This window comes from Aceticella sp. 75b-Ac, assembly GCF_056032965.2.
In genome coordinates, this window is record NZ_CM190971.1 from 706,029 (window position 1) to 917,500 (window position 211,472).

The 211,472-nt window shown below is 34.3% G+C and carries 198 protein-coding genes, 5 tRNA genes, 5 pseudogenes and 3 riboswitches (2 of these 211 cut by a window edge); of the genes and pseudogenes, 31 read left to right on the forward strand and 177 right to left on the reverse strand.

Translation table 11 applies throughout. The features are described from left to right. The 30 genes from AC0LWJ_RS03845 to AC0LWJ_RS03990 all read right to left on the reverse strand — a co-directional run. On the reverse strand, positions 1 to 26 hold the 5' portion of the coding sequence (locus tag AC0LWJ_RS03845) for a MotA/TolQ/ExbB proton channel family protein (RefSeq protein ID WP_474237601.1). Its footprint begins 616 nt before the window's first position; only the first 26 of its 642 coding nucleotides appear in the window; the start codon lies at positions 24 to 26; its stop codon lies off the left edge, out of view. Between the two features lie 5 nt (positions 27 to 31). After that, positions 32 to 1,255 carry a cobaltochelatase subunit CobN gene (locus AC0LWJ_RS03850; RefSeq protein ID WP_474237602.1) on the reverse strand — a complete coding sequence of 408 codons (1,224 nt, stop codon included), beginning with the start codon at positions 1,253 to 1,255 and terminating at the stop codon, positions 32 to 34. A 30-nt stretch (positions 1,256 to 1,285) separates the two neighbouring features. Beyond that, entirely contained in the window at positions 1,286 to 2,686 is a 1,401-nt protein-coding gene (locus AC0LWJ_RS03855; protein ID WP_474237603.1) for a stalk domain-containing protein, read from the reverse strand. Positions 2,687 to 2,713: 27 nt separating this feature from the next. Then, positions 2,714 to 6,589, reverse strand: coding sequence for a cobaltochelatase subunit CobN (gene cobN, locus AC0LWJ_RS03860; protein WP_474237604.1), 3,876 nt, complete (start codon positions 6,587 to 6,589; stop codon positions 2,714 to 2,716). Between the two features lie 119 nt (positions 6,590 to 6,708). Continuing rightward, a complete protein-coding gene (locus AC0LWJ_RS03865; protein WP_474237605.1) occupies positions 6,709 to 7,599 on the reverse strand; it encodes a class I SAM-dependent methyltransferase in 891 nt (296 codons plus the stop codon). Between the two features lie 17 nt (positions 7,600 to 7,616). Next, positions 7,617 to 8,639, reverse strand: a complete 1,023-nt coding sequence (locus AC0LWJ_RS03870; protein ID WP_474237606.1) for an ABC transporter substrate-binding protein — start codon at positions 8,637 to 8,639, stop codon at positions 7,617 to 7,619. Between the two features lie 171 nt (positions 8,640 to 8,810). Continuing rightward, positions 8,811 to 9,932 carry an ABC transporter substrate-binding protein gene (locus tag AC0LWJ_RS03875; RefSeq protein ID WP_474237607.1) on the reverse strand — a complete coding sequence of 374 codons (1,122 nt, stop codon included), beginning with the start codon at positions 9,930 to 9,932 and terminating at the stop codon, positions 8,811 to 8,813. Between the two features lie 96 nt (positions 9,933 to 10,028). Further along, positions 10,029 to 11,429 carry a stalk domain-containing protein gene (locus tag AC0LWJ_RS03880; RefSeq protein WP_474237608.1) on the reverse strand — a complete coding sequence of 467 codons (1,401 nt, stop codon included), beginning with the start codon at positions 11,427 to 11,429 and terminating at the stop codon, positions 10,029 to 10,031. 114 nt (positions 11,430 to 11,543) lie between these two features. After that, positions 11,544 to 12,335, reverse strand: coding sequence for an ABC transporter ATP-binding protein (locus AC0LWJ_RS03885; protein ID WP_474237609.1), 792 nt, complete (start codon positions 12,333 to 12,335; stop codon positions 11,544 to 11,546). A gap of 25 nt (positions 12,336 to 12,360) precedes the next feature. Next, entirely contained in the window at positions 12,361 to 13,467 is a 1,107-nt protein-coding gene (locus AC0LWJ_RS03890; protein WP_474237610.1) for a FecCD family ABC transporter permease, read from the reverse strand. A gap of 243 nt (positions 13,468 to 13,710) precedes the next feature. Further along, positions 13,711 to 14,775: an ABC transporter substrate-binding protein gene (locus AC0LWJ_RS03895; protein WP_474237611.1), complete on the reverse strand. Its 1,065-nt coding sequence runs from the start codon at positions 14,773 to 14,775 to the stop codon at positions 13,711 to 13,713. Between the two features lie 22 nt (positions 14,776 to 14,797). Continuing rightward, positions 14,798 to 15,586, reverse strand: coding sequence for an ABC transporter permease (locus tag AC0LWJ_RS03900; protein WP_474237612.1), 789 nt, complete (start codon positions 15,584 to 15,586; stop codon positions 14,798 to 14,800). A gap of 3 nt (positions 15,587 to 15,589) precedes the next feature. Next, the gene (locus AC0LWJ_RS03905; RefSeq protein ID WP_474237613.1) at positions 15,590 to 16,429 is read right to left on the reverse strand and encodes an ABC transporter permease; all 840 of its coding nucleotides are present in this window, start codon (positions 16,427 to 16,429) and stop codon (positions 15,590 to 15,592) included. After that, positions 16,416 to 17,324, reverse strand: coding sequence for an ABC transporter ATP-binding protein (locus tag AC0LWJ_RS03910; protein WP_474237614.1), 909 nt, complete (start codon positions 17,322 to 17,324; stop codon positions 16,416 to 16,418). The genes AC0LWJ_RS03905 and AC0LWJ_RS03910 overlap by 14 nt, the downstream gene beginning before the upstream one ends. Before the next feature lie 226 nt (positions 17,325 to 17,550). Beyond that, positions 17,551 to 17,994, reverse strand: a complete 444-nt coding sequence (locus AC0LWJ_RS03915) for a GatB/YqeY domain-containing protein (protein WP_474237615.1) — start codon at positions 17,992 to 17,994, stop codon at positions 17,551 to 17,553. Positions 17,995 to 18,007: 13 nt separating this feature from the next. Then, entirely contained in the window at positions 18,008 to 18,193 is a 186-nt protein-coding gene (gene rpsU / locus AC0LWJ_RS03920; RefSeq protein WP_284680910.1) for a 30S ribosomal protein S21, read from the reverse strand. Between the two features lie 110 nt (positions 18,194 to 18,303). Beyond that, positions 18,304 to 18,648, reverse strand: coding sequence for a histidine triad nucleotide-binding protein (locus tag AC0LWJ_RS03925; RefSeq protein WP_474237616.1), 345 nt, complete (start codon positions 18,646 to 18,648; stop codon positions 18,304 to 18,306). Positions 18,649 to 18,690: 42 nt separating this feature from the next. After that, on the reverse strand, positions 18,691 to 20,007 hold the full coding sequence (gene mtaB, locus AC0LWJ_RS03930; RefSeq protein ID WP_474237617.1) for a tRNA (N(6)-L-threonylcarbamoyladenosine(37)-C(2))-methylthiotransferase MtaB: 1,317 nt from the start codon (positions 20,005 to 20,007) through the stop codon (positions 18,691 to 18,693). Between the two features lie 89 nt (positions 20,008 to 20,096). Next, a complete protein-coding gene (gene prmA / locus AC0LWJ_RS03935) occupies positions 20,097 to 21,023 on the reverse strand; it encodes a 50S ribosomal protein L11 methyltransferase (RefSeq protein ID WP_474237618.1) in 927 nt (308 codons plus the stop codon). 21 nt (positions 21,024 to 21,044) lie between these two features. Further along, positions 21,045 to 22,205 (reverse strand): molecular chaperone DnaJ, encoded by a 1,161-nt coding sequence (gene dnaJ / locus AC0LWJ_RS03940; protein ID WP_474237619.1) that lies wholly within the window; start codon positions 22,203 to 22,205, stop codon positions 21,045 to 21,047. Positions 22,206 to 22,258: 53 nt separating this feature from the next. Next, positions 22,259 to 24,097 (reverse strand): molecular chaperone DnaK, encoded by a 1,839-nt coding sequence (dnaK, locus tag AC0LWJ_RS03945; protein WP_474237620.1) that lies wholly within the window; start codon positions 24,095 to 24,097, stop codon positions 22,259 to 22,261. A 17-nt stretch (positions 24,098 to 24,114) separates the two neighbouring features. After that, positions 24,115 to 24,702: a nucleotide exchange factor GrpE gene (gene grpE, locus AC0LWJ_RS03950; protein WP_474237621.1), complete on the reverse strand. Its 588-nt coding sequence runs from the start codon at positions 24,700 to 24,702 to the stop codon at positions 24,115 to 24,117. A gap of 5 nt (positions 24,703 to 24,707) precedes the next feature. Beyond that, positions 24,708 to 25,742: a heat-inducible transcriptional repressor HrcA gene (hrcA, locus tag AC0LWJ_RS03955; RefSeq protein ID WP_474237622.1), complete on the reverse strand. Its 1,035-nt coding sequence runs from the start codon at positions 25,740 to 25,742 to the stop codon at positions 24,708 to 24,710. A 92-nt stretch (positions 25,743 to 25,834) separates the two neighbouring features. Continuing rightward, positions 25,835 to 26,965, reverse strand: a complete 1,131-nt coding sequence (gene hemW, locus AC0LWJ_RS03960; RefSeq protein ID WP_474237623.1) for a radical SAM family heme chaperone HemW — start codon at positions 26,963 to 26,965, stop codon at positions 25,835 to 25,837. Further along, the gene (lepA, locus tag AC0LWJ_RS03965; protein ID WP_474237624.1) at positions 26,962 to 28,776 is read right to left on the reverse strand and encodes a translation elongation factor 4; all 1,815 of its coding nucleotides are present in this window, start codon (positions 28,774 to 28,776) and stop codon (positions 26,962 to 26,964) included. Before lepA ends, hemW begins: the two co-directional genes overlap by 4 nt. Positions 28,777 to 28,814: 38 nt before the next feature. After that, entirely contained in the window at positions 28,815 to 29,078 is a 264-nt protein-coding gene (locus tag AC0LWJ_RS03970) for a hypothetical protein (protein WP_474237625.1), read from the reverse strand. A 26-nt stretch (positions 29,079 to 29,104) separates the two neighbouring features. Continuing rightward, a complete protein-coding gene (locus AC0LWJ_RS03975; RefSeq protein WP_474237626.1) occupies positions 29,105 to 30,235 on the reverse strand; it encodes a glycosyltransferase family 4 protein in 1,131 nt (376 codons plus the stop codon). Between the two features lie 118 nt (positions 30,236 to 30,353). Next, on the reverse strand, positions 30,354 to 30,635 hold the full coding sequence (locus tag AC0LWJ_RS03980; RefSeq protein WP_474237627.1) for a lipopolysaccharide assembly protein LapA domain-containing protein: 282 nt from the start codon (positions 30,633 to 30,635) through the stop codon (positions 30,354 to 30,356). Between the two features lie 25 nt (positions 30,636 to 30,660). Beyond that, the gene (locus AC0LWJ_RS03985; RefSeq protein WP_474237628.1) at positions 30,661 to 31,581 is read right to left on the reverse strand and encodes a SufB/SufD family protein; all 921 of its coding nucleotides are present in this window, start codon (positions 31,579 to 31,581) and stop codon (positions 30,661 to 30,663) included. After that, positions 31,575 to 32,312, reverse strand: a complete 738-nt coding sequence (locus AC0LWJ_RS03990) for an ABC transporter ATP-binding protein (RefSeq protein WP_474237629.1) — start codon at positions 32,310 to 32,312, stop codon at positions 31,575 to 31,577. Before AC0LWJ_RS03990 ends, AC0LWJ_RS03985 begins: the two co-directional genes overlap by 7 nt. Before the next feature lie 209 nt (positions 32,313 to 32,521). Between AC0LWJ_RS03990 and AC0LWJ_RS03995 the strand changes: the two genes are divergently transcribed. Next, positions 32,522 to 34,912 carry a heavy metal translocating P-type ATPase gene (locus AC0LWJ_RS03995; RefSeq protein ID WP_474237630.1) on the forward strand — a complete coding sequence of 797 codons (2,391 nt, stop codon included), beginning with the start codon at positions 32,522 to 32,524 and terminating at the stop codon, positions 34,910 to 34,912. Between the two features lie 40 nt (positions 34,913 to 34,952). Here the strand turns inward: AC0LWJ_RS03995 and rd are convergent, their stop codons facing one another. Next, positions 34,953 to 35,636 (reverse strand): rubredoxin, encoded by a 684-nt coding sequence (rd, locus tag AC0LWJ_RS04000; RefSeq protein WP_474237631.1) that lies wholly within the window; start codon positions 35,634 to 35,636, stop codon positions 34,953 to 34,955. A gap of 140 nt (positions 35,637 to 35,776) precedes the next feature. Continuing rightward, entirely contained in the window at positions 35,777 to 36,040 is a 264-nt protein-coding gene (locus AC0LWJ_RS04005) for a CPF_0552 family protein (RefSeq protein WP_474237632.1), read from the reverse strand. A gap of 195 nt (positions 36,041 to 36,235) precedes the next feature. Between AC0LWJ_RS04005 and AC0LWJ_RS04010 the strand changes: the two genes are divergently transcribed. Then, positions 36,236 to 36,898 carry an endonuclease III domain-containing protein gene (locus AC0LWJ_RS04010; protein ID WP_474237633.1) on the forward strand — a complete coding sequence of 221 codons (663 nt, stop codon included), beginning with the start codon at positions 36,236 to 36,238 and terminating at the stop codon, positions 36,896 to 36,898. Positions 36,899 to 36,919: 21 nt separating this feature from the next. Here AC0LWJ_RS04010 and AC0LWJ_RS04015 read toward each other — a convergent pair whose 3' ends face one another. The 17 genes from AC0LWJ_RS04015 to AC0LWJ_RS04095 form a co-directional block, all read right to left on the reverse strand. Then, the gene (locus AC0LWJ_RS04015) at positions 36,920 to 37,675 is read right to left on the reverse strand and encodes an aminotransferase class IV (protein ID WP_474237634.1); all 756 of its coding nucleotides are present in this window, start codon (positions 37,673 to 37,675) and stop codon (positions 36,920 to 36,922) included. 6 nt (positions 37,676 to 37,681) lie between these two features. Then, positions 37,682 to 39,037 carry an aminodeoxychorismate synthase component I gene (gene pabB, locus AC0LWJ_RS04020; RefSeq protein WP_474237635.1) on the reverse strand — a complete coding sequence of 452 codons (1,356 nt, stop codon included), beginning with the start codon at positions 39,035 to 39,037 and terminating at the stop codon, positions 37,682 to 37,684. Positions 39,038 to 39,053: 16 nt separating this feature from the next. Further along, on the reverse strand, positions 39,054 to 39,557 hold the full coding sequence (locus AC0LWJ_RS04025; RefSeq protein ID WP_503031492.1) for an anthranilate synthase component II: 504 nt from the start codon (positions 39,555 to 39,557) through the stop codon (positions 39,054 to 39,056). A 275-nt stretch (positions 39,558 to 39,832) separates the two neighbouring features. Continuing rightward, positions 39,833 to 40,213, reverse strand: coding sequence for an acyl-CoA thioesterase (locus tag AC0LWJ_RS04030; RefSeq protein WP_503031493.1), 381 nt, complete (start codon positions 40,211 to 40,213; stop codon positions 39,833 to 39,835). Between the two features lie 75 nt (positions 40,214 to 40,288). Next, complete coding sequence (pyk, locus tag AC0LWJ_RS04035) at positions 40,289 to 42,040, reverse strand: pyruvate kinase (protein WP_474237638.1); 1,752 nt, start codon at positions 42,038 to 42,040, stop codon at positions 40,289 to 40,291. An 11-nt stretch (positions 42,041 to 42,051) separates the two neighbouring features. Continuing rightward, the gene (gene pfkA / locus AC0LWJ_RS04040) at positions 42,052 to 43,017 is read right to left on the reverse strand and encodes a 6-phosphofructokinase (RefSeq protein WP_474237639.1); all 966 of its coding nucleotides are present in this window, start codon (positions 43,015 to 43,017) and stop codon (positions 42,052 to 42,054) included. Positions 43,018 to 43,071: 54 nt separating this feature from the next. Beyond that, the gene (locus AC0LWJ_RS04045) at positions 43,072 to 43,266 is read right to left on the reverse strand and encodes a hypothetical protein (RefSeq protein WP_474237640.1); all 195 of its coding nucleotides are present in this window, start codon (positions 43,264 to 43,266) and stop codon (positions 43,072 to 43,074) included. A 72-nt stretch (positions 43,267 to 43,338) separates the two neighbouring features. Further along, on the reverse strand, positions 43,339 to 46,773 hold the full coding sequence (locus AC0LWJ_RS04050; RefSeq protein ID WP_474237641.1) for a DNA polymerase III subunit alpha: 3,435 nt from the start codon (positions 46,771 to 46,773) through the stop codon (positions 43,339 to 43,341). 100 nt (positions 46,774 to 46,873) lie between these two features. Further along, positions 46,874 to 47,140 (reverse strand): HPr family phosphocarrier protein, encoded by a 267-nt coding sequence (locus tag AC0LWJ_RS04055; RefSeq protein ID WP_474237642.1) that lies wholly within the window; start codon positions 47,138 to 47,140, stop codon positions 46,874 to 46,876. Beyond that, a complete protein-coding gene (gene whiA, locus AC0LWJ_RS04060; protein ID WP_474237643.1) occupies positions 47,137 to 48,096 on the reverse strand; it encodes a DNA-binding protein WhiA in 960 nt (319 codons plus the stop codon). The genes AC0LWJ_RS04055 and whiA overlap by 4 nt, the downstream gene beginning before the upstream one ends. A gap of 89 nt (positions 48,097 to 48,185) precedes the next feature. Next, positions 48,186 to 48,422, reverse strand: coding sequence for a hypothetical protein (locus tag AC0LWJ_RS04065; RefSeq protein ID WP_474237644.1), 237 nt, complete (start codon positions 48,420 to 48,422; stop codon positions 48,186 to 48,188). Between the two features lie 133 nt (positions 48,423 to 48,555). Further along, complete coding sequence (locus AC0LWJ_RS04070) at positions 48,556 to 49,356, reverse strand: helix-turn-helix domain-containing protein (protein WP_474237645.1); 801 nt, start codon at positions 49,354 to 49,356, stop codon at positions 48,556 to 48,558. 65 nt (positions 49,357 to 49,421) lie between these two features. After that, positions 49,422 to 50,495: a hypothetical protein gene (locus tag AC0LWJ_RS04075; protein ID WP_474237646.1), complete on the reverse strand. Its 1,074-nt coding sequence runs from the start codon at positions 50,493 to 50,495 to the stop codon at positions 49,422 to 49,424. Next, positions 50,492 to 51,475, reverse strand: a complete 984-nt coding sequence (locus AC0LWJ_RS04080) for an acyl-CoA dehydratase activase-related protein (RefSeq protein ID WP_474237647.1) — start codon at positions 51,473 to 51,475, stop codon at positions 50,492 to 50,494. Before AC0LWJ_RS04080 ends, AC0LWJ_RS04075 begins: the two co-directional genes overlap by 4 nt. 202 nt (positions 51,476 to 51,677) lie before the next feature. Next, positions 51,678 to 52,427: a cysteine hydrolase family protein gene (locus tag AC0LWJ_RS04085; RefSeq protein ID WP_474237648.1), complete on the reverse strand. Its 750-nt coding sequence runs from the start codon at positions 52,425 to 52,427 to the stop codon at positions 51,678 to 51,680. Positions 52,428 to 52,461: 34 nt separating this feature from the next. Next, positions 52,462 to 52,884, reverse strand: coding sequence for a PaaI family thioesterase (locus tag AC0LWJ_RS04090; RefSeq protein WP_474237649.1), 423 nt, complete (start codon positions 52,882 to 52,884; stop codon positions 52,462 to 52,464). 108 nt (positions 52,885 to 52,992) lie between these two features. Beyond that, positions 52,993 to 53,544 (reverse strand): undecaprenyl-diphosphatase, encoded by a 552-nt coding sequence (locus AC0LWJ_RS04095; protein ID WP_474237650.1) that lies wholly within the window; start codon positions 53,542 to 53,544, stop codon positions 52,993 to 52,995. 197 nt (positions 53,545 to 53,741) lie between these two features. Between AC0LWJ_RS04095 and AC0LWJ_RS04100 the strand changes: the two genes are divergently transcribed. Genes AC0LWJ_RS04100 through AC0LWJ_RS04110 form a run of 3 tightly spaced genes read left to right on the forward strand, consistent with a single transcriptional unit; the run spans position 53,742 to position 56,720 of the window. Continuing rightward, positions 53,742 to 55,400 carry a peptidoglycan D,D-transpeptidase FtsI family protein gene (locus tag AC0LWJ_RS04100; RefSeq protein ID WP_474237651.1) on the forward strand — a complete coding sequence of 553 codons (1,659 nt, stop codon included), beginning with the start codon at positions 53,742 to 53,744 and terminating at the stop codon, positions 55,398 to 55,400. Between the two features lie 56 nt (positions 55,401 to 55,456). After that, positions 55,457 to 56,191, forward strand: coding sequence for a polysaccharide deacetylase family protein (locus AC0LWJ_RS04105; protein ID WP_474237652.1), 735 nt, complete (start codon positions 55,457 to 55,459; stop codon positions 56,189 to 56,191). Beyond that, on the forward strand, positions 56,175 to 56,720 hold the full coding sequence (locus AC0LWJ_RS04110) for a YkoP family protein (protein ID WP_474237653.1): 546 nt from the start codon (positions 56,175 to 56,177) through the stop codon (positions 56,718 to 56,720). The genes AC0LWJ_RS04105 and AC0LWJ_RS04110 overlap by 17 nt, the downstream gene beginning before the upstream one ends. 28 nt (positions 56,721 to 56,748) lie before the next feature. Here the strand turns inward: AC0LWJ_RS04110 and galE are convergent, their stop codons facing one another. The 5 genes from galE to hprK all read right to left on the reverse strand — a co-directional run bounded on the left by galE (position 56,749) and on the right by hprK (position 61,494). After that, a complete protein-coding gene (galE, locus tag AC0LWJ_RS04115; RefSeq protein ID WP_474237654.1) occupies positions 56,749 to 57,735 on the reverse strand; it encodes a UDP-glucose 4-epimerase GalE in 987 nt (328 codons plus the stop codon). Between the two features lie 123 nt (positions 57,736 to 57,858). Next, positions 57,859 to 58,086, reverse strand: a complete 228-nt coding sequence (locus AC0LWJ_RS04120) for a hypothetical protein (RefSeq protein WP_284680868.1) — start codon at positions 58,084 to 58,086, stop codon at positions 57,859 to 57,861. A 120-nt stretch (positions 58,087 to 58,206) separates the two neighbouring features. Next, positions 58,207 to 59,769 (reverse strand): citramalate synthase, encoded by a 1,563-nt coding sequence (gene cimA, locus AC0LWJ_RS04125; protein WP_474237655.1) that lies wholly within the window; start codon positions 59,767 to 59,769, stop codon positions 58,207 to 58,209. Between the two features lie 72 nt (positions 59,770 to 59,841). Further along, positions 59,842 to 60,564, reverse strand: a complete 723-nt coding sequence (locus tag AC0LWJ_RS04130; RefSeq protein ID WP_474237656.1) for a phosphatase — start codon at positions 60,562 to 60,564, stop codon at positions 59,842 to 59,844. A gap of 12 nt (positions 60,565 to 60,576) precedes the next feature. After that, the gene (gene hprK / locus AC0LWJ_RS04135; RefSeq protein ID WP_474237657.1) at positions 60,577 to 61,494 is read right to left on the reverse strand and encodes an HPr(Ser) kinase/phosphatase; all 918 of its coding nucleotides are present in this window, start codon (positions 61,492 to 61,494) and stop codon (positions 60,577 to 60,579) included. A 222-nt stretch (positions 61,495 to 61,716) separates the two neighbouring features. Between hprK and AC0LWJ_RS04140 the strand changes: the two are divergent. Beyond that, positions 61,717 to 62,571: pseudogene (locus AC0LWJ_RS04140) on the forward strand (ISLre2 family transposase); the annotation flags it as partial. 170 nt (positions 62,572 to 62,741) lie between these two features. Here the strand turns inward: AC0LWJ_RS04140 and AC0LWJ_RS04145 are convergent. Then, positions 62,742 to 64,325, reverse strand: a complete 1,584-nt coding sequence (locus tag AC0LWJ_RS04145) for an IS1182 family transposase (protein WP_503031405.1) — start codon at positions 64,323 to 64,325, stop codon at positions 62,742 to 62,744. 157 nt (positions 64,326 to 64,482) lie between these two features. Here AC0LWJ_RS04145 and AC0LWJ_RS04150 point away from each other — a divergent pair. Both AC0LWJ_RS04150 and AC0LWJ_RS04155 read left to right on the forward strand, forming a co-directional pair. Next, positions 64,483 to 65,055: pseudogene (locus tag AC0LWJ_RS04150) on the forward strand (UPF0236 family transposase-like protein); the annotation flags it as partial. A gap of 162 nt (positions 65,056 to 65,217) precedes the next feature. Beyond that, positions 65,218 to 66,198, forward strand: coding sequence for a biotin--[acetyl-CoA-carboxylase] ligase (locus AC0LWJ_RS04155; RefSeq protein WP_474238221.1), 981 nt, complete (start codon positions 65,218 to 65,220; stop codon positions 66,196 to 66,198). A 2-nt stretch (positions 66,199 to 66,200) separates the two neighbouring features. Here AC0LWJ_RS04155 and uvrC read toward each other — a convergent pair whose 3' ends face one another. The 11 genes from uvrC to ftsE form a co-directional block, all read right to left on the reverse strand. Continuing rightward, positions 66,201 to 68,045, reverse strand: a complete 1,845-nt coding sequence (gene uvrC, locus AC0LWJ_RS04160) for an excinuclease ABC subunit UvrC (protein ID WP_474238233.1) — start codon at positions 68,043 to 68,045, stop codon at positions 66,201 to 66,203. Positions 68,046 to 68,120: 75 nt separating this feature from the next. After that, complete coding sequence (locus AC0LWJ_RS04165; RefSeq protein ID WP_474238219.1) at positions 68,121 to 69,554, reverse strand: peptidoglycan D,D-transpeptidase FtsI family protein; 1,434 nt, start codon at positions 69,552 to 69,554, stop codon at positions 68,121 to 68,123. Further along, entirely contained in the window at positions 69,529 to 70,773 is a 1,245-nt protein-coding gene (locus tag AC0LWJ_RS04170) for an FtsW/RodA/SpoVE family cell cycle protein (protein ID WP_474238216.1), read from the reverse strand. The genes AC0LWJ_RS04165 and AC0LWJ_RS04170 overlap by 26 nt, the downstream gene beginning before the upstream one ends. Positions 70,774 to 70,785: 12 nt before the next feature. Then, positions 70,786 to 71,100 (reverse strand): FHA domain-containing protein, encoded by a 315-nt coding sequence (locus AC0LWJ_RS04175; RefSeq protein ID WP_474238213.1) that lies wholly within the window; start codon positions 71,098 to 71,100, stop codon positions 70,786 to 70,788. Positions 71,101 to 71,199: 99 nt separating this feature from the next. Then, on the reverse strand, positions 71,200 to 73,965 hold the full coding sequence (gene uvrA, locus AC0LWJ_RS04180; protein WP_474238211.1) for an excinuclease ABC subunit UvrA: 2,766 nt from the start codon (positions 73,963 to 73,965) through the stop codon (positions 71,200 to 71,202). 22 nt (positions 73,966 to 73,987) lie between these two features. Then, a complete protein-coding gene (gene uvrB / locus AC0LWJ_RS04185; RefSeq protein WP_474238208.1) occupies positions 73,988 to 75,973 on the reverse strand; it encodes an excinuclease ABC subunit UvrB in 1,986 nt (661 codons plus the stop codon). 124 nt (positions 75,974 to 76,097) lie between these two features. After that, on the reverse strand, positions 76,098 to 77,330 hold the full coding sequence (locus tag AC0LWJ_RS04190) for a PDZ domain-containing protein (protein ID WP_474238205.1): 1,233 nt from the start codon (positions 77,328 to 77,330) through the stop codon (positions 76,098 to 76,100). 9 nt (positions 77,331 to 77,339) lie between these two features. After that, positions 77,340 to 78,536, reverse strand: a complete 1,197-nt coding sequence (locus AC0LWJ_RS04195) for a S41 family peptidase (RefSeq protein WP_474238203.1) — start codon at positions 78,534 to 78,536, stop codon at positions 77,340 to 77,342. An 87-nt stretch (positions 78,537 to 78,623) separates the two neighbouring features. Further along, the gene (locus AC0LWJ_RS04200; protein ID WP_474238200.1) at positions 78,624 to 79,766 is read right to left on the reverse strand and encodes a murein hydrolase activator EnvC family protein; all 1,143 of its coding nucleotides are present in this window, start codon (positions 79,764 to 79,766) and stop codon (positions 78,624 to 78,626) included. A 23-nt stretch (positions 79,767 to 79,789) separates the two neighbouring features. Continuing rightward, entirely contained in the window at positions 79,790 to 80,677 is an 888-nt protein-coding gene (gene ftsX, locus AC0LWJ_RS04205) for a permease-like cell division protein FtsX (protein WP_474238198.1), read from the reverse strand. Further along, positions 80,667 to 81,353, reverse strand: a complete 687-nt coding sequence (gene ftsE, locus AC0LWJ_RS04210) for a cell division ATP-binding protein FtsE (RefSeq protein WP_474238196.1) — start codon at positions 81,351 to 81,353, stop codon at positions 80,667 to 80,669. The genes ftsX and ftsE overlap by 11 nt, the downstream gene beginning before the upstream one ends. A gap of 496 nt (positions 81,354 to 81,849) precedes the next feature. On the opposite strand from ftsE, the gene AC0LWJ_RS04215 reads away from it, so the two are divergent. From AC0LWJ_RS04215 to lysA, 6 genes are all read left to right on the forward strand, one after another. Beyond that, a complete protein-coding gene (locus tag AC0LWJ_RS04215; protein WP_474238194.1) occupies positions 81,850 to 82,974 on the forward strand; it encodes a class II glutamine amidotransferase in 1,125 nt (374 codons plus the stop codon). Next, positions 82,971 to 84,476, forward strand: coding sequence for a glutamate synthase-related protein (locus tag AC0LWJ_RS04220; RefSeq protein WP_474238191.1), 1,506 nt, complete (start codon positions 82,971 to 82,973; stop codon positions 84,474 to 84,476). The genes AC0LWJ_RS04215 and AC0LWJ_RS04220 overlap by 4 nt, the downstream gene beginning before the upstream one ends. Positions 84,477 to 84,489: 13 nt before the next feature. Further along, on the forward strand, positions 84,490 to 84,939 hold the full coding sequence (locus tag AC0LWJ_RS04225; RefSeq protein WP_474238187.1) for a 4Fe-4S dicluster domain-containing protein: 450 nt from the start codon (positions 84,490 to 84,492) through the stop codon (positions 84,937 to 84,939). Then, positions 84,936 to 86,204: an NAD(P)/FAD-dependent oxidoreductase gene (locus tag AC0LWJ_RS04230; RefSeq protein WP_474238184.1), complete on the forward strand. Its 1,269-nt coding sequence runs from the start codon at positions 84,936 to 84,938 to the stop codon at positions 86,202 to 86,204. Before AC0LWJ_RS04225 ends, AC0LWJ_RS04230 begins: the two co-directional genes overlap by 4 nt. After that, a complete protein-coding gene (locus AC0LWJ_RS04235; protein WP_474238180.1) occupies positions 86,204 to 86,932 on the forward strand; it encodes a GltB/FmdC/FwdC-like GXGXG domain-containing protein in 729 nt (242 codons plus the stop codon). Before AC0LWJ_RS04230 ends, AC0LWJ_RS04235 begins: the two co-directional genes overlap by 1 nt. A 141-nt stretch (positions 86,933 to 87,073) precedes the next feature. After that, positions 87,074 to 87,268: riboswitch (Lysine riboswitch) on the forward strand. Between the two features lie 108 nt (positions 87,269 to 87,376). Further along, complete coding sequence (gene lysA, locus AC0LWJ_RS04240; RefSeq protein WP_474238176.1) at positions 87,377 to 88,714, forward strand: diaminopimelate decarboxylase; 1,338 nt, start codon at positions 87,377 to 87,379, stop codon at positions 88,712 to 88,714. 25 nt (positions 88,715 to 88,739) lie between these two features. Here lysA and AC0LWJ_RS04245 read toward each other — a convergent pair whose 3' ends face one another. Both AC0LWJ_RS04245 and AC0LWJ_RS04250 read right to left on the reverse strand, forming a co-directional pair. Continuing rightward, entirely contained in the window at positions 88,740 to 89,333 is a 594-nt protein-coding gene (locus AC0LWJ_RS04245; protein ID WP_474238171.1) for a 50S ribosomal protein L25, read from the reverse strand. 79 nt (positions 89,334 to 89,412) lie between these two features. Further along, entirely contained in the window at positions 89,413 to 91,038 is a 1,626-nt protein-coding gene (locus tag AC0LWJ_RS04250) for an NADP-dependent glyceraldehyde-3-phosphate dehydrogenase (RefSeq protein ID WP_474238167.1), read from the reverse strand. Between the two features lie 164 nt (positions 91,039 to 91,202). Between AC0LWJ_RS04250 and glgP the strand changes: the two genes are divergently transcribed. Further along, the gene (gene glgP, locus AC0LWJ_RS04255) at positions 91,203 to 92,813 is read left to right on the forward strand and encodes an alpha-glucan family phosphorylase (RefSeq protein ID WP_474238164.1); all 1,611 of its coding nucleotides are present in this window, start codon (positions 91,203 to 91,205) and stop codon (positions 92,811 to 92,813) included. Between the two features lie 44 nt (positions 92,814 to 92,857). Here glgP and AC0LWJ_RS04260 read toward each other — a convergent pair whose 3' ends face one another. From AC0LWJ_RS04260 to AC0LWJ_RS04270, 3 genes are read right to left on the reverse strand one after another with little or no spacing between them, the layout of a single operon-like run. After that, positions 92,858 to 94,210 carry a glucose-6-phosphate isomerase gene (locus AC0LWJ_RS04260; protein WP_474238161.1) on the reverse strand — a complete coding sequence of 451 codons (1,353 nt, stop codon included), beginning with the start codon at positions 94,208 to 94,210 and terminating at the stop codon, positions 92,858 to 92,860. Positions 94,211 to 94,250: 40 nt separating this feature from the next. Next, a complete protein-coding gene (locus AC0LWJ_RS04265; RefSeq protein ID WP_474238157.1) occupies positions 94,251 to 94,745 on the reverse strand; it encodes an HD domain-containing protein in 495 nt (164 codons plus the stop codon). A 1-nt stretch (position 94,746) separates the two neighbouring features. Further along, positions 94,747 to 95,463, reverse strand: a complete 717-nt coding sequence (locus tag AC0LWJ_RS04270; protein WP_474238154.1) for a 4'-phosphopantetheinyl transferase family protein — start codon at positions 95,461 to 95,463, stop codon at positions 94,747 to 94,749. A gap of 175 nt (positions 95,464 to 95,638) precedes the next feature. On the opposite strand from AC0LWJ_RS04270, the gene AC0LWJ_RS04275 reads away from it, so the two are divergent. From AC0LWJ_RS04275 to AC0LWJ_RS04285, 3 genes are read left to right on the forward strand one after another with little or no spacing between them, the layout of a single operon-like run. After that, positions 95,639 to 95,833 (forward strand): spore coat associated protein CotJA, encoded by a 195-nt coding sequence (locus AC0LWJ_RS04275; RefSeq protein WP_474238152.1) that lies wholly within the window; start codon positions 95,639 to 95,641, stop codon positions 95,831 to 95,833. Beyond that, entirely contained in the window at positions 95,823 to 96,077 is a 255-nt protein-coding gene (locus AC0LWJ_RS04280) for a spore coat protein CotJB (protein ID WP_474238149.1), read from the forward strand. The genes AC0LWJ_RS04275 and AC0LWJ_RS04280 overlap by 11 nt, the downstream gene beginning before the upstream one ends. Before the next feature lie 16 nt (positions 96,078 to 96,093). Then, positions 96,094 to 96,666, forward strand: a complete 573-nt coding sequence (locus AC0LWJ_RS04285) for a manganese catalase family protein (protein WP_474238146.1) — start codon at positions 96,094 to 96,096, stop codon at positions 96,664 to 96,666. A gap of 33 nt (positions 96,667 to 96,699) precedes the next feature. On the opposite strand, the gene AC0LWJ_RS04290 is transcribed toward AC0LWJ_RS04285, so the two are convergent. The 22 genes from AC0LWJ_RS04290 to AC0LWJ_RS04395 all read right to left on the reverse strand — a co-directional run bounded on the left by AC0LWJ_RS04290 (position 96,700) and on the right by AC0LWJ_RS04395 (position 116,795). Next, positions 96,700 to 97,509, reverse strand: coding sequence for a sugar phosphate isomerase/epimerase family protein (locus tag AC0LWJ_RS04290; protein ID WP_474238143.1), 810 nt, complete (start codon positions 97,507 to 97,509; stop codon positions 96,700 to 96,702). A 171-nt stretch (positions 97,510 to 97,680) separates the two neighbouring features. Further along, on the reverse strand, positions 97,681 to 98,586 hold the full coding sequence (locus AC0LWJ_RS04295) for a ferredoxin-like domain-containing protein (protein ID WP_474238141.1): 906 nt from the start codon (positions 98,584 to 98,586) through the stop codon (positions 97,681 to 97,683). Positions 98,587 to 98,663: 77 nt separating this feature from the next. Next, on the reverse strand, positions 98,664 to 100,142 hold the full coding sequence (cobA, locus tag AC0LWJ_RS04300) for a uroporphyrinogen-III C-methyltransferase (protein ID WP_474238138.1): 1,479 nt from the start codon (positions 100,140 to 100,142) through the stop codon (positions 98,664 to 98,666). Positions 100,143 to 100,168: 26 nt separating this feature from the next. After that, the gene (gene hemC, locus AC0LWJ_RS04305) at positions 100,169 to 101,056 is read right to left on the reverse strand and encodes a hydroxymethylbilane synthase (RefSeq protein WP_474238136.1); all 888 of its coding nucleotides are present in this window, start codon (positions 101,054 to 101,056) and stop codon (positions 100,169 to 100,171) included. 1 nt (position 101,057) lies between these two features. After that, complete coding sequence (gene hemA / locus AC0LWJ_RS04310; protein ID WP_474238133.1) at positions 101,058 to 102,311, reverse strand: glutamyl-tRNA reductase; 1,254 nt, start codon at positions 102,309 to 102,311, stop codon at positions 101,058 to 101,060. 50 nt (positions 102,312 to 102,361) lie between these two features. Continuing rightward, complete coding sequence (cobK, locus tag AC0LWJ_RS04315) at positions 102,362 to 103,099, reverse strand: precorrin-6A reductase (protein WP_474238131.1); 738 nt, start codon at positions 103,097 to 103,099, stop codon at positions 102,362 to 102,364. Continuing rightward, on the reverse strand, positions 103,096 to 103,827 hold the full coding sequence (cobJ, locus tag AC0LWJ_RS04320; RefSeq protein ID WP_474238130.1) for a precorrin-3B C(17)-methyltransferase: 732 nt from the start codon (positions 103,825 to 103,827) through the stop codon (positions 103,096 to 103,098). The genes cobK and cobJ overlap by 4 nt, the downstream gene beginning before the upstream one ends. Positions 103,828 to 103,859: 32 nt before the next feature. Next, complete coding sequence (cbiG, locus tag AC0LWJ_RS04325; RefSeq protein WP_474238129.1) at positions 103,860 to 104,879, reverse strand: cobalt-precorrin 5A hydrolase; 1,020 nt, start codon at positions 104,877 to 104,879, stop codon at positions 103,860 to 103,862. 19 nt (positions 104,880 to 104,898) lie between these two features. After that, positions 104,899 to 105,645 (reverse strand): precorrin-4 C(11)-methyltransferase, encoded by a 747-nt coding sequence (gene cobM, locus AC0LWJ_RS04330; RefSeq protein ID WP_474238127.1) that lies wholly within the window; start codon positions 105,643 to 105,645, stop codon positions 104,899 to 104,901. A 4-nt stretch (positions 105,646 to 105,649) separates the two neighbouring features. Further along, entirely contained in the window at positions 105,650 to 106,318 is a 669-nt protein-coding gene (gene cobI, locus AC0LWJ_RS04335; RefSeq protein WP_474238124.1) for a precorrin-2 C(20)-methyltransferase, read from the reverse strand. 3 nt (positions 106,319 to 106,321) lie between these two features. Then, a complete protein-coding gene (gene cbiT / locus AC0LWJ_RS04340) occupies positions 106,322 to 106,936 on the reverse strand; it encodes a precorrin-6Y C5,15-methyltransferase (decarboxylating) subunit CbiT (protein ID WP_474238121.1) in 615 nt (204 codons plus the stop codon). Further along, positions 106,921 to 107,532 carry a precorrin-6y C5,15-methyltransferase (decarboxylating) subunit CbiE gene (gene cbiE / locus AC0LWJ_RS04345; RefSeq protein WP_474238119.1) on the reverse strand — a complete coding sequence of 204 codons (612 nt, stop codon included), beginning with the start codon at positions 107,530 to 107,532 and terminating at the stop codon, positions 106,921 to 106,923. Before cbiE ends, cbiT begins: the two co-directional genes overlap by 16 nt. Continuing rightward, positions 107,526 to 108,626 carry a cobalt-precorrin-5B (C(1))-methyltransferase CbiD gene (gene cbiD / locus AC0LWJ_RS04350; RefSeq protein WP_474238117.1) on the reverse strand — a complete coding sequence of 367 codons (1,101 nt, stop codon included), beginning with the start codon at positions 108,624 to 108,626 and terminating at the stop codon, positions 107,526 to 107,528. Before cbiD ends, cbiE begins: the two co-directional genes overlap by 7 nt. Before the next feature lie 44 nt (positions 108,627 to 108,670). Then, the gene (locus tag AC0LWJ_RS04355; protein ID WP_474238115.1) at positions 108,671 to 109,288 is read right to left on the reverse strand and encodes a precorrin-8X methylmutase; all 618 of its coding nucleotides are present in this window, start codon (positions 109,286 to 109,288) and stop codon (positions 108,671 to 108,673) included. Between the two features lie 18 nt (positions 109,289 to 109,306). Further along, complete coding sequence (gene cobS, locus AC0LWJ_RS04360) at positions 109,307 to 110,059, reverse strand: adenosylcobinamide-GDP ribazoletransferase (protein ID WP_474238112.1); 753 nt, start codon at positions 110,057 to 110,059, stop codon at positions 109,307 to 109,309. Position 110,060: 1 nt separating this feature from the next. Beyond that, the gene (cobU, locus tag AC0LWJ_RS04365; protein WP_474238108.1) at positions 110,061 to 110,618 is read right to left on the reverse strand and encodes a bifunctional adenosylcobinamide kinase/adenosylcobinamide-phosphate guanylyltransferase; all 558 of its coding nucleotides are present in this window, start codon (positions 110,616 to 110,618) and stop codon (positions 110,061 to 110,063) included. Continuing rightward, positions 110,609 to 111,661 (reverse strand): threonine-phosphate decarboxylase CobD, encoded by a 1,053-nt coding sequence (cobD, locus tag AC0LWJ_RS04370; protein ID WP_474238231.1) that lies wholly within the window; start codon positions 111,659 to 111,661, stop codon positions 110,609 to 110,611. Before cobD ends, cobU begins: the two co-directional genes overlap by 10 nt. A 56-nt stretch (positions 111,662 to 111,717) precedes the next feature. Beyond that, positions 111,718 to 112,452, reverse strand: a complete 735-nt coding sequence (locus tag AC0LWJ_RS04375; RefSeq protein WP_474238104.1) for an AIR synthase related protein — start codon at positions 112,450 to 112,452, stop codon at positions 111,718 to 111,720. Between the two features lie 5 nt (positions 112,453 to 112,457). Then, positions 112,458 to 112,952: an ECF transporter S component gene (locus tag AC0LWJ_RS04380; protein ID WP_474238100.1), complete on the reverse strand. Its 495-nt coding sequence runs from the start codon at positions 112,950 to 112,952 to the stop codon at positions 112,458 to 112,460. Further along, the gene (cbiB, locus tag AC0LWJ_RS04385; RefSeq protein ID WP_474238098.1) at positions 112,949 to 113,908 is read right to left on the reverse strand and encodes an adenosylcobinamide-phosphate synthase CbiB; all 960 of its coding nucleotides are present in this window, start codon (positions 113,906 to 113,908) and stop codon (positions 112,949 to 112,951) included. The genes AC0LWJ_RS04380 and cbiB overlap by 4 nt, the downstream gene beginning before the upstream one ends. Next, positions 113,908 to 115,428: a cobyric acid synthase gene (locus AC0LWJ_RS04390; protein ID WP_474238096.1), complete on the reverse strand. Its 1,521-nt coding sequence runs from the start codon at positions 115,426 to 115,428 to the stop codon at positions 113,908 to 113,910. The genes cbiB and AC0LWJ_RS04390 overlap by 1 nt, the downstream gene beginning before the upstream one ends. Further along, positions 115,425 to 116,795, reverse strand: coding sequence for a cobyrinic acid a,c-diamide synthase CobB (locus AC0LWJ_RS04395; protein ID WP_474238229.1), 1,371 nt, complete (start codon positions 116,793 to 116,795; stop codon positions 115,425 to 115,427). Before AC0LWJ_RS04395 ends, AC0LWJ_RS04390 begins: the two co-directional genes overlap by 4 nt. A 117-nt stretch (positions 116,796 to 116,912) precedes the next feature. Beyond that, positions 116,913 to 117,083: riboswitch (cobalamin riboswitch) on the reverse strand. 201 nt (positions 117,084 to 117,284) lie between these two features. Here AC0LWJ_RS04395 and AC0LWJ_RS04400 point away from each other — a divergent pair. Together AC0LWJ_RS04400 and AC0LWJ_RS04405 are read left to right on the forward strand one after the other, a co-directional pair. Beyond that, positions 117,285 to 117,761, forward strand: coding sequence for an Lrp/AsnC family transcriptional regulator (locus tag AC0LWJ_RS04400; RefSeq protein WP_431731816.1), 477 nt, complete (start codon positions 117,285 to 117,287; stop codon positions 117,759 to 117,761). Further along, on the forward strand, positions 117,758 to 118,924 hold the full coding sequence (locus AC0LWJ_RS04405; RefSeq protein ID WP_474238093.1) for a pyridoxal phosphate-dependent aminotransferase: 1,167 nt from the start codon (positions 117,758 to 117,760) through the stop codon (positions 118,922 to 118,924). Before AC0LWJ_RS04400 ends, AC0LWJ_RS04405 begins: the two co-directional genes overlap by 4 nt. 74 nt (positions 118,925 to 118,998) lie before the next feature. Here the strand turns inward: AC0LWJ_RS04405 and AC0LWJ_RS04410 are convergent, their stop codons facing one another. Together AC0LWJ_RS04410 and AC0LWJ_RS04415 are read right to left on the reverse strand one after the other, a co-directional pair. Then, positions 118,999 to 120,264 (reverse strand): Nramp family divalent metal transporter, encoded by a 1,266-nt coding sequence (locus tag AC0LWJ_RS04410; RefSeq protein WP_474238091.1) that lies wholly within the window; start codon positions 120,262 to 120,264, stop codon positions 118,999 to 119,001. A gap of 109 nt (positions 120,265 to 120,373) precedes the next feature. Further along, complete coding sequence (locus AC0LWJ_RS04415) at positions 120,374 to 120,862, reverse strand: metal-dependent transcriptional regulator (protein WP_474238089.1); 489 nt, start codon at positions 120,860 to 120,862, stop codon at positions 120,374 to 120,376. Positions 120,863 to 120,991: 129 nt separating this feature from the next. Here AC0LWJ_RS04415 and AC0LWJ_RS04420 point away from each other — a divergent pair, with 129 nt between their 5' ends. Continuing rightward, positions 120,992 to 121,429 carry a YaiI/YqxD family protein gene (locus AC0LWJ_RS04420; RefSeq protein ID WP_474238085.1) on the forward strand — a complete coding sequence of 146 codons (438 nt, stop codon included), beginning with the start codon at positions 120,992 to 120,994 and terminating at the stop codon, positions 121,427 to 121,429. A 115-nt stretch (positions 121,430 to 121,544) separates the two neighbouring features. Here the strand turns inward: AC0LWJ_RS04420 and AC0LWJ_RS04425 are convergent, their stop codons facing one another. The 13 genes and pseudogenes from AC0LWJ_RS04425 to AC0LWJ_RS04485 form a co-directional block, all read right to left on the reverse strand. Further along, positions 121,545 to 122,003, reverse strand: coding sequence for a flavodoxin family protein (locus tag AC0LWJ_RS04425; protein WP_474238083.1), 459 nt, complete (start codon positions 122,001 to 122,003; stop codon positions 121,545 to 121,547). Positions 122,004 to 122,323: 320 nt separating this feature from the next. Continuing rightward, positions 122,324 to 123,475 (reverse strand): annotated as a pseudogene (locus tag AC0LWJ_RS04430) (IS3 family transposase). Between the two features lie 98 nt (positions 123,476 to 123,573). Continuing rightward, positions 123,574 to 124,212 (reverse strand): hypothetical protein, encoded by a 639-nt coding sequence (locus AC0LWJ_RS04435; protein WP_474238081.1) that lies wholly within the window; start codon positions 124,210 to 124,212, stop codon positions 123,574 to 123,576. Positions 124,213 to 124,225: 13 nt separating this feature from the next. Continuing rightward, complete coding sequence (locus tag AC0LWJ_RS04440) at positions 124,226 to 124,483, reverse strand: hypothetical protein (RefSeq protein WP_474238078.1); 258 nt, start codon at positions 124,481 to 124,483, stop codon at positions 124,226 to 124,228. 198 nt (positions 124,484 to 124,681) lie between these two features. Further along, a complete protein-coding gene (locus tag AC0LWJ_RS04445) occupies positions 124,682 to 126,850 on the reverse strand; it encodes a TIGR03986 family type III CRISPR-associated RAMP protein (RefSeq protein ID WP_474238076.1) in 2,169 nt (722 codons plus the stop codon). A 13-nt stretch (positions 126,851 to 126,863) separates the two neighbouring features. Further along, positions 126,864 to 127,313, reverse strand: coding sequence for a hypothetical protein (locus tag AC0LWJ_RS04450; protein WP_474238074.1), 450 nt, complete (start codon positions 127,311 to 127,313; stop codon positions 126,864 to 126,866). After that, on the reverse strand, positions 127,306 to 128,598 hold the full coding sequence (locus AC0LWJ_RS04455; RefSeq protein ID WP_474238070.1) for an RAMP superfamily CRISPR-associated protein: 1,293 nt from the start codon (positions 128,596 to 128,598) through the stop codon (positions 127,306 to 127,308). Before AC0LWJ_RS04455 ends, AC0LWJ_RS04450 begins: the two co-directional genes overlap by 8 nt. Continuing rightward, positions 128,598 to 130,178, reverse strand: a complete 1,581-nt coding sequence (locus AC0LWJ_RS04460) for an RAMP superfamily CRISPR-associated protein (RefSeq protein ID WP_474238066.1) — start codon at positions 130,176 to 130,178, stop codon at positions 128,598 to 128,600. The genes AC0LWJ_RS04455 and AC0LWJ_RS04460 overlap by 1 nt, the downstream gene beginning before the upstream one ends. Then, positions 130,171 to 130,836 carry an RAMP superfamily CRISPR-associated protein gene (locus AC0LWJ_RS04465; RefSeq protein ID WP_474238063.1) on the reverse strand — a complete coding sequence of 222 codons (666 nt, stop codon included), beginning with the start codon at positions 130,834 to 130,836 and terminating at the stop codon, positions 130,171 to 130,173. Before AC0LWJ_RS04465 ends, AC0LWJ_RS04460 begins: the two co-directional genes overlap by 8 nt. Further along, a complete protein-coding gene (locus AC0LWJ_RS04470; RefSeq protein ID WP_474238059.1) occupies positions 130,817 to 132,364 on the reverse strand; it encodes a Cas10/Cmr2 second palm domain-containing protein in 1,548 nt (515 codons plus the stop codon). The genes AC0LWJ_RS04465 and AC0LWJ_RS04470 overlap by 20 nt, the downstream gene beginning before the upstream one ends. A gap of 4 nt (positions 132,365 to 132,368) precedes the next feature. Continuing rightward, on the reverse strand, positions 132,369 to 133,337 hold the full coding sequence (locus tag AC0LWJ_RS04475) for a PDDEXK family nuclease (protein ID WP_474238057.1): 969 nt from the start codon (positions 133,335 to 133,337) through the stop codon (positions 132,369 to 132,371). Then, complete coding sequence (locus tag AC0LWJ_RS04480; RefSeq protein ID WP_474238055.1) at positions 133,327 to 134,607, reverse strand: PDDEXK family nuclease; 1,281 nt, start codon at positions 134,605 to 134,607, stop codon at positions 133,327 to 133,329. Before AC0LWJ_RS04480 ends, AC0LWJ_RS04475 begins: the two co-directional genes overlap by 11 nt. 176 nt (positions 134,608 to 134,783) lie before the next feature. Then, positions 134,784 to 135,185, reverse strand: a complete 402-nt coding sequence (locus AC0LWJ_RS04485; protein WP_474238052.1) for a TM2 domain-containing protein — start codon at positions 135,183 to 135,185, stop codon at positions 134,784 to 134,786. A gap of 527 nt (positions 135,186 to 135,712) precedes the next feature. Between AC0LWJ_RS04485 and AC0LWJ_RS04490 the strand changes: the two genes are divergently transcribed. From AC0LWJ_RS04490 to AC0LWJ_RS04505, 4 genes are read left to right on the forward strand one after another with little or no spacing between them, the layout of a single operon-like run. Beyond that, positions 135,713 to 136,138, forward strand: a complete 426-nt coding sequence (locus AC0LWJ_RS04490; RefSeq protein WP_474238048.1) for a Fur family transcriptional regulator — start codon at positions 135,713 to 135,715, stop codon at positions 136,136 to 136,138. Between the two features lie 12 nt (positions 136,139 to 136,150). Further along, the gene (locus AC0LWJ_RS04495; protein WP_474238046.1) at positions 136,151 to 137,029 is read left to right on the forward strand and encodes a metal ABC transporter substrate-binding protein; all 879 of its coding nucleotides are present in this window, start codon (positions 136,151 to 136,153) and stop codon (positions 137,027 to 137,029) included. Between the two features lie 6 nt (positions 137,030 to 137,035). Continuing rightward, a complete protein-coding gene (locus AC0LWJ_RS04500; protein WP_474238043.1) occupies positions 137,036 to 137,800 on the forward strand; it encodes a metal ABC transporter ATP-binding protein in 765 nt (254 codons plus the stop codon). Further along, positions 137,800 to 138,600 carry a metal ABC transporter permease gene (locus AC0LWJ_RS04505; RefSeq protein WP_474238041.1) on the forward strand — a complete coding sequence of 267 codons (801 nt, stop codon included), beginning with the start codon at positions 137,800 to 137,802 and terminating at the stop codon, positions 138,598 to 138,600. Before AC0LWJ_RS04500 ends, AC0LWJ_RS04505 begins: the two co-directional genes overlap by 1 nt. A gap of 10 nt (positions 138,601 to 138,610) precedes the next feature. Here AC0LWJ_RS04505 and AC0LWJ_RS04510 read toward each other — a convergent pair whose 3' ends face one another. From AC0LWJ_RS04510 to mgtA, 26 genes and pseudogenes are all read right to left on the reverse strand, one after another. Beyond that, positions 138,611 to 139,363 (reverse strand): hypothetical protein, encoded by a 753-nt coding sequence (locus AC0LWJ_RS04510; protein ID WP_474238226.1) that lies wholly within the window; start codon positions 139,361 to 139,363, stop codon positions 138,611 to 138,613. 142 nt (positions 139,364 to 139,505) lie between these two features. Beyond that, on the reverse strand, positions 139,506 to 140,453 hold the full coding sequence (dusB, locus tag AC0LWJ_RS04515; RefSeq protein ID WP_474238038.1) for a tRNA dihydrouridine synthase DusB: 948 nt from the start codon (positions 140,451 to 140,453) through the stop codon (positions 139,506 to 139,508). Between the two features lie 122 nt (positions 140,454 to 140,575). Beyond that, positions 140,576 to 141,100, reverse strand: coding sequence for a ferritin (locus AC0LWJ_RS04520; protein ID WP_474238035.1), 525 nt, complete (start codon positions 141,098 to 141,100; stop codon positions 140,576 to 140,578). Positions 141,101 to 141,222: 122 nt separating this feature from the next. Further along, positions 141,223 to 142,140 carry a 4Fe-4S binding protein gene (locus AC0LWJ_RS04525; protein ID WP_474238032.1) on the reverse strand — a complete coding sequence of 306 codons (918 nt, stop codon included), beginning with the start codon at positions 142,138 to 142,140 and terminating at the stop codon, positions 141,223 to 141,225. A 25-nt stretch (positions 142,141 to 142,165) separates the two neighbouring features. Further along, entirely contained in the window at positions 142,166 to 143,347 is a 1,182-nt protein-coding gene (locus tag AC0LWJ_RS04530; RefSeq protein ID WP_474238030.1) for a type IV pilus twitching motility protein PilT, read from the reverse strand. A gap of 27 nt (positions 143,348 to 143,374) precedes the next feature. Continuing rightward, positions 143,375 to 144,499 carry a lytic transglycosylase domain-containing protein gene (locus AC0LWJ_RS04535; RefSeq protein ID WP_474238028.1) on the reverse strand — a complete coding sequence of 375 codons (1,125 nt, stop codon included), beginning with the start codon at positions 144,497 to 144,499 and terminating at the stop codon, positions 143,375 to 143,377. A gap of 38 nt (positions 144,500 to 144,537) precedes the next feature. After that, positions 144,538 to 145,410 (reverse strand): type 4a pilus biogenesis protein PilO, encoded by an 873-nt coding sequence (locus AC0LWJ_RS04540; protein WP_474238026.1) that lies wholly within the window; start codon positions 145,408 to 145,410, stop codon positions 144,538 to 144,540. Further along, entirely contained in the window at positions 145,407 to 146,666 is a 1,260-nt protein-coding gene (locus tag AC0LWJ_RS04545) for a PilN domain-containing protein (RefSeq protein WP_474238024.1), read from the reverse strand. The genes AC0LWJ_RS04540 and AC0LWJ_RS04545 overlap by 4 nt, the downstream gene beginning before the upstream one ends. Before the next feature lies 1 nt (position 146,667). Continuing rightward, complete coding sequence (locus tag AC0LWJ_RS04550; RefSeq protein WP_474238022.1) at positions 146,668 to 147,234, reverse strand: hypothetical protein; 567 nt, start codon at positions 147,232 to 147,234, stop codon at positions 146,668 to 146,670. Positions 147,235 to 147,256: 22 nt separating this feature from the next. Further along, a complete protein-coding gene (locus AC0LWJ_RS04555) occupies positions 147,257 to 148,435 on the reverse strand; it encodes a hypothetical protein (RefSeq protein WP_474238021.1) in 1,179 nt (392 codons plus the stop codon). Further along, positions 148,417 to 148,950 carry a hypothetical protein gene (locus tag AC0LWJ_RS04560; RefSeq protein ID WP_474238019.1) on the reverse strand — a complete coding sequence of 178 codons (534 nt, stop codon included), beginning with the start codon at positions 148,948 to 148,950 and terminating at the stop codon, positions 148,417 to 148,419. The genes AC0LWJ_RS04555 and AC0LWJ_RS04560 overlap by 19 nt, the downstream gene beginning before the upstream one ends. Then, positions 148,950 to 149,354 (reverse strand): prepilin-type N-terminal cleavage/methylation domain-containing protein, encoded by a 405-nt coding sequence (locus AC0LWJ_RS04565; RefSeq protein WP_474238017.1) that lies wholly within the window; start codon positions 149,352 to 149,354, stop codon positions 148,950 to 148,952. The genes AC0LWJ_RS04560 and AC0LWJ_RS04565 overlap by 1 nt, the downstream gene beginning before the upstream one ends. Continuing rightward, positions 149,335 to 150,999 carry a GspE/PulE family protein gene (locus tag AC0LWJ_RS04570; protein ID WP_474238015.1) on the reverse strand — a complete coding sequence of 555 codons (1,665 nt, stop codon included), beginning with the start codon at positions 150,997 to 150,999 and terminating at the stop codon, positions 149,335 to 149,337. Before AC0LWJ_RS04570 ends, AC0LWJ_RS04565 begins: the two co-directional genes overlap by 20 nt. A gap of 57 nt (positions 151,000 to 151,056) precedes the next feature. Beyond that, entirely contained in the window at positions 151,057 to 152,268 is a 1,212-nt protein-coding gene (locus AC0LWJ_RS04575; RefSeq protein WP_474238224.1) for a type II secretion system F family protein, read from the reverse strand. A gap of 139 nt (positions 152,269 to 152,407) precedes the next feature. Next, on the reverse strand, positions 152,408 to 152,887 hold the full coding sequence (locus AC0LWJ_RS04580; RefSeq protein WP_474238014.1) for a type II secretion system protein GspG: 480 nt from the start codon (positions 152,885 to 152,887) through the stop codon (positions 152,408 to 152,410). Positions 152,888 to 153,093: 206 nt separating this feature from the next. Then, positions 153,094 to 153,612, reverse strand: coding sequence for a type II secretion system protein GspG (locus tag AC0LWJ_RS04585; RefSeq protein WP_503031473.1), 519 nt, complete (start codon positions 153,610 to 153,612; stop codon positions 153,094 to 153,096). A gap of 89 nt (positions 153,613 to 153,701) precedes the next feature. Next, on the reverse strand, positions 153,702 to 154,247 hold the full coding sequence (locus AC0LWJ_RS04590) for a DUF3267 domain-containing protein (RefSeq protein WP_503031474.1): 546 nt from the start codon (positions 154,245 to 154,247) through the stop codon (positions 153,702 to 153,704). A gap of 89 nt (positions 154,248 to 154,336) precedes the next feature. Beyond that, positions 154,337 to 155,128 carry an REP-associated tyrosine transposase gene (locus AC0LWJ_RS04595; protein WP_474238009.1) on the reverse strand — a complete coding sequence of 264 codons (792 nt, stop codon included), beginning with the start codon at positions 155,126 to 155,128 and terminating at the stop codon, positions 154,337 to 154,339. A gap of 70 nt (positions 155,129 to 155,198) precedes the next feature. Further along, a pseudogene (locus AC0LWJ_RS04600) lies at positions 155,199 to 156,316 on the reverse strand (ABC transporter permease). A gap of 21 nt (positions 156,317 to 156,337) precedes the next feature. Further along, positions 156,338 to 157,453 (reverse strand): ABC transporter permease, encoded by a 1,116-nt coding sequence (locus AC0LWJ_RS04605; RefSeq protein ID WP_474238006.1) that lies wholly within the window; start codon positions 157,451 to 157,453, stop codon positions 156,338 to 156,340. A 10-nt stretch (positions 157,454 to 157,463) separates the two neighbouring features. Further along, positions 157,464 to 158,399 carry an ABC transporter ATP-binding protein gene (locus AC0LWJ_RS04610; protein ID WP_474238004.1) on the reverse strand — a complete coding sequence of 312 codons (936 nt, stop codon included), beginning with the start codon at positions 158,397 to 158,399 and terminating at the stop codon, positions 157,464 to 157,466. A gap of 477 nt (positions 158,400 to 158,876) precedes the next feature. Continuing rightward, a pseudogene (locus tag AC0LWJ_RS04615) lies at positions 158,877 to 159,931 on the reverse strand (IS30 family transposase). Positions 159,932 to 160,065: 134 nt separating this feature from the next. Continuing rightward, complete coding sequence (locus tag AC0LWJ_RS04620) at positions 160,066 to 160,983, reverse strand: RluA family pseudouridine synthase (RefSeq protein ID WP_474239189.1); 918 nt, start codon at positions 160,981 to 160,983, stop codon at positions 160,066 to 160,068. A gap of 19 nt (positions 160,984 to 161,002) precedes the next feature. Then, positions 161,003 to 161,437: a signal peptidase II gene (gene lspA, locus AC0LWJ_RS04625; RefSeq protein WP_474239190.1), complete on the reverse strand. Its 435-nt coding sequence runs from the start codon at positions 161,435 to 161,437 to the stop codon at positions 161,003 to 161,005. Between the two features lie 93 nt (positions 161,438 to 161,530). Continuing rightward, a complete protein-coding gene (gene tkt, locus AC0LWJ_RS04630) occupies positions 161,531 to 163,531 on the reverse strand; it encodes a transketolase (RefSeq protein WP_474239193.1) in 2,001 nt (666 codons plus the stop codon). Positions 163,532 to 163,628: 97 nt separating this feature from the next. Next, positions 163,629 to 166,169, reverse strand: a complete 2,541-nt coding sequence (mgtA, locus tag AC0LWJ_RS04635; RefSeq protein ID WP_474239196.1) for a magnesium-translocating P-type ATPase — start codon at positions 166,167 to 166,169, stop codon at positions 163,629 to 163,631. A gap of 143 nt (positions 166,170 to 166,312) precedes the next feature. On the opposite strand from mgtA, the gene AC0LWJ_RS04640 reads away from it, so the two are divergent. Further along, positions 166,313 to 167,515 carry an MFS transporter gene (locus AC0LWJ_RS04640; protein ID WP_503031475.1) on the forward strand — a complete coding sequence of 401 codons (1,203 nt, stop codon included), beginning with the start codon at positions 166,313 to 166,315 and terminating at the stop codon, positions 167,513 to 167,515. Here AC0LWJ_RS04640 and AC0LWJ_RS04645 read toward each other — a convergent pair. The 17 genes from AC0LWJ_RS04645 to AC0LWJ_RS04725 all read right to left on the reverse strand — a co-directional run bounded on the left by AC0LWJ_RS04645 (position 167,499) and on the right by AC0LWJ_RS04725 (position 174,835). After that, positions 167,499 to 167,819 carry a hypothetical protein gene (locus AC0LWJ_RS04645; RefSeq protein ID WP_474239200.1) on the reverse strand — a complete coding sequence of 107 codons (321 nt, stop codon included), beginning with the start codon at positions 167,817 to 167,819 and terminating at the stop codon, positions 167,499 to 167,501. The two genes, AC0LWJ_RS04640 and AC0LWJ_RS04645, sit on opposite strands and share 17 nt — an antisense overlap. Positions 167,820 to 167,837: 18 nt before the next feature. Further along, positions 167,838 to 167,972 carry a hypothetical protein gene (locus AC0LWJ_RS04650; RefSeq protein WP_474239202.1) on the reverse strand — a complete coding sequence of 45 codons (135 nt, stop codon included), beginning with the start codon at positions 167,970 to 167,972 and terminating at the stop codon, positions 167,838 to 167,840. Between the two features lie 105 nt (positions 167,973 to 168,077). Then, positions 168,078 to 168,722: a DUF6391 domain-containing protein gene (locus AC0LWJ_RS04655; RefSeq protein WP_503031476.1), complete on the reverse strand. Its 645-nt coding sequence runs from the start codon at positions 168,720 to 168,722 to the stop codon at positions 168,078 to 168,080. Positions 168,723 to 168,848: 126 nt separating this feature from the next. Beyond that, entirely contained in the window at positions 168,849 to 169,511 is a 663-nt protein-coding gene (locus AC0LWJ_RS04660) for an SdpI family protein (protein ID WP_474239260.1), read from the reverse strand. Positions 169,512 to 169,543: 32 nt separating this feature from the next. Next, positions 169,544 to 169,750, reverse strand: coding sequence for a hypothetical protein (locus tag AC0LWJ_RS04665; protein WP_474239206.1), 207 nt, complete (start codon positions 169,748 to 169,750; stop codon positions 169,544 to 169,546). Then, the gene (locus AC0LWJ_RS04670) at positions 169,747 to 169,881 is read right to left on the reverse strand and encodes a hypothetical protein (RefSeq protein ID WP_503031477.1); all 135 of its coding nucleotides are present in this window, start codon (positions 169,879 to 169,881) and stop codon (positions 169,747 to 169,749) included. The genes AC0LWJ_RS04665 and AC0LWJ_RS04670 overlap by 4 nt, the downstream gene beginning before the upstream one ends. 189 nt (positions 169,882 to 170,070) lie before the next feature. After that, positions 170,071 to 170,144 (reverse strand) — tRNA-Cys (locus AC0LWJ_RS04675). Between the two features lie 8 nt (positions 170,145 to 170,152). After that, positions 170,153 to 170,228, reverse strand: a tRNA-Gly gene (locus AC0LWJ_RS04680). Positions 170,229 to 170,241: 13 nt separating this feature from the next. After that, positions 170,242 to 170,317, reverse strand: a tRNA-Phe gene (locus tag AC0LWJ_RS04685). Between the two features lie 6 nt (positions 170,318 to 170,323). Continuing rightward, positions 170,324 to 170,400 (reverse strand) — tRNA-Asp (locus tag AC0LWJ_RS04690). 1 nt (position 170,401) lies between these two features. Then, positions 170,402 to 170,477: transfer RNA gene (locus AC0LWJ_RS04695), tRNA-Val, on the reverse strand. 217 nt (positions 170,478 to 170,694) lie between these two features. Next, a complete protein-coding gene (locus tag AC0LWJ_RS04700) occupies positions 170,695 to 170,898 on the reverse strand; it encodes a cold-shock protein (protein WP_284680737.1) in 204 nt (67 codons plus the stop codon). Between the two features lie 299 nt (positions 170,899 to 171,197). After that, complete coding sequence (locus AC0LWJ_RS04705; RefSeq protein WP_284680736.1) at positions 171,198 to 171,419, reverse strand: NifU family protein; 222 nt, start codon at positions 171,417 to 171,419, stop codon at positions 171,198 to 171,200. 160 nt (positions 171,420 to 171,579) lie between these two features. Continuing rightward, positions 171,580 to 172,326: a TPM domain-containing protein gene (locus tag AC0LWJ_RS04710; protein WP_474239262.1), complete on the reverse strand. Its 747-nt coding sequence runs from the start codon at positions 172,324 to 172,326 to the stop codon at positions 171,580 to 171,582. 46 nt (positions 172,327 to 172,372) lie between these two features. After that, positions 172,373 to 172,942 (reverse strand): LemA family protein, encoded by a 570-nt coding sequence (locus AC0LWJ_RS04715; RefSeq protein WP_474239209.1) that lies wholly within the window; start codon positions 172,940 to 172,942, stop codon positions 172,373 to 172,375. Positions 172,943 to 173,017: 75 nt separating this feature from the next. Beyond that, complete coding sequence (locus AC0LWJ_RS04720; protein WP_474239212.1) at positions 173,018 to 173,791, reverse strand: prolipoprotein diacylglyceryl transferase; 774 nt, start codon at positions 173,789 to 173,791, stop codon at positions 173,018 to 173,020. 123 nt (positions 173,792 to 173,914) lie between these two features. Beyond that, a complete protein-coding gene (locus AC0LWJ_RS04725; protein ID WP_474239214.1) occupies positions 173,915 to 174,835 on the reverse strand; it encodes a 1-phosphofructokinase family hexose kinase in 921 nt (306 codons plus the stop codon). 238 nt (positions 174,836 to 175,073) lie between these two features. Between AC0LWJ_RS04725 and AC0LWJ_RS04730 the strand changes: the two genes are divergently transcribed. Further along, positions 175,074 to 175,940 (forward strand): phosphatase PAP2 family protein, encoded by an 867-nt coding sequence (locus AC0LWJ_RS04730; RefSeq protein ID WP_474239216.1) that lies wholly within the window; start codon positions 175,074 to 175,076, stop codon positions 175,938 to 175,940. Positions 175,941 to 175,970: 30 nt separating this feature from the next. Here the strand turns inward: AC0LWJ_RS04730 and AC0LWJ_RS04735 are convergent, their stop codons facing one another. After that, positions 175,971 to 176,429: a ribonuclease H-like YkuK family protein gene (locus AC0LWJ_RS04735; protein ID WP_474239264.1), complete on the reverse strand. Its 459-nt coding sequence runs from the start codon at positions 176,427 to 176,429 to the stop codon at positions 175,971 to 175,973. A gap of 127 nt (positions 176,430 to 176,556) precedes the next feature. After that, positions 176,557 to 177,366 (reverse strand): lipid II flippase Amj family protein, encoded by an 810-nt coding sequence (locus AC0LWJ_RS04740; RefSeq protein ID WP_284680731.1) that lies wholly within the window; start codon positions 177,364 to 177,366, stop codon positions 176,557 to 176,559. Positions 177,367 to 177,496: 130 nt separating this feature from the next. On the opposite strand from AC0LWJ_RS04740, the gene ndk reads away from it, so the two are divergent. Further along, on the forward strand, positions 177,497 to 177,913 hold the full coding sequence (gene ndk / locus AC0LWJ_RS04745) for a nucleoside-diphosphate kinase (RefSeq protein ID WP_474239218.1): 417 nt from the start codon (positions 177,497 to 177,499) through the stop codon (positions 177,911 to 177,913). A gap of 36 nt (positions 177,914 to 177,949) precedes the next feature. On the opposite strand, the gene AC0LWJ_RS04750 is transcribed toward ndk, so the two are convergent. The 9 genes from AC0LWJ_RS04750 to AC0LWJ_RS04790 all read right to left on the reverse strand — a co-directional run bounded on the left by AC0LWJ_RS04750 (position 177,950) and on the right by AC0LWJ_RS04790 (position 188,843). Beyond that, positions 177,950 to 180,646 (reverse strand): calcium-translocating P-type ATPase, SERCA-type, encoded by a 2,697-nt coding sequence (locus AC0LWJ_RS04750; RefSeq protein WP_474239220.1) that lies wholly within the window; start codon positions 180,644 to 180,646, stop codon positions 177,950 to 177,952. 63 nt (positions 180,647 to 180,709) lie between these two features. Next, on the reverse strand, positions 180,710 to 181,363 hold the full coding sequence (locus tag AC0LWJ_RS04755; protein ID WP_474239266.1) for a DUF2225 domain-containing protein: 654 nt from the start codon (positions 181,361 to 181,363) through the stop codon (positions 180,710 to 180,712). A gap of 104 nt (positions 181,364 to 181,467) precedes the next feature. Beyond that, a complete protein-coding gene (locus AC0LWJ_RS04760) occupies positions 181,468 to 182,526 on the reverse strand; it encodes a YkvI family membrane protein (protein WP_474239222.1) in 1,059 nt (352 codons plus the stop codon). Positions 182,527 to 182,611: 85 nt separating this feature from the next. Next, positions 182,612 to 183,517 (reverse strand): UTP--glucose-1-phosphate uridylyltransferase GalU, encoded by a 906-nt coding sequence (galU, locus tag AC0LWJ_RS04765; protein WP_474239224.1) that lies wholly within the window; start codon positions 183,515 to 183,517, stop codon positions 182,612 to 182,614. 37 nt (positions 183,518 to 183,554) lie between these two features. Continuing rightward, positions 183,555 to 184,922, reverse strand: coding sequence for a phosphomannomutase/phosphoglucomutase (locus tag AC0LWJ_RS04770; RefSeq protein WP_474239226.1), 1,368 nt, complete (start codon positions 184,920 to 184,922; stop codon positions 183,555 to 183,557). Between the two features lie 78 nt (positions 184,923 to 185,000). Further along, a complete protein-coding gene (loaP, locus tag AC0LWJ_RS04775; RefSeq protein WP_284681052.1) occupies positions 185,001 to 185,537 on the reverse strand; it encodes an antiterminator LoaP in 537 nt (178 codons plus the stop codon). A gap of 142 nt (positions 185,538 to 185,679) precedes the next feature. Continuing rightward, positions 185,680 to 186,246: a pyridoxal 5'-phosphate synthase glutaminase subunit PdxT gene (pdxT, locus tag AC0LWJ_RS04780; protein WP_474239228.1), complete on the reverse strand. Its 567-nt coding sequence runs from the start codon at positions 186,244 to 186,246 to the stop codon at positions 185,680 to 185,682. 2 nt (positions 186,247 to 186,248) lie between these two features. Beyond that, positions 186,249 to 187,127: a pyridoxal 5'-phosphate synthase lyase subunit PdxS gene (pdxS, locus tag AC0LWJ_RS04785; RefSeq protein WP_474239231.1), complete on the reverse strand. Its 879-nt coding sequence runs from the start codon at positions 187,125 to 187,127 to the stop codon at positions 186,249 to 186,251. Positions 187,128 to 187,205: 78 nt separating this feature from the next. After that, the gene (locus AC0LWJ_RS04790; RefSeq protein ID WP_474239233.1) at positions 187,206 to 188,843 is read right to left on the reverse strand and encodes an MBL fold metallo-hydrolase RNA specificity domain-containing protein; all 1,638 of its coding nucleotides are present in this window, start codon (positions 188,841 to 188,843) and stop codon (positions 187,206 to 187,208) included. A 174-nt stretch (positions 188,844 to 189,017) separates the two neighbouring features. Further along, positions 189,018 to 189,142, forward strand: a riboswitch (cyclic di-AMP (ydaO/yuaA leader). 6 nt (positions 189,143 to 189,148) lie between these two features. Here AC0LWJ_RS04790 and AC0LWJ_RS04795 point away from each other — a divergent pair. Then, positions 189,149 to 189,814, forward strand: a complete 666-nt coding sequence (locus AC0LWJ_RS04795; protein WP_474239235.1) for a C40 family peptidase — start codon at positions 189,149 to 189,151, stop codon at positions 189,812 to 189,814. A gap of 36 nt (positions 189,815 to 189,850) precedes the next feature. Here the strand turns inward: AC0LWJ_RS04795 and AC0LWJ_RS04800 are convergent, their stop codons facing one another. The 13 genes from AC0LWJ_RS04800 to AC0LWJ_RS04860 all read right to left on the reverse strand — a co-directional run bounded on the left by AC0LWJ_RS04800 (position 189,851) and on the right by AC0LWJ_RS04860 (position 206,825). Further along, positions 189,851 to 190,246, reverse strand: a complete 396-nt coding sequence (locus tag AC0LWJ_RS04800; RefSeq protein ID WP_474239237.1) for a bifunctional nuclease family protein — start codon at positions 190,244 to 190,246, stop codon at positions 189,851 to 189,853. A 107-nt stretch (positions 190,247 to 190,353) separates the two neighbouring features. Further along, positions 190,354 to 191,256, reverse strand: a complete 903-nt coding sequence (gene htpX / locus AC0LWJ_RS04805; RefSeq protein ID WP_474239239.1) for a zinc metalloprotease HtpX — start codon at positions 191,254 to 191,256, stop codon at positions 190,354 to 190,356. A gap of 32 nt (positions 191,257 to 191,288) precedes the next feature. Further along, the gene (locus AC0LWJ_RS04810) at positions 191,289 to 191,837 is read right to left on the reverse strand and encodes a LemA family protein (RefSeq protein WP_474239241.1); all 549 of its coding nucleotides are present in this window, start codon (positions 191,835 to 191,837) and stop codon (positions 191,289 to 191,291) included. Positions 191,838 to 192,387: 550 nt separating this feature from the next. Then, a complete protein-coding gene (locus AC0LWJ_RS04815; protein WP_474239243.1) occupies positions 192,388 to 194,253 on the reverse strand; it encodes an ADP-ribosylglycohydrolase family protein in 1,866 nt (621 codons plus the stop codon). An 83-nt stretch (positions 194,254 to 194,336) separates the two neighbouring features. After that, positions 194,337 to 196,079, reverse strand: coding sequence for a DUF262 domain-containing protein (locus AC0LWJ_RS04820; RefSeq protein WP_503031478.1), 1,743 nt, complete (start codon positions 196,077 to 196,079; stop codon positions 194,337 to 194,339). Positions 196,080 to 196,173: 94 nt separating this feature from the next. Next, positions 196,174 to 198,681 carry a DEAD/DEAH box helicase gene (locus tag AC0LWJ_RS04825; RefSeq protein WP_474239248.1) on the reverse strand — a complete coding sequence of 836 codons (2,508 nt, stop codon included), beginning with the start codon at positions 198,679 to 198,681 and terminating at the stop codon, positions 196,174 to 196,176. After that, positions 198,682 to 200,994: a site-specific DNA-methyltransferase gene (locus AC0LWJ_RS04830; RefSeq protein WP_474239249.1), complete on the reverse strand. Its 2,313-nt coding sequence runs from the start codon at positions 200,992 to 200,994 to the stop codon at positions 198,682 to 198,684. A 19-nt stretch (positions 200,995 to 201,013) separates the two neighbouring features. Further along, positions 201,014 to 202,651: a DUF2326 domain-containing protein gene (locus tag AC0LWJ_RS04835; protein ID WP_474239251.1), complete on the reverse strand. Its 1,638-nt coding sequence runs from the start codon at positions 202,649 to 202,651 to the stop codon at positions 201,014 to 201,016. Next, entirely contained in the window at positions 202,629 to 202,868 is a 240-nt protein-coding gene (locus AC0LWJ_RS04840; RefSeq protein ID WP_012283916.1) for an ABC-three component system middle component 7, read from the reverse strand. Before AC0LWJ_RS04840 ends, AC0LWJ_RS04835 begins: the two co-directional genes overlap by 23 nt. Then, entirely contained in the window at positions 202,852 to 203,838 is a 987-nt protein-coding gene (locus AC0LWJ_RS04845; protein WP_503031479.1) for an ABC-three component system protein, read from the reverse strand. Before AC0LWJ_RS04845 ends, AC0LWJ_RS04840 begins: the two co-directional genes overlap by 17 nt. Before the next feature lie 100 nt (positions 203,839 to 203,938). Further along, positions 203,939 to 204,232 carry a GNAT family N-acetyltransferase gene (locus tag AC0LWJ_RS04850; RefSeq protein ID WP_503031480.1) on the reverse strand — a complete coding sequence of 98 codons (294 nt, stop codon included), beginning with the start codon at positions 204,230 to 204,232 and terminating at the stop codon, positions 203,939 to 203,941. A 216-nt stretch (positions 204,233 to 204,448) separates the two neighbouring features. Continuing rightward, positions 204,449 to 205,228, reverse strand: a complete 780-nt coding sequence (locus tag AC0LWJ_RS04855; protein ID WP_474239258.1) for a DUF4428 domain-containing protein — start codon at positions 205,226 to 205,228, stop codon at positions 204,449 to 204,451. Between the two features lie 175 nt (positions 205,229 to 205,403). Then, a complete protein-coding gene (locus tag AC0LWJ_RS04860) occupies positions 205,404 to 206,825 on the reverse strand; it encodes an ISLre2 family transposase (protein ID WP_503031441.1) in 1,422 nt (473 codons plus the stop codon). 506 nt (positions 206,826 to 207,331) lie between these two features. Between AC0LWJ_RS04860 and AC0LWJ_RS04865 the strand changes: the two genes are divergently transcribed. Together AC0LWJ_RS04865 and AC0LWJ_RS04870 are read left to right on the forward strand one after the other, a co-directional pair. Then, positions 207,332 to 208,915 (forward strand): IS1182 family transposase, encoded by a 1,584-nt coding sequence (locus AC0LWJ_RS04865; RefSeq protein ID WP_503031410.1) that lies wholly within the window; start codon positions 207,332 to 207,334, stop codon positions 208,913 to 208,915. 207 nt (positions 208,916 to 209,122) lie between these two features. Then, a complete protein-coding gene (locus AC0LWJ_RS04870) occupies positions 209,123 to 209,875 on the forward strand; it encodes a hypothetical protein (RefSeq protein WP_474237460.1) in 753 nt (250 codons plus the stop codon). Positions 209,876 to 209,890: 15 nt separating this feature from the next. Here the strand turns inward: AC0LWJ_RS04870 and AC0LWJ_RS04875 are convergent, their stop codons facing one another. Together AC0LWJ_RS04875 and AC0LWJ_RS04880 are read right to left on the reverse strand one after the other, a co-directional pair. After that, a complete protein-coding gene (locus AC0LWJ_RS04875; protein WP_474237461.1) occupies positions 209,891 to 211,165 on the reverse strand; it encodes a DNA methyltransferase in 1,275 nt (424 codons plus the stop codon). Between the two features lies 1 nt (position 211,166). Beyond that, positions 211,167 to 211,472, reverse strand: the end of a protein-coding gene (locus AC0LWJ_RS04880) for a DNA methyltransferase (protein WP_503031481.1). It continues 1,065 nt past the right edge of the window; 306 of the gene's 1,371 nt are visible here — the last part of the coding sequence; the start codon falls outside the window, past its right edge; its stop codon occupies positions 211,167 to 211,169.

Genomic DNA, 211,472 nt, shown 5'->3' on the forward strand with positions numbered 1-211,472 from the left:
CAATGTAATGTTTTACTTAAAATCATTCATTTCACCTCAAATAACCTTTTTTATTCTGATAAAACATACCAATCATAATCATTGATAGGGCAAATAAATATATATAATTGACATTTTGTATATCTTCCTTGGGAACTTGCTGATTTTCCACGCTAACTTCATAAACATGACCTGTACCGGAACCTCCGCCGCTTTTACCGGAACTTCCTCCATCACTTGGTTTTACCGCTACCTCATTCTGAGGGGTTGTTGCTATTCCATACCCTTCTTTGCTTTTTTCTTCTTTTGAAGAATCGACAATTGCTTTTTCAGGGTCCGCTGCTTTGGTACTTTCAGGAATTGCATTATTCCCACTGCTGTTAACAATCCCTGTGGCATTGGAATTGCTTACTGAACCTGCACCACTGCCTGTACCATTTCCTGTACCTGCTGAACCTGTACCGCTTCCTGTATCTCCTGAGCCTGCGCCACTGCCCGTACCATTACCAGAGCCTGTTCCGCTTCCATTGCCATTTCCAAATATTATTTCCATAGTATTTGTACTATTAACAGAAGTATTTATGACCTCTGCATCTTTTGGCAGTTCTTTTTTACTGGAATCAATCATCCTTAAGCTTAGCGACATCTCCCCTGCGGAAACCGGGTCAGTCCCTTTTGCCAAAAATGATTTGGCCCCTTCTGCCCAATGTGCTGCAAGAGGATTCTCATTTAATGTTTCATTTCCCTTATTATAATTACCAATAGGTTTTAGGGTGCTGTCTAAGGAATCTTTAAGCTCCGGATATTTATTTATAAGCGTATTGTACGAACAGGCAAGGACCTTTCGATATGCACTATCCATATAAATTATAGCAGGTTTGAAATTGTCCGAAATATCACCGTCAATTATAATAAAAGCATCTATCCGCTGTCTTCCCAAATCACTTGCATTGATTATATCTACTCCGGTTATATTACCGGCAGCATCCCACTGCGGTTTTACACCTAAGGCATACATCGCAACAGAAATGCTAACGCCTTCCGCACCTGCTACATCTTTTCCCCACACCTTTACCGCAATAGAAGAAGGATAGCATCCATTATGGCGTAGAATCTCTGCGATCTTTGTCTGTGCCATATGCATACCGGATGTATATTCATTAAGGGAGGGGGAATTTCCCCCCGCACTTAATGATACTAATGGTTTAGCACAAATTATACTTGCAAGAAGAAAAACAAATATTAATTTTATACTGATTTTTTGATATTTTAACACAAAAACACCTTCGCCTCTTTTGGTATACCTTTATGGAGCAGGGTAAGCCCATACGCCTTTCATAGGTATTCCAAGCCATTTTTCAAAATACTCTTTTAATACCTGATCGGGATTGACATCCTTAAAGCGTTCAGGATACATCCATTTAGCAAAATATAACGTCCCCAGATATGTTTTGCAACCACCAAATAGCTTTGTATTAATAATATAAACTTTCTTATTTTTACCTGCATTGGTTTTGCTTATAACTACATTAGTTATAGCACTGTCTCTTAATTTTGCAGCATTCGTATTATCTTTAACCGTGTATCCAAGAACATCTTTATCATATGTGCCTACAACTATTATATCAGGTTTCTTATCTAAAATCCATTCCGGGCTTATTTGTGGGTAATCCTTCATATCACGGGCAACATTGATTCCACCGGCTGATTCCAACCCTTGATGAACAGAAGTGTTTTGGGCAAAGGTTTTCCATGTTGTTCCTGTTAAAGAGCTATTCCAAATTCCAAACACCTTTACCTTGTTTTCCGGTTTTAAATCCTTTACCCTATCAGCTACAAGTGCTGTTTTTTCTGCTTTCCACTGTATAAACTCATCGGCTGTCTTTACCCTTCCGAATATTTTAGCCAATGTTTTAAGGTCATTGTCATATGTCTCGGGTTTATAAAGGTCAAGCCTTATAACCTTGATACCGGCAGGTTTTAAATTATCTTCCAATGTTTTGTCAGGCCACCTTCCATAGGTAATAACTGCCTGAGGCTTTACTGACATGATTTTTTCAATAGTGGGTTTTTGCCAGCTTCCGATACTTTGTTTATTATTCAAACCAATATAGGGGTCTGTTTGGACGGTATCACTTACACCTACTATGAAATCGTCTGGAATCTGTAATATGCGAAGTGACTCTGCTGCATCCGTATTTAAAACCACTATTCTGTTTAAACCTGCGGGTACTGTTATATCATTCCCTGTAGAATCCTTTATCTTAACATTCCAAGTTACTACTGCCTTAAATGCCGCATCATCCCAGTTTACATCAGCACCAAAGGCTTCTGCTATAAATCTCAATGGAACGATTGTCCTGCCTGATAAAACAACAGGCACTACATCAATGGTTTTATTTTTGCCATTTACAACAGCTTCATTTTTGCCAATGGTTAATTTTACACTGACATCTTGACCTTGTATTGTCACAGTTTGTGCAGCATCATCCCAATTTACAACTGCACCGAGATTCTCGGAAAAGAGTCTTACTGGCACCATTGTCCTGCCATTTTCTATAAATGGTGAAACATCCCCTGTATTTATCTTTATACCGTTTAGATAAACCTGTGTCTCCTGAGTTTTTGCCGTATCTGCAAGACCAAAAGCAGGAAACAATGACATCAGAAGAACAAAAATCATTAAAAAGCAAATCTTCTTTTTCACTACTAATTCCTCCCTTAAATTATGGTTTTATTCCCCAAGCTTTGCTTTAACCTCTTTCATCTTAGCCCCCCAGTCGGCTACCTCTTCCGCCGTGAGAATATCAATGGCACCGCCCTGAAACTCGCCCTTTACATCGCCCATGTTTTCTTCCAGCCAGCCTTCTACTTCAAGATAGGTTTGCTTTAGACCTTCGAGCACTTCTGGATCAGCCTTCCATAGATCCCTCTGATGAGCTTCCAAAAGACGCCGGGTTATTTCTTCCATTGCCCATGGGTTGTTTTCTTTGAAAAACTGTCGGTTTTCTTCATTGAGAATAAAAGTTCTTGTAATATCGTCAAAAATCCAGTCATCTACCTCCTGTGTCGTTGCTTCCCAGCCATAAACCCTGCCAACTCTCTTGGAAATGTCACCTGCCCCCTTATAGCCATGCCGTTTCTGCCCTTCTATCCATTTAGGATTTAAAAGCTTAGTCCTCACAACCCTTCGCACTTCATCTGCTAAGGTTCTCACTTCAACATGTTCGGGCTCCCTGGTATCACCGTAGTAGGTTTTCACCTCCTTTCCAGAAGCCACCCTTGCTGCTGCGGTCATTCCGCCATGAGTACCAAAATAGCAGCAACAACCAAAAAGGTCATATTCATCGCTTACTACTTTGTTGTAGGTTACATCAACGGTTTTAAGGCTTGACTGAAGTTCTTTGAAAGCCTCTTTACCAAATGTACCCTTGCCATACGCATATCCATTCCAGTAAACAAAGATATCGGCGAGGTCCTTTTCTTCTTTCCATGCCGAGGCATAAACTGCAAGATTCACACCGGGTGAATAGGTGCCGGGTTTAGATGCAAATATCCTTAATGTGGCGTTTCTCCAAGCTTCTTCCCCTTTATCCACCTCCAATTGTGAAAGAGTATGTTTTCGAACAAAGTTCTTGTCTTCAGGCTCATTTAAAGCGGCTACAGTCTGAACAGCCTCATCCAGCAGCTCCATGCAGTTGGGGAAATTGTCACGGGTGATACCTGAAACCCTGATTGTTAAGTCAATTCTGGGACGCCCAAGCTCTTCCAGTGGAATAACCTCAATACCTCCAACACGACCGTTAGATAGCCATTTTGGACGTACTCCTAATAAGTAAAGCATTTGCCCCATCCCTTCTCCATCTGCCCACATAATATCATTGCACATCCAATATATGGCTATGTTTTCAGGATATCGACCTTCTTCATTGAGGTGCTTTTCTATAACTTTATCCGCAAGACGTTTCCCTACCTCATATGCCGCTTTAGTAGGAACCCTATGAGGATCTAATGAATAAAAGTTCCTGCCTGTCGGCAAAATATCGTCTCTGCCTCTTGTAATCAAGCCCGATGGTCCGGCTGGAATGTATTTTCCATCAAAGCCGAATAAGAGAGCATCTATCTCTTTTGATGCTTCAATCCTTTCGCTTAAATCTGTTACACGGGGCAAAAGAGCATTTAAATCTTTTAAGGGTTCTTCACAAATAAATTTTTCTTTCAATATGTCTCCTGCGAGATTTGCATTTATCTCCACACCCTCAATAAGATGAGTTAAAAAGGCTTTGGAAGCTATATCAATATCTTCTAAAAGAGCCCCGTAGGATTTTCCGTATTGCGAGCAAATCTTTCCTTGGTCACTTAAAAGTTCGGAAAGCTCCAAATTCATAAGCCTTGCCACAACTTTTCTTAATGATATTTCATTTCCGCTGTCAAAACGCATGATAGAATTTATAAATTCTACGCGGCGCTCCCCTTCAGGAATATTTCCAAAGATATGCTGTCCGTCCTGAATTTGGGTATTTCTTATTTCTGAAAGCAGTCCATGAACCTTTTCCGCTATTTCTTTAAAGGAATTATGAGAACCTTCTATCGGTATCTGCTTGTCAAGATTTGTACGTTTTATTTCATCTACTATCATATGCTGCAATGTGTGAGCTCTTGTAGGATCTGCGACCTTAGCCTTTTCATATTCCTCCATATATCTATCAAGCTCTGCAAGGTCATCATAAAGCCCTCCTTGTGTCATTACGGTTTGCATATGATCAACAAGTGTGGCATAACTCCTCCTTTTGGCTATGGTTCCTTCAGGTGGGTTATCAGCATTATAGATATATAGATGTGGAATAGTTCCAATGGCAATATCAGGATAACAATTTTGAGATAATGCAACCCCTTTACCGGGTAACCATTCAAGATTGCCATGAGTTCCTACATGTACAATAACATCAACCTGTTCCTCAAGATATTTATAAGTAGCTATATATTGATGAGGAGGTGGGATATCAGGATCATGCAGTATTTTGCAAACCCGACCGTCACATCTGGAACCTGCGCATCCTCTTTTTGGCTGCACACAAACATAGGTATTTCCATATTTTACACCTGTTATGGCAATCTTGCCCTCATATACCATAGCTGCCGGTACGCCATTCATTTCTTCTCCCGGCGGATTGCCCCATGCCTCCGTTATACGCTTTTTAACCCCTGGTTCAAATGTATCAAACCAGCGGCAATATTCACCCACATCCATGAATTTTATAACGCCGCCTTTGCTAACAATCTCGTCAATGGTTGTCCATCTGAATTCGGATATGGCTTTTCTATCCATAATTGTTTCAATTAATTCTTTACCGTCAGCAGGAGCTTCTACATTATAACCTATCTTTTTCATTTGATTTAATATTCGGGCAACACTTTCCAAAGTGTCTAAGTTTGCTCCTCCTCCGACTGTTGCTTCTACTGAAGCACAAGGATTGTTATTAAGTATAAAAGCCACTTTTCTTTCCTCGACGGGTTTAAGCTGAAGCTTTATCCATTTTGCCACACGCTCAGACAGCTTCTCTACCCTCTCTTTCACCGGTTCTCTCGATTCCACGCCGCCTTCCCTTTTTATGCCTCCAATGAATATAGGTTCTATGACACCTTCAAATTCAGGCATGGCTATTGTCCAAGAGATATCTGTATTCAAACCTTGAGGATCATTAGTCCATTCCTCAACGGTCTTGTAATAAGATACCACCGGTTCAAAGACAGGTACTCCCAATTCCTTCAACAAAGATACGCCTTTACAAGCCGTTTCTTTTTTATCAAATTCATTTTTTCCGCTTTCCAAAAAGAAGGACATTAGCTTTATCATGGCATTTATTTTAGGTCTGCCATTTTTCATAAAATATTCCCGTACAATTTCTCCGGAACTTCTTGTACCAAGTCCTTCATCCTTAACAGAATAGCAGAAAACAGGTATAACATTCAGCCCCTTTTCTTCCAATGTATGAATTAACATATCTTCCACAGCCGTATTATTATTTACCCAATAACTGCGGGCAAATAACAGCCCTACTGCTGGTAATTCGCTAAATGCTTTATCTTTTACGGCATTTTCTCTATAATTTTTATACCATGAAAAGTATTCCTCAGTAGAAGAAAAGCTTTTCTTGGCATCTGGGTGATAGATTCCTTCCCACGGATATATTTTAGGGTCCGCATAATCAACATTCTCATGTAATATTTCTGATGCCAGCATAAAAAGCATCTGAACAAAATTTTCGTTTCCTCCCTGTGTTATATAGCTATAACATTTGGCAGGTATGCTAAAATCTACATTGGACATAGACCAAAAGGTAGGATCAAAAGAACTACACACAATAGGTTTATTTAAATCTTTTGCCTTTGTTTCCAACTCCGACCATATGCTTTCTTCAGAGGATCGGTAAAAGAATATGAGATCAGACCCTTCCATTTCTTTATATACTTCTTCAATGTCTTCCTTGCCTTCCTCAAGAAACCGTGCTGAATAAACCTTCACATCCAAAGCTTCTTTTACCTTCTCGCCGGCCTTTCTTATTGGTGTAGCATGACTATGCCATACTATAGCAGTGACTTTTTTCATAATATTCCCCCCTATTTTAAGATAATGACAAAACAATACCGGCTTGTGCTATATCATTGATAATAATAACACAAGTCGATATTAATGTCAAGTAGATTGAATTTCGTTTTATTTTATTATTAAATCTTTTCTTCTTCGTCGACACGCCATGTCATAATACCCATCCGAACTTTTGTTTCTTGGCGAAATAACCCGCCTTCTGCCTTTTCCTTTACATAATTATAGATAATATCTTTAATCTCCGGAGTGATTTCAGTAAATCTCCAAAATGTACGGGACAAACTTTCAACAGCCTCATCTATGGTTTCTTCTTGCATCCATCCTGTATTAAGGTACTGCATTGTAGGATAATATCCTAAACTATAAAGAAGGTTAAATGGGTAAATAATCATATTAGCCATACCTTTGTCTTCCTCGTGAAATATAATTTTCCATAAATCATTTCTTGCTGGATTAAATCTTGCCCCAGCCCATGATATTAAGCAGCAATATCTCCTTGAAGCTTCATTCATTTTCATTAAGGCTTTATAATCACTTACAGCAGGTGTCATAGAGGCAAATACAAGGTCAAACCCATTTTCAAACCCTTCTTTTTTAATATCCACATCCTCCCATAACCTATTCAATATATTTATATTTTTTAGTCCTGACTCTTCAACATTTTCCTTGAGAATTCTGCACATTTCTTTGGCACCATCAACCGCCGTAACTGATTTTACTCTTTTTGCAAACGGTATTGCATATGTTCCTGGACCACAACCGATATCCAGAATCTCTGTTTCCGGAGAAAGTATCCCTTCAGTTTCGAGAAGTCTAATAACCTTCTCTAAACGTTCCTTACCTCTACCGGAAGTATTTTTCCCATATGATGGTGCAAACTTATTCCAAAACTCAATATCTTCTTTGTCACTGCGAATTTTTTTTCTCATATTAAATGAAGAATTCTTGGCATCTTCCCAAACATTCTGCCAGAAATTCACCTCACAAAGTCTTTTATTAAGCGATTCCATTTATTATATACCACCTTTCATGATATTAATTCATTTATTATCTTATCAAGCTCTTGCTTTACCGCATCTATGTCTAAAGCTCCTCCAAGCAGATTTGAACGTGCTATTTGTTCAGAAAATGGCATAATACCCTTGATCTCGATACCTTTTCCTGCCAGCATTTCTTTCAAGTCCGATTCCGTTTTCTCATTTACCTTATTTAATACCACACCAAATTTCTTCTTTGCTTCATGCGTCAGTTTTGCTGCCTTTTCTGCCAACAGTACTGCTTCATATGATGGATCTACAACCATAATAACAGAATCCACACCTTCAATGACACCTCTTCCAAAATGCTCAACACCCGCTTCTGTATCTACTAATACCCATTCTCCTTCTTTAAGTACTAAATGGTTCAAAAAATCACGGGCTACCGCACCCATAGGGCAGGCGCATCCTTCCATACTATGTTCTATTTTCCCAATTCTCAATAATGACACAGACCCTTTTTCTTTACCAACTATTCGACCAACTCTTTTAATCTTCTCAAGATTATTCTCAACTGTCTTTGGTGTATCAAAAACAATTACTTTAAGATTTAAATTTTCAAGTTTGTCAACTAAATCCTTACTTGGTCCGCTCCATTGCCCACCTTGTAGTGTTATTGACGTTGTCATAAGAATCAAATCGGGTTTCAAAGATAAAACTTTTTCCATATTCGGTTGCGGAACGGGTCCTCCAGGTACACCAACATCAGGAATTTTTTCAGCTTCTTTCGGAAATGTTTCATAAGCTGGTCTCCCAACAACCTTATCTCCAGCACCTATTGCAAATAATGTGCCAACGTCATCTGAGCTAAAACAAATAATCCGTTGGGGATTTTTGGGTATTTCTATTTTTCTTCCCAAATCATCAGTAACAATTTGCATAGACTGTTTTTCATTAGGTGTATTTGTTGAACTCGCTGATTTTTTTGTTTGATCTGGATTAGTATGACTGCAAGCAGATAACAAAGACATCATAAGAACAAAAATCATTAAAAAGCAAATCTTCCTTTTCATTCAAAATCCTCCTTAAAGTTTTAAATACCCTCTCAAGCTCTTTACAAATAAAGCCTTGATTTTTCAATAATAATCATCTCTGGTCTGTTTAACAATTTAAATTATGTTCACTAAGTGTAAGAGAATTACACTCCTTCACTCAGTGAACTTTTAAGTATTAACATCAAAAACTTATTGTACTGGATAAACCCATATCCCTTTATATTCCTGTCCATAAAACTTTTTGAGCATCTCTTTGTGAATCGATTGTGGATTTACATCCTTAAATAGCTCTGGATGAAGCCACTTAGCAATATACCATTCTCCCGCTGCACCTTGAGGTGCGCATGTAATTTTTGAACTTACTAAATAAACTCGTACATTTTTTACGGCATTAGTATTTTTAAGAGCAGGACGATTCAAAATTTGCTGGCGTATTTCTTCAAGTTTTTTAATATCACCATTCCATCCAGTTATTGGTGCATCCACGTATTTAATAATTACATCTGGATTTTTTGATGCAACCCACTCTGGAGTTACTTTGGGATAAGATGATTTCTGGTCAGCAGCAATATTAATTCCTCCAGCCCATTCAATAAGAGGTTGTGCACCAGAACCATAACTTTGGGTTTTCCAATCTCCCAAGCCAGATTCCCAATAAACCTTAGTTTTATCTTTTTCAGCCAAGCCTTTTGTGCGATCTTTTATTGTCTGCCATTCTTTTTTAATATAATTAGCATATTCATCTGCTCGTGTTTGGCATTTAAAAACCTTGCCCAAGGTTTCAATTTCTGATGGAATCAATTCTGTTCTATAGCCGTAAATTTTAAGAACTGGAATTCCGCAATTTAAAAGTTGTGTTTTTAGCTTCGGATCCAAAAAACCCTCAATAACTAAATCAGGTTTTAACTCTATGATCTTCTCTATACTCGGCGTATTTGAAGCTCCTACAGAAGGTATATTTTTCACAAAGTCCGGCCATCCATCCTTTTCTTTAGTAGAATCGTCAACCGCAATTACTGCATTCTCAACCCCGATCGCTTTTACCATCTCAGCACCATAAGGCCCTAAAACTACCACCTTTTTAGGAGGGGCAAGAATCGAAACTTCATCTTCTATAATCTGTCCTTTTTCGTCAAGTAATTGCTCTTTTACAGTAATTTTCTCTTGTTTATTTTCAGTTGATTGCTTTTGTTTGGAATCACTAATTTTAGTATTCCCGGTTTTAGAAACCGTAGATTTTACCTGAGAACAGCCTGAAATTAATGATAAAATCAGCATGATGAGCAGTGCTGTAATTAACTTTTTTTTCATATGCATAACCTCCTTTCAATAATGGTTTATTTTTTGCTATATCTTTTTTAATCTAAACAAAATAAACAAAACGCAAGAAACAAATATATTTTTTGCTTAAGAAACAGGATAAGCCCATACACCTTTCATAGGTATCCCAAGCCATTTTTCAAAATACTCCTTTAATACCTGATCGGGGTTGACATCCTTAAAGCGGTCAGGATACATCCATTTGGCAAAATAAACTGCTTCACTAAAACTGAATAAATTTGATATATTTGTGAAATATATCTGATTATTCTTAATCGCATCTGTTTTGCTTAGAACAGGGTCTTTTTTAATATCATTTGCTAATTTCATAACCGCTGAATTATCGTTTATTGTATAACCTAATATATCGCTGCTGTACACAAATATAATAACCTCCGGATTTTTCGCTATTAACCATTCTGCGCTTACATCCTGTGTACTCGTTGAGGGTTTTAAATCAGCCGCTATATTATTTCCACCTGCAAATTTTATTACCTGGTCATAAGAAGAATTCGGTGGAAAGGTTTTATATGTTCCTTTTTGAAAATAATATGTCCAAAGACATGCTATTCTTGGTTTTTTATTCGCATCGATATCAGTTAATCTTTTTACTATATTTGACAATATCCCATCTTTATAATTTAAAAACTCCACAGCTTTTTTCCCTTGATTAAAAAGCAAAGCAGTTCTTTTTAAATCCTGGTTATACGTATTTAGATAATAAAAATCAATGCCAATTACCTTAATTCCTAAGGATTCAATCTTTTTCCTTATATCTTCTGCAGGGTATTGACCATATGTGAGGACTGCCTGAGGCTTCAGCTCGGCTATTTTTTCTATATCCGGGTTTGTCCAAGCTCCAACACAGGGTTTATTGTTAAGACCTAAATATGGATTTTTTTGAACTGTATTACTTACACCAACTATAAAATTATCTGGTATTTGTAATATCTTCATTGCTTCAGCTATATTGCCATTTAGCACAACTACTCTATTCAAACCGGATGCAGGAATAGTTACATCTTTTCCTGCAGAATCCTTGATTTTAACATTCCAAGTTACTACTGCCTTAAATGCCGCATCATCCCACTTTACATCAGCACCAAAGGCTTCTACTATAAATCTCAATGGAACGATTGTCCTGCCCGATAAAACCACAGGTGCAACATCAAGGGTTTTATTTTTGCCATTTACAACAGCTTCATTTTTGCCAATGGTTAATTTCACACTGACATCTTGACCTTGTATTGTCACAGTTTGTGCAGCATCATCCCATTTTACATCTGCACCGAGATTCTCGGAAAAAAGCCTTACAGGTACCATTGTTCGCCCATTTTCTATAAATGGTGAAACATCTCCTGTATTTATCTTTATCCCGTTTAGATAAACCTGTGTTTCCTGTGACTTGGCTGTATCTGCAAGTCCAAAAGCAGGAAACAATGTCATTAACAGAACAAAAATCATTAAAAAGCAAATCTTCCTTTTCATTCAAAATCCTCCTTAAAGTTTTAATTTTGTATTTTTTTGTGTTAAAAATTATATTGCCTTATTTACGTTATACACCCCATTTCATAGATAAGTTGAATTTGCAAATAATCTTTTTTATTTAAGACAATCTACAGTATCTTTAAGAGGTTTTAGTGGCAATACATAAGGTCCAAATTCTGTTTCTATGATTGAAGCTGAAACACCATAAACCTCTTTTATATTATCCCTTGTAATTATTTCTTCGGGTTTGCCCACCGCATAGATATATCCATCTTTAAGCATAACTAATTTTTCTGAAAATCTTGATGCAAGATTTAAGTCATGTACAACCACAATAACTATACGTCCTTCTGTCTGTGCAAGTTTTCTTATGGTTTCAAAAACCTCCAGCTGATGTCTTATATCAAGGTTGCTTGTAGGCTCATCAAAAAGAAATATCTCAGGCTGTTGTGCAAGCGCACGGGCTACAAAAACCTTCTGCTTCTGTCCCCCGCTTAATTGGTCAAGAGACCTCTCTGCCAATTCTTCTATATCCATGAATTTCATTACTTTTGAGACAATATTTAGGTCTTCTTCTGTTACACCCCATTTTAAATGAGGCTTTCTACCCATTAAAACTGTTTCCATCACGGTAAAGGAAAAAACCTCTCTGCTATCCTGAGGTATATACCCCATTGCTTTAGCAAGCTCTTTTGAATCTTTTGATGCAATGTCAACCCCATTTAAATAAATAATACCTTGTTGAGGCTTTAACAATCGAACCATGCATTTTAAAAGTGTTGATTTGCCTGCACCATTGGGACCAACAATGCTTAAAACATGCCCTTCGCTTACTTCAAGAGCAACATTTTTTAGTATTTGACGGCTGTTATAGGAAAAACATACATCTTGAACTGATATTTTCATTCTTCTCACCTTTTATCTTATATTTTTAATAAAATTTCTTTTTTCTTAAAAGCATATAAAGGAAATAAGGACCTCCTACCAAACCTGTTATTATGCCGACAGGTAATTCTACCGGAGCTATGATTATTCTTCCAACCGTGTCCGCAAAAAGAAGAATTAGAGCTCCCATTAGACATGAACATGGAATTAAAAATCTGTTATCACTTCCAACAAATAGACGGGATATATGAGGTGCTACCAGACCGATAAACCCAATAACCCCCGTAAATGCTACCGTGGCCGAAGCAGCTAAAGTAGCTATGGTAAGGCATACAAACTGGAGTTTTTTAACATTTACACCAAGGTTTGTTGCTACATCCTCTCCGGCAGAGAGGGCATTCATGTCCCATGCATAACCTAATAAAATAACCATACATATCAACACAACAGGTGTAAGTAAACCCACGGCCTGCCATGACGCACCCCACATGCCACCCATCAACCATACAACAAGGTCTTTCAATGCATCATTGTTTGAAAAATACTTTAACGCTGATACACCAGCCGAAAAGATATAACCTAAAGCTACACCCGCCAGTACAAGAGTTTCCGGAGAGCTGCCTTTCATACGAGCAAGCCCAATTATTATAAATATTGTCAGAAAGCCAAAAACAAAAGCATTAAAGGCAATTAAATAGGTTCCGGCAACTCCAAAATAGTTTCCTAAGATGCTCTTTCCCAGTACAATGCCGATTGCTGCTCCCAGAGAAGCCGCTCCTGACATTCCCAATGTATAGGGGCTCACAAGGGGATTATGAAGTATACCCTGCATAACTGCACCGGCTCCCGCAAGCCCTATTCCTGTGAGAACAGCTAATAATATGCGTGGTAGCCTTAGCTGCATAACTATTGTTTCGGCTAAGCTATTACTGTAAGTGTATTTTAAATGAAATATTTTGTTTGTGAGAACCTTTATTACATCACTTATGCTTATTGAAGCTGCTCCAACAGCAACAGAATACAATACTGCCACTGCCAATAAGAGCAGTATTATAAATACAATAGAAATCTTTTTTCCTGTATGCTTTGCATATATTTCTTTAAGCTTTTCTGCATCTGTAAATCGTTGAACAAAATCGCTTTTCTTAGTCAAATTCATCCACCTTCCTATATAAAAATATAATATTTTGCTGTAAATTTTATTGCTTTATAAATACTATCGATTTGCTTTCCTCTAATAACGTTCCCATATTTTCCCTTTATTTCTTGTCCCAAGGTCGAAACGGGTTGACTTTACGCTGAAAAGCGCAACCTACAGGAGCATGCAGCAGAGGTATGCATCTTTTGACTATCATTTTACACCCACATCTTAAAGATAGATTGAGCCAATAAAAAATTAATGCTGATTTGGATAAACCCATGCTCCTTTTGCATCAAGCCCGTAAAAGCGGTGTAAAAATTCTTTATTTATATTTTCAGGATTTATATCTTTAAAAAGGTCTGGATACATCCACTTTGCAAAATAGAAAATACCTACCGGAGCCCGTGGACCAGTATAAATTTCACTTGAGATAATATAAACACGTCCATCTTTAACCGCTTGAATCTGTTGCCAACCGGTTCGAGATACAATCTTCTCCCATAATTTTTTCATTCCCTCATCTGAAGCGCCATATCCTGAAACAGTTGAACCACTGGCTGCTTTGATTATTACCTGTGGATTTTGCGCTATCACCCATTCTGAACTTACCGTTGGATATGGCTTATTTTCTGATGCAGCAATATTTTTCCCTCCAGCATATTCTAACATTTCTGCGGCAGCAGAACCTGATGCATTTGTACTATAGTTAGTATATCCTTCAATATAAACCTTTACCTTTTTATCCTCCGGTATATTCTTTACTTTATCAGATACCTCTTTTAAATATTTATCAAAAAAATCTACATATTCTTTTGCTTGCTTTTCTTTATTCAAAATGGAGCCAAGGGTTTTTATATCTTTACCCATCGTTTTAATCTTATAACAATCAAGATAAACCACAGGAATCCATGCAGATTCGATTTGCTGAGCTATCTCTTGTTTTAAAAATTTCCCATAGCCGAAAACAATATCAGGTTTAAGTTCTAATATTTTTTCCACATTTGGTGTAAATGCAGCTCCAACCTTAGTTTTCTCTTTAAGAAGAGGAGGAAATTTACTCGTATCTGCCACACCTACTATTTTATCTTGAGAACCTAAAGCACATATAACCTCTGAAACATCACTATTTACAGATACAATACGCTGAGGATTGAATGGCACAGTCAAATTCCGTCCCATTGAATCAGTAATTTCAATTGTTTTCTTCTCTGGCTGAGAAATTTTTGTTTTCTCTTTTCCGCAACCAGCGGTTGATAATAAAATTAATATACAAATCAATAAGATTGTTAAGTGTTTTTTTATACAATAAATATTTTTCATAAAAATGCTCCTTTCTAAAAGTTTAATCATTTAATTTGGTTAATTTAAACCACCCTAAGAAGAAAAATAATAAAGTCCATCCCAAGACAATTGATGCCATTTCTAATGAAAAACCCTTATCGGCAAAACTGAAACGCAATAGCTGTGTTGCCGGAGTAAGTGGAAAAAGCCAGACTATCGGCTGAAGTACGAATGGCAAACGCTCAACAGGTATTAATGTCCCACTAAGAAATGTCATCGGTACTATAATAAATTCACTAACTAACGCATGGTCATCAAAAGAACGAAGATACAATCCAATAAGAACACCCATAGCGCCAAAACAAAATGAAACTAAGAACATGCTTAGAATAAATCCCCAATTAAAAGACAAAACCGGAATAAAAATGAATATCATTCCCAGCACTATTAATCCTGAGATCAAGCCCCTAAGCATCCCTACTAAAACATATCCAAACCAAATTGAAAATGTGCTTAACGGTGCCAATTGATAAGCCTCAAAGCTATAATAAAAAAGCCTGCAATAAAACATCCTGATAATTACAGATGTTACACCATTATTAAAAAGTGCAAGTGCAACTACGCCCGGTATAAGAAATTCAAGATAACTCACCCCTCCCGGCATCATCATTTTTAATCGCTGTCCCACTCCAAATCCAAATGATAAAAGAAATATCATAGGGGACAACATATAGGTTGTAAGATAAAGCCAAAATTTGCTTTTCCAGTAGACAAGTTCCTCCCATATTATCGGATACCATGATGGCAGTACTAATTCTTTTGAAACATGCTGATTCTTACTAAGAGACAATTGTTAATCCTCCCTCCTTAATCTCAATAAAATAAAAGCTGATAAATACAGAATAAATAACCATGCTAAACTTTGTATAAACCAACTAAAATTATTTAATCCGTTTAAAGCAAGCGAACGCAGGTTATATGTGGCGGCAGTGAGAGGCAAAAACCAACTGCCTATCTTTAAAAACCCAGGTAATCTGTCAACAGGAAAAAAGGTGCCACAGAAAAAGGTCATCGGAAAAACAATCAAATTTGTAAACATCAACACATCCTTATCCCCACCTGCAACCATTGCCACCGCAACTGCAAGAGAAGCAAAAGTTAAACATATTATAAATAATTGGAGGAAAATCAAAGGATTTAAATGTAAGCCATTCATAAATAAATTAGACGATAAGTAGACAATCAATGCTATTAAAAACCCTTTAACCGCCCCTCCTAACACATGTCCTAAAAGCAATGAAGAATTTGATATCGGTGATAGAAGATACTCATCTAATACCCTATAGTAGGTTCTTCTTAAAGTAAACCAATTCACTAAATCCGAATAGCTGGCTGAAACAGCCGCCATAACCACAAGGCCTGGAATGAGATAACCTAAATAACCTTTTATAGCTGTGTTTCCTCCTTTAAGGTTCCATGCAAAAATCGCTAAAAAAATTACAGGTCTATTAATGCCACCGACAAGAAAACGCCACCACCTCCTTCTCCAAACAATTCCCATAGCCAAGAAAATTGGTATCCAGTCTAAGCACCGTAATATTCTTCGTGTGGAAATCTCTCGGGAATTAGAAGGAATTGTATAATCATATGTTTTAAGTTTTTCATTTTGAAGGAATAACTTATCCTTCTTCACGTCCGGTCACCTCCACAAAAACATCTTCCAAATTTGTACGGCGTATTGCCGTATCACAATTATATCCCTCAGAATATGAATAGGCTTCCTGCCTTGTAGGAAAGAAATGCCGTTCTGTACCTTCTTCATTCAAAAATTCCACACAATAATTGCCCAATGATGTTTTAAGTTCTTCCGGAGACCCGAGAGCAACCAGTTCTCCATGATCTACAATACCTACACGATGGCATAACCGTTCTGCTTCCTCAATATAATGTGTAGTCAACATAACAGTTACCCCAGCACGATTCATTAACTGAATCAAATCCCAGATTTTCCTGCGAGTTTGAGGATCAAGACCAATAGTCGGCTCGTCCAAAAACAAGATTGGCGGATTATGTACTAATGCACGTGCGATTAGTAGGCGGCGCGCCATTCCTCCTGAGTAATTTTGCACCCTTTTATCAGCCCAGTCATCTAAACCCACATAAGACAAGAGCTCTTCAATCCGCTGTTCCCGTACATTTTTTGGCATTTTATGCAAAAGTGCATGTAAAACTAAATTTTCTTTCCCTGTAAGTTCTCTCTCTAAATTATTCTGCTGTGGCACAACTCCAATATGCCTTTTTACATCCACGGGATTTTTATCTACTGAGTAACCTGCTACATATAACTTACCTTCAGTAGGTTTGGTTAATGTTGTAAGCATACGAATGGTAGTTGTTTTACCTGCTCCATTTGTACCCAATAATCCGAAAATTTCTCCATATTCAACATTAAAAGTAAGTCCATTTACAGCTTTAACATTACCAAAACACTTAAAAACACTGCGTATTTTAATAGCATATTGAGAATTATCACGGATAATCTTCTCTTTTTCAAAAGTTCCCCCTTTGATTTTCATAAAATTAAACATCACAACCCTTCTCTTGTTTTATCTTTAAATGCCTTTATAAAATAAAACTTATCTTGAAAACTGGATTTAACATGATTGATTTAAAATAAACCTTTACATAAAGATAATAAACATCTCTTAAAATAATCAATAATAATGTCATCTTTTTGATAATTATAACACAATGTATAAATAAAAGCAAGATAAAAATTAAAAAACTTGATACCATATAGTACCAAGTTTTTTCTTAATGTAAGTGCTGTAAAATAATTTTTTTAACGGTATTGCCATCAGCTCTGCCTTTTACAAGAGGCATTATTTTCGACATTACACGTCCAAATTCATTTTTGTTAGAAACACCAATTTCATTGATAACACTTTTAACTATTTTGTCAATCTCCTCTTCTGTCAATTGTTGTGGCATATAATCAAGCATTATCTCGATTTCTCGTTTTGTTTTATCAATTAAATCCTGCCTTTTACCCTTCTCATAATCATGCAAAACTTCTTTTCGCTGTTTTATTTCTTTTGAAATTACATTAATGACCCCTTCATCATCTAAAATACTGCCTTTATCTTTTTCTACCTGTAAAATAGAAGCTCTTACCATACTTAATATATTCTTTTTAAAAGCATCCTTCGACTTCATTGCACTAATCATATCTTTATATATACGGTCTTTTAGGGTCATAAATTACACTTCCTTACTTGCCAAATTTATACTTTCTCTTTCTGGCGGCTTCTGATTTCTTTTTGCGTTTTACGCTGGGACTCTCATAATGTTCTCTTTTCCTTACTTCTGAAAGAACACCAGACCTTGAGCACTGACGTTTAAACCTTCTTAAGGCATTATCAAGGGACTCATTTTCTCCAACCTTTATTTCTGACACAAATCTCCCTCCCTCCGGATAAACTGCAAAATAAAAACTGCATATATTGCTGCAATGTTTATTGGGATGTTTTATTATATTATAATCCTTAAACCATAATGTGTCAATGTTTAACCCGGCGGCCACGTCATAAATCTTCCTCCAAGAAGATGAAAATGCAAATGCATAACTGTCTGTCCGCCGTCATCGCCGCAATTTGATACAATTCTGTAGCCTTTCTTGTCAATACCATATCTTTGAGCAAGTTTTTTTATTATAATATATACATGTCCTACTATATCTTTATTTCTTTCATTTATATCATAAGGCGATTCAATATGCTCTTTGGGAACAATCAAAAGATGTACCGGAGCTTGCGGATTTATATCAGGAAATGCAACAACATATTCATCTTCATAAACAATATCTGACTTGATTTCTTTATTTGCAATCTTACAAAATATACAGTCTTTCACTATCTTCACCTCCTTACCTTTCTTATATCTATATTCTACAAATCAAACCTGTTTTCCTTCAACAATTTCACCTATTACCATATCTTTTTTTATTTCTTTTAAGGTAGTAGGGATTATGCAATTCTTAAACCTTATATCTCCTGGAACTGCAACCCTTATATAATTATCCGTATACCCCTCAATAAATCCATCCATACCTTTAACATTTTGCTCAAAAAGAACATCCATTTTTCTTCCGATAAATCTTTTATAAAAATCTATTTCACATTGTTCAGATAGCTCTATAACCCTTCTGCTCCTTGAAGTTTTTACGGCATTGCTTATTTGATTCGGATAGTTATAAGCTTTTGTACCTCTTCTTTTTGAAAACTTAAAAACGTGAATCTTACTGAAAGCTATATCTTTTAAAAATGTATATGTTTCTTCAAATTCTTGATTTGTTTCACCGGGAAAACCTACTATCACATCTGTCGTTATTGCAACATCAACAATGTTTTTTCTAATCCTTTCTATTATTTCCCTATAATTTTCTGTAGTATACCTTCTTCCCATCCTTTTTAAAGTCTGATCACATCCACTCTGCAGTGATACATGATAATGTCTGCAGAATTTTCTAAGTTGTGAAACTTCTTTAATAAAATCCTCAGTTAAAAATGTTGGCTCTATAGAACTCATTCTTATTCTTTCTATACCTTTTACTTCATGAACCCTTTTTATTACATCCAGTAGTCCTACATCCCCCAAATCTTGCCCATAGGATGCCACATGAATACCAGTAAGCACTACTTCTTTATAACCCATATGTGAAAGTCTTTTCACTTCATCAATGATATTATTCAATTTTCTGCTTCTTACCGGACCTCTTGCGTATGGTATTATGCAATAGGTACAGAATTGATTGCAGCCATCCTGAATTTTTAGATAGGCTCTTGTATGTTCAATCTGTGTCGATATTTCCAGCTCTTCATAATTTTTATCTTTTAATATATCATGGACTGCATTTAATTTATTTATCTTTAATTTCTTTAATCTGTCAATTAATTCAACAATCTGTCCCTTACTCTTTGAACCGATAACAAGATTAACCTCAGGTATCTCAAGGACTTCCTCAGGAGCAATCTGGGCATAACATCCGACAACTGCTATAATTGAATCGGTATTTAATTTTCGTGCCTTCCTTATTGCCTGTCTTGTCTTCATATCACTTCTGCCTGTAACTGTACATGAATTTATGACATATACATCTGAATAATCATCAAAATCAACTATTTCATATCCCGACTTGCGGAAAAGTTCCATCATCGCTTCTGTTTCATACTGGTTTACTTTGCACCCGAGGGTATAAAATGCGGCTTTCATTACAAACCTCCTAAATCTGTACTTTCAGTTTGAAAAAGTATAAAACATCGGGCACTTTAATTCTGCCCGATTGTTTTATATGAATATCCTTATTTTTTTCTCGATAAAATTGCAACCCATTCCCCATTTTCTTTTATGTCTAAAATATCAAAATATTTACTTAATACCAATAAAACATCGTCTTTCCTATCCTTAATAATCCCACTGGAAATATATATTCCATTATTAATAAGGTGTTTTGACACATCTTCTGCTATTTTTATTATGACATCTGCAATAATATTAGATACAATAATATCAGCATTACCTATAAAATTTGAAAGCAAATCACTCTTAAATATTTTCACATTATCAGCTTTATTTAGCATGACATTTTCATAAGCAACTTTTATTGCAACTTCATCTATGTCAGCAGCTAAAACTTTACCGGCATTCAGCTTTGAACTTACAATAGAAAGAATCCCCGAGCCACAACCAACATCAAATACTGTATCGCCTTTTTTTACACATTTTTCAAGATATTCAATACACATTTTTGTTGTTTCATGTGTTCCAGTCCCAAAAGCCATACCTGGATCAAGCTCAACTATTATTTCATTTGCATCGGGATTATACTTTTCCCAAGAAGGCTTGATTACGATTTTTTCCCCTATTTTTATAGGTTTATAATATTTCTTCCAGTTGTTTTCCCAATCCTTTTCGTCAACTTCAGACACTTCTAAGTCAAAATCTCCTATATCAAGATTAAATTCCCTAAGACCTAAAACTTTTTCCTCTATAATTCTTACTTTATTAATAATATCAGGTAAAACCGGAAAATATGCTGATATTTTAACACTGTTACCATCCTCTAATAATTTTGGATCGATATAATCCCACTTGCTTTCATCTGCTAACAGCCTTATATCATTAGGATCTTTAATAACAACACCGCTTGCTCCAAATTCATGCATAATATTTGTAACAGCTTCTTCTGCTTCTACTGTAGTAGTAACCTGAACTTCAAGCCACTTCATCTTTCCACACCCTTTTTAAATTTATCCACCAAATGCATCTTTCATCCTTTGAAAAAAAGATTTATTATTACCTTCGCTTTTACTAACTTTATCAAACTCTCTCAATAGTTCTTTCTGCTTCTCAGATAATCTCTTAGGCACTTCAATATATACTTCTACATATTGATCGCCACGACCACGTCCATTTATATGAGGAATACCTTTATTCCTCAATCTAAATATCGTACCTGTCTGTGTGCCGGGAGGTATTGTATATACTGCTCTTCCGTCCAGAGTAGGTACTTCGAGCTCTGCTCCTAAAGCCGCTTCTGTAAAACTTATTGGCATTTTTAGTTTTACATCAAATCCTTCACGCTTAAATATCTTATGTGGTTTGATTCTTACAACAACATAAAGGTCTCCTTTAGGGCCACCTCTAACACCAGGCTCACCTTCACCTCTCAATGATACCATCTGTCCGTCATCAATTCCGGCAGGTATATGGACTTTGATTTTCCTCACCCTTCTTACTTTTCCAGTTCCATGACATTCAGGACACGGAGTTGAAATTATTTTCCCTTTTCCATGACACCTTGGACATGTTCTTATATTTACAATCCTGCCAAATGGGGTGTTTTGGGTAATTTTCACTTCACCGGTACCATGGCATTCAGGGCATATTTCAGGCTTTGTGCCAGATTTTGCTCCTGTACCATTACATTTATCACAATCCTCATACCTTACAACTTCGATTTCTTTTTCTGTACCAAATGCTGCTTCTTCAAATGTTAGTGTTACTTCAACCCTGATATCCTCTCCTCTTTCAGGACCCATGTTTCTTCTTGTACCACCGCCAAATACGTCGCCAAATATATCACCAAATATATCGCTGAATCCGCCAAAGTCAAAACCGCCTTGTCCAAAACCGCCAAAACCACCTTGATCAAAGCCGCCAAAACCGCCTTGATCAAAGCCGCCTTGATTAAATGCTGCATCACCAAACTGATCATATTGTGCTCTCTTTTTAGGATCTGATAAGATCTGATATGCTTCGTTTATTTCCTTAAATTTTTTCTCTGATTCTTTATCTCCAGGATTTACATCCGGATGGTATTTTTTTGCCAACTTCCTATATGCTTTTTTTATTTCATCATCTGTTGCACTTTTATCAATCCCGAGAATTTTATAATAATCTTTTGCCAATCGACTCACCTGCCTTTATTTATACAAATGAGAACCAGGATTTATCCTGGTCCCTATTTATCATCGTCTTTCATTTTATAGTCTGCATCATGAACATTACCTGTGTTATTAGCATCGCCTTCACCATTATCCGGATTTGTCCCCGTTTGTCCAGCTCTGCCGGTCTCCTGATAAATTCTTGATGAGACACCATAAAATGCCTGTGATAATTTTTCTGATGCATTTTTGATAGCATCAATATCGCTGCCTTCCAATGCTTTTTTAACATTTTCTATTTCTTTATTTATGTCATCTTTTTCAGTCTGTGTCATCTTATCTCCAAGGTCCTTCAAGGTTTTTTCAGCCTGATAAAGCAATGAATCTGCATTATTTCTTACTTCTATTTCTTCTTTCCTCTTCTTATCTTCAGCCTCATGCTGTTGTGCTTCTTTAACCATTTTTTCAATTTCGTCCTCTGAAAGATTTGTAGAGGATGTTATTGTAATATCCTGTGATTTACCAGTGCCAAGGTCTTTTGCCGATACATGCACAATTCCATTTGCGTCAATATCAAATGTAACTTCAATTTGAGGAACACCTCTTGGTGCAGGCGGAATCCCTGACAATGTAAATCTACCCAAAGTCTTATTGTCACGTGCCATAGGTCTTTCACCCTGCAAAACATGTATCTCAACAGAAGTCTGTCCATCTGCAGCAGTTGAGAATATTTGACTCTTTTTAGTTGGTATTGTAGTATTCCTTTCTATTAACTTTGTAAACACACCACCAAGTGTTTCAATACCAAGCGATAATGGTGTAACATCCAGCAGTAATACATCTTTTACTTCACCGCCAAGTACTCCCGCTTGTATTGCCGCTCCTATTGCAACACATTCGTCAGGATTAACACTCTTATTTGGTTCTTTGCCCGTTATCCTCTTAACCGTTTCTTGCACAAGGGGTACTCTTGTAGAACCACCTACAAGTATTACTTGTGCTAAATCACTTGGCTTTATACCTGCATCACTTAATGCCTGGTTAACCGGTCCAACCGTAGATTGTACAAGATCTGATATCAATTCTTCAAACTTTGCTCTTGTTAAATCAACATTAATATGCTTTGGTCCTGTTGCATCTGCCGTAATAAATGGCAAATTAATATTAGATGTTGTTGCTGCCGATAATTCAATCTTTGCTTTTTCAGCAGCATCCTTTAACCTCTGCAAAGCCATTTTATCATTCTTCAAGTCTATGCCATATTCTTTCTTAAAGTTATCTATGAGCCAATCCATTATGCGCTGATCAAAATCATCACCACCTAAATGGTTATTGCCGCTTGTTGCAAGAACTTCAAATACCCCATCACCTATTTCAAGTATTGATACATCAAAGGTACCACCACCAAGGTCATATACCATAATCTTTTGGCTTTTTCCCTTGTCAATACCATATGCCAATGCTGCGGCAGTAGGCTCATTTATAATTCTTAATACCTCAAGTCCGGCTATTTTACCTGCATCTTTGGTAGCCTGTCTTTGACTGTCGTTGAAATAAGCCGGTACCGTAATAACTGCTTGTGTTACTTTCTCGCCAAGATATGCTTCAGCATCTGCTTTTAATTTTTGTAATATCATTGCAGAAATTTCCTGTGGTGTATATTCCTTATTATCTATTTTTACTTTATAATCTGAACCCATATGCCTTTTTATAGACATTATTGTTCTCTCAGGATTAGTGATAGCCTGTCTTTTTGCTACCTGTCCAACTAACCTCTCACCTTCTTTTGTAAATGCTACAACAGATGGAGTAGTACGTGCACCTTCTGCATTAGGTATTACTGTCGGTTGTCCACCCTCCATAACTGCAACACAAGAAAATGTTGTTCCAAGGTCAATACCAATTATTTTTCCCATATTTTTCATCCTCCTTTTTATTTTGCTACTTTGACCATACTTGGTCTTATTACTTTATTATTTAAAATATAACCTTTTTGCAATACTTCTATAATTTCATTTTCTTTTTTATCTTCCACTTCTTCTTGCATAACTGCATGATGCTTATGTGGATCAAAAATTTCTCCTTCTGCGTGAATTTCCTTAACTCCTGATTTTTCCAATATGCCTTTAAATTGTTTGTATATGAGTTCTATTCCCTCTCTAAAAGTTTTATCATCTCCTTCACTGCAAAGAGCCCTCTCAAAGTTATCAATTACAGGAAGTATGTCCAATATTATTTTTTCCTGTCCAAACTCTATTAGCTCACATTTTTCCTTCTGGGTCCTCTTTCTATAATTTTCAAATTCAGCTTTTAATCTCTGCACTAGCTCTAAATATTCATTTGCTTCATTTTCTTTTTGTTTAAACTTTTCTCTTAGTTCTTCTAATTCTTTTTCAATATTACTTTCTTCCAATGAAGCATCCTGTTTGGTTTCTGTCACATCTTTGTCCCCCTGTTCACACTTAAATTCTTTATCTTGAATACCTTCTTCATTTTTAATTGTTTTATCATCTTTTTGCATACCTATCACCTCTCAGTGTCTCTATAAATATTTGATAAAACATAGGAAAGCTCTTTTGCTATTACATTTATTTCATTTAAAAGCTTAAAATAATTCATCCTTGTTGGACCAATTATACCCAATGAACCAGCTATCTCTTCATTTATCAGATATGTTGCTTTTATTATACTTAAATCCTTCATATTATCGAATTTATTTTCGCTACCTATTGTTACATCAAGAATATCCTGTTCAGGTTCTAATACAGTATTCATTATATCTCTATTGTCAAGAAGTTCAAAAAAATTCTTTGCTTTAATCATATCTCTATACTCAGGAAAATTCAATATGTTTGATGAACCTTCTATATATAACTCAATATCTTCAATTTGTCCCAGACTTTTTATAATTCCATTCGTTATCTCATCAATTAAAAATTCAGCATTTCTTGACCATGATTTTATTTCATTTTTTAAATTATTATCCATATCCCTTTCATTTTTACCGGCTATTTTATCATTTAAAAGATTATTTAAAAATTCCATATTATTACAATCTATCTCCATGCTTAAATTTATAAGATAGTTCTTTATAATGCCAGATTCCGTAATAATAAGAAGTACAATCTTCTTTGAATCAACAGGTATTATCTGAACCCGTTTAATTTTATTTTCATCTATCTTTGGCATTTTTACAACAATTGTATGTTTTGTTCTGTCAGATAAAAATTTCGCAAATTTTTTTACTATATCATCAATTTCCACAAGCATTTGATCGAATAATTCAATATCCTTCAAATATGTTTCACTTAAATAATTTTCTATAATATTATTTACATAATACCTGTACCCTTTATCTGAAGGTATCCTTCCTGCTGATGTATATGGTTGCTCAATATAACCCATCTCCTCAAGGTCTGCCATTTCATTTCTTATTGTAGCGGGACTTATACCAAGGTCATATCTTTTAGCTATAGTCCTAGAACCGATTGGTTCAACCGTTAAAATATATTCATTAATAATTGCTTCTAATATTTTCTTTTTTCTTTCATCTAATGGCATTTTCACCACCCCGAATTATTTTGTTAGCACTCGGCATTGGAGAGTGCTAATTACGATTTTAAAATACCACTTTTATTAATATTTGTCAATACTCAAATTAAAAAATCTTCAAAAACATTATTTGATACATCCATTCCCTTTAAAGTAAGATATACTCTGTCCCCTTCTCTCATCAATAGGTTTAAATCTATATTTTTATTTATTGCATCTTTATATACTAAAAACATGCTTTTTGAAAATCTATGCTTAAATTCCCTATCATTTACTCCTTCCATCATTCTTAAGCCTAAAAACATAAATTCAGACATTTTATCTTCCTTTTTTAATTGTTCTTCTTCTATAATTGCAATACGTTTATTATTAATCATCTCAATGTATTCTTTTATACCCTTAATATTACCCGTTCGCTTATCTCCATCAAATGAATATGCACCAGCTCCAAAGCCGATATATTGCATATCTTTCCAGTACAATATATTATGCCTGCATTCATAGGAATTAATAGCATAATTTGAAATCTCATAATGGTTATAGCCACATTTTTGCAAAAAATCTATGGTATAGTGAAAAAGGTCTATTTCAAAATCATCACTCGGCATCTTAAGCTTACCTTTTATGTATAAATTATAAAACACAGTATCTTTTTCAAGTATAAAACCATAACATGATATATGTTTGGGCTTTAACTCAACAACTTTACTCAATGTTTCCTTCCAATCCTCAAAAGTTTGTCCGGGAAGTGCATATATTAAATCAATATTTATATTGCTGAAATACTTACGAGAAATTCTATAATTCTCTATAAACTCTTCAATTGTATGCAATCTTCCTATCCTTTTTAAAAGCCTGTTTTGCCATGCCTGCAACCCTATACTTATCCTGTTTATACCAATCTCTTGGTAAATTCTCAATCTTTCTTCTGTGATAAGACCAGGATTTAATTCTATAGTAATTTCCGCATCACTCATTACATTAAAATATCTATAAATCATGTACAATATTTCTTTAATACATTCAGCTGACAAAACATTTGGTGTACCGCCTCCTATAAAAATCGATGATACAGTATCAAATAATGTATCTTTCCTTAATGCTATTTCTTTTTTAAGTGCATCTGTATAAACGTAATACAGAGACTCATAGCCTGTATAGGAGTTAAAATCACAGTAAAAACATTTTTTCTTACAAAAGGGAATATGAATATATATTCCAGCTTCTATCATTGTTCATCATCAAGCTTTAAAATTGACATAAATGCCTCCTGTGGAATTTCCACTTTCCCTATCTGTCTCATCCGTTTCTTTCCCTCTTTTTGCTTTTCCAACAATTTTTTCTTCCTTGTTATATCGCCTCCGTAACATTTTGCAAGAACATTTTTTCTCAAGGCTTTAACGGTTTCTCTTGCTATTATCTTAGAACCAATTGCGGCTTGTACAGGAATCTCAAATAAATGCCTTGGGATACTGTCTTTAAGCCTTTCCGTCATTTTCCTTGCTCTTTCATTTACTTTATCCTTGTGTACAATCATCGAAAGTGCATCAACTTTCTCTCCATTTATAAGTATATCAAGCTTAACGAGATTTGATTCCTTATAACCTTTAAGTTCATAATCAAAAGATGCATATCCTTTTGTCCTTGATTTAAGTGCATCAAAAAAATCGTATATTATCTCATTTAATGGTATATCATACCTCATTAATACCCTTGTTTGCTCAATATACTCCATACCGAGAAATACACCTCTCCTATCCTGAGACAATTCCATAATTGCTCCTACATATTCTGTTGGAGTCATTATAGAAGCAGAAACAATAGGTTCTTCTACATGGTCTATTTCCGTCAATTCTGGTAAATTTGACGGATTATTAAGCTCAAGAACCTCCCCATTTGTCTTATAAACCTTATAAATTACTCCGGGTGCTGTTGTAACAAGGTCCAGATTATATTCCCTTTCGAGCCTTTCTTGAACAATTTCCATATGTAAAAGTCCTAAAAAACCACACCTAAATCCAAATCCTAAAGCAGCAGAAGTATCAGGTTCAAAAACCAATGATGCATCATTTAATTGTAATTTTTCAAGAGCATCTCTTAAGTTTTCATAATCCTGTCCATCTGCAGGGTATATTCCGCAAAAAACCATTGGTGTAACCTTTTTATAACCAGGTAAGGGAGTTTCTGCGGGATTCTCGGCGCTTGTAATCGTATCACCAACCCTTGTGTCCTTTACATTCTTTATGCTGGCAGCAATATAGCCAACATCACCGGCTTTCAATTCTTTTACAGGAATTAAATTTGGTATAAATTTTCCCACCTCGGTAACTTCAAATTCTTTTCCGGATGACATCATCTTAATCCTATCACCTTGTCTGCAATTTCCATCAACAACCCTTACGAAACTTATTGCACCTTTATAATTATCATAGTATGAATCAAATATAAGTGCTTTAAGCGGTAAATTCTCATCACCGCTCGGCGGAGCAATTCTCTCTACAATAGCCTCTAAAACTTCTTCAATACCAATCCCCATTTTTGCAGATATCAGTAAAGCATCATCTGCAGGTATACCTATAATATCTTCAATTTCTTTTTTGACAAAATCAGGATCTGCTGAAGGTAAGTCAATTTTGTTTATTATAGGTATAATGTCAAGGTCATGCTCTAATGCAAGATATACATTCGCAAGGGTCTGGGCTTCTATTCCCTGTGTTGCATCAACAACAAGCAATGCACCTTCACAAGCAGCAATGCTTCTTGATACCTCATAAGTAAAATCAACATGTCCAGGGGTATCAATTAAATTAAGCTCATATTCTTCACCGTTTTTTGAATTATATATTAATCGTACAGGTGTAAGCTTAATAGTGATTCCACGCTCTTTTTCAAGGTCCATACTATCTAAAACCTGTTTTTCCATCTCTCTCTGTGATAACAGGTTAGTCTTTTCAATCAACCTATCCGCAAGAGTTGATTTACCATGGTCAATATGTGCAACTATACAAAAATTTCTTATGTGTTTTATTCTCTCATCAGACATAATGAACCCCCTTTTGATACTATTATTATATCATATGATTAAGTTATATTGATAGATCTAAGTTTTTCTGTCAACCCTGTTATATTAATAGTTATTTTATCACCAAAAACTATAATATCTAAATACCCATTTATAACAGAGAAACTTAAAAGGTCCTGCCTGCATTCCCCTGTTGCAATCTCATTGTAGGAATAGTCAACTGTATAAAGGCAGGATATTATAAAAAACAAATATAACAATACACATAGTATAACCATTCTTCTTTTTAAACGCTTTTTCTTTTTTTCTAATACTCTGCTCACTAACTTTACCTACCTTTCGCACCTCTTTACAAATTAAGACAGGTCAAATTTTCATAAATTGAATCAATCTCTCTATACATTTTCTCACATGAAAACTTATTTATAACATATTCTTTACCGAATTGCGATAATTTTTTTCTTAATTCACTATCATTCACTAATTTTTTAATATATTTTGATAATGCATTTACGTCCCCTGAATTTATGATTATACCATATGAGGAATTCTTTAAAATCTCCGGGATTCCACCTACATTTGTAGCTATTACAGGTTTGCCTTGAAACATTGCTTCGATAATCGAAAGCCCAAATCCTTCCTGATGGGATGGTAATACAAAAATATCTAAATTCCTGAGAAAATCAGGTATATCATCTCTAAAACCTGTAAAAATAAAATTTTCAAGCTTGTGATAATTTACCATCTTTTTTAATTCAGTCATCATAGGACCGTCTCCTGCAACAATAAAATATAAATTGTTTATATCCCTCAGGAGATTAGCTGCATTGACCAAATCCTGTATTCCTTTTGAAGGAATAAGCCTTGCAACAGATCCAACAATCAAGGATTCAGCAGGTAAATTATATTCTTTTCTAAGATTTAAAGTACTGTTAATTTTATATGTACTATTATCAATACAATTATAAATTGTTTTTATCTGGTTTTCCTCTATCCCTTCATATTTTATAATTTCATTCTTTAGTGCATCAGATACAGCAATAAACTGTGATGTCCTTTTGTTTAGATATTTATTTATAAAAAGATAAACATCTCTTTTTAGAGGATGCATTTTATCATATCCAGGAAAATTATGAACTGTGACAACAATTTTGCATTTTTTACCCATGCATGCAATTCTTCCAACGAGGGAAGCCTTTGCTCCATGTATATGAACAATATCAGGTGCAAAAACTTTTATTGCATGTTTAAGCTCCATAATAGAATAAATATCAGCCTTAAGATTAATATTATCTGATATGTCAACATCATAAACGTTGATATCCTTACATCTTAAATCTTCTTTTGTTTTTTTATCAAAATGACAAGCTACAGCCACCATGTATTTATTCATATCCATCATATTTAAAATAGATAAAAGGTGTTTTTTCATACCGCCTTCTGCACGTCTGATTATATGTAATACTTTTATTTTACTCATATTTTTCTCCTTAATACAATTTATTTTAAAGATATTATAAACTTCTCATTGTATATTATTATACAATAAAAAATGCATCTGCTTTTACAAGTAAATGCATATCGATGAATAATCAATTCTAAGTATCTTTTTTGGATTTTTCTTCATATTTAAAGGAATTAGTACTGCCTTTTAAATCATTGCTTAATCCCTTTATTTTTTTACTGCGGCGGTGTATCATTGGAAAAGAAAATAAAAATCCTAATAGCAAACCTAAAAGTATAGAAACGACTATAACCATCGCCTCAGAACATTTAAAACTCCAAAACATAAAATTCACTGTTATTGGCAAATTGTTTTGTATGCCAAAAATAACAGCAACAACAGCTACTACAATAATAAGAAAAAGAGTTCCATACAATATACCTTACCTCCCCTTCAGCAAGCTATTTTAAAAACCCTTCCAATATTTTTTCTTCAGCTTCCTTTTCAGATAAACCTAAAGACATAAGCTTGATTAACTGTTCTGATGAAATCTTACCTATCGCTGCCTCATGTATAAGCTGTGCATCTTGATGAAAAGCCGAAATCGCCGGAATTGATGTAACTTTTGCTTCATCCATAATTATAGCATCACACTGTATATGACCTGCACATTTGTTTTTACCTATCATATTAAAATAATATATCTGCTCAGATTTCCCTTTTGCAACAGACCTTGAGATAATTTGAGCTGAAGAATTCGCCCCCATTAGTTGAATAGTTATATGGGATTCCGCTTTCTGGCTGTAATCAGTAAATAATCTTTCAGTTACTATTAATCGTGCGCCCTCATGAAGTCTAACTTCAGTTTCACGATTTGTAAAATCTACCCCCTTAATCTGTATTAATTCCATTTCAACGAACCCACCTTCGTATACTTCAAGAATAGTTTTAGGATTAAGAATTTTTTTACCTTTACCTTCCCCTTGTGCATAATGCTTTTCAGTATACTTCAAATGAGCATTTTTATGAACCTTAAAATCATGAATACCATCGTGCTGTGAACCTTCATTCCCCGGATTATGGATACCACAACCAGCAACAATAAGCACGTCGCTATCCTCTCCAATGTCAAAACTGTTATAAACCACATCATTTATACCTGCTTTAGAAATAATAACAGGTATATGAACACTTTTATTTTTAGTACCCGGCTTAATAAAAACGTCAATTCCCGGCTTATCATTCTTAGTAACTATAGTAATATCTTCATCAACTTTTCTGTCGACACTTTCTCCATTTTTTCTAAGATTATAGGCAACTTGTGGTATATTATGAGTATCTGATATCGCTTCTAAAACTTGTTTTTCTATTTCACTTAACATATCCTTTCACTTCCTATTTTACATATTTTTCTACAGTCCCCATCTTCACTGTTTCTTATTTCCATCAATATCTCATCTTTATCGGCAACCTCTTTTATTTCTCCATTTGCAATAAGGATAACCTCATCAGCTAAATTTAATATCCTTTCCTGATGTGAAATGATAACTAAGGTTGAATCAGTATCTTCATGCAATTTTTTGAAAGTATCTGCTAATTTTTGAAAACTCCATAAATCTATCCCTGCCTCAGGTTCATCAAATATGGCAAAATTAGGTCTTCTGGCTAAAATTGTTGCAATTTCTATTCGTTTTAGTTCACCTCCAGAGAGACTCCCATCTATTTCTCTATCTATATAATCCTTAGGGCAAAGCCCAACATCCAACAGTAAATTACGCATATCTATCGTTGACTTATCATTTGAAGCCGAAATCTTAAGCAGTTCACTTACCTTCATACCCTTAAATTTAGGCGGATGCTGAAATGCATATCCGATTCCAAGTTTTGCCCTTTCTGTTATTCCAAGATCTGTTATATCTTTTTCATTATAAAAAATTTTACCTGAAGATACCTTATATATTCCCATAAGCAACTTAGCAAGTGAGGATTTCCCTCCGCCATTAGGTCCGGTAATTACATATATTTTATTTTTATCAAATTCAAAGCTTATGTTTTTTATGATTTCTACAGTTTTATCCTCAACCATATAACTGACATTAAGAAGTTTAAGCATTTAAATCACCTTTCTCTGCTTGATTTAATCAATAAACGTTTTCTTTTAACATTATAATTTAATTATATTTTATTGTCAATATAAGTTTTACACTTTACAAAAAAGTTTAAAAAGATCATAAATTATATTGACATAATAAGATAAGGAATCTATAATATAAGGCAAGATACCTATATAGGGTATCACGAACATATAAAGGAGTGAGCAGAATGACGGAAAAAGCCAGTTTAAAGATATTAGGAATGTCTTGTGCAGCATGTGCAGCAAAAATCGAAAAAGAACTTAAAAATATGAAGGGCATTAGTGATGCAAATGTAAATCTGGCATTAGAAAAGGCGACGGTAACATACGACCCTGAAAGAATCAATACAAAAGATATGGAAAATAGTATAAAAGATTTAGGATATGATATTATTAAGGATAAAGTAGAATTAATACTTATAGGCATGTCCTGTGCAGCATGTGCAGCTAAAATTGAAAGGACACTAAATAAATTACCCGGTGTAAGTCATGCTTCAGTAAATTTTGCAACAGAAAATGCAACAGTTGAATACAATTCTGATGAAATAAATGTTGATACAATAATAAAAGCTGTAAGAAATATTGGGTATGATGCAAAAGAAAAAAAAGAAACAGCCATAGAAACAGGAAAAAAAGAAGCAGAAATAAAAAATACGAGAAATCTTGTCATTATATCGTCAATTTTGACAGTTCCATTGTTATTATCCATGATTTTAAGAATATTTAAATTGCCAGGAGGGATTCTTGATAATCCATGGTTTCAAATTACCCTTTCAACACCTGTTCAATTTATAATAGGTTTTAGATATTATAGAGGTGCTTGGCATAACTTAAAAAATAGGTCTGCCAATATGGACACATTAGTGGCACTTGGAACTTCCGCAGCATACTTTTATAGTTTATTTAATGTTCTTACAAAACCAATGTCTCAGATTCATAATTATATGTATTTTGAAGCATCTGCAGTTGTAATTACACTTGTAACATTTGGAAAAATGCTTGAAGCAATAGCAAAGGGTAAGACCTCTGAAGCAATTAGAAAACTTATGGGGCTTCAAGCAAAAACAGCAAGGGTAATAAGAAATGATCAGGAACTGGATATACCAATTGAAGAGGTTAAAGTAAATGATATTATAATCGTCAGACCAGGTGAAAAAATACCTGTTGACGGAAAAATAATCGAGGGATATTCTGCGATTGACGAATCCATGATAACAGGGGAATCAATACCAGTAGAAAAAAATACCGGTGATGAAGTTATAGGTGCAACCATAAACAAAACAGGAACATTTAAATTTAAAGCAACAAAAGTTGGTAAAGATACGGTACTTTCACAAATCGTCAAAATGGTAGAAGATGCACAAGGCTCAAAAGCGCCAATACAGGCATTGGCAGACAAGGTTTCCGGGGTTTTTGTCCCTGTTGTTTTGGTCATAGCAGTTTTAACATTTCTAATATGGTATTTAGTATTAGGCAATATAAATGCAGGTATAATAAATGCGGTCTGTGTCCTTGTTGTTGCATGCCCTTGTTCTCTTGGACTTGCAACACCTACGTCAGTTATGGTAGGAACTGGCAAAGGGGCAGAAAACGGTATTCTCATAAAAGGTGGAGAATATCTGCAAAAAGCTAAAGAGATAAATGCTATAGTACTGGATAAAACCGGTACCATAACTAAAGGAGAACCAGAAGTAACAGATGTTATATCAACAGGCGAGATGAAAGAAGATAAAATAATAGAAATATCAGGAATCGCAGAAAAAAATTCTGAGCATCCCCTTGGTGAAGCAATTGTAAATAAAGCAAGGGAAACATCAAAAAAATTAATAGACCCGGATAAATTTGAAGCTGTACCAGGTCACGGTATTTGTATTACAGTCTATAAAAAAGAGTTTTATATTGGCAACAGAAGACTTATGAAGAAACTAAATATTGATATTTCCGATATAGAACCACAACTAAAAAAATTAGAGTCTGAAGGGAAAACAGCAATGGTCTTAGCTTCTACAAAAAAAGCAGAAGGAATTATCGCAGTGGCTGATACCGTAAAAGATGATTCTAAAAAAGCAATAAAAGAACTGCAAGATATGAATATTGATATATATATGATCACAGGTGATAATAAAAGAACCGCAGTAGCAATAGCAAAACAGGTAGGTATAAAAAATATACTTGCCGAAGTTTTACCTGAACATAAGGCAGAAGAGGTTATGAAACTTCAAAAACAAGGTAAAATAGTTGCAATGGTTGGGGATGGCATAAATGACGCACCAGCGTTGGCACAAGCCGATGTAGGCATTGCCATAGGAACGGGTACTGATGTGGCAATAGAAACATCTGATATAACATTAATAAGCGGAAATTTAATGGGATTGGTAACTGCAATAAAATTAAGCAGAGCTACAATGAGAAATATTCATCAAAATTTATTCTGGGCTTTTATTTACAATTCAATAGGCATCCCAATTGCTGCTATCGGTCTTTTAAATCCGGCTATAGCAGGTGGAGCAATGGCATTCAGCTCTGTATCTGTAGTATCTAACGCCTTGAGGCTTAAAAGATTCAAAGCAGGCAGATAAAAAATATGGGGATGGTAATCTTTCACCATCCCTTTTAACACTAAATCTTTTCAAATGCATCTTTACCTGCTCCACATATGGGACATACCCAATCATCAGGCAGTTGGTCAAAAAGTGTTCCTGGTTTAATATTGTTTTCCATATCTCCTTCTGCAGGATTATAAATGTAATTACAAATAGTACAACGATAACGATCTGTTGCAGCTTTCTTTTCCTCTATTTCTTTTACAAAAGTAGGTGCCGTTTTAGGTGTAGTACCATTTTTAAGCTCTTGGTAATATGCATATGTCATAGGTTCTCCTTTTTCTAAGACAACCGCATCTGTTAAACGTCCTACAAATATGTTATGTGTACTAACTTCAATCTCTTTCAAGACCTCAAGTTCAAAATAAGCCAAAGAATTTTCAATTAAATAAGGAACGCCCTTTGAGGTCACTTGATATTTAACCTGTCCTAATTTATCAACATCTCGTCCTGACTTAAAACCAAAAAGACCGACTAACGACAATGGAGCCTCCTTGGAAAGTACAGAAATGACAAAGTTCTTACTTTCCCGAATCAATCCATAACTGTAATTCTGACGATTAATGCCTACTGCTATAATAGGAGGTTCAGAAGAAACTTGAAATACAGTGTTGGCAATTTGCCCATTTTGATGACTGCCTGCTTTAGCAGTTATTACATATAATCCATACGTTATACTCCTGAGGGCATTTCTATCCAATTGTATCATCTCCCTCTATATTATTTAAATTTTCTAAGATATATTTACTTTATATAAACAAAAAATGAAATTGCAAGATTTAAAATCAGAAAAAATAATTAAAGCAGAATGATTCCCCTTAAAGATTGGAACTAAAGTATTTATTCTTTAGCTTCTATAGTAACTATATCAGCAGTAACTCCTTTGATTGAATTTAGTTCACCACAAAGATTGGATATTTCATCCTTAGACCCGCAAAGCTGTAAAACAATAAAGCCATCTTGTGAGCACACATTATCGTTAGATTCATGCAATCCGAGACGTACTTTAATTATGCAACCGTATTTTGTCAGTATCTCCTGGACTTTTACTGCATTTTCACATCTTTTCCCAATAACAATTCCCATCAAGTTGTAACAATTCATGTGATATTCCTCCTTTGATTTATAAATTTATTTTGAAAGCTTTAATCTTTATTTAAAGAAAAGCTTTCTAATTTAATAGTAACATTTATAAAAGTATTAGTCAACAAGTTGACATATGTATCTGAAAATATTGTATTTAAACATGTAAGATTATATAATACATATAGTTTAACTGTATTTAAGGAAGTGAAATCTATGAAAAATACTTTATTAGATATATATAACAAATTGTTTTCTTTTTTCGGTCCTCAGAATTGGTGGCCGGCTGAGTCTGCCTTTGAAGTAATTATCGGTGCAATTCTCACTCAAAGTGTTTCTTGGAAAAATGTAGAAAAAGCAATAATAAACCTTAAGTATGAAGGTATCCTTTCAATAGAAGGTATTATAAATGTTCAAAATCAAAAACTTGCGAATCTTATACGGTCTACTTTGTACCATAACCAAAAAGCCGATAAACTTAAAAGGTTTTGCCATTATGTAAAAGAAAAATACGATAGCAACATCTTTAAAATATTTGATAAAAACATGTATGAATTAAGAAAAGAACTTTTGCTTATTAAAGGAATAGGAAAAGAAACAGCAGATTCTATAATCTTGTATGCTGCAAATAAACCTATTTTTGTTGTAGATGCTTATACTAAAAGGATTTTTACAAGACTCGGATACTTAAAAGGAAATGAAGATTACCAAATTATTCAAGATTTTTTTATGAATAACCTGCCTTGCAATACTTACTTATTTAATGAATATCACGCTCTTATCGTTGCTCTGGGAAAAAATTACTGTCAAGGTAAAAACCCTTGCTGTGATGTTTGCCCATTAAAAACCTTATGTTCTTACAACAATACATCAATGTGATTTATTCTATAATAAAAATGATTATATATACAGTAAAAGTTTATTTGTTATATCAGATATATCAAAAACTATTTCGTTTATTTTCTTTATCGGCAAAATTTTGAATATGCTATTTGAAACAAATGCACCCTGAAATTTATAAATCTCTTCCTTTTTTATCTGGGTTTCCACGATTTTTATACCCAAATCTATAGCTTTTTTAATTATTTTCTGACGCATTACACCATCAAGGAGTCCACATTCAACCTTTGGTGTTATTATGTTGCATTTATCTATGAAGAAAATATTTGCACAATTTGTTTCGCATATTTCACCATGTTGATTTAAAAATAATGCTTGTGCAAATCCTTTTTCTTTGGCAATACCGGCTTCTATGATATTTACTGCATAATTTGATGATTTTATATATGTTAATGGGTTATTTTTATCTCTTATGCTCTTAGCAAAACAAAGGTCAATACCTTCTTTAAAATTTTCCTTTTTATAATTATATTCTCTATGTGTTATCAAATAACCTTGCTCAAAAGCCGTCAAGCGTAGTATGCTTTTAGTCAACCTATTTTCCTTTATGTATTCATAAACCTTTTCTTTTATCTCCTCATATTTTACATTAAACTCGATATTAAGCTTCTTTAGACCATCGATCATACGTAAATAATGGTCTTTTAAATATTCTGCATTGCCATTTTCGATCAGTATAGTTTCAAAAACAGACATACCATAAAGAAAAGCATTTGAAACAATAATATCCTTTTTTAAGCAGCAATAATATCCCATGTGCTTTCATTCTCCTCCCAAGGTTTTATAAAGAGCTTGTCCTTTATAAAGGGTTTCATAATATTCATCTTCGGGTACGGAATCCCAGATTATTCCTCCCCCCACGTTATAAAATGCCATATTTTTATTAATAACTATCGTCCTAATGGCAATATTCATATCCATATCACCGCAGTATGATATATAACCAATTGAACCTGTATATACATTCCTTTTATACATTTCAAGTTCCTCTATTATCTCCATAGCCCTTATCTTTGGAGCCCCCGTAATAGAACCACCCGGAAATACCGCCTTTATTATTTCATTTATCCCTATATCATCACATAAATTTCCTGTTACCGTTGACACCAAATGGTTTACCGTCGCATATTCTTCTACAGTATAAAGCTGCGGCACTTTTACACTCCCTGCTTTGCATATTTTCCCCAAGTCATTTCTTTCAAGGTCAATAATCATAAGCAGTTCTGCTCTGTCTTTTACGCTATTTAAAAGTTCGGTTTTGAGACACTCATTTTCTGTTATATTGCTCCCTTTTTTCCTCGTACCTTTAATAGGTCTTGTTTCAATATATTTATCTTTAGTAAGAATAAATCTTTCAGGTGATGAGCTTAATACATGAAAGTCTCCAAAATCCAAAAAAGCAGAAAAAGGTGCCGGATTTAATTCCCTTAACCTGTAGTACACCTCTATAGGGCTGCTGAATATTTTACAAAAATACCTGTTAGAAAGGTTGGCTTGATATATATCTCCTTCTTTAATATAATCTTTTATCCTTTTTACTAATTTAATATATTCTTCTTTATTAAAACACGAATCAAGCTTTGATGAATATACCTTAGCAGGAGTAAATTCTTTTTTATCCGGCAGCTTTGAAAATATATAATCCACATCAACTTTTCCATCAATGTAGGTTAGAAATAATCTATTCTCTAAATGGTCATAGATAAAAGCCCAACTGTAAAAACAAAAATATATATCTGGAATATCAATCTGTTTCTTTGCCAAGTCGGGAAGTTTCTCAATCTGCCAAGCTAAATCATATGACAAATATCCAAGTGCCCCTGCCCCAAAAGGAAGCTGCGTAGCATTCTCAGCCTTGTTTTCCTCAAATAATTTATAGAACTCTAAAATAGGATTACCTTTTTTATTTGTTTTAACATCCTTATATTCTATTTCAATATTTTCTCCTGTACTTTTAAATATTGTATCTGCATCAAAAGCCATGATAGAGTATCTTCCGAATTTGTTATGAAGGGAACTGTCAAGCCATATTGAATTTTCCCCCTTATAAAAAGTATTGAACAAAACACTTGGTTCAATATAATTAAGTTCTTTTTTAAATATTTTTAATTTTGCCAAAATGTCTTCCTCCTCATCAATACGTCAAAAAAGTATTCAGCATATAAAGTCCATATTCAGTTAACACAGCTTCAGGATGAAACTGAATGCCTTCAAGTGGATATGATTTATGCTTTATTCCCATTATTTCTCCTTCGTCTGTCCATGCGGTAACAACAAATTCATTAGGTATTGTATCAGGATTAATGACTAAAGAATGATATCTTGTTACATTTAACGGATTTTTTATTCCCATGAAAACACCGGTATTGTTATGATGAATCTTCCATACTTTTCCATGTACCGGTTCTTTTGCTTTTATAATTTCAGATCCAAATGTATAAGCAATTGATTGATGTCCCAAACACACTCCCAAAATAGGAAGCTTGTTATAATACATTTTTATAACCTTTAAAGAAACCCCTGATTCACGTGGCGTACATGGTCCTGGGGAAATCACAATATGGGATGGCTTTATCTCATCTATATCATCTAAATTTATTTCATCATTTCTATAAACCTGAACAGTACCTTTTAACATTTTAAAATACTGAACAAGGTTGTATGTAAAGGAATCATAATTATCGATAATCAACACCTTGCTTATTTGACTCACCCTCTTAAATGTAGAAAATCTTTTATTTTTACATTATAGCAGGAATGATACATAAAAACAACCGGAGGAGAAAATTTATCTATGAAATTAATATCAATTACATATAAAAATATGGAGGACTAATCCTCCTATAAAATCGGTTACCTATTTTATTATAATACTAAATTTATAAATTTATACCTCAAATGGAAAATTTATAATTATACTTTAGAATTTTCTGTATAGCATTTTAATAACATATTATACACCTCTGGTAAAACTTTATAAAGACTTACCGGTTTTTTATTCAGCGTTGTAAAGGGATGTTCTGTCCTGCCTACTGCAAGAAGTTTTTTATCATTCTCACGTATTATATCATATGCAAAACAAATTCTTGTATATTTTAATAATTCTATTTTTGTACGAATTATTATAAGGTCATCATATAGTGCCGAAATTAAATATTTGCAATAGGCTTCTATTACTGGCAGCATTATATTGTTGTCTTCAAGTTCTCTGTATGTCATCCCGAGAGAGCGAAAAAATTCTGTTCTGCCTATCTCAAACCAATTTAAATAATTGGCATAGTATACTACTTCCATCTTATCTGTTTCGCCATAATGTACCCTGATTTCTGTATCATAATACAAAATATTACCCCCTATTAAAAAGCACTGCTATTTAATATTCATAACCCCTTTATAGACCAATCCTCTTGCCGTATCAAGTGTTATTGTCAACCCCTCTGTCAATTTTGATGTTGCACCCTCACATCCAACAATGACAGGAATGCCATAATTCAAGCCAACAATTGCAGCATGTGAAGTAAACCCGCCTTCTTCAGTAATTATACCAGACGCCTTTTCTATTAAAGGCATGTAATCTCTTTCTGTTTTAAGTGCAACGATAATATCACCCTCTTTAAATTTATATCCGTCCTTTTCAACATCATTTACAATACATGCAACACCTGTAATTGATTTTACGCCTATACCAGTCCCTTTAGCTATGACATCACCAACTATATGTACTTTTAACATATTGGTTGTTCCAGTCATATCAACCGGTATACCGGCAGTTATTACTACAATATCCCCATTCCTTACAAGACCTGCCTTTAAAGCCGTTTCAATAGACACTTCTATCATCTCATCTGTTGAATTAACCTTTGGTGAATAAAGTGGATATACTCCCCATACAATGCTTAATCTTCTTGCTACACCTTCATCATGTGTTATTGCAATTATTGGTGCAAAAGGTCTGTATCTTGATACCATTCTTGCAGTATATCCGGATTTAGTAGGGGTAATTATTGCAGATGCACCAATATCCTTTGCAGTTTCACAGGTAGCGTGACTTATTGCATTTGTTACAGATATATTATAATCGATAGTTTTATCACCATTCTTCTTATAGCTGACATATGATTCTATTTTTTCAGCTATACTTGCCATTGTCTTTAATGCTGCAACAGGATATTTCCCTTGAGCAGTTTCCCCTGAAAGCATTATGGCATCTGTTCCGTCAAGTATTGCATTTGCCACATCAGTAACTTCTGCCCTTGTTGGTCTTGGATTCCTTATCATTGAATCCAACATCTGTGTTGCAGTAACAACCGGTTTCCCAACCTTATTGCATTTTTCTATAATCTTTTTCTGAACTATCGGAATGTCTTCAATTGGAATTTCAACACCGAGGTCTCCACGTGCAACCATTATTCCATCAGAAACCTTTATGATTTCATCAATATTTTCAACACCTTCACGGCTTTCAATTTTAGAGATTATGATAACATGACCTGCATTGTTTTTCTCTAAAAGCTTTCTTATTGCCAGCACATCAGCAGCCTTCCTTACAAATGATACAGCAATCATATCTATCCCTTTTTTAATGCCAAATTCAATATCATCCTTGTCTTTTTGTGTTAAAGCTGGTAAATTTAATTTTGCACCAGGTACATTCACACCTTTTTGATCTTTTAATATACCAGAATTTTCAACAATACATTTTATATCCTCTCCGCTGACATCTACCACCTTCATTGAGATAAGCCCATCATCTATCAATATATGAAATCCTTTTTCCACATCCTTAGGAAGGTCTTTATATGTAACAGAACAAATAGTTTCGTCACCCTCGATTTCTCGTGTAGTAATAGTATAAGTTTGACCTTCTTTTAATTCAACTCCACCGTTTTTAAATTTACCCGTTCTTATCTCAGGTCCTTTTGTATCAAGCATTATTGCTATAGGTAAATTCAATTCTTCTCTTATTTTTTTGATATTATCGATTCGTAAACCATGCTCGTTGAAATCCCCATGCGAAAAATTAAGCCTTGCTATATTCAAACCATTTTGAATAAGCTCTTTTAAAATGTTAAAATCATCACTTGCGGGTCCAATAGTAGATACTATCTTAGTTTTGCGCATATCCTCACTCCTTATATTGATAATATTTTACTAAGTTCATATAAGTTATAGTTAAATTCTTTTTTCATAGATAATGCACTATTAATATCATCATCTACTATTTTATTGTTTCTTATACTTACAACCCTTTGAGATTTATTTTCCAGAATCAATTCAACTGCTCTTGCTCCCATCTGGCTTGCAAGAATCCTATCCATCACAGATGGTGCACCACCTCTCTGAATATAACCAAGTGTAGTATGTCTTAAATCAAGTTTCGGAAGTCTTTCCCTTATCATTTTATCTAATTCAGCTGCACTTATAACACCTTCAGCAAGTACGATAATATGGTGGAGTTTTTTTCTTTTAATCCCATATGTGATTTTTTCACAGATTTCATTTATATTCCATTGAACCTCTGGAAGAATTATAATTTCTGCACCACCTGCAACTCCTGCATATAATGCTATATAACCAGCATTTCTCCCCATAACTTCTATTATATTTGCCCTTTCATGGGATGTTGCCGTATCTCTTATTTTATTGATAGCATCAATAGCTGTATTACATGCCGTATCAAACCCTATTGTATAATCTGAACAGGAAATGTCATTATCAATTGTACCAGGAATCCCTATGGTATTTACTCCTGTCTCACTGCTTAAAAGCTGTGCACCTCTAAAAGAACCATCACCGCCAATTACTATAAGTCCCTCAATCCCATGAGTTTTCAAAATTTCTGCTGCTTTTTTCCTTACTTCTTTTTGCTTGAATTCATCACACCTGGCAGTTCTTAGGATGGTTCCGCCTTTTTGAAGAATATCAGCCACAGAGGATAAATTCATATCAATAAATTCACCCTGAAGTATACCTGCATATCCTCGCATAATTCCTTTAACTTTTAAACCATTATAAATAGCAGTTCTTACAACGGCTCTTATGGCAGCATTCATCCCCGGTGCATCGCCACCACTGGTTAATATTCCTATTGTTTTCATTTGCTTTCCTCCTTATCCTTATGCGCTATATCCTGAATTATATGTATTATTACATCATAAACCGTTTCGTATAAGAATATTTTGCGCATCAATTGCTTCTGAATATGGAACCATCACCTCATAACATCCATTCTTATCTACATACTTATCTATGATTCTCAATCTGACTAAGAATCCCTCTTTTATCATAATTTTTTTGACCTTTTCAGCAGTTTCCAAACTATTTGCCATATAAATTACTGTCCACATAAAAAGGCCCCCTTGATTTTATATTATTATTTTAGTTTATTTTTAATATAGTATCAACAAACATCTTAAAAATTACATGATTTTAACATTATCTTTCCCAAGGATATTATTTAATTCTTCAATCATATGTTCATTCCCATTGACCCATAAATCCTTATTTGCTACAAAGTTTTTATTGCTTAATCTTATAAAAACGGGTATATTCCCTTTGTGTTTGCTTAATATCATTTTAATTTTCTCTATATTTACAGATTTTTTAATATTAAGCCAAAGCTTTTTATTTATAATATGTGTTAGCGGTTTTATTTCGTCACACAGTATTTTTGGTTCTTCATCTTCTTTTATGCTAACTTTCCCCCTAATTATAACAGGAAAATCTTCTTTAATATAATTTAAGTATTTTTCATATACTGAAGGAAAAACAATTACCTCAATCGTACCATATAAATCTTCAATACTTATAAATGCCATCATATTATTATTTTTTGTAAATTTGACTTTTTTTCTCTCTATTATTCCTGCCAGTATTACTTCCTGATTATCGAATATTTGACTTTTTGTCAATTCTTCATCATTTGATTTAATATCCCTCGTGGTATATTTAGTTATCTTTTGAATATCTTCAATAAACTCATCAAGGGGATGTCCGCTTATGTACAATCCCATCACTTCTTTTTCCATGGATAAAATTATATTCTTAGGAAATTCTTCTAAATCAGGAAAAATAAAATCCATTAAATTTTCTGTATCTTTATGTTTAAAAAAGGATATCTGCCCATCCAAATTTCTTCCTTTATTTTTATAAACATCCTCCATCATTTTTTCATATACTGCAAGAAGTTGTGACCTGTAAATGCCGAATGAGCTAAAAGCACCTGCCTTTATCAAACTTTCAACAGCCTTCTTATTTAACTGACTTCCCTCTAACCTTTCAAAAAAATCTACTATCGACTTATATTTGCCATTTGCTTCCCTTTCATTAACTATTTCATATGTCACATTTAAACCGACATTTTTAACAGCTGCAAGTCCAAAACGTATATTAGCATCTATGACACTGAAATGTGAGAAACTCTCATTAATATCAGGTGGCAATATCTTTATTCCCATTTTTCTGCATACCTGAACATAAAATGCAACCTTGTCCATGTTATCAACAAAATTATTCAAAAGTGCCGCCATAAATTCCACGGGATAATATTTTTTTAAATAAGCCGTTTGATATGCTATAACAGCATATGCCGCCGCATGGGATTTATTAAAAGCATATTTAGCAAAATCCATCATTTCATCAAATAATTTATTTGCGGTTTTCTCATCAACTCCATTTTGTACCGCACCAGGCACAACATAGGCACCATTTTCATCTTTTATACCAAAAATAAAATTCTTTCGTTCTTCTTCCATAACCTTCATTTTTTTCTTTGACATGGCACGTCTTACAAGGTCAGACCTTCCAAGAGAATATCCTGCCAAATCTCGTACTATCTGCATTACCTGTTCCTGATAAACCATACAGCCATATGTGACTTCAAGTATAGGTTTTAAAAGCGGATGTTCATATTTTATTTTGTCTGGATTATTTTTATTTTCTATGTACCTTGGTATCTGGTCCATAGGACCTGGTCTATAAAGGGAAATCCCTGCTATAATATCTTCAAGCTTTTGAGGCTTTAATTCCGTCATAAATTGTTTCATGCCTGATGACTCAAGCTGAAAAACCCCTTCCGTATCACCATGGCTTATAAGGTCATATACATGACTGTCCTCGAAATTAATATTATTAATATCTACTTCAATACCGGTATTTTCTTTTATCATGTTAACCGTGTCTCGTATAACCGTAATTGTTCTTAAACCCAAAAAATCCATTTTAAGCAGTCCAAGTTCTTCAAGGGTTGTCATCGTAAATTGTGTTACAATTGTGCCTTCATTCTTCTGAAGCGGAACATATTTAACAAGAGGTTCTCTCGATATGACAACACCTGCTGCATGTGTTGATGCATGTCTCGGAAGCCCTTCAAGGGATTTTGATATATCTATAAGTAATTTAATCCTTTCATCTTCCTCATATCTTTTCTTTAATTCCAAATTGCATAGAAGCGCCTTATCAATAGTCATGCTTAGTTCAAAAGGTATCATCTTAGCTATTGAATCAACTTCGGCATAGGGATAATTTAAAGCTCTGCCCACATCCCTTATGACTGCCCTTGCTGCCATAGTTCCAAATGTAATTATCTGTGCAACCTTATCTTCTCCATATTTTTTCACAACATAATCAATTACTTCCTGTCTTCTTTCATAGCAAAAATCCGAATCAATATCAGGCATGCTGACTCTTTCAGGATTTAAAAACCTTTCAAAAAGAAGATTATACCTTATCGGATCTATTTTTGTTATGCCAAGGCAGTATGCCACTAAACTGCCGGCTGCAGAACCCCTTCCCGGACCTGTCATAATATTATTGTCATTTGCAAATTTAATAAAATCCCATACAATTAAGAAATAATCTACAAATCCCATCTGTTCAATAACAGATATCTCATAATTTAGCCTGTCTATTATCTCATCAGTTATTTCACTATATCTTTTCTTTAAACCATCAAAACATAGTTGCCTTAAATATTCTGCTGATGTTATTCCATCAGGCAGCTCATATTTAGGAAGCTTAGTTTTATTAAACTCAAATTCAATATCACACATATCTGCAATTTTTTCAGTATTTTGAATAGCTTCTTTACAAAAAGAGAATAGCTTTTCCATCTCTTCAGGTGATTTAAGATAAAATTCATCAGTAGGAAATGACATCCTGTCTTTGTCCTCTAAATTTTTCCCAGTCTGGATACATAAAAGGACTTCGTGTGCTTTATGATCCGATTTTTCAAGATAATGTACATCATTTGTTGCAACTAATGGTATACCTGTTTCCTTAGACAATTCAATAAGCTGTAAATTAATCTTTTCCTGCTCTTCAATACCATGGTCCTGAAGTTCTAAATAAAAGTTATCCTTTCCAAATATTGACTGATATAAAATGGCGGTATCATGTGCTTTTTCATAATCACCCATTGACAGATATGAAGGTATTTCACCACCAAGACAGGCACTTAATGCTATTAATCCTTCACTATGACTCCTTAAAAAATCATGGTCAATCCTCGGTTTGTAATAAAATCCATCAATTGATGCTTTTGAAACAATTTCCATTAGATTTCGATAACCTGTTAGATTTTTGCACAAAAGCACCAGATGGTAATTCTGATTATCAATACCATAATCCTTGTCATATAAGGAACGTGGTGCAATATATATTTCACATCCTATGATTGGTTTTATACCTTGAGCTTTTGCTTCTTTATAAAAATCTATTACACCATACATTACCCCATGATCGGTTATGGCAACTGATGACATATTTAGTTCTTTAACCTTCCTTATTAGCTCTTTTATCCTGCATGAGCCATCTAATAAGCTATATTCCGAATGAACATGCAGATGTACAAACATAATCATCACCTTCGCGGAGAAATTCAATTTGAAATTAAAAATTAATGCTTATAAATAGCATTAATTTTTAATTTCATGTAAATCTTCAAAAACCTTTTATCTATTCTTCACCAAATTTTGAATCAATTAAATTTATTAGTGATTTTATTGCCTCTTGCTCATCACTTCCATCTGCTATTATTTTAATAGTATCACTCTCTCCAACTCCAAGGGACATAATCCCCATAATGCTTTTAGCATTTACCTTTTTATTGTCTTTTTCCACCCAGATTTGGGAAGAAAATTTACTTGCGGTTTGTACAAATAAAGCTGCCGGTCTTGCATCAAGACCTGTTTTATTCTTAATTTCGACCGTTTTTTCAATCATAATTTTAGTCTCCTTTCCTTTATTTCTAATGCTATTTCTTCGATTTTTCTTAATCTATGATTTACTCCTGATTTTCCAACAGGAGGAACCAACATTTGACCTAATTCTTTTAAACTTATATCAGGGTATTTTAAACGTATTTCGGCAATTTCTTTTAAGCTATCAGGTAGATTGTTTAAACCCACTGTTTGTTTTATATAATCTATGTTTTCAATCTGCCTTATTGAAGCATTTATTGTTTTTGTTAAATTTGCAGTTTCACAATTTACAAGCCTGTTAACCTTATTTCTCATATCCTTGTAAACCCTTATATTCTCAAAATTTAACAGGGATTTATGTGCACCTATTATATTCAAAATATCGACAATATTTTCTCCTTCTTTTAAGTATACTACATAATTATTTTTTCTTGCAATGATTTTTGAATGTAAATGATAAGAATTTATTAATCCCTTTAAATCTTTTGCATGATCTATATTTTGTGTAATGAATTCAAGATGATATCCTTTTTCGGGATCGCTTACCGAACCGCCCCCTAAGAAGACTCCTCTTAAATATGCTCTTTTACAACATTTATACTTTATAATGTCTTTATCAATGCCATAATTTAATTTTATCCCATCTTCGCCATTATTAAATATCTTAACAACTTTAAGTATAGTCTCCGCAGATGATTTTTCCGGAATCAATATTAAGTAGCTAAGAGATTTTTTAAAATGGCTATTCCTTTTTACCATGACTTCTGACGTTATACCGAATATATCTTTGATTAATTTAAAGATGAGCCTTGCAACAGAAGCATTTTCTGTTATAAAGCTTAAACTCATTCTCTGATGCCCGTAAATTGATATTGTACCTATAGACCTTGTAAGAGCAGCAAGTTCTGCAATTTTGCAACATATATCAGAAGGATAAATTTTTGAAAGCTCATTTTTTGTTACAGATGAAAAAGACATTTTATTCCACCTCATGTCTTACTACATTTTTATTATACTACATAATTATACAAACTCCTATTGATTTAAATCAATAGGAGTTTGTATAATTATGAATTTATCTTGCTGATTTCCCATTCGATGTAATTTTTCGAGTTCTTCCAGTCGCCTTTTTCTTTGAAATCACACCATTCTTTAAATTCTTTATAGTCTTTCCATTCTTCGTATTCTCCCGTTTCAACAAGTTTTTTTACTGTTACAAACTTTAATATATCAAGATTTCCATAAAGTCTTTCATAATCTTTGTAAATATGATAGTCTCTTCCATACCGTAGCTTTGCTTCCATACTCTCACCCCAAATTTTTTAAACATACAGAAAATAATTTGTTTATTACTTAAAACAATATCTATGATATATTATTCTATACGTTTTTAATTAGTTACTATAATTAAGGCGAGGTATGATATTGCTTTTAATTCTATCTGTGTATTTTTAATGTAACAGGTGCAGGTATACTGATTTTCTGTATATCTTGTCCATCTACTGTAATTTTAACATCCGGGGGATTTCCCATCAAAATTTCAATATTGTCTTTTATATTAAAGCTTTTTGACATGCCGTTATACAGAGTACCTTCATATACATTAGCACCATCAGCTTTAATACTGAACCAGCATTGCTGCCCCGGAATAAAAATATCTACCTTGTTTGTTTTTTTTGCAGTTATAATCTTATATTCAACGTCCTTTTTTGTACTGCTTACAAGTTGCAAAGCAGTTGTAAAATCATTTTGATTATACACTGAATTTGCAGTTGTTTTATTAGAATTGTTTTTGTTGCTTTTATTTGTCTGTGTTGTGTTTGGAACAGGGGTAACCACTTTATTTATCTGGGCAACAATATAGTATATTCCATAACATAAAATACCCACTATAATTATCCCTATAATTGGTTTAATTAATTTTCTCAAAAACACAGCAGTATCGAAATTTTTTTCCGCCTTTTGATATGTCGAAACATCTTCAATTTTATTTGCTTCTTCTTTTTCCTCAAATAAATAATTATATTTGCTTAAAAGTTCATTAGCATCAACCCCGACAGCCTCTGCATAACTCTTTATAAATCCCTTTGCATAAACCAGTGCAGGTATATCATCCAAGTTTCCATCCTCTATAGCTTTTAAATATTTTATCCTGACTTTTGTTATCTCTTGCAGTTCATCAAGTGTAATACCTTTTTTTAATCTTTCATTTTTTAAAAATTCACCTAACTCCTTCACGAAAATCACCCCATAAAAATACTAAACACAGATTTGCTTCATGCTATTATAAGTATACCAATAAATCATATTTTTTTCATCTTTTTTCTTGCAAGTAAATCTACAAATGCCTCGAGTCTTGTCTGATATCCAGCCTGTCCCGTATTTTCATCATAGCTTAAGGACATTACCGGTATGTTCATATCACGACCTATTTTTGCAATAATTCCCTGTGCAACAATCTCTGGCGTGCATGTAAATGGAAATACCTGAATAATTCCATCATAACCTTTTTTCGCATACTTTACCGTGTTTGCAACAGTATTTAATCCATGTCCCCCTATATCCCTTTCAAGATATCCTTTAGCATTTTTTTTAAATTCTAATTTCTGTGGTAATTTAAAAGCACTGTTTTTTAAATAATCTGATAAATATTCTGTTTTTGTAACTTCAACCCCTAATTCATTGAGGGCTTTACAAATGTTCATATTTGAAAAAGCCTCTAACAGTAAATATATTTCTCCAACAACCGCTACTTTAATTTGAATATCATTGATCCGATTTGCATTACGTTTCATTTTAAGTATTCCTTCATGTAATACCTCATCAAGTTCTTTTTTGTTTTGAGATTCATCCAATAATTTTGTATATTCATCATAAATCTTTGTAACAAGCCCTGTTTCATTTTCATGAGCTCTATAATTAAGAAGCTGTTTTTCAAGCTTATCTGCCGCAAAAATTTTTTGTATCGCAAATATTAATGATTTCAAAGCTGGTTGCCATCCAATACCAGGAAATTCCTCTGAAAGCTCTTTTAAAAAATCAGCCAATCTTCCATGGGGTGGCTCTACAATTATCATTTTAAAATCAAAACCAAGGTCCTTAAGTATTTCTCTTTGAACCTCACCATAATATCCAAAGCGGCATGGGCCGACACCACCAAGCATTATAATAGTATCAGCACCTTTTTCTAAGGTTTCAATGAAATTGCCAAGATTAATTTTAAGGGGAAGACATGCAAATTCGGGAGAATATTTTACGCCAAGGGATAAGGTTCGATTTGTAATTGGAGGAGGCTCAATAATATCTACTCCTATACCTGAAAACATAGTTTTCAAAGCTATATTAAGTGGACCCATATGTGGATATGTTATCTTCATACAACAATCTCTCCTTTTTTCCACCTTAATAAATCCATAAATGCTTCAAGCCTTGTAAGTATACCTGCTTCACCCGTATGCTCATCAATTGTTAATGACATAAAAGGAATTTTGCCATCTCTTTTATAATATCTTTCTAAAATTTCCTCTATCAACGAATCAGGTCCACAGCCAAAAGCTGAAACAGTTATTACTCCATCTACATTTTTATTGTCAAGAAAATATTGACCTGCACCCAAAATATCATGTCCATATGTCCAAAAAGAATCTTTGGGTAATTTTCTAACTCCCATTTCAATTTTATTTTTTTCAACCATTTCTATGGTATAAACAAATGCTCCCATTTCTCGCAATCTATCTACAATTCCCATACAAATATAGTCATCCATAATGTCATAAGAATGTGCCAACAATGCAATCTTTAAATTTCCATTATTTGTTACTTTTACATCCTCACCTTCAAGGCTTTTTATGGCTTCATTTGGAGAAAAGCCCATTTTCATTATTCCCTCGAAATTATTTTGCATTTCAAGTGCTTTATAATACCCCGTATATATTTTTGCCTTATCACTTACAAATTTCTCCCCTGTACGTACTATTTCCCTCATCAGTGATTTATCATTTTTATATAAATCAATCTTAGTATCGATTATTTCAGGTAAATCCGGTACAAGACATTTAACCATATCAGGCAGTCCGAGAAATTTAGCACACAAATATTTTTTCGGTTCTATACTTACAATCCTAGGAATAAAGATGTAGTCAACACCCTTTTCTTTTAAATCGATGACATGTCCAACAAATACTTTGACAGGTAAACATGCTTCATCTACACAGCTTTTTACCCCGTCGTCAATTATTTTTTTACATGTATTCCCTGATGTGATTACCTCCGCCCCTAATTCGTTAAAAAATACCTTCCAAGCAGGATAAAAATTATAATACAAAAGTGCTTTAGGTATTCCTACTTTTTTATTCATATAATTCCTCCATCACTTTAAAACAATATTAAAATTTTTAAGCAAGTATAAATACTGAAAAATATATGCCTATTTTTACCTATGAAGTAACAATATATACAAAAATATCTAATAAATCCCTACGGGAGGTCAAATCATTTTTATCCTGCATTTTTTTGATTGCTCATTCCGATTTTCAAGTCAAGTCCGACGAAAAAAACGATTATTCCTCTAATAAATCCTTATAAATATCAATCCCGTTTAATTTCATATGATATAAAAACATTGTATGTATAAGGTCACCGTCATGAGGCATTATTTTTAGAGATTTTGCTGCTTTAACAGATAAATCATATGTTTCAACACAGTTTTCCGATATAATAATATTTGATTTGAGATTATTTGCATTTGCAAGCATTTTTATCGATATAGCTGTCTGATACACACATAAGTCTGTACAATTGCCAACAATTATAAAGGTGGATTTGCCTATTTTTAGCATTTCCGTTATTTTCTTTGTAAATATATTATTTACCTCTTCTAATTCATTGCCAAAAAAGATATTAAGAGAATTTTTTTCATAGATAACAGGCTCTCCTTTTATCGTTTCACTTATTTCATCAACAATATCAGTTTCTTCGCTTCCTTTAAGGCAATGTTCCGGATAATCCAAAAATTCCATGGCATGTGATGTATGTGAATCATTTATGAAAAATACATTATTTATTCCCATTCTATATGATGCATTTAAAAGCCTTCTGATGGGATCAATAATTCCACCTACCCTTGGGCTTGATAAAGGTCCGATTTTACAAAATCCATTTATCATATCAATAACCAATATCGAAACATTTTCTACGCCACCTGCTTCATTAATAATATCGCTAAGTTTCCTATTGTCAAGATTACTGTAAAAGTCAAAGAGATAATTCAAAAACGGTCTTGTATTATATAAAAAACTATCAAAGTTCATTTTTTTACCTCCTCACAAATGAAAACTTCATCATTTAATTCATATTATAGAATGTTTGCCTTGCTGATGCAACAAGAACATTCTGCTGATTATAAGCATCACATATTGTAATAGTCGTTTTTTTACCTGGATGTATCACCTTTCCTACCACTCTTATTTTATCATTTAGTTTTCCCGGGGAAATAAAATTTATATTCATTTCTAAAGATATTATATCCTTTCCTATGGTTTTTGCCGCCATAGCCATAGTAGTATCCATGATGGAAAATAATACTCCCCCATGAGCAATACCTAAAATATTAAGATGTTTATTCTTAATCTCTACTTCCATAATAGCATAGCCCTGTCCTAATTCGATTATATCCATCCCTATTAACTTATGATAATCGGTTTCAGAATTTATTTTTACCAATTGATTGAAAAGTTCTTTATCTATTCCATTATTTACAGCTTCCATATTTCTACCCCTTTTTCTATATATTAATATATATTATACCACAAATAATACAAAAAAATATTGATAATCTTACCTTTAAATACAAGCCGATTAGCCATACAAATAAATTTAATTTGAAAAGACCTTATGCCACATGTTTAATACAAATGTTTCAATAGGATTAAATATAAAACTTCCATACTTTACAATTTTGCTGCTTATATAACCTACAAGAAATCCTCCTATCATATCAATCGGATAATGTACCCCAACATACACCCTTGCAAAAAGAAGTATAATTGTCAAAATCATCATAATACTTCCTATTACTTTATCATACATTATCTCAGTAAATGCTAAGGCTGAACCAAAAGCAGCATGATCACTGGGAAATGACGCATCAGCAGGATGTTTTACCAGCAAATTTACTTTATGATGTACAAACGGTCTTGGCTCAAAATAAATTTTAGATATAGTTAAATTCAAAGCCATTGCAATAACCGCTGCAAAGAATGCTTTTACAGAAGCTTTTTTCCCCTTATCACCACATAGAAACCACTGCACAATCATAAGAAGCACATATACAGCCGGAGAATAGACAGCTAAAAAAATTATAATTTTGTCTATAATTATAGTATGTCCGGCTAAACCATTTAAAAAATGAAACAATATTAAATTCATATCCATTCACCTCTGCCAAGTATTTTATGCCCTTATTATTAAATTTAAATTAGATACTCATTAGAATTTGATTAGATAAATCTATAAAAATATTATTCACATTTAAGCATCTAACATCATTGAAAAAAAATATATAATGATATAGAATTATAATATATATTAAAAAATATTTAACATTTGCTAAGGGGAATACATATATGACAGCCTTAAAAAAAAATCGAATTTTATTTATTTTATTGTTTTTTATAACTATAATTATTCTACTAATATTAAGACTAACGTGGATACAAATATTTATGTCGGGTAAACTTGCAATGGCAGTTGAAAGACAAACAACTTCCTATATAGTATTAAAACCGGAAAGGGGAACTATATATGATATTAATGGAAGTATATTAGCCACAAATATACCTGCTGGAGATGTCTTCGCATCTCCTAAATACATAAAATATCCCGGAAAGGTATCTGATGAAATATATAAATATCTGAATATTGACAGGAATAAATTATATAAAATCCTATCAAACAAAGGTTCAGAATGGTCAGTTTTATCAAGAGGAATTTCTTTTGATAATGCAAATAAAATAAAAAAACTTAATATCCCCGGAATATATGTTGAAGACACTAATATACGCAGTTATCCCGATAATAATTTGCTTTCTCAAACCCTTGGATATACAGGTATTGATGGGGATGGTCTTTTTGGGCTGGAATATTCTTGTAATAATTATTTAAAAGGAATCCCCGGTCTTGAAATAACAAATACAGATGCAGAAGGAACAGCTACAGGTCTGCCAAATAAATTATACAAACCGCAAAAAGGAAAAGATATTGTTTTAACGATTGACTCAGTTATTCAAGGTTATGTAGATAAGGCTGTAGAAAAAGCATATGAAAAATATAGTCCTACAGGCGGGATATCTGCAATAGTTATGAATCCAAAAACTGGTGATATTTTGGCGATATCAAATAAACCTGATTTTAATCCTAATTCACCTAACAAAAACGATGGAAATAAATACTGGGGAAATCCAGCAATATCCGAAATATATGAACCAGGTTCTGTTTTTAAAGTTGTTACTGCTTCAGCTGCACTTGAAGAAGGAGTAACAACACCTGATGAACAATTTTATGACCCGGGATATTATATGGTATCTGGTCGCAAAATAAACAGCTGGACAAAACTCGGTTCTATTAATTTTGCTCAGGCGGTTGAAAAATCAAGTGATACTGTTTTTATGGAAATAGGAGAAAGACTCGGATTGCAAAAATTATATGATTATATACATGCCTTTGGTTTTGGTACTCCAACTGGTATAGACCTTCCAGGTGAAGGAAAAGGCATGATAATTCCTCCTGAAAAGGTAAATTCTATCGACCTTGCTTCTATTTCCTTTGGTCAAGGAATAGCTGTTACTCCTTTACAAATGTTAACGGCATTTTCAGCTACAATAAACGGTGGATATTTAGTAAAACCAAATATTGTGAAAATAATAAAAGATAATAATAAAATTATTAAGGAATGTAAACCACAAATTGTTAGACAAGTTATATCATCAAAAACATCAAAAACCTTAAAATACATGCTTCAAAAGGTTGTCGATGAAGGTACAGGAAAAGCAGCACAGGTACCGGGATATACAGTAGGCGGTAAAACAGGAACAACGGAAAATTATTCACCAGGCAAATATACGGCATCCTTTGCAGGTTTTGCACCTGTTGATAATCCTAAACTTGCAGTAATAATCGTCATTAAAAACCCTACAAAAAACGGACATATGGGTGGTGAAATAGCAGCACCTGTAGCACAAGAAATACTGGCAAATTCGCTGAGATACTTAAATGTCGAAAAATAACCTTGTAAATTTTCGCAATAATACATATAATGAATATTAAGGGGGAAGTATAAGATATGTTTAAATTCATGTTAAAGATTTATATAATATACCTTATATTAATTGCATTCCTTCCCACTTTACTTGGACGAATATTCCATTATAATGTTATATATAAAAGTAAAAGAAACTTTCCATGTGTATCAATAACCTTTGATGATGGTCCTGACCCTTTATATACACCCATACTTCTTTCATTACTTGATAAATATAAAATTAAGGCATGTTTTTTTCTGCTTGCTGATAAGGTTGAAAAATACCCTGATCTATCAAAAAAAATTGTTGAATCAGGTCACGAAATAGGTGTCCATGGATACAAACATCATATTAACTGGTTCTTAGGTCCAAAAGCCACTTATAATGAGTTTATTAAATCTATAGAAGTTATAAAAAATATCACTGGCAAATATCCTTCTTATTATAGACCACCTTGGGGATTGTTTACATTATTTGTATACAGATCTGCAAAGAAACTCAATATGAAAATTGTTTTATGGAGTTATATGAGTTGGGATTGGAAGGTAAAAAATCCTGATATTATTGTAAAAAATATATTAAAAAAAATTAAATCGGGGCAAATCCTCATCTTTCATGACAGCAGCACAAATATCGCATCAGATAAAAAAGCTCCCGGTGTCATGATTAAAGCACTTGAAGATATAATAAAAGGCATACAAGAAAAAAATCTAAAAATAGTTGATATAAATAAACTTATTTTTACAGAGGGTGATTTTAATGAAAAATATATTTAAATATTTATGGTCTCTTTGGGAAGACCTCTTTGCAAAAATTAACGGTATACAAGATATTAACGGTGGAAATTTTGCCCTTCGTATTGCTGTAAAAAAATACCGTGGAAAAGACATGACCTTAAATGATGGCACTCTTCTTAAACATGGTGAAAGGTATATTGAATTGCATTTAAATAATAAATTTTTCTCAAAAATTTCATCTCATAACAGCTCTTCTGTTTACTTAGGAATAACAGCCGTTAAAGAATTGAAAAAATCCTTACATTTGTTAAAAAGAATCATCAATGAAAATCCCGAATTTCATGATATAAACGTATTTATGGCTTATTCTTTATTTTATCGCGGCATTGATAAATTGGGCTTTGAGATTAGAGAAATTAGATCACCGCTAGTACGTTATATATTTTCTATTTATGAAAAACTTCTTCTTTTAATTTTTCATCCGGATGGTATTAAAAGATTAAAATCAAAAAATTTTACCTCAAAAAATGTCATTATAACAAGAAATACTATTAATAATCTTTACTAATAGTATTTTTGTTATAATATATATTAATTTAGTGCGAAAAACCGTTTGGATGGTTTTTATGCCAATTCCATGCTGTTTCAATTATTTCCTCCAGCGTATTATGTTTTGGAATCCATTTTAGCTCTCGAATTATTTTTTCAGAAGATGCCACTAATTTAGCAGGATCACCTTCCCGTCTTTCTGCAACAACTGATGGTATCGGATGCCCCGTCACCTTCCTTGCTACATCTATTACCTCTTTTACTGTAAAGCCCTCCCCATTTCCAAGATTATATATTGTACTTGTATTGTCTTTTCTCAATTTATTAAGAGCACGTATATGAGCATCAGCAAGGTCTAAAACATGTATATAATCACGAATACATGTGCCATCTTTCGTAGGATAATCATCGCCAAATATTGTAATTTTATCTCTTTTTCCCAATGGAACTTGTAATATTAAGGGAATTAAATGGGTTTCGGGTCTATGGTCTTCACCAATTCTACCGTTCAAATCCGCTCCTGCTACATTAAAATACCTCAAAGCAACATATTTTATGCCATATGCTTTATCACACCATTTTAACATCTTTTCAACAGCCAGCTTAGTTTCTCCATAGGGGTTTGTCGGCAGTGTCCTATCATCTTCTTTAATAGGAATTGACTCAGGCTCACCATATGTTGCTGCAGTTGATGAGAATACTATTTTATTTATACCATATTCTTTCATTTTTTTTAAAAGACAAAGTGTTCCATAAACATTGTTTTCGTAATAATCAAGTGGTTGTTTTACACTTGCTGAAACTAAGGAAAATGCTGCAAAATCAATAACAGCTTCAATCTTATTTTCTTTAAATACCTTATCCATAAATTCACTGTCACATAAATTGCCTATATAAAGTTTTCCACTTAGAACAGCCTCTTTGTGACCTGTTACAAGATTATCTACTATAACTACTTCTTCGCCTCTATTAATAAGTTCTAAAACGGTATGGCTGCCGATAAAACCTGCTCCACCACAAACAAGAATAGACATGTTTTTTGCTCCTTTGCTTTTTAGATTTAATAATACAATATTATTATAATTCTATATTAAACAAAAAAATCCTTCTTTATAAAAAACAAAAAAGCCCAACTTGATTTGTTGAGCATTTAAAACTTATTTACCAAAAATCAAGGCTCTTGCTATTGACCTGTATAAATCCCTTGACTGATGTTTCTCACTGGTTTTTACAGCATATTGCAGAAAATTGCTGATCGTATCCTGCCACATTTTAACCATTTCATTTTTTACTGTTTTATCTTTTTCATACTTTTTAAAAGATACATCAACGGTTTCTTTCAATGTTCGTAATGCTTCTTCAAACTTTTCCTTTACTTCATCCATAGAATATTTCACTCCCTATATGGTACATTATGAGATTTCTACAATTTCACATATATACTGAGGAAATTATTAAACCTCTTATACCATATGAATTAATTCTATTTAATGTTCCATAAAAACTTATTCATCTTCAATTTTATTAAGCTTATACTCAATAGAATCAATAAGAGCATCCCAGCTTGCCTGTATGATATTTGTAGATACACCCATCGTACTCCAATTCATATTTTTGTCTGTACTTTCAATGATAACCCTAACACTTGCTCCTGTTGCACCATTACTATTTAACACCCTAACCTTATAATCCGTCAATGAAACAGATTTTAAAACCGGATAAAACAATTCCAATGCTTTTCTCAATGCCTTGTCCAAAGCATTTACAGGTCCATTTCCTTCTGACGATGTAAGTTCTTCTATACCATCGACCGAAATCTTTACCATTGCTGTTGCACTTGTCTCGTTCTCCCATGGAATTTGATCAATAACCTTAAAATATTTAATATCAAAATGTTTTTTAAATTTTCCAAGAAACTTTTTAACTAATAAATAAAATGATGCTTCGGCACCTTCAAATTTATATCCATTATATTCCAGTTTCTTTATTTCTTCAATAATCATCGCTGTCTCCGGTGAATCCTTTGTGAGAGTCGGCTCTATCTCCATTATCTTTGAAAGAATAGTGCTCTTACCAGAAACTTCTGACATTAATATCTTCCTGTCATTACCAACAAGCTCCGGATCAATATGTTCATATGTCTTACTATTTTTTAAAACTGCATCAATATGCATTCCACCTTTATGGGCAAAAGCACTTTCACCTACATAAGGTAATCTTGAATCATGCTGTTCATTGATTACTTCACTAATAAATTTTGAAACCTCTGTTAATAATTTTAGATTTTCTTCAGGAATACACTTATAATGTAGCTTTATCTGTAATGCTGGAATTATTGAACATAAATTAGCATTGCCTATTCTTTCACCTATTCCATTCATACAACCTTGTACCATAGACGCCCCTGCTTTAACAGCAGCAATTGAATTTGCTACCGCCAACTCAGAATCATTGTGAGCATGTATACCTAAGGGAATATCTATAAATTTTTTTGCACTTTTAACAATTTCATAGACCTCATCCGGAAAACTGCCCCCATTTGTATCACATAAAACAGCAAAATCTGCTCCCGCATCATATGCAGTTTTCAGCGTTTTAAGAGCATAATCTGAATTTGCCTTATATCCATCAAAAAAATGCTCCGCATCAAAAAATACCTGAAAGCCCTTTGCTGTAAGAAATTTAACAGTATCATAAATCATATTTAAATTTTCTTCCCGAGATGTCCTTAAGACATCAGAAACATGCAAGTCCCATGATTTTCCAAATATGCATATAGTTGATACACCTGAATTTAATAATGCCTGAATATTATTATCGTCTTCAACATTAATCTTAGGTCTTCTTGTGCTGCCAAATGCTACAATTTTTGAATTTTTAAATTTTACATTTTTTATTCTCTTAAAAAATTCTGCGTCCTTTGGATTTGAACCGGGATTTCCTGCCTCAATATAACTTATTCCAAATTCATCAAGCTTCATCGCTATTTTCAATTTATCATCAACAGTATATGAAATTCCTTCAGACTGAGCTCCATCCCTAAGAACCGAATCATATATATAAACCATCAATTTTTACCCCCTAACAGAAAATATTGTGATTTATTTTATTATTAAAATAACCGTTTGTCAATACATTTTTTAACCCTTCAATTTCCCTTTTCCCTTCAAGTATTTCTTAAATTTATCAACACTCGTATTCAGCACCATATCTTCGTTTATTCCTACTTTTTCTATTATTTCTAATGCTTTATCAAATCTGCCTATATCAAATGCAATATGTGCATCACTTCCAACTGAGATTCTTACCCCTATTTTTGCAGCCTTTTGAGCAATTTTTAAGCAGTTATCGCAACTTCCAACCCTTGAAACAATGAAAGAGCTGTTATTTATTTCAATATGCGTATCATATTCTTTTGCCGCTAATAATACCTCATCAATGTTTATCGGAAACAAAGGATTTCCAGAATGCCCAATTATATCAACATAAGGATTTTTTATTGCATTAATTAACGCTTTTGTATTACTTCCTACATCTCTATATTCAAAACATGCCTCGTGCAGACTTGCAATTACAATATCAAGGTCATCTAAAATTTTATCAGGAATATCCAACTTTCCATTTGTATCAATAATATTTGCCTCTACACCCTTAATTATTTCTACACCTTCAATAATAGATGGTACTACCTTTAGATTGCCAAAATAATATAAGTGTGGAGCACCGAACATGCATGGACCATGATCTGTCATACATATCAACTTTAGCCCCTTTTTTGAAGCCTCCCTCGCATTTTCTATAATTGTGCTATATGCATGACCGCTTGCAATGGTATGTGTATGTGTATCAAGAACGAGCTTCATTTAAATCTCCCCTTATGTAGAAATTTGTTTCAATAATTTTTTATTTAACTCATGTGCAGCATTATAACCCATTTTTTTCTGCCTGTGATTCATTGCCGCAACCTCAAGTAAAATTGCAAGGTTTCTTCCGGGTCTAACAGGTATTGTCAATTTTGGAAGACGAACATCGAGAAATTTGGTATATTCCTCTTCAAGACCTAATCTATCGTAATATTTATCTTCATTCCACTCTTCTAATTGTACAACAAAATCAATACTCATGCTATTTTTAACAGAACCTACACCATAAAGTGTCTTAATATCTAATATTCCTATACCTCTGATTTCAATATAATGTCTTATTATTTCAGGTGAACTTCCCTGAAGCTTATAATCGCTTATTTTTTTTATCTCCACCGCATCGTCTGCTACAAGCCTATGACCCCTTTTAATAAGTTCTAAAGCTGTTTCACTCTTCCCTATCCCACTCTCTCCTAAAATAAGCACCCCAATACCGTATACATCTACAAGGTCTCCATGTATTGTTATTTGTGGAGCAAGTTTTTCTTCAAGATAATTAATCAATTTACTTATAAATTTTGTCGTAGGTTCCTTTGTTCTTAATAAATACCTATTATATTTCTCGGCTGCTTTTATGAGATTATTTCTTATATCTAAACTTCTTGTTACGATTAAACATGGTATTGGATAATCAAAAAATTTATCAGCTCTTTCAGTAAGCAAATCATCTTCCATCTGATCGATAAAAGCTGTTTCTACCCTTCCTATGATTTGCACACGTTCATATGCAAAATGCTGATAAAAGCCTGAAAATTGCAAGCCTGGTCTATTAACATCACTTGTAGATATATCTATTTTATTATCTTTAGGTGATACGACTATTTCCAGTTGAAAATCTTTAATTAACTCTTCTACAGAAATACTGTTCAAATAAAAAAACCTCCTGTTATTTTATAAAATATGCTTATCAGTAAAATAGTATTATGCTTTATTATATATTATATATTATATTATTAGTTGAAAAATAAGTAAATAAGACAGGGTCATAAATTATTAGTTAAAGCATAGTGTAAAATTATCGTAGGATTTTTAGATGATAAAAGACAAGAGACAACCCCTGTGATAAAATAGAATTTTGGAAAAACAAAAAACATGAAAGGGGTGTCTCTTGTGAAAAAAATTAAGTTTGAAGATATTATACTACAAAATGCAACTAATTACATCAATAATGTAAGGGAAATTTTTAAAAAATTATTAGAAGAAGGGATGGATATAACAGAACTTTCATTAAAAGTTAGAGAAATGGTAGACAAATTAGGTATAGAAACAATAGTAGCAATTATAGAAGAATTAGATAAGATAATAAAAGAAGACAAGAGAAGGAAAGAGAAATGGGTAGTAGAAAGAGAAGATGAAAAGACTTTAATAACAACAGTAGGAGAAATAAAATATAAAAGGACATATTACAAATCAAAAGAAGATGGTAGATATACATACTTGACAGATGACGCATTAGGGATAGAGAGACATGAGAGAGTAGAAGAAGGAGTAAAAGTAAAGATAGTAGAAAAGGCGACAGAAGAATCCTATGAAAAAAGCAGTAAAGAAGCAAGTCCAGTAGAATTAAGCAGGCAGACAGTATTAAATACAATAAGAGAGATAGGAGAAGTAGAAGTAAAAAAAGAAATAGAAGAAAAGAAAGAAGTAAAAGTATTATACATAGAAGCAGATGAAGACCACGTATCCTTACAAGACGGGAGAAAAGAAATGCCACGACTTGTATACATACATGAAGGCAAAGAAAAAAAGAACGGTAGGTCTGAACTAAAGAATATCTATTACAAAGCATATGTAGATCAAAAGCCAGAAGACATATGGATAGATGTAGCAAATTACATAAATGACAATTACAAAGAAGAGAAAATAGAGAAGATATACATAGCAGGAGACGGAGCAAGATGGATAAAAGAAGGGATAGAATGGATACCAAAATCAAGATTTGTACTAGGAGTCCACTCGAAAATAACTTATCTGCCGGTTAAGAATTTTTATCATCGCATAAATTATCAGAATAATCTCTATTCAAAGAAATATATATGATTTTGTTATTGATTTTAATATGTATATTATGGCTTTATTGACCTGTTATTGCTATTTTTAATATCCTTAACCATTCTTTAAGCCGTTTTTGGGCAGACTTCCCCCTTCTTAATTTGTCTATTACAAATTTTAGAAATATGTTTCGTTATTATTTTGATATTATTGTTTATTGCTACCATTATCATTTGCCATCTTATTTTTAATTTTCCTCTATACCTTCCTTTACGTCCGCCATGCCTGGTAAGTTCTGATATGTTTCTTTCTACATTCGGTCTTTTTGCATAGTCTTCTTTAAATTCATCTGTTTTTTGATATTCCCTTTGTTCTTGTATTTCTTTTTCATACGGATGTATATTTATTGTTCTCCCTTTTTTTGATTTTGTACATTGGTCTTTTAGCGGACAATCATTACACTCTTCTGCTCTAAATTTCACTGTAACTTGCTCATGTTTTTGTGTTTTTTCAGTATCAAATTGTTTTATATGTCCATTGGGACATTCTACTGTTCCTTTTTCTAAATCAATTTTGAATTCTTCTTTTGAAAATCCTCCACTTGGATTTGTTGCTTCCGGCACTCTAATGCAAAAATCTGTTCCTTCTTCTTTCCTTTTTTCTATTTCTTCAAAGTCACTATATGCACAATCTCCATACAGTTTATCTATATCAACGCCGTTTCTTCGGCTTTGTTCTATAAGATCACTCATATGTTCTCCATCTGCTATATTTGCTCCATCAACTTCTATTCCTACTACTACTGAGCCTTTTTCTCCTCCTGTTATAATTTCAGCTTTGTATCCATCTGATAATTTCGATGAGGTCTTTCTTCCATGGCGCATTTCATCATCTACTACTGATATTATTCTGTCTTTTGCTGTTCCTTTTATCATTTTTACATGCCCGTCGTTTGTTATTTCAACATCTTGTAATGCTACTCTTTCTAATAATTCAATTGCTTTTTTTAAATCATCTTTTATATCTTTTTTTGTTTTTATATTTTCTACGAGTGATAGTGCATCTTTAACAAGTTCTTCGAGTAATTTTGCTTTTTCTTTTTCGTTTTCCCATGCTATTTTGGGTTTTTTGATATTTTCTTTATAATCTGTTCTTTTCAGTATTTTTTTCGATTCATCTTCCATTTCGTAAAACTTCATGAAACGGAGAACCATCTTTATCCCTTGGTATATCATAGTGTAAGTATCTTGTCTGGCACAGGAACCCCAAATCATGAATGAATCTATTATGTGTAAGTTGTCTTTATCAAACAGTCCTACTTCTTTTGCCTGACTAATTGTTTTAATGAATATTTCTTTTCCTATTTCGCTGTTAAACAGTCTTTTTCTATGATCACATAATGTTACTGCATCTATTCCATCAAAATCCCGTGGTGCGGTTAATGCATATTTAATTCTGTCATCGAATCGTGATTCTTCTTCCATTTCACGATCAGAATATCCTTTTTCAAATTGTATCAGCATCGCTGTAAATGTATATACCGGAGATATGGATTCTCTGCCATAGTATGAGAAAAGTGGCTGAAACATTTCTTCATTAAGATTATTAAATACCCATGTTCTTAATCTATGATAATAACTATCTTCAGAAATTTTTCCAAGTAACCAATAATCTGAAAATGACATTTGTCTGTCTGCTTTTCCTAACATTTTTATCACCACATTTTTCTTATTATATTATTTATATTATATCATAAAAATAGCTCTTAAGTGCTTATTTCATATGTGTTCAGGAGTATTTTTTATTGTAAATTATATGGTTTTCAATAACATATTTGTTAATTTGTGATTGATGATTTCGAGTGGACTCCTAGACAGGTATCATTTAAACAAATACATACTCACAGCAACATCAAGAGAAGCAAGATATAGAGATAGGATATGGAGAGCAATAAATGAAGGGAATGAAAAAGAATTAAAAGAGGCATTTAATGAACTATCAAAAATAGCACAAACAGAGCAAGAGAAGAAGAAAATAAGAGAAGTAAAGAAGTACATATTAAACAACTGGGAAGGGATAAAAATATACAAAGAAGATGAGGATGTAATAGGGTGCAGTGCAGAAGGGCATATAAGTCATGTATTTTCAGACAGGTTAAGCAGGAATCCATTAGGATGGAGTAGAGAAGGATTAAAGCTAATGGCAAAATTAAGAGTATTTAAGAAAAATGGAGGCAATTTAAGAGAAGTAGAATGGCGTAAAAAGCGCAAAAACAACAATGAAGGTTATAAATTAACAAAGAAGCAAATAAAAGAGGCAGTAAAGAGAGCTAAAACGTATACAAAAGAACAAATAAACAATATTACAGTGTTGGATATGGGCAAAGTAACACCAATATATAGAATTTTAAAAGCAATAAAATATGAAAAAGTGATATAAAAAACACATAATGCATGGAAACCTTGATTTAAGCAATTTCAGGGGTTGTCTTTAAAAAAAATATCCTACAGTATCTTGACACTATCTAGTTAAAGTAATTGGTTGATATTTATATATAAATACAGGTATAATAGTTTATATATAAATAATGGAGTGATTTAATTGATAAAAGAGAATATAATTAAAATACTAAAGGAAAACAAAAATAAATTTGTCTCCGGGCAACAGCTTTGTAATAAACTAAATATCTCACGTACTGCTGTCTGGAAATATATAAATGAATTAAAAAACAATGGTTATATGATTGAATCTCAACATAAATCAGGCTACATGCTAATAAATGAGCCTGATATTATAGATTACATAGAAATATCGCCCTTCTTAAAAACAGATTTTATAGGGAAAAACTATATTCATCTTGAAAGTATATCTTCTACTAATGACTATGCAAAAGAAATAGCTTCTAAAGCTGAAAATGGTACTATCTTAGTTTCTGAAGAACAGACCTCCGGCAGAGGCAGACTTGGAAGGAAATGGGTTTCCGAGAAGGGTCAGGGTTTATGGATGTCTATTATTCTAAAACCTGAATTAACTCCACAGTCTTCTGTTAAATTAACCCAAGTAGCAGCTGTTTCAGTAGTCAATGCAATTATAGAAACCATAGAACTAAATGCAAGTATAAAATGGCCAAATGATATAATAATAAATGGTAAGAAAATATGTGGTATATTAACAGAAATGAATGCAGAACTTGATAGGGTAAATTATGTTATTGTAGGTATTGGTTTAAATGTAAATATGAATAAATTTCCCGATGATTTAAAAAACAAGGCAACTTCTTTGTTTATAGAAACAGGTAAAAAGATTGACCGTAAAAAGTTAACCGCTTCAATTATTAATAATTTCGAAAAATATTACAATATATTTTTAAAAGAAGGATTTGAACCTATAAGAACCTTGTGTTTAAAACACTCTGTCACAATAGGCAGTGAAGTTAGAGTAATATCAGGAAAAAATGAATTTAATGGCAAGGCGATAGACATAGATAATGATGGTAATCTCATTATTGAAATTGGTGATGGCAGCCGAAAGGCAGTAATATCCGGCGATGTTTCTGTGCGTGGGATACTGGGTTATGTTTAAATCTATCTGAAATAATCGTATACTGCCTGTGCGGCTTTTTTATTCATTCCTTTAACCTTCATTAACTGCTCTATATCCGCCTTTTTTATGTCTTCTATCATTTTAAAGGCATCTAATAAGGCCTTTGCTCTTTTATGACCTATTCCCGGTATATCAATAAGCTGGCTTTTAATATGTGAACTCTGCTTTATATTATGGAACATTATTGCAAACCTATGAACTTCTTCCTGCATATTTGCAACAAGATGAAAAGCCTTTCCTGTCATAGGGATATTAACCTCACCATCTGATGAAATTAACCCTCTGGTTCTATGTTTTGAATCTTTAACCATTCCAAAAACAGGTATTGATAAGTCAAAATTTCTTAGAACTGCTTTGACTACGTTAACATGACCAATTCCACCATCAACAAGTATTAAATCAGGCATAATATTAAATTTCGCTTTCCCTTTATCAAGAAGCCCATCATCTATAAGCCTTTGCTCTTCAAGACCGTGAGCAATCCTTCTGTTTAAAACTTCTCTTATGCTGCCATAATCATCCTGACCTTTTATACTTTTTATGTTAAATTTACGATAAGAAGATTTATGTGGTTTTCCATCAATAAAAACCACCATAGATGCAACATTATCCACCCCTCTTATATTAGATATATCATATGCCTCAATTCTTTTTAAATAATCCATGCCAAGAAGTTCTGCAAGTTCTAAAACTGCCTCATTTCCACCTTTGCCTGTTCTGTAATTTAAGTTATTTTTCAGCTCCTCTAATGCGTTTTGATAAACCATATTTACAAGCTCTTTCTTTTTTCCTCTTTGAGGAACTGTTATATTAACTTTATTACCTGCCTTTTGTGATAGCCATTCAGATAATATATTACTTTCTTCTATATTGACATCTGTGATAATTTCTTTTGGCACATAGGGATTACCTTCATAAAATTGTTTTATAAATGATGTAATAATATCTTCGCATCTCATTTCATTGGTGTTTTTCATGTAATAATGCTCTCTTCCGCTCAATTTGCCATTTCTTACAAAAAATACCTGAATACATGCGTTATCAGTATCTTTTGCCATAGAAATCACATCCTGATCTTCACTTGATGATGAAACAATCTTTTGTTTTTCAGAAATCTTGTCTATAGCAAATATTTGATTGCGTAACTTTGCAGCTTTTTCAAATTCTAAATTTTCTGATGCTTTCAACATCTCTTCTTTTAATTTTTTTAAAAGCCAGTCATGTTTTCCTTCCAAGAACATTATAACCTCATCCGCAAGTACCTTGTAATTCTCCTTTGAAATTTTTCCTGTACACGGAGCAGAACACAAACCTATATGATAATATAAACATTCCCTGCATTTACCAATATCCTTTTCAATATTCCGATTACAAGACCTTAAAGGAAATATCTGCCTTAACAGTTTAATTGTTTCTCTGACAGCAAATGCACTGCTATATGGTCCGAAATATCTGTTACCATCAAGTTCTACCCTTCTCGTAAATAATATTCGAGGATATTGTTCTTTAATCGTTATTTTAATATAGGGATAATTTTTATCATCCTTTAAGAGTATATTATATTTAGGTCTATATTTTTTTATAAGATTACATTCTAATATCAAAGCTTCAAGTTCAGTATCTGTTACTATATATTCAAAGTCCGCTACACGATTAACCATTATTCTTACTTTTATAGGATGATTTAATTGATTCTGGAAATATTGTCTAACCCTGTTTCTTAATAATATTGCCTTACCTACATAAATTACTTTGCCGCATTCGTCCTTCATTATATAAACACCGGGTTTTTCCGGTAATAATTTTAGTTTCTCCTCTAACACAATAACTTTCTTCCTTTCGTGATTTTTCGCCAGAGGTATTGTAACCAGCAAATTAATATAAAATTATCGTAAAATATCTTACTTACCATTGTTTGAGAAATATGCCTTCATAACTTCAGATGCAATAGGTGCAGCAACATCCCCACCAGTACCTCCATTTTCGACTATCACACTTACTGCAATTTTAGGATTTTCTGCAGGTGCAAAACAAACAAACCATGCGTGGGATTTTCCATGAGGATTCTCTGCTGTACCGGTTTTGCCTGCAACCGTAATTCCGGGAATCTGTGCAGCTGTCCCAGTACCTTCCTGTACAACACCTACCATAAGCTGTTTGATTTTATTAGCTACATCTGGCGAAATTGGATTCAAATATTTAGTAGGTGTTGTTTTTTCAAGTATATCTCCAGACAATGGATCTTGTACATATTTCATTAAATAGGGTTTCATTATAACACCATCATTTGCAACAGCAGATGCCATTAATGCCATTGTAAGAGGGGTTACCAAGATTTTCCCTTGTCCAATAGAACTTTCAGCAAGTTGCACTTTCCCTCCAAATACAGGTATTGATGGGAATTGATTCGCTGCTGTCGGTATATCAAAAGGTATTGCCCCATTTAGCCCATATTTGCCTGCCATATTTTCAAGATTACTTCTGCCAACTTCAAGTCCGACCTGTATAAAAACAGAATTGCAGGATACATAAAATGCCTTTTTAAAATCAATTGTTCCATATGCAATATTACCATAATCATTTATTTTATTTCCATCTACTACAATATAGCCTTTAGAATCAAAAATCTGGTTCAAAATCTCGGGTTTGTATGTTAAGGCAGCAGATGTTGTAATTATTTTAAATACAGAACCCGGTGGAAATAAACCCTGTGTCGCCCTATTTAACATGACGGCATCAGGACTGTTCATCAATGTATTCCAATTCTGTCCAAGCGTATTTGGATCATATGACGGAGATGAAACCATTGCCAATACTTCTCCTGTTTTAGGATCAAGAGCTACAACAGCTCCTTTCCTACCTCCCAAAGCATTATATGCTACATTTTGCAAATTTTTATCAAGAGTAAGTATAACATTGTCGCCTCTTTGTCCCTTACCCAATATTGTTTCTCTTAAAAATGTCATAGGGTCTTTATTTATCATACCAAGCAGTTCTTTATCATATGCATTTTCAATGCCAGCACTCCCTTGTTGGTATATTCTTCGGCTATATCCAATAACATTTGCAAATGCCGGACCATCTATATACTGTCTTACCTGTTCATTATTTACAATTTCGCTTTTCGCGAGTATATTGCCATTCCTATCCAATATACTTCCCCTCAATATTTTCTTTTCCTGCTCTATAAGCCTTTTATTATAAACACTGTATGAACTTGTTATAAGTTTATTCCTTTCATAAAGCTGAAAATATGATAAATAACCGATTAAACTAAAAAATAAAACAGAAAACACTACAAATAGTATTTTAATATTGCGTTTTAAATTGTTCAATATTCTCCTCCTCTCTCAAAGCAATCCCATTGAGCATGCCTATTGTTATAAAGCTCATTATCATGGAACTGCCTCCATAACTTACAAAAGGAAGTGTAACACCTGTTAACGGTATAAACTTAATAACGCCTCCTATTATTGTAAATACCTGTAGGCTGAACATGGATGTTAAACCTACCGCAATTAAAGCACCGAATTCATCTTTTGCATTTAATGCGACCCTTAAACCTCTATACATTATTACAAGGTATACCAAGATAATCGCAACAGAACCCAGCATTCCAAACTCTTCACTGATTGCGGAAAATATAAAGTCACTGGCAACAACCGGTATATATTCAGGATGTCCCATTCCAAGCCCCGTTCCAAAAAAACCTCCTGCACCAATCGCAAATAAGGATTGAACAATCTGGTATGTCTTACCGGGTACGTCCATCCATGGATTAAGCCATGCTTCAATTCTAACCCTTACATGATTAAAAAGAAAATATGATATTACACCACCAAAACTCAAAAATACCATTCCCAAGGATGTATACAATAAATTTGATGTTGCAACAAATATCATGCATAAAGTAGTAAGATAGAATAAAAGTGCCATTCCTAAATCTTTTTCAATAACAAATATAATTACGATTACAAGTGTTAATATAGCAATTGTAATTATATCTTTTTTCTCTTTATGTTCTTTTAAATACCTCGCAAGAAATATTATATATATTATTTTTACAATTTCAGCAGGCTGAATTGATACTCCACCAAATGTAAGCCAATTTTTTGCCCCACCTATCTCTTTCCCAAATATAAACGTAGATAAAAGTAATATAAAAGAAATAGCTAAATAAATATAATCACCATATTTTAGATTGTAAAAAAAATCGTAGTATTTTGATATATATGAAAACATAAAATATAAAATAAAACCAATAAATATCCAAATCATCTGTTTTATTATCAAATCCGGTGCAACCCTATAAATCATTATCATTCCCATCTCTGTCAAAAAAAAGCTTAAAATCAAAAGCTGTATTTCTCCCATTGGAAATAACCTAACGTGTAGATAATATGCAAAATAAATAAGCGGCAAAAATGCCAATGTATAATATATTGTATTTATACCCTGCGGTTTATGATAGATAAATAAGAGCATAAATGCAATAATAAATATCCAAAATATATTTCTTAAAGCTTTTGCACCAGTTTTTACATATTCCTCCATAAATTAATCTCCTTAAACTATAAATCTAAATTCTTCATTTCCTAACGTTATAATATCATTATTTCTTATATTAGCTATATTCTTAATACGCTTTCCATTTATAAAAGTTCCGTTTGTACTGTTTAAATCCTGAATTACATATTTATTACCTTTTTTTCTTATTATTACATGTTTGCTTGATACATAAGGATTTTCAATGATAATATCACAGTCGTTTGCTCTGCCTATCGTTGTTACTTCAAAAAGATTATAATTACTGCCGCCTGAAAGAGAAATAAGCCTTGCTTTTGTAATTTCTCTTTCTTTTCTAACTCCCTTTATATCCATATATATGATTTTAAAAACCTTATAAATGAATAGATATATTAGTATAATAAGAACATACCTTAACACTGTTGATGCCAGTGTATACATATAAACACCTCATTATCTGGCAAGTATTTTTTTCAAAAACTGCCCTGTATATGAAATTTCTTTTTGTGCAATTTCCTCAGGTGTACCTGTGGCAACAATATTTCCACCTCTGTCTCCGCCTTCCGGTCCCATATCAATAATATAATCCGCACATTTTACAACGTCAAGATTATGCTCGATAACAACAACTGTATTGCCTGCTTCAACAAGTCTATTTAAAACATCTAAAAGCCTTTTAACATCTGCAAAGTGAAGACCCGTAGTCGGCTCATCAAGTATATATACAGTTTTTCCTGTTGAACGTTTGGAAAGTTCGGTTGATAATTTTACCCTTTGTGCTTCACCCCCTGACAATTGAGTAGAAGGCTGCCCAAGCTTTAGATATCCAAGCCCCACATCTTTTAATGTTTCAAGCTTTTTATTTATTTTCGGTATATTTTTAAAAAATTCTAATCCCTCTTCAACCGTCATATCAAGTACATCTGAAATATTTTTCCCTTTATATTTTATCTCAAGCGTTTCCCTATTATATCTAAGCCCTTTACAGACCTCACATGGTACATAAACATCAGGTAAAAAATTCATTTCTATTTTTATTATACCATCACCATTACAAGCCTCGCATCTTCCACCCTTCACATTAAAACTAAATCTTCCTGGTTTATATCCCCTCATCTTTGATTCTAATGTATTCGAAAACAGTTCCCGTATATAATCAAAAACCCCTGTATATGTTGCCGGATTAGACCTTGGTGTTCTTCCTATCGGCGATTGATCTATATTGATTATTTTATCAATATAATCGACACCTTCAATATTTTTATATTTACCCGGTCTATCCTTTGCCTTATATAATTTCTGTGCAAGTGCTTTATAAAGTATTTCATTGATTAAGGTGCTCTTACCCGAACCAGACACACCGGTTACACAGATAAATATACCGAGAGGAAAAATAACATCAATATTCTTAAGATTATTTTCGCTTGCACCCTTTACAATAATATTATGACCATTATATTTTCTTCTAATCTTTGGTACTTCTATCTTCATTTTCCCAGATAAATATTGACCTGTCAAAGACTTTTCACAAGCCATTATATCCTCAATTGTACCTGATACAACAATTTCGCCCCCATGGTCACCGGCTCCCGGTCCCATATCAACAATATAGTCGGCTGCGTACATTGTATCCTCGTCATGTTCAACAATTATCAAGGTATTTCCCTGCTCTTTCAGTTTTTTTAAGGAATTTAAAAGCCTGTCATTATCTCTCTGATGAAGCCCTATACTTGGTTCATCAAGTACATAAGTTACGCCTACAAGTCCTGAGCCAATCTGGCTGGCAAGCCTGATTCTCTGGGATTCACCGCCAGATAAAGTTCCTGCACTCCTTGATAACGTCAGATAATCAAGACCAACATCTACGAGAAAGTTTAGCCTTGCCTTTATTTCTTTAAGTATCTGATGTGCAATAATCTCATGTTTTTTTGAAAGTTTAAGACCGTCAATAAATTTCAGAAGCTCAAGGACCGATAAATCAGTTGCCTTATTTATCGGCATATCTCCAACCGTCACAGCAAGAACTTCCGGTTTTAACCTCGCTCCTTTACAGTCAGGGCATAGAACCGGTCTCATGTATTTTTCTATTTCTTCTTTTATAAAACTTGAATTAGTTGAATTATATCTCCTTTCAAGATTATTTACAATCCCTTCAAAGCCACGTGTTTTACCATATAATAATATATTAATCAAATCATCGCTGAATTTCTCAAAAGGAGTATTTTCTTTATAATCATAATATTCTATTAACCTCAATATGTTATGATAAGTAAAACTATTTTCTGATGCAACAAATCCTGGCAATGCACCATTCGCTAAGGATTTGCTTTTATCAGGTATTAAAAGCTCCGGGTCCACCCTCATAAATGCACCGAGTCCACTGCATGTAGGACATGCGCCATATGGACTGTTAAAAGAAAACATCCTTGGTGATAATTCCTCAATACTTATATTACAATCCGGACATGAATATTTTTCAGACAATATAAACTCTTCACCGTCAATAATATCTATTATAACAATCCCATCTGCAAGTTTTAATGCTGTTTCTAAGGAATCTGTAAGCCTTGAGGCAATATTGGGTTTTATTATTAAACGGTCAATTACAACTTCTATCGAATGTTTCTTGTTTTTCTCCAGTATAATTTCCTCATTTATATCATATACAACTCCATCTGCTCTTATCCTTACATACCCACTCTTTTTAACATCTTCAAGCAGTTTTGAATATTCTCCTTTTCTTCCTCTGATTATAGGCGCTAAAATTTGTATTTTAGTTCCCTCTTTAAACCCCATTATTCTATCAACCATTTGGTCAACAGTCTGCATTGATATTTCCTTTCCGCATCTATGGCAATGTGGTATCCCTATCCTTGCATATAATAATCTTAAATAATCATAAATTTCTGTGATTGTTCCTACTGTTGAACGCGGGTTTCTATTTGTAGATTTCTGATCTATTGATATTGCAGGTGATAGACCAGCAATATATTCAACCTCCGGCTTGTTCATCTGACCTAAAAACTGCCTTGCATATGCCGACAATGACTCTACATATCTTCTCTGCCCTTCTGCATAAATCGTATCAAAAGCTAAGGAAGACTTTCCTGAACCGGATAAGCCCGTAATCACAACAAGTTTATCTCTCGGTATCTCAATATCTATATTCTTTAAATTGTGTACCTTAGCACCCTTTATTATAATTTTATCTATTGACATTTATACTCCTCCACAGCCTTTGTCATACCACATCTTCCAGCATTTTTTTTAGTTCATATATCCTATCCCTTAAATCTGCAGCCTTTTCAAATTGAAGTTCCTGTGCAGCTTTTTTCATTTCAATTTTAAGTTTTTTAATTGTATTTTCTATGGTTTCTTTATCTTGTAAATCAGGTTTTCTTGTTCTGTATTCTTTAACATCCTCAGCTATTTTGGTAGCCTCAATCACATCCCTGATACCTTTAATAATAGTTTTAGGTTTTATTCCATGTTTTTTATTGTAATCCATTTGGATTACTCTTCTTCTGTTGGTTTCATTAATAGCATTTTTCATTGATTCTGTCATTTCCTCCGCATACATTATAACACGTCCCTCGGCATTACGAGCAGCACGTCCGATTGTTTGCACCAAGGATGTTTCTGAACGTAAAAATCCTTCCTTATCAGCATCAAGGATTGCTACAAGAGCAACCTCCGGTATATCAAGACCTTCTCTTAGAAGATTAATTCCTATAAGAACATCAAATTTTCCAAGTCTCAAATCTCTTATTATTTCCATTCTTTCTATTGTTTCAATATCTGAATGAAGATATTGAACTTTTATACCGAGATCCTTTAAATAATCCGTAAGGTCTTCTGCCATTTTTTTTGTAAGTGTTGTTATAAGTACGCGGCAGCCTTTATCAACAGTCATTCTTATTTCCCCTATAAGGTCATCAACCTGTCCTTTGACAGGTTTAACTATTATCTCGGGATCAAGCAGTCCTGTTGGTCTTATTATCTGTTCAACAAACCTTTCGGAATGTTCTTTTTCATATACACTGGGTGTTGCAGAAACACATATAAGTTGATTTATTCTTTTTTCAAATTCATGAAATTTTAATGGTCTATTATCAAATGCAGAAGGCAGCCTGAAACCAAATTCCACAAGCGTTTCCTTTCTTGCCCTATCACCATTGTACATACCCCTTATCTGTGGTATTGTAACATGTGATTCATCAATAAACATAAGAAAATCATCTGGAAAATAATCTATAAGTGTATAAGGGGGGCTTCCTGGAGGCCTTCCTGATATATGCCTTGAATAATTTTCGATTCCAGAACAATATCCCACCTCATTTAACATCTCAATATCATAATTCGTTCGCTGCTTAAGCCTCTCTGCCTCAAGGAGTTTTCCTGCCTCTTTAAGCTCTTTATATCTTTCCCTCAGCTCCTCCTGTATACTTACAATAGCCTTCTGGATTTTTTCCTTCGATGTAGCATAGTGTGAAGCAGGAAATATTGCCACATGATTCCTTATTCCAAGTACCTCTCCTGTCAATACATCTATCTCAGTTATCCTATCTATCTCATCGCCAAAAAGTTCGATCCTGATTGCCCTTTCAGATGATGAAGCAGGAAATACCTCTATAGTATCTCCTCTAACTCTGAATTTTCCCCTTACAAAATTAATATCATTTCTTTCATAATGTATAGCAACTAATTTTTTAAGTATTTCATCTCTATCCCTTATCATTCCGGGTCTCAATGATAGCATAAGATTCTCATAGTCAATTGGATCACCAAGACCATATATACATGATACACTGGCAACTATTATAACATCTTTTCTCTCAAAAAGAGCCGCAGTTGCAGAATGCCTCAACTTATCTATTTCCTCATTTATTGAAGCATCCTTCTCAATATAAGTATCCGTTTGAGGTACATATGCTTCAGGCTGATAGTAATCATAGTAGCTTACAAAGTATTCAACTGCATTGTCAGGAAAGAACTCCCTAAATTCACTGCATAATTGTGCCGCCAATGTTTTATTATGTGCTATTACCAAAGTTGGTTTTTTTACATTTTTAATAACATTTGCCATTGTATAAGTTTTTCCGGAACCCGTAACCCCAAGCAGTGTCTGACATTTAAGCCCCATTTTGATTCCTTCTGTCAATTTTTCTATTGCCTCCGGCTGATCACCAGTCGGTTTAAAATCTGAAAATAATTTAAACTCGCCCATTTCAAACCTCCATAACTCAAAGGTCATAACAATATAGATACATTATCTTTTAATATTATTATAACTTATAAAAAAACAATATGGAAACATATTTTAAGCCAGCATAAACCGGCTTATACTTCTGCTATTTCTTTTTGCTGGTTTTATCAAAAAATCTTTTTATTAAGCCCCCATTTTCCATATCATTCAATCTGTATACTTTATCTGAATACATAGGTACGATAACTATTCCAATTCCTTTGACACCTTTATAATTGCGATACTCATAATTAATATAGCTGCCATCCGATTCTTTCACTACTATCCAGACAATAGTAGGTTCCGTTGATAAAACCCTTGCAATGTCTTCTTCACTATTAACAAACATATCATTTATTTTTACAATAATATCACCGGGTTTTATACCCATTTGTTCTGCAGGAGAATTCTTTAGAACTGACAGCACCATTATACCATTATCAGGAACCTCAAACATAGGTCTTTTCTCTTTTTCATCCCTCTGCCCTTTTATTATAAGGAATTCATGAGCCAACGGACCAAATATGGCGGCAGCCCACCTAAATAATATGTATTTTATTCCTCCTACCGACAGCAAAATAAGTAAAATACTAAAAACAAATAATCTTCTTGAAGAAACCTTTGCCCTTTTTTCAGGCACTTCGGTTAATGCTATATCACCATATCCTAATACCGCAATAATTGAATAAAGAGAATAAATGATGCTGTTTAACCCTGCATCAGTTTTAAATAGCGGCCACCATTCAGGCATATGAAATAAATCAATACCCGATGCTGCGGCAGAAACTGTGACAAGTGCCACAAACGGAATAGGCCAAAATTTTTTCATTATATATGCTCCAGCAATTTTGCCGTTATCGGTTTGGACAAACACCGGTATGCTGTTTACTGCACCATCAATATAAATCAGCATACTTTCCATCAAATGAAGTATTCCTACAACCGCCATAAGTCCTGCAACATTTATACTGGGAAAACCCGTTAAAAGACTTATAATTGATACAATTCCGCCTGCATATGAAAAACATATATACCGCGGATTTATAAACATCAGAAAAATTGCAAGAGGAAATACATATTCGATACCGATATTATCTATTGTAATCCCTAAGAATACCATAACTATGCTTCCAAGTATACCGGCTGCAAAACCATAAAAAACAGAATCCAATATTTGTTCTTTAAGGGAATTCCTTTCTTTGCCGAGCATCTCCCTTTCAAGTTCAATGTTTTTTCTGTACTGTATCAATATAAATATTATAACTATCCATAATAATGGAGAGAATATTGATACAGAAACAGCTTTTATAATCATCCATATTAATTGTATTAATATCATATATGCACCCTACTTAATCTGAGAATTAATTATATCATATGCTTTAATCAATTGAGTATCTTCTTTCAAATCAGGTTTATCTGTTAAAACATAATTTTGGGGAAGCTCAACGATATAATTGGGTTCGATTCCTTTTCCCTGAATATTGACGCCATTCGGTGTATAATACCGTGCTATTGTATATTTTAAGGCAGTACCATCATTGAAATCATATATTGATTGAACAAGTCCTTTACCAAAGGTTTTTGTACCGACAAGGACACCGGCTTTTCTATCCTTTACAGCCCCTGATAATATTTCAGATGCGCTGGCGCTTCCTCCATTTACAAGTAATACAAGAGGTTTGCCAAGCCCAGGACCTTTTGAAGAATATTGCTTACTTTCTATTCTACCTTTTGTACTAACTATTATACCTTTTGGTAGAAGTTCATTTGCTATATTAACACATTCATCCAAGAGTCCTCCGGGATTATCTCTTAAATCTATAATAAGTCCCTTCATTCCTTCTGATTTTAACTTATTTAAAGCAACCTTAAAATCAGCCGAAGTATGTTCATCAAACATTGTAATCTTAATGTATCCTATATTATTGGCAAGCATCTGACTATCAACGGTTTGAAGCACTATGGTTTCTCTTGTCAATGTCTTATTCATCGTCTTATCATCTCTGAGGATTGTTAATGTTACATTGGTTCCCTCCGGTCCTTTCATCAGTGCAACAGCCTCATCTAAATTGTTCCCGCTAACTTTTTTATCATCAACAGATATAATAATATCACCCGTCTTTATTCCCGCTTTTTCACCCGGGGTATTTTTAATCGGTGAGACAACAACAATATGCCCCTTTTTATCAGCAGAAACAATGATACCCACACCGGCATAAGAACCTCTCGTTTGTGTCATAAAATCAGAATAATCCTTCTTATCAAAATATACCGTATAAGGATCATTTAAGGAACCGGCCATACCTTTTATTGAACCATCAACAAGCTTTGATGTATCTATTTTATCAACATATGCATTTTTTAATATCCCTCTTACCTCAAAAAGTTTTTGATATTGCTTCATAAGAGAATATTCATTTCTGGAAACTATAACCCTGCCTCCTGGCAATATCAATGATAAAGAATTTGTTAATATAAATGTTATTAAACTTGTTATAATCACTAATATAACTGCACCCGTGTAAATCTTACGTCTTGTCATATATTCCCCACCTTTTAATAGTTTGATTAATTATATGCTATTTCTTTTTATTATACAATAAATAAAGGAAATAAAAAAATTGACCGGTTATCTTAACCAGTCAACAGGGTTAGTAGGTACACCATTTTTTCGTACTTCAAAGTGTAAATGAGGACCGGTTGCCCATCCGGTACTCCCGGCTTTTGATATCTGTTGGCCTCTTTTTACAAAATCGCCCTCTTTAACAAGAATCTGAGAATTATGTGCATATAATGTAGATATCCCATCACCATGGTCTATAATAACAGTATAACCATAACCACCATAATATCCTGTAAATATTACTCTTCCATCAGCAGCGGCAACAATAGCAGCACCCTCTGATGCAGATATATCTATCCCTGTGTGCATTTTATATTCGTTAAATATCGGATGATAACGCATACCAAATGGTGATGTAATAGTTGAACTGCTTGGTACCGGCCATCCTAATTTACCTCCGGAATACTTTAAATTAGATTTTGATTGAAAACTGGCTATCACGCCCTCCAACTGACTTGACTGCTGCAGCAGTTCATTTTCCTGCTGTTCATACACTCTTTGTTGGCTTTCAAGGTCTCTCATTATGCCCTGTCTTGAAACAAGTGCTACTTGTAGGTCTTTCTGCCTTAAAGCAATTTGATTTTTATAATTTTCAGCATCCTGTTTCATTAATGATAGTTCCTCTTCCTTGCTTTGAACAATCTGCCGTTGCTTTTGATATGAGTTAAGAAGGTTTATATCAAACCCTATAATTCTTTTAACCAAGTCAATCCTGCTGATAAAATCTGCAAAATTCTGTGAACTTAATATTACGTCAAGATATCCCGTTTCACCTCCACTTATGTACATAGCCCTTATGCGGTCTTTTAAGGAATTTTGCTGTTTTTGCTCAGTTTTTTTTGCCTCATCCAGTTCCTGCTGTGTTTTCTTTAGCTTTGTTACTATGTCATTTAATTTGTTTTGTGCATTATTTAACTCCTGGGTTGTTGTATTTAATTTCGAATCAAGGTCCTGAAGCTGTGCAGTTATATCTTTTTTTTGATTAGAAATTTCCGCTTGTTTTTTTCTAAGTTCTTCTATTGATTGTTGTACACTGTTTAACTTGTTCTGTGCATCTTGAAGCTGATCAGCTTTTGGACATGAAGCAATCAAAATAGAAACTGAAAACAGAATCAAAAATATAAGTTTTTTACACCTTCCTCTTATCAAGAATATACCCCCTTATATTTTTATTATACATTTAAAAATTTTTTAATGGATATACCACTGCCAACAGCACCGATGACTGCTCCCATTACAGCGAAATATACAGCAGTCTGTTTTATAATATCCTTTAATGGAAGCAATTCGAATATAATAAGTTTACTTCTAGTAATATCTATAGCATATCCATATAATAAACTAAGCAACAAAACTGAAAGCAAAGCACCTATAAGCCCTAAAATAATTCCCTCTATCAGGAAGGGCCATCTGATAAACCAGTCGGTAGCCCCTATATATTTCATTATGTTTATTTCTTTCCTTCTTGAAAAAACTCCAAGCTTTATTGTGTTGGAAATAATTACAATTGAAATTATGAAAAGAATTAATATTACAGCAATACCGACTATTCTTATTATATTTATGAAACTGATAAGCTTATCGACAACATCTTGTCCATAATTTACTTTATATACACCGTTAATTTTACTAATTTCTTCAGAGACCTGTTTCATCATCTTAGCATCCTTAACGCTTACAATATAGGACTGTGGCATAGGATTATCCTTTTGAAGCCCGTCTATTAAATAGCTTTTGTCCCCCAGTTGTTTTTTAAAATTTTCAAATGCCTGTTGTTTGGATTCAAACACTACTGATTGAACACCATCTATACCTTTTATCTTTTCACCAAGTTTATTTAATTTATCTCCATTCAAATTATCATTAACATACGCCTTTAATTGCAACTGTGACTCAACCTTGTTTACCATCGCATTTATATTAAAAATCATTATAAGAAACATCCCAAGAATTAAAAGAGCAGCCGCTACAGATGTAATTGAAGCTAATGTCATGGCTTTATTTCTTTTTACATTTGTAAAACCCTCCTTTAAAAAATAAACTGCGGATTTATACCTCATAGCAATAAACACCCCTTGCTTCATCTCTAACTATGTTGCCTTTATCTATTTCAATAACCCTTTTTTTCATAATATCAACAATATCCTTAGCATGTGTCGCCATTACAACCGTCGTTCCTCTTTTATTTATTTCTGAAATCAATTTTACTATATCCCATGTGGTATCTGGGTCAAGATTACCTGTTGGTTCATCAGCAACAAGAATCGAAGGCTCATTTACTATTGCTCTTGCAAGTGAAGCCCTTTGTTGCTCTCCCCCTGACAACTGCTGTGGATATGAATTGGCTCTATCGCTTAAGCCAACCAAAGATAATACCATTGGAACCCTTTTTCTGATTTCTCTCGGTTCTGCTTCTACTATTTTCATAGCGAAGGCTATATTTTCATAAACAGTTTTATTTGGAAGCAACCTAAAATCTTGAAATACAACCCCAATAGTCCTTCTTAAATACGGTACTTCTTTCCTTTTTAATAATGTTATATCCTTTTTATCTATGTAAATATTCCCTGTTGTTGGTATCTCTTCTCTTAACAAAAGCTTTAAAATAGTGGACTTGCCGGCACCACTGGAGCCAACCAAAAATACAAATTCTCCGTTATCAATAGTAAAACTAATATTAGATACTGCAATAATGTTATTTTTATATTTTTTAGATACCCCTGAAAATTTAATCAATATTCATCACCTTCAATATAGTTTATCAAGAATAATCATCTCTTTCGCAATAAAAACTTTATTATCAGTAAATTTAAAATAAAATATCATACTTTAGCATTAATTATACCTTTCCGCATTTATAATATTCTATATTTATATCAAAAATCCTTCTTTTTTATATATTTTTCATCAAAAAAATTTCTTGAAATTAATTATACACTAATTATACTATATTTTATAGAAGAAAAAAAATCCATTTTCTTCATTGAATACTTTAGCATAATACGTCAATCTGTAAAATTGTTCAAGAACCCGCATTTAGAATAATTGTTTGAATTATGATATTTGATTATTGCAAATTTTATAAAATGTAATATAATATTAATAATACTATAATGATTGTAAATCCTGTATGATATGTAATTTGTGATAAAATAATGGTAATGAACATTTTCGTACAATGCAATTTACAAAATAATATTTTGCATATTGGATTTTTTAAGGGGGTTACAAAATGTTAAAAGAAGGACAAGTAAGAATTCCCTCAGGCTGTGCTATAAGCGGCATGATGGATCAAACCGGAGCAGTTTTTACCGGTCAAAAAATTGCGGATTCCATTGCAACGATGCATGATAGATCGAATGGTCTAGGAGGCGGTTTTGCCTCATATGGTATATATCCAGAATTTAAGGATCACTATGCCTTTCACATATTTTATAATGATTTACAATCAAGACAAGAAACAGAAGAGTATTTAAAAGCTAATTTTGTTGTGGCTTTTGAAGAAAAAATACCAACAAGAAAGATACCTCAAATAACAAATGCACCACTTATATACAGATATTTTGCAATACCAAAGCTCGAAAAATTAAATGATACAGAGCTTACCGATGATGATTTTATCGTAAAATTTGTTTTTGACGTTAACATCAAGATAAAAGGTGCATATATTTTCTCAAGTGGAAAAAATATGGGGGTATTTAAAGCTGTTGGTTATCCTGAAGATGTAGCAGAGTTCTTTAAATTAGAGTCCTATAGTGGATATATGTGGACAGCCCATGGAAGATTCCCTACAAACACACCGGGTTGGTGGGGCGGTGCTCATCCGTTTAACCTGCTGAATATCTCAGTTGTCCACAATGGTGAACTTTCATCATATGATACAAATCGTAAATATCTTGAGGAATTCGGTTATGTATGCACACTGCAAACAGACACAGAAGTTGTCGCATATATTTTTGATCTCCTGCTAAGAAAACAAAAACTGCCTATTAACTTAGTATGTAAGGTGATTGCTTCACCTTTATGGGATCAAATTGACAGGATGTCCCCAAAAGAAAAGGCTCTTTACAGCAGCCTCAAAATAATTTACAGCAAGGCATTATTAAATGGTCCATTTTCTATTATAGTAACATTTGAAGACGGATTTGTGGCAATAAATGACAGGATAAAATTAAGATCTCTGACAGCAGCTCAAAATGGTGATATGATATATGTAGCAAGTGAGGAATCAGCCATTAGAGAGGTTTGCAAAAATCCTGAAAAGGTCTGGATACCTCGTGGTGGCGAACCTGTAATTGCAAAACTTAAACAAACAAATACAAATGAAATTTATGAATCAAAGGAGGTTACTGCATGAGCTTAAACTACCTCACACCGGAATTTAAGGTTATACGAGATTATGATTTATGTATAAATTGCAAAGTTTGCATGCGACAATGTGCAAATCAAGTCCATAGCTATGATGAACAACTTAATAAAATGGTTGCAGATGATTTTAAGTGTGTTAACTGCCAAAGATGTGTTGTTATGTGTCCAACCCATGCTCTGACAATTATTAAACATCCGCAGGATTTCCGCCAACATGCAAACTGGACATATGATACAATACGTGATATTTACAGACAAGCAGAAACAGGAGCAGTTCTCTTAACTGCAATGGGTAATGACAGACCATATCCAATTTATTGGGATAAAATGGTTGTTAATGCAAGTCAAGTTACCAATCCTTCCATTGACCCTTTAAGAGAGCCAATGGAATTAAGAGTTCACATAGGAAGAAAACCGGACAAAATTGAACTTGACGAAAATCTAAATGTAAAAACGCAAATGCCTCCACAATTAAAATTAGAAGTACCAATATTATTTTCTGCTATGTCCTATGGTTCCATCAGCTATAATGCACATGCCTCCCTTTCAAGGGCTGCTGAAAAATTGGGCATATGCTATAATACGGGTGAAGGCGGACTCCACAAAGATTTCCGTAAATACGGAAAAAATACTATTGTTCAAGTGGCTTCAGGAAGGTTTGGCGTCAATAGAGAATATTTAAATACAGCCGCTGCTGTTGAAATAAAAATAGGTCAGGGAGCAAAACCCGGTATAGGTGGGCACCTTCCAGGAGAAAAAGTCAGTGAAGATGTTTCCGAGACAAGAATGATACCTGTTGGAAGTGATGCTATATCACCTGCTCCACATCATGATATATACTCAATCGAAGACCTGTCACAGCTTATATACTCCTTAAAAGAAGCAACAGATTACAAAAAACCTGTTGGTGTAAAAATCGCTGCTGTTAATAATGTAGCAGCAATAGCCTCAGGAATTGCAAGAGCTGGTGCAGATTATATAGCTATTGACGGTTTCAGGGGTGGTACAGGTGCAGCACCAAAAAGAATCAGAGATAATGTCGGTATCCCTATAGAATTTGCAATTGCATCTGTTGATTCAAGACTTCGTTCTGAAGGAATACGCCATACTGTTTCTCTTATAGCTTCAGGCAGTATTAGAAATAGTGCAGATATAATAAAAGCTATTGCACTTGGGGCAGATGCTGTTTATATTGGTTCTGCCGCATTGATTGCATTAGGTTGTCATATGTGTCAAAAATGCAACACCGGAAAATGCAACTGGGGTATTGCAACACAAGACCCCTACCTTGTAAAAAGACTTAATCCTGAAATAGGTTATAAAAGACTTGTAAATCTTGTAACTGCATGGGGACATGAAATTAAAGAAATGCTCGGTGGAATGGGTATAAATGATATTGAAAGTTTAAAAGGTAATAGATTGATGCTGAGAGGTATTGGAATGACACAAAAAGAACTTGATATACTCGGCATACTTGCAGCTGGAGAATAGAGGAGGTATATTTGTGAAAAAAATCTATGTCAAAGAAGAAGTATGTATTGGTTGTAAACTCTGTGAAGTATATTGCGTAACTTCACATTCTAAATACAAGGATGTGTTAAAAGCCTTCAAATTTGAAAGCATTATACCAACACCAAAAATTGTTGTTGAGGAAAATGGACCTTTGTCCTTTTCCTTACAATGCAGACATTGTGACGATGCTCCTTGTGTTAAAGCCTGTATCACAGGTGCAATGCAAAAAGACCCATTAACAGGCATAGTAACATGTAATACCGATAAATGTGTAGGCTGTTGGACATGTATATTAGCATGCAGCTTTGGTGCCATCTTACGGGATGAAAAAAATAAAGTGGCTTCTAAGTGCGATTTATGTGCAGATACAGGTGAACCGGCATGTGTTAAAAATTGTCCAAATGACGCACTTGTATACAGTGAAGGAGGCATAAAAGCATGAAAATCGTCATTATAGGAAATTCAGTTGCAATGGTAGGAGCTGTTGAAGCCATAAGGAAAAATGACAAAAATACTGAGATTATCGTTATCTCAGATGAAAAATACCATGTATATTCAAGACCACTAATATCATATTACCTGGGAAATACTGTATCTGAAGAAAAGATGTCTTATAGGGATATGGACTTTTACACCAAAAACAATATTAAAACATATTTATCTACAAAGGTTGTTTCGATAGATGAAAATAAAAATACTGTATGCTTTGAAAACGGGGACAGTATTGAATACGATAAACTACTAATTGCCACAGGTGGAAAACCTTTTGTTCCTCCAATGGAAGGTTTAAATAAAAAAAATATTCATACATTTACTAAGCTTGATGATGCAAAGGAATTAAAAAAATCGGCAAAAACCGGTTCAAAGGCAGTTATTATAGGCGGCGGATTAATCGGATTTAAGGCTGCTGAAGGTCTTCATGATTTAGGTGTAGATGTTACAATAGTAGAACTTTCCGATAGAATACTAAGTACCATCTTGGATAAGGAGTCTGCAGCAATCATTTCCGAAAGGCTTATTAAAGATGGCATAAAAATAATAACAAATACAACGGCAGATAAAATTCTTGGAAATGAATATGTAACAGGTGTACAACTTAAGAACGGAGAAGAATTACAGGCAGATAACCTTATTTTTGCGATTGGTGTTGTTCCAAATACTGAAATTGTTAAAAATACCTCCATTAAATTAAACCGTGGTATTATTGTTGACAACAAAATGAAAACAAATATTGACAATATATATGCAGCAGGTGACGTAGCAGAAGGTTATGATATGTTGATTGGTGGAAATCGTGTTGTACCTATCTGGCCAAATGCCTATCTTCAAGGTGAAATAGCAGGTTTAAATATGATTGGAATAGAAAGCGTAAATAAAGGTACTTTCCCTATGAATTCAATCGGATATAAAGATACCTATATTATTACCGGAGGAATAATAAATCCGCAGGAAGAAGGATATGAAATACTGTTAAAATCTGATGATACCAAAAAAATATATAAGAAGATTATTATAAAAGATAACAGACTTAAAGGCTTTATCTTAATTAATGATATAGACAGAGCGGGAATATTTACTGGTTTAATAAGGGATAGTATTGATATTACACCTTTTAAAGATTGTTTGCTAAAAGATGATTTTGGTTATTCATATTTCCCAAAGAGCTTAAGAAAATCAAAGATGCTTGGACAGGAGGCGGCGATTTAATGAAAACAATAAATGCTGAAGGTATGCACTTTAAAGACCTTAATGACTTAATTAAAGAATTTGTATGTTCTGGCGAAGATATAATAAATATAAAAAATGTAAATGGTCAAAGGTACATTGCCGATAATTTATCTGGTAAAACCAAAATAAATATAGAAGGAACCCCAGGCAACGATATGGCTGCATTTATGGACGGTCTTTCCATTGAGGTCTTTGGAAATGGTCAGGATGCAATAGGTAACACCATGAATGACGGAAACATAATAATACATGGTCATGCCGGCGATGTCATCGGATACGGCATGAGAGGCGGTTCTATGTATATTAAAGATAATGTAGGCTATAGGGTAGGCATTCACATGAAAGAATTCAAAGACAAGATTCCTGTACTTGTCATTGGTGGGAATACCGGTGACTTCTTTGGAGAATATATGGCAGGTGGATGTATGATTGTACTTAATCTCAATAATGAAAAAGATATTGTGGGAGATTATTGTGGAACCGGAATGCATGGCGGTGTTATTTATCTGAGAGGCGATATAGAAAATTATAAACTTGGGAAAGAAGTAATTAAAGAAAAAATAAATGACAATGATTATGCAATGATACAAAAGTACACTGAAAATTTTGCAAAATATTTTAACTTTGATATTAATGAAATCCTATCACATGATTTCATTAAATTACATCCTGCAGGCAAAAGACCATATGGAAAAATGTACACATAAAGGCGAGTATTCTCGCCTTTATTCTATATGAAGTATGAAATGTCTTGTTAATATTATACTAACACAAAAGCCCAGTCGTATTGACATTCAAAAATATTAATGATATTATATAAAAAATAAATATTGTACCTCATCTTTTTTAGATGAGGTAGAGGTGCGGAGCATCAAGAGTAATATATTTGAGGTATTCAAGGTACCTGTGAGAATATATGAAAGGGATATATCCGCCGAAGCCCAAAAATGCCTTGATGTTTTTGGAGCTGGGTCTATGCTTAAGAGGCATAGGACTGTCACTGATAATTTCCCTAAGGTCATCAGTGATGAGCTATCTCATTTTTGGGAATGATGTAGGACATTGCCTTTTGGCTTTGCAGCAGGGAAACCTTAGCTGCTTTTATTTATATTTCAATTATTTATATAATAGAACTGAATGGAGATGATTTTATGCTGCAAGGTAGCATGCATATAAATTCAAAAGGGCATCTTGAAATAGGTGGATGTGATACAGTTAAACTATCAAAACAATATGGAACACCACTTTATGTTATTGACGAAGAACAACTGCGAAAAAATTGCAGGTCTTTTTATAACTGTTTTAAAGCAGACTATCCAGAAAATAATGTAATATATGCCAGCAAAGCATTTATGACAACAGCAATATGTAAAATCATAGAAGAAGAAGGACTCGGTCTCGATGTTGTTTCCGGTGGTGAACTTTATACAGCTTTAAAGGCAGATTTTCCTGTTAAAAATATTTTTTTCCATGGAAACAATAAATCAGCCGAAGAGCTGACAATGGCATTGGAATATGGGATTGGACGAATTATTGTCGACAACTGGTTTGAACTCAATATATTAAATGAACTATCCGGAAAAATGAAGAAAAAGCCAAATATATATTTAAGAATTTCCCCCGGTGTAGAAGCCCATACACATGAGTATATTAAAACGGGTCAAATAGATTCGAAATTTGGTTTTCCATTGTTTAATGGAGATGCTCTTGATGCAATAAAATATGCACTTAACCTTGAAAATATCAATTTAATTGGTCTTCACTGCCACATTGGTTCACAGATATTCAGCTATAAATCTTATAATGCTGAAATAGAAATTATGATGAATTTTTTAAAAACCGTAAAAAATGTTACCTCATGGGAAGTTGAAGAATTAGACCTCGGTGGTGGGTTTGGAATAGCTTATGTTGATGAAGATGACCCTCAACCTATAGAAACAATTGCAAAAGAGATTATAAAATCGGTTAAAGAATTTTCTAATGCATTAAATCTTAGATTGCCTGGAATCATCGTTGAACCGGGGCGTTCCATAATAGGAAATGCAGGAACTACACTTTATAAGGTTGGTGCTATTAAAAACATACCAAATATACGAAAATATGTTTCAGTTGATGGAGGCATGACAGACAATATAAGAACTGCCTTATATGGAGCAAAATACAGTGCAATTGTTGCCAATAAGGCTAAAAAAATAAACTTTGAAAAAGTTTCTATTGCCGGAAAATGCTGTGAATCAGGTGATATGCTTATCTGGGATATAGAACTTCCCCAACTTGAGAGCGGAGATATTATTGCTATAACTTGTACGGGTGCTTATAATTACTCAATGGCAAGTAATTATAATAGGATTACACGTCCTGCTGTGGTTCTTGTACAAAATGGAAATGCCGATATGATTGTTGCAAGAGAAACATATGATGACCTTATTAAAAATGATATTATACCTGATAGATTAATTAATAAAAATAAAAAACACATTATAGCTTAAAAAAGGAGCAATAAATTGCTCCTTTTTACTCTGTGGCTTCTTCTTCAGGCTCCGTCTTTTTTACATCTTCCGCCTTTGGAACGACAACTGTAAGAACGACTTCATCAGGGTCATCAACGACTTCTACTCCTTCAGGAATAATTAAATCCCTAATATATAACGTATCACCAACATTAAGATTTGATATGTCTACATCCAATTCCTCTGGAATCTTACCTGGCAAACATTTTATATTTAGTTCCCATATCTGGTGCTGTACAATTGCACCCTTGCTTTCAAGAATGCCAACACCCTTTAATTTTAACGGTACAGTTGATTCAATCTTTTCGTACATAGATACTATTTGGAAATCCACATGAAGTAATTTTCCCTTTAATGTATCATTCTGAATTTCTTTTATTATTGCATTATGTGTTGACCCATTCACAATTACATCGAGGAGGACATTCCTTCCATTTGTTTGCAATATTTTGCAAAACTTTTTATCTGCAACAGCTATAGGAATGCTCTCCATACCATTACCATATAAAACAGCAGGAATATAACCTTCTTTTCTTAATTTATAAGCTATATTCTTACCCGGCTTTCTTGTTACAGCTTCAACATTAACACTTTCCATTTAGTCTCTCCTCCTTCGATATTTTGTTGTTATTTTCCATTTATTATAGCACTAAAATTAACAAATAGCAAATTTATTATCAAAATATAAAATCTGTTGAAAGAAAATTTGACTTTCTTTCTCTAAGGATTTTTGTTATGATTTCTTTATTAAGGTCATTTTCTTTAGCCGCTACAAGGGTTCTGATTGAAAAAGCACGCAAGGCGTCTGACACTGATAATGTCCCTTCTGCCGAATCCTTCCTTCCCGTAAACGGAAACACATCAGGTCCCCTCTGGCACTGACTGTTTATATTAACCCTACATACTTGATTTACAAGGGAATCAATTAATTTACTTATAATATCAGGGTCCTTAGCAAAAAGGCTTACCTGCTGACCATAATTTGATTCAATTATATAACGAGTAGGTATTTCTATATCATCATATGGAACAACCGGTATTACCGGACCAAACTGTTCTTCATGATATATCTTCATCTTATCATTTACAGGATATAAAACAGCGGGATAAAACAAACTTTCTTTTATTATGCCACCCTTATTATTTATTATATTTGCTCCAAGGTCCCTTGCATCTTGAATCAGTTTTTCAAGATACTTAATTCTATCATTACTGGGAATCGGTGTTATATTTACATTAGCTTCCCATGGCATTCCAACTTTAAGCCTGTCTATTTCATTCGCAAATTTATCGAGAAAAGCATCTACGATATCAGAATGTACAAATAATATCTTTAAAGCCGTACATCTCTGCCCATTAAATGAAAGGCTTCCTAAAACGCATTCTTTTACGGTCATATCAAGGTCAACATCAGGTAAAATTATTGCTGCATTTTTTGATTCCAAGCCCAAAACACAACGAAGCCTATGAGGTTTTGGATGCTGTTTTCTTAATGTATCAGCAACTTCACTGGAGCCAATAAATGCAAGAACATTAACTTTACCTGAAGCTACTATAGGAGCTACCACCTGTTGACCTCGTCCATAAATTGTATTAACAACACCTTTAGGAAAACAATCTTTAAAAATGCTTAAAATTGGTCTGTGTAAAAGAACTCCCATCTTAGGTGGTTTTAAAATTACCGTATTTCCCATTATCAATGCAGGTATCAGGATTGTAAAAGTTTCATTAAGAGGATAATTATATGGTCCCATACACATAACAACGCCTAAAGGAGAACGTCTTATTTGGGCTATTACTCCATCTTCAATTACAAATCGGGAAGATATTCTGTCAAGGTCCTTCATTGCATCAATTGTATCCATTATATATTCTACAGTCCTATCAAATTCCTTAAGAGAATCTTCGTAAGATTTGCATATCTCCCACATTAACAGATTTACAACCTCTTTTTTCTTTTCCTTAAATCTAAAGGCAAACTCTTCTACATGTTTTATTCGATCTGCTACTGCCATTGTAGGCCATTGCCCTCTTCCCTCATCGTAAGCATTCAATGCTGATTTCAATGCTTCCATAGCTTCTTTTTCTGTTAAAAGAGGATATTTGCCAATAAACTTCTTTGATAAACCTTGAGAAGTCTTTGTGTATATAGGAGAATATACCTCCTGCATATCTCCTTCCCACTGACAAAGCTTACCGTCTAAAAGATATTCCTTTTGTATGATTGGAGAACTGATTGTAAATTCTGCCGGAATTGCTTTTTCATCGGGAAATATATCCTTGAAATTTTCTTCCACATTCATTTTATAGCACCCCTTTCAATTATTTTAAAAACCATTAGTTAAAATATACCATGAAAAATAAATATTATCAAGCTGTTTTCTATTATTATTTATTTAGTATTACTTCTTGTTCAATTCATCAATCAATACTATAATATAATCAAAGAAAATTTTAGGAGGTTTATATGAAAAAAATAGCATTGCCAAAGGTCGCTTATTTCTGCATGGAATATGGTCTTCATACGGATTTTAAATTATATGCAGGAGGCTTAGGAATACTTGCAGGTGATTACTTAAAAATCTCCAAAGAGCTTAACCTGCCACTTATTGGTATAGGTATCCTGTGGAAACAAGGTTATGTAGAACAATTTATTGAAAATAACGGATTTCTATATGATGCATATCACAATTATAAATATGATTTTCTTAAAGATACAGGCATTAAGGTCAAAGTAAGGATTAGAAACCATGACGTATACTGCAAGGTATGGATGGTAGACTGTTTTAACAATGCTCCACTTTATCTGCTTGATACAGATATTCCTGAAAATGAGGATAGATGGATTACAGGGCAGCTTTACGGCTGGTTTAATGAAGAAAGAGTAGCACAGGAAATGGTTCTTGGCATTGGTGGTATAAAAGCATTGCGCTCTCTTGGATTAAAGGTTGACGTATACCATTTTAATGAAGGTCATGCTGTATTTGCCGCACTTGAATTGATACGTGAAAAAATGCAATATAAAAACATGGATTTTAAAAAAGCATGGAAGGAAACCAGTAAAGAGATAGTCTTTACTACACATACACCTGTTATTGAAGGAAATGAATCTCATAGCTTGGAACTTTTGATGTATATGGGAGCAAATAATGGTCTGACAATTGAACAAATGTCTGAAATAGGAGGAGTGCCTTTCAATATGACAATTGCCGGTTTAAGACTCTCCAGAGCGGCAAATGCGGTTTCTAAACTCCATGGAAAAACAGCAAATAAAATGTGGAAACACATTAAAAAAAGAGCCCCTATAATTTCCATAACAAATGGCATTGACAGAAAAACTTGGGTTGATAAAAGAATTGAAACTGCATATTTAAAGGGTGAAAAACTTCTTCAAACGCACAACATATTAAAAAAAGAATTAATCGAGTTTATCTATAAACGTACAGGAATAATATTAAGTGAAGAAAAACTTCTTATTGGTTCTTCAAGAAGAATTGTGCCATATAAAAGAAATGACCTTATTTTTACAGATGAAAAAATTATAGGTGGTTATCTTAATTCAGGCAAAATCCAAATAGTCCTGTCCGGTAAGGGACATCCTCTTGATGATACCAGTAAAAAAATTCTTGAAAATATAATTATCCTTACAAAGAAATACCCGAATAGCATTGTTTTCCTCGAAAATTACGACATGACAATAGGAAAATTTTTAACGCGGGGCTCTGATGTATGGCTGAATACTCCCAGAAGACCAAAAGAAGCATGTGGCACCTCAGGCATGAAAGCAGCTATGAACGGTGTGTTAAATTTGAGTATACTTGATGGATGGTGGGCTGAAGCCTGCATTGACGGTATTAACGGCTGGCAATTTGGAAATGGATTTGAATCAAACAAGATAGAAAAACTTGATAAAAATGATGTTGACTCATTGTATGATGTTCTTACAAAAAAGGTCTTGCCTTTATATTATACCGACAAATCAAAATGGGAAGCTATGATGAAAGAAAGCATCAAAACAACCTATGACAAATTCTCAGCAGATAGAATGATTAGGGAGTACTATGATTTAATGTATTAAAAGCGTAGGGATATTCCATAAAAGAATATCCCTACCTACACCTTTTATTTCTGCAACCTTTTCTCAAGTATTTGCTTTTCTTCTTCATATCCTGCCTTCCCAAGAAGTGCAAACATGTTTTTCTTATATGCTTCAACACCCGGCTGATCGAATGGATTGACACCATTTAAATATCCGCTTATACCACATGCCATCTCAAAGAAGTAAACAAGATATCCAAAATAATAAGCGGATATTTCCGGTATGCTTATTATTAGATTCGGAACGCCCCCATCATTGTGTGCAAGTATTGTACCCTGTAAAGCTCTTTTATTTATAAAATCCATTGTCTTTCCTTCAAGAAAATTAAGGCCGTCAAGGTTAGTTTTGTCTTCATAAATAGTTATATCTTCTATGGATTTTTCAATTTTAATAACAGTTTCAAATATATTTCTACTCCCATCCTGTATAAATTGTCCCATTGAATGTAGGTCTGTAGTAAAATCCACAGAGGCGGGAAATATCCCCTTATGGTCTTTGCCCTCACTTTCACCATACAATTGCTTCCACCATTCCGACAAATAATGCAGTCTTGGTTCATAATTAACTAAAATTTCTATTGCCTTGCCCTTTCTATAAAGAATATTTCTTATTACAGCATATTGCATGCTTATGTTTTCATCCATTCTATTCTTTTTATACAATAAAGATGCGTCATATGAACCCTTCATTATTTCATCAATATTTATTCCTGCAACTGCAATTGGTAAAAGTCCAACAGGTGTTAAAACAGAATACCTTCCGCCAACATCATCCGGAATTATAAATGACTCATATCCTTCTTCATCCGCAAGTTTTTTTAATGCACCTTTCCTCTTATCTGTCGTTACATATATCCTTGAACTTGCACCATCTTTACCGTATTTTTTTTCGAGAAATTCTCTGAATACACGAAATGCTATTGCAGGTTCTGTTGTAGTTCCAGATTTTGATACCACATTTATGGATACATCTTTCCCTTCAAGTAATTCAAGTAATTCTTTAAGATATGTAGAACTAATGCTGTTTCCTGCAAAATATATCTCTGGTGTAGTTCTTTTGTTTTTGGGAAGTATGTTGTAAAAAGAATGCGACAGCATTTCAATAGCTGCTCTCGCACCTAAATATGAACCGCCAATTCCTATTACAACAAAAGCATCTGAATCTGAATTAATCTTATCAGCAGCCTTTTTAATATGCGTAAGCTCATTTTTATCATAATTACGAGGCAGATCAACCCAACCAAGAAAATCTTTCCCCTGACCTGTTTTATTTAGTAGACAATCAAGTGACATTTGTGCATATTTTTCAAGATATGATATTTCATGCAGATTTATAAAATTTAGTGTATTTGAATAATCAAATCCAAGGTTTGACATATATACTTCCCCCATCCTTTGCTTTAAATTTATTTGACTTTTATAAAATATATGTGTTAATAGCGATTTCTTTCCCCTTCTTTGTCTTGAAATTTTTCTCTATTATATACTTTACATTTTCTGTGTTTTTATATAATCCCTCTTCTTCTATATTCACAAGCATATCTGCTTCCCAGATTATCTCAAAATCAAGACCATCATTTTTTGATGCAGTATGATGCCAGCCTATTATATAACACACTCTTTCGATAATATCTTTATCTTCATCATTATTTTCCATTATTTCCTTAGCAACTGGAGGACCCTCTATTTCCTGGTATTTCCCACTTGAGGAATTATATTTTTCTTCGGCATTTTTAATGCCTATATCATGGAGAATCGCTGTTATTGTTATTATTTTTCTCATTTGGTCATTTACATCTTCCTGTTCCATAATCTGTTCAGCAAAATTTAATACCTTCAACGCATGATTTATACGCCTTGTATCACTGCCAAAATATTTTTTCATATCCTCAATATATTTTTCTCTAAACATTTTAATTATACTCCTCTCTATTTCTCCCCATCAACAATAATTCTTCATATAATTTATCGAGGTCTTTTATTTCTATATGATCCGGAAAATCATTGATAGCCGCACATACTGCCATTTTATAATTTTTATCAAGATTATATAATTTAAAACAGTGTTTTTTAACTTCGTTTTTTGTCTTAAATATTATTTTATTTTCTTGTATTTGGAAGCAAAACGAATTAAGCGGAATATTCATGCCCTTCCCCACTGCTTTTATATAACTTTCTTTTAAAACCCATAATTCATAAAAATATGATAATCTTTCCTCGTTATCTTTTCTCATAATTTCTTTATATTCATCAAGTGTGAAAAATCGTTTTGCAATATCTATATTAACAGGCTGTATCTTTTGTATATCAACACCTATAGGTAAATCATGTATCGCTGCAATAATCCAATCTCCTGAATGTGAAATATTGAACTGAACATTGCAATTATTTTTTAGACACGGTTTCCCATATTTATTCTTATAAAAAATTAAGTCCTCGTTTTTTAATCCTGTTTCTTGACAAATGGCTATTCTTACAATAATATCACCCATCAAAGACCTTACGGCATCATCTAATCTTCTGAACCTTCTTATTCTTTCTCGTTTTTCTTTTGAAACATAAATTATGTAATTATCAAAAAATTCTTTTTTGATTTTATCCCGCAGCTTTATCCCATAAATTTTTATCATCCTGAACCTGCTTCCACTAAATGCTTTTGCATAATATAATATGTTAATAAAATTATATCATATTATTAAAAATATTTTAATACAATAAATCAGTTGTGTTTTTATTTATTGTATCACCTCTTTATATAAATGAATATTATGTAAATGAAATATTATTTATATGGAGGTTTTGTATATGAATGAATATTACAATCAGTATATGAAGTCATGCAACACAAGCCAAAAAGGTCTTGCTGAGGCATATGTACCTTTTCAAAAATATATATCTGTATACTCGCCTGAACAAGGACTTGTAAGAGGAACTATTTTCCCTGAACTGGATAAACCATATATGGGGAAAAAGTCTGGAGGTATTAATTATGGATGCTAAAGCAAAAATGCTCCGTAAGCTAATGGAAATAGAATTTGCCTGTGTAGATTTAAACCTGTACCTTGATACACATCCATCTGAAGAAAAAGCACTTCAAAGTTATAATTATTACAGTGAGCAATTGAAAACCCTAAAGACTCAGTATGAACAACTATATGGCCCTTTAATGGCTTTTGGTCAATCTGCCGGCCAGTATCCCTGGAAATGGATAGATGAACCATGGCCATGGGAAATACAATATTAAGGAGGCTTGCTTAATTATGTGGGTATATGAAAAAAAATTACAGTATCCAGCAAATGTCTGTAAACCGGATGTAAAAATGGCAAAATTTTTAATTGCACAATATGGCGGACCTGATGGAGAACTTGCTGCAGCATTACGGTATCAAACACAAAGATATACAATGCCTACGGGACAATCAAAAGCCACATTGACTGATATTGGAACTGAAGAATTGGCTCATCTTGAAATAATTGCAACGATGGTTTTTAAACTTTTAAAAGGTGTCCCTGTGGAACAGTTAAAGAAAGAGGGACTTGGAGAAAACTATGTTGAACATGATAGAGGAATCTTCTATAATGACACGACAGGAACACTTTGGACCGCAGCATATATACAAGCAAAAGGCGACGTTATTGCCGACCTTCATGAAGATATGGCAGCAGAAGAAAAAGCAAGAGCAACCTATGAACATCTTATCAATTTAACTGATGACCCATGTGTCAAAGATACCTTAAAATTTCTAAGGGAACGTGAAATCGTGCATTTCCAAAGATTCGGCGAAACCCTTGGAAGGGTTAGAGAACATTTAGAAGGAAAGAAGTATTTTTAGTTTTACACCGGATATAAAAATCCGGTTTATTTTTCACATATCCATCTCTTTCTCAAAGATATTTTTTAAAAACTTTATACTATTTAACATCTCCTTGTAATGGTTATAATTAAATCTATATACCTCCATTATAACCGGACCTTTGTAACCTATAATATCTAAATCATAATTCAATACCTTAAAGTCAAAAGAACCTTCTCCCGGTAGATATAATTTGCCCCTATCATCAAAATCACAGAGATGTACATTTGTGATTTTATTACCCATCGCCTTTAAAAAATCCATTGGATCTTTTCGGCTTTTCATCGCTTGTTTGATATCAAATGTAAAATAAAGATTCTTACTATTAGAAGCCTGAACTAAATTTTTTGCAAATTCAGGAAAAGAAAACCAACACCAAAACACATTCTCCCAAGAAAATCTTATATCATATTGCCCCGCCATATCTGAAAGCTCACTGGTGATTTTGCCAATTTTCTCAAAGTCAAGTACCGGAAGTTTATTTTTATTAATTGGTGGTCCATGAAAAACATATACCTTTGCACCTAAAATGTTTGCAGCTTTTAAAACTTTTTCATATAGCTTCTTAGCATCATTCCTTTGTCTTTCTGTTGCTGCAAAAAGCTGCGGTTCAAACTGTGAGCCAAGGGCATGAACAGAATATGGAATAATATTATATTTATCAAGGGTATCTTTCATTCTTTTGCAATAATCTAAATCATATTCACTGTAAGATTCTAAAAAAACCTCGATTGTATTTATTCCCATTTCACCTATGAATGGAATTGTTTCCTCTGTCAAATATTCAGGATAAAAACTTGCAGTTGATATACCTACATTCAAAATTGCTACACCTCCTATGTCTATTTTATCATATATTTATTATTAATTGCATTTATTCTTGCGATTCTAATTGAATTTATTATATTATTCTATCATTATATCCCTTTTGCTCCATCATTTTTTAAAAATATAAAAGCTGTAGTTTAACCACAGCTTTTTTATTTTTGTGATTTAATTATTTTCTTTATATATTTCTACCTTGTTTAAAATCTGATAAGATACTTCTTCAAAGCCAATTCTATCAATCATGTCCCCAAATCTTTCTTTGGTGTTTCCATTTTCCTTATAATATAAAATAGCTTTTTCTATTATATCCATCGCTTCCTCAATAGAATATATTCCCGGAAGAACATTTCCTCGTCTTACAGCCTTACCCCATTTTCCTCCTATAAATATTTTCACTCCTTCTTTTTCGCATTTCATTGCTTCAAAATGACATTTATCAATGCAAAAACCACAGTTATTACATTTTTCTCTGTCAATTTTAAGTTTACCATCTATAACCTTTGCTGCGTTTACCCTGCAAGCTGCTTCTACTCCGCATTTTTTACATCCAAGGCATAAACTTTCATCTAATAAAGGTACCTTTTGTCCCATAATACCAATGTCATTCAGGTCCGGTTTTATACAATTGTTTGGGCATCCCCCTACGGCAATTTTAAATTTATGAGGTAATTTCACATCATAGTATTTTTTATAAAATCTTTCATGTATTTCTTTTGCTATTAACTGAGTATCAAGAAAACCAAAACCACAATAGGTTCCTTTGCAGGCTACAACAGGTCTTACCCTTGCACCGGTTCCGCCAGTATAAAGTCCAACTTCTTTAAGCTCTGCCTTTACTTTTTCAATATCCTCATATTTTATCCATGGTATTTCTATGGTAAGTCTAACTGTATAACACATATATCCTCTACCATATTTCTCCGCTATATCTGATAATTTTTGGTTTTTTTCTGAATTTAAGCAGCCATTCTCAGTGATTACTCTGCAAGAATAGTGTTTTCCATCTCTTTGTGGAATAAATCCTTGGTCTTTTAATTTAGCCTTTTCTTCCGCTGAAATTTTTTCATCCATAATTATTTCATCCTTTCTTTTCTTTCAATAGTTTATTATAATTACTTACAGCAATTTAAATTTTGAATAATAAATCATTACAGAATACTCTCAATAAGCTTATTCATTGTATATTCCTGTGGCATTATACTCACTTTAAATCCTTTATCTTCTATTGCTCTTTTTGTAACAGGTCCAATTGCCGCTATTGTGAAATTTTTAAGAATACCTATCTTATCCTCAATTATTTTGTGCATATAATTAAAGGTTGAAGGGCTTGTAAATAGTGCTATATCTATACCTTTATCAAGTTCTTTTATTAGTTTGTCCTTTATTTCAAAATTAGGCTCATTTTTATATGCAACAACTTTTTCAATATGAGCAAAATCTTTAAGGGCTCCTATCAATACTTCTCCACCAATATCTGATGTTAAAAGTGCAATTTTCCGGTCCTTGACCGAATCCTTCATTTTTTCCGCCAGTGCCTTTGAAGTATATTCTTCAGGTATTATATCGGGATATAAAAAATTTTTGTTCAGTGCCTCAGCTGTTTTACTTCCGATTGCAGCAATTTTTATTTTATTCAATTTTCTCAAATCAAACTTCTTTTCATAAACTGCTTTTGTAAAAGCTAAAACTCCATTTACACTTGTAAAGACTATATAATCATATTCGCCAATATGATCCAGCAGTTTTTTTATGTTGTCTGAAAGCAGTGTTATCTTAATTGAGGGACATAATACCACTTCAGCACCATAGTTTCTTAATAATTTAGACATTTCTGCCGACATTTCTACACCCCTTGTCAAAAGAATTCTTTTGCTGAAAAGCCTTTTTTCTTCAAACCACATCAATTTATTTCTTAATTTCACCACATCACCTACAACAATAATTGCAGGGTTTTTTATCCCCTCATTGCAGACTTTATCTGCAATATCCAACAGCTTTCCCGTTACAACCTTCTGATTTGGTGTTGTCCCGTTCATTATTACTGCAACAGGGGTATCTGAAGATTTGCCATCTTTCATAAGATTATTCACAATTGTTTCAAGATTTTTTATTCCCATTAAAAATATAAGTGTACCATTTAATTTAGCCAGTACATTCCAATCTAAACAGTGGTTTTTCTCCTCACATTCATGCCCCGTAATAACGTGAAATGAGGAACTTAAAGCCCTATGTGTTACAGGAATTCCCGCATATGATAAGACAGATATAGCAGATGTTACCCCAGGTACAATCTCGTAAGTTATACCCCTTTCCACAAGATATTCTGCTTCCTCTCCTCCTCTTCCAAATACAAAAGGGTCTCCTCCTTTTATTCTTGCAACTGATTTACCCTCTAAGGCTTTTTCTGCAATTATCTCATTTATTTTCCACTGCGGTACCTTATGCATATCAGGAAGTTTCCCGACATCAATAAGTTCCACATCATCTTTGCTTAGATTGAGAATTTCTTCATTTATTAATCTGTCATATACTAATACATCAACCTCTTTTATCAGGTCAACTGCCCTTAAAGTCAAAAGCTCTATATTTCCCGGTCCTGCGCCTATCAGATATACCTTTCCTGTCATTATTTCACCTCCACAACCATGTGTTTTTAATTATCTTTTTCTCCAAGTTTTTCCATTATTGTATCTGCCATTTTATCTATATCGTCTACAATGCCTTTTTCTTCTACTTTCATAAGCTCAGTATTTTTCTGAAATGCAACCTTAATTTTTATTTTGTCTATATTATCTTCTTTTATATATTGTGCATATATCCCAATAGGTATCTTACAATTTCCACCGAGCCTTTTCAAAATTTTTCTTTCTGCAATTGTTTCAAAAAGGGTTTTTACATCCAAAAGCATTGGATACATGCTCATAAATTCCTCTTCAAAACCTTCTCTTATTTCTACAGCAAGTGTTCCCTGACATGCTGCAGGTACAATCAAATCAACAGGAAAATACTGTGTGATTTTTTCTTCAAGACCCAGCCTTTTAAGTCCTGCCGCAGCGAGAACGATACCATCAAGATTTTCATCACTTATCTTCCTTATTCTTGTCTGAATATTCCCTCGAAGTTGAACAATCTCAATGTCCGGTCTTAAAGCTTTTAATTGGGAGATACGCCTTAAACTGCTTGTACCAATTTTTGCTCCCGCTTTAAGGTCCATAAATTTATTACCTTCACGTGATATCAAAACATCCCTTGCTTCTTCTCTTTTTAACACCGGCATTACACAGAGCTTTTCAGGTATTTCATATGGCATATCCTTCATACTATGTACAGCCATATCAATGCTGCCTTCAAGCAGTGCTTCTTCCAATTCCTTGACAAAAAGTCCCTTGCCTCCAATTTGGCTTAACGGTGCTTGTAGAAGTTTGTCCCCTTGTGTTGTTATTTTTTTAACTTCAAATTCCATATCAGGTCTATGCTTTTTCATTTCATTTATTACAATTGCTGTCTGTGTAAGCGCTAATTCGCTTCTTCTTGTACCCACTCTAAGCTTTTTTATGACCGTCGCCCTCCTTCATAATATCAAAAACAATTTCCCCATTGCAATCATTTAAAACATCGCTTTTTAAATGTCTTATCATTACATTGCACATCTTATCTGCAACCCTTTTGAGGGAAATTTGAATGTTTTTTCTATCATTTTCAGAAGCATTCTTTAATTTGTTAGCAACCCTTTCAAATTCTGTTTTGCAAACATTTTGGGCAAAAGTATTTATTTCTTTAATATATGGTTCAATTAAAAGAGTTCTAAACCAATCATTGAATTCCTTTATTGAATCGTCAATCATTCTTTCAATAATCGATATTAAACCGATACGCTTATTTTTGTTGATTTCAGCTGTTTTTTTTAGGTCATCAAGTGTATAAAGGCTTACCCCTTTGATACTGCTTATCTCAGGGTCAATATCCCTTGGAAGTGCAATATCAACCATACAAATCTTTTTATTACAATACACCTCTTTAAACCGATGATACTCAATAGTGTAATGTGGGGCATCTGTTGCACTTATGACAATATCACTTATTGCAATTCTTTTGTATTTTTCCTCATATGGTACAACTTCTATTTCTGGTATTTCATTTTTCAAATCTACTGCTCTGTAATGTGTCCTATTTGTTACATACACATTTACATCCTTTGCAATGAGATTTTTTATTGCAAGCTGTCCCATCTCACCTGTTCCTATTACAAAGGCATCCTTCCCCTTTATGTCCTCAAATACTTCCTGTATGAATTTAACTGCTATATAACTTATAGATAATGCGAGGTCATTTATTCCTGTTTCCGATCTTGCTTTCTTGGCAAGTGTTACCGCATCTCTAAAAAGTTTATTTAATATTTTTCCGGAGGTTTTTTCATCCTGTGCAATTTCAATTGCATCCTTCACTTGTACTAAAATCTGGTCTTCTCCAACAACCATTGATTCAAGCCCACAAGCGACCCTAAAAATATGTTCGATTACATCATTGCCTTTTATGCTATAAATGTATGGATCAACTATTTTCCCTATATTGAAATATTTTTTAAAAAATTCCTTTGCCTTTTGTATTTCAACCTCTCCTGAATAGAAGTATACCTCACTTCTATGACATGTGGAAAGGATAACAACCTCATTTATGCCTTTTCCCTTAAATATTTTTAAGGCATCCCTTATATGATTTCCAAATGTTACTTTTTCTCTGATTTCAATCGGTGTATCCTTCTCTATTCCGATCATTTGAATATTATTTATATCCACAGTAATTCCTCCATGTTAACCTTACCTACAAGCAAAAATTTGTATGAAATCTAAAATGCTATTTCTTTTTTTAGTTCTTCCATATCCGATACTTTTAACGGATAATTAATTTCAGGTCTTTTAATTAAAATAACTGGAATATTAAGCATCCTTGCCGCTTTAAATTTTTCTAAAACGCCGCCTGTTATACCGCTTTCCTTTGTAATGATGACATCTGCCCCTGCCTGCTTAAACATATGATAATTTAAATCAACACTAAAAGGACCTTGCATAGCTATAATATCAGATGGTTTAAGACCTAAATCCTCACATTTTTTTATAACAATGCTTACCGGCAGAACCCTTGCAATCATCCTTTTGCCTGCTTTGACTAAGGGCATAAATATTTCAAGGTTTTTGCTTCCTGTCGTCAAAAATATATTATCAAATTCAAAAGCCTTTTCCAATGCTTCCTTATAATCATTCACAATAATAGATTTATCATAGTAAATGGTTTTTCTTTCATACCTTATATATTTTATATTAAGTTTTTTACATACATTGATTGCATTTATGCTTATATCCTTTGCAAAGGGGTGTGTTGCATCTACTACAGTATCGATCCCATTTGACTTGACAAAATCCATCAGGGATTTTTCGTCAAGGATTCCTATATGCACCTTCACCCTTTCATCGTAAAGGCTTGCACCATATTCTGTTGTGGTACTTGCAATTACATCAAGCCCTGATTTGCTTAAATGGTTAGCTATTTCTCTGCCATCTTTTGTCCCTGTAAGGCACAGTATCATAGTATATATCCCCTTGGGGTAATCATTCTATCTTTTTCTACATATGTCTTTTCATTGCCAATAATTATAACTGTAGTCATATCAATATCATGATTAAGCATATCATTAAGTGTAGTTATTACAACAGACTGTTTTTCTCGTGATGCGTCCTTAACGATACCAACCGGTGTTTCACCCTTCTTATATTTTATCATAATTTTTTGTGCTTTTATAATATTATCCGGTCTTTCCTTGCTTTTAGGATTATACAAAGCTATTACAAAATCAGCTTTTGATGCAAATTCTATTCTCTCTTCTATAAGATTAAGAGGTGTTAGGTGATCAGATAAACTTATTACAGCAAAATCATGCATTATTGGTGCGCCAAGTATTGATGCCGCAGAGCTAAAAGCGCTTACACCGGGTATTACCTCTATATCAACATTAATCCCTCCCTTTGCAGCAACCTCATACATAAGACCAGCCATACCGTAAATCCCTGCATCTCCACTGGATATAATACATACCTTTTTACCCTCTAATGCCGGTTTTAAGGCATCCTGACATCTTAAAATTTCTTTTCTCATACCTGATGATAATATTTCCTTACCTTCTATCAAAGGTTTAACAAGTTTTATATATGTTATATATCCAATAACAATATCACATTCCTGTAAGGCTTCCCTTGCCCGTAACGTCATGTCTTTCAAATTACCTGGTCCTATTCCGACAACTTTAATCCATCCCATTTTATACCTTCTTTCAATTAAAATATATTTTATTACCTGCTTATTTTGTATATTGCCAACGTTATACCGTTTCCTTTTGTGTATAAAAGTTCCTGTCCATTTTCTGATAATAAATATGCGGATGGTCTTGCCACACTTCCGGCTCCAACTGTTTTTTTTACAAATTCTGAAACAGGAAAAAGATGTTCTACCTCTTCAAGCTCCTGTCTTATATAATATTTAACAGGTACTTGAAGATATTCCGCCAGTTTATTTATGCATTCTTCGTCTTTCTTTATATCCATTGTTGAAATATTTTTTACAGAATTCAAGCTTAAATTTAATATATCCATTGATTCTTTTACTGTCTTTAATAAATGCTCAAATTCTGTATTTCTTTTGCATCCTATCCCAAATACTATGTTTTTTGGTCTTAATATAACAAAAGGAATTTTTGCCGGTTTAATATTCTTTGCTGTTACATATACACAAGCAGATGCATTTCCTGTATCATTAGATAATTCAATACAAGGGATGTCGTTAAAAAATTTCTTTTCTTCTTTATCAATTATAAATATAACCTTATCCCCATTAACCAACGCACTGTTAATTTTTTTAACCGCCTCAAAATTTTCAATGTAATATCCCTTTTCTTTTGCAATCACGTCAATTGCTATAAGACCATTGACATCTGTTGCAGTTGTAATTACCGGCTGTGCACCTATGGCTTTTGATACCTCCCTTGATAAATCATTTGCGCCACCTATATGACCTGAAAGAAGGCTTATTGCAAATTTACCCCTTTCATCCAAAACAACAACAGCAGGGTCTGTTTTTTTGCTTTTTATTAAAGGGGCAATAACCCTCACAACAATTCCTGTCGCCATAATAAATATAAATCCATCATATTTGCCAAATATGCTTTTTACAAAATCGGATAGGTTACCTTCTATTTTGTTTTCATCATTAACTGCAAATTTTTCAGGTACATACAAAACCGCCTTAAGCTTTTCTGAAAGTTTTCGTGCAAGATTTGTACCATTTTTTGTTAGTGCAATTACCGCAGTTTTCATATAACCACCAAACCTTTACTCATGCTTTCCTGTAATTGTGTGAGAATGTCGCATCATAAAGCTTTGAGTATTCCTTTATATCCCCCAAAAAATCACCTATCAAAATCATTGCTGTTTTATTTATGTCATTTTCTTTTACCTTTTCTGCTATATTCTTAAGGGTTCCCTCAAATATAAGTTCATCCTCCCACGTTGCTTTATATACAACAGCGACAGGTGTATCTTCACTGTATCCCTCTTTTAAATCCTCAACTACTTTATCTATATCTTGTACACTTAGAAAAATTGCCATTGTAGCCTTGTGTTTTGAAAGTGACCGCAAAGTCTGCTCTTGCGGCACCGGGGTTCTCCCTTCGGCTCTTGTTATTATTATCGTCTGAGATACCTCAGGAAGTGTCAGTTCTTTTTTAAGTACCGATGCCGCAGCAGTAAATGAACTTACACCGGGGATAACTTCATAAGGAATTTCAAGACCATCAAGCTCCTGCATCTGTTCTCTTATAGCACCATAAATAGTAGGATCCCCTGTATGTACCCTTGCAACATCAATCCCTTTATTATGAGCCTCTTTCATAATATCTTTAATCTCATCAAGTGCCATTGATGCACTATTGTAAATAGAAGCATCCTTCTTCGCATATTTCAAAATTTCTTTATTCACAAGTGAACCGGCATATATCACAACCCCACATGATTGTATTAATTTCATGCCCTTTACTGTTATAAGCTCCGGATCACCGGGTCCGGCTCCAATAAAATATATCATATTTTTACACCCTCTTTGCTATTATTATTGATAAATAGTCAATCTTCTCTTTATATCCTTCAAGGTCATAGACTATCTTTTCCTTATCATGACCACATCTTATGATAAGAACCGCTTTAAATTTGTTTTCCTTGATAATTCTGACAATTTCGCTATAATTTTGCGATACCTTCATCAATATAATATTATCATACAATGAAAAGGCTTTCTCTATTTCCTGAATATCTCCTGATGGCACTACAACAAATGGTTGTTTGCCTTCTGCAATAGGAATGTTTACTTTCGCTGCAGCAGCATTGTATGAGGTTATGCCCGGTATTGTTTCAACTTCAAAACCTGCCATTCTCTTTAAAATATAAATAAATGTACTGTACACCATGGGATCTCCGATTGTTATAAAAGCTACGTTATTTCCGCTATTAATATATTCCTTTATAATATCAACATTTTCATCCCATTTCATTTCAAGCTGTTCTTTTGAATGTATCATAGGAAATTCCATGAACATAACTTTTCCCATTATGTAAGGTGCTGCTATTTCATATGCAATACTGTCATCGCCTGTACTTGCGGGTGCAATTACAATATCTGCCTTTTCAAGTATTTTTACTGCTTTTAAAGTAATAAGGTCTCTGTCTCCCGGACCTACACCCACGCCATATAATTTTGCCATAATTTATTCCCCCACTTTATTAAAATTATTGTCAACTTTTGAATTTCTCCCCGTTATAATAAAAACAGGATTCCTTGCTATCATCATTGTTTTGTTGCCTGCATTTTTTGATACTGAAATATTAACACATATGGATTCAACATCCAAACCCCTGTCTTTCAATATCTTTTCCGATATATATGCTGTATCAAGTGTGATACTGTTTACAACAATTACCCCACCCATTTTCATTCTTTTTAAAGAAATATCAAGTATTTCCTCCGTGGCATCACCGGAACCTCCAACAAATATCCTATCAGGTTCAGGAAGGTCCTTGAGAATAACAGGAGCTTTCCCATGAATTATTTTAATATTTTTACAACCAAATTTATCTATATTTGCTTTTATTAATTCTATACCCTCCGGATTCTGTTCAACCGCATATATACTGCCTTCTGTAGAAACAAATGATGCTTCTACAGAAACAGAACCTGTTCCTGCACCTATGTCCCATATAATACTATCCTTATTAAGCCTTAATTTTGAAATGGAAAGTACCCTTATTTCCTCCTTTGTCATTGGAACATTTCCTCTTATGAAATCGTCATCAGGTATCCCAAACATTATACATCTTGACATGTTATCACCACAACATTCATATCAAATTCATCCTTACATTTATATAGTTCACTAACCTTGTATTTGCTAATTTTTTCATTTTCATATGAAAGATTTTCACCGATATATATTGTTTTTTCATAAATCCCATTCTCCATAAGCAATTTTGCAATATACTGAGGCGTATGCCTTTTATCGGTTAAAACTGCGACTTTTTTATATTCTTTCACCTTTGATATAAGCTCCTGCTCTCTTCCATGTAAGCTTACAACTACCATATCATTCATTGAAATTTTAATTTTTGAAAATATGTACTGTATTGAGCTTATGCCAGGAACAATTTCAATATCTGATTTCTCTTTATATCTTAAAATAACATCTGTTATTCCGTATAATAACGGGTCCCCTGATGCAATAAAAACAATATGCCCCTTCTTTTTAAATATCTCTTGATAATCTGTATTTGCATTAATAATAATTTTTTCACACGTCATATCACTAAATAATTCAAGATTTCGGTTTCCACCTACAAGCACATCAGCAGATTTTATTTTTTCTAAGGCAATCGGAGTTATATATTTTTCATCGCCGGGTCCTATTCCAACAACTGTTACCATTCTATTATATCACCAACCTTTGATAGAAGTCCCCTCTTTAGTGAAATAAGATGAACCTCAATATTAAGTTTATCATATACATGCTGCTTACATCTTAAATAGACTTTATCAGCAATAAAACTGCCAAATTCTTTCATATCAATTCCAGATTTTTCTACAATGTCAAGTGCTTCTTCTGTTGTATTTGAATCTAAAATTTCATCAACAACAGGTTTACCTGCGCCAAAATGTGCGGCATATGCTGCCATAATCTCTGCCCTTGCATCAGCTAAATGGCTGTATGTGTTAAAGATACCTGCTGCCACTTTAATAAGCTTTCCAATGTGTCCTGCAATAACAACATCTTTAAATTCATACTGAACTGCTTTTTCCAACATAAAACCAAGATAATTACCGTAAGATATAACAAGGTGCTGGTCTATCGCTTGTTTTAACATGTAATCTTTTCCATAATTTCCAGGAGCAAATACAACCTGTTTTTTCCCTTCAGCCGAAAGTATGGAAAGCTCCATCTCAAGGGATGTTTTCAATGCCTCTTCCGACATAGGCTCAACAATACCTGATGTGCCCAGTATTGAAAGACCTCCGATGATTCCGAGCCTCGGATTAAAGGTTTTTTTAGCAACCTCCTCACCATTGGGTATACTCAAGGTTATATTAACACCTTTTCCTTCAGGAAGTACATCCTTTACTTCTTTAAATATCATGGACATCGGAACAGGATTTATAGCAGGATTTCCGGGTTTTACAAGAAGCCCCGGCTTTGTAACGGTTCCTATGCCTTCACCGGCAAAAATCTTTATGGTTTCGTCATCATTTATTTCAACCTTAGAATATATAATAAGCCCATGTGTTGCATCAGGGTCATCTCCTCCATCTTTTCTGACACCACATTTTACCCAATTATCAGAACGGGTTATATCTAAAATATCAAGTGTAAGATGCCAGCCTTTAGGAGTATCTATTTCAATTTTATCAACTGTTTCACCTGTAAAGAGCATGTATGTTGCCGCTTTTGAAGCAGCTGCAGCACATGAACCTGTTGTATAACCGAATCTTAGTTTCTTCCCCTCTTTAACTGTATAGATTTTCATACCATCACCAGCTTATATATAGATTTTTCATTTCCTTTCTAAAGTCATTCTATCATATACATAAGTGCATTAATTATAGCAGCAGCTATGTTGCTTCCACCTTTCCTGCCCTCTGTAATTATATATGGAATACCCAGTTCCTTTACTGCCTCCTTGGATTCAGCCGCACCAACAAACCCTACCGGCACACCTATTATAAGGTCAGGTTTTAAAATGCCCGATTTTATAAGTTCTGCCAGCTGAAAAAGGGCTGTAGGTGCATTTCCTATAACAAATATCTTATTTTTTTTGTCTTGTGAAGCAATTATCATAGATGCCATAGACCTTGTAATAGATTTTTCTTTTGCTAAGGATAATACCTCAGGAGCATCTATAAAACAGTTTATATCACAGCCAAATCTTTTCAATGTTTTTTTATTTATTCCTGCCATTGCCATTTTTGTATCCGTAACGATATTTGAACCTTCCTTAATGGCTTTTATTCCTGTATCTATTGCCTCCTTGCTTATCTTTAATATGTCTGCAAATTCAAAATCAGCTGTGGTATGTATTACCCTTTTTACAATCTTTAATTCCCTCTCATCAAACCTTTTCTCATCAATATTTTCACCTATTATTTCGAAACTGCGTTTTTCTATTTCTTTTGGGTTTTTAATATACATAATTTACCTCCTTTTTTATCACCTTAATATAATATAAACCATTGCTAAGGTTGTAAGCTCTGCAAGTTCATTTATGGCTCCAAGGGTATCCCCTGTCATTCCTCCTATCCTTGCAGAAATATAATATGTTTCCAGATATGCCATTATAAGTACAACTGCTGTAATAGCAATCAACCATTGTACAGGAAATATAAAATAACCTATAATCAAAGTAATAACAGCAGAAATCATAAATTCCCTATATCCAATCTTGCCTATAAGAAGACCTCCAAGCCCTTTACCTTCTCTTGCGGATTTGCTTATCATAATTGCCAAAACCTGTGATAATCTGCCAATCATTGGTGTAATAATAAGCACAGCCATGATATAATTGTCATCTATGTTGGTTAAAAACGATATCCTCAAAATTATCATAAATAATATCACAAGTACCCCATTTGTCCCAAGCCGTGAATCCCGCATTACCTCAAGCATTCCTTCTTTATTCTTGTTGCTGAAAAGCCCGTCAAATGTATCTGCTAAACCATCTATATGAAATGCTCCTATTAAAACATAAGAAAAAGCAATAATGACTGTCATAACAATTTCCCGCGGAAAAACACTTTTAAGCAATAGATAAATTAATAAAGATAGTATACCTACAACAAATCCAACTATTGGAAAATATGCCGTACTTTTGGGAAAATCATCATCTTTCAAATCAATTCTTATCGGTATCGGAATCCTTGTCATAAATTGAAGGGCTATTATCAATCTTTTTATTTCTCTCATATTAACACCCTTTTATCTTTATAGGTATTCCAGATACAGTTAAATAAACGACCTCAGCAGCTTCAGCTATTTTCATATTCATCCTACCTGCAATATCCCTGAATATTCTACCAAGTTTATATTCCGGAACAAGCCCCATACCTATTTCATTCGTAACAATTATAGTATCTCCGGCACGCTTCAATGCACCTTCAATTATTCCATCCACCTCATCTGATATTTTTCCTTCTAAATCATTAATTTCATCTAAACTAAGGTTATCTCCTGTCAAATCTTTTTCCATTATAAAATTCGTAATCATAACGGTTAGGCAATCAAGAAGTATAACTTTTTTCTCACTGCTTATAATGATATTTTTAAGACCCTTAAATGCCTCAACTATACCCCATTTTTCGGATCTTCTTTCTCTATGCCTTCTTATCCTTTCCTTCATTTCATCATCAATCGGAATTGATGTTGCAATATAAAGAACACTTCCTCCTCCATATTCCAATGCCATCTTCTCAGCAAATTCACTTTTACCTGAACTTGCGCCACCTGTTACCATTATTAGTCCCATTTCATATCCTCCAATGCGGTAATTAACTTCATATTCTCGTCATGTTTCTTAACAGCAACCCTGAAATACCTTTTGTCAAGATATTTAAAATTTGATGCATCCCTAATTAATATACCTTCCTTTATAAGTCTTTCTTTCAAAACATCAACATTACCCTTTTTAAGCTTCAATAATATAAAGTTAACATTTGTTTCGTAAACTTTTAAATAATCTATTTTCTTTAATTCATTCAACATAAAATTTATCTCATTATTTATATACCTTCTCGTTTCGTTAATGTATTCCTTATCTTTAAATATTTCCCTTCCAATCATATCCGCAAATGCATTTACTGTCCATGGTTCTTTATAGTCCTCCATTTTCAATATCATTCGAGAAGAACCTACTCCATACCCAAGCCTTAAACCCGGCATTCCAAAAAATTTTGTAGCTGCCCTTACAACAAATAAATTATCAAATTCTTTTACATAGGATATTACTTCATATTTTTCGTAGTCATAGATAAATTCAATAAATGCCTCATCAACCATGACAGGTATATTTAATTCTAAGGCTTTATTTAAAAGATACCGTATTTCTTCATGATTTATGGGCTGTCCAGTTGGGTTATTGGGATTCCCTAAAATTATTGAATCTGCCTCATTAATCATCTCTGCCATTTCGGAAACATTTAATTTAAAACCTTCCTCCTCTTTAATTCTGTAATATATAGGTGCACCGCCTTCCAGCTTTACCGCCCTTTCATATTCTGCAAAAGCAGGGGATGGAATTAAAGGCTTTTTGATATGTTTGGCACGTGCAAAAAGATGAATTAATTCGGCAGCACCATTACCGACAATTATATTTTTGAGAGGATAAGCTATATACTCTGATATAGATGTTTTTAACTCCCTATATTTTATATCAGGATATTTTGTCAAAACCACATCTTCTATTACTTTTTTCACACATGGTGGTACACCAAGGGGATTTATATTTGAGCTGAAATCAATCATCTCAATATTATAGTCATAAACATTTCCGCCGTGCTCATACATCTTCATTTTAATTTTCATTCCTTCCGCTACTAAGGGATAAACAAAATTACCTTAATATAACCTTACTCGAAAAACCCAATATATGTAAATGGCTTATTATAAAGTAAATTTGCAATATCATGGGTATTTATCTTTTTATATACAACAATACAACATGTTGATGGTCCGCCTGATTTATATACATCGAGGCTTTCTTGATACTGATTTTTGACTTTTAGCCCTGTAATTTCTTCAAGAACTTTTAATTCATATTTGATTCCTTTTGAACCAACAGGTACTGCTTCAACAATCTCACAGCAGTCACATATACTCATATAATCTTTAAGTGTAAGTACATCATCTGATGTAAGAACCTCCAAACCTACACGTGGATAGCCCATCAAAGCAATATCCATGCCACTTAAGACTTTTTTTATCTTCAAATCTTCCTTCTTCGCTTTTGCCACTACTGTAATACCAACAGCCGTCATAGATGTTTCAAAATTTTCCTCTGTGCTTCCGGTAAGCAAAACATTAAAAAACCCATTTTCATCAAGTTCATCCTTTATACCCTTTATAATTTTTTCACCTGTAGGACTCATTTCATTTGAAAGGGTATCTGAAATAATTACAGGTTTCGCTCCAACGGAAAGAGCTTCAGATAATGCAACCCTTACTGATGACCTGCCGACTATTTCTTCATCAACCTTTATTCTATCATTAGGTTTATTACCGATTGAACCGGTACTGTCACAGGATACGACATAGGCATTTTTATCTTCATATATTATAATGACATCTCTATATCTTTCGATCATCTTTATTACCTCGATTTATAGAACCTTGAACCAATTACTTCATAAAGCAATGCTGCCAAAAATATATTTACGAATGAAGCAATTGTAAGAGGCAATACCCATCCTGCAAAAAATCCCCATCCAAAAATAGGAACCATGGTTAGTATCGAAATAGGTCCGTTTAAAATTGTTCCGACAAGCACCGCAATATATTTATTAAATTTTTTGTAGAAAAATTTAAACAGCCATGCACAAACCGCCATCTCAACAGCAATCAAAAGATGTATCGGCAATCCAAGAGGAAATCCGGATGTTACAGCTGTAAGCATATGTCCAAGGTAGATTACCAATGCCCCATACCATCCCCCAAGAGATAATGCAGCAAAATAGCCGGGCAGTGAATCAAAGGCAACGGTATTATATATCTTAATAAGTGCTCCGACAGCACTTAATGCTATAAGCATCGCAAGAAGTGTTAAGGTCTTTATATCTTTAAATGATACCTTATTATCCCTATTCATCTTAATAAACCTCCTCGAAAAATCATTTGTTTAACTATAAAAAATACAACAAGTCCTAAAATTGATGATACATACATAAGCTTTAAGCTGCCCATGATATGTTCCGGCGTTATATTATACTTGCCATCACCTATTGTCGGTTTGATTTTAGGTTTTCCAAAGTAATAATTAAGTCCTCCAAGTTTGATATTCAAAGCTCCGGCTACCGCCGCTTCTCCATGGGCACTGTTAGGGCTTTCATGTTTTAGCCTGTCTCTCATTAATATTCTGAAACTTTCTTTAAAGTCATATCCTGTTAGAAAAGCAGCTATAACAATCAAAATCCCTGTTATTCTGGCAGGAATAAAATTTAGTATATCATCAAGTTTTGCTGATGCATATCCTATATTCGCATATTTTTCTTCTTTGTATCCCACCATTGAATCTAAGGTACTTGCTGCTTTATATGCTATAACTAAAGGTGCACCGCCAATAAATGCATAAAACATCGGTGCAATTATTCCATCAGAAATACTTTCAGCAACAGTTTCAACAGCACCTCTTGAAACACCTTCTACATCAAGGTTTTCTGTATTACGGCTTACAATAAATGAAAGCTTTTTCCTTGCATTATCGAGATTTCCGGTTTTAAGCTCCTTATAAACCTCAAGTCCCGCCCTCTGAAGGTCCTTTGTTGCAAAACATGTATATATCAATATTATACTTAAAACTATACGCAAAATAGGATTTATTAATCCAGCCGTATATAAAGCCAATAAAACCGTAAAAAATGAAATACATACGGTAAATCCACATAGAAAAAATCCTGCAATCTTCTCTTTTTTACTATCAACAGCAAATTTCTGTAACCTGTTATAAAGGAATGTAATCAGTTTGCCAATAATCCTTACAGGATGTGGATATCCCTGCGGATCCCCAATTATTACGTCAAGTATATATGCCGCTATTACCTCCATCAGTCCTGATATCCTTTCATTATTTCATATATCTTTTTAATATCTGTACTTTCCCTTACTATATCAGCAAGAGCGTCATATTCTCTTTCCTTATATGCCTTGTAATCCAAAATTTCATCTATTGCTGAAAGCCCTTTCTCTTTTCTGACCATATTTATAAATGCTTTAGTAAAATTATTATTTTCAAAAATCCCATGTATATATGTTCCAAATACCCTGCCATCTTTACTTTCACACCCATCTTCTATTTCCTGTTTTACACCATTTCTCTCATATATTGTACAGAAAGGCTTATCACTTAGAATAGACGTTTCCCCCATGTGAATTTCATATCCGTTAATATCAAGTCCTTCAAAAGGTTTCATGATTTCCGGCAGATTACCCTTTATTTTAGCTCTAAGGCGTGTTGTCATTTTTTCTTTTTCTATAACTGTTTTAATGTCAAGTAATCCTAATCCTTCTGTTTCTTTTACAGAACTCTCAATCATATATGGGTCAAGTATAGTCTTGCCAAGCATCTGATAGCCACCACATATACCTATAATAAATGTGCCCTTCTTTCTTAATGCCTGTATTTCATCAAAAAGCCCATACTGCTTTAAAGCTTTTAAATCCCCAATGGTATTTTTTGTACCCGGAATTATCAAGACATCACATTTCCCTATACTATCGCCTTTATTTATATACCTTAATTTCACATCAGGAATTCTTTCAAACGGATCAAAATCAGTAAAATTAGATATATGTGGAAGATTTACAACCGCTATATCAATAGAACCATTATTAGCATTTTTATAAAATCTTTCAGTAGCTCCATCCTCTTCATCAATTCTTATATCAGTATATGGAAGAACTCCCAGCACCTTTTTGTGTATTATATCTTCAAGCATAACAATACCCGGTTTTAAAATCTCAATATCTCCTCTGAACTTATTGATTATTATCCCTTCAATACGTTTTTTTTCATCTTCCTTTAACAAAAGAAGTGTACCTGCAATAGATGCAAAAACCCCTCCTCTATCTATATCTCCTACAAGAATAACCGGTGCATTGACAATCTCAGCCATTCCCATATTTACAACATCTCTTTCCCGCAGATTTATTTCCGCAGGACTCCCTGCACCTTCTATAACAATAATATCATGGTTCTTACTTAGTTCTTTAAAATCATCTTTTATCATATTAAGAAGTTCCGGCTTGAAATTCTGATATTCCTGTGCCGACATATTACTGTGAACCTTACCTCTTAATATTACCTGACAATTTTTATCTGAACTCGGTTTGAGTAATACAGGGTTCATAAGAACCATCGGTTTTAATCCTGCTGCCTCCGCCTGTGCCACCTGAGCTCTTCCCATCTCTAAACCTTCTTCTGTAATGAAGGAATTTAAAGCCATATTTTGAGATTTAAATGGTGCAACTGAATATCCGTCCTGTTTAAATATGCGGCATAGTGCTGTAACCAATAGACTTTTCCCAACAGATGATGCAGTACCCTGTACCATAATCTTTAGCGTCATTTTAACTTCCCCCTTGCTTCAAACTCAAAGCATTTATTAACAAATCTTTTTACGGCATCCGGATATGCATATAGATTTATATGGACATATGTCGCAAGACAATTTTTATAAACATATCCACAACTCCATTTGTCATTTTTATCAGGTTTATGAACTACATATGAAACATTCTGCAATTTTCCTTTTAATTCCGAATGATGAAATTCATGTCCTCTAACAATACTGCCTTTGTTAAACAATACATTATCCATTATAACCTCAGCTTCTACATATCCAAAATGCTTAAGTCCTTTTGTCATCATTATATCTGCATCATATATTCCCACCATTGGAAATACATTACCATCAAGGTCTTTTATACTGTTTGTAAGATACATTAAGCCTCCGCATTCAGCATATACCGGCATACCATCATCAATGGCATTTTTAATTGAATCCATCATATGAATATTTTGGCTTAACTCCTCTGCAAACATTTCTGGAAATCCTCCGCCAATATATATACCTGAAATCCCCTCCGGAAGATTTTTATCATGTATCGGACTAAATGGAATAAGCTTAGCACCATATTCTTCAAAAAGCTTAAGCCCGTCCATATAGTAAAAATTGAATGCTTCATCACATGCATACGCAATTTTTGTCGGACAGGGGGACAGGGACCTTGTCCTGTCGGACAAGACCCTGTCCCCCTGTCCGACCTCCTTAAGTATCATATCAATATCAATATATTCCTCTATATATTGATACAATCTTTCAAATTTCTCTTGGAGCCCTGTCATCTCATATGTAGGAACAAGCCCAAGATGTCTTGAAGGCAAATCAAGTACAACATCCCTTGGCAGATATCCAAACACTTTAATTCCAAGGTCACGTTCAATACATTCCCTTAAAAGTTCAAAATGCCTTTGTGCCCTGATTTTATTTATAATAACACCAATGATATTCACATCTCTATCATATTTCATATATCCAAGCACTATTGCTGATATGCTTGCAGCCATAGACGAACCATCAACTACAAGTATTACCGGTATTTTCAGGATTTTTGCAACATCTGCACTGCTTCCCTTCGATGTTGTACCCATTCCATCATACAAGCCCATTACTCCCTCAATAATAGAAATATCTGCTTCCTTGGAATCATGAGCAAAAAGAGATTTTAAATTTTTTTCACCAAGCATATACAAATCAAGGTTGCCGGAATAATTCCCAGTAACATATCTGTGATACGTGCTGTCTATATAATCCGGTCCTATCTTAAAAGGAGCTACCTTATATTTTTTTGAAAGATATCCCATAAGCCCAAGGCTTATTGTGGTTTTACCTGCTCCCGAATGTGTACCTGCAATCATAAAAGCTCTAAACAATCCCTTACTTGCTCCTTCCCTGTTAAAAAATTTTATCATTTTAAATTTGCAAAAATTAAGACCTACCTTCGGGGTAAGCCAATAGATATAACACATATCAATCCTTCCCTCCGAAGGTGAACTACAAACTTTAAGGCAGGTCTCCTGGCTTGCAAATCATCTTAAGCTCTACCTTCCCGGTTTCCCAGTGGTTATTTGAGCGTCATCATTGCTTACAGTAGCGGGGGCTGCGGCGGACTTTCACCGCCTTCCCTATTACCCTTTCGGACCTTAAAAGCTGCTTATAATAGATTACTTATATTGTACAACGATTTCCTACATGAGTCAATAATTAATTATTTAACATATATTTTTTATTAATAGCATGAATTAAGTTATCCTCAAAAATTATTATTTTAATATATACTCTAACTAATTGAAATAAATTGTTATTTATATTATAATGTGCATAAAATATATGTTTAGGAGGTGGTTTTTTTGGCAAATGAAATGGATATTCTTGAACTTCTATGCCAGAACAGCAGGTTGACTGATGAGCAAATAGCTACAATGACAGGTCTTGATGAAGAAACTGTAAAAAATACAATAAAAAATTTAGAAGAAGAAAATATTATTTTAAAATATTCCGCCATAATCAATTGGGAAAAAACAGATAAGGAAATTGTTCATGCCCTGATCGATGTCAGAATAACTCCACAGCAGGGGCATGGATTTAATGCAATAGCCGAAAGAATATGTCAGTACGATGAAGTCAAATCTGTCTCCTTGATATCCGGAGGTTATGACCTTTCTGTAGAAGTGGAAGGAAAAACAATGAAAGAGATTGCGCTTTTTGTTGCAGAAAGGCTTGCGCCAATTGATGGTGTCTTAAGCACAACAACTCATTTCATCTTAAAAAGATATAAACAAAACGGCGTATTCTTTACAGATGGACCTAAAGACAAAAGATTGGTGGTAACACCATGAATTCAGAAAAATATATCTCTGACATCATAAAAAAAATACCATCTTCCGGAATAAGAAGGTTCTTTGACCTTGTGACAAATTCAAAGGATATCATATCGCTTGGTGTAGGCGAACCTGATTTCACAACACCCTGGCTGATACGAAAAGAAGGTATAGATGCACTTGATAGAGGCAGTACCACATATACATCAAACCTTGGTTTGCCAGAATTGAGAATTGCTATTTCAACTTTTCTTAAAAGCCATTATAACTTGGATTATAACCCTGAAAAAGAAATAATGGTTACCGTAGGTGCCAGTGAAGCAATTGACCTTGCTGTAAGGTGTCTTTTAAATAATGATGATGAGGTTCTGATTCCAGAGCCAAGCTATGTTTCATATGCACCATGTGTAGCTTTAACAAGGGGAATACCTGTATTTGTTCCGACAGATGCCCGTAATAATTTTAAGCTTACTCCGGATGATTTGAAATCAAAAATTACAAAAAAAACAAAAGCATTAATACTTTCATATCCAAATAATCCAACCGGTGCAATAATGACTGAAAATGACCTTTATAATATCCTAAATATCATAATTGAAAATGACCTGATAGTCATTTCCGATGAAATATACAGTGAACTTACATATGAGGATAAACATGTAAGTATTGCATCACTGCCGGAAATGAAAGAAAGAACAATATTGATAAATGGTTTTTCAAAAGCCTTCGCTATGACAGGCTGGCGTCTCGGATATATTGCTTCAAACCCTGCATTTATTGAAGCCATGAATAAAATACATCAATATACAACAATATGTGCGCCCATAATGTCTCAGCTTGCAGCTATAAAGGGTTTAAATAACTGCGAAGAAGATGTAATAAAAATGAGGAAAACATATGACCAAAGAAGAAGATTTATAATAAAGGGATTTCGTGAAATAGGATTTGAATGTTTTGAACCAAAAGGAGCATTCTATATATTCCCATCTATCAAAAAAACAGGAATGGATTCCCAGCAGTTCTGTGAAAGGCTGTTAAAGGAAGAAAAAGTCGCTGTTGTCCCGGGTGATGCCTTCGGTCCCAGCGGCAACGGATTTATTAGGGTATCATATGCATATTCGCTCGACAGAATAATAAAAGCACTGGAGAAAATCGAACATTTTGCACAAAAATTTATATAAGAGGTGATTTCACCTCTTTTTTAATTTACAGGGGGGCTTAGCAGAAAGCCCCGTCACTTGTGGCGGGGAGTACGTCAGATATCAGCGGTGAAAGTATAATAAAGCAGGAGAATATTTAAAAATATAATAATACCTGTGATTATCCATCCCAATACATCTGTAATAGGTTTATTGACTAATTTCCCCATCATGTCTTTACGCCTTGTTATCAGCAACATAGGTATTATTGCAGCAGGAAGTGCAAAGCTTAAAATTACTTGACTGATTACCAAAGCCTTCATAGGATTTATACCCATCTCAATAATAGCTAATGCAGGTATCATGGTAATTAACCTTCTCAGATTAATTGGGATATTTAATCCGATAAAACCTGACATTATAGTCTGACCTGCCATAGTACCTACAGCAGATGATGAAAGCCCTGATGCTAAAAGAGCAATTCCAAATGCGGCACTTGACATAGTGCCAAGAAGAGGCTTTAATGACATATGTGCTTCCTCAATCGTATTTACTACCATTCCATTTTTATAAAATACCGCAGCAGATACTATAACCATCGCCGCATTTACGATAAATGCTATATTCATTGCAATAGCAATATCAATCCTTTCCATTTTTAAATGCTTCCTCTTATCTTCATCTGTAACAAATCCCTTGTTGCGGCATTGTACAAGTTGGGAATGCAAATAAATAACATGCGGCATTACCGTCGCTCCAAGCATTCCAACAGCTATTAAAACAGCCTCGCCATTTGATAATGACGGAATTATGGTACATATCGCAACTTTTGTCCAATCGGGCTTTGCTAAAAATAATTCCATACCATATGCAATACATATAATGGCAATAAGTATGGAAATTATCAATTCAACAACTTTTTGCCCGTATTTTTCTGTATATACAATCATAAAGGTAATGATTCCCGTCAGAAATCCGGCATATACCATCGGAATCTTAAATAAAAGATACAAACCTAAGGTTCCCCCAAGAAACTCAGCAAGGTCTGTTGCCATTGCTGCTAATTCCGCTATTATCCACAAAAACCAGTTTGTTTTTCTTTGGAAAATCAATGAACAAATTTTAGGTAAACTCCTTCCTGTTGCAATGCCCAGCTTTGCCGACATTGACTGCAAAAATATCGCCATAATATTGCTCCAAAGAATAACCCATAAAAGGCTGTAGTTAAACATAGAACCACCGCTTATATTTGTGGCAAAATTTCCGGGATCTACGTATGCAACACTGACAATAAATGCAGGACCTAAATATTTTAATAATTGGTTTATACTGAAAACCTTATGTCTTATCTTGGTTTCTATGCTTGCTATCTGGTCACTCATATCCTCACCCCTTAGTTGAAACTTAGACATGGCTAAATTTTTTTCCTACGGTTTAAGATATGATAAAGTGAGAATATATGTTACAAAAAACCATAATTAATCTATACTTTTATTTATCTTTTTGTAAATATATTGAAACATATTGTTCGTATTTCATCTTGATATCAGGATTATCTTTTAAAAATTTGTTAAACAATTTAAATCGGTACAATGTATTTACAGAAATATTATGCTCGATTAGTTCTGTTTCCACCAACAAATCATCTGCAACACCAAGATTTTTTAAAAATGTTTCTATTGAGTTATGCCTTTCCAATAAGAACTTGCCTATAATGCTTCCATTTTCGGTTAACCTTATTGTCCCATATTTTTGATACTCTATAAGACCCAGTTTGCTCAATCTCTGAATCATCTTTGTTGCTGAAGGTGCTTTTACATTCAATAACTCGGACAGCGTATTTATGCGAATATAACCTACATTCATGCTTTTTCTATAAATCATTTCAAGATAATCCTCCATTGCAGAAGTTAAAAGCTTCTTATTCTGTTCCAGCAGCTGATAACCCCTTACTGTATAAAATTTTTCTGTTTCCTCCATAGAATCACGACCTTAACCATTTGAAATAATATATTCATATAAGATAAATTTTATTTTAAATTTCTCTCTTTATAAATCATTATCCGAATGGTAGAATATAGATTATAAAATGAATGATTGGAGAAGACGATGAAGATACTTGTAGATGCAGATGCATGTCCTGTAAAAGATATTATAGTTAAAATTGCAAAGGAATTTAAAATACCTGTTTTAATGTTTATAGACACAAGCCACATACTTAATGACGGTTACTCAGAAATAATAACCGTTGATAAAGGCTTTAACTCCGCAGATATTGCATTAATAAACAGGACAAAAAAAAATGACATTGTAGTGACACAGGATTTTGGTGTCGCAACAATGGCACTTGCAAAAGGCGCTTTCGCTATTAATCAAAATGGGCTTATATATTCAGATGAAAATATTGACAGACTGCTTTTTGAAAGGCATATAGCGCAGAAAGTAAGACGTTCGGGTGGAAAAACCAATAATCCTAAAAAACGCATAAAAGATAACGATAAAAAGTTTGAAACTCTTTTAAGAAGAATTATTTATACTGAAATATAAGAATCATAAGGGACGGTTCTCTTTGTTTGAGAAATAAAGGTGTTTGAGAAATAAAGGGGACGGTTCTCTTTGTTTGCATTGTTCAAAAAACATAAAGAACCGTCCCTAAATGTCTTTAGCCGCTCAGGCTTTTTAAAACTTTATTGGCAAAATCTTTGGCTTTTTGAATATCTTCATTATTAGGTCTATTTTTCGCAATTCCTCCGATTAATTTAAAGGGTCCGTAAGTAGCAAAGCCTTTGCAAGCAAAACTACCCAAAACCTTAATACCTTTCTCTTTTAATTTTTCTTCGATAAAAGAATTGAATTTTATACTTCCAAAACCACTTGTTGAAAAAACAAATGCTTTTTTTGATTTTAGATCTGATAATCTATCTATTAAATCAAACATATTTTTATGAAATTTCCCATAATATATACCAGAACCAAACCCTATTAAATCATAATTTTTTATATCTTCGATATTTACTTCATTTGTTTTGATTATATCAGCATTTAATGATTCTGCTATAACTTTTGCTATCTTACCAGTATTGCCATGATGTATGGATGTAAAAATAATTAAAGTTCTCAATAATACCCCTTCCTTTCTATTCCTTCATTCTTTTTACAGCCGACTCCCTATTTACTATTTCCTTAAACCTTGCATAGCCTATAATGCCCCCATCTGTCAAGACAATTTTTTTAAAAATCTAAGTTAGATTTTCTCACCTCCTTTATTTTGATAATTTTATATAAAATGTAAGTTAGATACATAAACAGAAGTTATTTGAGTCTATAGCCTTATAGATGCATACTATGTTAAACAGCTATAAACATATCTAGTAACCACTGATGTACCAAGACATGGAATGAGAAGTTCATCACAGGGTACATGTAATAAATGCTACAGATTTAGCCAGCTTGCACAAGAATATTAGATTTTCCGTAGTAATATTCAGCAGGTGTTCTATTCCCTAATGACTGGTGTGGTCTCTTGTTATTGTAGTATTCAATATATTCTTGTGTTATTTTTCTTAGCTGATGCCCGGTTTCACAGTCTTCCAGGTAAAGCTTCTCCCACTTGTAGCTCCTGAAAAATCGTTCTATACAATGATTGTCCAATACCCTACCTTTACTATCCATAGACATTTTAATTTTATTTTCTTTCAGCAAGTTTATATAGTCTTCACATGTAAACTGTGAGCCTTGGTCGCTGTTCATGATTTCTGGTGCCCCATGCCTCTTTATGACTTTTTTGAGTGTATCAATGACGAATGTATGTTCAAGTGTATTAGACAGCCCATATCCTATAATATACCTGGAATACCAGTCTATAATGGCTACTAAGTACATAAAGCCTCGTTTCATCCGGCAATATGTTATATCTATTGACCATACTTGATTAAGATGATCAATGTTTAGTCCTTTTAATAAGTATGGATATAGGTATTTGCTATGCAGCCTCTTACTAAGATTTGGTCCAGGGCAAAATCCGTGTATGCCCATCTCCCGCATGTAACGGCGAGTTCTTTTGCGGTTTAATGATTCCATAATCTCTCCTTAGTATAGTTGTCATTCTACGATAGCCATATTCAGGATGGGCTGTATAGACCTCATCAATGATACGCTTAATCATGTAATTCTTCATCGCTTGTTGGCACAGGCTTGTAATAAAGGCTTGTGCGATTAATGCTTAAGAGCTCAGCCTGTCTGCTAATACTAAGCTTTTTATCACCCCTATCAATCATTTTCATGCGTTCCTCACGAGATTTAGAATTGGCCAGATTTTTTTTTAAGCCAGGCATTCTCATAAGAGAGCTGCCCTATTTGTTTCAATAATTCCTCCTTCTCCTTTTCATATGATTTTTTGACCTTTTCTAACTCGTCGGTTTCTTTGCTAAATACCTTTGCTGCATTATTGACAAATTCTGCTTTCCAGCGGCTAATCATATTCGGATGTATTTCATATTCAGCAGCGATTTCATTAAGCGTTTTTTCTTCTCGTAATACCTCTAATACAATTTTTGCTTTTTGTTCTGGTGTAAAATTTCTTCTCTTATTCATAACTATATTCTAACTTATTTTTGACTTTTTGTCTGTCTAGTTTTCTGGTATCATTATAACCATTTACCCAATCAAATGTAATCATAAAATTTATCATGTTACTTTGATTTTGTTTTAAAATCCTGTAGAACTTCTTGAAAGGTTTCGTAAAAGTAATCTATTTTAACTACGTTCATCTTATGTAAAGTACTTAACATTTTTGTATCTGTTTCTTCAATATCAGTTAGAATCAAAAAACTGTGTTTATCATCCAATCCTAAAATTTTTGAAAATCCTGAGTATTTATTAATATATTCTTGATAATTTCCTGTTTTGCTTTCAAACCAAAAATATTCATCTTCTATTTTGAATATATTATCTAATTCAAAATCATCACCATTAGGTAATATGATTTGTGGATTTTTAATATATGAATAATTAATTGGTGTCGATTGTGAAATAGATTTTATGGCTTCAATTACTGATAATTTAACATACTGCTCTAACCAACCACCGGTGAAAAAATTAATTGCTTTAGGTATTTTATTAACTTTAGCATATAAAATATAATCTGGTGATTTATCGTATTTATATTTTTCTAAAAAAGCTATTCGATGAAAGTCTGTACCCAATTGTGTCATTGCTGCAATTTCTTCTTGTGTATAATTTTTTAAATTTAGTGTAAAACTTTTTCCTGTATTTAAATTTCTTTTTATTTGTTTATATAATACTTTAATATGAGAATAATTTTTCCCCATAAATAAAACTATTCTAATCAAGAACTGTATCTGATTCATCTTCTTTTTTGATTGATTTTATTTTGATGTTCTTTGAATTTAAAAATTTTTCTATTTCTGATTCTGAAGAGTCATTTACTAATTTATGCTCATCTTTTTCGATAATTTTTTTGTTTTCTGTGTTTTTTTCAACTTCTTTATTATTTAAATAATCAACTATCCCTTCAAGAGATTTTGCTATACGTTCTAAAAGAGATTTTATTTCTTCTATATCATTCACCTTTATTCCCATCCTTTTTTTATTTGATTGTTATAATTTTATAAGTGTAAGATAAAAATCATTTATGAAGTTATTGACTTCTATTTTTGAATTTAATCCAATTAACCAGCATCTAATTTCGTTCTTTGAACAGTGAAAAAGTTGTTATTACATATCGTATATCTGTTCCCCTTACACTAATAAAATTAATACTATTTAATATTGAATAAATTATTTTTTCTTTTGTGCTTTTTCAAAAGCTTCGGCCATAGTAGTACCCTTATTTACATTAACTTTATTTTTGTTTTTTCTTATATCCTTTATATCCTTTTTATCGCCATTATATCTTTTTGAATTGTTATCTTTTAATGTTTCTTCATATTCAAGTATTTCAGGTAAAACCTTTTTACTTTGAAATTCTTTTGAATCCAAATCCATATATCGATAATTGTTAGCCTCTTCAAGTGTTACAATTTTTGACTTAATCTTTATAAATTCCTTTATTGGTATCTTATTTTCTATATCATCCCTATTTAAAAATTCGTCTGAAAAATACTTTTTATATTTTTCTATATAATAATCTAAAGCATTTTCCTCTTTAAAATAATCAAAACTAAAATAGTTATATTTTTTATTTAGATCCTCTATAAACAATTTTATTCCTTCAACCTTAACCCTCCCAAATCCGTATGGCTTTGCTAAACCAATGTTTTGATAGCAGTCCTCATTTAGCTTCAATGACCATATTAAAAGGCCCAATTCATCTTCATATAAATTTGTGAAATATATTCTACCTTTAAAAATACTACCTTCTTTTAAAGGATGAATTGTAAATTTCATATCTTCCCCTGTTCCCTCTTTTAAATTCGGACTTTCTATATAATCTTTCAACCAATACTGTTTAAATCCTCTTATTTCAAAGTTATCCTCATAAATATTAAGTTGTTTCTTGTCTGCATCTTTATCCTGTTTTAAATACAAATTATAGCTTGTTGGCTTTGGCTCGGCAAGCAACATCTTCATCACGCTATCTTCATCCAATAAAGCTTTTCCTACCACCTCTGCGTCTTCAAAGCTTACACGGGATTTATAACTAACTTTTTCGTTTTCTTTATCTTTTCTTTTATAAATTTTCTTGCTAAATCCAAAAATAGCCTCAGTATAACTTATTCCTTCTGTATTTTTGTATGAATGTGGTACACCATCTAAAATTGTTTTTGTATAAGAAACTCTCAAAAAAGGTGTAAATCCAAAATGCAGTCTATCTGTATTTATATAAAATACCGGTTTGATATGATTTTTTTCTTTAGGTAAAGCAAAGAACTCTTTTCCTTCAGATATTTCATCTTTTTTATTCATTTTTTTAGTTCTTATCAAGTCATCTTTATATGCTTCTATATCTTCTTTTGAAATTTCTATTTCATTACTTTTATCATCTATTTCAGGAACTATATAGTGGCTTAATTTTCCTAAAATAAAACCCCCGGATAAAAGATAACCATTGTTGCTACATATACCTTTTTTATCTATATCTGTTATCTTGTTATTTTTATTATCAATGTTAAAGGATATTTCTATTTGATATGGTTTATAATATTTTTCATTTGATAATCCCTTCAATTTATTTTTTAACTCCCTATTCAATTCTTTAAATTTATTTATATTTCTTTTATTCTTTCCTATTTCTTTTATTTCTTTTTTAAGTTCATTTATCTCATCTTCATGTTTTAAAATCTCCTCTGTATACATTAAGTTTATACCCTCAATATTTTTATTTGAGATAATTTTTCTTAAAGCTATTTCATCAATCCTAAAATATGGAATGCCTTTTTTTATTTCTTTTGCAGGTATAATATAATATCTGCCTGCTCTATTAACTATATATCCTGCTTTTAAATTTTTAGCTATACGTATATTAGGATTTATCCCTAAAACATTAAAATATTTTTTACTCAAAGAATTATTTCCTGCAACATCCCTGTACAGAAATCTTGAATCCTCTATTTCACTGTTTTCATAAATCCCATCTTTATTTTGTCCACCAACAATATTGCTAAAGCTTAAAATCTGGCAATTGGTTCTTAACATACCCCTAATTGTGTTACCGGGAATAGCATATTTCCCATTTGGATTAACAAAAAAATATGCATCTGTTAATTTCTTTCCCTTGTTTTCATTGCCTTTAGATACAATTATTGGCGTTTCTGCTTTTAATGTATACTCTATATATCCAGTTAATAATTTTTCACCCTTGCGCCCTTTAAAATCATTATGTGCAGGCAGTTCTTTAAATTCTTTATACCTTGAAACTGCCTTTTTAGGAAAACTTACGAAATTATATGGTGCTACTGCATAATCTACTAATCCTTTTTTTATATCTTTTAACTTTACAGGTTTCATAGAATAATCCCCCTCAAAAAATTAATTTACATGGTCTTACATAACTTATGTAAGCCTGACAATCTTCGTCATAACTAATATATTTTTTAACCTTTAATTTTTTAGCATATCTTTTTGAGTTTTTGTCTCTTGAATATAAAATGAACTCAGATTCTATATAATCAGGATTTTCGTCAACAAATATTGTTCCATTTAAACCTTCTTCATCATTAAATACTCGAATCTCCATTTTTTCATTGAAAAATCTTGCTTCAATTATATTCTCATAATCTATGTCAACTTCTTTGATTTCATCAGATATTACAGAATCGTAGTTGTAGATTATGCAATCTGTCAATCCCATTCTAATCAATGCTTCTTTATTCAAGTTTTCTTTTATAGAAAAATCTCCATCAAATTCACGCTTTAAAATTCCTTTTAAATTTTCAGTATTTAATTTTTTAATTTGATAATTTTTAATCATTTTTACCCTCCTGTCTCATGAAGGTTTTTACTGCCTCAACATATTTGTTTAACTGTTCTTGATTAGAAATTGTCTTTTTATTGAAATCAATTTTTATAACATCATTAGCAATAACCACATCCATGGTATTTGCTTTAAATCTGCCTCTTCCTATGCTGCTTCCGCTCCCAATTGCTAAATTTTCCGTTCCCATGTCTCTTAAAGCAAGCAATATTATACCGATAGCATATTTATCGAACGCATCATCGTTTTTTTGCCTATAAATAACTTTAAATTCTGTTTCACCTTTAACAGGTATATCATCTACTAAAGCTGTATTTCTTGTACCCCCGGTAAATCTATCAATTTTTATTCTATTATAGCGCACTTTATTTTCAAATTTTTTATTGTCAATTATAGATTCATTTACAAATACCTGGCTTAGACTATTTTTTTTATCTTTATCATCTACATCACCAAACATCTCTTTTGCTTTATCCAAGCTTCCAAAATATTTGGCAATTCTTCCAATTCTGGACCTTAAAACACCTTTAAAGCTGCTGCCGGGTATTAAATATTCAGAACCAGATTTAATGCTTTCTCCGTCAGCACCACCAATTTCAAATGTTTCAGGAGCTTTTATTAGCAATGGTGTCGTAAATTCACCTTTTATTGTAAATTCAACATGTACATCATCTTCGTTCTTATTGAAAATATCGCCCTTTATCTCTTTCATGCCTGAATAATCTTTTTTTAGATATCTTTCAAAATCAGCTATATTTTTTAAATCAAAATCTATCTTTTTTATGCTTGTTACTTCAAAAACTCCCAAACCATTGCTCTTATTGCTGCCAAAACGAATTATTCCTCTGTTTAAAGCTTCTAAACATTTATAAAGCATTTTATTTAAGCTTTCATCTTCTTCATTATTATGAATTTCAAAAGCTAAATTAAATTTTAATCCTTTGCTTAAATACAACTCATCAATTTTATGCTTTTCTTTCCCAGAACCTTTTTCGCCATCTATAGAAACCCTGTTTCTTCTATCAAATCTATCTATTTCTGCGAATGCGTCGCTTATATATAAATTGCTCATAATAGAACCTTCGTTGCTTTGGTCCCCAAAAAGCTTTTTATAATCTTCATTAATTGACTTTAAATAAGCCCTGAAAGAACCGTCAATACTTGTAGCTGGAAGATATGCTTTTCCTCCTTCATTGTTAATTAAAACCTCTTTTTCATCATTTCCAATATAAAGTGGAGATTTGCTTATTATTTCTGCATGTATAAGAGTTATTTTCTCCATTATTTCTCCCCCTTTCTGATTTGAAATTGACAAAGCCCGATTAATATTTTTAGATTTGTTTCATAAAGAAATTTTTTATCTATAATTGATTGAATTTCCCCAAATTCAATTTTATTATCAATCAATTTACCATCAAGAATTTTACCAACATCCTCTTCTTTGTATAATATATATTTATCAAATAAGTTTTTAAGATTTCCACTTTTGTATTCTACTTTATTTAATTGTTTATATGAACTACTTCTTTTATTGATAATATAGTCCATGTATTCATTATACCTTTTTACTCCTTTATCAGGATCTTTAAAAAGCATATCACTAAATAAATCCTTATAAATTCCCCATTGACTATTATTAATTTTACCTTTAATACCTTCATCTATTGATAAGACCTCTTTCGGTATCATTCTTTCTGCTCTTTTTTTAAATATCTGTGTTATAATATTTCTTAACTGATTCTTATCTTTCTCTGTAAGTTTTTCTAATAAATCAGCCAGGTCTTTTTTATTGCTTTCTCTCTCATTATCATAATTCAAATAAGAATCATTCATTGAATCAATTATTACAAACCTTCCAAAACCATCGGCCTTTCGCTCTCCTATTCCTTTGTCTGTGAATTTTTTTAATACTTTTTTATCAATATCCCCTTCAATTCTGTATTTGAATACACTGCCTGCCTTTATACCAATTATCTGAGGCGTACGGCAATTCCATTTGTTATTAAAATTGGTAATACGCTTGGTTTCTATGGAACTATCAATAAATTCAACCTTTTTTAAATTTAATTCCTTGCATATATATTCGGGTTCTATAAATGTTTTGTATTCTCCCAATTCATTTCTATATATAATGTCTGACATAGCATAAAGGAAAATATAATCTTTAAAGTAATATTTGTCTTTAAATATCTGGTATTCTGGATTATCTTCTTCTAATTTAATATTTGTAATTCTGCATCTTCCATAGCCGCTTCCCTTTGAACCACCTATATATATTTCTACATCCCTTAATAATTCTTTAATTTCATCCACATATGACTCATCTTCAACCTTTATAATGCCTTTAAAAATTTGCCCTCTTTTTATGGACTCATATCTAAAAAGATTGTTTCTCTCTTTAGATTTGTTTATATGAAGATTGGAAATTTTATCAACTTTTAATATTTTATATTCATTATTAACGTATTCGCAAAATTCACCCACACGAACCTTCTCATATCCGCGATCAAGTTTATTATCAAGTCCACATATAATCTCTATTTTTTTTTCTGATTTAAATATCCTTATTTTTTCTTTAGGTGCAAAATAGCAGTTGGGAAAAGGAATACTTCTCTTATCATATTTATCATTTATCGGGTATGCATTTAAAAATTTGATCCCGCCTTTTAATAATTTTTCTCTATGAATGCCCTCATTTATATTAAAAATACTTTTTTTCTTCATGTATTCATAAATGAAAGCTCCTCGAACAGCAGAACCCGTTATATATTCCATTGATTCCTGAGAATCTAATTGTACATTTGTTTTTGCAAGTTTTAAATTTTCTAAAGCTTCAATCACATATGTTAAGTATTTAGGCATTTTCTCTGACCCCCTTTATAAAACTGTCAATATAATATTCTGTCATATCTTTATAGCCGCCATTTTGATAAACTAAAAAACTGCATTCAACCTCACCTTTACCTCTTGTTCTCATTGTTCCAATGTGCCTCATCATTTTTGCAGTCACAGCCATTATTCCAAGTTCTTCTACTGACAATTCCCTGCCACAATAAATATCAACTTCAAAGGTCAATCCTTTTTTGATCACTCTAAACTGTCTTAGAGAACCTTTTTTATAAGACCCGTCATCATCAATGCTTGTGAAACTTCTCACTTCTGTCAATGATTCTTTTATTTCATCAGGAGTAAGTTTTTTTTCTTTTACTCCATATACCAATATATCTCTTATATTTTTTGTAATCCTGCAATCAGAAAATTTAAGATTCTTCCATGATTCTACACCCTTATTTTCCTCCCCGAGTAGTGATACTAATAAACCTCCAAACTTTTTTTCTCCTAAGACTTTAATAGCATTAAACATCTCATTTCTAAAATTTCCTTTAAAAGTTTTTCCCTTCATATAGGGCAGCCCATATTCATCATAAACAATTTCCAAATCAACTGACCCCGGTATGGAATAACCGCTACCAAATATAGCTTCTGTCAATAATTTTACTTCAATCCTGTACTTGTCCATTTTTATCCCCCTTTGAATCATCAAGTTCTAAGAATAAGTCCATAACTTCAATGGCATCAAAATACATACATTTATCATCAGAAAAGCAATAATCTCCTTTTGTCCCTTCTAAAGGTGAAAAATAATTTTCTAAGTTATTTACTCTTAAAAAGCGTTCTGTTTCACCTTCGCCCTTTTTTAAAATCTCTCTTAACTGTTTAAGTTTATTCCTTGCAATTTTTTCACTATTAATTTTCCTATTTAAATTTTCAAAAGCTTTTTTAAAATTCTTATAGTTTGTCCACTTTTCACTGTTATTTAGATATAAAGGTCTCATACATAATTCCTTTTCATCAGTCGTCATATAATTTTTACTTCTTATCTCTGATATATTTCCTAATAAATCGCCATATTCGACGTGCCAATCTATAAGTGAAAAATCCTTGTCAGAATCGGAATAATCTTCAATAATTTTCTTTTTGGCATTACTGCATAAATCCTCAGCCAACTGATAAGCCTTTGCAAAAGGATATGAAGTCCTAACTATTGCAACACCGGCGCAAGCATTTAATTTTATTTTTTCACCTTTATATAATTCAATCTCATTATTGTATAAATATTCAAAAAAAATCTTTGCTGATTCTATGCCTATTTTGCCGTTTGTCACATATGTAATATCATCACCAGCGACTATTATTGGGATTAAAGGAAATTTACCTTCTTTTATATTTGTCTCGTCTTTCAGAACTTCTTTGTTTTTTTCAATTATTGATGTCATTTGTTTAAATGCAGATTCAAAGAGTTCTCTTACATTATGACTAAATTCACTTAATACAACTAAATATTCTTGGTTTATTTTTTCGTAGTTTTCACCTTCGTATTTAAACTCTTTTTTGAGCCGGTTAAATTTATCTCCCATACGGTTTCCGTCGATATGGACAACCGCTAAATAGTTTTTCTCACCTTTACTTAATTCATCAAAATTCCTTATGCTTTCAACTTTATCTGGCAGCAAAGAATCAAACTTTTCACTTCTTTTTCTTTTTGCATAATCTGTTTTAGTATATATTTCTTTACTAACGAAAGTTTCATTATCTTCTTCATCTTTTATATGTTCTTCAGCCGGTAATCCTGTTGCTTTGCATACTCTCTCTATTCCAAAAGAAATTTGCCTTCCGCTGTCTTTTCTTCTGTTCTTTTTTAAAGCAAGTTTATGATAAGCTTCATCAATTTTGTCAATTATTTTATCCTTTTTAATATCATACTCCTGTACAACGAAAAAAACTTCTACACCAGGATACTCTTTTATTATTTTATTGCTGACCAATCTAATAAACTTCTTGGCTTCAGATATATCTATAAAATTATATAAGCTTCCTCCTCCACCATCATAAATAACATTTTCACTATAATTCTTATTTATATTCTTAGGCAATTCTCCAACTACTTCTTCAATAATAATAGATGCTCCTATATTTTCTTTTAATCTGTTGCTGGAAAATATATAATCTTGCTTCCTTGATACTTCCCATAAAACTAATGCTCCCATTTAATCAATTTCCCCCTTCGTTTTTATATTTTTTTATTACCATGTCTTGAAAAGATTCATTTTCATTTATAAATGTAATTCTTCTTTCAATTTCATACTCATAATCACTTTTTATGTCCTTTTTTAGCTTGTATATCATTTCCTCGTCACAATTACATTTATATATAATCTCGCTTCTATTCCCGCTTAATTTATCTGCTATATCTTTAAATCTAAATAGTTCCCTTTTATATTCAGTTTTTTTATTATTTTTATTTTTGGATTTAAAACACAGTATGAGTCTTCCATTTAACAAATAAATCTCATCAACTTTTATACGTGTTTCTTTAGAAGAAATAAATTCAGGGTTTAATAAATATTTGACTTTATCATTTGTATTTTCTAAACTTTTCTCTTGAGAATTCTTATCCTTTAAACTATATCCATGTATCCTTGTAATATCTTCTATAGATAAATTGAATTTATTTAAAACCTTTTTTATATAAATACTCTCACCACTGTCCTCCTGATTATAAATAAATATTTTTTTATCATCATCCCCTATATATGAAATTGTAACAGTAAATATACTGTCTTTTAAATTTATAAATCTTTCAGTAAATAGTGCCGACATTACCTTAGTACCGCTTGAATAATCTAAAACAATCCTTTTTCTATCACATGAAATCCCATCAGCTATATCTTTTTTAATCGCATCTATTAAATTAGCAGCACAATTTTCAATTTTTTTAGTATCGCTTTTATCACATTCTATAAATTCTATATTTATTCCGGATATTTTTTCTTTAACTACTTCTGATAAGTTTTCTGCCACATTTTTAGAACCAATGTTATTTTCTGTGGCTTCAGTGTAAACAAGCTTAATTTTTGTGTCCTTATCAGCATTTTTTAATATTGTAATGAATGCAGGCAAAGGATTTGTCCCTATTAAACAAATAAGATAATCAGCATATGGCTTGTCATTATTCTCCACTCTTACCACCTCCAATGATCCACTCTTCTAATTTACTCTTCAAATCTGGAAAATCCTGAGCTCCTAATATAAGTGTGTTTTTAGGTGTAAAATCATCCCATATATTTTTATATTCTTTCTCTAATTCTTTCCCATCATCCCAGCACAGACTGATAATACAAACCCCCGCTTCATCACCTGCCAAATGTTTCGACCTTTGTTTTATCTCATATAGCTTTTTTTTGATATCTTTTAATTTTCTTTGTGTTGTAACCGAAATGGCGTATAATTTATATTTTTTATATGCAACTAAATCTACTTCAAATTCATCCTTTTCTTCATCTTCTTTTTCCTTTTTGGCTATATTTGCCAAGGCATCTTCAATAACCTTTTCCTCCTTAAGTTCGATTAAAATATTCAAAATATATTCTTCAAACCACTCTGTTTTATAAAAATATTCAAGCATTTTTTCGTCATTATCAAACCCTAATGAATTAATACCTTCATAATTAAAATCTTTACAATTTTTTATTAGTGTACTGTTATTAAATGCTTTGTCCAATTCTATCTTAAAATTCTCTATATCATGTTTATATTTTTCAGAAATATGTATAGATTTTTTAAAAGACATTACTTCTTTGTATTTATCCTTACTCTTTATATCTACGAATAAATTTCCGAGTGCATTTGATAATTCTCTATTAACAGGCTTATCTTTTATTTTGCCTTTTCTGATCATATTTAAATCCAAATAAGTGCTAACTATGTCCAATACACTTAGATCACAGCATGGGTTTAATTCAGATAAAGGTTTGGAAATGTGTTTATAATTTCCATTGCTCTTTTCTTTATACTCACAGTATATACATTCTCTTTCAGGGTCAATGTATGTTAAATTTACATCTATATTTAAGTTATATTTTTTATAGTCAAAATTTTTTATTACGTTATATGCTGTTGATGACATTACCTTTGTTCCACCGTTATAATTCAATTCCAAAAGATTTATTTCATTATTCTCTTTAAAAAATTCTTCGAGCTTTTTATTTGCAATCTTTGCTACTGATTTTCTATAGTATTTATCTTTAACTTCAACCTTATTAATTTTTTTCGTTATATCCTTATTTTCAATCAGTTTTTTAAACCTTTCATAGGGTTTTTTACATGTCTCTTCAGTGCATATGCAAAATACTTCTCCGCCCTTTTTAAGCCTTGTTATAACTGAGATTATATTTGGAAATGGATTTGTCCCCATTATTAGAAACAGTACATCTGCTTTGTTATTCAACATTTTACTCCTCCTTCGAATATTCAACCAACATATATGAGATTCAAATTCCGATTTTAGATATTATGCTGAAATAATTAACGGATTTACTCACTAACCATGAAAATTACCATAAGCTTACAGAAAGCCCCGTCACTTGTGGCGGGGATGAATGCAAAAAAATTAATGCAAATAAAATATTAATTATCTTGCTTTGCTTCCTGATCTTGTTTCGTTTCTTGAGATAAATAATTGTTTATTGACAACAACCTATCGATGGTTCTTTTTTCTTCATACTCATATATACTTTTAATTTGCGAAGGTATTGTAAATAAATCATAAATAAGAAAAATACCTAAAATAATTAATATTATCCAGCCTATCCCTATTCCAAGCGTTAACCATCCAATAATAGACATACTTAAATACAAAAAACCCATTCCGATTTTCCCTAAATAAAATTTGTGTGCGCCAAATCCCCCCAAGAATAACCAGAGTAAATATGCCACCGTCGTGCTCTTTTTATATTTTTCCATCTCACTGCTTAAAATACTTAATTGTTTTTCTGTTAATTTCTGCTTGTCATATAATACTTCACTCATTTATCCATTCCTCCTTCTTATTAATTCTGCTTATAAGTTATTTGAAAAAAGATAGAAATAATTTAAACGATACTCATCAAATATAAAGAATATGTTTAAATTCCTTGTAGGTAGGCTAAAATAATGATTTTCTTCAATATCTTTTTCATATTCCGAAAGTTCAATTAAAATTCGACAACAAGATTCTTAAAGTTATATTTTTAAGACCTTATTAGTCTTTTATTTGCTTTATTTTAATTTATTCTACAAAAAACAAAAAAATCCTTCTTTTTATGAAAGATTTTTTAAAAATTTTTAAATTTTTTATTTGTTTTTACCTAATATATTTCTTAAACAAATCCAAAAGATTGATAACAAAATTTTTTAAACATAATAGCAATATATGTTTTTCATCTGCTGTTTTTATATTAGGAGACGAACTTGCAGATTAGAAAAATATAAGATTATTCCATATTGACATTTTGGTTTATTTATTATATTATCTTAAATAGGAATTTCTTCTTATTTAATAAAAGGTTGTGTTTATTATGATGAAAAGCGAAGCGATTAAAAAGATCAAAGAAAATAATTATAAGATCACGCCGCAAAGGGAATTAATACTTGATATAATGTTAAATACCCAAAGATACCTGTCTGTCAAAGAAATTTATGAGAAAGTAAAAGAGATATTCCCTCAAGTCAGCATCGACACCGTGTATAGAAATTTAAGCCTCTTGAAAAAAATAAATATCATCGTAGAAGTTAAAATTTGCAACAATGTGATGTATGAAGTGCAAAAGGATTTACATGGACATGTAATGAGATGCTTAGAATGCGGAAAAATTTACGAACTCAATATGTGCCCCCTTGATTTATTCATAGATCAGATAAAGGATTTTGAAATAGTAGACCATAAAATAGAAATAACGGGGTACTGCAAAAAATGTATAAATCACAATAAAAATATTTTATAGGAGGAGATATAAATGAAAAAATTTTCGCTGTTTCTTGTTGTATTATTAATTTTTGGTTTAACCGCCTGCGGTGCAAAGACAACAAATGAATCTTCAAAACCTGTAGTTTACGCATCCTTTTATCCTATTTATGACCTTACAGCAAAAATTGCCGGTGATAAAGCTGAAGTCAAAACAATAATACCGCAAAACGTAGGACCACATGGCTGGGAACCTACCACAAAAGACATAGCTGAAATTTCAAAGTCAAATTTAGTTTTGTATCTTGGAATGGGTTTAGATTCTTGGATTAGTAAAATCAAAGATTCCGGAACAAATGCGGCATTTTTTGAAGTTTCAAACGGAGTAGAACCTATTAAATCAGGAAATGTAGTAAATCCACATATATGGCTTTCTCCTAAAAGCGCTCAAATAATAGCAAAAAACATAAAGGATGCCCTTCAAAAAACAGATGCTAAAAATAAAGACTATTATGAAAAAAATTATGAAGCATTGAATGGAAAGCTTGCCGAACTGGATAAGGAATACAAGAATGAACTAAGCAATACCAAGCAAAAAACATTTATTGTTTTTCACAGTGCCTTTGATTATATAGCGCGGGACTATGGATTAAATGAAATCTCATTAGTAGGCATGAGCGATGAGGCTGAGCCAAGTCCTGCAAGGATGTCAGAAGTTGTCAACCTTATAAAGAAGGAAAATATAAAATATATTTTCAGGGAAGAACCAGGTCCAACGAAGCCAATAGAAGTTATTTCTCAAGAAACAGGTGCAAAAATTCTGCCCCTTAATACAATTGGTGCCTTGACTAATGAAGATATACAAAAAAAAGCAGATTTTATTTCATTAATGAAGGAAAATCTGGATAATTTAAAAAAAGCATTGGAGTAGATAAAAATGAGTTTTATTGAAGTTAAAAATGTCAGTTTTTCATACGAAAAAAAAAACGTACTTGATAATATTTCATTGAACATAGAAAAAGGTGAATTTATAGGAATAATAGGTCCCAATGGTTCAGGCAAAAGCACCCTTGTAAATATAATGGTGGGAAATTTAAAACCCTCTTATGGCGAAGTATTGTATAATGGCAGAGGGATACTTGAAATAAAAGATAAATCTTTTATAGGATATGTCCCTCAAAAGTCCTATTCCTTCAATACATCCTTTCCGGCAAGTGTTAAAGAAGTTGTATCAATGGGACTATATTCAAAAATCGGATTGTTTAAACGTCTCTCAAAGAACCATTGGAATGAAGTAATCGAAGCTTTGGAAATAGTTGATATGTTAGAATATAAAGACAGACTGATAGGCATGCTTTCCGGCGGACAGCTACAGAGAATATTTATAGCCCGAGCCCTTGTTTCAAAGCCGGACATACTTTTTTTAGACGAACCGACAACAGGTATTGACATAAAATCTGAAAAAACCTTATATGAATTATTGGATAAATTAAATAAACAGAAAAAAATAACAATCATAATGATAACACATAACATATGGACCATAACCGAAAAGGTAAGCAGGATTATTTGTATGTCGGAGGGAAAAGTTAATGAGAGATGTGAGGCAATTAATCTAACAGAAAGTAATCTCACAGGGATATATGGATATCCTATCAAAATGACTAAGCACTACCACAATAACAATAGGAGTGAAGAATAATGCTTGACATATTTTCATACGGTTTTATGATAAGGGCATTTATTGCAGGAAGTATTATATCTGTTATCGCACCTCTCACGGGTACTTTCCTTGTTTTAAGGCGTTTGTCGCAAATAGGGGACACATTATCGCATATTGCATTGGCTGGTGTCGCAGCTGGATTATTGCTCGGCTTAAACCCTACGATAAGTTCAATAATAATCCTGATACTATCCTCATTAGGAATTGAAAAATTAAGGAAAATATACCTTCGCTATTCCGAAATATCTTTGGCTATAATGATGTCTGCCGGCATGGCGGTAGCAGTAATCCTTTTAAGCCTATCAATTGGGAGTTCTGCAAACATAATGAATTATTTGTTTGGAAGCATTTCCTCCGTAAGCATCACTGATATTTACCTGATAGTAATATTAGGTATAGCAGTTGTTTTAGTAATAGTATCATTTTATAAAGAACTATTGTTTATATCCTTTGATGAAGAGGCTGCAAAGGTATCAGGCATACCGGTTAATCAAATAAACCTTTTTTTCACAATACTTGTAGCATTAACAATTGCCTTATCAATAAGAATTATTGGAGCGCTTTTAGTATCCGCTTTAATGGTAATACCTGCCGCTTCAAGCCTTAAAATCGCAAAAAGTTTTAAACAGACCATAGCTTATTCTATTATATTCTCATTTATATCTGTTTTTGTTGGAATTTTTACTTCTTTCTACCTGAATCTTTCACCCGGCGGAAGCATCGTAATAGTATCACTAATTATCTTTGTAATATCTAATATTTTAAAAAAATATACTTAAATATTTTTTATTAAGACGAATATTCAAATATCGCCGTATCCTTACACATAAATATATCAATAGGAAGAACCCAGTAGCCGCCATTATAATCCAAATCAAGCCCTGCAGACATATAATATGCCGCCCATGGAACCATGGAACAATACCAACTATCAAATACCCTTTTTTTTGCGCACCATAGATATGGCTTACCAAGATATTGCGACACACTGTCTACCGCTTTTATTCTTTCCTCCAAACTGGTTTTGGGTACATATAAGCCCCAAGCTTCACTGAAATTCTCCTGATAAAATCTGATGGTTTCATAAATAACTCCTTGGTCGGGCTCTGCTGTCAAAAGACATTTATCATCCACGCTTCCATGATATCTTCTGCTGTCAAACAATGCGGCATGCCTTATAGCACCCTGAATGTGAAATCCGGGACTTGTGGCAAGTATTATATCCCCTATTGTAAATTTATCGAAAGAAATATTGTTTTTGTAAACATCTTTGCTCTTTTTTCCAAGATTTATCCCAAAAACCTCTTCAAAGTCCATACTTTTGCTTAAATCGAATAAACTTACCTTATACTGCTTTATACTGTAATCCGCATCAAACGGTCTTGATATTATTATTGAATTATTTAGCATAAGAAACCTTTTGTAAAAATCTTCTTTATTAAATTTGCTTTTCTTTTTTATTTTTTCTTTTTTGTAAAATTCAATTATATCTATCCCTTTATAATTTATTTTATTTTCGTTTTTCAAATCCTTGTTTTGCATGGAAAATTCAGGTACTAAATCTTTATCCATAATATGCATCAACTCCTTATGATACATTTATGTGGTTTTAATACCCGTTTTGTGCATGTCTTGTATGACAAATTGACATTAATTAAAATTCACAGAAGCTTGCTGTTCTATATCAGAGGCTTAGCAATAACTCTTTAATTTTTACATAATCAGATATGCTGAAAATTGCTTCCCTTATTTTAGCTCCTCCGTGAAATCCTTTGAGATACCACGCAATATGCTTTCTCATCTCAAGTAAGCCCACATGCTCACCCTTATACCCTATCATCATATCAAGATGCCGTAATATTATGCTTATTTTTTCTTCTTTTGAAGGTTCCGTTAATAACTCCCCTGTATTTAAATAGTGTAGCGTTCTTTTGAATATCCAAGGATTGCCTCGTGCCCCTCTTCCTATTAAAACAGCATCACATCCGGTTTCATCAAACATTCTTTTTGCATCACAGGGTGAAAAAACATCGCCATTACCAATGACAGGTATCTTAACACTCTCTTTTACTTTACGTATGATGCCCCAGTCCGCTTTTCCGGAATAAAGCTGTTCCCTTGTTCTGCCATGGACCGCAACAGCTTTCGCCCCGCAATTCTCAGCTAATTGTGCTATGTCAACAGCGTTTATATGCTTTTCATCCCAGCCCTTTCTGATTTTAATTGTAACAGGCTTTTGCGAATTAATAACAACTGCTTTTACAACCTTTTCAGCTATATCAGGACGTAGCATTAATGCGCTGCCATCACCATTTTTCGTAATCTTTGGTATCGGACATCCCATATTTATATCAATCACTTTGGCATTTGAATTATTTAATATTTTCGCTGCCTCAGCCATGATTTCGGGGTCAGAACCAAATATCTGTAAAGCGGTATTTTCACTTTCATCAATATCTGTTAAAAATTCTGTGTTTTTACTGCCGTAATACAACCCCTTGGCACTTATCATTTCAGTATAAGAAAATCCGCAGCCCATTTCCTTACATAAAAGCCTAAAAGGTTTGTCCGTAACACCTGCCATAGGTGCCAGAAACACGTTATTTTTAATCTCAACATTGCCTATATTCAAACATATCAGCTCCATTATATTTATATACAATTAATTTTATCCCAATATGCATCATAAATAAAGTCCTAAGTTTTTGTTGGTTTAATTAAAACTTAGGACTTTATTTATAATCTTTTTTGTTTTTACTGCTGTCCTTGGGCAAGGGGTGATGGCAGTACAAAAACTCTTTGGGCTAATTCCGCATTAAGCATAAACATTGGCTGTACCTTATCACCTATAAATCCCAACTTGTCAACAAGTCTCTTGAAGTTTTCCTCTTCTTCCACCTGTTCGTTAACAAACCATTGTAAAAATGAATTTGTTGCGTGGTCTTTATCATCAATAGCTATATCGACAAGCTTATAAATCCTTTCAGTTACACTTTTTTCATGCTTCAATGCCTTTTCAAAAAGGTCTAAACTGCTGTCAAAGCTTACCTCAGGTTTGTTTATCGGGTACAGAACAACTTGACCTCCCATACGGTATATGTATTCATAAAAAATTCTCGCATGTGCAAGTTCTTCCTGTATCTGAACCTTAAAAAAATTAGCAAAGCCTTCTAAATTTTTCTCTTGAAAGTAATTCTCCATAGAAACATATAGATATGCGGAAAAAATCTCGTAATTAATCTGTTTGTCTAAAGCATCCAACATTTTATTGCTTAACATACATAACACCCCTTATATGAAATTTTAGTAAATCTTATATCTTTATTATATAACTTTTAAAGCATAAAAACAAGAAAAACATTATTTCATGAAAAATATTATTAAAAATATATACCAAAAGCTTATTGGGGTTTTTTCCTATTTTCGGGGCAGCTATTAATACAATCACCGCATGTAATACATTCCTTATAATCAATTGCAGGATTTAATTTTATCGCAGTTTTCTTTTGAAACAAGAATTCTTGAAGCGCTCCATGAGGACATACCCAGCCGCAGAAAATCCTTCCCTTAAAAAGCGTGATAACAGTAATAATTCCAAGCATTATTAAGATTACGGTTGATAGAACCGACCCCAAAGGCGTAAGCCATATTTTTTCCGGAAAACCCACAGGACATAAACATCCGCCAAAATAAAAGCCGAGTATCGCAAGGGAAAAGAGCAATAAAAAATATCTCCATTTAAACTTCTTTATAATAAAAAGCATAAGTCCTGATAAAATCAACAGAATATAAAGAATATTCTGCACTGAAAATAAACTTTTAAATACAGAGGTTGAAGAACTTCCTGTAGCTGTCTGCTGAGTAACTGCATTCTGACTTTGTGTTTCAGAATTTGACACCGAATTTGTATCCTTAGGCGTTGCAGCCTGTGCATCTGTGTTTGACGCAACAACCTTAACTGTTTTAGATTGTACGATTAATCCGCCCTTCGGGCAATCTCTTGTAACTTTAATAACACCCTCTCCAACCTTTGTGAATTTAACTTCAATTGTCTTTTTATCCGGTGTTCCGTTAATCCATGGATACTCCTTAACTATCTCACCTCCCGTAATTTCGATCTTTGTATCATCAAGTGGAAGTACGCAGACCGTATGGGTTTTGGTCCTCAAGATATCCACGGAAATAATCTCGTTGACAGCAACTTCAGGTTTTGAAGGCACTATGTTTATTTCACAAGCAAAAGCTGTTGCATTTGGTATTGCCGCAAATATAAGTAGCATCAAAATTATTACAGTAATTATTTTGTTTATTTTCTTCATTTTAAATCCATCTCCCCTCTCTACATCATGCCAAGTATTTTTCAAAAACCTTGTATTCCACAACACGCTCCTCTGCTTCTTCCCGCGAAACCAAACCATATAATACCAAATCCGCCAGAGCCTTATCCATTGATACCATTCCATCAGCCGAACCCGTCTGTATGGTTGTAGGTATTTGATGTGTTTTACTTTCCCTTATAAGGGAGCGTACGGCATGTACGGCAACTAATATTTCAGCGGCGCATACCCTTCCGCTGCCGTCCTTTCTCGGAAGAAGCTGCTGTGACGATACGCCTCTTAATACACCCGATAGTTGTACCCTTATCTGTTGTTGCTGAGATGGTGGAAATGTATCAATAATCCTTTCAACCGTTTCCGCTGCGGTAATTGTATGAAGTGTCGACAGCACCAAATGTCCTGTTTCTGCCGCAGATATAGCCGTTGAAATAGTATCTAAGTCCCTCATCTCTCCCACAAGTATAACATCGGGGTCTTCACGCAATGCCGCGCGCAAACCTTCGGCAAAAGATAAAACATCCTCTCCTACCTCACGCTGATTAACAATTCCCTTTTGATGCTGATACAAATATTCGATAGGGTCCTCCAGCGTAATTATATGACGTTCGGAGGTTTTGCTTATATGGTCTATCATTGCCGCTAAGGTGGTAGACTTACCCGAACCGGTCGGACCCGTTACAAGTATTAATCCCCTTGGAAGTTCCGCAAATCTTTTTAATACCTCAGCCGTCTTCGGGGAATGTGCAAATAATTCATCCAAATTAGGTGCCTTATTAGAAAGAACACGATAGGCTACAGCACAATTTCCTCTTTGTCTGAAAACATTCACCCTGAAACGTGAAACCCCGGGTACCGATATGGCTAAGTCTGTATTCCAGCGCTTGTTAAAATCATCGATAAATCTGTCGTTTTTTAACGTCAGATTAGCTATTCGATTTGCAAGCTCAGGCGAAACCTTGTCTCGCAATTCAGGCCATTGTGTTAATATGGCTTCAATTTCATTTTTAATCTCCGGCGAATCAGACTCAAGCAAATCACCAAGTTTTCGTAATTTGCCATGCAAGCGCAGTACCGGATATGTACCCGCTGTAATATGCAAATCCGACGCCTTACATCTTACGGCAAGTGTTAATAAATCATCGACTAAGTTTTCACCTTTATAAGGAAAATCCTCTTTTAAATCTGACATATCCAAATAACCCCTTCCTATAATGCACTAATTTTTCATCATTCTTAGATTTTGATATTTTATAAGGACTGACTGCACATATGCCTGTGTTTCATTATACGGCGGAATCCCGCCATACTGCTTTACAGCTTCCGGTCCTGCATTATACGCCGCCAATGCCAACTTGATATCCCCATTATACATTGAAAGCAGACTTTTTAAATATATCGCGCCGCCGCGAATATTCTGATATGAATCAAAGGGATTAAATACCCTAAGAGATTTCGCCGTTTCAGGCATCAACTGCATTACCCCCTGAGCTCCCTTATCTGATACCACATTTGGGTTGAAATCGGATTCTGCCGATGCTACAGCCGTTATAAGATCGGGGTCTATTCCAATCTCCAAAGAAACATTATTTATTATTTTCCTTATTTCTTCCTTGTTTGCCGTGTTATTAATTGATGTATCGACAATATCGGGGCTGGCTTGAGCTTTAAGCATATTCTCTAATTGTTGAAGCAGTTCCTTCCGCCGCAATTCTTCTTCTGCCTGTTTCTGTTCCTCCTTTTGCCGCAGTTCATCCGTTATTTTCATTCGTTCTTCCTCTACTTGTTTTGCTTCATCAATGAATTGCGATTTATCGTTCCACAATAAGGCTACGGGGTCAATCATTTTCCCGTCGTATTCGGCGCTGACAGTCACCGCTCCTTCCGCTACTCCTATCGGATAACCGGTATTTACATATTGACCAATCTTGACTCCTGTTTTGCTGAAGCCACTGTATCTAAGCATAGTCCCGTCATTCAGCTTTAATGCTACACTTTTACCGTCTGCATATGTTATACTGCCGGAAGATGCCGCACCTATAATATTGCTGTTAAACTTCACTACTGCATAAGACCTATAAGAACCGTCCGTAAATCCGTACTGCTGAATTACATTTTCCGGCTCAATGTCGGCATTTCCATGAATTTCACTGTTATCTGCGTAAACCGTATTTTTGATAACTTCATGTTTTGTATTTGTTCCATTTGATTGTGCTTTTACAGCCGCATTTATTGATAAGATAATTGCAGTTATAACTATTCCCCAAATTGTGAGAATCCTGCATATTTTTTTATTTATAAGAATCCTTTTTAAAAACATGAATAAATTTTTAATGCCCGACAAATTACCACCTCCTGTTCAAAACATTAACAAATATTCTATCAGTTTGATGTTGATGCCGTATTTGGAGTATTATTTGTGGTATTATTTGGCTTATTGCTCTGTGAATTGCTTGTAGTATTGCTTGTAGTATTGCTCGGGGTATTGCTTTTATTATTTGTATTACTTGTTTTTCCCGTTCCAAAAATCATATTAAATATCTGGTCAAAAAGATTTGAGGTATTGCTTGGCGTATTCGCCTTTTTAGCATCCTTAGGCTGTTGATTTTGCTCCGGTATAATTAAAGGAAAGAAGGGGTCATATCTGCCTGAACTTCCATTTACCTTGCCGAACATCTCAGGGGGATTGAGAGAATAAAATACCGCTTCTAATTTTGCATCTACAGTACCGACAGCATCGGTTTGCTGAGAATTTTGAGGGACAGATATGTTAAACTGCCTCACCTCTCCCGGACTTACTAACTTTTCTATGTCTGCCACAGCCGACAGCACCCCCGGAAAAGTACCTTTAAAGGAAATCTTAACCGGTACGGCTATGAGATGCCCTTTATAAAACGATTTAACCGAATTTTGAGGTTCCATAGATATAAGCTGCACCCCGTGGCTTTTAGCCGCATCCTCAACGTCTTTAAACATTATACCTGTCTCAGCAGACCTCCAAAGATATCTTTTATCGTCATTCCATTTTTGCAAAGCATTATTAAGGTCCCTTTCTGCCTTAGGTATAGCTGTGGCTTCCGACTGCGCCTTTTCATATTCATCATGTGCACTCATCAAACTTGCTCTGGCTTGAAGCATTTTCTCCACACCAAATCCCAAAAGCAAAAGAGATAAAACAATTATTCCTATCAATATTATTAAACTTCCCATGCCTTTTTTTTCATCTGTGCTTTTATCAAACTTAACATCCATCATTTTTTATCACCTGCCTGTGACTGCTTTATTGCAACCGATAGTTTAAATTTATATGCACCAACCTTATCATCCCATTGCAATGATACGGCTTTTACTTCACTACACCAAGGCAATGCCGCAAGATTGTCCCGCATAAGACCGACTGAAGCCGCATCAAGGGAATACCCCTCCAAATCTATTTGTGAAGCCTTGTCTATTATCTTTGTCTGTGCATTTTTCGCGGCTGTTCCTGATGCGGTTTTATCTGTACTTACCGCATTCATCGCCGTAAGCCAGCATTTTGACGGTATTCCATGACGTATATCCTCCAAATATGGATATACAGGAGATACTTTAAAGGATTCGACTATAACTGCCCAATCCTGATATTTTTTACATTCGTTTTTTAGTTTGTTATATCTTTGCACCTGTGGGGCAAGCGCATCAGTCCTTTTTGTATATATATCTGTCTGTATGCCGTAACCTAATACCGCTATATAAGGAAGTAAAGCCAAAATAATACTGGCAGCAGCGATTTTTAAAAACTGACTGCCGATAGCAATCCCATTTAATGACCGTTTTTCCTTTACCAAAAAATTAAAACGGGGCTCTGAATAATAATGCAGTGATAAACCAACCGCCGTTGTCTCATCAGGCAAATCGCTTCCGACATAATAAACCTTAATATTTTCCCCCAGTTCAGACCTGCAGTACAGCAATGTACGCTGGATTTCAGCATCGGAGTCGTCAGCCAATTCACGGGCAAATGATAAAAAACCGTTTCCTCCTACAATCCTGCACCCTGAATTTGATTTTTCTACCACTACCTTCGGTCCATTATTGTCCTCTTTCAAAAAATGCATGGCTCCGCGCCATAAAGCCGCAACGCGCAAATCTATCACACCGGCTCTTACATTTTGTACTTCATCCTTATTTACACCGCCTACAAGTGTACATAAATATTCGCTTGTTTTACCCGTTATGTAATGCCTTACTATCCTGTCGCCGACGACATCTGTTAACTGCCATTTTATCGTTTCGGCAACAGCCCTATTATCAAGGTCGGCAGGCAGCTTCATTATTTTCATATATGTCTGAGAGCCGCCAATTCCTACGACTACAGCCCTCTCAATAACATGCAAATTCTTAATAATCTCATCTAAACTTTTTCCCATAAAATCCTTGAAAACTTCCACCGTTACATCGCTGCCTGACACCTTCGATATTGCCGCTATACCTTTGTCCGTATCTATTCCTGCTACCTTCTTAAATGCCACATCAAGCACCTCCGCCAACTTTATTCAGAACATTCTTGACATCTGAAACCTTGTCCGTTACATCTTTCATAAGCTTTTCAAGTTCTGATAATTCTACTGACGCATCATTAATAGCCTTGTCAAGCTCTATGCTGCGCATTTCATCAATTTCCTGCACCGTTTTTACAGCCTTTGCAAATCCTTCAACTAAACCCTTCATTTCCTTTATATCCGTGAATTTATCTTCCTTTGCGGCACTAATCTCTTGAGAGGCTTTTTGACTTTCATTTAGTTTATCATTTAATTCCGACACTTTTGCCCTTAATGATTCTAATTCCTGAGCATCTTTTTGACTCTCATTAATCTTTTTATTCAATACTGATATATTTTCTCTTGCTGATTCTAATTCTTTGAACATGCCGTTCAGAGACACAAACACAGTCAATATTCCTGCGGCAGCCCCTAAAACTGCCGATATGCCATATAAAAAGGCTACATTCGGCATTGCGCCTCCAAAAAACCAAGATATACATCCTGTGATTAAAGCAGCAATTATCGGAGATAATATAAATACCGGCTTTTTATTCATCAGTATCCCCCTTTAAAAATCACTATTTTTCAGTGCGTGATATTATCGTTGTGCTATATCCTATTAAATATAAATTGTCTAAATTAATTGTATTGTTTGTATATTGGTTGAAAGTAATTCCGCCACTAGAACTAGGAGCAACATACAAGCCTGTATGATCTACTAAAAAATATTCATACCCTATTGCAATACTTTCACCATTGTTTGCAGTCCAAGGTGTACCTCCACAAGATAGACCCAACGCAAAATTATAATTGCTCTTGTATTGAACTGCAAAATTGAAATTGTCTTTTGAAATTAGAACTAAGTTATTAGTATTATTATTTACATTTAAATTACCATTTATATTGATTTGTCCTGTAGAAACTATACATATTTTATTCTGATTTGTTGTGCCACCATTTATTGTCACATCTCCGTTAACAAAATAATAACCGTTCATGTTCGATAGATCATATGAAGTAAATGTATGAGAACCATTAAAATAATGCCCATTATTTCCCAATATACTTGAAAGCTGACCTGCAATACTGACAGCCCTGTCAATTAAATCGCTGAATTTTGTAATATCAGGTAGTTTTCCTTTCCAGTTACTATTTGACTGACCATAAATATGACCATAATTTTTTATTTTCCCTGCAGCATATACATTACCTTTAATTGTTGCCTTATTAACTAAATCACCATTAAGATAAACATCTGAATTAATTATTGCATTCTCCGGTTGCCAAGGTTGATATTGTGATGTTGAAGGCAATCTCATAAAACCTGGATATATTAATTTAAATAACGTACCAGTACTTAGTTGGACATAAGCTGTTACTGTTTTTTTAACACCGCGGCACTCGCCTGTAGATACAATTTTTACTACATTAGGTCTTTTTTGATCATCGTCCATGATTTCAAGATATGTATTTTTGGATGTGTTATCAATGGTATAATTTGAAACAAGGTTTGGAATGATATTTGCACGCAGAAAAGGAAATATTGATAAATATAATCTTGCACGTTCGATTCCCGTATCCGCCGCACACCGCGCCTGTACCAATGACCGGTCATCAATTGCCGCCCTTGATGTTCTTACGGAAAGATAAGACGCTGTTCCTGCCAATATCAAAAGAGCGGATAAAACAACAAGAACAAGAGCAAGTGTAAAACCGTCTTCGTTTTTTTTCAGGCTTTTCAATAAACCATTATACATGATTGCAAACCTTCCTTTCCTTCCTTAGCTCTTTCTACACCGTTAAACGTCACTGTTACCAATGTGCCGCCTACTTTATTTTCCTTTGAAAAATTAACCACATTTTTATCAAATGCTATACCTGATGCTATCGTACGTTGAATGCCGTTCTCAATACGAACAAGATTATTGCTGCTGTCTATTTTATATGTAACTACATCTGCCGTTCCAATATTCATTGTCAGGGTATGTGGTTCAATACCTATAATATTATTTGTAATAGGATCTTTCATTGCATCAACTATGACGATTGTATTTTTATCCGCAGAGCGCAAATCTCTTGTAACCCAGTAAATCGCCTTACGCAGCTCAGATGTTTCATCAAAGTGTACCTTACTGATCCCGAATACACCCCATACACGCCAAGACATTTCAAGCACAACAAGAAGCAGCATCATGGCAAGACTTGATGCCACAACAACTTCTAAGAGCGTCAATCCCTTATTACCTTTAAGACGTGAGAAAATTCTGTGCATCAAGAATCCACCGTCCTTTCAAATACAACCGTTTGAGTTCCGGTCCCGCCGTGTATCGGATATGTTACCTTCACTGTTACTACTTTTGTATTTGTGGATGGAGCAGAATTCTTGTAATTTACTGTAACTGTACGATTAAACCCCTTATATCCATCCACATCAGTTTCAGTCTTGCCATTGTATGAATCTAAATTGTCATATGATACCGCCTTAAGCTGTTCAGCCATCTCCTGTGCCAAAAAGGCAGCCGTCGACGCCTTCTCTGAATCTGCTTGAGTGTGAAGAGGGTAAATCATAGCATATGCCAGCATAAATGCTGCTACAACAAGTATTGCCGCTGTCACAACCAGTTCAATCAATGTAAATCCCTTATTATTTAACTTCTTAGTCGAAAGATGACGCAACCCTCATCGCCTCCTCAGGGGTAGTTATACCTTCCAATGCCTTGCTTCTTGCATTTTCCAAAAGAGTCGTCATGCCTTCTGAAACAGCAAGGTCCCTTATTTTATCGGCAGTAGAATTTTGCCTTATAAGCTCACGTATTCCCCGTGATGCCGTCATTACTTCTACAATTGCTATGCGTCCTCTGTAACCGGTACGACCGCATGACGGACATCCTCTGCCATGCTTCAATGAGATTGACGGTGTTCCGTTTGTATTGAGGAAACCCCAAACCGGCGAATCCGCCGGAGGCTGATATGGCTCGGCACATTCATGGCATACCCTCCTGACCAATCTCTGCGCCACGACACAAAGCAGGCATGAAGCCACAAGATAAGGTTCTACCCCCATATCGACCAGTCTTGCTGGTGCCGATGCAACATCATTTGTATGAAGTGTTGACAATACCAAATGACCGGTCATTGCCGCCTGAACAGCTATCTTTGCGGTTTCCGAGTCCCTTATTTCACCAATCATAACAACATCCGGATCCTGCCTTAGTATAGACCTTAATGCTGTAGCAAAGGTTAAATCCGCCTTCACATTGACAGCCACCTGCCTTATGCCTTCCAATTCGTATTCCGGCGGGTCTTCAACCGTTATCACATTTATCGAGGGTGTCACAACCTCCGATAAGGCTGCATAAAGGGTGGTAGTCTTGCCTGAACCTGTAGGTCCTGTTAAAAGTACAAGACCGTAAGGCATGCCGATTGCCCTTCTAATCCTTGATAAATCTTCTCCCTCATATCCTAAAACCTCCAGTTTGGGCAGTACGCGGGACTTGTCCAATATGCGGAGCACGACAGCCTCTCCCAGTGTTGTAGGAAGTGTTGATACCCTCAGGTCTATCTCATGGGGTTCCCGCAGTTTTATACGCCCATCCTGAGGCACTCTCCTGTCAGCTATATCAAGCCCTGCCATTACCTTGATGCGTGATACGATGCTGTAATGCATCTTTTTCGGCATCCTCATAATGTCCCGAAGAGCACCGTCAATACGGTATCTTACTAATGTGGCATCCTTCCTTGGTTCTATATGTATATCACTTGCTCTTTCAGATAATGCGCCGTTTATTATATCGATTACTGCTCTTACGGTAGGACCTTCCGCATTATCCTCCTCCGCATCCTCATCATCGAAGGCTTCTTCAATCCCCAAAGACTCATCACTGCTTATACCGTACCAGCGTCTTAATGCCCTGTCAACCTCGGTTTGTGTTGCGATTTCAGGTATTATTTTATAGCCAGTTACATATCTGCTTTCATCAATGGTTGTAATATTAAGAGGGTCGGATATGGCGACATGGAGTTTGCCGTTTTCCAATTTTAAGGGAAAAAATTTGTATTTACGGGCAATTCCCCCTTTGACCGAGGGGTCAGGAGGATTTTCCCAAAAGCCTTCAGGCGCCCTGTTAAGCCCCATCTGTACAGCCAATGCATCGGCTATTGCTTCCTGACTGCATGCCCCAATGGATATCAGGATATCACCAAGCTTCCTGCCGGTTTCTTTCTGTATTTTCAATGCCTCTTCAAGCTGTTGGCTGTTTATAACCCCATTTTCAATAAGTATTTTTCCTATATAAACATGACCGTCATATACATTGTTCAAACTATAACACCTCAGCTTATTCTATGATTCATCTTTTGTTGTTGATATCGTGAAATATTACTTTATTGTTTGGTACATTGAGAAGATTGGCAAAAACAATGATAATAATACAAACAGCACAAGGGCTCCGACACAAATAATCATTGCTGATTCTACCAACGTAGGCAGCTTTTGTATTATATTGTCAACTTCATTGTCAAACAATGATGCCGTATTTTCAAACATCTCCGGCAGTGCGCCGGAACGTTCACCTATGGAAGCCATTCTGCCGACTACCTTTGGCAGCCACTTGCACATGCTTAGTGCATTGGATAAAGAGCCGCCGTTTCGAACAACCGAACGCACAACCTTAAGTTCATCCTGAAGAGATATTATAGAGCATGATTTTTCAACCGTTTCCAGTGTGGTAACAACAGGTATGCCTACATTTAAAAGCAATGCAAACATTGTACACACACGCGATTGTGCTGTTCTTGTATACAGTGTACCGACATAAGGTACCTTTGAAAGTATAAGTTCCATCTTCAGCCTTGTGGCATGCGCCTTCCACAACATCTTTATGACCCTGACGATAATAAATATCGATATTGCCAAAATCAAAAGCGTCTGCCATGCATGTGATGAGAAATAGAGCATAAGTCTGGTAGGAAGGGGCAGAGGAACATTTGCGCTGTTAAGCAGCATAGCAAATTTTGGAATAACAAATATGAATAATGCAAGAGATATTACTACGGCAAAGCCCGCAACAAAGGACGGGTAAGACATTGCCTGCCTTATTTTTTCTTTAAAGTTAGCCTCTCTTTCATAATGAGATGATAAGGCATTTAAGCCTTCTTCCAAGGCTCCCGCTTCCTCGGATGCCTCCAATACCTGACAGAATAATTCGGGAAATACATCCGGCGATCCTCGGAAAGCGCTGCTTAATGAAAAACCTTCCTTGACATTTTCAGCCACCGAATTTAAAGCATCGGCTATCGCCTTTTTACCTATGTGGCTTGAAACGGTTTCTATCGCCTCGAGGGCAGTTACGCCGGCTTGAATAAGCACGGTTATGTTTTTGCATAAAATCGCAAGGTCCCGGGGTCCTACCCTGCCGAATAACTTCAGCCCTTTAAAGCTGCTCTGTTTCACCTGAGTAACCTTTATTATAACAGCCATGTTATCCCCAAGACGTTTTTTTACCTGGAGCGCAGCTTCGCCGGGACTGCCGGCATCAACAACTATATTGCGCTGTGTGCCGGAAGCATGTACCGCCACCTTATATATCACCAATCATCACCACCAAAACTTTAAGGAATATATACGTAATTATAACATATTTTTATAAAAAATTACACAAATTTTTATATTATGGTACAAAAGACTACGACATAAGATTATGTCATAGTCTTTTGTTGTTGTTATTGCGTTATTTTATTGGTTGTAAAGTACCGCCTGAAGGAGCAGCAGCAGTATTACCAGTATCCTTTGTAGGTGATATACTTTCTGTCACATACATATCATCGTTACCCTTCTGTGCTCCATCTCTTCCAAATGATATGATAATGTAAGAATCTTGATTTGTACTTGCTGCATAATTATAAGGATTACCCCATGGATCTGTTGGTGTATTTATTCCATGAGCTGCAAGTAAAGTTTTAGCAGCATCAGCATCAGCAGGATATTTGCCATTTCCTTCAGATGCCGCATATGCCTCTATAACGCTTTTCATTGATGCCAAATCACCCTTTGCCCTGCTTTCTCTTGCATTGTCTGTATAACCCAAAAGTTTTGGAAGAAGTACTGCTGTCAGTATTGCTATGATTGCTACAACGACTATGAGTTCTACAAGCGTGAAGCCCTTCTCATTGCGTGATATACATTGTATCCTTTTTAATAAGCTTTGCATAAAAAACCACCTCAGCCTTTCTTAAATTTTAATATTGGTATTAAATTCATTTTATACCATAATAATTATAAATGTCAAGAAAAAATATGCTTTTTCAGCAAATATTTATTAATTTTTTTATTTTTCTACACATTATTTCTATCCTGTTTTCTATCGGAATTTACACTATAAAAAAAGACTGCGTTTAAAATTAAGCCACAGTCCTTTTACGGTGCGGAAGCAACCTTTGATGTCGGTACTACATTTGGAGTTTTGCTTTGTGTCGGCGAACCGCCGCTGGAAATCCATATGTCATCATCTGTGCCCTCTTTTCCGTCAGGTCCGAAGGATATGATCAAATAGAGCTGATTTGCCATACCTCTGCTGTCGGGAACCGTACCGTAATAATATGGATTTCCCCATGGGTCTTTTACCTCCCCTTTTGTACCATCATACCACTGTATCCCTTTGTCCTGAAGAACGGTGCCGACACTGGTGGCTTTGCCTGTATCGGCTGTGGGATAATAGCCGTAATCATGGTCCGCTGCAAACGCCTTGACTATGCTTTTCATTGATGAAAGGTCCCCCATGGCTTTGCTTACCCTTGCATTTTCGGTATAGACAAGGAGCTTAGGAAATAATACTGCTGTCAGTATGGCAACTATGGCAACTACAACTATAAGTTCTACTAGCGTAAAACCTTGTTGGCTGTAAGATATATGTACCTTTTTCAATAATTTTGGCATAAAATCACTTCTGCCTTTCCCTGATTTCAATTTTTTCGTTATATTTACAATAATATACCATTATAATTATTACTGTCAAGAAAATTTTTTCAATTTTCTATTACGTCAAAGCCGTAATGTTTATCGATAATATGGCTGTTTTCATGGGTTTTACATAAATAAAAAGTCATCAACAAATCCCCCATGCTGCTTAAAAGATTCAAAAAGAAAACCATACCACCAATACTTCCCGGAATAAGCATTGAAATTACGGAAATACAGGTGACAGGTGCCAAAAGCACAATGAGAAATTCGGTCCTGCTTAGTGCTATGCCGGAGGTTTCCTGTGCATAAGCATATAAACCCTTAAAACCGTATTTTACCTTGCCGCCAAATATCTTATATGCAGCGCCATGCAGCGCTTCATGAAGAAATGTCAAGGGTATGAAAATAATAAGGATAAAAATGTATAGGTTCAAGAAAATATTACCCGTTATATTCAGCATTTTGTTTTTAGATAATATGTTTATAAATAAAATGTTTAAATATTTCTGTGTCAAAAAGCAGAATACAAAAGATATTAAAAAACATAACATATGTACCTTCCATGAAACCTTAAAAGACATGTCAACACCTCCATTTTTAAGTATTGCCATGTCTTTTAAATTATAACCATAAAACAAAGGGGACGGTTCCTTTTGTCTGAACTTTTAAATTTAATCAGCCTATATAGTCAAGCTTTGCCTTATTCTTTCAAAATCTTATGTATACTATACCTACTCACCCCAGCAATATAAGCAATATCTCTAATTGAAAGTCCTGTTTTTTCTCTGTATTTTTTTATTAAGTCATGCAATTCTTCATATCTATTAATTTCCATATTTTCTATATCTTTAATCCCAAATTCCATCGCCATTTCTTTAAATAACTCTTTGGCCTCTTCTATACCCATCTTTTCCTCTTCAATGTCGATAAAAACTTCAGTGCCTTCTGTCTGCTCCATATATTTCTTAAACTGTTCTATAGCTTTCTTTTTATCATCAGAGAAAATGCCTAAAATCAACTCTGTATCTACAATTTGACACATTTTATCATTATCGTTAAGATAACAGCTATAACTGCTCCACTTATAATCAGAAACTTTTTTCACTAGTCCCGCTTTTACCGGATTTTGATGAATGTATCTTACTAATGCTATAACGTAACTCTCATCTTCAACTGGCTCACTTCTAAACCTATCCTGAAATAAATGCCCTGTCCTATCGTATTTTTTATTAAAATAAGAAGCATAAATTCCTGCAATCCTCTTAATAGAACTTGACAAATCCTCATTGCCTTCCTTGATCATCAAATGAACGTGGTTGCTCATAAGACAAAAAGCAGTTAAATAAAACTTCCCGCCTAGCTTTTTCTCTGCCAATATTTCTATAAAGCGCTTTTTATCCTCATCACTTCTGAATATATTTTTCTTTTCATTTCCCCGCAGCATCACATGATAATACCCGCTCTTGCTTTTAACTCTTGACTTTCTAGGCATTTACATCCACTCCAAAAATAATAATTCAGACAAAAGGAACCGTCCCCCTTGTCTGATTATAACATATAAATTAGATAAAATCTCCCATTTTTTCAGAAGTTTTAATTTTATATATTCCTAAAAGGATAAAGGTTAAGGCAAAAGCCAACAGTATGATTATATTCATATAAACATCGCTTAAACTACCACCCATTTGAATTTTTTCTATAGCGTCTATTGCCCATTTCTGTGGTATAAAATCAGAAAGCTTTTGAAGTGCTTCAGGCATTAAATATAATGGCCAGAAAGTTCCCCCTAACATACAAGTAGGTGTAATAATTAAAGTAGACAAGGTATTAGAATAACTTGTAGAGGTGAAAAAGCAACTATCATTGAACTTAAACCAATAGAGGTTATTCCAAAAGAAACCAGTACTAAAAAAACATCAAATGTCGCTTTTGTGAAGCCTAAGTTTAATATAAAGGTAATCAACGCAAGTATAAAAGCTATTTGAAAAACTGTCAAAATTAAATTTACAAAGAAATTGCTCGCTAAATAAGTTCTTGGCTTTAAAGGAGAAACAAAAATTCTGTAAAAAGTTTTATCTCTCTTCTCCACAAGTATAAAATTAGAAATATTAAAAGTGCTAAACATCAAAAACATTATAAAAAATCCTAAACTTCTTGTTGTTGCCACTGCCGTCTTCCCTATATCTTCAACAATATATGTTTTCAAGCTAAAAGGACTGTTCTTATAAAGGTTGTACATCTTATAAAAATTTTCTTTATTTCCTTCAGATGCCTTGCTTAAATTGTAAAGAACATTTATCTTGCGGTCAAGATAACTTTTCAAAAATAAGGTAGTTTCTTCCCCTTTTATTGATACAATCTCTACATCCTTTGGATTTCCCTTCAAAATTTCTTCTTCAAATCTTTGAGGAATCACTATAGCGCTGTCAACTTTTCCTTTCGATACTTTATCATTTATCTCATCTTCTTTCAGAAAAACAACCTTGAATTTGTCCGTTTTTTCCAATGAATTAATTAAATCTGCCGAAATAAGACTCCCATCTTTATCTACAACACCTATTCTAAGATGCCCGCTGCCACCATAGGTAAAAAGCAAAAAGAAAAGTGGAATTATAATACCAGAAATCAATAAAATAATATTCCCTTTCCTTCTAAAAAACAACTTTACTGTATTCTTCATAACCAAAAATAGCTCTCTCACTTAAAAAGCCTCCCTTCTGAATAAGTAAGCTGACAACACTATGAAAAAAGCTGCAGGAATTAAATTTACCATGAGGGCTGTAGGTACATATTGATAATTGCCTCCCAATATCACATTAAATATGGCTGTATTTGTCCATGTAATTGGAGAAAAATTTGAAAGTTTTTCAATAAATTGACTCCCCATTTCTTTTACAGGAATATAAGAACCACCTAAGAAGGCTATAAGGGGAATTATGGCATTTAATAAGCCTTCTGCTGCAGGACCATTTTTTATAATAAATCCCAAACTTACCCCAAAGCTCGCCACAAGAATTATCTCACTTATCACAACTGCAAAAACAGTTATGATATCATTTCCCCAGTTAGTTCCGAAGATGTATTTGCTAAAAAGAATAATAATCAAGGCCTGTATAAAAACAGAAAAAGTTACCCCTAACACCTTCCCCATCAATACTTCATATTTCTTAACAGGAGAAGCTAATATTCTGCGCCCCGTCTTTTTTGTCCTTTCCATATCTATTGAAAATACACCGCTTATAGCACCGTATAAAATTATTAAAGTAAGCATTGTAACAGAATAATAATCGAAGGATGTTTGTGTAACTTTTCTGTCAATAGAGGTTATTTTTATAAATTCTCTATTTAAATTTATATCGCCGCTATTTTTAAGAAAGGCAGGATTTTGTGAAGCTATAGCTGTCATTCCTTTAAAAGTATCAGCAAAAGAGTCAATCATACTTGCTGCAATTTCCGTTTTTATATCTCCATGTGCATTCTTATAAAAAGTTATATCTTTACCTTTTAAAAAAACATAACCATCATATTTGCGTTTTTCTATTTCACTTATTCCTTTGCTGACATCTTTTATTTCTACAAATTTTACTCCCATTTTATCAGTTTCTTTAATGAAAATATCAAAACCTTGTGAAAGTATCGTATCTCCTTCATCTGTATATATGACTTTTATATCCCCTAATTTTATACCTGATGTTGACGAAAACGCAAAACCTAAAATTCCAATAAGAACTATTGGCAATAGTATCATAATAGCCATTACCTTCTTGTCATAAAGAATTTCCTTTATTTCTTTAAGCATTATAGTAAGGATTCTCATATTTTCACCTCTAATCTCTTAACTTCCTTCCTGTTAAAGTAAGAAAAACTGTCTCCAAATCGGGAATTTCATTTCTTAGGTTACGTATTGGTATGTTTTTTGAAATAAAATAATGGATTATATCATCAAAATTGCTCACATCTTTTAAACTTGTTATCTTTATCGTGCTGTCTTTTATCTCAACAGCTTTTACACCCTTTATCCCTTTCAATTCCTCCTCTTTTATTCCATCAATTGAGCCAATTTCAATATAAACTGTATTCACATCTGTAACCATTGAAGTGAGTTCTCCCTTTGTTCCTTCAGCTATAACCTTGCCATGGTCCATTATAGAAATCCGCGTGCAGATAGCCTCTACTTCCTCCATATAGTGACTTGTGTAAATAATTGTACTACCCATTGCATTTAACTTTTTAACAGATTCCAAAATGTGATTCCTCGATTGAGGGTCTATACCTACTGTAGGTTCATCCATTATTATCAATTTAGGTCTATGGACAATGGCACAGGCAATATTTAGCCTTCTTTTCATACCACCTGAAAATTTATTTGGTACTTCTTTCGCTTTATCTGAAAGACCTACAAACTCAAGAGACATCTCTACACTTTCTTTTAGCTCTTTTCCCCTAAGTCCATAAAGACTTGCAAAAAATTGGACATTTTCATGGGCTGTTAAATCTCCGTAGATAGCCACATCCTGAGGCACAATACCTATACTCTTCTTTATGAATTCCGGTTCTTTGCGTATATTTTTATCAAAAACATACACCTCTCCTCTATCAAAATTTAGCAAGCCGCAGATTATGCTTATAGCTGTCGTCTTCCCTACTCCATTAGGACCCAATAGACCGTAAATTTCCCCTTCTTCTATTTCTAAATTCATATTGTCTAAAGCTATAACATCACCAAACCTTTTTATTACATCCTTCATTCTAACTATCTTCATGAAATATACCTCTCCTTACAAAATAAATTTTCAGACAAAGAGAACCGTCCCCGGTGTCCGTTTGCCGGAAGCATGTACCGCCACCTTATATATCACCAATCATCACCACCAAAACTTTAAGGAATATATACGTAATTATAACATATTTTTATAAAAAATTACACAAATTTTTATATTATGGTACAAATTAAAAATTGCAAGTTTAAGTGACGTGAAATATTTGGTAAATATGTATAATGTTAATTGATTACTTATTTCATTTCAATATGGTTTATTGCAAAGCTAATCAAAAAGTTTTTTAAGTGCGGTTTATAATGAGAGGTTCCTGTATGATAGCCTTACTGGATAGCCAGCCATTTATGCCCCATAGCCTTTCTCCTTGCACATGCTTCGGGGGCATGGAGGGATGGCTCGCTGGCTGGTCATCATATAGGAGAGGCTCGTTGTCAACTGGATTCTTAAAATAGTTTTTGCCTTTTATGCTGTCATCATATCTTTTGCTGATTTATATCCAAATATCCTCCTTGGATAGCTGTTTATCCAATTTTCTATGTATTTTATCCTCGCATTGCTTATCTTGCTTATATCCATCCCTTTTGGTATAAACCGCCTTATTAGTTTGTTGATATTTTCGTTTGTCCCTCGCTCCCATGAGCTATAAGGATGTGCATAATACAATTTTACTCTTTTCTCTTCTTTATACTTTATAGACCTTTCTATTCCTTCATAATCCAAGAATTCACTGCCATTATCAACCGTTATTGTTTTGAATTTCTCTTTAAATGCTTTTCCATATTTTCTTTCTAATCTGTCAAGTGATGCAATAACTGATTCTTGCGTCTTTGCCGGCATTTTAATAATGATTTCTTCTCGTATGCTTCTTTCGCTTAATACCAGTAATACCGCACCTTTCCCTTCTCGTTTTCCTACAACACAATCCATTTCCCAGTGCCCATATTCTTTTCTGTTATCTACCTCTGGTTGTCTTTCTTCAATGCTTGTTCCTTTAAGATTTTTATGTGGTATTTTTATTTTCTTATAGTCTCTCTTTTTTCCTTCTTTTTTTACGGGAAGATCTTTATTTGTAAGTTTTAGAAATACATCACCCCGATCTATATAGTTATATAATGTCTTTGTACATATTTGGGCTTTAAATTTTATTTTCTTTTTTTTATCTCTCCAATTACTGCATCAGGTGAGTAATTTTCTTTGATTATCTTATTTTCTATATATTTAACCAGTTTATGGTCTTTCCCTATCTTTAGACCAGGTCCTTTATTCTTTGCATTTTCATTATATATGCGCTGTCCTGCATCTGCAGAGTACTCTTCTCTATATGTTAAATCAGAATTTAGAAGTCTTACCTTCCCTCTATTTACTTCTCTTTCAATTGTCCTGGTCCCTCTTCCCATTCGTTGTGCAATTTCATAAGGTTTTAGTCCTTCCTTCAGCAATATCTCTATTTTGTATCTTTCTTTTGCTGTAAGGTGTTTATATTTTCTCAATTCTATGATATTATCATATTGACTCATGGTATAATCTCCTTTGTATTGTTTTGTTTTATCACTTAATATTATACATCGGATTTACCATGAGTCCAATTTTTGCTTGTTCCGTCACTTTATTTTACAACTTACCATCAAATCTTATAAAATAATAGTGTATTTCACATCTCTATCAAGCGAATTTTTTCGATGAGTTTGACAAAATATTCGGGCAGGGGTGCTTCAAATTCCATGTATTCGTTTTTTGCAGGATGTATAATCCCCAAAAGCCTTGCATGAAGCGCCTGTCCCTTAAGATTGAATTTTTGCTTTTTATAGCCGTATACGGCATCACCAACGATCGGATGCCCGATATACGCCATATGTACCCGTATTTGATGTGTTCTTCCTGTTTTTATGACGGCTTCTACATATGTATTGTTTTTAAATCTCTTTAAAACCTTGTAAAGGGTCAGGGCATACCGCCCGTCTTCAACAACAGCCATCTTCTTCCTGTCAGCATGATGCCTTCCTATCGGCGCCTCTACATACCCTTCATCTTCCTTGATGACCCCTTCAACTACAGCAACATATTTTTTCAATACCTTCCTGTCCTTTATCTGATTTACAAGGCTCAAATGCGCCTTGTCATTTTTAGCAACAACCATAACACCCGATGTATCCTTATCAAGCCTATGGACAATTCCCGGTCTTAAAACACCATTTATTCCGGATAAATTCTTGCAGTGGTATAAAAGCGCATTTACAAGTGTTCCGCTGTAATTTCCCGGCGCAGGATGAACCACCATTCCCTGCGGCTTGTTTATTACGATAATATCTTCATCTTCATATAAGATATCCAGCGGAATATTTTCAGGTTCAATATCAATTTTTTCCGCCTCAGGAATATTTACTGTTATTTTATCGTTTTCCTTCAGCTTGTAATTTGGTTTTACAGTGTCATCATTTACCAAAACAAGTCCTTCAAGTATAAGCTTTTTTATATAAGAACGGGTATAATCCATCTCTGATGCTAAAAATACATCGATCCTTTTGCCAATGTCAGCCAAGGGGACATTTTGTTCGGCTACTTCCTTCAACATAATTCCCCCTACACCTCTATTTGATGCCTTTGAAAATAATAAGATATGCTAAGATAAACGAACCGACAACAATAAAGGAATCCGCAAGATTGAAAACCGCAGGGAAAAGCCTAAAATCCACAAAATCCACAACATATCCGAGTCTTATTCTGTCAATCAGATTCCCTATGGCACCGCCGAGAATCATTGAAAGGGTAAATTTGTAAGCAGTGCTTCCCGGTATCTTTACAATCGAATATATCAATGCTGTTCCGACTATTGCCGTTATTATAATAAAAAAGAGGGTCTTGTTCTGCATTATGCCAAAAGCAGCCCCACGATTTTGTATATACGTAAAATAGAAGAATTTTTTTATTACAGGAAAGGTGCCGATTGGCTTTAAATATTTCACCGCAAAATATTTTGACAGTTGATCTAAAATTACCGCTAATACAATTATAATTGCCTCCAAGTATATTCCTCCCGCTTTTTAAGCATTATTACTATTTTTCATAAGGATTAAAAACATATCCTGACCTGCCTGAACTTGTCAGGATATGCAACATTATTTTGCGTCCGTATCATCCATGAGGCTTAAAGCCTTCTCCACAACATTTTCAACTGTAAAGCCAAATTCTTTAAAAAGAATATCTACGGGCGCTGATGCTCCAAAATGGTCTATTGCTATTACTGCGCCGTCAAGACCGACATATTTATGCCAGCTGTATGAGGATGCGGCTTCAACAGCCAATCTGCGCCTTACATTGTCAGGCAGGATTGATTTTCTATATTCTTCGGGCTGTTCATCAAATAATTCCATTGACGGCATGCTTACAACCCTTGCATCGATACCCTTTTCTTTCAATGCCTTATGCGCCTCATAAATCAGCTTAACCTCCGAGCCGCTTGCCATCAATATGATATCCGGCTTGTCCTTTTCCTCGCGAAGTAAAATATATCCGCCTTTTAAAGCATCCTTCGATGTTTCATCGTATAAGGGTACGTTCTGACGTGTTAGTACTATGGCAGTAGGACCGTCTTTTTTGCTTAATGCCGAATACCAAGCAGCCGATACCTCTTTTGCATCGGCAGGTCTTATCACCGTCATATTGGGTATGCTTCTCAACATTATAAGATGCTCTATCGGTTCATGTGTAGGTCCGTCTTCTCCTACTCCTATGCTGTCATGTGTAAATATATATATGACAGGCAGCTTCATTAATGCTGAAAGTCTGACAGAGCCCTTCATATAATCACTGAAAACCAAGAATGTGGAAACATAAGGTTTTAAACCGCCATATGCCGCAATTCCATTTGCTATTGCCCCCATGGCGTGCTCCCTTACTCCAAAATGCAGATTGGCGCCTCCTCTGTTCTTTGCCGAATAATCTCCCTTGCCTTTCATATATGTCTTTGTTGATGGTGCAAGGTCTGCCGACCCGCCTATCAAATTTTTTACAATATTTGAAAGATAATTTAAAATTTCGCCTGAGGATGACCGCGTTGCTGTTTTTAAATCAAAGCTCCAGAATTTATCGTCATTCATAAGGTCAGCCGGCATTTCTTCGCCATGCCAGATATCCCATTCTTTCGCAAGATCAGGGTATTCTTCTCTGTACTTATTGAAAAGTTTAACCCATTTATTATATTCAAATCTAAGTTTTTCCTTTAAATCTGTCATGTATTTTTTTACCTCTTCGGGAACATAAAATTCTTCTTTGTAATCCCACCCAAGGAATTTTTTTGTATCTTTTATATTTTCTTCACCAAGGGGTTCCCCATGAGCAGAAGGAGTCCCCTGTTTTTTAAGACAGCCGTAGCCTATTACGGTCTTTACTATTATCAAAGAAGGTCTATCTGACTCGGACTTGGCTTTTTCAATTGCCTTGCCGATTTCATCGGTATTATTCCCATCCTGTACCGTTAAAACCTGCCAGCCATATGCCTCAAAGCGTTTTCCTACATCTTCTGTAAATGCTATATCTGTTCCACCTTCAATTGAAATATTGTTTGAATCGTATAGGGCAATTAATTTCCCAAGTTTTAATGAACCTGCCAGTGAAGCTGCTTCTGATGATATTCCCTCCATCAAACAGCCATCACCGACAATCGTATATGTATTGTGGTCTATTATATTATATCCGGGGCGGTTGAATTTTGCAGCCATATATGTTTCGGCAATCGCCATGCCGACAGCATTGGATATGCCCTGTCCAAGCGGTCCTGTTGTTACTTCGACACCGGGAGTCACACCGTATTCCGGATGACCGGGTGTTTTGCTCCCCCATTGGCGGAAATTTTTAAGGTCATTTATTGTCAGTCCATAGCCAAACAAATATAAAAGTGAATATAACAGGGCAGAACCATGCCCGGCAGACAATATGAATCTGTCTCTATTCACCCAATCAGGATTTTCAGGATTATGTTTCAAGTATTTTGCCCACAGGGTATATGCCATAGGGGCAGCTCCCATCGGCATCCCCGGATGTCCCGACTTTGCTTTCTGAACCTCTTCTATGGATAAGATTCGCATCGTATTAATCGTTAATTCATCAATTTTGTTCATATTCAGCGCTCCTTCTCTTTTTACTGTTTATCCTTCTTAATTCTGCCTCTTTTAAGACCATTTTAGCATATCATGATTCAACATGCAATTTAAGAACTTAGTTTTTGTTTTTATAGAACAGCTTCTTAACAATTTCAGCCGTTAAGACATACAACATTATCACAGCCGCGATAAGGAACAGCACCCAGAAAGGAATTGCCTGAAATCCTAAGATTCCCGCCATAGGAGAATAAGGTATGATTAGTGTGGCAATGCCGACACAGGAGGTTGCAATTACTAAATATTTCCCGGGAATGCTTTTAAAAAAGGGCTTTCTGCTCCTTATAACCAAAACAATTAACGAAGCCGACACAACCGACTCGATAAACCAGCCTGTTCTAAACTGCACATCTGAGGCATGAACAATGAACATAAGCACAGCAAATGTTAAATAATCAAAAATAGAGCTGATTAAGCCAAATACAATCATGAAGCGACGGATAAAACCTATGTCCCAGCGTCTCGGCATCACAATCATATCCTTATCTACGGAATCTGTCGCAATTGTCATCTCCGGAAAGTCGGTCAATAGATTAGTCAGCAGGATTTGTTTCGGCAGCAACGGAAGAAACGGCAAAAATAACGATGCTCCTGCCATGCTGAACATATTGCCGAAATTCGCACTGGTAGCCATAAACACATATTTTAATGTATTGGCAAAGGTTATTCTTCCGGCTTTAACACCCTCTATCAAGACATTTAAGTCTTTCTCCAGCAAGACGATATCTGCCGCTCTTTTTGCCACATCAACAGCACTATCCACAGAAATGCTTACGTCCGCAGCATGGAGAGCCGATGCATCATTTATACCGTCGCCCATATATCCTACAACGTAACCCGCCTTTTTTAAAGCAATTATTATGCGTTCTTTTTCATTTGGCTCAACTTCTGCAAAGACAGCAATTTCCCTGACTTTTTCAATAAGTGCTCCATCGCTGATATCATGGATTTCAGAACCGGTTAAAATTTTCATGCCTCTTATCCCCAATTGCCGCACAATGTTTGAAGCAATCAGCTTATTGTCTCCCGTGATTATTTTTAATGAAATCCCCAGTGCTTTAAGGTCCTCTATTGTATTGACTATATTTTCCTTAAGAGGATCAAAAAAGGTGATAAAACCTAAAAAGGTCATATCTGATTCTATTTCATCTTCTACCATTGTTTCAGTTCCGATATTTTTATATGCAACGCCGAGGGTCCTGTATCCCTTATCGCTGTAATCCCTGTATTGTTTTTGAATAGAATCTTGAACCGTTTTTATATCAACGACTTTCCCGTCTTCAATTTCAGCATTTTTGCATACCTCTATAACATTATCCAAGGCGCCCTTTGTAACCATGATATGAGGTTGAGTCTCATTAATACTTTTATCAGATTTGCTTAATATTATGCTTAATCTTTTCCTGACAAAATCATAAGGACGTTCATCCAGCTTTGTATAGTCCCTTGTATCAAATTCTTTAAATGTTCTTATTGCTTCGTCAATGGGATTTATAAAACCTGATTCAAAGTATGCATTAAGATAAGCATAAAAAAGAACCTTATCGCTTTGATTTCCGTTAACATCAAAGGTTGATTGAAGTTTAACAGTTCCTTCAGTCAGAGTACCTGTTTTATCCGAACATAACACATCCATACTTCCAAAGTTTTCAATAGAAGCAAGCCGTTTTACAATGACTTTTACCCGTGCCATCATTTTAGCTCCATGTGCAAGATTTATGCTGATGATGGCAGGAAGCAGCTGAGGGGTTAAGCCAACAGCAATTGCAAGAGAAAAGAGGAAGGAGTCAAGAACAGGACGCTTTAAAAATACGTTAATGGCAAAAATAGCTATTGTTAATATCAATGTAATCTCCATTAAAAAATAGCCAAACTGCTTAACTCCGCGTTCAAATTCAGTTTCTAAGGGTCTGATTTTCAGCCTTTCCGAAATCTTACCGAATTCTGTTGTTTTCCCTGTGCTTATAACCACGGCTTTTGCGGTTCCGCTGACAACATGTGTTCCCATCCATAAACAATTCTTTCTCCGGCTGAGGGGAGTTTCAAGAGGCAAAACACCGACCTCTTTATCTGCCGGAAAGGTTTCGCCTGTCAACATGGCTTCGTCGACACTTAGTGAATTTGATTCCAGTATCAAACCATCTCCGGGTATAACCGCACCCGCTTTTAACAGTACAATGTCACCGGGGACTATTTCCTCGACAGTGATTTCTACAGGTTTTCCATCACGAAGCACTGTTGATTTAATCTGTACTATCTCAAGTAATTTTTGAACCGCATTATTTGCGTCATATTCCTGCCAGAAACTCAAAAGACCGCTTACAAGAATTATTGTTAAAATGATTATTGCATCAACCGTATCATGAAGAAAAAATGAAAGTCCCACAGCAAAAAATAAGATTAAAATTATGGGGCTTTTGAATTGGGATATAAAAAGTTCCAAAGCATTGTTGCTTTTTTTTGGTTTTATTGAATTATAACCGTATGTAGCGATTCTTTTTTTGGCTTCATTGCTTGATAAGCCATCTTTACTCGTTTGAAGGTTTTTAAAAACATCTTCTGCCGGCATTGACCAAAAACCTTGTCTTAAATCTTTCATATGAAAGCACCTCATTAAAATATTGGTTTAGCAAAAACACATATTGCTTCTTTACATTTTAAGTTTTGCAATTAAAAGAGTCAATGATATAATTATAGATACATTATATCATTTATAATCAATAGTATAATGACTAAAAAGGAGTGGCTCACTTGATTCACGCAAAGCATAGTTTTACTAATACGCTTATAGCCCTATTTGTAAGTTCTTTTATTACATTTGCCGATATTTACAGTATTCAGCCTTTATTGCCGGTATTTATAAAATATTTTAATATTTCTGTTGCCTTGTCAGGTTTGGCAATTTCGATTACTATTATTGCGATTGCCGTATCTCTTTTAATATATGGACCTTTATCCGATTCCATCGGCAGAAAAAACATAATGAGTTTTGTGCTTTTTATTTCAGTATTGCCTATGGTTTTAGCAGGTATGTCAAATAGTTATCATTTCCTGTTGATAATGCGGTTTTTTCAAGGTTTGCTCCTTGGTGGTATACAATCAATTGCAATGGCATACATAGGTGAGGAAATCGAGAAAAACAGCCTGCCCCTTGCTATGGGTTTGTTTGTAAGCGGAAATTCCATAGGAGGTATGGCTGGACGGATTATAAGCGGATACATTGAAGAATTGCTTTCATGGCACTATGTTTTTTTTATATTTGCTTTTCTCAACCTCATAGGTGCTGTGATTTTTATATTGTTGCTGCCCGAATCAAAAAATTTTCATCCTGCAAGATTTAACATCAAAACGGCATTATCAGATATGGCAAAACATCTGAAAAAACCTGCTCTTATATTAGGTTTCGTCTTAGGATTTTGTCTTATGTTTAATTTTGTCGGGGTTTTTAATTTCGTAGGCTTCAAGCTTAGCAGCCCTCCCTATAATTTGGGTTCTGCCCAAATTGGGTGGATATATCTGACATACCTTGCAGGTACTTTTAGTTCTACATATTCGGGAAGTTTATACAAAAAGATGGGTATTCCTAAAACCCTTATATTTGACTGTATTATCGGTATCATCGGAATATCGCTTACATATATAAACAATCTGTTTTTCTTTGTTTTAGGTCTCCTGTTTTTCTGCTTTGGGTTTTTCGGTGCTCATTCTTCAGCCTGTTCATGGGTAAGTCTTCATGCAAAAGAGGCAAAAGGCAGTGCTTCTTCCCTATATTTAATCTTTTTCTATATAGGGGGAGGACTTGGCGGTGTAGTTTTTGGACTTTTGTATTCCAAATTTTACTGGCATGGTGTTATAGTCGGTGTTATAATAATGTTTTTACTTATATCGCTTTTGTCAAAAATAATGAGGGATTTTGTAAATAAAAATATCATTCGGAATTTTTAATCAAGAATTTCATCATATCATCAAAGGATATGACATTTGCATTTTTAAGTATTTCTCCTATATCGGTTTTTTGCTTTAAAGACCCCATCAAAACTATTTGTACGCATTGGTTTCTATCAACAATAACAGATTCCGGCGTCAATACACCTAATAATAACCCTAAAATAACAAGCAGTCCTGATGGGGTTATTTCTATAATTTCATCTGATGATTTCTTTTCTTTGTCATCTTCAAGTATATTTTTCTTTAATCCTTGTAAAACACCATATAATTTATTTAAACGCAAATCTATATTATCCTCCATTAAAATCCCTCCTCCACTCTACTGATTACGAGGTATAGGTATAACTATTGGAATACAGGGTTTTTCAGGAGGCAATGCAAGTCCTGACATAAATCGCAATATTAAAAGCAATGTAATAACTGCTAAAATAATAATTTTATAATCTTCAGACATGACTGTTTCACTCCCTACGGAAAAATTAATTCTACCCTCCCTTCTATTATATTAATATGTAACAAAATAGAGATTGTACTTTAATACTTTTCTTATATTTCAGTATTAAAAAATCCTGTATCCTGAATTAGCATAACTTGTTCTTATAAAGTAAGTCCTGCTTGGGTTAATCATTATCTCAAAGGGTGATTCATGCTGACTGGGTTTGGTGGATATATCCAATATCTCCATTTCCTTAACATCAGGATGTGTGGTGAAAAATTTTTGAAGAATCAAACCAAAGGGTTTTGCAATAACAGCTGCCAATAAAAATACCGCAATGATATTCAATATATTAAAATGTTGGTAAAATAACAGGATTAAAATAAACGCCAAGGAAAATAAAAAATTTGCAGCTGCTATAGACGTCCCGCATCTTTTATGAATCGCTAAATTTTTCTCCCCTTGTTTCATCCTGTTTAGCCCTTCGTGTGCAGCATCTACAATCACTTGAGGATTTGGAAGGTCTGGACCTGACAAGGTAAAACCATTCGAATAAGATAATCCGCCGATCCTCAAATTTCTTCCGAATCTTTCCTCTAATACATTTATTGTGGCATGTTCAAGACTGTGATTTTTCCTTACCCTTTTATCTGTTGCAATTTTTATTATTTGCCAAGGAATTGTTATTATATTATAAAAGGAATTAAAAATTAAAAGATACGGCAATAAAAATATCATTCCAATAACAAAAAATATAAAAAATGGCATTATTAAATAAGGAAATAAAATAAAGAGTATTATTAATAATAATATAATTGGCATAATATCACCCTTTTCAATCTTTTTATTTTGTCTCAGGCAAGGTGATAGGCACCTTGCCTGACAGCACACCCGCTATTTACCTTTATTCTTGAAAATTATATAAGAATATAGAACCGGTACTATAACAGCAATAATTAACAGCACAAACATCAAAACAGCCGCCCATGTAGCGTTGAAAAAAGAAGCAAATAAAGCGATAATACCTGTAATAAGCCATAGTTTTCCGCCCATCCGATGCGTCTTGTCCCATACCTCTTCATCTGATAACGTCCATGGGGTTCTTATGCCTACAAAATAATTGTGGCGAAGTCTGCCCATTACACTTCCAAATGCAATCAATATAATAGGAATAATAAGACTGCCGATTCTATTCATATCAATATTATACCCTAAAGCAAAAGATATAGCAGCAAAGTATAATGCTGATAAAATAATTACCAAAACTGCCCTTATCATCCTATATGCCCCAATAAACTTGATATAATTGACTTTTTTAGGGTCTATTTTAGGTGTATATAACATTGCAAAATATATTATAGTAATGATAGAAGGAAGAAAAAATATATCCTGTTTGCAGCCGAAACTATCGACTTGCCCAGAAATATTCCAATGCATTGGGATTTTGTCTGGTAAACGGTGGAAAACAGTAAATGTGAAAATCCATATCAATATGATAATCCCAATTAACCACCAATCTTTTTTGATTTCGTATTTCACATTATAGTTTTCATTCATAACATTCATACCCCTTCCTATTACACCAAACTTCAAAATGGCAAAAATTTTTTTAATAGTTTAAATAAACTTACGCTTGTTTTATTGTAAATTATGTTATAAACTGCCTTTTTAGGATTTGTCAGCCATCCATATCCTCTTGGGGCTTTTATGCCAAGATTATGCCTTACAAATCTTTTCAAGCTTGTTCTTGCTGCTATGCTTTTTTTAAAACTCGGTTTTCTTATACCATATTTCATTCATAAAACTCCTCTCTAAATCTTCTCTCTCTAAGTATAAAATAATATAAGTTATTTTCAAGCGTTTTTGATAATTTTCCCTTCCTTATTTCACCGTATATATTGATAATGTATCTTGCCGTTATTGTCAATTTGATAAGGCATGTTTTCTTTTTTAAGAATATCTATTTCTATACAAAAGAAACAAAACATGACAATTTAGGTACGTCCCTAAATGTCAAAATACCATCATACTTATTTTGCAGCATTAAGGGTGGGCTACTTATACTTGTCCTAAAAAAAATAAAAGCCCCGAAAGGCTTGATTTTGCAGTATTTTTATGGAGGCGGCACCCAGATTTGAACTGGGGGTAAAGGTTTTGCAGACCTCTGCCTTACCACTTGGCTATGCCGCCATAATAAATGGAGCGGACAACGAGACTCGAACTCGCGACCCTCACCTTGGCAAGGTGATGCTCTACCAACTGAGCTATGTCCGCAAAAAAATATTGATGGTGCCTCGAAGTGGAATCGAACCACTGACACAGGGATTTTCAGTCCCTTGCTCTACCGACTGAGCTATCGAGGCATATTATGGCGACCCAAAAGGGGCTCGAACCCTCGACCTCCAGCGTGACAGGCTGGCGCTCTAACCAACTGAGCTATTGGGCCATGGTGGTCGCAATAGGGCTCGAACCTATGACCCCCTGCTTGTAAGGCAGGTGCTCTCCCAGCTGAGCTATACGACCATGTCTTGCGACAAATAATAGTATACATAAAAATGTTGCTTTCGTCAATACATTTTTAAAAAAATTTTTCACGCTAATCCTTAAATAAATTAAAATACCGCACAAAAACTAAATCAACCTTAAAAATCCTCACTTATGCTATAAGGTTTTCGAAAAATAAAGATGCTGCAAAAAAATATGAAACCCTAACATAGTCTGTTAGGGTAAGTTTACTTATTTATGAAACTCTTTTAACATTTGCTGCCTGCGGACCTTTTGCAGCCTCAACGATTTCAAATTCTACCTCCTGACCTTCCTCTAATGTCTTAAATCCATCTTGTTCAATAGCTGAATAATGTACAAATACGTCTGTACCATCTTCTCTTTCTAAAAAACCATAACCTTTTTCAGCATTGAACCATTTTACTTTACCTCTTACCATTTATATCTTCCTCCAAACATGATATATAATTTACTTCTTTATAATAGCACTCATTTTATCTGTTGTCAAATTTTTTATCAAATAATTCTTAATTTGATTATTTTTAAACAATTCAAGCATCTTAGCAGCCTCAAGCTTTAATTTACCTTTTATTTAACCGTCTTTTTTATCATATAAAGCACACATAAATTTAATTTTTAATGTCATTAAATATTTTATCTTAATTTTAATATTTAATACTATAAAATCATAGAAATTAATTTCTTTCATTTATAAAAAATAAGATAGGAATTCCTATCTTATATTGAAATTACTTCCTTTATTCCAGGTATTTCTTCTTTCAATGCTTTTTCTATGCCTTCTTTTAGTGTTATCATTGCAAACGGACAACCTCCGCATGCACCTTTTAATTTGACGCTGACAACGCCATCAGAAGTTACATCTACGAGTTCAACATCGCCTCCATCTGCTTGTAATGAAGGTCTTAAACGATTAATAATTTTTTCTACTTCTTCTTTCATAATGTTACCTGATTTTTAAAATATTTGGCATTAATATTATCCAATATTATAAAACAGGCTTTTCACCTCCTATATAATCTTTTGTCTTTTGATAGTTATTATATCACATAAATTAATATAATAAAACATCCTGTACAAAATAAATCAAAATTTTTTTATTTTAACGACTGGCTCCGCCTCCACCGGCTGAGCCGCCTCCAAAGCCGCCGCCACTTCCGCCGAAACCTCCGAAGCCGCCGCCTCCACCGAAACCTCCAAAGCCGCCACCACCGGTCCACCAGAAACGGCCCTTTCTACCTCCGCCAAATATACTAAGTAAAATAATAAGTAAAATAATTGTACCAATAATATTCTTTGAATTACTATTTGTTTCAGTTGTTTTAACCGCATAATTATCTGTGTTAAATTCATTAATATTTATATTGTATTCCTTGGCTACCTTTGCTGAAATTGCTTTATAACCATTTAAAATCCCTTCAGAATAATTTTTTTTATCCCATGAGGGTAATACATAATCATCTAATATACTGCCGGCTACGGAATCCGGTATTGCCCCTTCAAGACCATAGCCCACCTCTATTCTAACTTTACCGCTTTTACCTTCTAAAAGTCTTTTTTTATCGACTAATAATAAAACTCCATTATTTTTATCCTTCTGTCCTATGCCCCAGTTTCTAAAAAGTTGTAATGCATAGTCCTCTATAGGGTATTCTCCTATATCATTTACTGTAACCACAACAACTTGCGCACCGCTGGCGCTTTCAATTGCATTGCCTATTTTTTTAATTTGTGCTGAGTCATCAGGATTTATAAGACCTGCATAATCATAAACATAGTTTTTTGAAGAAGGTTTAGGAGGTATATTAGGCGCTGAATAGACGACCTGAAGAAACATTAAAAACAACATAACAACTAAAAATAATCTTTTAGTTTTAAGCAAATTTTAACCTCCTTTATTTGGAAAAGTCTACTTTTGGCACCTCTTTTGCATTCTCCTGTGCTTTAAAATATTGTTTTTCGTTGAATCCAAACATTCTTGCAATTATTACCGTCGGAAACTGTCTAATACTTGTATTGTACTGTTGTACAGCATTATTGTAATCCATCCTTGCAACTGCAATTCTATTTTCTGTTCCAGCAAGTTCATCGCTTAACTGTCTGAAATTCTGATCTGCCTTTAATGTTGGATAATTTTCAGAAATCGCCAACAATCTTCCAAGGGCTGTACCCAGTTGGTCGTTTGCATTTGCTTTTTCTTGAACAGTATTTGCTGACAATAATTTTTCTCTTGCTTTATTTACACTATCAAAAACAGCTTCTTCATGTTTTGCATATCCTTTTACGGTCTCAACAAGATTAGGTATCAAATCTGCTCTTCTTTGCAATTGATTATCTATCTGACTCCATTTGCTGTTTACATCCTCCTGTTGTTTGACAAGTGAATTGTAACTTCCAAAAAACATCCCTGCAAATATTACAATAACAGCTATTATTGCAATTAATATTATTGCTGATTTTTTCACATTGAATTCCCCTTTCAAATATTACTATCTGTTAAATATTATATAATATTAAACACCTTATTACAATTAAGCTGTTTAATTAATTTTTTTGTTTTCAGGGTCATTTAGAACACGTTTCATCATCCAAAATGAAAGTATAAGAATAAATGGCGTTACTATTTGTGTTAAGGTAAAAAATCCAATTCCCCAATTTTTATTAAGATATACAGGAATAAATAATGGGTTATCCCTGACTGTTTCTTCAATTAAACCTCTCATTAATTGATAATAAAATATAAATGACCAGAATTGGTATCCGTAAGGCATATGCTTTCGTTCAATATAGAAATATCTTACAAGCAAAATTATCCCCATTGTTACACCTACCAATTGCGCCGGCCATCTTCCAAAAGCAAAACTTGTATATCTTCCAAGAACCTCTTGATTAAAAATATTACCAATTCTCACCAGCATATTTCCTATTGCAAGACCAATGACAGCATAATCTGCAAGTGGATTCATCCGGACACCTTTTTTGCGGCAATAATATAATCCGGATAAAAATCCGCCCAGTATACCGCCATGCCATGAGAGTCCTCCTTGATAAATTTTCAATATTTGCACAGGGTCTTTAATAAACCAATCAGGAGAATTTGTAAGAACATACATTAACCTTGCACCTATAACACCAAATATAACAACAATCGCTAATAGATTCATAAGAAAATCTTCATTATAATCTAATTCACGCGCCTTAATATACATATAATATGCACCGGCTGCAATAGATAAAGCCATAAAGATTCCATACCAGTGTACTGCAAAAGGACCTATTTTAAATGCATAAGGACTAATTAATGGTATATACATAGTCAACCTCCATTTGTTATTTGCATAAGATGCTTATTTGATTATATTAGTATTGTGAGATTTAGTCAATCACATCGTATTATGTTTTATAATTTTATAGGCAACTTATGCGGCATTTTTAATTCAAGAAATCCTCTCGATAACTACTTCTTTTAAAAGTTTTTTGACATCTTTTTTCTTGCATAGGGTTGTCCCTTCATTCATAACTGATGCTGAACCGCACGCCATAGCAAGTTTTAACGCATCTTCAATTGAATTATCCCTTTTATGAACAAAGCCTGCAAGAAAAGAATCTCCTGCTCCTACACTGCTTTTAACTTCAACTTCTATTGGCTCCATTTTGTACAACTTTTTATCTGCATATGCAATGGCTCCATCCTTTCCAAGTGTAACAAGAACATCGGTTATACCGTATTTTTTGCTTATCTCTTTTACAGCCTCACCAACCTCATCTTTTTTCAAATCTTTACCTGTTAATCGTGAAAGTTCATAAATATTCGGCTTTATTCCAAATGGGCTTGCTTTAACAGCCTCCTTAAGATTTTCACTATCAGTATCAACATAAACTCGCAATCCCATATCCTTACAAAGTTTTACAATTTCAAAATATGCTGATGGTAAAAGCCCTTCAGGTAAACTGCCGGATGCAATAAGGGTATCCCCACTTCTCGGAACAGCCTTTATCATATCCATAATAAGTTCATATTCAAAACGTGTAAGTGAAGCACCCGGTAAACTCATCCTGTATTGACCTTTTAGACTTTGTACTATAATGTTCATTCTTGTTTCTTTCTTTATCCTTACAGCTGAGTAAAGCACCCTTTCATTATCAAGCAAAAACTCGATTTTAATTCCATTATCGCCTCCCAGAGGGCATATAGCAACAGATGTGCCTCCTATTTCTCTAATAACCCTTGAAACATCTATACCCTTTCCTGCAGCATATTCTTCAACCTTCTTAACGCGTATTGTATCATCTAAAATAAGGTCATCAACATATAGATATCTATCTAAGCTAGGATTCATCGTAAGTGTAAAAATCAATAATCTCTCCCCCTTTTATTTTTACTTTTTTTTATTAATTATAATCTTTTAATGCTGCATTTACAATATTATCATACACACTCCTTGCCACAAATGTATGGCAGAGCAGCACAGAGAGCGAAAGGCATTGTAAAAGCAGCTAATCAATCAAGTAAAAATTTTTTTGAATTATAAAGGAAAAAGAATTATTATATAGAATATATAAATATAAAAAATATTATACGATGAGGTGTTTAATTTGCAAGCAAATATAATAAAAGACATACAACTTTTATCAAATCCTATACTTGATTATTTTTTTATTGTTATAACATTGCTGGGGAGTTCCGGTTTCTATTTTCTTCTACTTCCCATATTCTATTGGTGTATCGACAAAAGATTTGGACTTAAACTGGGACTGATGCTCATATCTTCAATTTATGTAAATACTGTAATAAAAGAAGTTACAATGCTATCAAGACCTATAGGCTATCCCGGAATAAGGTCTATATTTACGCAATCTGCCGGAGGGTATTCTTTTCCCAGTGGTCATGCACAAGGTTCTGCAACATTATGGGGCACAATAATGGTACATTATAAAAACAAAACAATTAATATTGTAGGAATCACTCTTGTTCTTCTAATATCCTTGTCAAGGCTTTATCTGGGAGTGCATTGGCCTATGGATATAGTCGGCGGTATATTTATCGCCTTATTAATTGTATTTGTTGGGGAACTTACAGACAGTATAATCATCGAAAGTAAAATAGATATACCTTTTAGATATAAAATATTATTATCCTTATTAATTCCCATCATTTTAATAATTTTATTCCCTTATAAAGACAACTTTGAATACATGGGGATTATGTCAGGGGTTCTTTTAGGATATTTTATTGACCAAAAATATTTTGGCTTTACAGTCGAAAATATACTTACTAATCATTTTATCAAATTAATAATAGGTATTGTTATATTTTTTTCATTGCAGACAGGACTTAAATTAATTTTTCCGTATACAAATATTTTTAATATGATAAGATACGGTGCAACCGGTTTATGGATGTCATTAGGAGCACCATGGGTTTTCTATAAATTAAAACTATGCTCTAAAACCGTAAACTAAAAGAACCTCTAAAAAGGTTCTTTTTTTATCTTAAATAATGTTTGTCATGGATTTTGTGTATTTATCGGCAACTTTGCTTGCTCCATATGAATCCGGCTTTACCTGTGCTTCAAAGCCACAGCCTGTTACCATTCCCACAACTTCTTTTATGATTTCTTTTGTCTTCCCATTTTCTCCAACATCGAGATGTATCTCAATATTAAGGTCTTTTCTGCCGGTCTTGCTAAGCTTTTCAAGAAGCTGATTTGCCAATTCTATACTATAATTTGCTTCCATAAAAATTCTCTGTTTAAAGGATGGAATTCTTCTGTTGGAAAACTTTCTGTAATAATACCTTGCTCCATTTCCTTCACGGTATATTATTATAGCAGTTACAAAACAGATAATTTTGCCGGGCTGCGAATCTGTCCCTACCATCAATTTATAGCTTGAATTTCGGTCTTCTTCCACAAACTCCATTATATCCTGAAACATTTTATTGATGTCCATTCGACCCTTAGTCGGGTTTACGAAATTCAATATATCCATCTCCTTTAATTTATAGATTGAAACAACGTATATTTTTTATTATACACCAAATCCGTTAAATTTGTGTTAAAAATTTTTTATGGTTTTGTTAAACTATTAATTTTGTTGCATATAATATGATATATGCTGCCGGAATAAATACAAGCTGTGCAAGTAAAGTACCTAATATTTTGCCAAATACAAGAAGTATAACCATTTTATTAACATCATTTTGTGTCTTTTTACCGTTTAATGCCTGATCTGTAATCAAAGCGGCAACAGGGTCAACAATAACAGTCAGTAATATGGTTGCAAAACCGTTTACTATTCCAGACAACTGACTTGCCGTTATCCTGTATTCAGGTATAATAGCCCCTGCATAAAGGGAAGATACAATACCTGTTGTATATATTGATGTTATTATAACATTATATATAAGGAAACTTTTGGGAATATCTGCTTCCCATATACCCTTTAACATAGAAAGCCTCGGCAAGACAATCTTTTTTCTAAGATTTTTGAAATTCTTCCACCTGAATAATTGAATAATAAGTTTAGGAACAGTACCTGCATCCTCCATTCCGTTTATTGCTACCGTAAAAAGTGAAACAAATGTTGGCATTAAAGGTGCCCCAATCAAAGCTCCCAAAGTGGCTGACATCAGTACAAACCTCATATCCGTTCCTAAAAGATGCACTTTCTCGGTTTTAATAGCTAAATCCACTAAGCTGCCCAGAAAAGGAGCCTGTACCATATTGGACAACCTCGACATTACAGCCATTATATTGAAAAGTGAAAGTGCAACAGCCAGTTTCCGTGTCATTACACCGGAAGGTCTTATGGAATATGAAAGGGTATCTACTAAATTTATTATTACTGTAAAAAAGCATACAATCAAAAGTCTTTTAGCATCTATCATTTGTACACATCCTATTCCTAAATTTAATTCTTATTAGATTATAATTTTATTTTATTAAAAAAGCAATATTTATATCTTTAAATGCAATGTGCTATAATCTATATATCACTGATAGAAAGGAATGAATGATGTGGAAAAGACTCTTGCTATTGTGAAACCTGATGGTGTAAAAAGAGGTCTTATAGGAGAAATATTAAAAAGATATGAAAATAAGGGATTAAGGCTTGTTGCAGCCAAAATTATTAAACCTGATACAGAACTCATCGAAAGGCATTATGCAGAACATAAAGAAAAACCTTTCTACAAAGGGCTTATAAAATATATGACATCAGGTCCTGTTTTCGCAATGGTTTTAGAAGGAGAAAACGCAGTAAAAATAGTAAGACTTATTAATGGAGCGACCAAAATAGAGGATGCCCAACCCGGTACCATAAGAGGGGATTATGCTGTATGCACAACATTTAATCTTATACATGGATCTGATAGTATAGAAAATGCAAGAAAAGAAATATTATTATGGTTTCCAGAAATTATAGATAAATTTTAGGACAAGACACAAGTCCAAAAAGGTGAAGTAAAAAAATTACTCCACCTTTTTGGACGGCAATATAAATGCCGTATATAGATTATTGAACACAAATTCAATTGATGAAAAGAATATAATTACAAGCCAATCAAAACTGGTTAATACAGTAGTCTTAAAAATTGCACTTAGAGCCGGAACATATATCGTAGATACAAATATGAAAAATGATACGAAACATGCTATCATTAAATATATATTGCTAAATAAACCTATCTCAAAAATCAAATGCCTTTCTGACCTGCATTCAAACGCATGAATTAATTCTATCATTACAAGTGTTGCAAAGGCAATAGTCCTTGCTTTATATAGATTATCATACTTTAATGAAAAAATATATGCTCCAAGGGTGCATAGCGCCATCAAAAAACCCACTATACCTATCCTTATTCCAAGCCCTCTTGAAAATACGCTTTCGTGTGCCCCTCTCGGTTTCATCTCCATTATATCTTTATCCGGAGGGTCAAGTCCAAGTGCTAAAGCCGGAAGACCATCTGTAACAAGATTTACCATAAGTATCTGTATTGGTATAAGTGGAAGTTCCAGTGAAGTGAGTACCGCAAGAAACATTGTTATAACTTCACCTATATTACATGACAACAGGTATCTAATAAACTTCCTGATATTATCATATATCATCCTTCCTTCTTCAATTGCAGCAACAATCGAAGCAAAATTATCATCCGTCAATATCATAGAGGAAGCTTCCTTTGCTACATCTGTACCTTCCTTACCCATTGATATGCCAATGTCAGCTTCTTTAATAGCAGGTGCATCATTAACCCCATCTCCCGTCATTGCAACAGTATAACCTCTTTTTTTCAATGCTTTTACAATGCGAAGCTTATGTTTAGGAGTAACCCTTGCATAAACCGTTGTATTTTCACAGATATTTTCTAATGCCTTTTCATCCATATGATCCATCTCGGCACCTGACAATATACTATCACCTTTGCCAAGAATATTTAATTCTTTTGCAATAGCTGATGCTGTAATCTTGTGGTCCCCTGTTATCATAACAGGCTTTATACCTGCCATTTTGCATTTTAAAACCGCATCATATACTTCCCTCCTTGGAGGATCCATCATGCCTTCAAGCCCTACAAAGACTAAATCTCTTTCAACACTTTCAGGATTAGAGCGACTGCCCTTTGGTATTTTTCTATATGCAAAGGCAAGAACCCTTAATGCATTTTCGCCAAACTTAGCGTTTATATCAAGAATTCTTTTTTTATCAAAAGATGTTAAGGGGACTTCCTTATCATTCATATATATCATGGTACATATATCAAGGATTACATCAGGTGCTCCTTTTGTAAAAACAAAATTAGTTCCTCCTTCTTCAACGATAACACTCATCCTTTTTCTATCGGAGTTAAAGGGAATTTCTTCAATTCTTGTTATATGTTTTGATAAATCTTTTGGTAAAATACCACCTTTAATTGATGCAATTAAAATTGCCGCTTCTGTAGGATCCCCTATGCACTCTATCTCATTTATCGTTTCTCTTCTGACTTTTATTTTCTTTAATCTAACATCAGCATTGTTACAAACCGCACCTATTTCTAAAAGCCTTTTCAAAACAGGATTGTTCAATGGATTAATATTTTTATCTTGTAATGAAAACAAACCTCTAAAGCCTTTCCCTTTCACTTCAATCTCTTTATTATCTGCATATATTTTTTTAACTGTCATTTTGTTTTCTGTCAGTGTACCTGTTTTATCCGTACAAATTATATTAACACATCCCAGTGTTTCGACTGCTGGAAGTTTTCTTATAATAGCATTTCTTTTAAGCATCCTTTGTACTCCTATTGCCAATGATACGGTAACAACCGCAGGAAGCCCTTCCGGTATTGCTGCAACAGCAAGACTCACCCCAGATAAAAACATATAATATATGGATTCTCCTCTAATTATCCCAAGTATCGTAACAGCCGCACATATAATAAGAGAACCTGTTACAAGAATTTTTCCAAGCTTATCAAGCCTTTTTTGAAGTGGTGTTTCATTATTGTCGATATTTTTTATCATGCCGGCAATTTTGCCCATTTCAGTTTCCATACCTGTATCTTTGACAACTGCCTTGCATCTTCCATTTATGACGACTGTTCCCATATAAATAAGACTTTGTTTCCCTTTTATTCCTCTTCCTTTAACACGTGCAGATTCTTTATGTACAGGTATTGACTCGCCGGTTAAGATTGACTCATCTACTTCTAAGTTATGGCTTTCTATGATTATAGCATCTGCCGGTATTCTGTCACCTGCTTCAAGTATTATTATATCGTCCATTACAACCCTTTCTACCGATATTTCTTTCTGTACACCATCTCTAATTACTTTTGTTGTAGGTGCTGCAAGTTTTTTTAAAGCTTCTAAAGATTGCTCAGTCCTGTATTCCTGGATGAAACCTAAAATTGCATTCAGTATTACTATAATTGTTATTGTAAGAGCATCCGCTACTTCTCCCATTAATGCAGAGAACAATGTTGCAGCCAATAAAACCATAACAATAAAATCTTTAAACTGGTCAAGGAAAATCTCAAATGGTGTAATCTTTTTACTGCCTTCCAATACATTGGGTCCGAATTTTAAAAATCTCTTTTGAGCCTCCTGTTCAGTTAGACCATTTAAATTTAGATCGTCATTTAAATAATAAATCGTATTCTGCTTCGGTTTTTGCATTGAAAACATTTGTACCCTCCTTTTTTATTTCTCATAGTATAAAAATATGAGGGTACACATAAAAACATACCCTTATTCTTTTAAACTTTGCCATTCATCTCTGGATAAATTTACTATCAAATTGTTTTTATGCCTATCTGGATGGCTTATAACCTTGCTAAACCACTTCTTTGCCTCCTCCTTGTTATCAAGCATTTTGTTAAGCTCCCCAATCATATATATTAGCTGTATTTCATCATATACGTCTATTCCATTATATGCCTTAATATAGAAGTCAAGGGAAAACTTTAAATACTTGTTTTCGTTATCTTTATCAAGCAGCATCCTGTATATCCATGCTATTCTCAAACATGTCTTTGCAAATACTATATCTTTATCCTTCTTTAATTGCGAACAATACAATGATAAAAGATATGCTTCTAATGCTTTTTGTGGTGTCCTTTCACCTGAAAATTCCCTCTTGACCCAATTTGCTGTAACCTTCGATAAAATTTCATTTCGCGATATATCAGTTATTTTGTCAAATTCCGACTCTAAAGCAGCATAACCGCAGTTTGAGCATACAATAACATCATAGAAAAACGGTTCTATGCCTTCATATTTTGTATAAAAATCACTTTTCCTTTCTATAACTTTTAATTGCGATGTCTTGACTTTTGTCATGATAAATTCCCCTTTGCATACAGGACAAATTATTTTTTTATCATATAAATATTTATTCAAAATTCCATCACCTCTGTCAAAATTTGCTGAAATGATTTATAATACATTTTTATTTTCGGTATTCTATGAAAGAATATAAAGTATAATTTAAAAGGTTGGTACATGGTTTAAACATAATTTTTTTTCTTTATAAGACTAAATGTTAAGCCTATAAGCATTACTATCCCTGCATATCCTGCAATAGGATAAAGATAATGTACAAGCTTAGAAAATCCGAATCTGCTGGCTATTAGTGCGATACCGCCTGTTACAATAGTATATGCTTTATATTTTATTGTTCCGGCATTTGTAAGTCTCGCTGAAAATCCATAAAGATTGCCAACAGCTGTTGTATATATTTCTGCAATAAGTATGAAACTATAGATAAGTTTTAAAGAACCTGAAAATCTTCCTGCAATAAAGAGCATTGGAATTTGATAATGAGCTGCCTGAGGCATATTTGTAAGCAGCGCTGATAATATCAGGGCAGCACCAATTCCAAGACCTGTACCTCCAAGCAAGGCACCCCATTTAAGCTTTTTCTTATCCTTTGCCTGTTTCCCTAAGGGAGCAAGTATAGCAACAGACATTATTAAATTATACGATGCATATACAATTCCTGATATAAGGAAATTCTTAACAGCTGCATTTACAGATATGCTTACGCTGCTTATAACTATAATATCAGGTGAATAGAAAATCGCTAATATACTTATGGTAAAAACACCCAAAAGTAATAATGGGACAACAAAAGAAATAGCAGAAATAACACCGGCAATACCTGTAAGCACTGTAAAAACCGATATTATTGCCATTGCAGCAGAACCCAAGGCAGTCGGAAGTCCATACTGCTCTTTGAATATAGCTCCAGAACCTGCTATCATGGCTGTCAAAGCACCAAATAAGAAAAAAATAACTATCCAATCAACTACCTTGCCAAGTATTGGTCCTACAGCTTTTATAATAACCTCATAATAAGAAGATGCATTAAGCTTTAAGCCCAATATAAGTATAATATATCCATAAACAATAAACATAATTGTAGCTATTATAAGTCCTGCAAATCCTTTAGCTCCATGATAGGCAAAAAACTGTAAAACCTCCTGACCTGATGCAAATCCGGCTCCTACAACCGTACCAATATATGTGGCAGAAATAGAAAAAATTGATAAGTCTTTTTTTTTCAAAAAAATCCCGCCTTTCTTAATACAAGTATATTTTAAGCGGGATATAAATTATTATTCTTTTTTATATAATATTACCTTCTTTTATTTAAACATGTGTTATGGCTGCTTCTCGTAAGAGTTTTTCCTTATTTGACATAAGTTTGGTTAAATATTCTATGAAATCATCCTTCAAGTCGTCTCTCTTTAATGCAAATTCTATACATGCCGTGAGATAGCCAAGCTTATCTCCTACATCATATCTCTTGCCTTCAAAATCATATGCATATATTGCCTCATAATTTAAAAGTTCTTTTAATGCATCTGTAAGCTGTATCTCGCCTCCGGCACCGGGTTTTGTATTTTTAAGAATATCAAATATCTTTGGTGATATTATGTACCTTCCAAGTATTGCCATATTTGAAGGTGCATCGTTTTTATCTGGTTTTTCCACAAGATTATTTACATTATAGACCCTTTCCCCAATAGGACTTGCATCAATAATACCGTATTTATTAACATCTTCCTGTCGTACTTCTTGAACCCCTATTATAGAACAATTGTATCGTTCATATTGATCAATCATCTGCTTTAAAACAGGAACCTCAGCATCAACAATATCATCTCCTAATAAAACAGCAAAAGGCTCATTGCCAACAAAGGCATGTGCACAATGTATGGCATGTCCCAATCCCCTGGGTTCTTTTTGTCTTATGTAATGTATATCAACCATATTTGTAATGTCTTCCACAAGATTTAGCAAACCTTCTTTGCCTTTTTTCTCAAGCTCAAGTTCCAATTCTACGGATTTGTCGAAATGGTCTTCTATCGCTCTTTTGTTGCGCCCGGTAATTATAAGTATATCTTCAATCCCTGAATTAACAGCCTCCTCAACTATAAATTGTATTGTTGGCTTGTCTACAATCGGAAGCATTTCCTTCGGCAGTGCCTTGGTAGCGGGTAAAAACCTCGTACCAAGACCTGCCGCCGGAATAATAGCTTTTTTAATTTTCAATATTCCCACCCCATCTTTTATTTCAGCTTAATACTTGTTAAAGTTTAACACCGAATTGGTTTAAAAGCTCCGCCATTTCAGTTTTTATTTCTTCAAGTCTTTTTTCGGTTTTAGCCTCACATCTAACTATAAGCTCCGGTCCTGTATTAGAAGCCCTGACAAGCCCCCAGCCTCCATCAAACAAAACCCTTGCACCATCTATATCTATAATGTCGTAACCTCTTTCTCTGAAATACTTTGTTATACCCTTGACAACATCAAATTTCTTTTCGTCATCGCAATGTAATCTTAACTCTGGTGTAGAGGAATACTTTGGAACATCAGCAAAAAGCTCAGATAATGTTTTGTTTGTATTTGACAATATTCTTAACAGTCTTGCAGCCGCATATGCAGCATCATCATAACCATAATATTCATCAGCAAAAAACATATGTCCTGACATTTCTCCTGTAAAAACAGCATTAATCTCCTTCATTTTAGCTTTTATAAGAGAATGCCCCGTTTTATAAAATATCGGATGTCCTCCAAGCTTTTTGATTTCTTCCGGCAGTGCCTGCGAGCATTTTACTTCTACAATTGCATCGGCACCCGGATGTTTTTTCATGATTTCTCTCCAATATAGAATCATCAACATATCGCCCCAAATTATATTGCCTTTCTCATCAACAACACCTATCCTATCGCCATCACCATCAAAAGCTACCCCAAGGTCTGCCTTAAGCCTTTTAACCTCTTTTATAAGGTCCTGCAGATTTTCTGTCTTAACAGGATCCGGAAAATGGTTAGGAAATGTGGGATCTGACTCACAATAAATAGGATATACATCACAGCCGAGTCCATATATAATATCAGGATAAAAATATGAACCTGTCCCATTTCCACAATCTACAACTACTTTAAGCTTCCTGCTTCCAAGTTTTATCTTGTCTTTTATCATATTTATATAATCATGCACCGGATAAACATATTTTAAATCCCCGGACCCATGCTTGAAATTTCCTTCTTCTGCGATGTGATAAAGTTTCATAAGGTCATCACCGAATATAGTAGAAGAACCAACAGCAACTTTAAATCCATTAAATTGCGAAGGATTATGACTTGCTGTAATCATAATACCTGCATCAAAATTATATAATATGCGAGAATAATAAAAAGCAGGGGTTGATAATACTCCGGCATCGACAACATTGCAGCCTGTTGAATTAAGGCCTTTAATCATAATATTTCTTATTGGTTTTGAGGATATTCTGTTATCTCTGCCAATCAATACATTTTTTATGCCTTTTTCATTTTGAATATATGTGCCAAATGCTTTAGCAATAAGCTCTACTGCTTCTTCGGTTAAATCTTCCTGCCATACCCCTCTGATGTCATACATTCTAAACATATTTTGATTTAATGCCATCATAACTCCTCCTGTTTTATTATTTTAACTTTATTTATAATAAAGTTTGAAAAATTTACAATGGTTCATATATTGAATTTATGAAGCATCATTTAATATTTTATTATCATCGGTATCAATAATATGTATGCCAACATCAATTAACTTGCAATCCCCAATTATGTTAAGCCTTATTTTTGCCCTGTTTTTACGCCTGTCTATCTTTTCTATAAGACCCTCATAGCCCTTTAACGGTCCATCTATTATTTTTATCCTGCCGCCAACATCAATACCTTTAGAAAATCCAATTAAATCAGAATTTCCTGTAAGTGATAAAATAATCCGCATTTCATCCTCTCTAACTACAGCAGGCTCTAATTCCTCTTTTAACAGCTTAGCAAACTTATATATATTATTTATCCTATGATATACTTCATTACACATTTTTGTTTTAATAAATACATAACCGGGAAATAAAAGTTTGATTTTTTCTGTTTTTTGCTTCTCTTTTCTTTCAATAATCTTCCTTCTTGGAATTAATACCTTTAATTCCTTTTTACAAAAAAATATTTCAAGTATCTTGCCCAATTTTTCCTCTTCACCTGTTTTGGTAAAAATGACATACCATTCTTCCACGCTTACAGCACCTTCTCTTTTTAATTTAATTATAATATTCGACAGGATTCTCAAAAATCCCTTCTTTTGTTATGATATTTTATTAAAAATTTTTCTTGAAAATAAATCAGAATTATAGTGAAAATTATTTTGGGGACTATTATCAATTAATCCCCAAAAAAAATCTGTAAAAGCTTAAATCATCAGTAAGTTCCGGATGAAATGATGTTGCAAGAAGATTTGCCTGTTGTGCCGCAACAATTTTATTATCGTATTTCGCAAGGATTCTTACATCCTCACCAATACCTTCTATATATGGTGCCCTTATAAAAACGGCTTCAATTTCATTGTTCGAAACAGCAGGTATCATAAGTTTTGCCTTGAAACTGTCAAGCTGACTTCCATAGGCATTTCTCTTAACCGTAATATCCATTATACCAAGATATACCTTATCATCATTGACAATATGTTTTGCCATAAGTATCATACCTGCACATGTTCCCCATATAGGTATACCTCTGTTATTAAGTTCTATTATTGCATCTTTTAAATCAAAATCTTCTATCATTTTACCTATTGCCGAACTTTCTCCACCTGGTATTATAAGTGCATCAAGACTTAACAATGTTTCTTTGTCCTTTGTTTCTATTGGTTCCACACCTTCGATTTGCTTTAATTTTTCGATATGTTCCCTAACAGAACCCTGTATGGACAGTACACCAACACGCAATATTACCATCCCCTTGACGCATAGAGGTCTTTTTCCTCAAGCTGTCTTATATCAATACTGTTCATAGCTTCTCCAAGACCTTCCGAAACTTCTGCAATGATTTCAGGCTTATCATAATATGTTGTAGCCTTTACAATTGCAGCCGCACGTTTTTCCGGATTTTCTGATTTAAATATACCTGAACCTACAAATACACCTTCTGCTCCAAGCTGCATCATAAGGGCTGCATCTGCAGGTGTTGCAATTCCTCCCGCGGCGAAATTTACTACCGACAATTTCCCATTTTCCGCAACATATTTTACAAGCTCAAAAGGTGCCTGCAGTTCTTTTGCTGCTGTCATAAGTTCTTCTTTTCCCAATGTCGTAAGTTTTTTTATCTCGGCAGTTATTGTCCTCATATGTCTTACTGCTTCAACAACATTGCCTGTGCCGGCTTCGCCCTTTGTTCTTATCATTGATGCACCTTCACCTATTCTTCTTAATGCTTCACCTAAGTTTCTTGCACCACAGACAAAAGGTATCTTAAAAGCCCATTTATCAATGTGATACATTTCATCAGCAGGTGTAAGTACCTCACTTTCATCGATATAATCTATTTTCAGTGCTTCTAAAACCTGTGCCTCTACAAAATGACCTATCCTTACCTTTGCCATTACCGGAATAGATACAGAGGATTTTATTTCCTTAACAATTTTGGGGTCTGACATCCTGGCAACACCTCCCCTTGCCCTGATATCAGCAGGAACCCTTTCAAGTGCCATAACAGCAACAGCCCCGGCTTTTTCAGCAATAATTGCCTCTTCCGGTGTTGTAACATCCATTATTACTCCGCCTTTAAGCATTTGTGCAAGGTTTTTATTTAATTCATACCTTTCATTCATTATTGACATTTCCTCCTAAGATTGTTCTTGATTGAATTTTATTTCTTATATTAATTGTATCTTTTTAATAAGGATAAGTCAATCACTACATTCTCTTAATTCTGTATAAAGCCTCATCAGGCTTTCATTTATTACATTTATATTCTTTATAAGAGATTGAATAGCCTTTCCCTCATTTTTTATGTTTTTAAATTCTTTAAGCCTCGTTAACACTTTATCACTTCTTAATTCCATCTCTTCTATTTTATTTGCAAGTTCTCTTTTTAATTGTTCAATACCTACTACACCCACAGCAACTAATTCATCACCGATGAAATCATAAGTATCATATCGTGATGGGATTATTGTTGGTATATTAAGCTCTTTATTGATTTTATCTGACAACACTGTCATAGCCTCATCTTCCCCATGAACAATAAATATTTTTTCAGGAGCCTTTTTAAATGAAGATAACCAATCCATGATCCCTTTTTGATCTGCATGACCGGAAAAGCTTTCAATGTATTCAATTTCAGCTTTTACATTTATATCTTCGCCAAATATTTTGACATTCTTTTCCCCTTCTAACAATCTTCTCCCAAGTGTTCCCTTGGCTTGATATCCTACGAATAAAATTGTAGATTCAGGTCTCCATAAATTATGTTTTAAATGGTGTTTTATCCGTCCGGCTTCGCACATTCCACTGGCAGATATTATTACAACAGGGGTTTTAATTTCATTCAAACTTTTTGATTCGTCTACACTGCGTGTAAAATGCAGGTTTGGAAAATCAAGAGGGTAATCTCCTTTCTTTATATATTCCTGAGCCTCAGTATCAAAATATTCAATATGTTCTTTAAAAACAGTCGTAACAGATGTGGCAAGCGGACTGTCCACATATACAGGTACTTTGTTGATAAATTCTATTTCATCTTTGTAAAGTTCCCTGTTTCTATGTATTTCATAAAGCAGTTCCTGTGTTCTTTCGACTGCAAAAGAAGGTATAATTACATTTCCTCCCCTTTTAATTGTTTTCATCATTATATCCATTAATTTTTTTGCTTTATCTTCGTTATTCTCATGAAGCCTGTTGCCATATGTAGATTCACATATTACGTAATCTGCTTTCTCGATTATTGACGGATCCCTTAGAATAGGTATGTTTCTATTGCCGAGGTCACCTGAAAAAACTAATTTTGTCTCCTTCTCATTTTCAGTAATATAAACCTCAAGAATTGATGAGCCCAGCATATGACCGGCATCATTAAAAATTACCTTTACATCGTCAGATGGTTTTATTAATTGACCGTAATCAATCCCATAAAATATACTTAAAGATTCATTTGCATCATCTGATGTATATAAGGGCATTCTCATAGGTTTGCCTGCTCTTTTACGTTTTCTGTTTTTCCATTCATTCTCCATCTGCTGTATATATCCGCTGTCCGGAAGCATATACCTGCATAAATCTACAGTGCCTTTTGTCGCATAAATCTTTTCTCTGTATCCCCTTTTATATAAGAGAGGGATTCTTCCACTGTGGTCAATATGTGCATGTGTCAAAAGCATAAAATTTATATCTTTAATATCAAATCCAAACTCCTGATAATTTAACTCCTCTTCGACTTCTCCCCCTTGAAACATCCCGCAATCTACAAGAAATCTTGTATTACCTGTTTCTACAAGATAGCATGAACCTGTAACTTCTTTTGCTGCTCCTAAAAATGTAATTTTCATTAAAAAACCTCCTCAAAAAATTTTTATCAACATTATTTATGGATTTAATTTGCATATTTTTATCATTATATCATAAAACCTCTTTTCTTATGCTGTACATGTATTTTAATACTGTTATGTTATTAATCAAAATTTGTTGTGAAATAATTTGCATTTATTAATTTTTTATTGTAAAATATTTATGTGCCGAATTTTAATAAGCGGGGGATTTATTTTGGGGTGAATTCGTATTTTATACGATAGGGTTGCTCTTTACCGAACCCGTCAACTAACCTCGTAGGCTAAAAGAAAAAGGATTGGTGCTATTGAAGAAAATATTTGCGGCGGCAGTAATTGCTTTTATGCTTTTGCAAATGCCTACTGCCATGGCTATGGAGCTAATGTCTTATGGCTCACAGGGACAAGCAGTATATTCACTTCAAGAAGAACTCACAAATCTTGGGTATGATACCGGTGGTATAGACGGTGTTTTCGGACCGTGTACTCAAAATGCCGTAATTGAGTTCCAGAAAAAATACAATATTTCTGTTGACGGAATAGTAGGTCCTGAAACAATGTCTATATTAGAAAGACTTAATACTGCATCAAGAGGCGGATACAGGCGTATTTCAAATTATAAAATCGTTGATATTGCAAAACAGTATCTGGGAACACCTTACATATACGGCGGCACATCGCCTTCCGGTTTTGATTGTTCAGGCTTTACATCATATGTCTATAATCAAATAGGTTATAACATTGGCAGAACTGCAGAGGATCAATTTTATAACGGAAGAGCAGTAAGCCTTAATAATTTACAGCCTGGTGACCTTTTATTCTTTTCAACCTCCGGTGGTAGTCCAACACATGTTGCGATTTATCTCGGCAATAATCAATTGATGCATATGAGTTTTTCAGCCCAAAGAGCATGCATATCTGATTTCAGCGGGTGGTTCAGAGAAAATTATATCGGTGCAAGAAGATATCTATAAAGAGCAGAATAGCCAAGCAAAATCGCTTGGCTATTTTTATGATACATCATAAGTAAATTCTGTTAGTTTTATATCGATATATATGGGCATATCGCACCTCACAGCAAGAGCTATTGCATCACTGGGTCTTGCATCTAATGTAATAAGACGTCCGTCTTGCTTTATGTGTATTTCAGCATAATAGGTGTTATCCTTTAAATCGGTAATCACTATTTCTTCAATCTTGCCTCCAAGAGCCTCTATAGCTGATTTTAGCAAATCATGTGTTAATGGGCGCGGAGGATTAACCCCTTGTATGGGTATAGCAATATTTTGGGCTTCCAATGCTCCTATTGCTATGGGCAATGTCTTTTTTTCTTCTTCGTCAACTAATAATACCGAAAATTCTCCCGTATTATCTGTTACAACCGTCTTGACTTTAAATTTAATCATTCTTATTCACCTCTTTACAGAATATGGAGATGGTTTTCTTGTCTATCCATCATGAATTAAACTAATCACTTAGTGATTAAAAAAATAATTTGAAATACTTTTGTTTTTTACATTGTAAGATTTTTTAATCTTTCTATTCTCTGCTCAATTGGAGGATGTGTTGCAAATAATTTTTCAACATGTCCAAAAGGGTTTGATATAAACATATGAGCTGTGGCATTAGATGCAGTCCTCATTGGTTTGGAATAACCTCCGATTTTTTCAAGAGCGGAAGCAAGTCCATAGGGGTCTCTCACAATGTAGGCTCCTGTAGCATCTGCAAGATATTCCCTCTGCCTTGAAATAACTGATCTAATAATCATAACAATAAGAGGAGCCACTATCGAAAGAATCAATCCTATAATAACAAGTACCATAACACCATTATCATTTCTATCTCTTTTCCTTCCTTCTCCACCTAATCCAAACCACATGCTGCGAAACATTACATCTCTCAATAAAATTATAAGCCCTGCAACAATTGCCACAACTGTCATAAGTAATATATCCCTGTTTCTGATATGAGATATCTCATGAGCTATTACTCCTTGAAGCTCTTCCCTATTCATCATTTGGAGTAAACCTGTCGTAACACACACTGATGCATGCTGAGGATCCTTACCTGTTGCAAATGCATTTGGCTGAGGCTCATTCATTATATATACCTTCGGCTTTGGTATACCTGCTGCAAGTGCAACCTCTTCTACAACATTATTTAAAACCTGATATTGATTTGGGTCTGCAGGAACAGCTCTGACAGAAGTAAGAGCAATTTTATCTGAATTTTCGTAAGATACCCAGTTATATATAATTATAAAAACAGCTAAAAGAGCTATACCAGATATCCCCCAGTTAAAATACCATACGAAAAAATATCCTATTGCAAAAAGTATCATGGAAAAAAGCACTAAAAATAGATAGGTTTTTCTTACATTTTCTGTTTGTAATTCATACAGGGTTTTTTTCACCATTATATCTCAACACCTCTGTCCATTAAAATTCATCAAAATTGAACATTAACAGGACCTCTTTCTCCTTCATCAACCGGATAATATTCTTTTTGTGTTAATCCCATCATATTTGCAACGATAGATGCAGGTATTCTTTGTTGTGCAGCATTATACTGCATAACAACATCATTGTAAAACTGCCTTGCAAAAGCTATCTTATTTTCTGTATTAGTTAATTCCTCTTGAAGGCTTAAAAAGTTTTGATTTGCCTTTAAATCCGGATAATTTTCTGCAACAGCAAAAACCGTTTTAAGAGCTTCTGTAATTTGATTATTTGTTTCCCCAATATCTTTAACTGATTGTGCTCCCATAGCCTTTGCTCTTAAATCAGCAAGTTTTTCAAAAATTTCTTTTTCATGTGCAGCATAACCTTTTACCGTATTTACAAGATTAGGTATAAGGTCATATCTTCTTTTAAGCTGTACATCAATCTGTGCCCATCCATTCTCTGCTCTGTTCCTTAAATTTACAAAGTTGTTATAAGTTAAAACGTACCACAGAACTACAATAACAAGAATTCCAATTAAAATTATCCATCCCATATTTTTTCCTCCTATTCATACATTTTTATTAATCATTTGTATTCCTTGCAAATTAAAATATGCACCTTAAGTTTATTACAAAACACAAGATAAAGCAATAAACATAAAAGAATTTCTATCATTGTTTCAACTTTAGTATTTCTATTAGTAGTATCAAGTAGCCCACCCTTAGTGTAATTGTTGCCAAAGTTACAAATTATGATGCTCCTACTTCCAAATATCTTCTTAGTTTAGTCAAGAATATTACATCCTACGACCTTTTGTTTATATTCTACCGCAAGATTATGATAAAGCAACACTAAGAGTGGACTACTATTTATCTACGCTATTTCTCTACCCTTGACATCAATACTACACACTACTACACACTCGATGTGGCACGATAGGCTCATCTTGATGTCTGGTCTGTGTTTTTCTATTTGTCCGTTCTCGGGAATATGTCGATAGTGGTTTTTATGGGCATTTTCCGTTCGTGGAAATATGTCCACTATATCATTACAGCTTCTATCCGTTCTCGGGAACAAGTCGACATGGGCAAAATAAAAAGCTGCTATAGCGTACGGTCTTCCTTATCAGGTCGTTTTCCTATGATGTATTTTATCTTATCTAAAGGAAACGGAACTTTAGTCGGTTCAAAGTATTCGATTCCTTCAACGATAGCGATCCGCTCAGCGTAATCTGAGCCAACCGGCACAATCACTCGATCACCAACCTTAATACTTTCGTCTTCAGTTTGGTAGTAGTATGTACTGCCGTCCTCGCTGAACGAAACATTGCAATAAATGACTTCGCCCGGCTTACGTCCAGGCTTTTCACCATCGTCATAGTCATCATCTTCATCGTCGTACTCTATTCCGAACAAGGCGAGGAGTGCCTCCCAGTTCTCCGGATAAGTATTGTCACCGCCATACATCAACCCGCGAGAGCCCTCATAGCGCACAAACAGCGACCACTGTGTACCGTCACAAATTATCATATCGCCCTCTTGCGGATATTCTGACTTCCAATATTCCGTATGGATGCTGTTCCAATCGGCAATAAGCTGCTCTGTCTCCCGAACGGAATATCTCTTCTGTGATTGCGCCTCCGGCAGAAACTTTCCGGAAAAGAGAAATGCTCTTTTATCTGTAAACAAAAGATGGTAAATATCATAGCCGCCGTATCCGCCTATTTCAAAGTAAACTTCAGAGAGTTTTTTAGGCGTCTCCTGCCAGTCAATGTCCTTAAGGCGTTTCAGCCATTTGACGAATTTCGCTTCTTTGAATGAGTCAATCTCGTTGTAGTTCCAGTGACATCCGGAAATGAGCTCTCTATGGATGATTGCCAGCACGGTAAGCGCATCAAGAGCATCAACATTTCCTTCGGCTACTTCGGCTTCACTGAAGTTTTTATCCCGCAGGATGGAAGTGTAAAAAACTCCGTCCTCACAGTATTGCGGATAGTTTGCCTCGATAAAATGCATAAATTCATCATAGAATTCATGAAATAGCGTTTCATACGGCGGTTCATGCATATAATCGCCAACGGTTGATACTGTCGGAGATAGCCTTCCGATATATTTTGTCAGCAAATTGAAGCGAGAGACGTCCTTGCCGATAAACGCTTCCCATTCGTCATAGATTGCCCGGAGCTCATCGTCCAAATAGCTCAAAGCTTTATCCCGGATACCATCCGGCACACCGTAATACGCTTCGGCAATTGCTCCCGTTATTGCGGCTATTGTGTCGCTGTCGCCGCCAAGTGATATTGCTATGCGAATAGCGTCCTCGAACGACTTTGATTCAAGGAAAGCCTCAATTGCCTGCGGCACGGTTTCCTGACATTTCTCATTGAATTGGTAAGTCGGGCGTATCTCATCAATCGTAAAATCAAGTGGATAGTAGTCTTTTGAGATTCTGTCCCGGATTTCGCTTTTCAGGAAGCCTCGGCGCGCCATGTAAACAGCGACCGAAACTGCTTCCGCGCCTTTGATACCTTCCTCATGATTGTGCGTGACCGAGGTTATTGCTTCGGCAAGGCTGGTGGCCTCCGATTCGGTACGGGCGGCAAACCCGGCTGGGCTAATGCGCATAGCCGCCCCGTTTCCGAAGCTATTATATGGCTCCGGATTATCGCTGAACACCCAGCGGGCAAACATTCCGCCGTAACCGCAGTCCGGATACTTACGCCCAATTTCTTGCATATATTTTACCGTTAGTTTACCAAGCAACTGGAGATAGTCACTATTTGAAGCGTAACCACCTATCGGCGGCTCAATGCTTTTTTCAGTTTCCATGATAGCCTTTGCGACGGCGAGGGTCATTATGCTGTCGTCGGTTACAAAACAGCCTTTCGCGAACAGGTCAAAGTCCTTATTCCTGTGGTTATTGAATTCAAATCGCGACCCAACAATGTCGCCAATAATTGCTCCGAGCATAGTTTTCACCCCACTCTTCAATAGTTTGCATATTTATCTGCGATTCGCTCCATATACGCCAGCCATTCATACTCTGTTTCTATTTACTGTAACTCCTTTTTAAGTTTTTCAAGTAACAGTTTTTCTCTTTCCTCAAGAAAGACATCGAAATTACCAAATGACAAATCAACATCCGGTATATAGTGTTTCTTTTTATAATCTGCAAGTTCACCAGCAGGAACCTTTTTGCTAAGCCATTTATCAAAATCCATAGCCTTCTTTTCAATATTGGGGATATTCTCCAATAACTGCAGATTGCCAATATAGTTGCAGCTTTCGATAAAATCGTTTATTTTGCTTTGGGGGACGCCTTTGGCAGCCAGCCGCTTGGGAGTAAACTCACTTTTGGGGAATATATGGTCGACATGAAAATTGTGCCGCAAATCAGCCCAGGGGTATAATATTGAAAGAATTACCAAAGTATCACCCTGCCCGTACTTCGAATACAGCAGATTGTTTATATCGTCCTCGGTAAATTGCAGAGTTCTGTTTGTGCCTTTGAAGCGTTCAATGATTTTTTCCAATGGGAATCCGTTTGATCCGTATTGTTTGATTATATCTCGAACCGGCTTTAATACACCGTCGGGTGAAAAACTGAATACTCGTTTAAGCAGTGAAGATACAAACCACTGTTTAATATTGCGCCTATCCTCAATCCTTGAAGTGGATATTTCAAAGTTGTTTGGTAAGCCAATAGTTTTCAAGTAATAGGCAACCGGGATTATCAGGTTATTTGATGTGATGTTCTCCCGACTGAATCCAAAGCTGCTAATCAGAGTCAGTGCATCACGGATTGCCTTTGTAATGTTATCCCATTCGCTTTCTATTTTAAGCATATTGGTGCGGTTGAAATTATCCACCTTAAATGTGATATCCTCCATGTCACACAAAACGAGACATGCTTTCAGGACAGCATCCTTGTTAATGTTAAAGCCATGCCCGATTTCGTTTATCTCATCGACAAAATCATTTATTTCCTCACGGGCATCCCGATTCTCCCACTGTGCCGTTGCAAAAGATAGCAAGAGGTCGGAATAACTGAGAGTAGTTCCTCCGCTGTTTACGCGAATAAAAATATTCAGCACCTTGTCGAGTTCCGCACTTTGCTCCAAGTAGTAACTGATTATAGGATTTACATGGATTACCTTATGTAGCTTGAATAAGGCTCGATTCGCAAATTTCCCTTTTTCTTTATCGGGAGTTGATAATAAGCCCGACTCAAGCAGGTAATCATTTACCTCGTCCTGTTCTTTTAAATCCAGTATTTTGCCGACAGGAAACCAGTGATGGTTATCATCATTCGCTTTCGCTTCCGTATCGGTTAGAAACTCAAAATCATATTCAAAGTCCTCATCTTCCGGCCTTGAAAGCAGATTCAAATATAATTTTTTCTTTGGGTATGCCTGGGGATTGTCCCAGCGTTTATAGGGCAGCTTATCAGCATATGTACCTTTCAAGGAGATATAAAGTGATGTCAGCCGTTGTTGACCATCCAGCACTGCCATAACATCGTTGCTGCCGCTAATATTTGCTTTTGGGTTGTGACGATTGTCCTTTTTGTGATAATCTCGCAAAAATTCATAGAATTTGAAGTCAGACGCCTTCTCTTTCGGAACCTTCCAAAATAAAAATGCGTTGATAGGATAATCACGCATAAGGCTGTCAAACAACTTTTTGATTTGCTCTTGACTCCATACAAATTCCCTTTGTATGGACGGCAATAGATACTTTTTCGCATGAATATCTGTTATAACCTCATAGATAGTTAGCGGCGTTTGAAACGACATAACGAAATCCTCCATTATCAATTATTATTTATCACTAAGGGGAAAGCCTGTATCTCAATATAATTTACTGCAGAAAGGCTGTCCCCATCAGAAGCTAATCCTCTCGCTCAGCATTTTCATCAAAAATTCTATCAAGTTCTTCATTTGAAGTAATGCCGCGCACTCTATTTCTAACAGGCGTTTTCGACATATCGAGGCGATAAAAATGGTCGCGGCCATCTACTCCTCGTTTTTGTCGAATCAACTGAATCCGTCCAAAAACATCCCAATGCTTCTCTGAAAACTTCGCTAAGCCCACTGCCTTGGGGTAATTATCCTTGCGGCTTGGGTCATGCGGTTCCAATATATCAAAAATGTACCCTTGTGCGTCGGCACGGACAATCACTAAATCCGGGAACATGGAAGTGGTTATACCGCCGACTTCATACGGGATTTCAAGTGACCATTTTTTACGGTCGAGATTGCGCAGCCAGCAAACAGCACCATTGTTCAGCTCTTCTGCAACAACTCCGCTTTCCCAGGGATTCAGCGTTGCTTGGAATATCCCGTCCTCAGAGCAAAAGAGGTGCTGTTCAAGCTTAATGCTATCATCCGATACAGAGAAATCGATTGAATCCGGCAATACCCACGGTACAGCTATCGGTTGGGCTGAAGCATTGATTAATCTTTCATAGACAATCTTTCGTGCTTCGTTCAGCTTTGCGATGGCGCGCTTGTTGTTTTCATAAAGATTAATAAATTCTTTCTCCGCATAGGCATCTATCCGCTCCATAGCGTCCGTATCACTTGTGAGAACAATAATTTCTTTTTTTATATCGATATGGTCGCGGGTACTGTGCCGAATCCAATACTCCTTATGCAAGCCCTCTCCCAAGAGCTTTCCGGCCTGTTCAAAATGCTGGGAAATATCAAATTCGGATACCGTCATAGTCTGTGTCGTCTCATCGAAGGAAATGGCATTGTCTCCATATTCAAATATCAGCGTCCCAAGAGGAAATCCGGTGATTGCAGCCGCTCGACCGTCAAAGTCTCCGCTTTCTTTTATTCGTGCGATTTCCTCATCCATTTTTGATAAAACCGCATTTTTTACAGCTTTCTGTGCCCCCAAGTCAATACCGTCCATTGTCAGCGCGCGGGAAAGCTGTATTAACAATTTGAGCGGCGCCTGCTTGCGGGACGAATCCACCCGATATGTGATAAGTTTATCCATTGCATCAAACACATCAGCATAGGCAAGATTGCGGCCAAGTGTAACAAGCTCTTTATTTGTACCTGTTTCTGTAGGAATAATTGCTTCGCTGTCGCGTAGAGCATTGACCACATTTTTCACTGTATCTTCATCAAAGTACGGAAGAAACAGACTTACACTATTAAGCTCAGCATCGGAAGAAATTCTTCTTGCCAAAGGAGTACGAATCATGCGTCCCAAAAGCTGAGCAATATAAGTGTAGTCCTGCGCACTGCGGAAGGACATCATCGTTTCAGCGCGTGGGCAGTCCCAACCTGTGGAAAGGTTCATTTTGAAAAACACTACCTTCACATTTTCCTCTTCCTCAATTCGGGAGGCTTCAATTTGCTGAATCTCAACGTCACGCACTTTAAGAGTGCCGCGGTCATTAAATGTATGTACCGCTTCCCCGGGCAGTAATTTGCGTCCCAGAGCTTCCTCGAGCAAATCAATGCAAGCCCCTAAATCAGTATGTGTTGCTTCGCGTTCGTTTCCGTCCTCAACTTGAACAACAAGAATTGGATTTACCATTTTTTCGTTTTCGTGTTCACAGTAGGATTTCCAGTGAGCGCATTTTTTGAGCCAATTATCCACTGCCCCTTTAAACATGGTCATATCGGCGCTCAGTTGAATATCTGGGTAGTGAATGATGATTCTGTCCTTTAAAAGTCCGGACTCACGAACCTGCTCGGGCGGAACGATGACTTTTTGAACTGTCGATGTCGTTCCGGCGATTAAATTATCAAATCTCTGGGGTGTTGCTGTCACACCGATAACAAGAGGCATAATGCAGAGCCCGTCGTCCTTGCTGCCTTTAATGAATTTCTGCATGATGGACTGCGCCTTGTTCTCCGCCTGAACGGATGTGAATGTGCCTCTATGCGCCTCATCAATCACCACATAAAACTGCTTTGGGTTACGTCTGGCAGTGTTATTGAGTGTTTCCCAGATGGAATACTGCCGTGTATCAGATGTTCCAGTCAACAGCTTGTCAGAACCGAGTTTTTGTGTGTTCAGAAAATAAATTCGGCCGCCCTCAAAATACTCGGCGCTAAAGGTTGAATCGATAGTCACTAAATCCCGCACACGGATTTTATCAGACTTGCTTTCGATTTTCAGCCGTGTTTGTTCATTGAGTTCAGGTGAATCAGAAAGCCAAATGAACACCGAATCCGGCTCGCCGATTTTATCTGCACTCCCATACAGAATTTCTTCAAAAAGTGTAGTCATGATAATGGTTTTGCCTGAACCGGTAGGCGCGGAAAATGAAATCACTTGCGGGTCACGTTCGCTCCACATCAAGTGCGCCTTATTAATTTTTTCGTGCAATTCGGAAAGAGCCGTTTCCTGAAATGGAAATAGTGTATCTCTCATTTATGAATCCCTCCTGCTTCCCAATACAAAGTTATCAATGTAATCGCGGTATAGTTGGTATGTGTTATTTGCTTTTATCCCAGCAGTCATTTCGCGAAAGGCCTCCTCGGAGTTAGTCACAAAATAGACCACTCTGATATTATCCTCTTCCGAAAGCTTTTCGGCAAACTCCGCATATTTTGTTTCATCAACTAAAACCGCGAAGCCGTTCTGGGGGAGAATTAACATCTCCGGTTCCTCATCGCTGCTTATTTCCGGCCGCTTGCCGATTGCACCCGACTTTAGCCAAAGCAGCGGCAATATTTCGCGGAACTGCCGGCCCAGCGACACGCTGTCTTTATCCAAGAAACCTAATTTGAAGTACTCCACATTGGCAGGAAAGCCTTCGCTCATAGGACGCTTAACTTGCGATGGTACATTGATGGGGCCAAGCAAATCGGAAACCTTCGCTTTGATTTCTTTGAATACCGCCGCTTCTTTTACCACTATGTAAAAGTCTGTGATGTGATCTTGGTCCTCCAGCGCATCCAACCACTCGTCAACAGCATTTACATCAAATAAAATCGACGTTGAATGTTTATCCGAAACAACGAATTTACTATCTGCTTTTACCAATGTTTGTGGCAGCTCTGCTTTTCCATCCTTACCGCGAAACAAAGAAACAAGCTGCTTTTTGGCGCTGGTTGTTAGTTCTGCGGGTTTCTCCACAAAACCAAGCTGATAGAATGAGCGTTCAATTTCTTTTGTCTCAGTCAGGGTTGTGAAGTAATCGCCTGTCAATACTGTACCGTCATCACGTTTGCCAAGGATGCTATACTTTGTCCTCGGCCAAGTTACCGCACGGCAAATACCGTGCTTTTCCCATTCGAGGTCACCGGGTTGGTAGCCTGACTCTTTCAGTTTCTTTGTCTCAGCTTCAGACACTTCGTTATTAGTAACGAGAATGCACCTCCTCTGACCACCGTCCTCTGCATTCAGCAGATTTACAGCATGGAGCGTCGTACCACTACCCGCGAAGAAGTCAACAATGAGGGCGTTTGGTTTGCCAGATACAACATGCCATAATGCATCATGAACAGCATATAGCGATTTTGGATAAGAAAAACTTGTATCCAGCATTGCATTGATCATTTTTGTACCATATTCTTCAGCGTTATATAATGGATCAGTCCATACAGTTTTTGTGTTTTCACTTTCCCGCTGAATTTGTATCTCAATTGTTCCTGCGTTTTCTACTGCCCTTAATAAGGGTAACACCTCATCTTCATTCTTTTTGCTATATCTCCACTTTCGCTCAATACCATTTGAATCGATAGGGTAAACATATATAAAATCTCCAACTTTAACATTAGCTCCTTCAGGATGTTCATCAAGAGGCATAACATCACCAAACTTAACGATATTAAGTCTTTCGTCAACAATAACAGGATAAAAAGTAGTTGCGCGTGCTGTCTGGCTTCGTTCAGATTGATTTCCCCACTTTCTAAAATTACTAATCTCACCACCCAAATGACTTTTTTTGTAAATCTCGCTCGTTTTTGAAACTACAAATATTGCTATTTCATGAGTAACTGCAAATTTTTCTCCTTGCGTACCTCTTGGATTGTGCTGAATAGGCACTGAAAATAGTTTCCTATCAGGGAATATTTCATTAAGGAGCATTGTAAGATGAGCATGCTCATTATCATCAATAGTAACAATCAAAACACCATCATCGGCAAGAATTCTCTTTGCAATCCTCAGCCGTTTTTGCATCATGGACAGCCACTTGCTATGGCGCCAGCTATCAGAGGAATCCACATAATCATTGTTGTATTTCCAATCCCGCGCACCGGTATTATATGGTGGATCGATATAAATGCAATCTACCTGCTTTGGGTATAGGTATTCCATCAACTGAAGGGCGTGGTAGTTGTCTGCTTCAATGAGAGTATGCCATAGACTACTATCAGGCGCATTCTCTACAGAAGCAATCGGCTGGAGCATGGGAAATATCGGTTCGCCGAACTGAGCAACCGAAACAAGCTCCGTAAGCGGGATGGTCATTGTATCGCCTGTTGCCTTGTTACGGCAAAGGGCGGTATCACCATTCAGTTTCACCACTGTATAAATATCATTGATATGGCCAGTTTTTCGTGCAACGGTTGAACCACGTTTAACAGCAACATCGTAAAGCGGCGTGCATTCAGGGATGTGCTCCTCGAATACTAGTCCGAATTTTTTATTTTTAGATAGGCGGGCAAATTCCTGTTCCAATCGACTACGTAAAGATGTGTCAGGGATTTGCCGCAGTAAATCATTGATTGCAGCCATACTTTAGATCCTCCTATGCTTAATCATTCGATTCATACTTGCTCCACGAACGGCCGAAAAGCTCATTTCCGTCCGACAATCGCAAAACTGCCGTAGTTTCTAAAATCTCATGTGCCTTTGCGGTCGTAGAATCAGCCTTATCAAATGCAATGAAAATCTGTCGTCCACTGTCCATATAACGTTCCAATATGTGTTCCAGATGTATATCCTCAATACGCTTGAGAATGTTGGAATCATGAATGAGTGCTGGAATCGGACGTAATTCAAGTACACTCAAATCATATATCACAAGGCTCTTGAACGCAGTACCTTCACTGGTATTACCGGGTGTTCCAAAAAAGATTTCCTTTTGCGGTGTGATTTGCAAAAGAGGCGCTGTTTCCTGTTGCTCGGTCACGACACCGTTTATTAATTCCATTCGCATATTGATATCGTCTTGTATCTCTTCCAGCTTTTCGGTTTGCTGTTGTAACAGTTCTGCCAGCCTGTGCTCTGCTTCGGCGCGAGCTTCCTGCAAATCTTTCTGGTGAATCAGCTCAGCAGTTTCTTCTTCAAGCCTGTCAATGCTTTTTGACACGTTGACACATTGAGAGAGCACTCGTTCCGACATCTCCTTTGCCAAACCGGACTCCTCGATCTTTTGATGTAGGCGTTTGATTTCCTTATCGCAATGCTCAATAAGCGGTTGCAAACGTTCTATTTCTTGAGCCATTTCTTCGCTCAAAATTTCCCTGATTTTCTTATGGAAATGCTCAATCTCCTCGAACGCTTTTATATCAGTATTTGGGAAGAAATGCACCAAGGAATCAAATTCACTGGCGGTTTCGGGATTACTGTCAGCAATATTACTCTCAATAGCATTAAGTTGCGACTGCAGACGGTTACGCTTGCGGATAAAACTGTTCAACTCTTTTTGAGCCACTGTTATCCGTTCAAATGTCTGAGTATCAAAACCGAACATCGCTAATTGGGCTTCTTCACTGTTTTTCATCAGCTTTTGAAGTCTTTTCTTCAGTGACTCTATAGTCTTCCGATTCATTTCGATTTTCTCGATGTCCACCTGCTGACGCTGGCGCGATTTGAGCTGCGAGGATTTAACACCAAGTTCTTCTTCCATGCTCTTGATGGCAGCGAGAATATTGTGGTGACCAAACAGCTTCATTAGAAAATCAACGGCTTTTTCATCCTGTTCCCGGGGCTTTACCAGCAGAGGATACTTTTCCAGTGTATTTTCACGCCCATAAATACGAAAGTAACGCTCTGTGATTTCCGGAAATGTGAGAGCTGGCAGCCCAACCTTGTATTCCTGAAAGAGAAAGCTCCGGAATTCGTCCAGCGTCAATTTCGCAATGAAATGGTGATCCTTATCACACCGATAAACATTTTTAGGATTATCGGTACTCCGGTAAAAGTAATGGGGCCGTCCTTCAAATTGGAAAGTGAAATAGATGGTATGGGGGCCTATTTCCTTTTTAATATCATCCGACAGGGAGTAGTAGCTTTCGCCACCGAATGCATAGTCAATAATCCACAGAAATGTTGATTTGCCGATGGCATTGCTGCCGCCCGCACTGCCTAAAACCGTATTAAGGCCCGAATTAAAGCGGATGGTTTGATGCTCCGGCGCAAATTTATCACTTCGAATTTCTGTCAACATAGCGTAGTACCCTCCCTTCCTCAATTATTTCAATTTTTCCCAAAGCAAACAGGCAGTCTAAAGCGCTTAGAAAATCACCCATATCCTTTTTGGCTGACGTGGTCAGTTCAAACAGCTCTTTAGGGGACATATCTCTCTGCGTCAATGCTTCTAAGATGTCTGGGAAACGGGCAATGACGCTGTTTGAATAGGATGTTACTTTATTCGGCAATCTCATCGAACACCTCACACCTTTGCACGAAATAGGAGATTATTATCTTGCAGGCTTCTCTATATTTGCGGCTAGTCTTTTCAAACAATGTATCAGCAAGCAGGTTGTAAATATCGCTTTGGGATGTCAGCTTTTCGCTTGCATCCTCATACATCCGCTTAACGCTCTTGGCAAATCTGTCTACATTCAGTTTGTTTTCCCCGGATAATCGATCTAATGCATTATTGACGCCTTCGTACAACTGCCTGACATCAAAAAGCACTCGCTCTTTCAACCGCTTTTCAGTGATTTTTCTCTCAACCTTTACAGGTTCAATTTTGAGTCGTGTATCTTCAGTAACATCCATCAACTGGACTTCACGAAGCACATATTCAATTTGCTTTTCTAACACATATCGTGACGTTGCATCCCTTGCTGCCATAAGATTTTCCAAGTTATGCTTGTCCGAAAGCAAAGCCAGTTTTTCTTCTTTGGAAGCATTCCGCATTTCGCGTTCACAATCAACGCATAGAACAACGTCATCGATTTCGGAAAGGTGGACGACCTTAACGTAGTTAACGTCGTTGCCTTCTTTTTTTATACCCAAAAACCTACCGCATTTTTGACACTTACCCCCAGTTTCTGCTAAAAGCACTAATGAGTGAGTGTCAATCGCAATTTCATCGGCTGTCTCCGTAGAGAATCTGCTATATGCCGTAAGGAAGCTTATATTCGTTTTTTGAGCTTCAAAAGATTGTATGTACTCGTCAGTTATCTTTTTTACATTTTCTTCACAATTTCTGTTTTCAACATTGACTGCTGTATATAGAAAAATTCCGGCGAGAAAATCCTCCAGAACAAAAGCATCGCGTCCTGCGATATTTTTCTTTGTCATGTCATTCACTTTTTCAACAACTGTGTCTGGCTCAATTGTGTCATCAGAAGCAATGATGTCCTTCAACGCAAGAACGATGAGGCTCTTTTTGTTGCTATCCAACAAGGGAAGGATGTTTTGCTTAAAGTAATTTGAAGCAGCACGAGCATCCGCTGTCGGAGCAACATCAGTCACATAGGACGATAGATTTTTTTACCGAGTATCAAATCTGAAACAGTACCATCATCGCTACGAATATCATAATCGGAACAATTCGGCCATTATCACACTTTATTTCGGATTTGCAGTACATTATATGAGCCACAATCCGGCCATCTTCTACAATAACGTAATCCAATTCCTTCACGAAATCCGGACGATTCCTGAATTGATGAAGAATATAGTGCTCCGTGCAGCCGGGACGGTATTTATTCCAAAATGCCTCTCTTGTAAGGTTTTCTACTTTTCTGTAGTCTTCTTTAGTTTCCAAACGGAAAGTGCAATTATTTTTAATCAAGGTTATACCCTCCTCAAAGTTGGAATCACTACAACCAATTGGAAGGCTTTGCGAATAATTAGTTTGCGCAAGCCTTCCGGCCCGCTACAATCTCCAATGCACCGTATTGCTTCATAAAACATTTCCCCTCTCACCATTTTATCTTTACCAATCATTTCTCTTTTGCAATGGGTCATAAAAGTGCCCTGCGCATCTAAATGTGGGGACATTGTTTTCTTAAAATCCAAGTAGTTGTTTTTTCTTTGCTTCAAATTCCTCTTGAGTAATTACACCATTATCAAGAAGCTGTTTGAATTTTAGTATTTCATCGGCTTCACTCGTACCTGATTTGGATTCCGGCAAATCGTTATCCTGCCCGGAAGCGCCGTTACACATTAATTGTAGAACAGATAAGCATTCCTGTGCCAATGAAAAATTTGTCTTATATACGAAACTATCTTTCTTGGTTGATGTCTTAATAAAGTCAATATATGTAGCCGGGGTCGCCATGCTATTTAATGTAATCTTTATTTTCAGGCTGTTGCAAATCGCTTTGCTTTTTTTACCCCCTGTAACACCGCCAACTATCGCTCCAACTCCGCCAAATAGAACCCCACCGGCTAAAGCCCTTCCTAACCCCCCTTTTGTAACCGAAGTTCCGTCTTCTAATAATTCAAAATCAACAATATCGGTAAAATTATAAATTTTGGGGTGCTTTTTGCCGCCGAAAAAGCCATCCGGAATGAGCCATTGTTTTTGATTCTCGTCAACTTCTAAAAAAGTGCCAACCTTTTTTGTCGCGACAAATGTTTTCAACGCACTGGCACTTTTCTCCTTTTCTTGCAAAGCGGCATGTATCTGTGACGTGGTCATTTTTTTAATAGGAGTCATCGCTGTAAAACCGCATTTTTTAAAGCATTCGGGGCATATCCATTCCTTATTTGCGATTTGAAATCTATGCAACCCGATCTGTTTGTTGCAAATTGCGCATTTAACCTTTAAATCGAAAAACCCCATTCTATTCCCCTCTTTTCATCATTTTACTTGTTCATGTTACATAGATTATACCATAGAGTTCTTATATTATCAAATCGCATCATGGAGGCGATAGTGTCAAGATACTGTAGGATATTTTTTTTAAAGACAACCCCTGAAATTGCTTAAATCAAGGTTTCCATGCATTATGTGTTTTTTATATCACTTTTTCATATTTTATTGCTTTTAAAATTCTATATATTGGTGTTACTTTGCCCATATCCAACACTGTAATATTGTTTATTTGTTCTTTTGTATACGTTTTAGCTCTCTTTACTGCCTCTTTTATTTGCTTCTTTGTTAATTTATAACCTTCATTGTTGTTTTTGCGCTTTTTACGCCATTCTACTTCTCTTAAATTGCCTCCATTTTTCTTAAATACTCTTAATTTTGCCATTAGCTTTAATCCTTCTCTACTCCATCCTAATGGATTCCTGCTTAACCTGTCTGAAAATACATGACTTATATGCCCTTCTGCACTGCACCCTATTACATCCTCATCTTCTTTGTATATTTTTATCCCTTCCCAGTTGTTTAATATGTACTTCTTTACTTCTCTTATTTTCTTCTTCTCTTGCTCTGTTTGTGCTATTTTTGATAGTTCATTAAATGCCTCTTTTAATTCTTTTTCATTCCCTTCATTTATTGCTCTCCATATCCTATCTCTATATCTTGCTTCTCTTGATGTTGCTGTGAGTATGTATTTGTTTAAATGATACCTGTCTAGTACAAATCTTGATTTTGGTATCCATTCTATCCCTTCTTTTATCCATCTTGCTCCGTCTCCTGCTATGTATATCTTCTCTATTTTCTCTTCTTTGTAATTGTCATTTATGTAATTTGCTACATCTATCCATATGTCTTCTGGCTTTTGATCTACATATGCTTTGTAATAGATATTCTTTAGTTCAGACCTACCGTTCTTTTTTTCTTTGCCTTCATGTATGTATACAAGTCGTGGCATTTCTTTTCTCCCGTCTTGTAAGGATACGTGGTCTTCATCTGCTTCTATGTATAATACTTTTACTTCTTTCTTTTCTTCTATTTCTTTTTTTACTTCTACTTCTCCTATCTCTCTTATTGTATTTAATACTGTCTGCCTGCTTAATTCTACTGGACTTGCTTCTTTACTGCTTTTTTCATAGGATTCTTCTGTCGCCTTTTCTACTATCTTTACTTTTACTCCTTCTTCTACTCTCTCATGTCTCTCTATCCCTAATGCGTCATCTGTCAAGTATGTATATCTACCATCTTCTTTTGATTTGTAATATGTCCTTTTATATTTTATTTCTCCTACTGTTGTTATTAAAGTCTTTTCATCTTCTCTTTCTACTACCCATTTCTCTTTCCTTCTCTTGTCTTCTTTTATTATCTTATCTAATTCTTCTATAATTGCTACTATTGTTTCTATACCTAATTTGTCTACCATTTCTCTAACTTTTAATGAAAGTTCTGTTATATCCATCCCTTCTTCTAATAATTTTTTAAAAATTTCCCTTACATTATTGATGTAATTAGTTGCATTTTGTAGTATAATATCTTCAAACTTAATTTTTTTCACAAGAGACACCCCTTTCATGTTTTTTGTTTTTCCAAAATTCTATTTTATCACAGGGGTTGTCTCTTGTCTTTTATCATCTAAAAATCCTACGATAATTTTACACTATGCATGGAGGCTACCCAAGAAATATTCTTGTCGTAACATCCAACCTGCTCTCTCAATCTCGAAAAATCCAAAAAACATCTAATCTGTTCACACGCGAGCATCTGACATCTGACCTGCTCTGTCACTGGACTATGACATCTAATCTGACCACTTAACTATCAATTCTGCTTCCGTGGACTTATTCCCACGAAACGATATTTTTACTATTTTTACACATCGGATTTTTACCCTCAAACCCGAAAAAGCCCTTATTTACTAGGAGTCCACTCGAAATCATCAATCACAAATTAACAAATATGTTATTGAAAACCATATAATTTACAATAAAAAATACTCCTGAACACATATGAAATAAGCACTTAAGAGCTATTTTTATGATATAATATAAATAATATAATAAGAAAAATGTGGTGATAAAAATGTTAGGAAAAGCAGACAGACAAATGTCATTTTCAGATTATTGGTTACTTGGAAAAATTTCTGAAGATAGTTATTATCATAGATTAAGAACATGGGTATTTAATAATCTTAATGAAGAAATGTTTCAGCCACTTTTCTCATACTATGGCAGAGAATCCATATCTCCGGTATATACATTTACAGCGATGCTGATACAATTTGAAAAAGGATATTCTGATCGTGAAATGGAAGAAGAATCACGATTCGATGACAGAATTAAATATGCATTAACCGCACCACGGGATTTTGATGGAATAGATGCAGTAACATTATGTGATCATAGAAAAAGACTGTTTAACAGCGAAATAGGAAAAGAAATATTCATTAAAACAATTAGTCAGGCAAAAGAAGTAGGACTGTTTGATAAAGACAACTTACACATAATAGATTCATTCATGATTTGGGGTTCCTGTGCCAGACAAGATACTTACACTATGATATACCAAGGGATAAAGATGGTTCTCCGTTTCATGAAGTTTTACGAAATGGAAGATGAATCGAAAAAAATACTGAAAAGAACAGATTATAAAGAAAATATCAAAAAACCCAAAATAGCATGGGAAAACGAAAAAGAAAAAGCAAAATTACTCGAAGAACTTGTTAAAGATGCACTATCACTCGTAGAAAATATAAAAACAAAAAAAGATATAAAAGATGATTTAAAAAAAGCAATTGAATTATTAGAAAGAGTAGCATTACAAGATGTTGAAATAACAAACGACGGGCATGTAAAAATGATAAAAGGAACAGCAAAAGACAGAATAATATCAGTAGTAGATGATGAAATGCGCCATGGAAGAAAGACCTCATCGAAATTATCAGATGGATACAAAGCTGAAATTATAACAGGAGGAGAAAAAGGCTCAGTAGTAGTAGGAATAGAAGTTGATGGAGCAAATATAGCAGATGGAGAACATATGAGTGATCTTATAGAACAAAGCCGAAGAAACGGCGTTGATATAGATAAACTGTATGGAGATTGTGCATATAGTGACTTTGAAGAAATAGAAAAAAGGAAAGAAGAAGGAACAGATTTTTGCATTAGAGTGCCGGAAGCAACAAATCCAAGTGGAGGATTTTCAAAAGAAGAATTCAAAATTGATTTAGAAAAAGGAACAGTAGAATGTCCCAATGGACATATAAAACAATTTGATACTGAAAAAACACAAAAACATGAGCAAGTTACAGTGAAATTTAGAGCAGAAGAGTGTAATGATTGTCCGCTAAAAGACCAATGTACAAAATCAAAAAAAGGGAGAACAATAAATATACATCCGTATGAAAAAGAAATACAAGAACAAAGGGAATATCAAAAAACAGATGAATTTAAAGAAGACTATGCAAAAAGACCGAATGTAGAAAGAAACATATCAGAACTTACCAGGCATGGCGGACGTAAAGGAAGGTATAGAGGAAAATTAAAAATAAGATGGCAAATGATAATGGTAGCAATAAACAATAATATCAAAATAATAACGAAACATATTTCTAAAATTTGTAATAGACAAATTAAGAAGGTGGAAGTCTGCCCAAAAACGGCTTAAAGAATGGTTAAGGATATTAAAAATAGCAATAACAGGTCAATAAAGCCATAATATACATATTAAAATCAATAACAAAATCATATATATTTCTTTGAATAGAGATTATTCTGATAATTTATGCGATGATAAAAATTCTTAACCGGCAGATAAGTTATTTTCGAGTGGACTCCTAGGGAAACAGTTGTTAAGGAAACATGGTATAACATAGTGATTAAGCAGTACAATGAAGCCGAAAAACTGATGCACCACGTCAAGCTTAAAAATATAACACTACCGCCACGATTAAAGTACAGCAGTATTTTGGATGCCGCCAATAGCCGTAATCAATATTATCGAGAGATTTCATCGGTTGGTAAATTGTTCTATGACCTCTTTGTAAAGCGTTCTATGCGTGCTATAAAAGACTTGGTTTTGTCCCAAGTGTTAGCTCCAGTGGATACGCCAACTGTGTTTGAGTTCGCAGTTCTGTTTAAAGTATTAAATTATTTCGAAAGCCAAATGAAAAAAGGAGATACTAAACATTTTTCTGTAATTCGAACTTCAAAACAAACAATTTTTGAATACTGTTTATCTGGTATATTCTATAAGATATTTTATCAATCACTACCGGACAATATGATAAGTCGTGAATATTCGAGCTCTCTCAAAAATCAAGGTTATGCCAAAAGCTCTTTACGCCCAGATATAATCATCCAGTGCGATAATACAGAATTAGGTTCATCGTATACTCGCATAGTTGAAGTAAAATACTCACTGAGATCAGCATATACCTACGAGGGAATGAAGGATGTACTTGCTTATTTATATGATTTCCCCTGTGTTGATGACCGTGACGATTGCTGCGCAATGCTTGTTACATATTTGCCGCGCCCAATCGACCAACGGTCAGGCAAAAATAAGGTTTGGATATGCGGCTATACACAGTTATATGACGATATTAGGGCATTAATAAATAGGTGAGCAGCTCATACTGCATCACCTATTTTTTCTTTTCTGTAAAACCAAAATGTTGTCATATTTGATTATTCCGCCTCTATTGCCACGTGGCATATGTAGATATCTGTCACGTATTACATACTTGAATACAGTTTCAAATACATATCCATTTGCCAATGCAATCTCTGTCAATATTTTAGTCGTTGGAACATTTTGGTTCCTGATAGTACTATCACCGACAACAATAACATATCTTCCACCAGGCACGAGTACATCTCTTACTTGGATAAGGTTTAATGCCATGTCTTCAAAATAGGTGCCAACCATACTGGCACGACGTATGTCAACATTTTCAATAGCAGGCATAATCGAACAAAGTGTCTCAGATTGCATTGCATACTGATACCGTGTGTAAAAAGAACTAGAAATTTCCGTTCCGATATACTCTTTCCTGAGTGACACAAGTTCACTGTTATCTGCAAGACCGAGCCACATATTTTCAAACTTCAGGATTCTTACATAATCATATGCATTTATGTATGGAGGCGATGTTACCGCTAGTTCTACCATTGAGTCAAGAACAATGTTACGTGCATCGTTACTCGATAATATAGTATTGGATACCTCAAAGCCCTCAGTATCTTGCGCAAATTCAATAATCGCACTCCTATATAAAGACTCTGTTTCAAAAAAAACTATGAATGGATCATCTGGAACCTTAGGAAAACGTGTTGATATGTATGGCTTTGGTGACTCATTTTCCGCGTTTGAACATCTACGTACAATAGCTGCCAAAACTATATAAAGGTAGTTCTTTATAGCGATCCTATCTACTGCATATTCATCTATAAGTGTTTTGAGAACCGCGAGGCGCTCAATTGCCTGCTCATTAAACCACTTCGATATATTTGGTATATCTGGATACGCATCTGCTGATGCAGAAATTGTTAAATTATTCATTATTTTATTTACAATCTGGTCTATACGCTCAATATCTGCCGCACTATATCGTGTTGTTTTAACCGATGTTAAAAGACGGGCAAATGGGTCAATATCAATTGCCAATCCGTTTCGCCTATTAAGAAGCGCTTCTACTAGAGTGGTACCAGAACCGCAGAACGGGTCTAATACTATATCTCCAGGAGACGAATATTTTAAAATCGCCCAACGAGGTACTTGCGGGATATACCTCGTTGGATATTTATTAAAGAGACGATGTGTACTTCCAACTATTACTGATTTATTAGGAACAATTTCGTATATTTGATTCTGACTTGGAAAATCGGGAAATTCACTAACTTTAATAGGATTCATATTACACCCCTGGCTTATGTAACTTTACAATGCTTTCTCGTAAATATTTACGTGCATACTCTGTTTCTCGATACTGCTGAGAGCTCGTGATAATGAGCCGCTCTACTTGAATTTCTTTCACGACAAAACCAAGTCGTTCTGCTATCATTGCCAAAAAAATATCTGTAGGAACAACAATGCCAGCATATGCGGAATTGCTTACTACAATAGCACAATTCCCACCCGGACGCAGCGCATTATATATTTGACGTAATGCTTCTTCCATATCTGCAAAATAACCGTTTAGCATTGCCGGTATTCTTTTGGT

What these genes read in the sequence shown, in the direction of transcription:
- cobN (WP_474237604.1), bottom strand. Translation starts at nt 6,589, where the DNA reads ATGAAAAAAGTCACTGCTATAGTATGGCATAGTCATGCTACACCAATA.
- AC0LWJ_RS03865 (WP_474237605.1), bottom strand. Translation starts at nt 7,599, where the DNA reads ATGGAATCGCTTAATAAAAGACTTTGTGAGGTGAATTTCTGGCAGAAT.
- AC0LWJ_RS03870 (WP_474237606.1), bottom strand. Translation starts at nt 8,639, where the DNA reads ATGAAAAGGAAGATTTGCTTTTTAATGATTTTTGTTCTTATGATGTCT.
- AC0LWJ_RS03875 (WP_474237607.1), bottom strand. Translation starts at nt 9,932, where the DNA reads ATGAAAAAAAAGTTAATTACAGCACTGCTCATCATGCTGATTTTATCA.
- AC0LWJ_RS03880 (WP_474237608.1), bottom strand. Translation starts at nt 11,429, where the DNA reads ATGAAAAGGAAGATTTGCTTTTTAATGATTTTTGTTCTGTTAATGACA.
- AC0LWJ_RS03885 (WP_474237609.1), bottom strand. Translation starts at nt 12,335, where the DNA reads ATGAAAATATCAGTTCAAGATGTATGTTTTTCCTATAACAGCCGTCAA.
- AC0LWJ_RS03895 (WP_474237611.1), bottom strand. Translation starts at nt 14,775, where the DNA reads ATGAAAAATATTTATTGTATAAAAAAACACTTAACAATCTTATTGATT.
- AC0LWJ_RS03910 (WP_474237614.1), bottom strand. Translation starts at nt 17,324, where the DNA reads ATGTTTAATTTTATGAAAATCAAAGGGGGAACTTTTGAAAAAGAGAAG.
- AC0LWJ_RS03915 (WP_474237615.1), bottom strand. Translation starts at nt 17,994, where the DNA reads ATGACCCTAAAAGACCGTATATATAAAGATATGATTAGTGCAATGAAG.
- mtaB (WP_474237617.1), bottom strand. Translation starts at nt 20,007, where the DNA reads ATGAAAGCCGCATTTTATACCCTCGGGTGCAAAGTAAACCAGTATGAA.
- prmA (WP_474237618.1), bottom strand. Translation starts at nt 21,023, where the DNA reads ATGAAGTGGCTTGAAGTTCAGGTTACTACTACAGTAGAAGCAGAAGAA.
- dnaK (WP_474237620.1), bottom strand. Translation starts at nt 24,097, where the DNA reads ATGGGAAAAATAATTGGTATTGACCTTGGAACAACATTTTCTTGTGTT.
- grpE (WP_474237621.1), bottom strand. Translation starts at nt 24,702, where the DNA reads ATGCAAAAAGATGATAAAACAATTAAAAATGAAGAAGGTATTCAAGAT.
- hrcA (WP_474237622.1), bottom strand. Translation starts at nt 25,742, where the DNA reads ATGCCATTAGATGAAAGAAAAAAGAAAATATTAGAAGCAATTATTAAT.
- hemW (WP_474237623.1), bottom strand. Translation starts at nt 26,965, where the DNA reads ATGATAGAAGCTGGAATATATATTCATATTCCCTTTTGTAAGAAAAAA.
- lepA (WP_474237624.1), bottom strand. Translation starts at nt 28,776, where the DNA reads ATGTCTGATGAGAGAATAAAACACATAAGAAATTTTTGTATAGTTGCA.
- AC0LWJ_RS03975 (WP_474237626.1), bottom strand. Translation starts at nt 30,235, where the DNA reads ATGAGTAAAATAAAAGTATTACATATAATCAGACGTGCAGAAGGCGGT.
- AC0LWJ_RS03985 (WP_474237628.1), bottom strand. Translation starts at nt 31,581, where the DNA reads ATGTTAAGTGAAATAGAAAAACAAGTTTTAGAAGCGATATCAGATACT.
- AC0LWJ_RS03990 (WP_474237629.1), bottom strand. Translation starts at nt 32,312, where the DNA reads ATGCTTAAACTTCTTAATGTCAGTTATATGGTTGAGGATAAAACTGTA.
- AC0LWJ_RS03995 (WP_474237630.1), top strand. Translation starts at nt 32,522, where the DNA reads ATGACGGAAAAAGCCAGTTTAAAGATATTAGGAATGTCTTGTGCAGCA.
- AC0LWJ_RS04005 (WP_474237632.1), bottom strand. Translation starts at nt 36,040, where the DNA reads ATGAATTGTTACAACTTGATGGGAATTGTTATTGGGAAAAGATGTGAA.
- AC0LWJ_RS04010 (WP_474237633.1), top strand. Translation starts at nt 36,236, where the DNA reads ATGAAAAATACTTTATTAGATATATATAACAAATTGTTTTCTTTTTTC.
- AC0LWJ_RS04015 (WP_474237634.1), bottom strand. Translation starts at nt 37,675, where the DNA reads ATGGGATATTATTGCTGCTTAAAAAAGGATATTATTGTTTCAAATGCT.
- AC0LWJ_RS04025 (WP_503031492.1), bottom strand. Translation starts at nt 39,557, where the DNA reads ATGTTAAAAGGTACTGTTCAGGTTTATAGAAATGATGAAATAAATTTA.
- AC0LWJ_RS04030 (WP_503031493.1), bottom strand. Translation starts at nt 40,213, where the DNA reads ATGGAAGTAGTATACTATGCCAATTATTTAAATTGGTTTGAGATAGGC.
- pyk (WP_474237638.1), bottom strand. Translation starts at nt 42,040, where the DNA reads ATGCGCAAAACTAAGATAGTATCTACTATTGGACCCGCAAGTGATGAT.
- pfkA (WP_474237639.1), bottom strand. Translation starts at nt 43,017, where the DNA reads ATGAAAACAATAGGAATATTAACCAGTGGTGGCGATGCACCGGGGATG.
- AC0LWJ_RS04045 (WP_474237640.1), bottom strand. Translation starts at nt 43,266, where the DNA reads ATGTGGACAGTAATTTATATGGCAAATAGTTTGGAAACTGCTGAAAAG.
- AC0LWJ_RS04050 (WP_474237641.1), bottom strand. Translation starts at nt 46,773, where the DNA reads ATGTTTGTACATCTGCATGTTCATTCGGAATATAGCTTATTAGATGGC.
- AC0LWJ_RS04055 (WP_474237642.1), bottom strand. Translation starts at nt 47,140, where the DNA reads ATGATTGAAAAAACGGTCGAAATTAAGAATAAAACAGGTCTTGATGCA.
- whiA (WP_474237643.1), bottom strand. Translation starts at nt 48,096, where the DNA reads ATGTCTTTTTCATCTGTAACAAAAAATGAGCTTTCAAAAATTTATCCT.
- AC0LWJ_RS04065 (WP_474237644.1), bottom strand. Translation starts at nt 48,422, where the DNA reads ATGGAAGCAAAGCTACGGTATGGAAGAGACTATCATATTTACAAAGAT.
- AC0LWJ_RS04075 (WP_474237646.1), bottom strand. Translation starts at nt 50,495, where the DNA reads ATGAAGATAACATATCCACATATGGGTCCACTTAATATAGCTTTGAAA.
- AC0LWJ_RS04080 (WP_474237647.1), bottom strand. Translation starts at nt 51,475, where the DNA reads ATGAATAAAAAAGTAGGAATACCTAAAGCACTTTTGTATTATAATTTT.
- AC0LWJ_RS04085 (WP_474237648.1), bottom strand. Translation starts at nt 52,427, where the DNA reads ATGAACTTTGATAGTTTTTTATATAATACAAGACCGTTTTTGAATTAT.
- AC0LWJ_RS04090 (WP_474237649.1), bottom strand. Translation starts at nt 52,884, where the DNA reads ATGGAAGCTGTAAATAATGGAATAGATAAAGAACTTTTCAATCAATTG.
- AC0LWJ_RS04095 (WP_474237650.1), bottom strand. Translation starts at nt 53,544, where the DNA reads ATGAATTTAATATTGTTTCATTTTTTAAATGGTTTAGCCGGACATACT.
- AC0LWJ_RS04100 (WP_474237651.1), top strand. Translation starts at nt 53,742, where the DNA reads ATGACAGCCTTAAAAAAAAATCGAATTTTATTTATTTTATTGTTTTTT.
- AC0LWJ_RS04105 (WP_474237652.1), top strand. Translation starts at nt 55,457, where the DNA reads ATGTTTAAATTCATGTTAAAGATTTATATAATATACCTTATATTAATT.
- AC0LWJ_RS04110 (WP_474237653.1), top strand. Translation starts at nt 56,175, where the DNA reads ATGAAAAATATATTTAAATATTTATGGTCTCTTTGGGAAGACCTCTTT.
- galE (WP_474237654.1), bottom strand. Translation starts at nt 57,735, where the DNA reads ATGTCTATTCTTGTTTGTGGTGGAGCAGGTTTTATCGGCAGCCATACC.
- AC0LWJ_RS04120 (WP_284680868.1), bottom strand. Translation starts at nt 58,086, where the DNA reads ATGGATGAAGTAAAGGAAAAGTTTGAAGAAGCATTACGAACATTGAAA.
- cimA (WP_474237655.1), bottom strand. Translation starts at nt 59,769, where the DNA reads ATGGTTTATATATATGATTCGGTTCTTAGGGATGGAGCTCAGTCTGAA.
- AC0LWJ_RS04130 (WP_474237656.1), bottom strand. Translation starts at nt 60,564, where the DNA reads ATGAAGCTCGTTCTTGATACACATACACATACCATTGCAAGCGGTCAT.
- AC0LWJ_RS04145 (WP_503031405.1), bottom strand. Translation starts at nt 64,325, where the DNA reads ATGTTAGGAAAAGCAGACAGACAAATGTCATTTTCAGATTATTGGTTA.
- AC0LWJ_RS04170 (WP_474238216.1), bottom strand. Translation starts at nt 70,773, where the DNA reads ATGGAGGAATATGTAAAAACTGGTGCAAAAGCTTTAAGAAATATATTT.
- AC0LWJ_RS04175 (WP_474238213.1), bottom strand. Translation starts at nt 71,100, where the DNA reads ATGGATATAAAGGGAGTTAGAAAAGAAAGAGAAATTACAAAAGCAAGG.
- uvrA (WP_474238211.1), bottom strand. Translation starts at nt 73,965, where the DNA reads ATGTCAATAGATAAAATTATAATAAAGGGTGCTAAGGTACACAATTTA.
- uvrB (WP_474238208.1), bottom strand. Translation starts at nt 75,973, where the DNA reads ATGGGCGAGTTTAAATTATTTTCAGATTTTAAACCGACTGGTGATCAG.
- AC0LWJ_RS04190 (WP_474238205.1), bottom strand. Translation starts at nt 77,330, where the DNA reads ATGATATTAATACAATTAATATGGATGATTATAAAAGCTGTTTCTGTA.
- AC0LWJ_RS04195 (WP_474238203.1), bottom strand. Translation starts at nt 78,536, where the DNA reads ATGACAAGACGTAAGATTTACACGGGTGCAGTTATATTAGTGATTATA.
- ftsX (WP_474238198.1), bottom strand. Translation starts at nt 80,677, where the DNA reads ATGAGGTATAAATCCGCAGTTTATTTTTTAAAGGAGGGTTTTACAAAT.
- AC0LWJ_RS04215 (WP_474238194.1), top strand. Translation starts at nt 81,850, where the DNA reads ATGTTAAAAGAAGGACAAGTAAGAATTCCCTCAGGCTGTGCTATAAGC.
- AC0LWJ_RS04220 (WP_474238191.1), top strand. Translation starts at nt 82,971, where the DNA reads ATGAGCTTAAACTACCTCACACCGGAATTTAAGGTTATACGAGATTAT.
- AC0LWJ_RS04230 (WP_474238184.1), top strand. Translation starts at nt 84,936, where the DNA reads ATGAAAATCGTCATTATAGGAAATTCAGTTGCAATGGTAGGAGCTGTT.
- AC0LWJ_RS04235 (WP_474238180.1), top strand. Translation starts at nt 86,204, where the DNA reads ATGAAAACAATAAATGCTGAAGGTATGCACTTTAAAGACCTTAATGAC.
- lysA (WP_474238176.1), top strand. Translation starts at nt 87,377, where the DNA reads ATGCTGCAAGGTAGCATGCATATAAATTCAAAAGGGCATCTTGAAATA.
- AC0LWJ_RS04245 (WP_474238171.1), bottom strand. Translation starts at nt 89,333, where the DNA reads ATGGAAAGTGTTAATGTTGAAGCTGTAACAAGAAAGCCGGGTAAGAAT.
- AC0LWJ_RS04250 (WP_474238167.1), bottom strand. Translation starts at nt 91,038, where the DNA reads ATGAATGTGGAAGAAAATTTCAAGGATATATTTCCCGATGAAAAAGCA.
- glgP (WP_474238164.1), top strand. Translation starts at nt 91,203, where the DNA reads ATGAAAAAAATAGCATTGCCAAAGGTCGCTTATTTCTGCATGGAATAT.
- AC0LWJ_RS04260 (WP_474238161.1), bottom strand. Translation starts at nt 94,210, where the DNA reads ATGTCAAACCTTGGATTTGATTATTCAAATACACTAAATTTTATAAAT.
- AC0LWJ_RS04265 (WP_474238157.1), bottom strand. Translation starts at nt 94,745, where the DNA reads ATGTTTAGAGAAAAATATATTGAGGATATGAAAAAATATTTTGGCAGT.
- AC0LWJ_RS04270 (WP_474238154.1), bottom strand. Translation starts at nt 95,463, where the DNA reads ATGATAAAAATTTATGGGATAAAGCTGCGGGATAAAATCAAAAAAGAA.
- AC0LWJ_RS04275 (WP_474238152.1), top strand. Translation starts at nt 95,639, where the DNA reads ATGAATGAATATTACAATCAGTATATGAAGTCATGCAACACAAGCCAA.
- AC0LWJ_RS04280 (WP_474238149.1), top strand. Translation starts at nt 95,823, where the DNA reads ATGGATGCTAAAGCAAAAATGCTCCGTAAGCTAATGGAAATAGAATTT.
- AC0LWJ_RS04285 (WP_474238146.1), top strand. Translation starts at nt 96,094, where the DNA reads ATGTGGGTATATGAAAAAAAATTACAGTATCCAGCAAATGTCTGTAAA.
- AC0LWJ_RS04295 (WP_474238141.1), bottom strand. Translation starts at nt 98,586, where the DNA reads ATGGATGAAAAAATTTCAGCGGAAGAAAAGGCTAAATTAAAAGACCAA.
- cobA (WP_474238138.1), bottom strand. Translation starts at nt 100,142, where the DNA reads ATGACAGGAAAGGTATATCTGATAGGCGCAGGACCGGGAAATATAGAG.
- cobK (WP_474238131.1), bottom strand. Translation starts at nt 103,099, where the DNA reads ATGATACTGTGCCTTACAGGGACAAAAGATGGCAGAGAAATAGCTAAC.
- cobJ (WP_474238130.1), bottom strand. Translation starts at nt 103,827, where the DNA reads ATGGGATGGATTAAAGTTGTCGGAATAGGACCAGGTAATTTGAAAGAC.
- cbiG (WP_474238129.1), bottom strand. Translation starts at nt 104,879, where the DNA reads ATGAAAACTGCGGTAATTGCACTAACAAAAAATGGTACAAATCTTGCA.
- cobM (WP_474238127.1), bottom strand. Translation starts at nt 105,645, where the DNA reads ATGATATATTTTATTGGAGCCGGACCCGGTGATCCGGAGCTTATAACA.
- cobI (WP_474238124.1), bottom strand. Translation starts at nt 106,318, where the DNA reads ATGGCAAAATTATATGGCGTGGGTGTAGGTCCGGGAGACAGAGACCTT.
- cbiT (WP_474238121.1), bottom strand. Translation starts at nt 106,936, where the DNA reads ATGTCAAGATGTATAATGTTTGGGATACCTGATGACGATTTCATAAGA.
- cbiE (WP_474238119.1), bottom strand. Translation starts at nt 107,532, where the DNA reads ATGGTAACAGTTGTTGGAATAGGACCCGGCGATGAAAAATATATAACT.
- cbiD (WP_474238117.1), bottom strand. Translation starts at nt 108,626, where the DNA reads ATGAAAATCTATACAGTTAAAGAGGGGAAGAAACTAAGATTCGGTTAT.
- AC0LWJ_RS04355 (WP_474238115.1), bottom strand. Translation starts at nt 109,288, where the DNA reads ATGTATATTAAAAACCCAAAAGAAATAGAAAAACGCAGTTTCGAAATA.
- cobS (WP_474238112.1), bottom strand. Translation starts at nt 110,059, where the DNA reads ATGAGAGAAATAAAAAGATTGATAATAGCCCTTCAATTTATGACAAGG.
- cobU (WP_474238108.1), bottom strand. Translation starts at nt 110,618, where the DNA reads ATGGGACTAATAATGGTAACAGGTGGCGCAAGTTCAGGTAAAAGTGAA.
- cobD (WP_474238231.1), bottom strand. Translation starts at nt 111,661, where the DNA reads ATGAAGATGTATGAGCACGGCGGAAATGTTTATGACTATAATATTGAG.
- AC0LWJ_RS04375 (WP_474238104.1), bottom strand. Translation starts at nt 112,452, where the DNA reads ATGATCGAAAGATATAGAGATGTCATTATAATATATGAAGATAAAAAT.
- AC0LWJ_RS04380 (WP_474238100.1), bottom strand. Translation starts at nt 112,952, where the DNA reads ATGAATAGGGATAATAAGGTATCATTTAAAGATATAAAGACCTTAACA.
- cbiB (WP_474238098.1), bottom strand. Translation starts at nt 113,908, where the DNA reads ATGGAGGTAATAGCGGCATATATACTTGACGTAATAATTGGGGATCCG.
- AC0LWJ_RS04390 (WP_474238096.1), bottom strand. Translation starts at nt 115,428, where the DNA reads ATGACGCTAAAGATTATGGTACAGGGTACTGCATCATCTGTTGGGAAA.
- AC0LWJ_RS04400 (WP_431731816.1), top strand. Translation starts at nt 117,285, where the DNA reads ATGGATATTCTTGAACTTCTATGCCAGAACAGCAGGTTGACTGATGAG.
- AC0LWJ_RS04405 (WP_474238093.1), top strand. Translation starts at nt 117,758, where the DNA reads ATGAATTCAGAAAAATATATCTCTGACATCATAAAAAAAATACCATCT.
- AC0LWJ_RS04410 (WP_474238091.1), bottom strand. Translation starts at nt 120,264, where the DNA reads ATGAGTGACCAGATAGCAAGCATAGAAACCAAGATAAGACATAAGGTT.
- AC0LWJ_RS04415 (WP_474238089.1), bottom strand. Translation starts at nt 120,862, where the DNA reads ATGGAGGAAACAGAAAAATTTTATACAGTAAGGGGTTATCAGCTGCTG.
- AC0LWJ_RS04420 (WP_474238085.1), top strand. Translation starts at nt 120,992, where the DNA reads ATGAAGATACTTGTAGATGCAGATGCATGTCCTGTAAAAGATATTATA.
- AC0LWJ_RS04435 (WP_474238081.1), bottom strand. Translation starts at nt 124,212, where the DNA reads ATGGGGAAAAATTATTCTCATATTAAAGTATTATATAAACAAATAAAA.
- AC0LWJ_RS04440 (WP_474238078.1), bottom strand. Translation starts at nt 124,483, where the DNA reads ATGGGAATAAAGGTGAATGATATAGAAGAAATAAAATCTCTTTTAGAA.
- AC0LWJ_RS04445 (WP_474238076.1), bottom strand. Translation starts at nt 126,850, where the DNA reads ATGAAACCTGTAAAGTTAAAAGATATAAAAAAAGGATTAGTAGATTAT.
- AC0LWJ_RS04450 (WP_474238074.1), bottom strand. Translation starts at nt 127,313, where the DNA reads ATGATTAAAAATTATCAAATTAAAAAATTAAATACTGAAAATTTAAAA.
- AC0LWJ_RS04455 (WP_474238070.1), bottom strand. Translation starts at nt 128,598, where the DNA reads ATGGAGAAAATAACTCTTATACATGCAGAAATAATAAGCAAATCTCCA.
- AC0LWJ_RS04460 (WP_474238066.1), bottom strand. Translation starts at nt 130,178, where the DNA reads ATGCCTAAATACTTAACATATGTGATTGAAGCTTTAGAAAATTTAAAA.
- AC0LWJ_RS04465 (WP_474238063.1), bottom strand. Translation starts at nt 130,836, where the DNA reads ATGGACAAGTACAGGATTGAAGTAAAATTATTGACAGAAGCTATATTT.
- AC0LWJ_RS04470 (WP_474238059.1), bottom strand. Translation starts at nt 132,364, where the DNA reads ATGGGAGCATTAGTTTTATGGGAAGTATCAAGGAAGCAAGATTATATA.
- AC0LWJ_RS04480 (WP_474238055.1), bottom strand. Translation starts at nt 134,607, where the DNA reads ATGTTGAATAACAAAGCAGATGTACTGTTTCTAATAATGGGGACAAAT.
- AC0LWJ_RS04485 (WP_474238052.1), bottom strand. Translation starts at nt 135,185, where the DNA reads ATGAGTGAAGTATTATATGACAAGCAGAAATTAACAGAAAAACAATTA.
- AC0LWJ_RS04490 (WP_474238048.1), top strand. Translation starts at nt 135,713, where the DNA reads ATGATGAAAAGCGAAGCGATTAAAAAGATCAAAGAAAATAATTATAAG.
- AC0LWJ_RS04495 (WP_474238046.1), top strand. Translation starts at nt 136,151, where the DNA reads ATGAAAAAATTTTCGCTGTTTCTTGTTGTATTATTAATTTTTGGTTTA.
- AC0LWJ_RS04500 (WP_474238043.1), top strand. Translation starts at nt 137,036, where the DNA reads ATGAGTTTTATTGAAGTTAAAAATGTCAGTTTTTCATACGAAAAAAAA.
- AC0LWJ_RS04505 (WP_474238041.1), top strand. Translation starts at nt 137,800, where the DNA reads ATGCTTGACATATTTTCATACGGTTTTATGATAAGGGCATTTATTGCA.
- AC0LWJ_RS04510 (WP_474238226.1), bottom strand. Translation starts at nt 139,363, where the DNA reads ATGCAAAACAAGGATTTGAAAAACGAAAATAAAATAAATTATAAAGGG.
- AC0LWJ_RS04520 (WP_474238035.1), bottom strand. Translation starts at nt 141,100, where the DNA reads ATGTTAAGCAATAAAATGTTGGATGCTTTAGACAAACAGATTAATTAC.
- AC0LWJ_RS04525 (WP_474238032.1), bottom strand. Translation starts at nt 142,140, where the DNA reads ATGAAGAAAATAAACAAAATAATTACTGTAATAATTTTGATGCTACTT.
- AC0LWJ_RS04530 (WP_474238030.1), bottom strand. Translation starts at nt 143,347, where the DNA reads ATGTCAGATTTAAAAGAGGATTTTCCTTATAAAGGTGAAAACTTAGTC.
- AC0LWJ_RS04540 (WP_474238026.1), bottom strand. Translation starts at nt 145,410, where the DNA reads ATGATGGATGTTAAGTTTGATAAAAGCACAGATGAAAAAAAAGGCATG.
- AC0LWJ_RS04550 (WP_474238022.1), bottom strand. Translation starts at nt 147,234, where the DNA reads ATGAATAAAAAGCCGGTATTTATATTATCTCCGATAATTGCTGCTTTA.
- AC0LWJ_RS04555 (WP_474238021.1), bottom strand. Translation starts at nt 148,435, where the DNA reads ATGTATAATGGTTTATTGAAAAGCCTGAAAAAAAACGAAGACGGTTTT.
- AC0LWJ_RS04560 (WP_474238019.1), bottom strand. Translation starts at nt 148,950, where the DNA reads ATGCACAGAATTTTCTCACGTCTTAAAGGTAATAAGGGATTGACGCTC.
- AC0LWJ_RS04580 (WP_474238014.1), bottom strand. Translation starts at nt 152,887, where the DNA reads ATGCAAAGCTTATTAAAAAGGATACAATGTATATCACGCAATGAGAAG.
- AC0LWJ_RS04585 (WP_503031473.1), bottom strand. Translation starts at nt 153,612, where the DNA reads ATGCCAAAATTATTGAAAAAGGTACATATATCTTACAGCCAACAAGGT.
- AC0LWJ_RS04590 (WP_503031474.1), bottom strand. Translation starts at nt 154,247, where the DNA reads ATGGCAATACTTAAAAATGGAGGTGTTGACATGTCTTTTAAGGTTTCA.
- AC0LWJ_RS04595 (WP_474238009.1), bottom strand. Translation starts at nt 155,128, where the DNA reads ATGCCTAGAAAGTCAAGAGTTAAAAGCAAGAGCGGGTATTATCATGTG.
- AC0LWJ_RS04605 (WP_474238006.1), bottom strand. Translation starts at nt 157,453, where the DNA reads ATGAGAATCCTTACTATAATGCTTAAAGAAATAAAGGAAATTCTTTAT.
- AC0LWJ_RS04610 (WP_474238004.1), bottom strand. Translation starts at nt 158,399, where the DNA reads ATGAAGATAGTTAGAATGAAGGATGTAATAAAAAGGTTTGGTGATGTT.
- tkt (WP_474239193.1), bottom strand. Translation starts at nt 163,531, where the DNA reads ATGAACAAAATTGATGAATTAACGATTAATACGATGCGAATCTTATCC.
- mgtA (WP_474239196.1), bottom strand. Translation starts at nt 166,169, where the DNA reads ATGAAAGATTTAAGACAAGGTTTTTGGTCAATGCCGGCAGAAGATGTT.
- AC0LWJ_RS04645 (WP_474239200.1), bottom strand. Translation starts at nt 167,819, where the DNA reads ATGGAGGATAATATAGATTTGCGTTTAAATAAATTATATGGTGTTTTA.
- AC0LWJ_RS04650 (WP_474239202.1), bottom strand. Translation starts at nt 167,972, where the DNA reads ATGTCTGAAGATTATAAAATTATTATTTTAGCAGTTATTACATTGCTT.
- AC0LWJ_RS04655 (WP_503031476.1), bottom strand. Translation starts at nt 168,722, where the DNA reads ATGCCATTTTTTATATTTTTTGTTATTGGAATGATATTTTTATTGCCG.
- AC0LWJ_RS04660 (WP_474239260.1), bottom strand. Translation starts at nt 169,511, where the DNA reads ATGAATGAAAACTATAATGTGAAATACGAAATCAAAAAAGATTGGTGG.
- AC0LWJ_RS04665 (WP_474239206.1), bottom strand. Translation starts at nt 169,750, where the DNA reads ATGAAATATGGTATAAGAAAACCGAGTTTTAAAAAAAGCATAGCAGCA.
- AC0LWJ_RS04700 (WP_284680737.1), bottom strand. Translation starts at nt 170,898, where the DNA reads ATGGTAAGAGGTAAAGTAAAATGGTTCAATGCTGAAAAAGGTTATGGT.
- AC0LWJ_RS04705 (WP_284680736.1), bottom strand. Translation starts at nt 171,419, where the DNA reads ATGAAAGAAGAAGTAGAAAAAATTATTAATCGTTTAAGACCTTCATTA.
- AC0LWJ_RS04710 (WP_474239262.1), bottom strand. Translation starts at nt 172,326, where the DNA reads ATGTTGTTTTTAATGTTTCTTCAGGTCGTCTATTCAGCGCCTAATATA.
- AC0LWJ_RS04720 (WP_474239212.1), bottom strand. Translation starts at nt 173,791, where the DNA reads ATGTATATACCATTAATTAGTCCTTATGCATTTAAAATAGGTCCTTTT.
- AC0LWJ_RS04735 (WP_474239264.1), bottom strand. Translation starts at nt 176,429, where the DNA reads ATGGACATCAATAAAATGTTTCAGGATATAATGGAGTTTGTGGAAGAA.
- AC0LWJ_RS04740 (WP_284680731.1), bottom strand. Translation starts at nt 177,366, where the DNA reads ATGATAGATGCTAAAAGACTTTTGATTGTATGCTTTTTTACAGTAATA.
- AC0LWJ_RS04750 (WP_474239220.1), bottom strand. Translation starts at nt 180,646, where the DNA reads ATGTTTTCAATGCAAAAACCGAAGCAGAATACGATTTATTATTTAAAT.
- AC0LWJ_RS04770 (WP_474239226.1), bottom strand. Translation starts at nt 184,922, where the DNA reads ATGGCATTAAATCAAAATATGTTTAGAATGTATGACATCAGAGGGGTA.
- pdxS (WP_474239231.1), bottom strand. Translation starts at nt 187,127, where the DNA reads ATGAATGAAAGGTATGAATTAAATAAAAACCTTGCACAAATGCTTAAA.
- AC0LWJ_RS04790 (WP_474239233.1), bottom strand. Translation starts at nt 188,843, where the DNA reads ATGAAAATTACATTTTTAGGAGCAGCAAAAGAAGTTACAGGTTCATGC.
- AC0LWJ_RS04800 (WP_474239237.1), bottom strand. Translation starts at nt 190,246, where the DNA reads ATGATTAAATTTAAAGTCAAGACGGTTGTAACAGATAATACGGGAGAA.
- htpX (WP_474239239.1), bottom strand. Translation starts at nt 191,256, where the DNA reads ATGGTGAAAAAAACCCTGTATGAATTACAAACAGAAAATGTAAGAAAA.
- AC0LWJ_RS04810 (WP_474239241.1), bottom strand. Translation starts at nt 191,837, where the DNA reads ATGGGATGGATAATTTTAATTGGAATTCTTGTTATTGTAGTTCTGTGG.
- AC0LWJ_RS04815 (WP_474239243.1), bottom strand. Translation starts at nt 194,253, where the DNA reads ATGCTCGGAGCAATTATTGGCGACATTGTTGGGTCGCGATTTGAATTC.
- AC0LWJ_RS04820 (WP_503031478.1), bottom strand. Translation starts at nt 196,079, where the DNA reads ATGTCGTTTCAAACGCCGCTAACTATCTATGAGGTTATAACAGATATT.
- AC0LWJ_RS04825 (WP_474239248.1), bottom strand. Translation starts at nt 198,681, where the DNA reads ATGAGAGATACACTATTTCCATTTCAGGAAACGGCTCTTTCCGAATTG.
- AC0LWJ_RS04830 (WP_474239249.1), bottom strand. Translation starts at nt 200,994, where the DNA reads ATGGCTGCAATCAATGATTTACTGCGGCAAATCCCTGACACATCTTTA.
- AC0LWJ_RS04835 (WP_474239251.1), bottom strand. Translation starts at nt 202,651, where the DNA reads ATGTTGACAGAAATTCGAAGTGATAAATTTGCGCCGGAGCATCAAACC.
- AC0LWJ_RS04840 (WP_012283916.1), bottom strand. Translation starts at nt 202,868, where the DNA reads ATGAGATTGCCGAATAAAGTAACATCCTATTCAAACAGCGTCATTGCC.
- AC0LWJ_RS04855 (WP_474239258.1), bottom strand. Translation starts at nt 205,228, where the DNA reads ATGGGGTTTTTCGATTTAAAGGTTAAATGCGCAATTTGCAACAAACAG.
- AC0LWJ_RS04860 (WP_503031441.1), bottom strand. Translation starts at nt 206,825, where the DNA reads ATGAAAGGGGTGTCTCTTGTGAAAAAAATTAAGTTTGAAGATATTATA.
- AC0LWJ_RS04865 (WP_503031410.1), top strand. Translation starts at nt 207,332, where the DNA reads ATGTTAGGAAAAGCAGACAGACAAATGTCATTTTCAGATTATTGGTTA.
- AC0LWJ_RS04875 (WP_474237461.1), bottom strand. Translation starts at nt 211,165, where the DNA reads ATGAATCCTATTAAAGTTAGTGAATTTCCCGATTTTCCAAGTCAGAAT.